Genomic DNA, 200,959 nt, shown 5'->3' with positions numbered 1-200,959 from the left:
GCGACGCGCGCCACCAAATCGCGCCGTAGCTAGCGCGGCTTGGTTGGAAGGCCGAGGGGGCCCGTTACCCCATCTACGGAGGCTGTCAGAGCCCCAGATACGCCTTGCGCACGTCCGGGTTGGTCCTGATCTCCGCAGCCGGGCCCTGCATCAGCACGCGGCCGGTTTGCAGGATGTAGGCGCGGTCGGCGATTTCAAGGCATTCGGCCATGCGCTGCTCGACGATAAGCACGGTCATGCCGGCGTCGCGGATGCGCTTCACCGCCTGGAAGATCTCGTCGACCAGTTTTGGCATGATGCCCTGCGAGGGCTCATCCAGCATCAAGAGCCGAGGGCGCGTCATCAGGGCTCTGCCGATGGCGAGCATCTGCTGCTCGCCGCCGGAAAGCGTCTCGGCGCGCTGCTCCAGGCGCTCGGACAGACGCGGAAACAGCTTGAAGACCAGATCAAGCGGCCCCTCGCGGTCGGCCTCGCCGCGGTAGAGATAGCTGCCGAGCCTGAGATTGTCGCGCACCGAGAGGCGCGGAAACAGGCGGCGGTTCTCCGGCACGTACGCAATGCCGGTCGCGGTGACCAGATGCTGCGCCATGCCGACGAGCTGCTTGCCGTCGAAGGTCACGGTGCCCGAGCGCGGGCGCTCGGCGCCGGCGATGGACTTCAACAGCGTCGACTTGCCCGCGCCGTTGGCGCCGGCCACACAGACGATCTCACCCTTGGCGACGTCGATCGACACGGCGGAGATCGCGACCAGGCCCTGATAGGCGGTGGTGACTTCATGCACCCTGAGCATGACGATCTCCCAGATATGCGCTGATCACCTTGGGATCGCGGACGACGTCAGTGGGCTTGCCCTCGACCAGCACCTTGCCGAGGTCAAGCACGATGGCGCGGTCGACGAGCGGCATCACGATCTCCATGACATGCTCGACCATCAGCACGGTGACACCGGTCTCGCGCACCTTGCGCACGAGATCGACGCCGGTCTGCGCCTCCGTCGGCGTCAGGCCGGTGAGGACTTCGTCAAGCAGCAAGAGCTTCGGCTCGGTCGCAAGCGCACGGGCGACTTCAAGGCGGCGCTTTTCGGCCGGCACGAGGTCGCTTGCGAGCACGTCGGCGCGCCCGGCGAGGCCCGTGAATTCCAGCACCTCATGCGCTTTGCGGCGGGCCTCGCGCATCACGGTGGTCCGCACGAGTGCGCCGACGATGACGTTGTCGATGACCGTCATGGTCTCAAAGCTCTTCACGACCTGGAAGGTACGCCCCACCCCGCGCACGCAGCGCTCGGCGGCCGGCATGCGGGTCACGTCCACGCCGTCGAACCAGATCGTACCCTGCGTCGGCGGCAAGACGCCGGCGATGAGATTGAACAGCGTCGACTTGCCGGCGCCGTTGGGGCCGATCAGGCCGACGATCTCGCCGCGCCCGACCGAGATCGAGACGTCGCTGTTGGCGACGAGGCCGCCGAACCGTTGCCAGACGCCGCGGGTCTCCAGGAGCGCGGTCATCGGGCGGCTCCCTTGCGCGAGGGGAACAAGCTCACCAGCCCCCGCGGCAGCGCCAGCGAGATCAGAATGATCAGCGTGCCGTAGACGATGAGGTCGACACCGCGCCCCGAACCGCCGATGAAGGAGCGCGTCAGCTCGGTCAGCGGGATCAGGATCGCCGCGCCCAGCACCGGCCCCCAGAGCGTGCCAATACCGCCGAGCACAGCGGGCAGCGCCATCAGCAGCGAGAACTGGAAGCCCATGACGCTTTCAGGGTCGATGTAGGAGACGAACTGGGCATAGAAGCTTCCGCCGACGGCGACGAGGAAGGCGGAGACCGCGGCCGCGCCCATCTTGGAGTTGAACACGACGACGCCGAGGCTCTCGGCCGCTTCCGGATTGTCCTTCACCGCTCGCCACCAAAAGCCCCATTTGGAGTCTTCCAGCCACCAGGTGACGAACCAGGCGACGCAGGCGAGCACCAGCGCAAAATAGAAGTAGGGCAACTTGCTGCGCGTGAACTGGAACTTGAGCCAGCTATCGCCGCGCACCGGGATGTCGATGCCGAGCGCCGCACCCGCCCAGTCCCAGTTGTGGAACAGGAGCAGCGTGATCTCCGCAATGACGATGGTCGCGATCACGAAGTAATGGCCGCGCAGGCGGAAGCACAGATAGCCGAGCCCCATCGCGATCAGCGCCGAGAGCAGCCCGCCCGCGAGCATGCCGAACCAGGGCAGCACGCCGAACTTCATGAACAGGAGCGCCGTGGTGTAGGCGCCCAACCCGAAATAGAGCGCGTGGCCGAGCGAGATCTGCCCGCAATAGCCGGACAGGATGTTCCAGCTCTGCGACAGCGCCGCATACATCAGGGTCAGGATCAGGATGTTCTGGACGTAGACATCCTTCACGAACAGCGGCGCGAGGGCTGCGATCACCGCGAGGGCGGCGGCTACGAAGAGGTCGCGGCGGCGCCGCGTGGCAAAATTCTTGTCCATCACATCGACCCGAACAGGCCGCGCGGCCGGATGAAGACTACGAGAAGGTAAACGGCGTAGATGCCGACCGATTTCAGCGACGGCGGTAGTATCAGTGCGGTGGTCGCCTCAACGAGGCCCACGATGATGCCACCGGCAAAAGCGCCGAACACGCTGCCAAAGCCGCCGAGCGCCACGGTGACATAAGCGATCAACGCAAAGGACGCACCGACATCGGGATAGATGTAGAAGAAGATCGCCATGATGGCGCCTGACAGACCAACCAGCGCGGCGCCGAGACCCCAGCCGAGCGCGAAGACGCGATTCTTGTCGATGCCAACCAGCGCAACCGCGCCGGGGTCCTCGCGGGTCGCTTCCAGCGCGCGACCGAAATCGGTGCGGTTGATGAAGAGATAGAGTGCGCCGAAGGCGGCGATCGAGAGCAGCGCACCGACGAGTTGCGGCTCGGGGAGGAAAATGCCGGCGATCGAGACGGTTTTTCCGCCGAGCGCGGACTGCGGGATGCTGCGATAGTCCGGCGTGAAGAAGAATTGCGCCAGCCCCCGCATCACGATCGCAAGGCCGAAGGTGGAAAAAATTTGCACCATGCCCGCATTGGCCTTGGCCCGCATCGCAAAGCGCACGATCAACAGGTAGACCACGGCCCCGAACACGAACATGGCCGCGGCGACGAGCGGCGCCGACAGCAAAGGGTCGATCGCGAAGAACGCGAACAGGAAGAAAGTCGCGTACATCGAGATCATCAGGAACTCGCCATGGGCGAAGTTCACGACGTCCATCAGGCCGAAGATGAGCGCAAGCCCGACGGCGATCAATCCGTAGAGCAGCCCCATCAACAGGCCGCTCGCCAGACTCTGGATAATGGCTTCGGCTGTCAGCACCCCTGGTCCCCCGTCAAAAATTGAATTCACCGTCGTCCTGGCGAAAGCCAGGACCCATAACCACGAATGCTTCAGTCGGATGAGCAACAGCCAGTCATCGCAAAACGCCTGCCTGTGGCTATGGGTCCCGGATCTGCGCTCCGCTCTGGACAACGCTGCGCGTTGCCAAGAGCTGCGCTTGTCCGGGACGACATCGGCGCGCCTACTTCATCGGCCAGGTCGCTTCGGCAATCGCGGCCTGCGGCGGGAAGATGGTGACGAACTTGCCGCCGACATATTGCAGCAGCACCGGGTCGGCGTCGTTGTTCTGGCCCATCTCGTCGAACTTGATGCGCTTCCAGGGCATGATGGTCTTGTCGCCCGGAATATCGGTCGCGGCGAGCGCGTCGCGGATTTTTTCGCCCTCGGTCGACTTGGCGCGGCTGATGGCGTCGGCGAGCACGATCAGGCCCATGAACTGGCGCGAGGTCAGGTCGTTGAGATCCTTGCCCGACCTCGCCTTGAACATCTCGTTGATCTTGCCGACCATCGGGCGCTTCTGCGCCAGGTCGAGCGAGAAGGTGCCTCGCGAGATCACACCTTCGAGCTTGTCGCCGACGGCGTCATAGAGCGCCTTCTCGGAGAAGCCGGCGTCCTGCGCCACAATCGCGTTCGGCTTGTAGCCGAGCTCAGCCATGGTCTTGACCAGCAAGATGCCGTCGGTGGTGTAGCTCGAGGGCATCAGCACGTCGGCACTCGCGCTCTTGAGCTGCTGCACCTCGGCCGAGAGCGAGGGCGAGTTGTTGCGGTACTTGATGTCGGCGAGGATCTTGTAGCCGCGCTCGGCGGCGATCTTGGCCTGGGCATTGCCGGAGTCGGTGCCGAAGATGGTGTCCTCGTGGAACAGCGCCAGCGTGTTGATCTTGGTGCCCTTCTTCTTCAGCGCGTCGAAGAAGTCGAACATCGCGGCCGAGTACATCTCGTCATGCGGCGAGGCGCGGAAATAATACTTGAGGCCGCGGCGATGCAAGCTCGGCGAGGAGTTGTCGGCCGAGACGAACGGGATCTGGTAGCGTTCGCAGATCTGGCTGACAGTGACGGCGACCGAACTCTGGTAGGTGCCGATGACGGCGCAAACCTTCTCCTGCGTGATCAGGCGCTCGGCTTCGGCGCGGCCCTTCTGCGGATCGGCCTGGTGGTCGGCGAACACCAACCTGACCTTGGCGCCGCCGAGGCCCGGCAGGCCCTCGCCCTTGGCGAGCGGCAGATCGAAATCGGTGTCCTTGTTGATGACCTCGAGCGCGGTCTCGTAAGCCTTCTGCGCATCGACGCCCTGCTGGGCGCTGGCGCCGGAGAACGGATAGATGACGCCGATCACGACTTCCGACGTCTGTGCGCGTGCGGCGAGTGGCATGAGGGCGGCGGTGGCGGTAGCTCCGAGCAAGACATCGCGGCGAGTGATCGTCATGACAATTCCCCTGTTACTTAATTCTTCAACCCATCGAATGGAGCGATTGACCGAAGGCGTAAAGCCCGAAGAAGCAGCACGCGCTGCCCACTAGATCACGGCCATGTTCCGGTTCTTCAGATCCGTCACCAGCATCAGGCCCGGCGAATGCGTGATCGCGAACGGGAGCTTTGCGGCGTTGATCACCGATTGCGGCGTGACACCGCAGGCCCAGAACACCGGGATCTCGTCGTCGGCAACCGGCACGGGATCGCCATAGTCGGGCTTTGCGATGTCCTTGATGCCGATCAGATGGGGATGGCCGAGATGCACGGGCGCGCCGTGCACGGCGGGATAGCGCGAGGTGATCTGCACCGCGCGGATCGCATCCGCCGGCTTGAACGGACGCATCGACACCACCATGGGACCGGCGAACGGACCGGACGCGGAACATGCGATGCTGGTGCGATACATCGGCACGCGCACATTGTGCTCGATGTGGCGGATCGGCATGCCCTCGTCGAGCAGCGCCTCTTCGAACGAGAACGAGCAACCGAGCACGAAGGTCACGAGATCGTCGCGCCAGTGTTTGGTCACGTCGGTCGGCTCGTCCACGACTTCACCGTCGCGCCAGACGCGGTAGCGCGGCACGTCGGTGCGGATATCGAGGTCGGCGCCGAGTGCCGGAATGTGCGGGCTGCCGACGTCGGACATGCCGATGATCGGGCACGGTTTTGGATTGAGCTGGCAGAAGCGGTGAAAGGCGCTGGCGTATTTTTCGGGGAGGATCGCCAGGTTGCCCTGCACGAAGCCGGGGGCGATGCCGGCGGTGGAGGCGACCAGTCCGCCGCGGTAGGCGAGGCGCGCCTCACGACTCGGAAGGGTGTCGCTTGTTTCAGTTTGCTGCGCTGCCACCAAAACAGTCATTTGATCGACCTGCCTACAATCTCGACAAGGACAGCCAACACCAGGCGTGCTATAAAGTCTAATCTTCCTTTCTAATCGTATTCGATAAATCTGATTTATCGATCGGGAAAATCCTTCCAATGCTGGACTTTAGGTCGATCGAGACATTCCTCTGGGTTGTGAAGCTCGGCAGCTTCCGCGGCGCCGCCCAACGGCTCAATACCACCCAGCCGGCGATCTCCCAGCGCATCGCCCAGCTCGAACGCGAGATGGGCGTCAAGCTTCTCAATCGCGATCATCGCGTGGCGTCGCCGACGCCGAGCGGACGGCAGATGATGGTCTATGCAGAGAAGCTGATCGGCCTGCGCGCGGAGATGCTGGCGGAGATCGGCGATGCCTCCGCGATGCGCGGAGTGATGCGTCTCGGCGTCGCCGAAACCATCGTGCACACTTGGCTCCCGCGACTCGTGAAGAGCGTGAACCAGATCTATCCGAACCTGTCGCTCGAGATCGAGGTCGACATCACGCCGAACCTGACGCAGCACCTGCTCGCCCAGGAGATCGAGCTTGCCTTCGTGGTCGGGCCGTTGTCGGCATCCGGCGTGCACAATCGTGTGCTGGCGGATTATCCGATCGGCTTTCTCGCAAGCCCCTCGCTCGGGCTCGGCAAGGGCCCGGTGACCACGCACGATCTCGCGCGGTTTCCGATCATCACCTTTCCGCGCAAGACGCGGCCCTACGAAGTGGTGCGCGAGGTGTTCGACCGGCCCGATCTGCCGCCGATCCGCCTGCATGCGAGTGCATCGCTTGCGACCGTCATCCATATGGCGGTCGAAGGGCTCGGCATCGCCGTCATCCCGGCGGCGATCGTCGAGAGGGAGCTTGCCGACGGACGGTTGCAGCTTCTCAACACGGATTTGAAGATCGCGCCCCTCACCTTCACTGCGAGTTGGCTCGCCTCCCCCGACGTCGTCGCGATCGAACGCGTCGCTAACCTGGCACGGCAAATTGCACAAGGCGGCGTTGCGGTTGACGCGGCGGCGGCGGCGCGTCATTGAACGAGTGCCGGACTTTCTTCGTCATTCCGGGGCTCGCGAAGCGAGAACCCGGAATCTCGAGATTCCGGGTTCGCCCTTCGGGCGCCCCGGAATGACAGCTGAAATGGACTGACGCATGAGCCGAGCCGCCACCAACCTGCAAATCGATTCCGCGCGTCTCTGGGGCTCCATCCACGAGACCGCGCAATTCGGCGCGACACAAAAGGGCGGCGTGCGGCGGCTGACGCTGAGCGCCGAAGACAAGCAGGTCCGTGACTGGTTCCGCAAGGCCTGCCTGGATGCAGGGCTCGAGGTGCACGTCGATGCGCTCGGCTCGATGTTCGGGCTGCGGCGGGGTCGAGATATGTCGAAGCCGCCGGTGGGCGTTGGCTCGCATCTCGATACGCAGCCGACCGGCGGCAAGTATGACGGCATCTTGGGAACGCTCGGCGCGCTCGAAGTCATCCGCACGCTGAACGACGCGGGCATCGAGACCGAGGCGCCGATCTGCGTGGTCAACTGGACCAACGAGGAAGGCTCGCGCTTTGCGCCCGCGATGATGGCCTCGGCCGCCTATGTCGGCGATTTCACCACCGACGACATTTTGTCGCGCAAGGATGCCGAGGGCGTCACCGTCGGCCAGGCGCTCGACGGCATCGGCTATCGCGGTGACAAGCCGGTCGGCTTCCAGAAACTCGGCTGCTTCGTCGAGCTGCATATCGAGCAGGGACCTATTCTGGAGGCGGAGGAAAAGACCATCGGCGTCGTCGATTCCGGCCAGGGCGTGCTCTGGTATGACGGCCACATCACCGGCTTCGAAAGCCATGCCGGCTCGACCCCGATGCCGCTGCGCCGCGATGCGCTGGCGACGTTGTCGGAAATCGTGCTGGCGATGGAGTCGATCGCGAAAAAGCATGGGCCGAAGGCGGTCGGCACCATCGGCGAAGCCGTAATCGCAAGCCCCTCGCGCAATGTCATTCCCGGCGAAATTGCCTTCACCGTCGATACCCGCAGCGCCGACGACACCATTTTGGATGCGCTCGATCGCGACCTGCGCGCGGCCGTCGCCGAGATCGCCGCGCGCCGCAAGGTTGAGGTAAAGCTCGACCTCGTCTGGCGCAAGCCGCCGACGCATTTCGACCCCAAACTGGTCGCGGCCGTCGAGAGCGCGGCGACCACGCTCGGCTATTCCAGCCGCCGCATCACCTCCGGCGCCGGCCACGACGCCTGCAACCTCAACACAGTCATGCCGGCCGCGATGGTGTTCGTGCCCTGCAAGGACGGCATCAGCCACAACGAGCTGGAGGATGCCACGCAGGCCGACTGCACCGCCGGGACCAATGTGCTGATGCATACCGTGCTGGCGCTCGCCGGCGTCGCATCCTGATCGGAGTAACCTGCAATGCGCGCAGTTTTCGTCGACGCCAATGAATCGCTTGCCGTCATCATGGAGCGGCTGGAAAAGCCCGGCGAACCCAAGGTGCGCATCCACCGGGATCCCGATATCAGGCCGGAGCAGTACCCCGAAATCCTCGACGGCGCCGAGATCGCCATCGTCGACCACACGGCGCTGCCGACCGAGGTCGTGAAAAAGTGCGCCGGGTTGAAGCACGTCGTCTTCCTCGGCACCGGCGCGCGCAGCTACATGAATCCGGAGGAGCTCGCCGAGCTCGGCATCTCCGTACATCTGATCAAGGGTTATGGCGACACGGCCGTGGCGGAATCCGCAATCGCGCTGATGTGGGCCTCGGCGCGGGTGATCGCGATGATGGATCGCGAGATGCGGGTCGGCAACTGGCTGCGCGAGGACGGCATGCAGCTCACCGGCAAGACCCTGGGCCTCGTGGGCTTCGGCGGAATTGCCGCGGAGGTCGCGCGCATCGCGTCCGGCAGCGGCATGAAGGTGATCGCCTGGAACCGCTCGCCGAAGAGCTACCCGGGGGTCGAGTTCACCGATCTCGACACGGTGCTGGCCAGGAGCGACGTTGTGTCGCTCCACCTCCTGCTCAACGACGACACGCGCGGCATGATTACGCGCGAGAAAATCGCCCGCATGAAGCCCGGCGTCATCCTCGTCAACACCGCGCGCGCCGCGATTGTCGACGAGACGGCTATGATCGACGCGCTGAAGTCGGGCCACATCCGCCATGCCGGCCTCGACGTCTTCAACACCGAGCCGCTGCCGGCCGACCACGAGCTGACAAAAATCCCGAACGTCACGCTGTCCGCGCATTCGGCCTTCCGCACGCCGGAAGCGAGCGAAAATCTGATCGAGGCAGCGCTGGTGCATTGCCGGCGGATCGTGAAGGGGTAGAGCGGGGTTTGAACCGGACGGCGTGACCTCGCGACTATCGGGAGCGCGCCCGTCCCCGAGGTTCACATGCTCTCCCGTCTCACCCGATTCCTGTCCGGCTCGAGCGAGCCCGCCCAAGCGGCCGATTTCTATCAGCAGCGGCTCGCCATCTATGAGCAGGAGCTCGACCAGCCCGAGCACAGTTTTGCGGACGCCGGGGAGATCCGCATCGACATCCACGCCTTCGGCCGCGATTTCGTGCCGGACTGCGAAGAGGGCTCGGATAAGGGCTACGTCCTGCTGACCAACGGCATGAGCGAGCGGCGCTTGCCGCAGACGGACCGAGGCGGCGGGGACGCGATCAAGCCTCGCGCCGAACTGATGTGATATGCCCGAGAGCCGACGCAGGAGATTTGCACCAATTTGCGCTGGCTCGCACGCCTTCCCTTCATCGATAGCACGAGCTTCGCTTTCGGCGACCGGGTGCCGATGCCAACGCCACCTCTCGTTGGCTCGGATTTCAGGACGTTCCTGTTTTTCACGCCGGTCATCGGCCCGGATCAGCGCACCGCGGAAGCGCTCACGATCGGCGGCGACGAGGTCGAGATCCTCACTGTCAATTTGATCTCCGACCGGGAGCTCAATTTGATCAGGACCGACGGCCTCGACGCGTTTCTCGACCTGCTCGATGAGAATGACTACCCGCCGATCTTCGATCCGCAGCGGCGGTCGTACGTGTAGGTCTCTCGATGTCGTCCCGGACAAGCGCGCCCAAAGCGCGCGCAGATCCGGGATCCATAACCACAGGACGTGGTTATGCGAAGACTCGCAATTGCCAGCTAAGCGCCACAACTTCTCCCTGGGGTTATGGGTCCCGGTTTTCGCCGGGACGACATTGGAGAATGTTGCGGCAGTTCGGCCTAATCCACCATCTCCGCCACTGCCTTGCCGCACGCCGTCGTGTCGGCGTTGCCGCCGAGATCCTTGGTGCGCAGCGTGCGTTCGGCGAGCGTGCGCTCGATGGCGTCGACGATCGATTTGCCGGCTTCCTTCTCGCCGAGATGCTCGAACATCATGGCGCCCGACCAGATCATGCCGATCGGGTTGGCGATGCCGTGCCCCGCGATATCCGGCGCCGAGCCGTGCACCGGCTCGAACACCGACGGGAAATTCCCTTCGGGATTGATGTTGCCCGACGGCGCGATGCCGATGGTCCCGGTGCAGGCGGGGCCGAGATCGGAGAGGATGTCGCCGAACAGGTTCGAGCCGACCACGACGTCGAACCAGTCAGGATGCAGCACGAAGTTCGCCGTGAGAATGTCGATGTGGTACTTGTCCCACTTCACGCCCGGGAACTTCTTGGCCATCGCCTCCACTCGCTCGTCCCAATAGGGCATGGTGATGGAGATGCCGTTCGACTTGGTCGCCGAGGTCAAATGCTTCTTCGGCCGCGACTGCGCGAGCTCAAAGGCGAACTTGAGAATACGGTCGACGCCGACGCGGGTCATCACGGTCTGCTGTGTCACGAACTCGCGGTCGGTGTCCGGGAACATGCGCCCGCCGACGGATGAATACTCGCCCTCGGTATTCTCGCGCACCACCCAGAAATCGATATCGCCGGGCTTGCGGTTCGCCAGCGGCGACGGTACGCCGGGCATCAGCCGCACCGGACGCAAATTGACGTATTGGTCGAACTCGCGGCGGAATTTGATGAGCGAGCCCCACAGTGAGACGTGATCGGGGATCTTGGCCGGCCAGCCGACCGCGCCAAAGTAGATCGCGTCGTGCTTGCCGATCTTGTCCTTCCAGTCGTCAGGCATCATCTGCCCGTGCTTCTCGTAATAGTCCCAGGACGAGAAGTCGAAATGGTCGAAATGCACGGATACGCCGTGTTTCTTGGCCGCCGCCTCCAGCACGCGCAGGCCCTCCGGCATCACTTCCTTGCCGATGCCGTCGCCGGGAATGACTGCAATCCGGTATTGCTTTTTGCTCATTGCGAAAATCCTGGTTGTGGGCGGGGCGGACCATGCGGCTTGCGCGATTGTCCTGCAATGGACCAAACGCGCCGGCAGCGCAACGCTGCACTGCAATGTTGACCGTGGCGTGATCAGCCGCCTACTGGTTTGATCCTGCCTCCCGTTCCCGCGAGATATCCCATGGATCTGCATCTGCGTGGCAAGCGCGTCCTGATCACGGGCGCCTCAAAGGGCATCGGCGCCGCCGCGGCCGAGGCGTTTGCCGAGGAAGGTTGCCATCTCCTGCTCGCCGCCCGCAGTGGCGACCAGTTGAACGCGGTTTGCGAGCGCTTGCGATCCGCCCACCAGATCGATGCCGCCGCAAGTGTGGTAGACCTGCGCAAGAGCGAGGATATCGCGCGGCTCGCCAGGGACGCAGCCGACATCGACATCCTCGTCAACAATGCCGGCGACATTCCCGGCGGCTCCATCGACAAGATCGACGAGGCGACCTGGCGGCACGCCTGGGACCTGAAAGTGTTCGGCTACATCAACCTCACCCGCATGATCTACGCGCAGATGAAGGCGCGCGGCGGCGGCGTGATCGTCAACGACATCGGCGCGGCCGGCGAAAAGTTCGACGCCAACTATGTCTGCGGCAGCGCCGGCAATGCCGCGCTGATGGCCTTCACCCGTGCGCTCGGAGGCAAGAGCCTCGCCGACAACATCCGCGTGGTCGGCATCAATCCCGGCCCAGTCGGCACCGACCGTCACGTGACGCTACTCAAGACGCGCGCAAAGCATCAGTTCGGCGATGAGAACCGCTACCAGGAATTCCAGAAAGGCCTGCCGCTCGGCCGTCCCGCGCATGCGCGCGAGATCGGCGACCTCATGGCGTTTCTGGCCTCGGATCGTTCCGGCTATACGTCTGGCGTGATCTACACGGTGGACGGCGGCATCAGCGCGGGATGGGGTTGAGTCCGGCGCCGATCATGCACGCCCACTCACCGTCATTGCGAGCGCAGCGAAGCATTCCAGAATCTTTCCGCGGAGGGACTCTGGATTGCTTCGCTGCGCTCGCAATGACGGAACACAGAACAATCACGGGAGTACTTCATTGTCAGCTCAAGACCTGATCCGCGAAACCGCCTGCACCGTCGTCGAGAAACTTCGCTCCGGCGACGTCACGCCGCTCGAGCTGCTCGATGTGCTGGAGAAACGCATCGGAGAGGTCGATGGCCAGGTGAATGCGCTGCCGACACTCTGCTTCGACCGCGCGCGGACCAACGCCAAGGCGCTGATGCAGAAGCCGGCCGGTGCACGCGGGTTGCTCGCAGGGCTCCCAGTGCCGATCAAGGACCTGACTGACGTTGCCGGCGTGCTCAACACCCAGGGCTCGCCGATCTTCAAGGATAATATTCCGGTGCGCTCCGACATTCTGGTCGAGAATCTCGAAGGCAATGGCGCGGTGGTCTACGCCAAGTCGAACACGCCGGAATTCGGCGCCGGTGCCAACACGTTCAACGAGGTCTTTGGCGCAACCCTCAATCCCTGGGATACGACGAAATCGGCCGCGGGCTCCTCGGGCGGTGCAGCTGTAGCACTCGCAACCGGAATGGCCTGGCTCGCGCACGGCTCCGACATGGGCGGCAGCCTGCGCAGCCCGGCGAGTTTTTGCGGCATCGTCGGTATGCGGCCGAGCATCGGCCGCGTCGCACATACTCCCGCCGCCGGAATCGACCGCAATCTCGGTCAGCAAGGGCCAATGGCGCGTAACGTCGAGGACGTCGCACTGCTGCTCGACGCCATGAGCGGCGAGTACGCGGCCAATCCGCTGTCACTGCCCTCGCCGGTAACCTCGTTCCTGTCGGCGGCGCGCTCCGGCCATAAGCCGAAGCGCATCGCCTATTCGCCCAATCTCGGCATCACACCCGTGGGTCCCGAGGTCGTCGCCATCACCCGCAAGGCCGCGGAACGATTTGCGGAAGCGGGCGTGATCGTCGAGGAAGCGCACCCGGATCTGCGCGAGGCGCACGAGTGCTTCCACGTGTTGCGCGCGCTCGACTTTGCGATGAGCAAGGCGAAACTGCTACGCGAGAAGCGCGACCTGCTGAAGCCCGAGGTGATCTGGAACATCGAGGAAGGGTTGAAACTCACCGTCGACCAGATCACGCGCGCCGAGGCGCAGCGCGTCGCGATGACTGCACGAACCGTCGAGTTCTTCAAGACCTACGATCTTCTCCTGACGCCCACGACCATTGTGCCGCCCTTCCCGATCGAGAACCGCTACGTTGCGGAATGCGCAGGCAAGCAGTTCGAGAACTACATCGAGTGGCTGGGCATCGTCTACGCGCTCACCCTGGTCTGCTGCCCCGTGCTGTCGCTGCCCTGCGGCTTCACCGCATCCGGCCTGCCGGTCGGCGTGCAGATCGTGGCGGCGCCGCGCGGCGATGCCAAGGTGCTCGCCGGCGCGAAGGTGCTGGAAGACATTTTGGGCGTGCGCGGCACAACGCCGATCGATCCGCGGGTTAAGGCGTAGAGACCCGCACACCCCGCACTCGGTGTGCCCCCTCGCCTCGCAAGCGGGGCGAGGTGAGAAGGGAGTTCCTCCGCGCGCTACGTATCCCCGAACTTCATTTTCGACAACGGCAGGCTGCGAACACGTTGCCCCGTCAGCGCGGCAACGGCGTTGACGACGGCCGGCGGCACGCCGGGCAGGCCGGGCTCGCCGATGCCGCCCATCGGCGCGCCGCTTTCGACGATGCGGACGTGGACGCGCGGCATGCGGTCCGGCGGCAGGATCGGGTAGCCGTCGAAATTGCGCGCCTGCGGCACGCCCTTCGCGTAGACCACCTCCTCCAGCAGGGCCGACGACAGGCCGAGTGCGACGGCCGAATTGACCTGCGCCTCGATGATGCCGGGATTGACGATGCGGCCCGGATCGATCGCAACCCAGACGTCGTGCACCGCGACCGCACCGCTCTTCAGCGACACTTCGGCGATGGTAGCGACCTCGCTGCCGAAGGGCGAGGCCATTGCGACGCCCCGCGCGCGCTTGCTGCCGTCGGGCGCGGTGAACGGGCCGCGCTTCCAGCCGCCGGAGAGCTCGCCCACCGCCTCGAGCAGCGTCTTGTGACGTGGCTTGTCCGCCAACAGGCGCAGCCGCAATTCGAAGGGATCCTGCTTGCCGGCGTCGGCGACCTCGTCGAAGAAGGTCTCGTAGAAGAAGTCGTTCATGGAATGACCGACCGAGCGCCAGAAGCCGATGATGGCGGGATCGTCGACGACGACATGGGCGACGCGGCGGTTTGGAATAGCGTATGGCTTTCCGGAGATGCCTTCGACCGACGATGAATCGGCGGCGTCAGGCTTGCGGCCGAACCAGCGGCCGACCGGCCCTTCACCAACGGCTTCGGCATCGAAGGCCACCGGCATTCCATTGGCATCGAGACCGGCACGGAAGCGCACGAGGCCCATCGGCCGCAGCGCGTCGCGCAAGAACTCTTCCTCACGGCTCCAGATCAGCTTGACCGGACGGCCGACGGCCTTCGACAGCAGGATCGCCTGCGGGAACGGATTGGCCGTCTCGTAGATGAAATGCCGGCCGAAGAACCCGCCGAGGACGGGCGAATGAATCTTCACCTTCTCGGGCGGAATCCCGGCGGCCTTGGCTGCCAATCCCTGGAACATCTCGGGTGCCTGGTTGGGCAGCCACAGATCGAGCGTACCGTCGTCGTTCCAGCGCGCGAGCGCCGAGGGCGGCTCCAACTGGCCATGCGCGAGATACGGCGCGTCATAGGTTGCGGTAACCGTCTTTGCCGCGCCCTTCAGCGCCGCTGCGGCGTCACCGACCGTCTCCGCGGTCACGCCGGGTCCCGGCGCGGCGGCGAGCTGGGCTTTGCGTCCCTCTGACGAATAGTCGGCCGGCATCTTGCGGCTCGCGCTCGACACCGGCTCGTCCCAGGTGACCTTGAGCGTCTCGACCGCGCGGCGCGCACGCCACCAGCGATCCGCAACAACGGCCACCGCACCCGGCAGGCGGTGAATCGAATGCACGCCGGGCATCGCCTTCACCTCTGCTTCGTTGGCGAAGGCGCCGGGCTCGAGGCTCAGGCGCGGCGCGTGCTGAACCGCGGCGCGGAGCATGCCGTCGACCTGCATATCGATCGAATAGACCGCCTTGCCGGTCGACTTGTCGCGCGCGTCAAGCCGCGCGACCGGCTTGCCGATCCAGCGAAAATCCTTCTCGTCGCGCAAGGTCACGCTCTCGGGCACGGGCAGCGCGGCGGCATCCGTGGCGAGCGTGCCGTAATCGAGCGTGCGGTTCGACGCGGCGTGCCGAACGCGGCCCGGCTCCGTCGTGAGGCTCGCCACCGGCACCTGAAGGCGGTTGGCGGCCGCCTGCAACAGCATCTGCCGGGCGGAAGCGCCGATGCGCCGCATGGTCTCATAGCTCGACCGCACCGAACGGCTGCCGCCGGTGAAGCGTTGGCCATTCATGATGCGATAGTCGGATCCGGCCGGCGCACATTCCACGGTGAAGCTCGCAGGGTCCGCATCGAGCTCTTCGCCGACGATCTGCGCCATCGCGGTCGCGATGCCCTGGCCGCCTTCGATGAAGGGGCTGCGCAAGAGCACGCTCGAATCGGCGCGGATCTCCAGGAAGGCGGACACGCGCGGCGCCGCTTTGGCGGCCGCGGCGGCCGTCTGCGCAAGCGCGCGAGAGCCGGGCAGCGCCACACCGAGCACCAGCGCGCCGAGCGATGCACCGACGAAGCTGCGACGGGACAGGTTGACGGGCCGCCCCTCGAGCGAATCGGCGGCGAGGAAATCGTGATTCATGCTGTTCATGACCGCGCTCCCCTTCAACCCTGCGCGACCTGGCGGACCGCGGCCGCGATCGCGTTGTAGGTGCCGCAGCGGCAGAGATTGATCATGGCTGACGCGATGTCCTGCTCGCTCGGCTTTGGATTCTGCTTCAAGAGCGCAGTTGCGGCCATCACCTGACCGGACTGGCAATAGCCGCATTGCGGCACCTGGTTCGCCACCCAGGCTTCAACGACATGGCGGCCAACGGCATCCTCCGTGATGGCCTCGATGGTGGTGATGGATTGGCCCGCGACACTGCTGACGGGGGTGACACAGGAACGGGTGGGCTGACCGTCGACCAGCACAGTGCAGGCGCCGCACTGGGCAATGCCGCAGCCATATTTCGTGCCGGTCATGCCGAGCTCGTCGCGGATCACCCACAACAGAGGCGTGTCGTCCTCCGTGTCCACCTGATGAGTTTTGCCGTTGATGATCACTTGCATGGGGAGAGCTCCTCGAATTGCTCGGCAACGCGACGTGGGCCGTCGGGCATCGACGCGCCAGATAAGGCGCGCCATTGACGACAATTCAAATATGAAGCACCACCCGCGATTAGCAGGTCAGGTTTGCATGAAGTTATAAGCCCGGCTCATCAATCCTGTGTGAGCCCGAGACGAGGCCTGTCGTGGCACGGCCCGCTATTTGGCAATCGGGCACGAGCCTGGATTATCGCAGCGGGGCCGCAGCGACTGCGTGGTGCCGATCGCGTCCTCCGAGGCGGATCCTTCCGCGCCGTTCAGAATCGCCGAAACGCGCCAGCGATAGGTCGTTTGCGGCGCCAGGCCGGAATCGGCAAAACTCGCTCCCGTGACATCCCCGATCGCCTGGAACACGCCGTCCGCCCCTGCGCGCGACACACGATAGGTCGTGACTCCGACGACCGGAGACCAGACGAGATCAATGCCGGTCTCCGACGCATCGATCGCCGTGAGCCATTGCGGGGCCGACAGGGATGCAGCGGTCGCCCCGGCCGGCGCCACCGCACCGGCCGTGAGCGCATCCAACATGGCCTTGATCGTCTTGATCTGCGCCCCTGACTTCGTCACATAGCTGTCTTCATGGTCAACATAGCTCCACCAATCCCAGCAGGCCTGCGGATTGCCCGGCGCGAATGGACTGGTCTTGGTCTGCGGATACAGAATGATCAGCTGGTTGGTATCCGCCCAGGCGTTGTAGCCGGCCTCGTCGACGAACTTGCGTCCGATGTCGCCGACATCCTGCTTGCATCCGTGGAGCGCGATGTGGACACGGCAGGCAGCGCCCTGCTCGCAGTCCTGAGGTACGAACAAATAGCCTGCGTCGCCCATACTCAGCGCGTCTGGCAGATGCGGCTTGGTGTAAAGCGACTGATCGAAGCTCTTCACCGAGCCCGTAAGCTGCGCCGGATTTGGCTGGTTCAGGCGCCCGTAAACGTGCTGCAGGATGATGCCGGCCTGGTCGTACCCGCACTGGTCGATATAGGGCTCCGCATTGCCCTTGCAGTCGTTGAGCCCGGGCACGCCCTCCTTCGTCACGACGAAGGAATGACCCGCGCCAAGCGTGGTTTGATAGAAGAGGTTGCCGCGATTGGCGGGACCGAGATAGTGCCGATAGAAATCAGCGGCCGCATCGGTCGCGGTCTTGTCCACGATCGCATCGTTATAGCCGTGGAAGAGATAGATCTTCTGCCTGCTGACATGGCTGAGCGGATCGATCTCGCCTGCCGCGGCCTTCGCATCGGCCATGGCCGTGAAATCCTTGACATCGAGATCCGCCGCCGGCCCTTTCATGCAGGCACCCGTGGCGCGCCAGATCGGCCCCCAGTATCCGGTGACGACGTCGAGCGCATCCGCCTTCGCACACCAATAAGGTCCGCCCGCGACCACGCCGACGCCCTTGATGACCGACGACCAGGCCGTGCCGAATTGCACCGCCATGAACGCGCCGGACGAAATTCCTGAAATCGAGCTTTCGCCGATCGGCGCATTGTAGCCGCGCAAGCCCACGGGCTCGGCGGACGCGCCGGTCGCCGCCACGACGATCAGCACGGCAATGCAGTGCCGCCCCACGGCTATGCGCATGACTGCCTCGCTAAACCGAGCAGGATCAACCTGCGGTATTACAGCTTAGGATCAGCAATTCGGGCAAGCACAAACAAGCGGCACGACGTGACGATATGTCATCGTCCCGTCGTCTGCGCTTCAAGGCTGCGGCTGTAGCGCGACATGGCGAAGCAGAAGGCGAAGTAGATCATCGCCACGAAGATATAGACCTCGACCGAAAATTGCTGCCAGGCCGGATCGATGATCGCGGTCTTGGCCGTGGTGAGCAAATCGAAGATGCCGATGATCAGGACAAGGCTGGTGTCCTTGAAGAAGGCGATGAAGGTGTTGACCAACGGCGGGATGACGTGACGGATCGCCTGCGGCAGGATGATGAGGCGGTGCTTGCGCCAGTAGGACAGTCCGAGCGCATCGCCGGCCTCATACTGTCCGCGCGGCACGGCCTGGAGACCGCCGCGGATCACCTCCGCAAGATAGGCGCCGGCGAACAGGATGATCGCAATCTGTGCGCGCAAGAGCTTGTCGATGTTGAATCCACCCGGCATGAATAGCGGGAACATCACGCTCGCCATGAACAGGAGGCTGACCAGCGGCACGCCGCGGATCAACTCGACATAGAGCACGCTGAGCGAGCGGATCGCCGGCAGCTTTGAGCGCCGGCCGAGCGCCACGAGGATTCCGAGCGGGAAGCCGAAGGCAAGTCCGAAGGTCGCCAGGATCAGCGTCACCGGCAAGCCGCCCCAACGGTCCTGCGAAACGAAGGACAGACCGAGGACGCCCCCCCACATCAGGATGCTGATCAAGGCTAGCGCGGCGATCCAGAGATAGATCAGCTCGCGCCGCCACCAGAAGCGGCGGGTCGAGACGTAATACAGCGCGATGAACAGCAGCACCGCGAGCGCCGGCCGCCACTGCTCGTCGAACGGATAGGTGCCGAACAGGATGAAGCGGTACTTTTCGGGGATCACGGCCCAGCAGGCGCCGAGCCCACGCACGGCGCGGCAGGCGCTGGAGTCGTTGCCCGGCACGAGCCACACCGCATTCGCGATGCCCCATTGCACAAAACTCACCAGCGCCTTCACCAGCACTGCGCCCAGCACCAGCGTGATGATGCCATTCGGTATCGACGAGAACAGATTGGCGCGCAGCCAGCGCAGCGCGGGGTTGCCGGCTTGCGGGCGGCGTGCAGCGCGCGGGACGTCGGTCATCGCGGTCATCTCAGCGCTCCACCAGCGCGATGCGCGCATTGTACCAGTTCATGAAGAAACTGATGCCGAGGCTGATGGTGAGGAACACCGCCATGATCAGCGCGATCGCCTCGATTGCCTGCCCGGTCTGGTTCAGCGTGGTGTTGGCGATCGACACCACATCTTGGTAGCCGATCGCCACCGCGAGCGAGGAATTCTTGGTGAGGTTGAGATACTGGCTCGTCATCGGCGGCACGATGACGCGCAGCGCCTGTGGCAGGATGATCTGCCGGAGCATGAAGCTGCGGCGCAGGCCGAGCGCATTGGCGGCGTCCCACTGCCCGCGCGGCACCGCCTGGATGCCGCTGCGCACGATCTCGGCGATGAAGGCCGAGGTGTACGTCACGAGCGCGATCAGCAGCGCAAAATATTCCGGGGCGAGTGTCATGCCGCCGACGAAGTTGAAGCCGCGAAGCTCCGGCCAGGCGATGGACCAGGATACGCCAAGCGCCCATGACACCAGCGCCGGCAGCAGCACAATGAAGCCGAACCCATACGGCCATGCCGGTCGTGGCCGGCCGTCACGCATCTGCTGCCTGATCAGGTAGCGGCGCACGGCGTAGAACGCGACGCAGCCAAACACGGCGGTGGCGAGCACCCAAAACTGCCCAACGCCAATCGGGATTGCCGGCAGGATCAAGCCGCGGTTGGAGAGGAAGACGCCCTCGATCGGCTTCCAGGCCAAACGTGCGGCCGGCAGCGCCTGCATCAGCACGTACCAGAACAGCAATTGCAGCAGCAGCGGGATATCGCGCAGCACTTCGACATAGATGGCGGCGATGCGCGACAGGAGCCAGTTGGCCGACAGCCGCGAGATGCCGACGACTGTTCCCAAAATCGTCGCCAGCACGATGCCGATGACGGCGACACGCAAGGTGTTGGCGACGCCGACCACGAAGGCCCAGAGATACGTGTTCTGCGGGCTGTAGGAGAGCAGGCTGTCGGCGATCGGCATGCCGGCCTCACGGCCGAGGAAGGCGAAGCCGGTGGTGATACGGCGGGCCGAGAGATTGGTGACCGTATTGGACCAGAGGAAGGCGATGACCGCGACCGCAATGCCGACGACCAGGACCTGCCAGAACAGGCCTTTCAGTTCGCGACTTCCGAGCGCGAAAGAGAAGCGCTGGCGCGGCGGCAGTCTTGGGGCGTCGGTTCCGGGACCGTCGGAGCCTGGATTATCGGTCGTCACGGCACAAAAATCCTCTTGAAAAGTGGGCGATTTCCGGCGGTGCGCTTCATATGTTGCATCAAACCTAGAGGTATGCAACAAATGTTTCATGGTCGAGCCCGCGAAATCCTCGCCTTTGAGCGAACTCTGCAGCGCATTGCCATCGCTCCCGATGCGGCTGCAGGAGGTCGGGCGCTTCGTCGCCGCCAATGATTACGACGCCACCACCCGCTCGATGCGCGATCTTGCCGCGGAAGCCGGCGCCGATCCCGCGGCGTTCACGCGGCTTGCCAAGGCACTGGGCTATTCCGGCTGGGAGGAGTTGCGCGCGGCACTGACGGAAGCGCGGCGCCCGTCGCAATCCTCGCCCTTCTCCGGCCGCGCCAAGGTCCGGCGCCACGGTCCGCATGCCGACATTGCGCTCGTCACCGACAAGCTCGACGCCGAAGCGGCCGGCCTACCGCGCATCTCCGCGCAGTCGATCGCAAGCGCCGCCAGGGCGCTGCACGGCGCAAAACGCATCTGGATCGCCGGCTTCCGGAGCTGCCGCAGCGTTGCGGAACTGCTCAATTACGAACTGCGGCTGTTTCGTCCCGACGAGGTGCAGCTCGTCGGCGGCTCCGGCCCCGACGATCTCGACATCGGTGCCTTCCGCACTGGTGAAGCCGTCGTGGTGATCGGCTTCGCGCCCTATACGCGTGTGAGCGTTCAGATCGCGCGTGCTGCGCACCGCTCCGGCGCCACATTGATCTCGATTGCCGATACGCCCGCTGCGCCCATGGCCGAAGGCGCCGATCATGTGCTGCTGTTCGAAGCGGCGGCCTCACCCGGCTTCTTCCCAAGCCTGACGGGCGCGATCGCGATCGCGCAATCGCTCGCCGCCGTGACGTTCTCCCTCGGCGGCGCGGCTTCGAAAAAACGCCTCCAGGAAACCGAGGCGCGGCTCGCCGTCACCTCGACCTACGTTTCAGAGAAAGGTTGAACCATGGGCACTCGCAACAGCCGCGTGCTGCATCGCTCCCTGCGTGACACACCGCCCAAGGCGATTGGCGGCGAAGGCGTCTATCTCATTGCAGAGGACGGGCGACGCGTCATCGACGCATCCGGCGGCGCGGCCGTCTCCTGCCTCGGCCATCAGCATCCGCGGGTCATCGAGGCGATGGCGAAACAGGCCTCGACATTGGCCTACGCGCACACTGCGTTCTTCTCGTCCGAGCCGGCCGAAGCGCTCGCCGAGACGCTGGTCGGCCACGAGCCCGGCGGGCTCGCCTATGCTTATTTCGTGAGCGGCGGCTCCGAGGCGATCGAGGCCAGCATCAAGCTCGCGCGGCAATATTTCATCGAGCGCGGCGAGCCGCAGCGGCAGCACTTCATCGCGCGCCGGCAGAGCTATCACGGCAACACGCTCGGTGCGCTGGCCGCTGGCGGCAACGCCTGGCGCCGCGAGCCCTACGCGCCGCTGCTCTCTGCCGCCTTCAGCCACGTGACGCCGGCCTTCGCCTATCACGAGAAGCGCGACACCGAATCGGATGCGCAGTTCGTAGCGCGGCTCGCTGCTGAACTAGAGGCCGAATTCCAGCGCCTTGGCCCAAACACCGTCGCGGCATTCCTGGCCGAGCCGGTGGTCGGCGCCACCGCCGGCTGCGTGCCGGGGCCGGACGGCTATTTCAAGGCGGTGCGCGAGATCTGCGACCGGCATGGCGCGCTCCTCATCCTCGACGAGGTCATGTGCGGCATGGGCCGCACCGGCACGACGCACGCCTGGGAGCAGGAAGGCGTCGCGCCCGACATTCAGGCGATCGCCAAGGGGCTCGGCGGCGGCTACCAGCCGATCGGTGCGATGCTCGCGAGCGGCCGGATCATCGACACGATCCGCAGCGGGTCGGGCGCGTTCCAGCACGGCCACACTTATCTGGCCCATCCGCTGGCCTGCGCCGCCGCGCTCGCGGTGCAGAACGTGATCCGCGAAGACAATCTGCTCGACCAGATCAAGGCGCGCGGCAAGCAGCTCGAGCAGCGGCTGACCGAACGCTTCGGCAATCACCGCCATGTCGGCGATATCAGGGGCCGCGGGCTGTTCTGGGCGATCGAGCTCGTCGCCGACCGCGCGACGAAGGCGCCGTTCGATCCCGCGTTCAAGCTCCATCAGAAGATCAAGGCATCAGCGTTTGCCGATGGCCTCGGCTGCTATCCCGGCGGCGGCACCGTCGACGGACGCCGTGGCGACCACGTGCTGCTGGCGCCGCCCTATATCGCCTCGGCCGCCGAGATCGACCTGATCGTCGAAAAACTCGGCTCGGCCGTCGACAACGTTCTGCGAAGCGTCAATCAGTGAGGGGAGAGTAAGATGAATAAAGTGGTTATCGCCGCAGGCCTGCTTGCGGCATCGACGAGCCTGGCATCAGCCGCAACGCTCGACACCGTGAAGAGCCGCGGCACGCTGGTGTGCGGCGTCAGCGCCGGCTTTGCCGGCTTCTCCGCGCCGGACTCGCAAGGCAATTACAAGGGTCTCGACGTCGACTATTGCCGCGCGCTTGCCGCCGGCGTGCTCGGCGACCCCAGCAAGGTGCGTTACGTCTCGCTGACCGCGCAGAACCGTTTTACGGCGCTGCAATCGGGCGAGATCGACGTGCTCTACCGCAACTCGACGCAGACCTATTTGCGCGGCGTGACGCTGGGCTTGCGGCAGGGACCGGTCAATTTCTACGACGGCCAGGGTTTTGTCGTGAAGAAGGACCTCGGCGTGAAGGAGCTGAAGGACCTCAAGGGCGCCACCGTCTGCGTCGCGCAGGGCACCACCCATGAGGTGACGCTCGGCGATTACGGCCGCGCCAACGGTATCGACTGGAAGCCGCTGGTGTTCGACCGCGTCGACACCATGTACCAGACCTTCTTCGGCGGCCGCTGCGATGCCATGACCCAGGACGCCTCCGCGCTCGCGGGCGCGGTCACCACCGCCGCGCCGAACCCGGCTGACTACGTCGTGCTGCCGCAGACCATCAGCAAGGAGCCGCTCGGCCCCTTCACCCGCAACGGCGACGAAGTCTGGAGCGACATCATCACCTGGCTGCACTACGGCCTGATCGAGGCCGAGGAGCTCGGCGTCACGCAGGCCAACGTCGATGAAATGGCGAAGTCGCAGACACCCGCGATCCAGCGGCTGCTCGGCGCCTCCGGCGATCTCGGCTCACGGCTCGGGCTCGACAACAAATGGCTGGTCACCGCCATCAAGGCCACCGGTAATTACGGCGAGATCTACGAACGCAATGTCGGCAAGGCCAGCCCGCTCAAGCTCGATCGCGGTCTCAACGGCCTCTGGAGCAAGGGCGGGCTGATGTACGCGATCCCGTTCAAGTAAACGGTGACGTCGCCTCTCCCCGCTTGCGGGGAGAGGCCGGATTGCGCAGCAATCCGGGTGAGGGGGAGCTTCCGCGAATCCCGCTCTCACCGTCCTCGCGGAGACTCCCCCTCACCCCAACCCTCTCCTCGCAAGCGGGGCGAGGGGGAAGAGGCACCATGCGCATCACTCTCATCCACGCCCTGAAACACTCCATCGCCCCGATCGAGGCGGCGTTCGCGCAAGGCTGGCCGCAGGCGCGGCTGATGAACCTGCTCGACGACAGCCTGTCGGCGGATCTCGCGCGGGACGGCAAGCTCAATGACACCATGACCGAACGCTTCCTCGCGCTCGGCGACTATGCTGCCGCTACCGGCGCCGACGCGATCCTGTTCACCTGCTCGGCCTTCGGCCCCTGCATCGAAGCGGTGGCGCGTGCGCATGCACCGATGCCGGTGCTGAAGCCCAATGAGGCCATGATCGAGCAGGCGGTGACGATGGGCAGGCGGATCGGTCTGCTCTCGACCTTCCCGCCGACGCTCGCCTCGATGCCGCCGGAGTTTCCGGCCTCGGTCGAGATCGTGCCGAAGCTCGCCGAAGGCGCGCTTGCCGCACTCGATCGCGGCGACGGCGCCACGCATGACCGGCTGATCGTTGAGGCGTCGCGCGACCTGCGCGACTGCGACGTCATCGCGCTCGCACAGTTCAGCATCGCATCAACCGCGCCGCTGGTGGCCGAAGCCACCGGCAAGCCTGTTGTCACGACGCCGTACAGCGCCGTCGTGAAATTGAAGAGGCTACTGAAGGCCTAAGCGCCTGCCTTGTCGCGCCAGCGCGCATCCTTGATGGCGGCATCGAGCGCGACCTTGGTCTCGGTCACGAAGTCCTCGACCAGCTCCTCGCGCGTGGTGTGCGCGGCCTCGCCGGTCAGCATCCCCTGCTCGGCCAACATCACCACGCCATGGAGCGCAGCCCAGATCTTGTACGCGTGCCGCTCGCGCAGATAGCCGACAGCCGGCGCCTCCAGCGCTTCGACGACCAGCGCAAAGGTTTCGCTCGCCGCCTTATGCAGCTCGCTGCCCTTGGCGGCGCAGGACACCGTGCGCGAGGCGAACATCAATCGATAGATGCCGTTGCGGCGCAGGCCGAAATCAAGCGTCGCCTGCGCGAGCAGCGACAGTTTTGATTGCTTCGACGGCTTCGCCATTGCCTCGCGCATCACGAATGTGAACTGCCGGAAGGCCTCCGCCGTCACCGCAGCCAGCAGCGCCTCGCGATCAGCAAAGTGCCGGTACGGCGCGGGTTGCGACACGCCGAGTTCCTTGGCGAGCGCCTTGATGCTGATGGCTTCCGCCCCGCCCTGCTCGGCCTCGCGTAACGCGGCCTTGATCAGAGCGTCGCGGAGATCGCCATGGTGGTAGGTGTTTTGCGGCTTGCGGGCGAGTTGGGACGGCATGTTGCACGGCAATCTATAAGTTTGCCCTTGACAGGGAAAGCCCGGCAATAATGTAATATACTATAACTTAGAGCCTGCAGCCCGGGCTGCAGACATAAATTCAAATGAGGAAGCATAGCGGCCCCTGCGGCTCGCGTGCGCACGGCCAAGGAAAGCTGCAATGGCAGAACGACTGAGGGTTCACGTCGATCCCGACAAGTGTCAGGGCCACGCCCGCTGCAAGGCGCTGGCGCCGGAGCTGTTCGAGCTCGACGAATATGGCAACGCCCATGAGGTCGGCGACGGCACTGTGCCCGCGGGCCTCGAGGACAAGGCCTGGCTTGCCAAATCCAATTGCCCGGAAATCGCGATTGAAGTGACCGAGGAATAGGCGCCTCGCGCTTGTCCGCTTGCATGCTTTGGCCTGAACTCACCCTTCAGAGGATTTTGCAGAGATGTCCGACGTCAGCACTCCAACCGCCCATCCGCCGGTGACCGATTGGGTCAACGATTTCGACCACACCGATCCGAAGTGGACCGAAAATCCCTTCCCGATCTGGGATGAGTTGCGCGCCGCAAGCCCGGTCGTGCGCACCGAGCGCTTTCTCGGCTGCTACCTGCCGACGACCTATGAGGCGGTGCGCGAGATCGCCAACGACACCGAGCATTTCTCCTCCCGCCGCGTCATCGTGCGCGACGTCCGTCCGGAAGTGGCACGAAACGCCGCACCACCGATCACCTCGGATCCGCCCGAGCACAAGCCTGCCAAGCAATTGCTGCTGCCGCCCTTCACGCCGGATGCGATGAAGAAGCTGGAGCCGCGGATCCGGGCCATCTGCAACGAGCTGATCGACGGCTTCATCGCCGACGGCAAGGTCGATGCGGCGGCGCACTACACCAAACACATCCCGGCGCGGGCCATTGCATACATGCTCGGTATTCCCGAGAGTGACAGCGATCTCTGCATCAACTGGATCCACATGATCCTGGAGCTCGGCATCAAGGACGAGAGCAAGCTGGTGCAGGCCATTCAGGAGATGAGCGGCTATTTCGCGGACCATATCGAGCAGCGAAAGCAGAAGCCGGCCGACGACCTGATCTCCTATCTCATCAACGCCAGGGACAAGAACGGCCAGCCGCTGGAAGATTCCCACGTGCATGGCTCGTTGCGGCTACTGCTGATTGCCGGTATCGACACCACCTGGAGCGCGATCGGCTCTTCGCTCTGGCACCTCGCCAAAACGCCGGCGGATCGCGAGCGCTTGCTGGCCGAACCGGCGTTGATTCCGACCGCAGTCGAGGAGTTGCTGCGCGCCTATGCGCCGGTGACGATGGCACGCGAGGTAATGAAGGAGACGACCATCTCCGGCTGTCCGGTCAAGCCTGGCAACATGGTGCTGCTGTCCTTCCCGGCCGCCAACCGCGACCCAAAAATGTTTCCCGATGCCGACAAGGTCGTGATCGACCGGCGGGAGAACCGCCACGCCGCCTTCGGTCTCGGCATCCACCGCTGCGTCGGTTCCAACCTGGCGCGGATGGAGATGCAAGTCGCAATCGAGGAATGGCTGAAGCGGATTCCCGACTTCAGGCTCGACCCGGCCGGCACCGTCACGTGGTCGCAGGGAACCGTCCGCGGCCCCCGCCAGCTGCCGGTGCTATTCGGGAAGGCCTGAGCGGTCGCCTGCCCTCATCGCTTCATGCTAGCATGTTAGCGGCGCTGATCGTGGCGCCAACATGATGCATGAACGATGACCGACGACGAGCTCCCGCCCGAAAGCAAGCTGACGCGCACCAAAGAGAAGTGGGCGCGCGAGGGTCGCTTCCTCACGGGCAAGATCAGCCGCCCGGAAGATCAACGCCTGCCGCCCGGCCAGCATTTGACCAAGGACTGGCCGGTGCTCGATCTCGGGGTCGTGCCACCGGTGTCGCGCGAACGCTGGCGGCTCGACGTCTATGGCGCGGTCGAGAACCCCGTGTTCTGGACCTTTGCCGAATTCACTGCGCAGCCGCAGGCGCATGTCACCTCGGACATCCATTGCGTGACGACCTGGTCGCGCTACGACAATCAATGGAAAGGCTTGGCGACCCGTGAGCTGCTCACGGCCTGCCAGCCGCGCGACGATGCCCGCTTCGTCGTGCTGCATTCCTATGACGGCTACACGACCAATCTCGCGCTGGAGGACTTTGCGGCCGAGGACGCCCTGCTCGCGCATAGCTGGTCGGGCCAGCCGCTTTCGGAAGAACATGGCGGTCCGGTGCGGCTCGTGGTTCCGCATCTGTATTTCTGGAAGAGCGCCAAGTGGCTCCAGGCGATCGAATTTTTGACCGAGGACGCGCCAGGCTATTGGGAAGTCCGCGGCTATCATAACCGCGGCGATCCCTGGGCCGAGCAGCGCTATTCCGGGGACTGAAGGAGCCACCTCTAAGGAGACACGCCCATGCCGACGGAGCGCTTTCAATTCGCGGGCGAAGGCGGCTACCAGCTCGCCGCCGCACTGGAATTGCCGCAGGGCGAGCCTGCGGCCTACGCCCTGTTCGCACACTGCTTCACCTGCGGTAAGGACACGCTCGCGGCGAAGCGCATCGCGGTTGCGCTGGCGGCCAGGGGCATTGCGGTACTGCGCTTAGATTTCACGGGGCTCGGCTCCAGCGAGGGCGATTTCGCCAACTCGACGTTCTCCTCGAACGTCGCCGATCTCGTCCGCGCCGCCGATCATCTGCGCGCGACGCGCAAGGCACCGGCGATCCTGATCGGGCACAGCCTCGGCGGCGCGGCGATCCTGGCAGCGGCGAGTAAGATTCCGGAGGCCAAGGCGGTTGCCACTATTGCAGCGCCCTCCGATCCCGCACACGTCACCGGGCTGTTCAAGGAGCACATCGATAGCATCCGCAAGCAGGGTGAGGTCGAAGTCTCGCTTGCGGGGCGGCCGTTCCGGATCAAACGCGAATTCCTCGATGACATCGTCGAGCATGAGCTGATGAAGGACGTCACCGGATTGCACAAGGCGCTGCTGGTGATGCATTCCCCGGTCGACGACACCGTCGGCATCGACAATGCGACAAAAATCTTCGTGTCGGCAAAGCATCCGAAGAGTTTTGTGTCGCTCGACCATGCCGATCATCTCCTGAGCAAGCCCCGCGACGCCGCCTATGCCGCCGATGTCATCGCGGCCTGGGCCAGCCGCTACATCGAACCTGCCGCGCTGCCCAAGGTGATGGATCTCGGCGAGGCGCCGCGCCAGGTTGTCGTGCAGGAGACGCGCAAGAGCAAGTTCAACCAGACGATTGCGGTGGGACCGCATCGACTGGTCGCGGACGAGCCGGTCTCGGCCGGTGGCGAGGATGCCGGCCCGGGCCCCTATGATTTCCTGCTCGCCGGGCTCGGCGCCTGCACCTCCATGACCATGCGGCTTTATGCCGACCGCAAATCGCTTCCGCTCGACCGCGTCACGGTCACGCTCAAGCACAGCAAGATCTACGCAAGGGATTGCGAGGAGTGCGAGACGCGCGAGGGCATGCTCGATCAGATCGACCGGGTGATCGCCATGGACGGCAGCCTCGACGCCGAGCAGCGCAAGAAGCTGATGGAGATCGCCGACAAGTGTCCGGTGCACCGAACGCTGACATCGGAGATCCGGATCGTGACAAAGGCGACCGGTTAATTGGCTGGCGCCACCTTGAGCGGCTGAACGCGCAACGCCCCGCGCAGGCCTGCGGTGGTGCCGAGCAGAATGCCGGCAACCGCGACAAAAGAAGCCAGCGACAGGGTGGAGAGGCCGGTAAGCCCCTGCCCGATCGAGCAGCCAAAAGCCATCACGCCGCCGATGCCCATCAGCGCAGCGCCGCCGGCCGAGCGCAGCATGTGCCGCGGCGAGGAATAGCCTTCGAGATGGAAGCGGCCCGTTGCGAGCGCCGTCACCAGGCTGCCCGCGAATACGCCCGCGACCGTCGCAATGCCGAAATTGAGCGTGAGTCCCGTCGACAGCATGGCGTACTGCAGCGCGTCGGCAATCGGTGCGATGAAGGTGAGCGAGGTGACCGGCACCGGATTGAAGTCGTCGGCGCCGAGATAGCCGGTGACGTACCAGCCGCCGGCGACCAGAAGACCCAGGATAGCGCCGGCCGCGATCTGACCCGGCGACCGGCGGAAGCCGCCATGGGCGAACGCGAAGACGGCCAAGACGCCTGCGACCACCAGCGAGGCCAGCATCCGCGCGACCGCCTCGCCCAGACCGAGCGCCGATGCGAGAAGCGGCAGCGAATTCGCTGATATCGTGGTCTGCGAGGCCTGAACGATCGCGATCCGCGCCGGCGCAACCAGGCCCTTCAGCGTCATCTGCGCGGCGATGGCGAGCACGATCACGACGACGAAGGAGCGCAGATTACCGCGACCGAGCAGCACCAGTGCACGGGAGCCGCAGCCGTTCGACAACACCATGCCGTAGCCGAACAGGAGTCCGCCGAGAAACAGGACTGGTACCGAGAAGGTGGGCTGGAGGTAGATCGACTTGCCGAGATCGACAGTACCGCGGCCGGCAAGAAGCTGGCTGGCAACGATCGCAACCGCAATCGCCAGCACATAGGTGCGCATGAGACGGCCGTCGCCTTCGGCGAGGACGCCACGCATGCTGCTCATCAGGCAAAAGCCGCTCAACAGCCCCACGGCCCCGTAAACAAGGCCGATGGCAAGACCTGCAAGCGTGACGAGGTGAGCGGTTTCCATCATGACAATGTGTTACGGCCGCAGGATCACGCGGTCCCGCGACGAACCGGCGACGGCGACATAGGCCTCCTTGGCACGATCCAGCGGATAGATCGCGCTCGCCTTGATCGGGAATGGTTTCAGATGCCCGCTCGCAAAGCCCGGTCCGAGATCGCGCAACACGGTGCCTGTCGCAACCGACGACAGTCCGAGCGTGTCGATGCCGACATAGGTGTGCTGCCCCCGATAGAATTCGAGAATGTTGAATTGCACGATGCGGTCGATCGCTGCGATCAAGATCTGCCGGCCGCGCAAGGCAAGCGACTTGTGCGCGGCCTGGAAATAGGGATCGCCGACGGTGTTGAACACGATGTCCGCGCCCTTGCCGGACGTCAGCTCGCGCACGCGTATGGCAATGTCGGTCGCGGAAGCATCGATCACTTCGATCGGCGCATTGCTGTGACCTTCGTAGGCCTCGGCCTTGCGTACCACGCCGATGACACGCGCGCCCTGCCAGGTCGCGATCTGCACGGCGGCTTGTCCAACCTTGCCATTTACGCCCATGACAAGCACGGTCTCGCCGGCCTCCGGCACGCCGGCGCGACGAAAACCTTCCATGGCGGTCACGAAGGGCACACCGATGCCGGCGGCTTCCTCCCAGGAGATGGCTGCCGGTTTATCGACCACCGCGTCAGCCTCGACGACGAGATGCGTCGCATGGGTGCCGTCACGGCGGATGCCGAGATCGCCGGACGAGCCGAACACCTCGCGCCCGGTGGCGCCGGCCGGACCGTCGATGACCACACCCGCATAGTCACGGCCGGGCGTGCGTGGAAATACGGCATAGGGCATCAGCCCGGTTGCGGCCTTGACGTCGGACGGATTGACGGCGGCGGCCTTCACCTCGATCAGGAGGTCGTTGGACCCGCGCACAAGCCTGTGCTGCTCGACGCCAGGTGCCAGCGCCGCGGCATTTTCGGCCTTGGCGTTGAGGCGCACGCAGCGCGCTGCAATGGATTTCGTTTCGGTTCCTGACATCGGAAGGCCCGCTCTTTCCCGCGGGCCTTGTCGCCTCTGGTCCCGGCCAAGTCAACCAGCCAAGTCAATCCTTCGGCCGCTTGTCGAAGAGCCGCTTGGCCTTGCCGAGCGACCGCTCGAGCGTGGCGGGCGCCACCGCCTTCACCTTGGCTGTGATGCCGATCGTGTTCTTGATATGGGTCGCAATCCGGTCGGCATGGTCGACGAGCCCGCGGCCATCCCAACTTTCCGGCCGCGCCTCGGCGATGATGGTCAGCTCGTCCATGCGGCCCTCGCGGGTGAGCTCGAGGATGAAGTGACCGCCGCACCAGTCGGTCGCGAGCAGCACCTCCTCGATCTGGGTCGGGAACAGGTTGACGCCGCGCAGGATGATCATGTCGTCGGAGCGGCCCGTCACCTTCTCCATGCGCCGCATGCCCGGCCGCGCCGTGCCCGGCAACAGCCGTGTCAGGTCGCGGGTGCGATAGCGGATGACCGGAAACGCCTCTTTCGTGAGTGAGGTGAAAACCAGCTCGCCCTTCTCGCCGTCGGGCAGCACTGCGCCGGTCTCGGGGTCGATCACCTCGGGGTAGAAATGATCCTCCCAGATGTGCAGGCCGTCCTTGGTCTCGATGCACTCCTGCGCGACGCCGGGGCCGATCACCTCGGAGAGACCGTAGATGTCGGTCGCATCCATGTCGAAGGCATCCTCGATCTCGCCGCGCATGGCGTTGGTCCAGGGCTCGGCGCCGAAGATGCCCACTTTAAGCGAGCACTGGCGCGGGTCGAGCTTCTGCCGCTTGAACTCGTCGAGGATCGCGAGCATGTAGCTCGGCGTCACCGTGATGATATCAGGGCGGAAGTCGTTGATGAGCTGCACCTGCCGCTCGGTCATGCCGCCGGAGATCGGCACCACCGTGCAGCCGAGCTTTTCGGCGCCGTAGTGCACTCCCAAGCCGCCGGTGAACAGGCCATAGCCATAGGCATTGTGGATGATCATGCCGGTGCGGCCGCCGGCGGCGCGGATCGAGCGCGCCATCACCTCCGACCAGGTGTCGATGTCGCGTTGGGTATAGCCGACGACGATCGGCTTGCCCGTCGTGCCTGACGATGCATGCACGCGCACCAGCTTCTCGCGCGGCACGGCGAACATGTTGAAGGGATAGTTGTCGCGCAAATCCGTCTTCACCGTGAACGGAAACTTTGCGAGGTCGGACAGCTCCTTGAAGTCGGACGGATGCACGCCCGCCTTGTCAAAAGATTTGCGATAATGCGTGACGTTGTCATAGGCGTGCTTCAGCGACCAGGCGAGACGCTGCGTCTGGAGCGCCTTCATCTCGTCGCGGGATGCGCGCTCATGCGCGTCCATCTCGGCGCTATAGGTGCTGCCGCCTGCCTTGAGCTTGGTCAGAGCCATCTGCGTTTCCCCACATCGTCTGTTCTTTTTGACTTATTGCTTGTGATCTTGTGCCGGTGGCAGCCACGTGCCTGGTGTGACACGCGAATGCCCGCGGAATTCGGCTATGACGGTGTCACCGACCGTGACGCGCACGTCATAGATGCCGGAGCGGCCGCCGCGGGTGATCTCCCGCGCGGTGGCGACGAGACGATCGCCGAGCTTTCCCGGCCTGATGAAGGTGATCTGCCCTTGCGCCGCAACCACGCGCTCATTGTGCGAGTTGCAGGCGAACGCGAAGGCGGAATCGGCGAGCGTGAAGATGAAGCCGCCATGGGCGATGCGCTGGCCATTGACCATGTCCGGCCGCACATTCATCGCCAGTGTCGCATAGCCCGGACCGATCTCGACGATCTCCATGCCGAGGCCTTTTGAGGCATCGTCCTCGACCCACATCGCGTCGGCACAGGCGCGGGCGACATCTTGGGGCGACAGGGCTGCTTTCACGTTCACGCGCATCTCCCGGCTGGACTTTTTCGCATGATGTTCTGCCGCTCGATCGATTGAGTCAAATAATGCGACGCATTTGCATCGTAAGGGCCTGATCCGCCCTCTCAGACATGATCATAATCGACCACGACCCGCTCGGATGACGGCTTGGCCTGGCATGTAAGGACGAAGCCGGCCTCCAGTTCCCAAGGCTCCAGCGAATAGTTGATGTCCATGGGCGCCGTGCCTTCGACGAGTTTTGCACGGCAAGTCGAGCACATCCCGCCCTTGCAGGCGAAGGGCAGATCCACGCCGGCGCGCAGAGCGGCATCGAGGATCGCCTCACCTTCCGCGACAGGAACCTCGCGGCGCTTGCCGTCGATGATCAGCGACGCGATCGCCTTCGGCGGCGCGTCGGCGGCAACGACCTTCTTCGGCCGAGGCTTGCCGCCGAACTCGGAGACGAAACGTTCGACATGAATGCGATCCTCAGCAATGCCGAGATCGCGGCAGGTCGTCTCGATGTCTTCGCTCATGCCGAGCGGACCGCAGACGAAGACGTGGTCCACGCTCTGGGCCGGCACCAGCGAGCGCAGCAGCACCCGCACCTTCTCGCCGTCCAGCCGCCCGTGCAGGATCGGGATGTCCTGATCCTCGCCGGAGATGACGTGGAAGATCGAAAGGCGATCGATAAAGCGGTCCTTCAGTTCCTCCAACGCTTCGAGGAACATGATGTTGGCGCTGGCGCGATTGCCATAAAACAGGAAGAAGCGGCTCTTCGGCTCGCGCGCCAGCACGCCCTTGACGATCGACAGGATCGGCGTGATGCCGGAGCCGGCGGCAAAGCCGACATGGGTGCGCGGGGCCTCCGGCGCAGCGATCTGGCCGAAGCGGCCGGTTGGCGTCATCACGTCGAGCTCGTCGCCGCATTTCAGCTCGTCCGCGGCCCAGCTCGAAAACGCGCCGCCGTCGACCTTCTTCACGGCGATCCGCATTTCGCCGTCATCTGGGCCGGAGCAGATCGAATAGGAGCGCCGCACCTCTTCGCCATCGAGCATCGTGCGCAGCGTGAGATACTGGCCTGGCGCAAAGCCGTAATCGTTCGCAAGCTCAGCAGGGATCGCAAAGGTCATCGACACGGCGTCAGACGCCTCGCGGCGGAGGTCGCTGACGGCCAGGCGATGGAAACGGGGGGCGGCTGCTGACATGATCAATGACACTTGAAGTAATCAAAGGGTTCGCGGCAGGACTTGCAGCGCCACAGCGCCTTGCAGGAGGTCGAGCCGAATTCGGACAGCAGCTCGGTATCCTCGGAACGACACTGGGGACAGGCCACGCTCTGCTCCCCGAACAGCGCGCGGCGCGAGTTCGAGGGCTGCGGCGGCGCGATGCCGTAGTCGCGCAGCTTGCGCCGCCCCTCCTCGGTCATCCAGCCGGTGGTCCAGGCCGGTGACAGTACGGTGCGGACTTTGGGTTGACGGAAGCCGGCGCGCTCCAGCGCGATCTCGATCTCGAGCGCGATCATGTTCATGGCAGGACAGCCCGAATAGGTCGGCGTGATTGCAACTTCGACCCGGTCACCGGTGAGCGCGACGTCACGGAGCACACCGAGATCGGCGATCGTCAGCACCGGGATTTCCGGATCGACCACGCTCGCCGCGGCGTCCCAGGCGCGCTGACGCAGGTCGCTGTCTGTTACGGTCACCATGTCAGACCCGGGAAGGTGCGCTGCATCGACTGCAACTCGCTAAGGAGATGGCCGAGATGCTCGCTGTGCCGGCCGAAGCGGCCGCCCTGCTGCATCCAGTCGTTCTGCGGCAGTACGAGTGTGGCTTCGCCGGCGACGTTCGTCACCGTCTTCAGCCAGCGCTCGCGCAATGCGATGGGATCGATTGCGATCCCGGCGTCGATCAGGCCACGCTCGCTGTCGTCGACGGCGAACATCTCGCCGGTGAAAGCCCAGAGACGATCGATCGCGGCCTGGGCGCGGGCGTGGCTCTCCTCGGTCCCGTCGCCGAGCCGGATGATCCATTCCGAGGAATGGCGGAGATGATAGGCGCTCTCCTTCTCCGACTTGGCAGCGACAGCGGCGAGCGTCGCATCGCGCGAATTCATCATCGCGCGCCAATAGAGGTCGGCGAAGGCCGAGTAGAAGAATTGCCGAACCAGGGTCTGCGCAAAGTCGCCGTTCGGCTGCTCGACCAGAAGCAGATTGCGGTACTGCCGCACGTCGCGCAAATAGGCGAGCTTGTCCTCGTCGTTATCCTTACCCTCGGCCTTCGCCGCATAGCCATAGAGCTCGCGCGCCTGACCGATCAGGTCGAGCGCGATGTTGGAGAGCGCCATGTCTTCTTCCAGCATGGGTGCGTGTCCGCACCATTCCGACAGACGATGACCGAGGATCAGCGCATCGTCGGCGCGGCGCAGCGTGTAGAGCACCAGCGGCGTCTCGGAGACCTCGATGTTGGCGACGACCATCACATGTGCCCCACTTCTTCCGGCACGTCGTAGAACGTCGGATGCCGATAGATCTTGGATTCCGCCGGCTCGAACATCATGCCCTTCTCGGCGGGATCGGAAGCGGTGATCGCGGTCGACGGCACGACCCAGATCGAGAGCCCTTCGCCACGGCGGGTGTAGATGTCGCGCGCGGCCTGCAGCGCCATCGTCGCATCGCTCGCATGCAGCGAGCCGACATGCTTGTGCGCGAGCCCGTTGCGGCTGCGAATGAAGACTTCCCACAAGGGCGTGTTCGGCGTGGCCATCGTGACCTCCTCTATTCGGCGGCTTGCGCGGACTGGCGATATTGCCGCTTCTTGGCATAAGCGGCGGCGGCCTCGCGCACCCATGCTCCTTCGTCATGCGCCTTGCGGCGCGCGGCCATGCGATCGCGGTTACAGGGGCCGTTGCCGGCGAGCACCTGCTTGAACTCGGTCCAGTCGATCTCGCTGTAGCGCCAGTGCCCTTCCGCATCCTGCGTCATGCCGGGATCGGGAATGGTGAGACCCAGATATTGCGCCTGCGGCACAGTGGCATCGACGAACTTTTGGCGCAGCTCGTCATTGGAGAAGCGCTTGATCTTCCACTTCGTCGAGGCGTCGCTGTGCTGGCTCACCTTGTCGGGCGGACCGAACATCATCAGCACCGGCCACCACCAGCGGTTCAGCGCATCCTGCGCCATCGCCTTCTGCTCGTCCGAGCCGCGGCACAGCGTGAGCATGATCTCGTAGCCCTGGCGCTGGTGGAACGACTCCTCCTTGCAGACGCGGATCATCGCGCGCGCATAGGGGCCATAGGAGCAACGGCATAGCGGGATCTGGTTCATGATCGCCGCGCCATCGACCAGCCAGCCGATCACGCCGATGTCGGCCCAGGTCAGGGTCGGGTAGTTGAAGATCGAGGAATATTTTGCCTTGCCCGCGAGCATGGCGTCGACCAACTCCTCGCGCGAGGTGCCGAGCGTCTCGGCGGCGGCATAGAGATAAAGCCCGTGGCCGCATTCGTCCTGCACCTTGGCGAGCAACGCGGCCTTGCGGCGCAGCGACGGCGCGCGGGTGATCCAGTTGCCTTCCGGCAGCATGCCGACGATTTCGGAATGAGCGTGCTGGGAGATCTGCCGCGTCAGCGTCTTGCGATAGGCCGCCGGCATCCAGTCGTTCGGCTCGATGCGCTCCTCGGCATCGATGCGCGCCTGGAATTGCGCGGCATGCGCCACATCCTCGAGGCTGCGGTCATCCGCCTCAGCCGTATTGAGCGCCTGGGTGTACATGCGCGTCCTCCCGATTTGTTGGGAGCCAATATATAACAGAAATCTATCTATGCAATATATTTCTGTAACATAAAAGGCGAGAGCGTTTTCGAGCGAAGTGGACGCCGGTTCGCGTAAAGAAAACGCGTCAGAACAAGGCTCTAGGTATCGAAGCGGCGCTCCAGCACTTTGCGGGCCGGCGGCAGCGGGCCCTTCTCGTTGGTTCCGTGGCCATCAAGCCATTGTTCCGACGGCACAAGCAGCGCGCGATAGATTTCGCCGCAGAGCGCGCGGGCCGCCCTGCCCGGCCAATCAGCCGGCAGCAGGCTCTCCGGCAACAAGGGATCGCGCAGCACGACACGGCGGTAGTAGTGGATCAGCAAGACGCGTGCGGTGAAGGCATCGGCGTCCGAAAGATTCGTGCCGCGGCCGAGCGCGGCGCGCAGCGGCTCGAACATCTTCATGAATTTTTGATAGGCGTCGGCCGTGCGGTCGAGCGGCCAGCTTGCGCTGAGCAGGCGCCGGCCGCTGTCGTCCTCGGCGGAGACTTCGAGCCGGATCGCGCCCGCGGCTTCCTCCGGCACAGGCACGCCCGATGGCGCGACCCACACGCCCGGCAGCGGGCTGCCGAAGCCGGCGTTGCGCAACGCCTCGCGCGAGGCGTCGCGGTCCTCGCCATTGCCGATGAGAAGCAGCTCGAAGCGTCCGGTCCAGTCGGACGGCGGCGGATCGTAGATGTGGCGCGTGGCGGCCTCAAAAGTCTGACGCCCCTTCTCGGCGAGGCGGTAGAAAGAGTTGCGGCCGACCTTTTCGCGCGTCAGCCAGCCGTCGGCCGCGAGCCGCGACATCGCCGTGCGCACGACACCGCTGTCAATGTCGAGGCCGGCGAAGAATTCGAGCAGCGTGCCCAGCCACACCGAGCCGCCGCGCGGCACGATGGCATCGCCAAAGACGGTGATGACGATGGAGCCGGTGCGCGACGGCTCGCGCTTGAGCTGATCGATGATGCGGGACAGCGGATGCGCCATGCGTCAGGCATAGCGCGATTTGCGCGGGTGCGACAATGCGCACTGTAACTCCCTCTCCCCGTTCTGACGGGGAGAGGCGAAGTATCAGCGATGCGGGTTCGGGTAGACCATACTGCGCCAGCCGCTGCGATCGAAGGGCTGCCACTCGCCCTCCTCCTGCGCGAGGCGGTCGGCGACGGCGTAGACCGCGGCCGGATGATGCCCCATGCCGCAATGGCTGCTTTCGACCTCGATGCTTTCGGTCTGCGCGGAGGTCCTTTCCATGCAGCCCTGCCAGGCGCAGACGCCGTCGGTGCGGCTGAAGATGGCGGTGGTCGGCACCGGCGGCGGCTCCGCGAGCGCGCCGCCGAAGCGCGGATCCTCTTCGTCGGCCTTGCGACCGCTGGCCCATTCGTAGACGCGCCAGGCATTGGTCGAACGCGGATCGCCGGCAAACGGGCTCCCGAGCGTGATCACCTGGCGAACCCGCTCCGGCATCATCTTGGCGAGTTGGCGCGCATAGAGACCGCCGAGACTCCAGCCGACCAGGCTGACCTTGCGGCCGTGGGTGTCGTTCAGTTCGTGGACGAGATCGACCATCGCGTGCTGCACGCCCGGACGAAGACCGTAGTTGCGGCCCTGACGCCAGCCGCTGACGGCGTAGCCCTTGCCCCGCAGGAAGCTCCGCAGCGGCCGCGTCGACATGTCTGACGCAACGAGGCCCGGCAGCACCAGCACGGGATGGCCGTCACCGCGCGGCGCCAGCGAGAGCAGCGGCAGCGCGCCGAGGAATGCGCCCAGCTCGTGGATCGCGCGCCCCTCGAGAAACATCAGGGTACGAGACGGCGGAGACAGGGTCTGGGCAGTGGCGGTCATCAAGGTTTCCTCTGGAAGAGCACCGGCCGCGAATCGCGACGGCGTGTGGGTGAGAATTCCAATACGCCGGCTTCTTGATCGTTCCGCAGCGCAACATGAATCAGCTAGGCGGCCGGTTCCCGACATTCAAGCGGGTGAGGCGCAAGGCCACAATAGGCCCACGCGTTAATGCTAACGTCCGTGACGCAAAAGTCACAGCATTCGAAGCAGGAATTCTACGGAGTAAAGCGCCAGGCCCGCGAGGCCACCGATCAGCGAACCGTTGAAACGGATGTATTGCAGGTCGCGGCCGATGTTGATTTCGATTAGCGAAATCAGCTGCGCCATATTCCAGGACTTGACCTGGTCGGAGATGAAGGTCGAGACGCCGCTCTTCTGATCGGCGATGAAGCTGCGCAGCACCGCGACCAGCCCCTTGTTGATCTCGCCGCGCAACTCGGCGTCACCCGCGAGTGCCTCGCCGGCCGCGACGAACATGCCCGCGAGATGATGCTGCAGCACCTGCGTCTCGCCGGATGCGCTACGCTCGATGAAGGCGCGCGTGTTGGCCCACACCGTGCGCGCGAGATCGGCAAGCTCGGGACGCGCGAGCAGATCGCGCTTCAATCCGTCGATGCGGTCGATATAGGTCTGGTCGGTGCCGAGCCGATCGACGAAGGTCAGCACCATGCGGTCGAACTCGCTGCGGAACGGATGTTTGGGATCGCTGCGCACCTCGTCGAAAAACGCGGTCGCCGACGCCACGATCTTGTTCACCAGAAATTTGTCGGCGCGGTAGAACCGCAGCAGGGTCGGCAGCTCCGCGCGGATCTTTTCGCGGATCATCGCCATGGTCTCCGTACCCGTCAGCGTGTCGTGCATCACGCGCAGGAGATCGTCGAACAGGACCTGGTGCCGCCCCTCCTCGACGAAGCCGCGCAGCGTGCCGGCGGCAAGCGGCGCGAGATCGATCGACTGGAGCTGCGACGACATGCGGCGGATGATGAAGGTCATCAGGCCGGAGGTCTCGGTGGCGGACACCGCCTCCGGCAGCAGGCGCAGCGCGAAGCGCGCAAGGTCGTCGCTACGCTTGCGGTCGCGCAGCCAGTCGGCGACGAAGGAGCCGAAATCGATCTGCTTCAGCTTGGCTTCGACCGGCGCCGCTTCCAGGAAATGCACCTCGATGAACTCGCCAAGTTTTTCGGCAATGCGCTGCTGATTGCTCTGAATAATCGCTGTGTGCGGGATCGGCAGGCCGAGCGGGCGCTTGAACAGCGCGACCACGGCGTACCAGTCGGCGAGGCCACCGATGGTGGCGGCTTCCGCGAACGCCGCGATGAAGCCGAACACCGGATGCACGTTGAGGAGCCACTTCGCGATCACGAACAGCGCCAGCGTCGAGGCCAGCACCAGTGTCGCCAACGCCTTCACGCGTCGCAGCTCCGCCGCGCGCTGCGCGTCGCCGGGGGTATCGAAGGAGAAGGTGGCGGGCGGGGTCATGACCATTTCAGAGTACGTCATTCCGGGGCGGTCCGCAGGACCGAACCCGGAATCTCGAGATTCCACAATGCGCAATTGCGCATTGGGGTTCGATGGTTCGCATCGCCCCGGAATGACGAGTTGTGACTGCACAAAAAACAAGGCCCGCCGAAGCGGGCCTTAAAATTACGGTTTCAACGCGACGCGCAATCAGGCGGTCTTGTTGTAGACCTTCGCGAAGTTGTCCTGAGCGGACTTCGCGCTGTTGGCGGCGAGCTTGCCGAGATAGTCGGTCGTCGCCTTGGCGCGCGAGACGAACACTTCGCCACGGGCACGGAGCAGGTCCGACTGGATCTGGACGGCTTCGTTGAGCGACTTCGCGGAAGCGAGCTTCTCGATGCCGGCGAAGAACGCCTCGGCGTCCTGGAAGATCGCCTGCTGGATGTTGCGGCTGATCTTGCCGGCTTCGGTGACGGACTCCGTCGCCGCGTTCTCGATGGCGGCGGTCACCCGCTCGGAGCCAGCGAACACTTCGGCAGCGCGATCCTTCGCGGTGTTGGCGGTCTTCTTGACGAACTCACGGGCTGCCTCGGGAACTTCCAGGTTCTGGATGTTCTTCAGGGCGTCCTTGATGCCGTCGAAAGCAGAATTGGTCTCGGTGGTCATGGGGTTCTCTCCATCCTCAATGGGCTGAGCTATGGGCTCACCCCGTCCGGATTGGCCCGGGGCATCCCCTATATCGCATAGTTAATGTTGCGACGCAACAATCGTGTTGCGATGCGACATCACGAAATCGTGAACAGCCTTAACGAGTGGCAACCTGCCGCCTCCGTGGCCAGTTGGGGGAACCCGGGGATGCTCAACCCGCGAGCCGGGGACTTTCAGCGCTGGACGGCGCCTGATTTAGTGCTGGACGGCGCCTGGCAGCCCATAGGCCTCCATCTGGGCCTGGACCTGCGCAATGTTGTGCCCGAGCACGACGATGTCGTGGGTTTTGCCGTCGACGTCCCGGACATGGTCCCTGAGCAGCGCCTCGGCCTTGAAGCCGAGGCTCTCGAACAGCGCGATCGCCGCCTGCTGATCGACCGTCATCTGCACCGAGAGCTTTTCGAGACCGGCGCCCAGGGCCAGGGCAAACGTCTCCTGCGACAGCGCCCGCCCGACCCCCTTCCCGCGCACGTCCACGGAAACCACCATCCGGATCTCGCCAACATGCGGCGACCAGGAATGCGGATCGCGCACCAACGTGCCGCAGCCCACGACCTTGCCGTCTTTCACCGCGAGCAGGCTCGTGATCGCCCCGCGCTCGATCTCCTTGACCCAGGCCGACAGCACCTTTGGCTGGCTGATGTTGCGCGGCAGGAACAGGAGATCATGGGTCGGCAGCGCCTGGCCGAAGGCCAGCACCGCAGGCTCGTCCGCGGGCGACATCACGCGGATCTCGATATCACCGGCGTCGGTCTTGACGTGACGCGGGTAGGAACGCACTTCGCTCATATCGATCTCTTTCCCAACCAGGAGTCCAGTTTCGGCCATAGCCGCTTGATTGCATTGGCGCCGGCGACGAGGGAGACGTGACCGCCCTTCAGCATCACCTCCTCCTTGTCCGTCGAGCCGATCTTGGTGATCAGATGCTTTGCGGCATCATAGGGCACGATGTGATCGTGCTCGGCGACCGCGTGCAGGATCGGCACCTTGATGTTCGCGAGCTTTGCCGCGCGCCCGCCCACCGACATGTTGTCGTTGAACAGCTTGTTGTCCCACATCAGGTCCTTGGTGATGGCGCGGAAATATTCACCCGCGAGCGGCAGCGTGTCGGTCGCCCAGCGGTCGAACATCCGGTATGACTTTACGAACTCGTCGTTCCAAATGTTCTCCCAGAGCTGGATCTGGCTGACGGTGCGCGAGGCCGGGCGCAGCATCTCGAAGGACGACAGGATCATCTCCGGCGGCACGTTGCCGACACTGTCGACGAGGCGGTCGACGTCGAAATAACGACGGTCGGAAAAATTCGAGAACAGCTTCATCTCGCGAAAATCGATCGGCGTGGTGAAGCAGATCAGATTCTTCATCGGCCCGTCGTTGAAGATCGAGCCATAGAGCAGCGAGAGCACGCCGCCGAAGCAATAGCCGATGACCGAGACGTCCTTTTCGCCGGAATCCTGCTGCACGCGGCGGACGCAGTCCGGGATGAAGTCGAGAACATAGTCCTCCATGCGCAGGCTCTTCTCTTCCGGGCGCGGCGCGGTCCAGTCCAGCATGTAGACGTCGTAGCCGCGCTTGAGCAGGAACTCGATGAAGCTCTGGCCCGGCACGAGATCGAGGATGTAGCCGCGGTTTGTGGTCGCCATCACGATCAGCACCGGAATGCGGTAGATTTCGTCTGACTGCGGCCGGTAGTGATAGAGGTTCATGGTGCCGCGCGAATGCAGCACGTCCTTCGGCGTCGATCCGAGCGTCGGGCCGGAGGTCGAGAAATATTCGACGCCCTTGATGCTGCGCTGGATCGCGCGCTGCACCTCGGACTGGATGCGTTCCGGGATCGATGCGAAATCAAGTCCCGTCGGCGCGTTCATCTTTGCTCTCCACTGTCCGACGGCGGGCGTTTGGTGCGCGGCGGCCGCGGTATGGTGCCGCTTTGCGGCGCGCCGGAACCAGCCGACATCTGGCTCAGCATCGATTTGATCTCGCCCAGTTGTCCTTCAATGGACTGAAGCCGCTCGGCAATACCGGTCATCTGCTCCCGGCTCGGCAGATTCATCGAGAGAAGATATTTCTCCATGAGATCGCCGAACTGCTTCTGAGCACCTGCAGCAACGCCGCCAGCCCGGTTCATGGCCTGCGAGAATTCCGGCGACGACATGGCCTGATTGGCAAAGGAGTTGAACCCCTTCTCCATCTCGCCAACCATCTTCTGCCACATGGCAACGGGGTCGTTGATCTTGTCGGTCATCGGCGTCCTCCACTCACGAGGGCATTTGGCTGCCCTTCTTTTTCGCCATACCACACCGTTGTGACGAGCCGGTCAACCGGGGAGAAGCGGCACGGCGTCGCGCGCAAGGCTTCTTTGCGACGGCAAACCATGCGATAGAACTGACGTCGTCCAACCGGTTTCAAGGAGCGGTCCGTGAACGCCTCTGCCCATCAACCGCCGCAGATCGCGCGCGCCAACGGCATCGACATCTGCTACGAGATTTTTGGCGATGCGAATGCCGAGCCGCTGCTGCTGATCATGGGCTTAGGGGCCCAGATGATCCACTGGGACGACGCGTTCTGCGAAAAGCTTGCCGCACGCGGCTTTCGCGTGATCCGGTTCGACAATCGCGACATCGGCAAGTCGAGCCACATGACGGGTGGCAAGCGGCTGACGCCGTTCGAGCTGCTAAAACTCCGGTTCCTGAGGATTCCGGTGGCCGCGACCTACAAGCTCCTCGACATGGCGAAGGATACCGTCGGGCTGTTGGACGTGCTCGGCATCAAGTCCGCGCATCTGGTCGGCGCCTCCATGGGCGGCATGATCGCGCAGGAGGTCACGCTGTCGTTTCCGCTGCGCGTCCGCTCGCTCACCTCGATCATGTCGACCACCGGCAACCCGCGGGTGCCGCCGCCGACCAGGGAAGCCGCGGCGATGCTGATGGCACCGCCGCCGCGCAGCAAGGAGGAATACATCGCGCGCTTCGGCCAGACGTGGAAAGTGTTGCGCGCCGGAAGCTTTCCCGAGGAGGAAGCCCTCGATCCCGGCCGCGCCGAGCGCACCTTTGCCCGCGGCCTCAACCCGGCCGGCGTCGGCCGCCAGTTGCGCGCGGTGCTCGCCTCCGGCAGCCGCAAGGAGCGGCTGCACAAGGTAACTGCGCCGACGCTGGTGATTCACGGCACCGTCGATCCGCTGGTGCGCCCCGAGGGCGGCAAGGACACGGCGGCCTCGATCCCGAACGCAAAGCTCCTGATGATCGACGGCATGGGCCACGCGCTGCCGGCGCGGTTCTGGCCCGAGATTATCGGCGCGATCGACGAGCACGCCCATCGAGCGGCGGCGAAGGCGGCGTAGAGCGACGCACACGGTCTCCTCCCAGTGACCATGTGAGCTGCCGGTTACTCCCTTAACGTAAGCCGGCACGAAAGCTATACAGGCCTCCCTCAATCGCAAGAAAGAGGCTGCGGCCTCTCGGAGCTCACATGCATCTCATCGTCCGGTCCGCTGCAATGGTCGCCGCTTCAATGCTCATGCTGTCCGTCGCCAACGGCGCCGCGATTGCCGCCAGCGCGCAAGAAGAAGCCAATCGCAAGACCGTGCTTGCCTTCTACGAGAAGGGCCTCAATCAGAAGGACGCGGATGCAGCCCTCGCCCATGTCGGCGACCGTTACGTCCAGCACAATCCAAACGCCGCCGATGGTCCGGACGGCTTCCGCAAATTCATCGGCTTCCTGCGCGAGAAGTTTCCGAACTCGCACAGCGAGATCAAGCGCTCATTCGTGGACGGCGATTACGTCATTCTTCACGTTCACGCCGTTCGCGAGCCCGGCACCAGGGGCAACGCGATCGTCGACATCTTCAAGCTCGAAAACGGCAAGATCGTCGAGCACTGGGACGTCGTTCAACCGATCCCCGAAAATCCCGCGAACAACAACACGATGTTCTGACGGCAGGGTGGGCAACCACCCTAGTTCTTCCTCGCGATCCAGATCACGTGCCGCGCGCCGCCGCCTCTGCCGGTGGCGCGGACGGCAACTTCGTTCACGACAAATCCGGCCTGTTGAAGCCGGTTCGTGAATTTCGGATGCGGTCCGGACGACCAGACGGCAAGCACCCCGTCGCGCCGCAATGCGGCGTGCGCAATCTTCAACCCGGCGGCATCATACAGCGCGTCATTTGCCTTGCGGGTCAGACCTTCGGGGCCGTTGTCGACGTCGAGCAGGATGGCATCGAAGGTCAGCGGATGCTTTTGGATGACTCCTGCCACATCCGCCTCGCGAATATCCACACGGGGGTCGTCCAGGCTGTCGCCAAAAATCTCCGCCATCGGCCCGCGCGCCCAGGCGACAACCTCCGGAACCAGCTCGGCCACCACGATTTGCGCTTTGCTTCCCAGCGCGCCAAGCGCGGCGCGCAGCGTGAACCCCATGCCCAACCCGCCGATCAGCACGCGCGGCTTTGTGACCTTCTCGATCTTCTTGGCCGCCAGCGTGGCGAGCGCCACCTCCGAGCCCGACAGCCGGCTGTTCATCAGCTCGTTGGTCCCGAGCTTGATCGAGAACTCCTTGCCGCGACGCATCAGACGGAGCTCGTCCTTGGTGCCGGGAATGCGCGCGGTATCGAGTTTGACCCAGGGAATCATGGGAGACGTTTAGCACGATCGAAATGCGTAGGGTGGGTTAGCGTAGCGGTTGCGCAAGGCGCAATCCGCCAAGCGTGACCCACCACTTCTGTCACCGCGGAGACCAAAGAGGTGGGTTACGCCGCGCGGCCCGCGCTTCGCGCAGCCGCACAGCTAACCCACCCTACGATCCCGCAATCCGCGGCTAGCCGCCCGCCCAGACGTCGAGCACGTAGCGGTTCTTGGTACCGAGATCCTCGATCCAGCGTGCGCCGGCGGCGGCATCGCTACCGGTCTTCTCGCGATAGATCGCAACGAGCGCGGCCTTCACGTCCGGCTCCATCTTGCCGCCGTCGCCGCAGACGTAGACGATCGCGCCCTGTTCGATCAGGGGCCAGACCTTGTCCTTCTGCGCGGCAAGCACGTGCTGCACATAGGTCTTCGGTCCGTCGGCGCGAGAGAAGGCCGTGAAGAGTTCGGTGATGCCGCCGGCAGCCAGCGACTTCAGCTCATCGGCGTAGAGAAAGTCCTGGTCCGGATGGCGGCAGCCGAAGAACAGCATCGCGGGCCCCAGCGTCGCCCCCTTCGCCTTCCGCGCAGCGCGCTCCTGCAGGAAGCCGCGGAACGGCGCGAGCCCGGTGCCCGGGCCGACCATGATGATCGGCACGGCTGAATCGTCAGGCAGGCGGAAGCCGGCCTTGGTCTCGCGCACCGTGGCATAGATGGTGTCGCCGACGCGGCGATCGCTGAGATAGTTCGAGCAGATGCCCTTGTAGGTGCCACGACCGGAGGCGGCCGGTCCCTCGACAACGCCGACGGTGACGCTGCAACTCGCAGGGTCCACCGAGGGCGAGGACGAAATCGAATAATAGCGCGGCGCGAGCAGCGACAGCATTTCCAGATAGGCGTGGAACGGCAATTCGCAGGCAGGATGTTCCAGGAGCAGGTCGAGCACCGATTTGCGCTTTGAAAGGATCTCGCTGCGATAGCGTTCGCCGGCCTCCGCCTCGTCGCCGACGAACGCCAGCAGTTTTGGCTTGGTCACCGGGCAGCGCGTGTGCTCCGACATGATCTGGATCTGCTTACGCGTCGCGACCTGCTGGAGCTCGACAAAATCAGTGAGGAGCTGGCCAACCGAGACGGTCTCGCCGACCGGCAGTTGCGCGCGGCGGCCTTCGGCGACGCCGAGCCTGATCTGGTCGGCGGGCAGGAAACCGAAGCGGCGCGCGACCGCATCGACCAGCGCGGGATCGTTGCGCGGCACGACGCTGAGATGGTCGCCGACGCGATAGATCACGCCGGGCGGCAACTGCACCTCGATGTGACGGGTGGAGCGCTCCGACGGATTGGGGCCTTCCTTGTTCTGCAGCTCGTTGTTGGCGACGAGCTTCATCGCCGCGGTGCCGCCGAGTGCCGCGATCGCATTGACCGCACCCGGCGCCACCGGCTCGACCCTGTAGAGCGGCTCGTCGTCGGCGCTGCGGCTGAAATTCGCGGCCAGCCCGAACTCCTTCATCGCCGCCGGCGCGACCGAGGCAAACCACTTCTCGAACTGGCCGTCGAGATCGCTGCGCGCGTCGCCCTCGCCACGCGCGTAGACGCTGCGCGCGCCGTGGGCGGCGAGCTGCTCGTCGATAAAGCGCGGCACGGACTGATAGGTCGCCGCCCAGTCGCTGTTGCCGCAGCCGAACACGGCATAACGCACGTTGGCAAAGGCATCCTTCGGCAGGTCGCCATGCAGCGACTTCACGAACTGCGTGGCGTTGTCCGGCGGAGCGCCATTATAGGAGGCACAGAAGATCAGCACGCCGCCTTCCGTCGGCAGCCTGCCGACATGATTATCGAGCGGCGCGAGCTTGCTGGCAAAGCCGTTGACCTGTGCGAGGTCGGCGACCCGCGCCGCCATTTCCTCGGCGGTGCCGAGATTGGAGCCGTAGAGCACGAGCAGCGGCGTGTTGTGGCCCGGCCGCGTCGTCGCGCGCGGCGCGGATCCGCCCGTGCTCACTGTGGCCGCCGCCGGTCCCGCATAGGCGCCGCGCTCGCGATTAGCCCGCGGGCGAACCTTGATCTTGAAGCCTTCCGGCTTCATCGTCAGCGTTTCCTTCAGGTGCATCTGGTAGCGCTGATGGTCGACCAGCTTGAAGCGCTGGAGGATCATGCCGAGCGCGAGCGCGGCCTCGTGCATGGCAAACCCGCGGCCGATGCAGGCGCGCTGGCCGTTGCCAAACGGCTTCCAGGCATTGACCGGACGTTTTGCTTCCGCCTCGCGGCTAAAATTCTCGGGATCGAAATTGTCGGGGTTGGGACCCCAGACGCTGGGGTCGCGATGCAGCGCGGTCACCAGGATCGTGGTGAAGGTGCCCTTCCTGAGCTTGTACTTGCCGGCGCCGATCGTCTCGTCCTTCAATGGCGAGATGCCATAGGCGGGCGCCGGCGGCCACAGCCGCAGGGCTTCCTTCAGGATCTGCGTGATGTAGGTGAGCTGCGTCACCTGCTGATAGGTCGGCCTGGCGTCGATATTGGGGCCGAAGACGCGATCGACCTCGTCATAGGCCTTCTTCAGGATGTCGGGGTGCTTGAGCAGCGCATAAAGCGTATAGGACAAGAGGCCGCTGGTGGTCTCGTGGCCCGCGATCAGGAACGTGTTGATCTGGTAGCGGATGTTGATGTCGTCGAGCTGCTCGCCGGTGGAGCGGTCGACGCCGGTCATCATCGCGGCCAGCATGTCCTTTTTGTCGTCGATCGCCTCCGCGTTCTTGCGCCGCTCCGCGATGATCTCGTCGACCATCTTGTTCATGAAGGCGACGTCTTCGGCCAGGGTCTTGCGCCGCTTCTGCATCCAAAGCTGCTCGAACGGCAGGCCGCGGGTCATCATGATGGTTTCGAGCGAGCGCACCAGCGACTCGACGAAGGGATGGTAGTCACGCCGGTAGAACGAGTTGAATCGGTAGTCGAAGCCGCACAAGCCGATGGTGTCGAGCGTGAGCGCGGTCATGTCGTGGACGACGTCGATCTCGTCGTCGGCATTGAGCCGCTCCCATTTCTTGACGAGCTGCTCGGCGATGTCGACCATGCTCGGGTGATACGACTGCATCGCGCGGTTGCCAAACGGCTGCAGCAGGATGTTGTGCGCCTTGCTCCAGTTCGGCTCGTTGGTGTCAGCGGTGAACAGGCCGTCGCCGCCGACCGCACGCACGCGCCGCAGCGCGCCGCGCACCGCCTTGTCGAACCGCTTCTCGTCGGAGAGCTCGTCGACGAGATCGTGGCCGGAGACGATGACGAGTGGCGCGCCCATCATGTCGAGCCAGAAGATCGGCCCCAGCTCCTTGGCGAGCCGTGTCAGGTGCTGCACGGGCGCCGCCGAGTCCAGCGACAGCATGTTGCCGACCACCGGCTTGGTGGGCGGATGCGGAATCGGGTTCAAACGATTCTTGGATGACATTGACCTGTAGTCCCCCTGCTCGGCGTTAGCCGAACCGCCTTCTACGCCATTCGATCAGCTTGGCGCTGACCTCCTCCGGCTTTTCCTGCTGCGTCCAATGGCCGCTGTCCTTGACCAGATACTTCTCCAGGTCCGGCACGAGCTTCTCCATGCCGTCGGCTGCTGACGGCGGCAGCACGGCGTCGTTCTCGGCCATGATCATCAGCGAAGGCACGTGGACGTGATGGTCCAATCCCGCCGAGCGCATCCAGTTGCGGGTGAAGTTGCGGTACCAGTTGATGCCGCCGGTGAAGCCGGTCTTCGTGAAGGTATCGACGAACACCTTCTTCTCGTCCTCCGACAGGATCGGCGTGCGCGGATCATGCTTCGCGTCGTAGTTCGCAATCATCTGCGGAAACGCCAGGTTGATCCGGGCCGAGGCGCCAATGCCGGCAATCGGCTCTTCCTCCGGCGTACCCGCGGGGCGCGCGACCGGTTTGCGCATGAACGCGTCGAATGTCTGCTCGACGCGGCTGCCGAAAATCCGGTCGGGCTCACGCCCCGGATCCTGGAACTGGACAATGTACATGTGATCGCCGAAGCGCTGGCGGAACAGCGCGATCGGATCGGCCGGCGCGCGGTCCCAATGCGGGGTGTTGACACCGACGACGCCGGCGACGCGTGCGGGATGCCGCAGCGGCATCTGCCAGACGACGAAGCCACCCCAGTCGTGGCCGACGAAGATCGCCTTTTCGATGTTCAGATGATCAAGGAGTCCGACGAGATCGCCGGTGAGATGTTCGAGGTCATAGTCCTCAACCGCCTCGGGCCGATCGGTCGCGCCATAGCCGCGCTGGTCGGGCGCGATCACGCGGATTCCGGTCTCGCTCAGCGCCTTGATCTGGTGACGCCATGAGAAGGCAAGCTCGGGCCAGCCATGGCAGAGCACCATCGGCGGCCTGTCGGTTGTCGGGCCAGCCTCGTAATAGCCCATGCGGATTCCGTTCGTCTGCACGAACTTGAGCGGCGGCATTTCAATCATTGCAAACGTCCTATTCGGCGGCGCCCTTGATGTCGGCTGCCGGCGGGTCGTAGGCCGCCTCCAGCGCGGCGAACTCCTCCGGCAGCATGTCGCACATCACCTGCACATGCGGGATGATGTTGGCGCCAACGATGAAGCCGAAGTCAAGCTGATCGCGATAGCTCTGCACGGTGATGTTGAGGGCCTGACCGTGGGTCGAGATCGACACCGGGAAGATGTGCAACAGCTCTGCACCCGCGGCATACAGCGTCTGCCGCGGTCCCGGCACGTTGGAGACCGTGATGTTCGCGGCCGGCGGCAGCACGTCCGACAAATTGGAGCGGCTGTAGAGCAGCGCCAGGATCTGCACCATGATCGGCGCGCCCAGCATCGAGATGTTGGAAACCTGCGGCATCAGCGCGCGAAGCGGGTGCGACATCTCCTTGGACTTGGTCGACTGCGCGATGATTGCTTCCAGCCGTTCCTTGGGATCCTCGATATTGGTGGCGATCGAGCAGATCATGCCGAACACCTGGTTGTTGGCCTCGGTGTTGCCCTCCTCGCGCAGCGAGATCGGCACCGCCGCGGTCAGCGATTTCGGCGGCAGCGTGCCGTACTGCTTGAGGTAGCGCCGGACCACGCCGGAGGCGAGCGCCAGCACCACGTCGTTGAGCTTGCCGCCGGCCTGCTTGGCGAGCGCCTTCGATCGCGACAGCGAAATCGAAACACCGGCAAAGCTCCGCTCGGACGAGATCGTCTTGTTGAGAATGGTCGGCGGTGACACCATGCTCGCGAGGCTCTCGCGCGACTTGGGATCAGTGACCTTGCCGAGCACGTCCGAGACGCTCTTGAGCACCGTCGGGATGTTGCCGGCGAAGCGCACCGCGCTCTCGATCTGGTACATCGCATTGTCGAACAGGATCGAGCCGATGTCGCTCTTTCCGGTCCGCGGCAGTTGCAGGTTTTTGGCGGCCTGCGACGCATCGAGTGGCTGGCTGAAAAGCTGCTGATAGGAATCGAGCAGATTTGCCGCGATGTCGCGCGGCTCCTGTCCGGCCTTGGCGCCTGCCGTCGGCGGATCGACCGTCCGCGGAATCGGCGAGATGTCGTAGATCATGCTGGTCAGCGCCGCACCGGCACCGCCGTCGATGGCGGCATGGTGCATCTTGGAATAGAGGCCGACCTCGTTGTTCTTCATGCCCTCGAACACGTAGAACTCCCAGAGCGGGCGCGCGCGGTTCAGGAGCTTGGCATGCATCCAGCCGACGATGCGCTCGAGCGTGGCGCGGTCGCGCGGCGCCGGCAGGCTGGCGCGGAAGATGTGGCGATCGATGTCGAACTGATCGTCCTCGACCCAGGAGGGATGGTCGATGTCGAGCGGCGCCTTCTCCAGCCGCGCCTTCAGGATCGGCGCGATGTGCAGGCGCGAGACGATCATCGCCTTGAAGTCTTCGAAGAAGTCGCCCTTGTAGTCGTCGGGGAGACGAAAGATGGCCATGCTGCCGACATGCATCGGCATTTCCGGCGTTTCCAGATACAGAAATGACGCGTCCAGTGACGACAGCTTCTTACCGTCAGCCATAGTTCCCTCCCGAAAATTCTTAACGGGCGCCTTTCCGGCGCTTCTTCTCAAGTCGGTACTTTAGGGTCCGGCGGAGCATATGCAATGGCAAACGGGCCCGCCCGGTCAAACGGCCAGAACTCCCCCTCGGGCTGGGCCAGGCGATCGGCCACCGCCCAGAGCGCCGCCGGGTTGACGCCGAGGCCGATATGGCTGGCGAACAGCACTTCGATGTTCTCGGCCTGCTCGGAGGGATGCAACAGGCAGGTCCGCCAGTTCACGATGCCGTCGGCGCGGGAATAGATCGAGCTGGACGGTACCGGCAGCTCACCCCCGATCGCCTCTCGCAGTTCGGCATAATCCTCGACCCGCTCGCCCGACAGCATTTCGTAGAGCCGCGTCGCATTGGTCGCCCGCACGTCGTTGGCAAAAGGGCTGCCGAGGGTGACGACGTAGCGGACAATGTCGGGCGCCTGGAGCGCGAGGTCGCGGGCATAGACGCCGCCGAGGCTCCATCCGACGAGGCTGACCTTGCGTCCGGTCTCCCGGTGGATCTCGGCAAGACGGGCCCGCAGCGCGTCCCGCATCCGTGCAAACCCGCCGAGATTACGGCCCATCCGCCAGGCCTGGGCGTCATAGCCGAGTTCGCGGAGATAGCGGCGCATCGGCACCATCGAAAGATCGCTTGCGAGGAAGCCGGGCAGCGCGAGTACCGGATGGCCGTCGCCCCGCGGCGCGCGCATCAACAATGGCGACAGAACCAGGCTGGCATTGAGCTCGAACAGCCCCCGCGCCTCCGCAAGCATGAGGCCGAGGCTCGGCGGACGAAGCCGGCTCGAGGCCCGCGCTTCGTGTGAGTCCGACGGCATTATTTCTTCTTGTCGCTGCTGCGCGTCCCGCCCAGGCCCGCCATGGTGATGAACATATCCTGGAACCGTTCGGCGAGTTTTGGATCGAACGTGAACCAGCTCTGCAGCAGTGATTCAGGCGAGACCTTATCGATGTTGGACATCATCTGCTGCTGCAGCTTGTCCATCACGGCGGTCTGCATCGGCATCACATCGGGCAGGCCGAAGAACTGACGCGCCTCGAGGGGGGTGCAGTCGATTTCGATGTTAACCTTCATGTCCCCTCCAAAAGCGGATTCGAGCGGCGTGACACAGTATCACCGCGAGTTGTGGTGCGACGCAAGCGACCTGATGCCGGCCGCAGGCGACCCTCCCCCCAATTGCCGGATATGGTCAATCAAATCGTGCCCTCCGGCATGTGCCACCCAACCGGGGATCGATGGCCGCCAGCGTCGCTCCCGCCCCTTCATTCCGCACGGCGAAAGTCGAATGTCGCGCGCTCGGCCCTGCCTCTAAACCTTACAGGTCAGCATTGCTGCACAGCGGCGCAAGTTGGCGCGTTCCTTGCTGGAATCGCGCTTGCACGGGTCGAGAACTCTGGGCAACATGGATTAATCAGCTCCGCCGACAACCAAAAATCACCGGCGCAGCAGAGCGGAGAAGGTCAAGAATGTCAGTCGGTCGAAGTGTGTTTGCGGCGACGCTCGCCGGTGTGCTTGCGTTGACGGTGTCGCCGGCGTCCAGCCAGACGCTGCGCTATGCCAACCAGGGTGACCTGAAGTCGCTCGATCCCTATACCCTCAACGAGAGCACCACCCACGCCCATCTCGGCCACGTCTATCAAGGCCTCACCGCGCGCGACAAGGACCTCAAGATCATTCCGGCGCTGGCAGAGAGCTGGGAAACTCCAGAGCCGACCCGCTGGCGCTTCCATTTGCGCAAGGGTGTGAAATTCCACAACGGCGACCCCTTCACCGCCGACGACGTGCTGTTCTCGGCCGACCGCGTCCGCAAGAAGGGCTCAAATATGCAGACCCGGCTTGCGCCCGACGTCAAGGTCGTCAAGGTCGACGACTACACCGTCGATTTCATCCTGCCCTCGCCCAATCCCATCCTGCATAATTCGTGGGACGTCTGGTACATCATGGACAAGAAATGGGCCGAGGCGAACAACGTCGTCGATCCGACGCCGGTGGCGGCGACCACGCCGAGCTACGCCTCGCTGAACGAGAACGGCACCGGGCCCTTCATCATCGAAAGCCATCAGCCCGGCGTGAAGACGGTGTTCAAGGCCAATCCCAACTACTGGGGCAAGGTCGAGGGTAACCTGAAGGAGATCATCTTCACCCCGATCGCCTCCGATGCCACCCGCGTCGCCGCCCTGCTCTCGGGCGAAGTCGACGTCATCGAGCCGGTGCCGATCCAGGACATCTCCCGCGTCGATTCGAGCCCGAATGCCCAGGTGCTGAAGGGGCCGGAGCTGCGCACCATCTTCATCGGCTTCGATCAGATCCGCGACGAGTTGCTCTACTCCAGCGTCAAGGGCAAGAACCCATTCAAGGACGTCCGCGTCCGCGAAGCCTTCTACAAGGCGATCGATATCGAGCTGATCAAGACGCGCGTGATGCGCGGTCTGTCGACGCCGTCGGCGCTGATGATCGCGCCCGAACTGTTCGCACTGTCCAAGAGCTTCACGCGCCCGAAATTCGATCCTGATGGAGCCAAGAAGCTGCTGACCGAAGCCGGCTATCCCGACGGCTTCGAGGTCACCCTGGATTGCCCGAACGATCGTTACGTCAACGACGCCGCGATCTGCCAGGCGGTCGTCGGCATGCTCGCCCGCATCGGCGTCAAGATCAATCTGCTGGCGCAGCCGAAGGCGCAATACTTCGCCAAGGTGCTGAAGCAAGGCGGCTACCAGACCTCGCTCTATCTGCTGGGCTGGACGCCGAGCACGATGGACTCCCACAACGTGCTCTATGACATCATGGGCTGTCGCGACGATGCGAAATCCTCGCGGGGCGAGGCTAATCTCGGCGGCTACTGCAACAAGGAATTCGACGCCATCACCGACAAGGTGCTGGTCGAAACCGACACCGAGAAGCGCAACCAGCTGATCAAGGAGGCCTACGCGATCGGCATCAAGGACTGGTCCTACATCCCGCTGCACCAGCAGGCGCTCGCCTGGGGCGTATCAAAAAAGGTCAAGCTGCCGCAGCGCGCCGACAATTTGGTCATGTTCCATTGGGCGACCAAGCAGGAATAGCGTCAGTTGAACACAAGGTCCCGGCAGCGTCAGGCTTCCGGGACCTTTCCTTTTCCGGCTGACAAAGTCGTCGACCAGAAGCTCACTCAAGGAAAGTGGAAGGAATGCTCGCTTTCACTCTTCGCCGCGCCGTTCAGGCCATCGGCGTTATGTTCGCAGTCGGCATCATCGCGTTCTCGATGTTCCGCTTCGCCGGTGACCCCGTCAACCAGATCGTCTCGATCGACACGTCGGCGGCCGAACGCGAAGTCGTGCGCAAATCGCTCGGCCTCGATGATCCCGTGCCGGTGCAGTTCGTGCGCTATTTCGCCGATGCCGCGCAGTTCAAATTCGGCGTCTCGTATCAGTTCCGCCAGCCGGTCTCGACGCTGTTGATGGAGCGTATGCCCGCTACGCTGGAACTTGCAATCTGCGCCACCATATTCGCAATGGTGCTCGGCATCCTGATGGGCGTCTATTCGGCCCTCAAGCGCGACACCATGCTCGCTAAGTTGTTCCAGGCCGTTTCGCTGATCGGCATCTCGCTGCCGACCTTCCTGATCGGCATCCTCCTGATCTATCTGTTCGCCGTGACATTGGGCTGGTTGCCCTCGTTCGGCCGCGGCGAGGTGGTCAAGCTCGGCTGGTGGACCACGGGCCTGCTCACGCTGTCGGGCCTGAAAGCGCTGATCATGCCCTCGATCACGCTCGGTCTGTTCCAGATGACCCTGATCATGCGGCTGGTGCGCGCGGAGATGCTGGAAGTGTTGCGAACCGACTATATTCGTTTCGCCCGCGCCCGCGGGCTGACCACCCGCGCCGTCCATTTCGGCCACGCGCTGAAGAACACGCTCATTCCCGTGATCACGGTGGCCGGACTGCAGTTTGGCTCGGTTATTGCATTCTCGATCATCACTGAAACCGTGTTCCAATGGCCGGGCATGGGACTTCTGTTCGTGCAGGCCGTGCAAAACGTCGATATCCCGATCATGGCCGCCTACCTGCTGATGGTTTCGCTGATCTTCGTCACCATCAATCTGGCGGTCGACATCCTCTACACCGTGGTCGATCCGCGCCTGCGCTCGACCGTGGGCCGCGCGGCATAAGGCAGCCTTGCATGTCCGACGCAGTCGCCTCCAATTCCGACAAGCCGAATGCGCTGCCGACGCATGCCGCCCGCGGCTGGCTCAGCCGCGCGCTCGACAGCGACATCTTCTATTCGTTTCGCCGCTCCAAGCTGACCATGGTGGCGGCGGCCATTACCGTGCTGTTCTTCCTGCTCGCGATCTTTGCATCCGCGCTCGCGGTACAGAACCCGTTCGATCCGGCGCAGCTTCAACTGCTGAACTCGCGCATCTCACCGCTCTGGACCGCCGACGGCCAGAGTCCGTTCCTGCTCGGCACCGATGAGCAGGGCCGCGATGTGTTCTCCGCGATCCTCTACGGGTTACGCATCTCGCTCGCCGTCGGCGTGGCCGGCGTGGTCTTCGCCGGCGCCCTCGGCATCGCGCTCGGCCTGATCGCCGGCTATTTCGGGGGCGCGGTCGACGGCGTGATCATGCGGATCGCCGACGTGCAACTCACCTTCCCCGCCATCCTGATCGCGCTGCTGGTCAATGGCATCGCAAAATCGATCCTCGGCAACAGGCTGGATGCCAACAGCATGCTGGTGGTGCTGGTGATCTCGATCGGGCTGAGCTTCTGGGTGGGATATGCCCGGACGGTGCGCGGTTCCGTGATGGTCGAGAAGAACAAGGACTATGTGGCTGCCGCACAGCTGATCGGCCTGCCCGCACCAAAGATCATGCTGCGCCACGTGCTGCCGAACACGATGGGCCCGATCCTGGTGATCGCCACGATCAACCTCGCGCTGGCCATCATTACCGAGGCGACGTTGTCCTTCCTCGGCGTCGGCCTGCCCGACACCATGCCCTCGCTCGGCACCCTCATCCGGATCGGCAACAATTATCTGTTCGCCGGCGAATGGTGGATCGTCGCCTTCCCCGGCCTGGCGCTTGCCGCGCTGATCCTCTCCATCAACCTGCTCGGCGACTGGCTGCGCGACGCGCTCAACCCGAAGCTTCGATGAGTACGCCTCGCCCATGACCGACACCGTTCTCTCCGTCCGTAATCTTCAGGTCGAGTTCGCCTCCCGCCGCGGCACGCTGCGTGCCATCGACGGCGTTTCCCTGGACATCGCCAAGGGCGAGGTGCTGGGCGTGGTCGGCGAATCCGGCGCCGGCAAATCCGTGACCGGGCTCGCGGTCATTGGCCTGATCGATCCCCCCGGCCGCATCGCCGGCGGCGAGATCCACCTGTCGGGCATGCGCATCGACAATCTGCCGCCGGAAGAGATGCGCCGCGTGCGCGGCAAACGCATCGGCATGATCTTTCAGGATCCGCTGACCTCGCTCAACCCGCTCTACCGGGTCGGCGATCAGATCGTGGAGACGATCCGCACGCATCTGAATCTCTCGGAGCAGGCCGCGCGGCGCCGCGCCATTGACCTGCTCGCCGAGGTCGGTATTCCCGCGCCGGAGAAGCGCATCGACGGCTACCCGCACGAATTCTCCGGCGGCATGCGCCAGCGCGTGGTGATCGCACTCGCGATCTGCGCCGAGCCGGAGCTGATCATCGCGGACGAGCCGACCACCGCGCTCGACGTCTCGGTGCAAGCGCAGATCATCTCGCTGATCAAGCGTCTCGGGCGCGACCACGGCACGGCCGTGATGCTGGTGACGCACGACATGGGCGTGATCGCGGAAACCTCCGATCGCGTCGCGGTGATGTATGCCGGGCGCGTCGCCGAGATCGGCCCCGTGCAGGACGTCGTGAAGAACCCGCTGCATCCCTATGCCAAGGGGTTGATGGGCGCGATCCCGACGCTCGCGGGCGACGACAAGCGCCTGGTGCAGATTCCGGGCTCCATGCCGCGGCTGTCGGCGATCCCGCGCGGCTGCTCGTTCAATCCACGCTGCGCCTTCGCCTTCGACCGATGCCGCGTCGAGCGGCCCGAGCCGCTGCGCCAGGGTGCGCAATCAGTCGCCTGCCATCTCTATGACAAGGCGCCCGCGGAGAACGCGGCATGAGCGCGCCCTTCGTCCAGGCCAAGGACCTTCGCCGCGTCTTCGATGTCTCAAAGCCGTGGCTCAACCGGGTGCTCGAAGGCGGGCATCTCGAATATCTCAAGGCCGTCGACGGCGTCACCTTCGAGATCAGGAAGGGCGAGACTTTTGCGCTTGTCGGCGAGTCCGGCTCCGGCAAGACCACGGTGGCGCGGATGGTGGTCGGGCTGTTGCCGCCAAGCTCCGGCGAGGTGCTGATCGACGGCGTCTCGATGACCGATCCGAAACAGGCCCCGGCGCGTCGGCGCCTGCGCCGGCGCATCCAGATGATTTTTCAGGACCCCTATGCCAGTCTCAATCCGCGCTTCCGGGTCGATGCCATCATCGCCGAGCCGATCCGCGCCTTTGACCTGATCCAGGGCGAGCGCGACATCCAGGCCCGTGTGGGCGAACTGCTGAGCCTTGTCGGGCTCCATCCCGACGACCGGCTCAAGTATCCGCATGAATTCTCCGGCGGTCAGCGCCAGCGCATCGCGATCGCGCGCGCGCTGGCGTCCGATGCCGAGTTCATCGTCTGCGACGAGCCGACCTCGGCGCTCGACGTCTCGGTGCAGGCCCAGATCCTGAACCTGATGCGCGATCTCCAGGACAAGTTCGGCCTCACCTACATGTTCATCAGCCACAACCTCGCCGTGGTCCGCCACATGGCGAGCCGCGTCGGCGTGATGTATCTCGGCCGCATCGTCGAGATCGCGGAGGGGCGCGAGCTGTTCGCCCGTCCCCGCATGCCCTACACCAAGATGCTGCTGGGCGCGGTGCCTGATCTCGCCATGTCCGGCCGGCAGCGCATCCCCGTGAAGGGTGAGATCCCGAACCCGATCGATCCGCCGCCCGGCTGCGCCTTCAATCCGCGCTGCCCGCTGGCCTTCGACCTCTGTCGCAAGGAGGCGCCAAAACTGATCGAAGGCGTCGCCTGCCATGCCGTCAACACCGCGCCGGTCCCGGCGTGACGCGCCTGAGCCATGCTTTGGGAACAATTGGCAGCAGGCCCCGCCTGTGATCAATTGCGCCCGCCCGACATAAGAAAAGCAAACGCACATGGCCAACATCAATCCAGATCCTTTTACGACCCGGCCCGAGATCGACGGCACGTTCGGGGTCGTCGCCTCCACGCACTGGATCGCCACCGCTGTTGGCATGGGCATTCTGGAAAAAGGCGGCAACGCCTTCGATGCCGGCGTCGCGACCGCCTTCACGTTGCAGGTGGTCGAGCCGCATCTGAACGGTCCCGGCGGCGACGTGCCCATCATCGTGCATGACGTCAAGCGCGGCCGCACCGAGGTGATCTGCGGCCAGGGCCCGGCACCGGCGCGCGCCACGATCGCGCACTACAGGAGCGAAGGGCTCGACATGGTGCCCGGCACCGGGCTGCTCGCAGCCTGCGTTCCCGGCACCTTCGAATCCTGGATGATGCTGCTCCGCGACTACGGCACGCTGCGCCTGCGCGACGTACTGGAGCCGGCGATATCATATGCGCGCGACGGCTACCCGCTGGTCGAACGCGCCAGTGCCACCATCCAGACCGTCGAGCAATTGTTCCGGAAATACTGGCCGACCTCGGCAGCGGTCTATCTGCCTAACGACAAGGTGCCGACACCCGGCACGCTTTTCACCAACAAGACGCTCGCCGACACGTATGCCCGCATCCTCAAGGAAGCCGAAAGCAGCGGCGACAGCCGTGACGCCGAGATCGAGCGCGCGCGAAAAGCCTGGTCGCAGGGCTTTGTGGCTGAAGCCATCGACAAGTTCTGCCGTACCCAGGAGGTGATGGACGTCACCGGCTCGCCGCACCGCGGCGTGCTCTCCGCCGACGACATGGCCCGCTGGCAGCCGACCGTCGAGGTCCCCCTCACCTACGACTATGGCCGCTACACCGTGTGCAAGGCCGGCGTCTGGAGCCAGGGCCCGGTGACGCTGCAACAGCTTGCTCTCCTGAAGGGCTTTGCGCTCGACGGGCTCGACCCGACGGGGCCCGAGTTCATCCATCTCCAGATCGAATGCGCAAAACTCGCCTTTGCCGATCGCGAGAAGTTTTACGGTGATCCAAAGTTCAACGAGATCCCGATCACAACGTTACTGTCCGATGCCTACAACGACGAACGCCGCAAGCTCGTCACCGACAAGGCGTCGCTCGATTTTCGTCCCGGCTCCGTCGAGGGTTTTGGCGGCGTCGTCAAGCTACGGCGCGCCGAGGGGCAGCGCGAGGCGGTCGGCGCGCTCGGCGCCGGCGAGCCGACGGTCGGCCGTTTCGGCGAGGTGCGCGGCGATACCGTGCATTTCGACATCATCGACAAGGCCGGCAACATGGTCTCGTCGACGCCGTCGGGCGGCTGGCTGCAATCCTCGCCCGTGATCCCGGAACTCGGCTTCTGTCTCGGCAGCCGGGCGCAGATGTTCTGGCTCGATGAAGGTCATCCGGGGGCGCTCGCACCGGGCAAGCGGCCGCGCACCACGCTCTCGCCGACCATGGCATTGCGCGACGGCGAGCCGTATCTGGCCTGGGGTTCGCCGGGCGGCGATCAGCAGGACCAATGGATCACGCAGTTCTTCCTGCGCCACGTCCACTGCAATCTCAATCTCCAGGAATCGATCGACGCGCCGGCCTGGCACTCCGAGCATTTCCCGATCTCGTTCTGGCCGCGCACCGCGCGCCCCGGCGTGCTCGTGGTCGAGAACCGCGTGCCCAAGACGACGATCGAAAACCTGCGCGAACGCGGCCACATCGTCGAAATCGGCCCCGACTGGTCGGAGGGCCGCCTCACCGCGGCCTCGCGTGTCGGCCTGCGCCGACGCGCCGCCGCCAATCCGCGCGGCATGCAGGGCTACGCGGCGGGACGCTGATCACGGACAACGCCCATGACCTGGTCGATCATCGCCAAGGACAATGTGACGGGCCAATTCGGCATCGCGGTTGCGACCAAATTCTTCGCCGTCGGCGCGCGCGTGCCCTTCATCGCCGCAGGCGTCGGCGCCATCGCGACGCAGGCTTTCGTCAATCCCTATTACGGCATCGATGGCGTCAAGCTGTTGCGCGAGGGCCTGAACGCGCACGACGTTCTTGCCGCGTTGCTCGCAACCGATGACGGCCGCGATAGCCGGCAGGTCCACATCATGGACGCCAGCGGTGCAATCGCCGCCCACACCGGCCGCGACTGCATCGATTGGTGCGGCCATATTGCCGGCAGCGGCTTCTCCATCGCCGGCAACATGCTGGCGGGTCCCGATGTGCTCGACGAGACCGCGAAGACCTATATCGCCAATGACAGCCTGCCCTTCCCGCGCCGCCTGCTCACGGCGATGCGCGCGGGTGAAGCGGCTGGCGGCGACAAGCGCGGCAAGCAATCGGCGGCACTCCTGATCCACGGCGATGAGGAGTGGTCGGCGCTCGACCTGCGCGCCGACGACCATCCCGATCCGCTCGCCGAGCTCGAGCGGCTCGAGAAGGTCAGCCAGGAGCTCTGGGTCCACTTCCAAAAATCCATGCCGACGCGGCAGAATCCGGCTGGCATCACCGACCGGAGCGTCATCGACGCCCGCATCGCCGCAGCACGCGCGAACCAGCAATGAGCGCCGCGCCCCTGATCGAGATCGAGGGCTTGCGTGTCCGCTTCCACGGCGACGATGGCCGCGTCACCCATGCGGTCGACACCATCGACCTCAGCGTCGCCAATGGCGCGACGCTCGGCATCGTCGGCGAATCCGGCTGCGGCAAAAGCGTGACGTCGCTCGCGATCATGGGGCTGTTGCCGAAGCAAAGCGCGGAGGTCACCGGTGCGATCCGCTTCGACGGTTTTGACCTGCTGCAGGCGCCCGACCAGACCCTGCGCGACCTGCGCGGCAATCGGCTGGCGATGATCTTCCAGGAGCCGATGACCTCGCTCAACCCGAGCTTTACCATCGGCGACCAGATCATCGAGAGCATTTTGCGCCACCGTGGCGGCTCGCGGAAGAGCGCGCGGGAGCGGGCGATCGAGCTGTTGCGCCGGGTCCACATCCCCTCGCCCGAGCGGCGCATCGACGAATATCCGCACAAGCTCTCCGGCGGCATGCGCCAGCGCGTGATGATCGCGATGGCGCTGGCCTGCGATCCGCGTCTTCTCATCGCGGACGAACCGACGACGGCGCTTGACGTCACGCTCCAGGCACAGATCCTGGAGCTGATGCGCGAGTTGAAGGCGGCGAGCGGCGCCGCCATCATTCTCATCACCCACGATCTCGGCGTCGTCGCCGAAGTCTGCGACGAGGTCGCGGTCATGTACGCCGGCGAGATCGTCGAGCGCGCGCCGGTGGATGAGCTGTTTGCAGCGCCGCAGCATCCCTACACCGTCGGCCTGCTCGGCTCGATCCCCCGGCTCGATCATCGCGCGGAGCAGCTTGCCACCATCGAAGGCATGGTGCCGAACATGGCGCAGCCGCCATCGGGCTGCCGTTTTGCCGCGCGCTGTCCGTTCGTGCTGGAGGCCTGCACGAAGGCGCCACCACCGCTCGCCGAGGTCGGCCACGGCCATCTGTCGCGCTGCATCCGCGCACCGCTCGAACGCCTGGTGTCCTGATGGCGCTGCTCGAGGTCGACGGCCTGGTCAAACACTTCGTCGCCGAACGCTCCCTGCTTGGCCGTCCGCGCGCGCATATCAAAGCGGTCGATGGCGTGAGCTTTTCGCTCGAAGCCGGCAAGACGCTGGCGCTGGTCGGCGAGTCCGGCTGCGGCAAGTCGACCGTCAGCCGCCTCGTGCTGCGCCTGATCGAGCCGGACGCCGGAAGAATCCGCTTCGAGGGCCGCGACCTGCTTGCGCTCGATGCCAGCGCGCTACGTGCGTTCCGCCGTCAGGCGCAAATCATATTCCAGGATCCCTACGCCTCACTCAACCCGCGCATGACGGTCGGCCAGATCCTGACCGAACCGCTGGCACTGCACGATCTGCTGCCGGCCACCCAGCGACGCCAGCGTGTCGAGGAGCTGTTGCGGCTGGTGGGGCTCGAACCGCGGCTGGCACTGCGTTACCCGCACGAATTCTCCGGCGGCCAGCGCCAGCGCATCGCGATTGCCCGCGCGCTCGCGGTCGAACCGAAACTGATCATCTGCGACGAGCCGGTCTCGGCGCTCGATGTCTCGATACGCTCGCAGATCCTCAACCTGCTGCGCGAGCTCCAGGACCGGCTCGGGCTTGCCTATATTTTCGTCTCGCACGACCTCGCGGTGGTCAAGCACATTGCCGACCGCGTCGCCGTGATGAATCTCGGCCGCATCGTCGAGACTGCGGAGGCGGATGCGCTGTTCGCTGCGCCGCGCCATCCCTACAGCCGCGCGCTGCTGTCGGCGATCCCCGTGCCCCAGCCGCAAGCCAAGCGCAGCACGATCCTGCTCCAGGGCGAGATGCCGAGCGCGCTTAATCCGCCCTCGGGATGCCGCTTCCACACCCGCTGTCCCTTTGTAATCGACCGCTGCCGCCGCGAGGAGCCGCAGCTCGTCGCCGACGGCACCGGTCACGCGACCGCCTGCCATCGCGTGGCGGAACTCCCGCCGCCCGGCGCGATCCTGCCCAAAGGCGGCGGGTTTTCGCCCGCGCTTGCAAAATTGGTCGCGGCTTTCAGCCGAAAGACGGAAGGCGCTGATGCCTCCGGGGTTGGTATACAAGATGCATCGCCACCGACGATGTAGCCGAAGCTAAGGGGATTGTCCGATGAAACCATTTCGCCTGGCCGCCACGGCCGCCGCATTGTTGCTCTCACTCGGCGCAGCCAGCCAAGCCCAGACCACGCTCCGCATCGGGCTGGCGGAAGACCCCGACATCCTCGATCCGACCATGGCGCGCACCTATGTCGGCCGCATCGTGTTCTCGGCGTTCTGCGACAAGCTGTTCGACATCGATGAGAAGCTCAACATCGTGCCGCAGCTCGCGCTGTCGAGCGAGACCGACGACGACGGCAAGGCCCTCGTCATCAAGCTCCGGCCTGGCGTGAAATTCCACGACGGCGAGCCGTTCGACGCGGAAGCCGCAAAGTTCTCGATCGAGCGACACCTCACCTTGTCGGGTTCGTTCCGCAAGCCCGAGCTCGCCTCCGTCGAACGTGTCGAGGTGGTCGATCCCCTCACCATCAGGCTGGTGCTGAAGTCGCCGTTCTCACCGCTGCTCGCACAGCTTACCGACCGCGCCGGCATGATGGTGTCGCCGAAGGCGGCGAAGGAAGCCGGCGACAAGTTCGGCCTGCGTCCGGTCTGCGCCGGTCCCTACAAATTCGTCGAGCGGGTGCAGCAGGACCGCATCGTGTTCGAAAAGTTCGCCGACTACTGGAACAAGGACAATGTCTTCATCGACCGCATCGTGTTTCAGCCGATCGTCGATGCCACCGTGCGGCTCGCCAACCTGAAATCCGGCGGGCTTGACCTGATCGAGCGCGTGCTGGCGACCGACCTCAAGGATGTGCGCGCGGATTCGCGGCTCAAGGTCGCGACCGCCATCGAGCTCGGCTATCAGGGCGTCACGCTCAACATCGGCAAGGACAAGGCCAAGGGTCCGCTGAGCCAGTCTGCCAAAGTCCGCCAGGCGCTCGATCTCGCAATCGACCGGGAAGCGATAAACCAGGTCGTGTTCAACGGCGAATTCCAGACCGGCAATCAGTGGATCAATCCTGATCATCCCTACTATCAAAAAGCCTTCCCGGTTCGCGCCCGCAACGTGGAGAAGGCCAAGGCGCTGTTGAAGGAGGCCGGCGTCACGCCGCCGGTCAGCGTCGACTTCCTGGTGTCGAAGGGTGCCGAGACTGAAACGCCGGCGCAGGTGATCCAGTCGATGGCATCAGAGGCCGGATTCGACATGAAGATCCGCGTCACCGAATTCGCGACCGGATTGAAGCAGGCCGAGGCCGGCGACTTTCAGGCCTATATGCTGGCCTGGAGCGGCCGCGTCGATCCGGACGGCAATTCGTTTATCTTCCTGCACAGCAATGCTCCGCAAAACTATAGCGCGTGGAACAATGCGGAGGCCGACAAGGCGCTCCAGGAGGCCCGGCTCGTCACCGACCCCACCAAGCGCAAGGCGATCTACGAAACGCTGACGAAGCTGGTCCAGGAAGAGGAACCGATCCTCTATCTCTACCACCGCCGCATCATCATCGCGCATACGACGAAGCTCGAAGGCTACAGGCAGATGCCGGACGGGCTGGTGCGCGTCATCGGGCTGAAGCTGAAGTGACGTCGCGCGGATGCTGAACTTCCTCGCCCGCCGCCTTGCGCAGATCGTGCCGACGCTGTTCTTCGTGTCGGTGCTGATCTTTTCGCTCCAGCAATTGCTGCCGGGCGATCCGGCGCTGGTGATGGCGGGCGAAGAACGCGACCCGGCGGTGATCGAGCAGATCCGCCGTCAATACCGGCTCGATCAGCCGGTCCCCGTGCAGTACGTCTACTGGGTCAAGGGTGTTCTGACCGGCGATTTCGGGGAGTCGCTGCGCAACAAGATGGCGGTGCGCGACCTGATCGCACAAAAACTGCCGGTGACGCTGCAGCTTGCCTCCATGGCGATCCTGATCGCCTTCCTGATCGGCATTCCCGCCGGAATCGTCTCCGCCGTGAAGAAGGGCTCGGCCTGGGACTGGGGCGCGAACCTCTTTGCGCTATGGGGCATCTCGACGCCGAACTTCTGGCTCGGCATCATGCTGATCTTCCTGTTCTCGATCGAGCTCGGCTGGCTGCCGGCGTCCGGCTATGTGCCGCCCACCGAGAACTGGCGCGCGAGCATCGCTGCCACCATCATGCCCGCCTTCGTGCTCGGCAATGCGATTGCCGCGATCCTGATGCGGCATACCCGCAGCGCGATGCTGCAGGTGCTCGAGAGCGATTACGTCCGCACCGCCCGCGCAAAAGGCCTTTTGGAACGCACGGTCATCCTCAAGCACGCCATGCGCAACGCGCTGACGCCCGTCATCACGCTGGGCGCGCTGGAATTGGGAACGCTGCTGTCCGGCGCCGTCCTGACCGAGCAAATCTTTTCCATTCCCGGTTTTGGCAAGCTGATCGTGGACGCCGTCTTCAACCGCGACTATGCCGTGGTGCAGGGCGTGGTGCTGGTCACGGCCACCATCTACATCACGCTCAACCTGGTCGCCGACATCGCCTATATCCTCGTCAATCCACGGCTGCGGGGGTAGGTCATGACCGATACCGCGCTGTCAGCCACATCAGCCATCGACAACCAAGAGCTGGAGAGCCCGGCGCGCCGCGCGCGGCGCCGCCTGTTCAAGCGCAAGGCCGCGGTGCTGGGGCTCGTGGTGCTCACGGCCTTCATCCTGCTTGCGCTGCTGGCGCCGTTGATCGTGCCTTACGAGCCGATCGCGACGAGCTGGAGCCTGGTACGAAAAGCCCCGACGGCGGCGCACTGGTTCGGCACCGACGAACTCGGCCGCGACATTTTGAGCCGCGTCATCTATGGTGCGCGCGCCTCGCTGCTCGCCGGCGCCATTTCGGTCGCGATCGCGCTCGGCATCGGCGTGCCGCTCGGCCTGCTTGCCGGCTATCGCGGTGGTTTTATCGACGCGCTGATCAGCCGGATCACCGATGCGATGCTAGCCTGCCCGTTCCTGATCCTGGCGATTGCGCTGGCGGCATTCCTGGGGCCCAGCCTCGGCAACGCCATGATCGCGATCGGCATCTCGGCGACGCCGATCTTCATCCGCCTCACCCGCGGTCAGGTCTTGAGCGTCAAGGCCGAGGACTATGTCGAGGCGGCGCGCGCGCTCGGAAACCCGCCCTGGCGAATCGCGTTCTCCCACATCCTGCCGAACATTTTGCCGGCGCTGCTGGTTCAGGCAACGCTGTCGATCGCGGCCGCGATCATCGCCGAAGCCGCGCTGTCGTTCCTCGGCCTCGGCCAGCAACCGCCGGCGCCGTCTTGGGGCAGCATGCTCAACGCCGCACAGCGCTTCCTCACCCAGGCACCATGGATGGCGATCTGGCCGGGCCTTGCGATCTTCCTGGTGGTGTTGTCGCTCAACCTGCTCGGCGACGGCCTGCGCGACGCGCTCGACCCGCGCGAGCGCTAAGATGCGGTCGGGTTGGGTCCGGCCAGGGGCTTCCGGGCCGGACAACAAAAATGTCGAAAACAACCCCATGCAAAGTAGCCGGTCCTCCCGACGCGATCGATTGCTGATTTTACGAAATCCGCTTGACACGTCGGGCAAATCGGGGGCATAATGCCATCATTGCAGCGTGTGTGAGCCCCTTTCGATCACCTCGTCGGCACAGGCGATAGCGGCTACTCAGGCAACCCCGCTTTCCGAAGCCCCTCGATCAACAGCCTCGCGTTTGAGTACCCGCCCCGGGCGAGCAACGTAGATATTGTAAAGGCGGGATCGAGCTGAAGCAGGAGCGCCGCCGCCTCGCGCGCCTCGGCGTCGCGTCCGAGATGAGCGAAAGCGGACGCGAGACAACGGTAAGCTGTCGAATAGGAGGCGTTCTGACGTCGGCATCTATTCCCTGCGACGATGGCCTCGTCAAAGCGGCGAAGCTCAACAAGGGCCATCCCCATCGCGACAAACGTTACGGGTAGCCGCGGGTCTACCGGGCTCAGGCGGATGGCGCGTTCAAAGCTCCGGATCGCCTCCTCCGGAAGCCCCGCAATTCTACAGACCTGGCCCCTGCAGTGCCATGCGCGATATGAATTTGGGTTGAGCGCGACCGCCTGGTCAGCCATTTCGATCTCGCTTTCACAATCGCCGACCATGTACGCCGAGATCAGGGAAACCCATGCCAACGTTTCCGAATCGCCATCGTCGCTACTCAATGCCAAGCGAAGAAACCGAACCGCTTCCTTGCGGTCGAATTGAGGATCGATCGTATGACCCCAAATGACGTTCCGCATGTGACAATGACCTGCCAGAGCAGCGACAAGCCCGAACCGAGGGTCAAGCTCCAAAGCGCGATGCGCCAGCCTGATCGCCTCGGCCAACCCTTCGCGGGTCATCAGGTAATACTGCTGCATGGCGCGCAGATAGAAATCATAGGCTGTGAGGTTCTCAGGTCGCCGCCGCGCCGACAGGCCAATTTCTGCTTGAAGCAATTTTGGTTGAATGGCCGAGACAACGGCGACTGTCACCTCGTCCTGGAGAGCAAATACGTCCGTCAGGTCACGCTCGAACCTTTCTGCCCAAATGTGCGCCCCAGTAACCGCATCGATCAACTGCCCGGTGATGCGAACTTTCCCCGCCGCCTTGCGCACAGACCCCTCAAGGACATAGCGCACGCCGAGCCTGCGTCCGACTTCCTTTACATCGACGGCATGACCTTTGAACGTAAAGCTCGAATTGCGAGCAATCACGAACAACCACTTGAAACGCGAGAGCGCGGTGGTGATCTCTTCAACCATCCCGTCGGCAAAATACTCCTGCTCGGGATCACCGGACATGTTCTGAAACGGCAGGACCGCGATGGAGGGCTTGTCCGGGAGCGGCGGGGCCGCACTTAGCCTATCGATCAGCGCGCCATGCGCTCCCGCGCGTACAGCAAAGGCGCGGACCGGCTTGGAGATGTTCTTGAGCTGCTGTTCACCCCGGTCCTCGAAAGCAACATCCAGCTTACCCTCGACCTCGCTGTACACCTTCTCGGAAATCAGGATGCCGCCCGGATCGGCGGTCCCCTCCAACCGGACAGCAATGTTGATCCCGTCGCCATAGAGGTCTCCGTCCTGGCCAACGATAATGTCACCAAGGTTGAGCCCGACGCGCAGCCTCAATGGGCTGTCGCCAGAGGCGAGATAGTCCTGGATTTCGACCGCACATCTCATGGCGGCTAAGGGACTCGCGAACTCGGCGAGCGCGCCATCACCCGTTGTCTTGATAAGCCGGCCTTCGTAGCGGGACAGACTAGGTCCGATCAATTCTCGCTTGAGCCGCTCGAACTCGGCATAGGTAGCTTCCTCAGCGCGTTGCATCAACGCGGAGTAGCCGACCACGTCAGCGGCCAAGATCGCCGCAAGTCGCCTTTGAACCCGCTGCTCGGTCACAGCGCCCTCCGCACGGCAGACTAAACACGCCGCTGGGACAAGGGGGAGCCTAGCACTTTGTTGCGCAGTTGGGAGCGGCAATCGCAGGAGCCCGATTGCCGCAAGTGGCGTTTTCCCGAGCCCGTGGCGCTCTAGATCACCACTTCCCGCACCACGCGCCGGCAATCCATTTCATATTCGAGATCGACGACCGGCGGCCGCGCAAAGTGCCAGGTCAGGCCGGAGCGCAGCGCGCCGCGGCGGACCAGTTCGTCGGCGAGCGCATGATGGAAATCGCGGATCGAATAGGCCTGCACGCCGGTGGCGTCCTTCCAGCCGTAGCCGAACGCCGCCATGCGGTTTTCCATCTGCGACGTCGTGAAGCGTACCTTTTCCTTGATCGCGTCAGGGCTCAGGTCGCGGTAGCGCACGGTGCGCTCGACATAGCTGCCGGCGCCCTCGCGCGCCTCGGCGCCGCCTGCGATCACGAAGGTCGGGGTGGTCGATCGCGACGGCCGCGTGAAGGAGAATGCGTAGAACGACGGCTCGCTCGGCGGATCGATCTCGGGACAAACATTGCTGCGCGCCACTGAATTGGTGGTGCCGTCAAAGATGCCCCATTCCGACAGCGTCTTGACGTAGTGCAGGTTGAAATTGCGGAAACCTTCTTCGGTGAAGGCGGCAGGGGAGCGCAGCTCGCAGGCGCAAAACGCCGTCAGCGGCCGCCCTGCATCCCGGATGAACCTTGCGGCCTGCACAAAGCCCTCCGCGAGCGGCAGCCAGCGATCGAAGCGCACGCGCTCGATCTCGTAGCCGGGATCGGCGCAAGCGCCAGCCGAGTACTGGAACACCGAGGGGATGAAGCGATAGTTACCGGCCGAAAACTCGCGCGTCATCTCCAGTTCCCTATTCCAGTTGCATGCGGACGCCCTTGGCGCCGTTGAGCAAACGTTTCAGATGGAAGCCGGCCAGCGCGTCGTCGGCATGCATGCCGACCAGCGCGGCAAAGGCCGGCATCGCCGACACGTCACCGGATTCCAGCTTGGCAAAGGCCTCTGAATATTGCGCCATCGCCAGCGCGTCGAATTTTCCGACCTTGAGCGGTTCGAAGGCCCGCAAGGGCTCGCTGCGGCCGCGCAGGACCAGATCGCCGACGGGACGGCCCTGAAAATTCTCCGCCCCCTTGGCGACGCTGGCGCTAACGCAGATGCGCGTACCTAGGTGCTTGTTGGCAGCCTCCAGCCGTGCGGCCGTATTCACCGTGTCGCCATAGGCGGTGTAGTCGAAGAAACGGTTACCGCCGAAATTGCCGACCAGCGCGGGGCCGGCATGCGCCCCGATCCGGGTCGCGCCAAAGTTCACGCCCTTGGCCTTCCAGCGCTCGCGAAAGCCTTCGGCCCAGGCGTCGAGATCGTGAACGCAGGCAACCGCCCGCGTCGCAAAGTCCGGCTGATCGCCGGGCGCGTTGAACAGCACCTGGATCGCATCGCCGATGATCTTGGCGACGGTGCCCTCGTGCTCGAACACAATCTCGGTCATGCCGCCGACATATTCGTTGAGCAACTCACCCAGCGTTTCGGGCGCCACGCTTTCCACCAGCGTCGTGAAGCCGGTGATGTCGGTGAAGATGGTGGCCACGTCGCGCCACTGCACCTCCATGCCGTCGCCCTCGCCGTTCGAGGCGAGGCGCTTGGCGATCTCCGGCGAGAAGTAGCGCGACAGCGAGGCGTGGGCGCGCTCCGCCTCGGCCTGGCGCCGCCGCGCCTCGCGCAGCATCTCGACATGGCGGATGGTCTTCTGGATCGTGGTCTCAAGGTCGGCAAAGTCGATCGGCTTGGTGAGGAAATCGAACGCGCCGCGGTTCATGGCGGTGCGGATGTTGCTCATGTCGCCATAGGCGGAAACGATGATGGTCGATTTCTTGTCCTCGCCCTCCTGCAGCTTCGCGAGCAGGGACAGCCCGTCCATCCGAGGCATGTTGATGTCGGAGACCACCATGTCGACATCCGGATTCTGCGCGATCGATTCCAGCGCCTCGACGCCGTCATGTGCGAACATGAAGCTGACGGCGCCGTCGCGAATCTGCCTGCGGAATTTCTGGAGGACCAGCGTCTCCAGATCCGGCTCGTCATCGACGACAAGGATGGTCGCGGTCATGCGGCTTGCCCGAGCCTCGAGTCGATCTCCTGCCGCAGCAACGCAAAGTCGATCGGCTTGGTGAGGAGCCCGTCGGCGCCGCGCTCGATCGCCTTCTTGCGCGTCTCGGCGTCGCCATAGGCGGTGATCATGATGACGGGAACGTCCGGCCGCTCGGCGCGCACCTTTGGCAGCATCTCGAGCCCGCTCATGCCGGGCATGTTGATATCGGAGAGAATCAGGACCAGCGCCGGGTCGCGGACATCAGTCGCGCGCTCGATCGCCACTGGGGCGGAGGGCGCGAACTCCATCTGGAATCGACCCGAACGCAGGTCCCGCCGAAACTGCTGACGGAACAGCGCTTCAACGTCCGGCTCGTCGTCGACGACAAGGATGTAGACGTTCAATTCCTGCCTCCGGTATCAGCTTGTGCCGCCAGCGTGCGCGGCAGCGTAATGATGAATTCGGTGAACGCACCCGGCTCGGTCGTCACGTCGATCGTACCGCCGTGCTGTTTCACCACGATGTCGTGGCTCATGGAGAGGCCGAGGCCGGTCCCCTCGCCTGCCGGCTTGGTGGTGAAGAACGGATTGAACATCTTCTCCTTCACCTCGGGCGGGATGCCCGTGCCGTTATCGCGAATCCTGATCTCGACCTTGTCACCGAGGTTCTTCGTCGTCGCGCTCAGGGTCGGCTCAAAGCCGTCAGCCTCGCTCCCCTTGCGCTTGGTCGCGGCATAGAAACCGTTCGAGATCAGATTGAGGAAGACGCGGGTGATCTCCTGCGGATAGATGTCGAGCATGCCCGCCGCCGGGTCGAGATCGCGCTTGAGCGTGATGTTGAAGCCGGATTTTTCGGCGCGGGCGCCGTGATAGGCGAGATTGAGGCTTTCCTCGACGATCGCGTTGATATCAGCTTCGCGGTGTTCGCCCGAGCCTTCGCGCGAATGCAGCAGCATGTTCTTGACGATGGAGTCGGCGCGCTTGCCGTGCTGCACGACCTTCTCGAGGTTGCCCTTGAGCATGTGGGTTAGCTCGTCGATCTCTTCCTTGGTCTTGTCGTCGAGCTTTGCCGCTTCCAGCACCTCGTGGAGTTCGTCGATCAGCTCGGTCGAAACCGAGGAGAAATTGTTAACGAAGTTGAGCGGGTTCTTGATCTCGTGGGCGATGCCGGCGGTGAGCTGGCCGAGCGAGGCCAGCTTCTCGGTCTGGATCAGGCGGTCCTGCGCGGTGCGCAGATCGTCGATGGACTGCGAGAGTTCAGTCGTACGTTTGCGCAATTCGTTCAACAAGCGAGCGTTCTCAATGGCGATCACAGCCTGGCTGGCAAAGTTGGTAACCAGTTCCGTCTGCTTGTCTGTGAAAGGCTTCACCTCTTGCCGGAAAATTGTGATCACGCCGACCAAGTCGCCTTCTCGCAGCAGAGGTACGATAAGCACGGTGCGCGCACCACCGATCTCGGCGAGCTGAACGGCCGCCTGCTCTCCGGCGAGATAAGCGACGCCCTCACGCACGTCGAGTATCTGGACAACCTGGTGCGTCCTTGCGACCGCGGCAAGCCCGCTCTGCGGATGAGGAAGAATGCCCTGACCCTGTCTTGCGTCCTTGAATGCCGTCGGCAAGTTGTAGTCGGCAACGGTATTGTATCGCTCTCCATCCCACAAATTCATCACGCCGAAGCTCGCGCCGCAGACGCGGATCGCGTTCTCCAGTATTTTCTGAAAAACGGGTTCCAGCTCGCCTGGGGAAGAGCTGATGACCTGCAGCACCTCCGATGTCGCCGTCTGCTGTTGCAGCGACTCGCGCAATTCCCCCGTGCGCCGCTCGACCTTGTTCTCAAGGTCGGCATAGGATTCCTGCAGTCGCGCACCCATGTCGTTGAACTGGTTGGCGAGCCCTTCCAGCTCGTCGCCCGTCTTGATCGAGATGCGCTGGGAGAAGTCGCCGCCGCCGATGCGCTCGGCCCCGGTGCGCAGCGCCTGGATCGGGCCGACCATGCGCCGCGCCAGCAAAATTCCCGCCAACACTGCAAACAGCGACGCCGCAAGCAGCACAATGGCGAGGCGCTGGAGCGCCGCATAGAGCGGCTCAAAGGCTTCCTTTGCCGGCAATTCGACAAACATGATCCAGCCCAGTGGCATGATCGGCGCCGATGCGGTCAGCACCTCATGCCCCATGATATTCAGCGTACCTTGCAGGGCATCGGGACCGGAATTCGCCGTCCAGGCCGGCACCGGTGGAAGCACCCGGGGGGGAGGCGGTGCTGACCGACCGGCCTGCGCTTCGGCGACCCGAGCCGCCTCCTCGACTTGGGCGGCCTGCGCAGCCTGAATCTGGGCCATCACACCCAGCGCCGCCTGCACCTGCGGAAGCCTGGACATGTCGGTGTTACGCAGCACCAGGCTGATGTCGGGATGCGCGATCAGGCGCCCCTCCGGCCCCACCACATAGGCATGGCCGTGCTCGCCGACCTTGATCTGGGAGACGACGTCCCAGATCAGCTTGAGGTTCACTTCCGCAATGCTGACGCCGGCGTCCTTGCGCGTGCCGGCCAGCGACAGCGTCATGTAGGGCTCGGACTCCCGCCGGAAATAGACCGGGCCGTAATAGACCTTGTGGGCGACAGCCTCGGTGAATTTCGGATCCTTCGAGAAGTCCACGCCGCTGTCGATGGCGTCCATGGCGAGCCGCGAGACACGCAGCCGCTCCTTCCCGGTCGAATCGACCTGGGCGAGCTCCGTGACCGCCGGCACCTGGCGCAACAGCCTCAGCGCGTCGAAACGGCGTTGCTCGATCGAGCCTGGCGACCAGGGGAGCTGCGTGGTCCAGCCGAGCTGACTCTCGATCTCCTTGACGAACTGGCCGATCTTGGCGGCGGCGGCCTCGGCCTGCTCGTGCTGGATCCGGATCAGCGAGGCCTTGTGCTCGCGGTAGTAAAAGAAGACCTCGAAGATGCCGTTGGCGAGCAGCGCCACCGCCACCACGGCCACGAACAGGGCGACATATTTGGTGAACAGGCGGGTGCGGATCCGCGGCCCGGCCCCAACCCCGGGTGCAGCGCCGCCCGGCGCTGCCTCGGGCAGCGCCCCGGCCTGGGGCGTGTCGGGGTGAAGGGACATGCTCATCCCCCCGAATCTAGCAAGAAGGCCGGAGCTTGTCTCTTGCAGGGGGACGAAAAGAACGACTTGAAGGCTGTCGCAGCGCGGAATCGCGGTCTCGATGACCCCAACATGAAGAAGGGCGGCAACGGGAATTAACCGTTGCCGCCCCACATATTCGGCTGGCTGTCGCCGTCAGGTCGGCCGCAGCGCCTTGGCTCCGATGTCCACGGCGTCGATCTGCTTGTTTCGCTCGGAGTCCAGCTTGGCCCGGTGATCGGTCGCGAGCACGACGTAGACCGCCGGAAGCACGAACAGCGTGAACAGCGTGCCGATCGACATGCCGGCCACGACCACGAGCCCGATCGAGAAGCGGCTGGCCGCACCGGCGCCGGTCGCGGTCAACAGCGGGATCAGGCCAGTGACCATCGCGGCCGTCGTCATCAGGATCGGCCGGAGGCGAATGCGCGCCGACATTTCGATCGCCGAACGGCGATCCAGCCGCTCGTTGACCTGGAGCTCGTTGGCGAACTCCACCATCAGGATGCCGTGCTTGGTGATCAGGCCGACCAGGGTCAGGAGGCCGACCTGGGTGTAGATGTTCATGGTGGCAACACCGAAGAACAGCGGGATCAGCGCACCGACGATCGCCATCGGCACCGAGATCATGATCACCAGCGGGTCGCGCAGGCTCTCGAACTGCGCCGCCAGCACGAGGAAGATGATGATCAGCGCGAAACCGAAGGTGATCGCGAGCTGGTTGCCTTCCTGCACGTACTGCCGGGAGTCAGCGAGATAGTCGTGGCTGAAGCCCTGCGGCAGCTTCTTGGCCTCGCTTTCGAGGAAGTCGACCGCCGCACCGACGGTGACGCCGGGCATCGGCACCGCCGAGAAGGTTGCGGAGTTGAGCTGGTTGTAATGCGTCAGCGAATTCGGAGCGGTCGAAGTCGTAATCGACACCACCGTCGACAGCGGCAGTTGCTGGCCGGTGTTGGTCGCCACATAGTAGCTACCAAGCGCCTCCGGCGACAGCCGCTTAGCGCGCGGCACCTGAGGGATGACTTGATACGAACGTCCCTCCAGGTTGAAGCGGTTGATGTAATTGCCGCCGCCCAGGACCGCGAGCGCGGCACCGATGTTCTGCATGTTGATACCGAGATCCTGCGCCTTGGCGCGGTCGACGTTCACGGTCACCATCGGCTGGTTGAAGGCAAGATCGCTGTCGGAGACGATGAAGAGGCCGCTCTTGCGCGCGGCAGCCTTGATCTTCTCCATCTGCTCATAGACGGCCTGGAAGCCGGCGGTCGAGTTGATCACCATCTGCACCGGCAGGCCGCCGGGACCGCCGGGAAGCGGCGGCAAGTTGAAGGCAAACGCCTGCACGCCCTCGATCTTGCTGAGCTCGGCCTGCACAAGCGGCTTCAACTGGATCGAGGAGCGCTTGCGCTCCTCCCACGGCTTGAGCAGCATGCCGGCGATGCCGCCCTGCGGTCCGTTGATGCCGTTGAGGACGAAGCGAAGATCGGTCTCCGGGAAACTCGCGAACTTCTGGTCGAGCTTCTCGCCGTAGAAGTCGAGATAGTCGATGTTGGCGTATTTCGGCGCCTTGGTCACCGAGAACACGATGCCCTGGTCTTCTTCCGGCGCGAGCTCCTTCGACGTATTCATGTAGAGGAAGGCGACGAGCCCGAGGATCGTCACCGCGAACAGTCCGGTGATGGCCTTGTAGTCGAGCGAGCGGTCGAGCCTGCGGCCGTACCAGCGCGTCATCGCGCCGAACACCCGGTTCACGAGTTTTGCGAAGCGCCCCTCTTCCGTGTTCTTCAAGAGCACCGAGCACATCATCGGCGACAGCGTCAGCGCGATCACGCCCGACACGATCACGGAGCCCGCGAGCGTGAAGGCGAATTCGCGGAACAGCGAGCCGGTCAGGCCGCCGAGGAAGCCGATCGGCGCATACACGGCGGCGAGCGTGATGGTCATCGAGACGACGGGGCCGACGATTTCGCGCGCGCCTTCCAGCGCCGATTGGACCGGTGTCTTGCCCTCCTCGAGATGGCGGTGGATGTTCTCCACCACCACGATGGCGTCGTCGACGACCAGTCCGATCGCGAGCACCATCGCGAGCAGCGTCAACAGGTTGAAGCTGAAGCCGAGGGCCAGCATCAGCGTGCAAACGCCGATCATCGACAGCGGAATGGTGACGACCGGGATGATGACCGAGCGGAACGAGGCCAGGAACAGGAAGATCACCACGATGACGATGATCACGGCTTCGCCGAGCGTCTTCTCCACCTCGTCGATCGAGGACTGGATGAACTTGGTCGAATCGTAGGCGACCTTCATCTTCATCGACGGCGGCAGATTTCGTTCGAGCTCGGGGAACAGCGCGCGCACGCCCTTGACCAGCGTCAGCGGGTTGCCCTGCGGGGTCGCCTGCACGCCGATGAAGATCGCATGCTCGCCGTTGAAGGCGACGCTGGCGTCGGTGCTTTGCGCGGCCAGCTCGACGGTTGCGATGTCTTCCATCCGCACGAAGCCGCCATCCTTGGCCTTGACGATCATCTTCTTGAACTGATTGACGTCGGTCAGACCCGTGTTGGTCGAGATGTTGGAGACGATCAGGTAGCCCTTGGTCTGGCCCGCCGCCGACTGGAAGTTGTTGGCGGTGATGGCGGCCGCGACGTCGCCCGGCGACACGTTGCGGCCCGCCATCTTCACGGGATCGAGCCACAGCCGCATCGCAAAGGTCTGGCCGCCCAGAATGTCGGCCGAGGCGACGCCGTCGACGGTCGACAGCACAGGCTGCACCACACGCGTCAGATAGTCCGAGATCGCCGAGCCCGACAATTCCTCCGAGGAGAAGCCGAGATACATCACGGCCGTGGTCTGGCCCGTCGTCTTGGTGACGATCGGATCGTTCGATTCCTTCGGGATCAGATATTTGACTGAGTTGGTCTTGGCGAGCACCTCGGTGAGCGCCTGGTTCGGATCGAAGTTCAGCTTGATGTAGACCTGGATCGTCGACGTGCCCTGCACCGACGACGAGGTGATGTAGTCGACGCCTTCGGCAGAGGCGACCGCCTGCTCGATCGGCGTGGTGATGAAGCCCTGGATCAGGTCCGCGGACGCGCCGGGATAGACGGTCGTGATGTTGATGACCGTGTTCGACAGCTTTGGATATTGCCGGATCGGCAGCACCATCGCGGCGCGCAGGCCGATCAGCAGGATCAGCAGGCTGACGACGACCGAAAGGACCGGGCGTTTGATGAAGATATCGGTAAAGGCCATCGCGGCGATCTCGAATCCGTTGACTTGCACGGCATGACCCGGCCGTGCCGGATCATGCGCGCGAGAGATGTTGTCAGTAGCGCGGCGGCTGCGCCGGGATGGGCGGAGCCGGATCGGTCGAAATCGACACGGCCGAGCCCGATTGCAGCTTGAGCTGGCCGACGGCGACGACCTTGTCGCCCGGCTTCAGACCCTTAAGAATTTCGGCGCGTCCATCGACCCGGTTGCCGGTCTGCACGAAGGTGCGCACGGCACTCAAGGTGGTCTTGCCGTCCTCTTCCTTCTTCTCGGTGATCAGGAACACCGAGTCGCCGTACAGCGTGTAGTCGACGGACGTCTCCGGAACGGTGATGACCGGCGGCTTCTCCGGCAGCACGACCGTGGTGGTCACGAACATGCCGGGCTTCAGGATCTTCTCCGGATTGGCGATCGTGGCCTGGACACGGATGTTACGCGTGTCGCTCGCGATCTGCGGCTCGATCGTGGTGATCTTGCCCTCGAAGACGCGGCCCGGATAGGCGTCGACCTTCAGACGGACGGTCTGTCCGACCTTGAGATTGCCAGAGTCCTTTTCCGTCACGGTGAAGTTGGCCCACAGCTCCGAGAGATCGGTGAGAGACACGATCGCCGTGCCCGCGGTGAGATACTGGCCGACCTCGACCTTGCGGACGCCGAGATCACCCTCGAACGGAGCGCGCACCAGCTTCTGCGAGATCAGGGCCTCGGTCTTGGCGATGCCGGCCTGCGCCTGGTCATAAGCCGCCTGGGCCTGGTCGACGGTCGCCTGCGGGCCGAACTGGCGCGAGGCGAGTTGCTTGGCGCGCTCGAGCGAGAGCGCGGCGACGGTCGACTGCGCCTTGAAGTTGGCAAGGTCGCCCTGCTCCGGCGCATCGAACAACTGCACCAGCGGCATGCCCGCGCTGACATGCGCGCCCGGCTCGAACTTGATCTCGGTGACGCGGCCGTTGACGTCGGCGGTGACGTTGACCTGGTGGACGGCGGCGAGTTCGCCGACCGCGGTCAACAGGTTCGGCACAACCTCGGACTTCGCCTCGGCAGCGCTGACCGCCACCGGCGGCGGCTTGTTGTTGGCGAAGAACTGCTTGATCATCTGGCCGCGGAAGGAATTGAACCAGACCAGCCCTCCGACCAGCGCGGCAAGCAGCGCGCCGATGATGATGAACCAGCGCACCGGCTTGACCGGGCGCGGCGGCGCCTTGTCGATCGGTTCGCCCGATATTTTGTGTTCTGCCACGATGTTCATGTCATGCACTTTCTGCAATCGCCGTGTTGCCGGCACCTGGCGCCAATGCGCGGTCCAGATGCGAAGCAATTGCGGCGTCGTTAAGTCCGATACCTCTCAGGAGAAACTCACAGAGCTGACGTTCGAGATCGTTCGTCGTGCCGTAGGAGAGACACGGCGTGGCCGGCAATCTGGTCAGCGCGGCCGTCATCACGGCGTGATGCGCGAACCAGAACAGATTGAGCGGATCGCTTGCGTGAGGCGCCGCGTCACCGGCTGCGACCGCGCGCTCCAGCGAGGCGACGAAGACCGCCCCGATCAACTTCTCGATCTTGGCGTACAGCAGCCGCGCGAATTCGCCATCGTCCAGATGGCTGGTGACCATCAGACGCAGGCGCTGCGCCTCCTCCTGGTCCGGCCCGTCGGCGATCTGCACGAAGTGCTCGACCATGCCGCGGATCAGTTCGACCAGCGTGGCCGTCGAGGGCTCGCGCTCGAGCAGGTCGGTGAGCGCCGGATCGGCCTCGCACTCCTCGGAGAGGATATCGGCATAGAGCGCGGCCTTGGAGGGGAAATGCTTGAACAGCAGCGCCTCGGAAATGGCAGCCGCGGCCGCCACGCTCTTGGTCGTGGTGCCGGTATAACCATGCCGTGCAAAGCAACGTTTCGCGGCACCGAGGATGAGTTGCCTCCTCAGGTCGCTCGTCATACGCAATGAGCTCATGTTAGTGAGTAAGCACTCACCCACGCCAAAGTCAAGCATTATGTTGCAATGCAACCTAAATGCGCTGCAGATTCAATGAGGTATCAATGCACCAGAACCAGCCTCACGGGCGGTATCTGGAGCCGGCCGGGACCCAAAACTAGATCGGCTGGAAACCGAGATCCCCGCGAATGCGGTTGACGATGTAGGTGCCGTCCCGCGTGGGCAGGATGCGCTCCACCTCGGCGCTGTCGACCTTCACATTGGCAAAGCGCGGCCCGGCCGTGACGTCGTGGACGGATTTTGCAAACGCCTCGACCTCGGCCATGGTCGAAATGCTGCGGCTGTCCGCGATGCCGCAGGATTTTGCCACGCCGACGAGGTCGGCAGCCGCGGAGGTGTGGCTGGTCTGGCCGCCGGTCTCGCCATAGCGCTCATTGTCGAGCACGAGGATGGAGAGGTTGGCCGGCTTTTGCAGGCCGATGGTGGCAAAGCTTCCAAGGCCCATCAGCATCTCGCCGTCGCCGGTGATCACCAGCACCGGCAGTTTCGGTTGCGCCAATGCCAGGCCCAGGCCGATCATGGCAGCGCCACCCATGCCGCCCCAGAGATAGAAATTGCGGGCGTGGTCGCCGGCGGCGCAGATATCGTTGGTCGATGCACCGAGGCCGCCGATGGCAACCACGTCCTTGCGGTTCGCAAGCAGCGCAGAGACGACGTCGCGGCGGTTTAGGAGATTGGCCTTGCTCATTTGGTGAAAACCTTGGCGCCGATCAGGCGCTGGGACAACAGGACGGCGGTCGGGGTCAGCGCATTGTAGGCCTGCGCGGCGGCGGCCTGCAGCACGTCGGGCACCTCCTGCGCGTTCGATGCGCGCAGCACCTGCACGCCGGACAGTTCGAAGACGCCCTGCGTGGTCGATCCCATCGGCACCTGCCAGGGATTGAACTCACCCCACTCGCCGCGCATGGTGACGAGCGTCAGGAAGGGAAAGCGCAGGATCGGGATCAGCGACAGCATGTTGATGCAATTGCCGACGCCGCTCGACTGCATCAGCAGCACGCCGCGCTGTCCGCCTGCCCAGGCGCCGGCCATGAGCGCGACGCCCTCCTCCTCCGTCGTCAGCGGAATGCCGCGCATGGTGGACGAACCCAGCACACGCTGGATCAGCCTGGAGTGCCCGGCGTCGGGCACGTAAGGCACCTGACGGACGTCGAAGCGCTCGAGCGTGGCGTAGATCGCCTCCGGCCAGTCGGAAGAAGATGTTTTGTTGTCAGCGAGCATGGGCTTTCCGGGGAGGATCGCGAAGGGCAGCGGACTGTAACGCGCAACGCACTTTCCGGAAGACGAAAAACGGCATATCAGTTTTCGAAAAGAGAATGGCAGCATGACAGGAAACGCACGCGACCTCGCCGCCCGCTTCGATCTCGAGAAGCTGACGCCGGAATTCTACGACGATCCCTATCCGACTTATCGTGCACTGCGGGAGAACGAGCCGGTCAAGCGCCTGCCGAACGGCACGGTGTTCCTTACCCGTTACGACGATCTCGTCACGACCTACAAGAACACGAAGTCGTTCAGCTCCGACAAGAAGAAGGAGTTTGCGCCGAAATACGGCGACACCCTGCTCTACGAGCACCACACCACGAGTCTGGTCTTCAACGATCCGCCGGCGCACACCCGCGTGCGACGCCTGATCATGGGCGCATTGTCGCCGCGCGCCATCGCAGGGATGGAGCCCGACCTCATCAAGCTGATCGACAGCCTGCTCGACGGGATCGCCGCAAAGGGCGCTTGCGAGCTCATCGACGATTTTGCCGCCTCGATTCCCATCGAGGTGATCGGCAATCTGCTCGACGTCCCCCATGACGAGCGCACGCCGCTGCGTGAATGGTCGCTGGCGATTCTTGGTGCGCTCGAGCCGGTCGTGTCGACGGAGGCCGCCACGCGCGGCAACAAGGCTGTGAAAGACTTTCTCGCCTATCTCCAGACGCTGGTCGAACGCCGGCGCGAGAGGCCCGGCAATCCGGAACGTGACGTGCTCACGCGCCTGATCCAGGGCGAGGAGAATGGCGAGCGGCTGACCGAGAAGGAGCTGCTGCACAATTGCATCTTCCTGCTCAACGCCGGCCACGAGACCACCACCAATCTGATCGGCAATGGCCTCGTCGCGCTCCAGAAGAATCCCGAGCAGAAGCAGCGGCTGATCGATAATCCCGATCTGATCAAGACGGCGGTCGAGGAGATGCTGCGATACGAGAGCTCGAACCAGCTCGGCAACCGCATGACCACCGAACCGGTCGAGCTCGGCGGCGTGAAGCTCGACGCCGGCACCTCGATCACGCTCTGCATTGGAGCTGCCAACCGCGATCCGGCGCAATTTCCGGATCCCGAAGCCTTCGATATCGCACGCACGCCGAACCGGCATCTGGCCTTTGCCACCGGCGCGCACCAATGCGCCGGCATGGCGCTGGCGCGTCTTGAAGGCGCCATCGCGATCTCCCGCTTCCTGGCGCGGTTCCCGAACTATGCGCTGAGCGGTCAGCCCGTGCGCGGCGGCCGCGTCCGCTTCCGCGGATTTTTGAGCGTGCCGTGCATTATCGGCTAATATGCCGGAGGCAGATTAGCTGGAGTGACGAAAGATGAGTAGTCCGCCAGTCGCTGATTTCATCGCGAGGGAAGCGCGCTTCGGCGCCCGCAATTACGAACCGCTCGGCGTTGTCCTGTCGCGCGGCGAAGGCGTCTTCGTGTGGGATACCCAGGGCAATCGCTATCTGGATTGCCTCTCCGCTTATTCGGCCATCAACCAGGGCCACTGCCACCCCAAGATTCTGGCCGCGATGGTCGAACAGGCGGGCCGACTGACGTTGACTTCGCGCGCGTTCCATAACGACCAGCTCGCCCCATTTTACGAAGAGATCGCGGAACTGACCGGCTCCCACAAGGTGCTGCCGATGAACAGCGGAGCCGAGGCGGTGGAGAGTGCGATCAAGTCCGTGCGCAAATGGGGTTATGAGGTGAAGGGCGTGCCCGACGGGCAAGCCGAGATCATCGTCTGCGCCAACAATTTCCATGGACGCACCCTTGGTGTCGTCGGCTTCTCGACCGATCCGGAGACGCGCGGACATTTCGGACCCTTCGCGCCGGGCTTCAGGATCATTCCGTTCGGTGATGCCGTAGCGCTCGAGGAGGCGATCACGCCGAACACCGTCGCCTTCCTGGTCGAGCCGATCCAGGGCGAAGCCGGCGTCATCATTCCACCAGCGGGCTATTTCATTGGGGTACGCGAGCTCTGCACCGCGCACGACGTGATGCTGATCCTCGACGAGATCCAGACCGGGCTCGGCCGCACCGGCAAGCTGCTTGCGGAACAGCACGAAGGCATCGAGGCGGATGTGACGCTGCTCGGCAAAGCCTTGTCCGGCGGCTTCTATCCGGTCTCGGCCGTGCTCTCCAACAACGAAGTTCTCGGCACACTGAAGCCCGGCCAGCACGGCTCGACATTTGGCGGCAACCCGCTCGCCTGTGCGGTGGCGCGGGCGGCGCTCCGCGTGCTCGTCGAAGAAGGGATGATCGAGAACGCTGCGGTGCAGGGTGAGCGTTTTCTGGAAGGCTTGAGGAGCATCCGTGCCAACACGGTCCGCGAGGTGCGCGGACGCGGGCTGATGCTGGCGGTCGAGCTTCATCCCGAGGCCGGCCGCGCACGCCGCTACTGCGAGGCGCTGCAAGCCAAGGGCATCCTCGCCAAGGATACCCATGAGCACACGATCCGCATCGCCCCACCGCTGGTTATCACGAGCGACCAGGTCGACTGGGCGCTGGAACGGCTCGCCAACACGCTGACGCAGGACCTCTCCTGAGGCTACCTGCGTCGGAAGATCGCAATTGCGGCTGCGGTCAACAACGAACGATTCCGGTACTCGCGCGTTGACAATTGCGGGCGACTGGGACGAGCGGAGCCGCAATCATGCTTCCGCGTGACGTTTGCCTTTCGGCCTTTTTGGTCGGTGTTGCGCTGGCAGTGAGCGCTGGCGCGTCCGCCCAAGGACCTGGAAGAGGTGGACCGCCGGGGCCGGCCGCGCCCGCGGCTCGGCCGGCAGCACCACCTGCAATGGCCCGTCCGGCGGCACCGCCAGCGATGGCGCGCCCCGCCGCACCGCCAGCGATGGCCCCGCGCCCAATGCCGCACGCCGCCGCACCGCCGCCACGTCCTGCTCCACACATCGCCGCACCGCCGCCACGCGCGGCTCCGCACATTGCTGCACCGCCACCGCGAGCAGCCCCTCACATCGCTGCACCTCCGCCGCGAGCAGCCCCGCACGTGGCGGCGCCACGGCCTGAAATCCATCGGGCGCCGGCAGCACCGGAACGTCCAGCCATGGCGCCACGGCCGACGCCGCAGATCGCGGCGCCCTCGCGGCCAAGCGCGCCGCCAGCCGTAGGCGAGCGAGCGGGGCCGCGCGAAATGCTTTCGCGCCAATCGGCGGAACGCCAGGGCCGCATCGATCGCTTGCAGCAGCGCGTGCAGCAACTGCAGTCGCAAAAGCCGGAAGGCCCACGTGCGCAACGCGAGCAACAACGGTTGCTGCAGTCGCAGAGTCGTCTGCTTGAGCGTGAGCAGCATGTGCAACAGCGCCAGCAGCAGGTCGAGCAGCGCCAGCGCGAGACGCTGTCGCGCCAGACCGCGGAACGCCAGACCCGCATCGACCGCTTGCAGCAGCGCGTGCAGCAACTTCAGTCGCAGAAGCCGGAAGGCGCGCGGGCGCAACACGAACAGCAACGGATGCTCCAGACGCAGAACCGCTTGCTCGCGCGTGAGCAGCGCGCGCAGCAAGGCGACCTGGCGCGCCAGCAGCGGTTGGGCGTGCAGGGTCCGGCTGCGCGAGCCACCGCCGCGGCCGCCGCCATGCAGGCCGCCGAGCGCGGGCGATTTGCGGCGCGCTTCCGCGAGCAGGCTGCGGTGCAAAGCCAGGCGGCGCTCGTCACCCGCCAGAGCGGCTGGGCTCCGCGGCAGGCCTGGCGGCACCGCCATCCCGCGGTCTTCGTGGCCTGGCTTGGGCCCGTGTTCTGGCCCTATGCCTATTCCGACATCTTTGACTACACGTTCTGGTCCTATGCCTACGAGCCCGGCTATTGGGCGTATGCGTACGACGACTTCGTCGACACCGTGTTCTGGGGTTATGACAGCCCCTACTCCGCCTATGCCAGCATCAACCCGTACGACTATCCGCAAGCCGGCGGCGGCTATCGGGCCCGCCAACGCGCCGGCGTGAGCTCGCAGATGCCGGGGCAATTGTGCGGCGATCCGGACAAGGGCGTCACCGCGTGGCCGCTTGCCGATATTGAACGGGCGGTGCGGCCGACGCCGGAGCAGCGCGCGTTGCTCGACGAGTTGAAGGCCGCCGCGGCAAGGGCTGCCGATGTGTTCAAGGACTCCTGCCCGGAGACTTATGCGCTGACACCACCTGGCCGCTTGCGGGCGATGATGAACCGCGTCAACGCGACGCTGGAAGCGGTCAGGATCGTGCGGCCGGCCTTGGAGAATTTTTACAACTCGCTCAGTGACGAGCAGCAGGCCCGCTTCAACGCACTCGGCCCAAATGTCGGCGAGCGCTCGCCGCAGCAGCAGGAGGCCAGCGCCGAGGGCTGCGGCGATCCGAAATCCAGCCTGACCCAGCTCCCGATCGAGAGGATCGACACCGTGCTCCATCCCGCGGGCAAGCAGAAGGAAGCGCTCGACCGCCTGGGCGAGGCGACGGCGAAGGGCGTTGAGGGGCTGCAGGCGGCCTGTCCGAACGACCTCCCACTGACGCCGGTCGGCCGGCTGGAGGCGATGCAGCGCCGGCTCGAGGCCATGCTGAGCGCCGCCAAACTGGTCGAGCCCGCCCTGGACGAGTTCTATGCAACGCTGAGCAGCGAGCAGAAGGCGCGCTTCAACACGCTGCAACGGGTCGCGAGCCCGCAATAATCTCGACCTCCGAATAGCCGGAATAGCCCTCGACTACGCACGCACCGATTTGATGTCGATGATGCCGTCGCCCGTCTTGCCTCGATCGGCGGCGCTCGCGCAAAAGTTGTAAAACTGCAACAAAGTTGACGATCATATACAACACAACCTGTTGTTGACGGACGTCGGCTGCAGGCCTATAAATGCCGCTCGCGATATTTGCGACACTGCGACTTCGATAGGTCATTGCGCTTTCGCTCATTCCGGCACCCTGAGATTGCGATCCCGCCGGACAACTGACGAAAGATTTCTCCCAACCGGCGAGGAGGCATCCTATGGCAGCAGCCAAGAATACCCAGCACAAGGTCGTTTTGACGATTCCCGATATCGGGCTGAGCAAGACTCAGATCAATTCGCTCAAAAGGAATTTCAAGAACGAGGTCGTCACTCACCTCGGTGGCCCCGAGGTCCTGGCGCGACGTCGCATCGTCGTGGTCGTCGTCGTCGTGATCGTCTTCGCGCAGCAGAAAGTCTGACGGATTGCGATCGGCCGGCGCGCTGGCGTCCAGCACCGCCCGCAAATTCGAAGGCGGCGAGCCATGATGCATGATCGATCGGTGACGCCTGGTCAGGCGGAGCATCCGGCGCCGTGCGCCCATCACGGCGGCGCGCTCAGGATGTGCCTGGTCGGCCCACCGACCGTGACCGATTTCGAGGATCCCGAGGTCGCGGAAAGCGAGGCCATCCGCCTCATCGCCGAGCACGCCCCGATCGGCGTGCTCAGCCTCGCCGCCGTTCTCGAACAGCACGGCGTGGCGCCGCAGATCGTCGATCTCAACCGGCTCTACTACGCCTATTTGCGCGCCCCCGGCGAGGCGGAAGCAAAGCAGGACTTCTGCTCCTACGTTGCCGAGGAGCTGGACAAGCTCACCTTCGACGTCCTCGGGTTCAGCTCGATCTGCAGCAGCTATCCGCTGACGATCCGCATCGCGCGGGACATGAAGCAGCGGCGCCCGGACGTTCCCATCATCTTCGGCGGCCCGCAGGCGTCCGTGGTCGACGTGCCGACCATGGAAGCCTATCCATTCGTCGATTTCGTGGTCCGCGGCGAAGCGGAAGAGACGCTGCCGGCCTTGATCAAGGCCATCGCGGCGGGTGCGTCGCCGGCCGGCATCCAAGGCGTCACCTATCGCGAGGGCGACAGGCTGGTACGGGCCCCCAATGCGCAGATCATCGCCGACCTCGACGCGATCCCGCTTCCCGCCTTCCACCTCTATCCCGAGCTGAAGGACTGCCACTACGTCCCCCTCGAGCTCGGGCGCGGCTGTCCCTTCGCCTGCACCTTCTGTTCGACCAATGACTTCTTCCGGCGCAAGTTCCGGCTCAAGTCGCCGGAGAAAGTCATCGAGCAGATGCGGCAGGTCCGCGACGTCTACGGCATCACCACCTTCGACCTGATCCACGACATGTTCACCGTCGACCGCAAGCGCGTCATCGCGTTCTGCGAGGCCGTGATCGCGACCGGCGAGACATTCTACTGGAACTGCAGCGCCCGCACCGACTGCATCGACGACGACATGATCGCGACCATGGCGCGCGCGGGCTGCAAGGCGATCTTCTTCGGGATCGAAACCGGGTCGGCGCGCCTGCAAAAGATCGTCAAGAAGAACATCGACCTCAATGAAGCCACGGCGCGTATCGTGGCCACGGATCGCAACCAGATCACCACGGCCGTCTCGCTGATCACCGGTTTCCCCGACGAGACCATGGAGGACTTACGCGACACCGTGCACTTCTTCGCGGACTCGCTGCGGTTCGATTTCGCCGAGCCCCAGCTTCACATCCTTGCGCCGCTGGCCGAGACGCCGCTGGAATCCCATTTCCGCAGCCAGCTGGTGTTCGACGATATCCTGTCCGACATGTCGCACCAGGGCTGGCGCCAGGATCCGGTCGACCGCGAGATGATCCAGCAGCATCTCGACATCTTCCCCAACTTCTACTCGATCCCGACGCCAGCGCTCGATCGCGCCTATCTTCGCGAGTTGCGCGACTTCCTGCTGAATGGCTCGGCGCGTTTCCGCTGGCTACTGGTCGCCCTGCACCAGGACTCACGCGACGTGACGAAATCGTTCGAGGCGTTTCGCGACTGGTACGCGACCCACCCCGACAAGGGGCCGCGGCCCGGCCTGCAGGAGAGCCGCTACTACGCCTCGATCACGTTCCGGGACGACTTCTTCGAATTCGTGCGCGATGTCTACGCGCCGCGCTTCGCCCGCACGCCGCGGGTGCTGCATTCGATCATGGACTATGAGCGCGCGCTGATTGCCGAGACGCCGCTGCCCGCGGACACGGCCATCGACGGCCATGACGTATCCGACATCACACTGGTGCCGAAACTCGTCGACGGCGTGGTGCTGACCGAATGCGCCGCCGACTATCAGCGCATCATCCGCTGCCTGCGGCGCAAGGGCGATTTGCGCCGCATTCCCAGGAAGCCCGCGACCATCGCCACGCGCCAGCACGCCGACAAGCGGCTCGACGTGGTGCTGCTCAGCCCGCTATCGGCGCAATTGCTCAAGCTGTGCGACGGCGAGCGCGACATTTCCGAGATTGCGACCCGGCTTGTCCCGGCGCGCCGGTCGATGGCAGATATCCCGACAGACAAGGTCTGCATGTTCGGGCTCGAGGTGTTGCGGCAGCAAGGGCTGATCGCCCTGCACCGCGAGTCCGCGATCAGCGCTTCACAGGCTTGCGCATCCTGACCGCACGGCGCTTGAGCCGCAGCAGCCCGTTTGGATAATCCAGCGTCACGACGAAGGCTTTCAGGAAATTATAACCGACGAGGCCGGCGACCTCGACGCCGAGCCGCTGCTCGATATGGTCGAGCGCCATGATCGCGACGCCGAGATTCCGAACGGCATGGGAACCGAGCCGGAAGTTCTTGAGCTTGGCGAGGCTCGCTTGAATGCGGCCGCCGGCGCCGATCGCCGTCGGCTTCTTGCCGGCTGGCTTGAGGCCGATGGCGGCAGCGGTTTTGGGCGTGATCACGCAGAACGATGCGCCGGTATCCAGCACGAAATTGAACGGCCCCTGCCCGTTCACCTCGGCTTCGACCATCAGGAGCGGCCGGGTCGGACTGATGCGGAAGCGGATTGCCCCGCGCGGCGCGGATGTCCTGGGCATCTGACGTCCTCAAGATCGCATTCAGACCACGGTACGATGCCTGGCGATGCAGGTTTGCAGCACCTCATCCATCGGCCGGCCCCACCAGTCGTTGGAGAATATCTCGATCTCCGAATAGCCGGAATAGCCTTGCGCCTCGACCGCGGATCGCACCGACTTGATGTCGATGACGCCGTCGCCCATCATGCCGCGGTCGTTGAGGATGTCCTGGGTCGGCACCAGCCAGTCGCAGACGTGGAACGCCAGGAGACGATCTTTGCCGGCGCGCGCGATCTGGGCCGTCAACTCCGGGTCCCACCAGATGTGATAGACGTCGAGCGCGACTCCGAGCGCGCCGGTGCTATCAGGATCGAGCCGATCGCAGATATCGAGCGCCTGTTTGGTCGTGTTCACGCAGGCGCGGTCGGCGGCGTAGGCCGGATGCAGGGGCTCGATCGCAAGCGGCATCTTGGCCTGCCTGGCATAGTCGAGCATCTCGGCGAGGGCATCCTCGACCTGCCCGCGCGCCGCGACGATGTCCTTCGACGCCGCACTTCCCGGCCGCGAATATTGCGGCAGGCCGCCGACAACCAGCACGATGCAGGATGCGCCCAGTGCCTTGGCTTCGTCCACGCAGCGGCGATTGTCGTCGCGCACCTCGGTGCGGCGCGCCGCATCCGATGTGAACATGCCGCCGCGGCAATAGCCGGAGAGATCGAGCCCCGCATCGCGCACCGCACGCGCGGCGCGATCGAGCCCGACCGCGGCGACCTGATCGCGCCAGGGATCGATGGCGCGGATCCCGTGACGCGCGCAGGCGTCGATGATCTCGGTCAGACTGCCCTGCTTGCGGACCGTCGCCGTGTTGAGCGACAGCCAGCGGTGGTCGGACGAAAAATCACGCATCAGGATTCGATTCCGCGCGCCGCCAGCACGGTCTTCATCCGCCGCGTCGCAAGCTCCGGATTGGCCAGCAGCCCGGCCTGATCGGCGAGGCGAAACAGCTCGGCAAGATGCAGCGTCGAGCGCGTGCTCTCCTGTCCGCCGACCATGGTGAAATGATCCTGATGGCCGTTGAGATAGGCCATGAACACGACGCCGGTCTTGTAGAACCGCGTCGGCGCCTTGAAGATGTGGCGCGACAGCGGCACCGTCGGCCCCAGCACGTCGTGGAAGCCGGCCTGATCACCCGCAGCGAGGCGCGTCAACGCGTAGGACGCCGCCGGCGCGATGGCGTCAAAGATGCCGAGCAGCGCGTGCGAAAAGCCCTGCTCGTCGCCGGCGATCAGCTCCGCATAGTTGAAATCGTCGCCGGTATACATCTTGATGCGCTTGTCCAGCCGACGACGCATGTCGATCTCGCGCTGCTTGTCGAGCAGCGAGACTTTTACGCCATCGACCTTGGCGGCGTTGCCATTGATGATGGCCACGGCCGTGTCCATCGCCGCGTCGAGATCTTTGGTGCCCCAATAGCCCGCTAGCGCCGGATCGAACATGTCGCCGAGCCAGTGGATGATGACGGGTTGAGCGACCTGCGACAGCACGCGATCATAGACTTTTGCGTAGTCCTCGGCATTGCGCCCCAGTTTTGCCAGCGCGCGCGAGGCCATCAGGATGATGCGGCCGCCGACCTTCTCGACCGCCGAGACCTGCTCCTCATAGGCGCGGATCACGTCGTCGAGGCTTTTGGCGTCCTCGACCGCGAGATGATCGGTGCCCGCCCCCGAAAACACCAGCGCATTGCGGCGCCTGGCGGCGGCGACCGAGCGGGTGATCAGCTCCAGCGAGGTCGGCCAGTCCAGTCCCATGCCGCGCTGCGCCGTATCCATGGCTTCGGCAACGCCGAGGCCGAGATCCCAGACGTGTTCGCGGAACGCGATCGTCTTGTCCCAATCCACCGCGGCCGAGAGCCAGGGATCGTTGTCGGCGAGCGGATCGATCACGGTGTGCGCGGCCGAGAACGCGACGCGGTTGAGCGTGCCTTCCAGCCTGGCCGGAAAGCTCCGCGAGGCCGCGAGGCGATAGGTCTCGATGGAGCGGTCCGCCTTCGGCAGCTTCAGCGAGAGTGACGACATCGGCAGGACGGGCTTGTTCATGACTCCCTCCTTCAGACGCTGATCGGGGCGACGTCGATCCAGCGCCGCTCCTTCCAGCTCTTCAGCGCGCATTCGGCGAGCTGCACGCCCTTGGCGCCCTCGAGCAGCGTGAACTTGTAGGGCGCGTCCTCGCAGACGTGGCGGATATACATCTCCCACTGCTCCTTGAAGCCGTTGTCATAGGCGACGTTGTCGGGGACCTTCTGCCAGTCGCCGTAGAAATCGTGCGTGCGCTTCTCGTCGGGATTCCACACCGGCCGCGGCGTCGCCTGGCGCGCCTGGATCATGCAGTCGGAAAGACCGGCGACCGCCGAGCCCAGCGTGCCGTCGACCTGGAAGGTGACGAGATCGTCGCGATAGACGCGCGTCACCCAGGACATGTTGATGTGGGCGATGATGCCGCCCTTGAGCTGGAAGGTCGCGTAAGCGGAGTCGTCGGCGGTCGCCTTGTACTTCTTGCCCTCTTCATCATAGCGCTCGGGAATGTCGGTGTTGCCGATGCAAACCACGCTCTCGACGTCACCGAAGAGATTGTCGAGCACGTAGCGCCAGTGGCAGACCATGTCCAGGATGATGCCGCCGCCGTCCTCGCCGCGATAGTTCCACGACGGCCGCTGCGCCTCCTGCCAGCCGCCCTCGAACACCCAATAGCCGAACTCGCCGCGCACCGAGATGATGCGGCCGAAGAAGCCGGAATCGCGCAGGAAGGCGAGCTTCTTCAGGCCGGGCAGGAACAGCTTGTCCTGCACCGTGCCGTGCTTGACGCCCTTGGCGTTGGCGAGCTTGACGACCTCGAGCGCCTCCTCGAACGTCGTGGCAATCGGCTTCTCACAATAGACGTGCTTGCCCGCGTTGATGGCACGGGTCAGCAGGCCCGGCCGCGCCTGGGTCGTCGCGGCGTCGAAGAACACATGATCGTTCTTGTCCGCGAGCGCCGCGTCGAGATCGGTGGTCCAGCGCTGAACGTTGTATTGCTTCGCCAGACGCTCGACCTTGTCGGCGTTGCGGCCGACCAAAATCGGATCCGGCATCACGCAATCGCCGTTCTTCAACTTGACGCCGCCCTGGTCGCGGATTGCGACGATGGAGCGGATCAGATGCTGATTGAGCCCCATCCGGCCGGTGACGCCGTTCATGATGAGGCCGAGGCGCTGGGTGGTCATGCCAATTGCTCCCTGGGTGATTTTGGCTGTGCAAGCGGGGCGAGCGCCGACCAGTCCGGATGGACCGACGTCGCAAAGCCCGTCGTGGCGAGCGATCCCGTCAGGAGATCGCCGTCGTGAATGGAAAGCCGCATGCCGTGGCCGGCGTCGGCATAGAGATCGGGATGCGCGGCGGCGAACGCGCGTGCCTCTGCGGCCGGCGCCTCGCCAAAACCATCGACATAGTGATGGCCGTTGCGTTCGGCGTGCGTGATGCCGAGGAAGGCACCGAGCGCGAGGTCCTGCTGCACGGCGAGGCCGGCCTGGCAGGTGAGGTCCTCACCGGTCACGAAGAATTTCTGGCTGCCTGCGCTCCATTTGGCGGCGCGCGTGGCATTCACGATCGACTTGTAGAGGCCCTTGCAGGATTTCGAGGAAATGCCGCGATAGCCGAGCGCCCGCGCCGCGGGAAACGCGTCGTAGGAATCGTCCGCCTCGTCGACGATGAAGCTGCGCGCCGCCAGCGAGCCGAGCGGAGCCTGCCTTGTGATGTCGCGCGGCATCGGCTGCTCGATGTAGAGCAGTTTAGCCGCGATCGACCGCAGCGCTGCATCCCTGTCGAGATGATCGACCAGTGCGCGCAGCGCCGAAAGATCGGCATACTGCTCGTTAGCATCGAGCGTGACCTTGAAGTCATAGGGAAGCTTTCCGAGCTCGGCACCGATGCGCGCGAGCCGCGCGGCATCGGCTTGCGGATCGCCCGAGAGCTTTAGCTTGAAATAGCGCGCCCCGGCATTCTCATGTGCATCGGCAACGCCGCCCTCGCCTTCGACCTTGTCGTCCAGACCGACTGTGTGCCGTACCGCTACTCGCGGCAGTCGCTTGCGCCCCGCCAGGAACTGTGTGACGTTGGCGTTCGCCAGGTCGGGCGACAGCCGCGAATCGATGCCGACGATGTTGTCCGCCATCCCGGCGAAGAAGTTCGCCTCGGCAGCGCGCAGCAGCGCATCAAGGATCGCCTTGTCGATCTCGGCAGGACCATAGGCCGCCGCGAGCGGCGGAATGCCTTCCTTTGCGCAGGCCGCGACCTGCGCGCCGATGCAGGCGGCATGCAGCCCAAACGCCGTGTCAAAGCCGGTCTGCGCCAGATAGAGCCCGCGCGCGATCTCGAGCGCGCGGCGCAGTTCATCGACCGTCTGCTCCGGCGTCAGTTCGGGCCGCTTGTCGAACCACTTTGGCACCAGAAGTTCGGCGCTGGCGCCAACGGCGGTGCCCCTGCCCTCGACCTCGATCTCGGCGCGGACATAAAGCTGCGGCGTCGCGCTGATCGTGACCGCGCCGAAGCGGAACGGCCGCGCGAAATGCACGGGACGTTCGAAGAATGCGATGTCTCGCAGCTTCAGGCGCGGCGACATGGGTCTCTAGTCCAGTGAGCCCTGAGAGAAGAAGTGCTTGCGGATGCGCTGCACGAGCTCGGTGAAGACGGGATCGGCCATCACGTCGAGCGAGCGCGGGCGCGGCAGCGGCACGTCGTAGATCGCTGCGATCGCGCCGGGACGCTCGGTCATGACCAGCACACGGTCGGCGAGGAACACGGCTTCAGGGATCGAGTGCGTGATCAGCAGCACCGTCTTGCCGGTTTCGCGCTGGATCCGCATCAACTCGACATTCATGCGCTCGCGCGTCAGCGCATCGAGTGCGCCGAACGGCTCGTCCATCAGCATGATTTTTGGATCATGCACCAGCGCGCGGCAGATCGAGGCACGCTGCTGCATGCCGCCAGAAAGCTGCCAGGGCAGCTTCTTCTCAAAGCCCGAGAGCCCGACCAGCTTCAGTAATTGCTTCGCGCGCTCCAGATATTTCGCACGCGGCAGCCGCTTCATGTCGATCGGCAGCATCACGTTGGAGAGGATGTTGCGCCAGGGCAGCAAGAGCGCGTTCTGGAAGACGATGCCGACATTGCCATGCGGCTTCGTCACCTTCTCGCCCTCGACCAGGACCTCGCCTGTTGTCGGCGGCAACAGCCCCGAAATCAGCTTGAGCAAGGTGGACTTGCCGCAGCCGGACGGGCCAACCACGACGAAGAACTCGCCTTCGTTGATGTGAAAGTCGAGCGGCCGCAGCGACGGCACATCGCCGTCGCGCGTCCGGTAGGTTTTTGACACGCCGGACAGTTTGATGCCCGACGTATCGCTCCCCGCGCCGTCGCTCACCACACGCAAATGCGCACTCGGCTGCACGGGGTCATTGGGTCGCGTCGCTGATTTCACGAGTCGCCCTTCGGCAGGTAGTCGTTGGTGTAGAAGGCCTTCAGGTTCTCCTTGGCCTTGGCATCTAACCCGCCATATTCGACGAGCAGATTGACCGTGTCGGCCATGTTCTGGTCGGTGACCTGGAATGGCCGCTTGGTCTTGGTCTCCGCGGTCCGGTACAGCGGGATGGTCAGCTCAAAGCCCTGCGTCAGCGTGTCGATCTTGCCGCCCTTCGGATTGGCATCGAGGATCGCCTGCGCCGCCGCCCTGGCATCCTTCTCGGCGGCCTCGACCGCCTTCGTCGTTGCCGACATGAAGCGGCGAACGAGATCGGCATTGCCCTTCACATAGTCGGTGTTGGCGATGATGCCCGAGGAGACCATGTTGATGCCGTAGTCGGCGAACTTGATCGGATAGACGTCCTTGCCGGTGGCGTCCTTGATCTTCATCGACTGGTCCATGACATAGCCGAGCAGGAGATCGGCCTGGCCGTTGATGACGGCATTGAGCTTGGTCTGGCCGTCACCGGCAACCGTCTGGAAGTCGCTCTCCTTCAGGCCGGTCTTCTTCAAAAACAGCGGCCAGATCTGGGTCATGGAGTCGGCAGGCGTGATCGCGACCGTCTTGCCCTTGATGTCCTCGGGCTTCCTGATGTTCTTCTCGACGAAACCCATGGCCGACATCGGGCTGGTCTGGAGCAGCACGCCGGTCGCAACGACGGGCGCACCCTTGATCGCGGCACGCATCATGGTGGGGACGTCGACATAGCCGAAGTTGGCGGTCTTGGCCGCGACGGCCTGCGTGGTCGCCGCCGAGCCGCGGCCTTCCTGGATCTCGAGGTCGATGCCTTCCGCGGCATAGATGCCCTTGGCCTTGCCGTAATAGAACGGCGCGTGCTCGCCATAGACGTACCAGTTCAGCATCAGCACGACCTTGTCGGCGGCCTGCGCCGGCACCGCCATCAGCGTCGCCAGCATCACCGAGACAACTGCCATCAAACGCATCATCGCTCTTCCTCCCATTTGCTCGTTGCTTGTGTTTGTTGCTTGCTATGAGGCGAAAATAATGTCCTCGCGCTGGCTGACGTGCCAGGGAATGACCAGGCGCTCGATCCGGTCGACGATCCAGAACAGCACCACGCCGAGCAGCGCCAGGATCACCAGCGCGGCGAACATGGTCGGCAGGTCAAAGGTTCCAATCGAACGCTGCATCACGTAGCCGATGCCGGAATTGGAACCGACGAATTCGCCGACCACAGCGCCGACCACAGCGAGCGTCACCGACACTTTGAGGCCGGAGAAGATTGCCGGCAGCGCATGCGGCAGGTTCACCGCACGAAACACCTGCAACCGGCTGCCCTGCATCGCGCGGGCGAGATCGACCATGTCGGGGTCGACCGACTTGAAGCCTTGCACGGCCGAGACCACGACAGGGAAGAAGCCGAGCAGAAAAGCCGAAATCACTTTGGGGATGATGCCAAAACCGAACCAGACCACGAACAGCGGCGCGATCGCGATCTTCGGCACCGACTGCGAGAACACCAACAACGGATAGACGTAGCTCTCGACCGTCTTCGAGCCTGCGATCAGCATCGCCACGGGAATGCCGAAGAGCGCCGACAGCAGGAAGCCACACACGGTCGCATAGGTCGTCGGCCAGGACTGTCGCAGCAGTTCCGGCCATTCCGTCCGGAGCACGGCGACGACGTCCATGGGTGCCGGGATCTGGTAGGCGGGGATGCTGAACACACGGATGGTCACGTCCCAGGCGATCACGATGAACACCAGGAACAGGAACGGCCGCACCCACGCTGCGTTCAGCGTTTTGGATATCAGGCCCTGCGCCTTGGCCTCAGCCACACGTCTCTCCCGGTTGTTCTTGTTGGTTCGGGGAGAAATTAACTCGTTGGATAAATACTGTCCAGCGCTTTCCCCTGTGACGTTTTGCGGCTGGTTCCTCCCGTCATGCCCGGGCTTGTCCCGGGCATCCACGCCTAGCCTCCCCACACGCGGACGCACGTGGATGGCCGGGACAAGCCCGGCCATGACGAATGCGGCATAAGCGAGAATCTAGACCGTCTGCGCCACCACGGTACGCGACTTCGGCGGCTTCGCGATCTCGAACAGTGCGGCCGATCGCCCTGTCAGCGCGGCCAGCACCAGGCCGGTCATGTGGGCAAGGCGCTCGTCCTTGGCGTCCTTGGCGAGCAGGTCACGGCCAAAAATCACGCTCAGCGTGGCGCAGTTGGAGAGATAGAAGAAGCTGAGCGCTGCGACCGAGATGTAGAGCTGCACCGGATCGATCGCGACCTGGAAGTCGCCACTCTCGACGCCACGCCGAACCACCGTGCGGATCATTTCAACGAACGGCGAATGCATCGACTTCACCTTGGTCGAGCGCTTCAGATGCTTTGCCCGCACCAGGTTTTCGGTCTGCAGCAGCGACAGGAATTCGGGATTGCGAAGGAAATAATTCCAGGTGAATTCGATCAGCCGCTTGATCGCCTCGGGTGGGTCGAGATGCTCGAGATCGAGCCCCCGCTCCTCGCTGCGGATCTTCTCATAGGCGCCTTCGAGCACCGCGAGGTAGAGGTCGTCCTTCTTGCCGACGTGATAATAGAGCATGCGCTTGTTGGCGCCGGCGTTGGCCGCGATGCGGTCGACCCGCGCGCCGGCGAGACCGTGAGCGGAAAACTCCTGCTTGGCAGCCTCGAGGATGCGAAGCCGCATGCCCTCGGGGTCGCGCTGCCATTTGAGATTTCGCTTTGCCTTCGCCAAACCGGGTGCCCGCTGCTTGCTCTGCCCGACAGCACTATCATGCGCGCGGCGCGCCGCATAGTTTCGTCATTCCGGGCTCGCTTCGCGACGGGAATGACGACATCACGCCACCGGCTTCGGCGACTGCTCCAGCAGGATCGTCTGGATGCCGCAGGTGCCGTTCCGCACCGTCATCACCCGCGTGCCGGGCTTGCGGCCGTTTCTGATATCGCTGACGTCGACGCCGGATGCGATCAGCCGGGCGCGCGTGGCATCGATGTCGCCGACGCGCCAGCTCAGTCCCCAGAGACGGTCATGGCTGGGATCGCCGCCGGCGACCGGCCGGCGCACCACCTCGACCACGAGGTCGCCGCAGCGGAAGAACATGAGCTGCCCCCAGTCATGGTGCGAACGGTCGAGCGCCATGTCGAGCCCGAGCCGCGCGCCATACAACGCGGCGGCGCGCTCGGAATCCTCCGTCGCGACCACGACGTGGTCGAGCGAGAGAATCGGGCCGGTCTCGGTCTCGGCGGAGCGCGGACGCTCCGCGCCAAGCTCCAGGAAGAACATGCGCACGCCGCGCGTCAGCTCGGTCGCAGCGCGGGTGCGCGTCCAGTGCAACACCGCGCCCGTCTTGTCGTCGCGGCTCCCGACCTCGGCGATGGCATCCGGCTTCAGCGCCACCCGGTCGAGCCGACGATGCATCTTGTTGATATCTGCAACACGAAAGCAGAGGCTGGCGAGCATGCCTTCGCGGTCGTCGAGCAGCTCCCGCATCCGGTCCGCCGTCGCGCTTGCGCCGCTCGGCGCCATCAGCTCGATCGACATATTCGCCAGCGTGAACAGCACGCGGTCGGCACCGTCGCCGGAATTCTGCCAGGACGGCGCGCGGCCGAGCAGCGTCTGATAGGCCGCCTTGGCGGCACCGATATCCCTGACGAGGGCGACGACGTGGTCGAGACCGGTGATCATTATCCTCCCTTTCGGTTGAGCCGGAACTGAAAACCGAAACGCTGCGTTAGCTCCGACTGGGCTCTGTTCGCGGCCCGACCTTGGTCGTATTCCGGCCCCATGCCGACCTCAAGCGTTGACCGGGGCGGCGTTGCGAATAATTTCGGCGTCCCTTCCGGGGAACCGGTGCTAAAGTAAGGCCGCCGGCCGGGACCACCCAGCGCATCACGGGAAGACTATGCAGGCTCTCTTTATCGGACAGACCTATATCGACGTCACCTTCATCACCGACCACATGCCGACCGGCGATGAGAAGCACGTGGCCACCGCCTATGCGGTCTCCTTCGGCGGCAATGCGGTCACCGCGGCGTTCTGCTGTGCCAAGCTGGGAATCGTGCCGGACCTCATCGCGACCGTCGCCAATGACTGGCTGGGACGGATGTTCCAGGACATGTGCGCAAAATACGCGATCTCGCTGCATAACCGGAAGGTGGCGACCTCCTCGCTGTCCTTCATCATGCCCAAGGACGGCAAGCGCGCCATCGTCCGCTGCCGCGACGACGAGCACATCCATCCCTTCCCGATCCTCAATCTCGGCAAATGCCGCGCGCTCCATGTCGACGGCCACCAGCCGGACGCTGCGATCCACTACGCAAAAGTGTGCCGCGAGGCCGGTGTGCTGACCTCGCTCGACGGCGGCGGGTTGCGCTCGAACACCCATGAGCTGCTCGAGTTCATCGACGTCGCGATCGTCGCCGAGCGCCTGTGCGAGCAGATGAACCTGACGCCGCCGCAGATGCTGGAATATCTGAAGAGCCGCGGCTGTCGCATCGGCGGCATCACCATGGGCGAAAAGGGCCTGCTCTGGTACGGCGAGACCGGTGCGGTCGAGACGCTGCCAGCGATGCCGATCCCGCGCGAGCTCGTCATCGACACCAACGGCGCCGGCGACGTCTTCCACGGCGCCTACATCTATTCCTACCTCGCCCATCCCGGCAAAAGCTGGCGCGAGCATTTTGACTTCGCCCGCGCCGCCTCGACCCACAAGATCCAGCGCCTCGGCAACGAAGCGGGCTTGCCGACCCTTGTCGACATCGCCAAAGTCAGGCAGGAGTTCGAAGTCAGGGTCTAGCTTTCGCAAGGGCATCGCATGGGACGCGTCTTCGTCGCCGGCAGCATCAACATGGATGTGGTGGCGACAGCCGACCGGCATCCCAAAGTCGGCGAGACCATCGCCGGCAAGGAGGTGCTGTATTTCCCCGGCGGCAAGGGCGCCAACCAGGCCGTCTCGGCGGCGCGGCTCGGCGCGCGAACCACGCTGATAGGCCGGCTCGGCAAGGATGCGTTCGGGGCGGAGCTGAAAGCCTTCCTGTCCGACCAGGGCATCGATCTCGGCTATGTCCAGGAGACGGCAGCGGCGCACAGCGGCACGGCCATCATCACGGTGGCTGAAGCCGACAACACCATCGTCGTCATTCCCGGCAGCAACGCGCTGGTCGGCGAGGACGATGTCAGTGTCGTGCCGATGCTGAAGGGCGACGTCGCTGTCAGCCAGTTCGAGATACCACTTTCGGCGATTGCCGCGTTCTTTCGCCGGGCGCGAGCGGCGAGTGCGGTGACGCTGCTCAACCCGGCGCCGGCGCAGAAGTTTGGTCGCGAGCTTCTGGAGCTCGTCGACATCCTCGTGCTGAACGAAACCGAGCTCGGCCTCTTGTCGGGCGTCGCGCTCTCCGAGAGCACGGATCACGCCGGCATCATCGCAGCGGCGCGGCGCCTTCAGGCGAACAAGGACCAGATCATCTGCGTGACGCTCGGCAAGCGCGGCGTGCTCGCGCTCGCCGGCAGCGAAGAGCTGGTCGTGCCGGGCCGCGTGGTGGAGGCAATCGACACCACCGGCGCCGGCGATTGCTTCGTCGGTGCGCTCGCCGCGCAACTTGCCGATGGCGTCGCGTTGCGCGAGGCGCTCGGCTTCGCCAACATCGCCGCCTCGATCTGTGTGCAGCGGATGGGCGCGGGGCCGTCGATGCCGACGGCGGATGAAGTTGCCGCTATTTTGTAGCAAAGCACGCCGCAGCCCTCTTCGCCTCTCCCCGCCTGCGGGGAGAGGCCGGATTGCATCGAAGATGCAATCCGGGTGAGGGGGAGTCTCCGCGAGCCCAACTCTCACCGCCCCCGCGGAGACTCCCCCTCACCCAACCCTCTCCCCGCGAGCGGGTCGAGGGAGTAGATCACGCCAGCGCGCTCTTCAGGTCGAAGTTTTCATCGGCTGCATGCTCCGGCGCGAGCGACCGGTGCATGCCGAGCAGGCGTCGGCCGAACATGTGATCGCCGGCGCGGTTGATGGACTCGATGCCGAGAAGCTCTTCACCCTTGTAGCAGAAGGCAGAAAACGCCTTCTTGGCGGGATCGCCGCGCAGCACGACCTTGTCGTAGCCCGTGGTGAGCCCCGCGATCTGGAGCTTGTCGTCGCCCTGATCGCTCCAGAACCAGGGCTGGCCATCATAGACCTTCTTGTCGCCGGTGAGCCGCGCGGCGAGGCAGCGGGCGTGATCGGTCGCATTCTGCACCGACTCCAGCCGCAGCGATCCGCCGAAGCGCGGGCTGTTGAACAGCGCGCAGTCGCCGATCGCCGAAATGTTCGGATCGGCGGTCGCAAGATATTCGTCGACGATGATGCCGGAGGCGACGGGGAGCCCCGCCTCCGCCGCGAGCTCGATGTTCGGCAGCACTCCGACGCCGACCACGACCAGATCCGCCGGCAAATGCCGGCCGTCGCTCAAGGAGACGCCGGTGACCTTGCCACCCTCGGCCTCGATGCTGGTCGCCTGCACGCCCAGGTGAATGCGAATGCCCGCTTCGCGATGGCGGGCTTGAAAATACTCGGACACCTCGGCCGTCACCGCTCGCGCCATCACACGCGGGGCGAGCTCGAGCACGTCGACCTCGAGCCCCTTGATCCGGGCGGTGGACGCGAATTCGAGGCCGATGAAGCCCGCGCCGATGATCACGGCGCGCTTCTTCGACGGCATGATCGCGCGCAGCGCCTCGCTGTCGTCGAGGATGCGCAGATATTTCACGTCGGGCAGGTTGGCGTTGGGCAAATCGAGCAGGCGATTGCGCGCACCGGTCGCGAGCACCAGATGCCCGTAGTCCAGCGCCTCACCGGAAGCGAGTTTGACCTTGCGCGCCGCGCGATCGATCGCGGCAACGCGGCCTGCGATCAGCTCGATCTTCTGGTCCTGATAGAATTTTTCCGGCCGGAACATCAGGCTGTCCGGCCCGCTCGAACCCTTGATATAGGCCTTCGACAGCGGCGGCCGCTGGTATGGCAGATGCGCCTCGTCGTTGATCAGGCAAACGCGATCGGAAAAGCCCGCCTGACGCAGCGACGCGGCGAGCTGGTAGCCGGCATGACCCGCACCGACAATAATCACCGGACCATCAGTCATCGGAACAGCCCATCTTTCTGGACACAGGCACTACCCATGTCGTCTCCTCTCTCAGATTTTGGCTTGCTGGCCTGGTCGGTTGAGGAGTCGGCGCTCGTGTCCGTCCCTAAACGATGGCTGTGCGCATTTGAGCCTATCGCCCGGCGTTAGGCAAGAGCCTGGGACTGGGGATTGTCACCCCTTCCCTTCTGCGATTTAGTTGCAGCAAATGACCTCCTGCCGGGGATTTTTCCATGTCCACTGCCAGCACCCATCCCGACGATCCCGCCTTGCTCAGAGTTGAGGGCCCGATCGCAACCATCACGCTCAACCGTCCCACCGCCTACAACTCGGTCAACCTCGCGATTGCGCAGAAGCTCGAGCAACTCGCGGCACAGATCGAAGCTGACAGCGCTATCAGGGTGATCGTCATCGAGGGCGAAGGTCGGGCCTTTTCGGCCGGCGGCGATTTGCAGACCATTGGTGCGGCGGCCGAGGCCAACACGGTGACGCCGGTCGTAGGCCAACTGTTGAAGCACTATCATGCCTTCATCGAGACGCTGCGGCGGATGCCGAAGCTTTCGCTGTCGAGCGTGCACGGCTCGGCTGCCGGCGCCGGCATGGGGCTCGCCTTCGTCACCGACCTCTGCATCGCGGCCGAGGACGCAAAATTCACGCCGGCCTATGCCAAGATCGGCGTGTCGCCGGACGGTGGCAGCACGGTCGGCATCGTCGGCACGGTCGGAACCCGCCGCGCGCTGCAGATCTTTCTTGCCGAGGACACGTTTACGGCGCAGCAGGCCTATGAATGGGGGTTGGTCGCAAAAGTCGTCCCCGCAGCCGAGCTGAAGGCTGCGACGCGGCAGCTCGCCGCCCGGCTGGCGCAAAACCCGGACGCCGCGATATCAGGCACCAAGTCGCTGGTCTACCAGGCTGCGACCACGCCGGTGAAGCAACAGCTCGATGCCGAAGAGCACAGGATCATCATGGCCATGAACACGGAGGAGTTTCGTGTTGCCGTGAAGAAGTTCACGAGCAAGTCGAAATGAACGCGTTGACGCCCGCCCGCTCGTTCTACAGCCTCCGTCATGGCGCGACCGACTGGAATCGCGCTGGGCGCTTCCAGGGCCGGACGGACAACCCGCTGAATGAAGACGGTCTCCGGCAAGCGCACGAAGCCGCGGACATGTTGCGTGGTATTGGCATCAGCCGCATTGTCGCGAGCCCGCTGGTGCGCGCGGCGAAAACGGCCGAGATCATCGCGGACGCGATCTCGGTGCCGCTCACGATCGATGACGGCATCATCGAGTTCGATTTCGGAAGTTTTGAGGGTCTCCCGGTCCGCGACCTCATGATCAAGCACGGCGTCAAATCGGCCACGGGCCTCGTCTCGATCCTGCCCGCCGACGGCGAGAACTGGGACGCCATGACCGAACGGTCGCTGCGCTGCGTCTCCGCGTGGCTCGACTGTTATCCTGACGACGACCTTCTGTTCGTCTGCCATGACGCGGTGATGCAGGGCATGGCAAAAACGCTGTCTGGCAGCTACTTCAAGAACAGCCACGGCACGCCGTTTCGCTACGTACGCGACGCAGCCGACTGGCGCATCGAGCAAGTCGCTATTTAGGGCAGATGTAGCCTGTGCCTGCCGGCGACTTGAAGCAGCCGACCGATTCCGGCAGCACGTGCCGCGGCAGCCACAGCACCACGGCCGGGAAGTATATCGCGAACGCGATCGTCGCAAGGAACACCACATAGATCGGCAAAGCCGCGCGCAGCGCCTTGGCAAAACTGATGCCGACGAACTTTGACGCCATCAGCAAAACCAGGCCATAGGGCGGCGTGATCAGGCCGAAGGCCAGCGTCGCGATCAGTACCACGCCCATATGCACGGCGTTGATATCGCCGGCTTCCGTCAGCGCGTTCACGAGCGGCATGAAGATGATGATGGTCGGCACCGGCTCGATGAAGTCGCCGACCATGGTGAAGAGCAGCACCATCAGCAGCATGATCAGATGCGGATCGTTGCCGGCAATCGACGTGATCCATTCGGCGATGTAGGTGGCGCCACGCAGATACGCGAGCATCCAGCCGAAGGCATTGGCGGCACCGATGGTGATCAGTGGCAGCGAGAAGATCAGGCCCGCAAGGCAGAAATCGTAGGGGATCTTCATGAAGTGGCCGCGATTGAGCGCGGGGATCACCACCAGGATGATCCAGACCACGGCAACGACGCCGGCCTCCGTCGGCGTGAACCAGCCGGTCAAGATGCCGCCGAGCAGGATCACCGGGATCATCAGCGGCAAGGCCGCGTCGCCCGCGGCAAACGCGATCTGGCGCAACGGAGCGCGCGGCTTGCGCAGGCCGGACGGACCGAAGAAGTAGCAATAGATCATCAGACCGAAGCCGATCATCAGGCCCGGCACGACGCCCGCCATGAACAGGCCGGCGATCGAGACGTTGCCGACCGCACCATAGACCACCGCCGTGATGCTCGGCGGCACCAGGGCCGCGATGGTTGAGGCTGACGCGATGATCGCTGCGATGAAAGCGGGCTCGTAGCCCTCGCGCTTCATCGGACCGCCGAGCGCGCGGCTCATGACTGCGACGTCGGCCGTGGTCGAACCCGACATCTCCGAGAAGAACATGCTGAAGACGACGACGACCTGCGACAGTCCGCCCCTGATATGCCCGACCAGGGACACCGACAGATTGGCTATTCGGACCACCACATTGGCCGAGCTCATGAGCTCGCCGACCAGCAGGAAGAACGGGATCGCCAGCAGCGCCTCGGAATCCACCCCGTCAAAGATCTTCTGGATGATCGCGGCGAGCGAGACGTCGGACAGGATCGCACCGATGAAGACGCCCGCCATCAGCGAGAACGGCACGGGCACGCCGAGATAGCCGAAGAACAGGAAGCAGACCGACATCAGGGTCAGGACGACGGGCGCGCTCACGGATGCGCCCTCATCTGGGCTTCGCTGACGGGGACGACAGGCGCAGCGCCCTCGTCGGGCGGCTCGGGATAGTCAAAGCCGTTGCGCAGGCCGTTGACGAGTTGCTCGATGGTGAACAGGCCGATCAGAATCCCCGAGAGGGGAATGATGGCGTAGAGCGAGGCGATCGGCGTGCCCGACGGCAGGCGAAAACTGCCGAAGCCGCGGAGATAGTTTTGATAGCCGTACCAGATCAGGCAAGCGGCGACGCCGAGCACGACGAGGCGGATCACGATTTCGACGATCAGGCGCGAGGTGCCGTGCATCGCCTCGGAAATGGCGGTGAGATAAAGGTGGTCGTTGCGCCGGGTCGCGGCCGCCGTGCCGATGAAGATCGCATAGATGAACAAAGTGGACGTCACCTCCTGGAGCCAGAGCCAGGGATGGCCGATGGTGCGGGTGACGATGTCGGCCGTCACCGACAGCGAAAAGCCGAAGCACAAGACGCCGCAGAGGATCATCAGGGCGAGCTCGAGCCAGTCGAGCCAGCGCCATTTGAGGTGACGCTGCCGTTGCACCAGCAATTTGTCGGCGATGGACATTTGCGCGCGCTCCGCGATCCCCCGGTCTCCGTCATGGCCGGGCTTGTCCCGGCCATCCACGTCTCTGGCGCGGCCGGAAAGGAAGAACGTGGATGCCCGGGTCAAGCCCGGGCATGACGACTGAGATGGGGTCTAGTTGACCGACCGGATCAGATCCTTGATCTTCACCGCGTGCGGGCCGAGGTCCTTGGCGAGCTTGTCGAGATAGGGATCGGCGATCGTCGTAAAACTCTTCTTGTCGACGTTATCAACGATCTTGACGCCCATCTTCTTCAGCTTGTCGGCCGCCGTCCGTTCGAGATCGAACGCCTTCTGCGGCTCCTTGGAGCTGATCTCGGCGCCCGCAGCCTGCACCCAGCCCTTTTGCTCCGGCGTCAGGCTTTGCCAGAGCTTGTCGGAGATGAAGACCAGCGCGTTGTTGGCCTCGTGCTCGGTGATGTTCAGAACCGGCGCCACCTCGTAGTGCTTGTTGACGAGATAGACGTTGATGCTGTTCTCGGCGACATCGACGACGCCGGTTTGCAGAGACGTGTAGACGCTGCCGAAAGGCATGTGCACGGTCTGGGCGCCGTAGGCCGGGAACATGGTGTCCTCGGTCGCGGTCGCCTGCACGCGCACCTTCAATCCCTTGATGTCGCCGACGTTGTGAACCTCCCGCTTAGAGTACATGTGCCGCACGCCCTGCGAGCCCGTCGCGATCACGTGCAGGCCCTGCGTGGTCTCGTCGATCATGGTCTTGAGCGCCTCGAACACGCGGGGATCGGCCAGCCCCTTGACGACGTGGTTTTCGTCGCGGAACAGGAAGTGCAGCGACATCACGCCGGCCTGCGGCGAGATCGTCGCGGTGTTGGCCGAGGAGATGATGGCGAATTCGACATCGCCCGCCTTCACGAGCTGAAGCACCTGCGGCTCCTGGCCGAGCTGGGCGCCGGGGTACTGGTCGATGATCATCGTGCCCTTGCTCAATTCCTTGAGCTTTTCAGCAAAGAGGTCGCCGGCGATGGAATATCCGGTGTTGCGCGGCTGGTCGTAGGCGAAGCGATAATGCTTCACCTCTTGCGCCGATGCGCCCGTGACGAAGAGAACGGCCGCCGTTGCCGCCAGCCCCTGTAAGAATCTCGGCTTGGATCGTGCAATCATCGTTTCCCCCTGTTTTTATGTTCGCCGCTTTATCGGTCTGAACGTCGTCGCGGGTGGTTGGTCACCCCTTCTCAGTGCTCTTGCCAGTCCTCTGCATGAAATCGAAATCGCAGCCTTCGTCGGCCTGCAGGATGGTCTCGTTGAACAGCCAGGCATAGCCGCGCCTGGCCTCCTCGGGCGTTGCAACGGGCTTCAGCGCGGCCCGCCGCCGCTCCAGTTCAGCCACATCGACCAGAAGCTCGATGCTGCGCTTTGCGACATCGAGCCGGATCATGTCGCCGTTCTTCACCAGCGCCAGTGGTCCACCGACGGCGGACTCCGGCGTGATGTGAAGCACGATGGTGCCGAAGGCGGTGCCGCTCATGCGCGCATCGGAAATGCGCACCATGTCCTTGGTGCCGCCGCGCGCGAGCTTTTTCGGGATCGGCAGGTAGCCGGCCTCGGGCATGCCCGGCGCGCCCTTCGGTCCCGCATTGCGCAGCACCAGTACATCGTCGGCGGTGACGTCGAGATCGGGATCGTCGACCCGTAGCGTCATGTCCTCGACGGATTCGAACACCACCGCGCGCCCCGTGTGCTGCAACAGTTTCGGGCTCGCAGCAGACTGCTTGATGACGGCGCCGCGCGGCGCGAGATTGCCGTGCAGAATGGCGAGACCGCCTTCGGCGTTGATCGGATTGTCGCGCGGGCGGATCGCGTCCTGGCCCGGCACCTCCTCGGCGCCAGCAACGACGTCACGCAGCGTCTGCCCGGTGATGGTCTTCGCATCGAGATCGACGAGGTCGCCGAGCTGCGCCAGCAGCTTCGGCACGCCGCCGGCGTGATGGAAATGCTCCATGTAGTGCTCGCCGGACGGCTTGAGATCGACCAGCACGGGCACCTCACGACCGAGTTGGTCAAAGGCTTCGAGATCGAGCCGGTGCGGCGAGCGATGCGCCATCGCCGTCAGATGGATCAGACCATTGGTCGAGCCGCCGATCGCCTGCAGCACGACCTGCGCATTCCTGAACGACGCCGGCGTCAGCAATTCGCTCGGCTTCGGCCCCTTCGCCTTGGCCATCTCGGCCGCGACCTTGCCGCTGGCCTCCGCCAGGCGGAAACGCTCGGCATGCGGCGCGGGAATCGTCGCGCTCATCGGCAGCGACAGGCCCATCGCCTCGATCATGCAGGCCATGGTGGATGCCGTGCCCATCACCATGCAGGTGCCGACCGATGGCGCGAGGCGGCCGTTGACGGCCTCGATCTCGGCGTCGTCGATGTCGCCAGCGCGATATTTTGCCCAGAGTCTGCGGCAATCGGTGCAGGCCCCCAGCACCTCGCCCTTGTGATGGCCGACCACCATCGGTCCCACCGGGATGACAACCGTCGGAAGGTCGGCGCTGATGGCCGCCATGACCTGCGCGGGCAGCGTCTTGTCGCAGCCGCCGATCACGATCACCGAATCCATCGGCTGGGCCCGGATCATCTCCTCGGTGTCCATCGCCATAAGATTGCGCAGATACATCGAGGTCGGATGCGCAAAGCTCTCGGCGATCGAGATGGTCGGAAACACGAACGGCATCGCACCCGACAGCATCACGCCGCGCTTGGCGGCCTCGATGATCTGGGGGACGTTGCCGTGGCAGGGATTGTAATCGCTATAGGTGTTGGTGATGCCGACGATCGGACGCTCCAGCGCATCGTCGGAATAGCCCATGGCCTTGATGAAGGCTTTTCGCAGGAACAGCGAGAATCCGGCGTCGCCGTAGCTGGTCAGCCCTTTGCGCAAGCCGCTCGACATCGTGCCACTCCATTCCCGGTTACCATTGTCGTACAGACTGCCCCCAGATTGTCAATAACACTCTAGGCCACTGCGCAAATCCGGCCCGAACACGCATCCATTCCGCCCAGATTATTGACAATCTCTCCCTTCCCTGCTCCACAGAAGCGACGGGACCCTGGGACCCTTACGGGCCGGGAGGCGAAGGGATGGCCGATACTTCAGGCGCCGAAATGCCGCCCCTCCGGCGGGACGACCCGGATGACGTGGTCGGCCGGCTGGAGGAAGACATCATCTTCGGCCGCTTCGCGCCGGCGGCACGGCTGACCGAGGACGCGCTGATGTCGCGCTACGGCACCTCGCGCCATTTCGTGCGCCAGGCGCTGGTGGAGGCGGAACGGCGCGGCATCGTCCGTCGCGAGAAGAACGTCGGCGCCACCGTACGGTTCTATTCAGCCGAGGAGGTGCGGCAGATCTACGAGGTCCGCGAGATGCTGACGCGGCAGGCCGCGCTGATGATTCCGCTGCCCGCGCCGCAGAGCCTGATCGACGAGCTCAGCGAGTTGCAGCGGCAATATTGCGCCAGGGCCGACGCGCACGATTTGCGCGGCATCCACGAAACCAACGACGCCTTCCACGTCGCGCTGTTTGCAGCCTGCGGCAATCCCTATCTGGTGCGCTCGCTGCAGGACTACATGAACCTGACGCTGCCGATGCGCGCAAAAAACCTCGCCGACCGCGAGGGCCTCGCGCAGTCGCGCCGTCAGCACGAATTGATGATCGAGCTGTTGAAGGGCCGCGATAGCTGGGCGCTGGCGCAGCTCTGCGTCGACCACATGCAGTTCAGCAAGTCGGACTATCTGGCGCGGATCGCGGGCGATGAGGCCGGGCGTTAGCCCTTGCGCGCCTTGCTGAGCAGATAATTGTCGTAATAGTTCTCCGCGATCTGCGTATAGAAGAGCACTTCCTTCATGTAGGCGTCGTGGCTCTCCTTGGTCTTCTTGAACAGCGGGCTCTTCTCGGCGATCTCGTTCAAATAGTCCTGCGTCGCCTTGTAGCTGGCTTCCATGACCGGTTGCGGGAATGCGCGCAGCTCCGCGCCGCCGGCGATGAGCCGCTTGAGCGCCGCGGGATTCACGCTGTCGTATTTTTCGATCATCCAGGCGCCTGCTGCGGCACCGGCCTGGTTGAGGATCGCCTGGTACTGCTTGGGAAGCGCGTTCCACTTCTCGTCGTTGACGACCATGTGCAGCATGGCGCCGCCTTCCCACCAGCCAGGGAAGTAGTAGTACTTCGCAACCTTGTAGAAGCCGAGTTTCTCGTCGTCATAGGGACCGACGAATTCCGCGGCGTCGATCGAGCCCTTGTCGAGCGCCGCATAGACGTCGCCGCCGGCGATCTGCTGCGGCACGATGCCCAGCTTTGCGAGCACATGGCCGCCCATGCCGGCGATGCGGAATTTGAGCCCGTTGAGATCCTCGACGGTCTTGATCTCCTTGCGGAACCAGCCGCCCATCTGCGTGCCGGAGTTGCCGCACAGGATGGCGTGCGCCTTGAAGGGTTTTAGCGCCTCGTTGCAGAGATCGGCTCCGCCGCCGAACGACCACCAGGAGTGCTGGTGCCGGTGGTTCATGCCGAACGGCGCGCCGGTCGCGTAGGCCAGCGCCGGCTCCTTGCCAATGTAGAAATACAGCGGCGTCTGCGCGATCTCGACGGTCGCGGAGCTCACTGCATCGAGCGCCTGCAGGCCCGGCACGATCTCGCCGGCCGCAAAGGTCTGAATCTGGAATTTGTTGTCGGTGGCCTCGGCAACATACTTCGCAAAGGTCTGCGCCGTGCCAAAGATGGTGTCGAGCGATTTCGGGAAGCTCGAGGTCAGGCGCCATTTGATCTCAGGCGCGCCTTGCGCGATTGCGGGGGCCGCGATCAGCGTCGTCGCGCCGGCGAAGGCGCTGCCCTTGAGGAATGTGCGGCGTTTCATGAGCGTGCTCCCTGGATTGCAATTGCAGCAGCGCGGGTACGATGAATCGTCCCCCGCCGCATTGACCTTCATCATTGCAGACGTGACGGCCCACCGGAAGGGCGCAGCCGTCGCAGTGCGGCTAGCGCTTGGTCCAGTCGATGATGCGGCTGTTGCCGGCATCGAACTCGATGCTGCAGAATGTGCCGCCCTGGTAGTGGTCGCCGACCGGGTCGGGCTTGAGCTTGGCCTGCTCGTCCATCGCATGCTGCCAAAAGTCCTCGGCGCGGCCTGTGGGGCGATAGCCGAATTCGTAGGCGCGGTGATTGTCCCACCAGGCGCGCTCGTTGAAGGAGGCGCCGTAGAAGATCTCGAAATGGACGTCGGGATGCTCGAGCCCGATGCGGCAGAGCTGCACGAGGTCCTCCGGCTTGAGCCAGATCGCGAGCCGGCGCTGGTCGAGCGGTTTTTCGCCGAAATTGCCGATGCGCAGGCACGTGACCTTCAGCCCGTGCTTGTCGGCATAGAGCGCGCCGACCGCCTCGCCGAACACCTTGCTGACGCCGTAGCGGCTGTCGGGGCGCGCGGTGACGTCGGTGCCGATCTTGTGGTGGCGCGGATAGAAGCCGACAGCATGATTGGACGAGGCGAAGACGACGCGCTTGACGCCCTTCTTGCGCGCCGCCTCGAACAGATTGTAGCCGCCGATGATATTGGCTTGCAAAATGTCGTCCCAGGGGCCTTCGACCGAATAGCCGCCGAAATGCAAAATACCGTCGACGCCCTCGCAGATCGCCTCGCACTGCGCGAGGTCGGACAGGTCGGCCGCCTTGAACGTCTCGCCCTTGCCGAGATCGGCCGGCGGCTTGATGTCCGACAATACGAGGTCCGGATAAATCGGCGGCAGCAGTTTTCGCAGGCTCGTGCCGATTCCGCCCGAAGCTCCCGTCATCAGAATACGCGGCATGTCTTCCCTCATGAGTAGCGAACGATTTGCGGTCACATGTCTCTAATGATAGCAGATTTGTCCAGAGGGAACGCAACAACGAGAACCGCGCATGAACGATGCATCGTCCCACACTCAAGGCTGGCGGCCGGCGGCCTATTACCCCGATCCGGCAATTCATGCACTCGATCCGCGCTTCGAAAAATACTGGCTGAAACTCTCGGCCGTGGAGCGGCTCGCCACCGGCCTGCGCTGGGCCGAGGGGCCAGTGTGGTTCGGCGACGGGCGCTATCTCTTGTGCAGCGACATCCCGAACCAGCGCATCATCAAATGGGAGGAGGAGACCGGCGCGGTCAGCGTGTTCCGAAAGCCTTCCAATTTCGCCAACGGCAATACGCGTGATCGCCAGGGCCGGCTGATCACCTGCGAGCATGGCGGCCGCCGCGTGGTGCGCACCGAATATGACGGCTCGATCACGGTGCTGATGGAGTCCTTCGGCGGCAAGCGGCTGAACTCGCCGAATGACGTGGTGGTGAAATCCGACGGCGCGATCTGGTTCACCGATCCGACCTTCGGCCTACTCGGCAATTACGAGGGCTACAAGGCGGAGCCCGAGATCGAACCGAATGTCTACCGGCTCGATCCCGCGAGCGGCAAGGCGAGCATCGTCGCCGAAGGCGTGCTGGGGCCGAACGGGCTGTGCTTCTCGCCCGACGAGAAGATCCTCTATGTCGTCGAATCCCGCGGCGTGCCGAACCGAAAAATCCTCGCCTATGACGTCTCGGCCGACGGCACCACGATTTCAAACAAGCGCGTCTTCATCGACGCGGGTCCCGGCACGCCCGACGGCATGCGCTGCGACATCGACGGCAATCTCTGGTGCGGCTGGGGCATGGGCGATCCCGAGCTCGATGGCGTCGTGGTGTTCGCGCCCGACGGCGTCATGATCGGCCGCATCGCGCTGCCCGAGCGCTGCGCCAATCTCTGCTTCGGCGGGGTCAAGCGCAACCGCCTGTTCATGGCGGCGAGCCAGTCGATCTACGCGCTATATGTGAACACGCAGGGCGCGCTGGGGGGATAGTCTCTCCTCTCCTCTCCTCTCCTCTCCTCTCCTCGCCGTCATTCCGGGGCGCGCCGTCTTCGGCGCGAGCCCGGAATCCATCAAGCGGCAGACTCAGCGGCCAAATGGATTCCGGGCTCGTCGCTTTCGCGACGCCCCGGAATGACGAGAGAGAGGCGAAACAAAAACGCCGGAGCGATCTTCCGCTCCGGCGTGATGTTTGTTCCGGCGATGAAAACTTACGCCGCGTTGTAGCCGGCGACCGCCTTCACTTCGAGATACTCCTCCATGCCGTACTTGCCCCATTCGCGGCCGTTGCCGGACTGCTTGTAGCCGCCGAACGGCGCGGAGCGGTCGTTCGGCACGCCCTGCAGGTTGACGTTGCCGGCGCGGATCTGGCGCGCGACCTTCTTGGCGTTCTCGACGGTATCGGCGGTGACGTAGCCCGCCAGGCCGTAGGGCGTATCGTTGGCGATGCGCACGGCGTCGGCTTCGTCCTTGGCACCGATGATGGTCAGCACCGGTCCAAAGATCTCCTCGCGCGCGATCGTCATCTCGTTGGTGACGTCGGCGAAGATGGTCGGACGGACATAGAAGCCCTTGTTGACGCCCTCGGGCAGGCCCGGGCCGCCGGCAACGAGTGTCGCGCCTTCGTCGATGCCCTTCTTGATCAGCGCCTGGATCTTGTCCCACTGGACGCGGTTGACCACGGGACCGATGGTGGTGCCTTCGCCGCGGGGATCGCCGGCCTTGGTCTTGTCGGCCACCGCCTTCGCGATCGCCGCCACTTCCTTCATCTTGGAGAGCGGCACGATCATGCGCGACGGCGCGTTGCAGGACTGGCCCGAGTTGTTGAACATGTGCATCACGCCGCCGGTCACCGCCTTCTGCAGGTCGGCACCTTCGAGGATGACGTTCGGCGACTTGCCGCCGAGCTCCTGGCTGACGCGCTTCACGGTCGGCGCGGCGCGCTTCGCCACGTCGACGCCGGCCCGGGTCGAGCCGGTGAACGAGATCATGTCGATGTCGGGGTGCTCGCTCATGGCGGCGCCGACCTCGGGGCCAAGGCCGTTGATGAGGTTGAACACGCCCTTCGGCACGCCGGCTTCATGGAGGATCTCTGCGAAGATCAGCGCGGACGTCGGGGTAAACTCCGACGGCTTCAAAATCATGGTGCAGCCGGCGGCGAGCGCGGGCGCGACCTTGCAGGCGATCTGGTTCAGCGGCCAGTTCCAGGGCGTGATCATGCCGACGACGCCGACCGGCTCGCGCAGCACGGTCGCGGTGCCGATCTGCTCCTCGAAGTGATAGTTCTTGAGCACGTCGAGCGTCGACATGATGTGGCCGAGGCCGGCGCCGGCCTGCAGCTTCTCTGCCATCGGCAGCGGCGCGCCCATCTCGTCGGAGACGGCGGCGCCGATCTCCTTCATGCGGCCCTTGTAGATCTCGATGACCTTGGTGAGCAGCGCGATGCGCTCCTCGCGGCTGGTCTGGGAGTAGGTTGCGAACGCGCGCTTGGCGGCGGCAACGGCCTTGTCAACGTCGGCCTTGGAGCCGACCGCAATCTCGTACATCGGCTCTTCCGTCGCCGGATTGACGACCGGAATGGACTTCTTGACGGCGGGATCGACCCAGGCGCCGTCGATGTAGAATTGCATGCGATTGACCATCGTGAACCTCTTGTTTTGAAGCATTGGAGGGGCGTTTCGGCAGTTATCCTGACACGAAACCCCGGGCTGTAGAACCCGCCCCGATGCTTGACCTGCGTTGCGGCGGACGCGGCGGAATATGATCGCGCGATGGGGCCGTGGCAAGGTCTCTCCCCCGTCATTCCGGGGCGCGACAAAGTCGCGAGCCCGGAATCCATAACCACGATCGGGAGTATGGATTCCGGGCTCGACGCTTCGCGTCGCCCCGGAATGACGAATTAAACCGCCATCTTGCGATGGAGCACCGGGGCGCCGGTGGTGAGGCTTTCGGCCGCATCGATGATGGCGTTGGCATCGAGGCCATGGTGGCGGTAGAGGTCGCCAATCGTCCCGGTCTGGCCGAACTGCTCGACGCCGAGCGCCTCGACGCGATGACCGCGGACACTGCCGAGCCAGCCGAGGGCGGCCGGATGCCCGTCGATCACCGTCACGATGCCGCAGTCGCGCGTGAGCGGCGCCAGCAGCTTCTCGATATGGCTGAGATGCTGCACGCCGCGCCGGTCGCGACGCAATTTCCGTGCGGCGGTCCATCCCGCATGCAGGCGGTCCGCCGAGGTGATCGCGAGCAGGCCGACGTCGCGCCGGCTCTCGCCGATGAAGCCGGTCGCCTCGATCGCCTCAGGCGCCACTGCGCCGGTATAGGCGATCACGACTTCGGCATTGGGCCCCGGCTCACGCAGCCAATAGGCGCCGTCGGTGATGCCCTTGGCCAGCTCCGGCGTCATGATCCGCTGCACCTGGTCGATCGTGCGCGTCGACAGCCGCAAATAGACCGAACCGCCCTCACCGGCTTCACGCTGCATGTGGTCAAACCCCCACCCCATGATCGCGGCGAGCTCGTCGACGAAGGCCGGCTCGAACGAGACGAGCCCATCCTGTGCCATTCCGATCAGGGGCGTTGCGATCGACTGATGGGCGCCGCCCTCGGGCGCGAGCGTGATCCCCGAGGGGGTCGCCGCCACCATGAAACGGGCGTCCTGGTAGCAGGCATAGTTGAGCGCATCGAGGCCGCGCTCGATGAAGGGATCATAGAGCGTGCCGACCGGCAGCAGTCGCTCGCCATTGATCTGGTGCGACAGGCCGAGCGCCGACAGCATGATGAACAGGTTCATCTCGGCGATGCCGAGCTCGAGATGCTGGCCTTTTGGCGAGGCGTCCCAGTTGAAGGTGGATGGAATTTTCTCGCTGCGGAATAAGTCCGCCTTCTCGGCACGCGCGAACAGCCCGCGACGGTTCACCCAGGGGCCGAGATTGGTCGAGACGGTGACGTCGGGCGACGTGGTGACGATGCGCTTGGCGAGCTCGCTGTCGCTGCGCGCGATCTCGTTGAGCACGAGGCCAAAGCCCTGCTGGGTCGACATCTGCGGCGACGGCTTGAAGGTGAGCTGCGCCGGCAGGTCGACGGCGGGCGCCGTCAGGCGACGGCTGTCCTGGTTAAAGGGAACGCGGGCGAGGAAGGCTTCGAGCTCCGCCGCATCCTGGTCGAGCCCTTCGAACTTGTCCCACTCATGGCCGGGACGGATATTCTGGCTCTCGCGATATTTTTCCATCTGCGCGACCGTCATCAGGCCGGCATGATTGTCTTTGTGGCCCTGGAACGGCAGGCCGACGCCCTTGATGGTGTAGGCGATGAAGCAGACCGGACGATCGTGATCGATCGACCCGAACGCCTCCAGCATGCTCGCCATGTCGTGGCCGCCGAGGTTGGACATCAGGGCCAAAAGCTCGTCATCGCTGCGGCGGTCGATCAGCTTTGTGATGGGTCCCTGATCGCCGATCTCGTCATGCAGATGTTTTCGGAACGCCGCACCGCCCTGAAAACACAGCGCGGCGTAAAGCGCGTTCGGGCAGTTGTCGATCCAGCGCTTCAGTGCCTCCCCGCCCGGCTCGGCAAAAGCCTCGCGCATCAGGCAGCCGTATTTCACGATGACGACGTCCCAGCCGAAATTGCGGAACATGGTCTCGAATTTTTCCCAGAGCCCTTCGCGCACGACGGCATCGAGCGACTGCCGGTTGTAGTCGACCACCCACCAGGTGTTGCGCAGGCCGTGCTTCCAGCCCTCGGCGAGCGCCTCAAAAATGTTGCCCTCGTCCATCTCGGCATCGCCGACCAGCGCGATCATCCGCCCCTCGCGGCGATCCTTCATCCAGCCATGCGATTTGACGTAGTCCTGCACCAGCGAGGAGAACAGCGTTTGCGCAACGCCGAGGCCGACCGAGCCGGTCGAGAAGTCGACGTCGTCGACATCCTTGGTGCGCGAGGGATAGGACTGCGCGCCCTTGAAGCCGCGAAAATTCTCGAGCTTCTCGCGGGTCTGCCGGCCGAACAGATACTGGATGGCGTGGAACACCGGGCTCGCGTGCGGCTTCACCGCGACGCGGTCCTCGGGCCGCAGCACGTGGAAATACAGCGCCGACATGATGGTCGCGAGCGAAGCGGACGAGGCCTGGTGGCCGCCGACCTTCAGGCCGTCCGCATTGGGGCGGATGTGGTTGGCGTGGTGAATGGTCCAGGACGACAGCCACAGCGCCTTGCGGCTGAGCGCGGACAATGTGTCGAGGCGAACGGGATCGACGGGCATGGCAATGCTCCGGAGAAATATGGCCCGATCATACCCCCGCACCGTCCGTCAGAATTCTCAAATTTTCGCGCCGTACCCGCCATAGTTGGGATATTTTACCAATGAATTGGCCCCAGATGCAGGTTTCATCCCAATGCCCGAACTCGACGCCATCGACCGAAAAATCCTCGCGCTGCTCCAGACCGACAGCCGGATGACCATGCAGGAACTCGCCGACAAGGTCGGCCTGTCGGTCTCGCCCTGCCATCGGCGCGTGAAGCTCCTGGAGGAGCGCGGCGTCATCACGCGCTACATCGCGACCGTCGATCAGAAGGCGCTGGGGCTGCATGTCAGCGTCTTCATCTCGATCAAGCTGGCGCGGCAGAAGGAGGAGGACCTCAATCGCTTTGCGAAGGCGATCTCGAAATGGGACGAGGTGCTGGAATGCTATCTGATGACCGGCAACCGCGACTATCTGCTGCGCGTCGTCGCGGCCGATCTGTCGTCGTATGAGGCGTTCCTGAAGAACAAGCTGACGCGGCTCGACGGCATCGCCTCGATCGAGTCGAGCTTCGCGCTGAGCCAAGTGAAGTATTCGATCGCGTTGCCGGTGTGAGGCGTCACTTCCACGGCTGCACGATGATCTTGGTGTGCGCCTCGGGGTTGGCCAGATCGGCGAACGCCTTCGCAACACCGTCGATGCCGACGGTGGCCGTGACCATCGCCGCGGCGTCGACCTCGCCTTCCGCGATCAGGCGCAGCGAGTAGGCGAACTCCTCCGGAGTGTAGCCGAGCACGTACTGGACGTTGAGCTCCTTCATGATGCCGAGCATGGGTTCGCATCTGTCGCTCTCCATGCAGACGCCGACCACGACGATCTTCGCATCGCGCGGGGCACCCTCGAACACCTGCTGCAGCAGGCCCGGCACGCCGACGCATTCGAAGATCAGCGCCGGTTTCAGCGCCGGCAGCATCGCCTGGAACGGCGGCCGTGCCGCCTTCTCCGCGTCCGACATTTGGGCGTGCTCGGCCCAGGTCGCATAAGGTTGCGACACCTTGGGATCGACGACGATGTCGGCGCCGAGCTTTGCGGCAAGCGCGCGCCGCGTCGGGGAATAGTCGGCGGCAACGATCGGGTGAAGGCCCTTGATCCTGAGCGCGGCGATCACAGCAAGGCCTACAGGACCGCAGCCGATGACGAGCGGAACCTCCTTGCCCGTGATGTTGGCCTTGGCGACCGCATGAACGCCGACCGCGAGCGGCTCGGTGAGTGCAGCGTGCTCGGCGGCAAGGCCGTTCGGCACTTCCAGCAGCAGCGGCTCGCTCAGCAGCATCTGTTCGGCATAGCCGCCGACGTGATCGTTGGAATAGCCGATGCCCTTGATTTCCTCCGGCGTCAGCAGCGCCGGCAGCGAGCAGACGCGCGTGCCCGGCCTCAACTTGCGCGTCGTGCCGGGACCGTAGTCGACGATCTCGCAGCAGAACTCATGACCGAACACGACGTCGCGCGACAGGTCCATCGGCGTGCGCCCCATCTTCCTCGCCATCTCGACCATGCTAGGGGCGTGCTGGCGGGCATGGAGGTCCGAGCCGCAGATGCCGCAGGCGAGCGTCCTGACCAACACCTCGCCGGCACCCGGCTTCGGCGCCGCCATGCGGTCGACGACAATCTCACCGTTCCTGAAAATCGCAGCGCGCATTCGGCTCCTCCCCACTTCGCTGGAGCCGTTGATAGCACAAGGAGCGCTGCGGATATTGCGTCAGGCGTTCGGCGAACGCTCTTCGAGCACCAGAAGCTGCGAGCGGCGAACGCGCTCGCGATGGGCGATATAGAGGCCGCTCGCGACGATGAAGGCTGCGCCGATCACGGTCCAGAGGTCGGGCACCTCGCCGAACAGGAAGAAGCCCAAAATGCTGACCCAGAGCAGCTGCGTGTAGGAGAACGGCGCCAGCACCGAGGCATCGCCGTAGCGATAGGCCAGCACGATGATCCATTGTCCGACGGTGGATGCGACGCCAATGAAGATGCCGAGCCCGATGGCGCTCCACGACGGCGTGACCCAGACGAACGGCACCATGGCAGTCAGCAGCGTCAGGCCCGTCAAGGCGGAATAGGTCATTGTGGTGAGAACGGCTTCGCGTCCGCTCATCATGCGGGTCAGGATCAGCGCGGCAGCCCAACAAAAGGCCGAGATGATCGGGAAGAACGCCGCGAGGTGAAACGCACTCGTGCCCGGCCGCAGGATGATCACCACCCCCATCAACCCGATTGCAGTCGCGATCCAGCGGCGCACGCCGACCTTCTCGCTCAGGAACACGATCGACAGCGCGGTGACGAACAGCGGCGAGACGAAGCCGGTGGCGGAGGCTTCCGCAATTGGGAGGTAGCGCAGACCCGTGATGAAGAACAGCGAGGAGCCGAGCAGCACGGCGCCGCGCATCAGCTGAAGGCCGAGCCGCTCGGTGCGCATCGCGTAGAGCGGCGAGACCGGCAACATCACGGGCGTGAACATCAGCGCAAACGTCAGGAAGCGAATCCAGGTGATCTCGATCGACGGCAGCTCAGTCGAGAGGTACTTCGCCGTGACGTCCGAGCAGCCGAGGAAGATCGTCGACAGCAGCACCAGTGCAATGCCTTTGAAGGGATGATCGACGCGCGCAGGTGCGCGGCGAGCGGCCTGCTTCTTCTCGGGCATAGGCACGGAAACGCTGTCGAGCCTTAGGGCTGCGGCGGGGGGCGGGGTCACGGCTGGAACTCAGGCAAAAAGTCGAATCGGGGTGAGCCCCTAAAAAACGACAAATGGGCGCCATTCACAACGCCCGAAAACAGGATGCCGATATGCGCTGAGGTCCGCGCGCGTCAACCCTCCATTAATAAAGGGCGTTTTGCACTACAGCATCGGCAGGCCGCGCGGCTTCGGACCGCGCGGAAACGCCGCATCCAGCGCCGCAATCTCGTCTCTGGTGAGTGTGATGTCGCCAGCGGCCGCATTCTCGCCGGCATGCACCGCACTGGACGCCTTCGGGATCGCGAACACCGTAGTGGCACGGGTGAGGAAGCTCAGCGCGACCTGACGCGGTGTCGCACGCCGTGCCTCCGCGATCCGCGCGAGCACCGCGCCGCCCTTGCTGCTGCCGGCGGGAAAATCATCGTGACCGAACGGCGAATAGGCGACGACCGCGACGCCGTGCCGTTCGCACCACGGGATGACAGCGTGCTCGATCGCGCGTTCCTTGAGGTGATAAAGCACCTGATTGCAGGCGATCTTGCCTTCGCCGGCGACGTCGCGCATCTCGTCGAGATCGTCGGCATCGAAATTGGAGACGCCCCAGGATTTGATCTTGCCGGCCTTCACCAGTTCCTCGAAGGCCGCAACGGTGTCCTCGAGCGGATAAGACCCGCGCCAGTGCAGCAGGTAGCAATCGAGGCGATCGGTCTTCAGCCGCTTGAGCGAGCGCTCGCAAGCCGTGATGGTGCCGCGGCGCGAGGCGTTGCTCGGCAGCACTTTTGAGACGAGGAATACTTCGTCGCGACGGCCTGCGATCGCGTCGGCGATGACGAGCTCGGCGTCGCCATACATCTCCGCGGTATCGATGTGCCTCATGCCGAGATCGAGCCCGCGCTGAAGCGCAGCGATGGCGCGCTTGCGGTCGCCATGGTCGAGATACCAGGTGCCCTGCCCGATGACGGAAACATTTGCGCCGGTGCGGCCGAAGGGATTTTCTTTCATGGTTGGTCCAATGCGTGACGGCTAATTCAGTTCACTGATATCGGCAACCAGCACACTGCCCGTCGCCGATTCCGTGATGTAGAGACGATCCTTGCTTGCGCCGCCGATCGCGACATTTGTGCACGCGCCGCCCGCGCAGGATTTGATGCGCGCGATCAGTTCCCCATTCGGCGCGAATACGAAGACGTGGCCCAGCGAAGCATGGCCGACGAACAGGCGGCCGGCAACGTCCATGGTCATGCCATCAGGGCCGCTGGTGCCGAACAGCGAGCAGAAGCGGCCGACCTTGGAGACGCTGCCGTCCTTCATCAACGGCAACCGCCACACCGAATTGTCGCGTGTCATCGCGACGAACAGGACGCTCTCACTTGGGTCGAGCACGAGGCCGTTCGGGCTGATGCCGGTGTGGATCAGGCAATCAACCCGGCCGGTCGGCGCGAGACGATAGACACGGCCGCTCGGATCATGCAGGCCGGTCTGGCCCTGGTCCGTGAAATAGATGTCGCCGTTCGACGCCGGATGCAGGTCGTTGCAGCCGCGGAACGACTCAGAATTGCGCGCGGTGAGCACGGGCGCGATGCAGCCCTCCTCGGCGTCGAGCTCCATGATGCCGTGCATGTAGTCGGCAACCAGGATACGGCCGTCCTTCGCGATCTTCAGTCCGTTCGGCCAGCCCTCATATTCGATCACCAGCGACCACGCGCCGTCAGGCGCGATCCGGAAGATGCGGCCGAAAGGGATGTCAACAATGTAGAGATTGCCCTCTGCATCGAAGGACGGACCTTCGATGAAACTGTCGGTCGGCATTCCCGGCCGGTTGGCGTCCGCCCAATCGGAGCGCACGCCCTTGCGGCGGAATCTTTCGGGCATGGCGGAGAAGATCGTCGTCGGAATCAGACGCGGCGGCGTTTCCAGGTACATCATGGTTGTTATGCTTGTTGGCGACCGACGGCAGCATAGGGGACAATGCCCGGGCCGTCGATTGGGGCGCGCCAAATCGGATATGCCGTTGCCGCATCCACGGAGTCGTCCTGGCGTTTGCCAGGACGACATTGGGGAGGGCTTGATGCCCTAGCTCGCGGCGCCCGCGAAATTGGCTTCCTTCGCCGCCGCGACTTCCGTCTGCGCAATCAGGCGCTTGAGCTCGGGGATGCAGGAGCCGCAATTGGTGCCGGCCTTGAGTTTCGCACCGATATCGGCAGCAGTCTTCGCACCCCCTGCGATGGTATCGCAGATCGTGGCGCGGCCGACGCCGAAGCAGGCGCAGACCACAGGGCCGGTCGAGGCGATACCTTCGGTGGATTTGCCCGACAGCAGCAGGCGGCGCTGCTCGTCGCTGACGACATCGGCCGCGAACATGGACTTGACCACTTCCCAGTCCCCGGCGTCATGCGCGGGCCCGACGAACAGGCAGGTCTCGATGCGGTCGCCGACGAAGGACGCCGCGCGATAGACACCGCCGCCGAAATCACGGTACTCCGCAAAGTCCTCGCCGGCGATCGGGTCGAGCCAGGCCGGCCAGCGCGAGAGATCCGCGTTGTCGGCGAACAAATAGCCGAAGCCGCCGGAGACCGTGACACGGCTCCACCAGAGATGCGCGGGCAATGCGAGTTGCTTGCGCGAGAGCACAAAGCCGCGGAACACGTATTCGTATGGCACGATCGACGCCGGCGTCGCCTTGGATTCCGGCTGGCCGGAGAACGGGTCGTTGAACGGCTGCACCAACGCACCGACGCGGCCGTGCGAGGTGTTCATCTCGCTCCAGTGGATCGGCGCAAACAGCGTGCCGCTCTGCGCCCGGTCGCTGACGACGACCTTGAGGATGCACTGGCCGTAATCAGTGGTAACGCGGGCAAAGCTGTCGTCGGTGACGCCATATTTGCTGGCGTCATCGGGATGGATCTCGACGAAAGGTTCTGGCAGGTGCGCGCCAAGCCGCTGGCTGAGGCCGGTGCGTGTCATCGTGTGCCACTGGTCGCGGATGCGGCCGGTGTTCAGCCGCAGCGGCCGCGACGCCGTGGTCTCGCTCTTCAGCGCCGGCACCTCCGGCGCAATGAAGCGCGCCTTGCCGTCGGGCGTGAAGAAGCCGCCCTTTGCAAAGAAGCGGTCGCAGGGGGCCTGCCCTTCGCGCGCCGGCCATTGCAGCGGAACCAGCGCATCATAGGCGTCATCGGAGACGTCCTGCAGCGCGCCGATGTCGAAGTCGCGGTTACCCTCGTTCTCGAAGGCCGAGAGCGCGGCATGCTCGCGAAAGATCTCGGCTGCCGATTTGTAGTTGAAACCTTCGCCGAAGCCGAGTCGCTTGGCGACTTCGCCCATGATCCACCAGTCCGGCCGCGCCTCGCCCGGCGCCGGCAGGAACGAGCGCTGGCGCGAGATGCGGCGCTCGGAATTGGTCACCGTGCCCGACTTCTCGCCCCAGGCGAGCGCGGGCAGCAGCACGTGCACGCCGGCGTCGACGGTGTCGTTGGAGAGCACGTTCTCGGACACCACGAACAGCTCGAGCTTCTTCATCGCGGCACGGACGACGTCGGCGTCGGGCAGCGACACCGCCGGGTTGGTGCCCATCACCCACAGCGCCTTGATCTCGCCGCGGTTGATCGCCTCGAACATCTGCACCGCCTTCAACCCCTCATGGGTGGCGATGCGCGGCGCCTTCCAGAACCGCCTGACACGGTCGATCTCCGATGGCGTGAACATCATGTGCGCGGCGAGCTGGTTGGCGAGCCCGCCGACCTCGCGCCCACCCATGGCGTTGGGCTGGCCGGTGAGCGAGAACGGCGAAGCGCCGAGCTTGCCCATCCGTCCCGTCGCAAGATGACAGTTGAGGATGGCGTTGACCTTGTCGGTGCCCTGCGCGGACTGGTTGACGCCCTGCGAGTAAAGGGTGACCGTCCGCTCGGTGTCGCGGAACATCTGGAAGAAGGTCGCGACGTCCTGCTCGGAGAGGCCGGTGGCGAGCGCGGTCGCGGTGACGCTGCCGGCGATGCTGCGCGCACGCGCAAGCGCCGCGTCGAAGCCGGAGGTGTTCTTTTCGATGTAGTCCTTGTCGAGCGCACCGCTGTCTGCGAGATGGACAAGCAGGCCGGAGAACAGCGCCGTGTCGGTGCCGGGTTTCACGCCCAGGAACAGGTCGATATCGCTTGCGGTGTCTGTGCGGCGCGGGTCGATGACGATGATGCGCGCGCCACGCTCCTCCTTGTTCCTGCGCATGCGCTGGAACAGGATCGGGTGGCACCAGGCGGCATTCGAGCCGACCAGCACCAGGAGATCGGCCTGGTCGAGATCTTCGTAGCAGCCCGGCACGGTGTCGGCGCCGAAGGCGCGGCGGTGGCCGGCAACAGAGGACGCCATGCAGAGTCGCGAATTGGTGTCGACATTCGCCGTGCCGATAAAGCCCTTCATCAGCTTGTTGGCGACGTAGTAATCCTCGGTCAGGAGCTGGCCGGAGAGATAGAACGCGACCGCATCGGCACCGTCGCGCGCGACGATGTGCTGAAGACGATGGGCGACGTGGTCGAGCGCGTCGCTCCAGGCAACCCGTTCCAGCGTGCCCTTGCAGCGAATCATCGGATGCAGCAACCGACCCTCGAGCCCGACGGTCTCGCCGAGCGCCGAACCCTTGGAGCAGAGCCGGCCGAAATTCGCGGGATGCTCGGGATCGCCCGCGATCGCCGCGCCGCCGCTGCCGTCGGGTGTTGCCAGCACGCCGCAGCCGACGCCGCAATAGGGACACGTCGTCTTGGTGGTGCGGAGCATCGGGTCGATAGCAGTCATTCAGGCAATTCCCGTCAGGCGGCTTTCGGGGGAAGCGCGAGCGAGCGGCCGAACATCATGTCGGTACGGATCGCCGCGATCTTTTCGCGGGCACGGATCAGCTCGAGATACCAGAGCGCATCGACGGTATCGCCGATCAGCACGGCGCCGGTGAGGCGGCCGTCGGCGATCACGAGCTTCTTGTAGGTGCCGCGCCTGATATCCGACAGCACGAGGCTCTCGCTGCCCTCGCCGCCGATGAAATCGCCGGCGGAGAACACGCTGACGCCGGAGACTTTGAGGTTGGTCGCGACCACGCTGCCCTGGTAGGCAGCGGGACGGCCGGCCAGGTGCCGTGCCAGCACCCGCCCCTGCTCATAGGCCGGTTCGACCAGGCCGTAGCAGATGCCGCGATGCTCGGCACATTCGCCGATCGCAAAGATATCCGGCGAACTCGTCTGCATCACATCGTTGACGACGATGCCGCGATTGACCGCAAGGCCCGCCTCCTGCGCCAGCGTCACGTTCGGCCGGATGCCGGCAGCGAAGATCACCGCGTCGGCGTCCAGCCGGCTGCCGTCTGCGAGCTCGACGGCCTCGACGTGACCATCGCCGTGGATGCGCGCGGTCGAAGCGTTGAGGAGAATGCGGATGCCCTTGCGCTCGACCAGCGTCTTGAGCAGCTCGGCCGCGGGACCGTCGAGCTGACGCTCCATCAGGCGATCCATCAGATGTACCAGCGTCACTGGCGCGCCGGCCTTGGCGAGGCCATAAGCGGCCTCGAGGCCCAGCAGTCCGCCGCCGACCACAACCACGCGCTTCTTGGCCGCGGCCAGCGTCAGCAGCAGATCGACGTCGCGGGTGTCACGAAACGTGTGCACGCCGGGAAGATCGTTGCCCGGCACGTTCAGCCGCAGCGCCGTCGAGCCGGTGGCCAGCACGAGCTTGGAATATTCCATGCTCTCCTCGCCGGCGATCTTCAGCTCGCGGCGACCGACATCGATCTCGGTCGCCCGGTAGCCGTAGCGCACGGTGACACCGCGATCGCGCCACCAGCTCTGCGGCCTGAGCTCGATCTCGTGCGAACCAGTCTCGCCGGCCAGCACCGAGGAGAGCAGCACACGGTTGTAGGCGAGCCGCGGCTCCTCGCCGATCACGGCGACGGCGTAACGGCCGAGTGCCGTCTTCGCGAGCTCATCGACCAGGCGTGCGGCCGCCATACCGTTACCGACGATGACGAGCGGTTCGCTCATGGTAGTCCCCTGTTCTGCAATTCAAGTCCGGTTTGGTGCTTCTCCCCGCGTACGGGGAGAAGCGAGATTCGTACCAATATTCAGACTCTTGCCTCGGCGAGGCTGCCCGCGGCTTCGCCCTGCGGGCTGCGACGCAGATAGAACCACCAGGTGATGCCGAGGCAGGAGGCGTAGAAGATGAGGTAGATCGCGAGCGCGAGCTGCGGGCCACCGGTCAGCGCGATCGACTTGCCGAAGCCGGTCGGGATCAGATAGCCGCCGACTGCGCCGATCGCGCCGATGAAGCCGACCGCCGCACCGCTTTCGATGCTCGCCGTCTTCAGCGCGACGGCGCGCGCCGCATCGCCCTTGCCGCGCACCTTGAACAGGTTCTCCTCTCGGAAGATCGAGGGGATCATCCGGTAGGTCGAGCCGTTGCCGATGCCCGTCGTGACGAACAGGATCAGGAACATCGCCAAGAAGCCGATGAAATCCTTCTGGCCGACGAAATAGAGGACGCCGATCGTGGCGGCCGCCATTGCGATGAAGTTCCAGAAGGTGATGATGGAGCCGCCGAGCTTGTCGGCCAGCCAGCCGCCCAGCGGACGCGACAACGAGCCGACCAGGGGACCCAGGAACGCGATCGCTATCGTGATCTGCGGGAACTGGGTCTTGATCAGCAGCGGAAATGCCGCCGAGTAGCCGATGAAGGATCCGAACGTCCCGATATAGAGGTAGGCCATGATCCAGGTGTGCTTGCGCTTGACGATCGCAAGCTGGTTCTCCACCGACGATTTTGCCGAGGTCAGGTTGTTCATGAAGAACACGGCGCCGAACACCGCGAGTGCAATCGGCAGCACCCACATCAGGCCGGCGTTCTGGAGATAGACGCCATCGACCGGAGTCGCCTGGAACAGGTTGATGACCGCGAGCGTCATCAGGATCGGCGTCAGCAACTGCACGCTCGACACGCCGATGTTGCCGCCGGCAGCGTTGAGCCCAAGCGCCCATCCCTTCATCCGGTCAGGGAAGAAGAAGGAGATGTTGGTCATGCTGGAGGCGAAATTGCCGCCGCCGAGGCCGGCGGTGGAAGCGACGAGCAGCATCAGCCAGAACGGCGTGTCGGGCTGGCTCACGAAATAGGCAAGCGACAGCGTCGGGATGAACAGAATGGCGGCGCTGAAGATGGTCCAGTTGCGGCCGCCGAAGGTCGTAACCGCGAACGTATACGGAAAGCGTATGAACGCGCCGATCAGACCGGGCACGGCGACGAGCTGAAAGAGCTGGTCGGTGGTGTAGTGAAAGCCCGCCTGCGGCAGCTTGGTAGAGACGATGCTCCAGATCAGCCACACCGAAAAGCCGATATGCTCGGCCACGATCGACCAGATCAGGTTACGTCGCGCGACCGTCTTGCCAGTTGCATTCCAGAACGCCTCGTCTTCGGGGCGCCAGTCGGAAATCCACGTCGGATTCTTCGTCATTGATAATCCCTTTTAGGCTCACCGCTGCGTCGTTGCAGGCTTGGCCTCCAGGCATGGAGGCGCGCTCCGAGGCTCGATCCCCGGTGGCGAGTTCACGATGCTGATTGATGATGTTGAGGGACGTCGTCGTTGGCGTCGCACAAAGACACTTCAAGTTCTGTGCCAAGTGCCAACGTTCGAAAAATGACGATATTTCAGCTTGTTAGTCGCTTCGCCTAATTTTTTAGCAGGCCTAATTCGCATGCAAAATTTGCGATTCGCTCAATCCTTGTGCGGCGCACAAGATTTGAGCGGAGTGTCGATTATTTGGGCGCGACGACGAGGGTTAACGATGCGTTGACGTCACGCAACGCGGCTGACGACGCGCGCGAGACTCGCGCGTCGTCACCCAGTCTTTCCATGTCGCGCGCAAGCACACGCGTTGATGCGATCGCGTTTACTCGGCGGCCTGCGGCCGGCCGTAGGCCTCGGTGATCATGAAGTTGGACAGCACGCCATAGGCTGCGGTCCATGCGGCGGCGACATCAGGCGTCCAGTTTGAGCCGAGACCTTTTTCGAGCGTCCACAGCAATGCCGAGCCGACGACCGGATAATGCTCAGGCTTCGCCCCATAGGCGACGTGGCGCTTTGCCAGCGCGCTTGCCGCCGGCAGGATCGTTTCGAGATTGGAGAGACCGCCGACCACCACGGCGAGCGTCGCCATCAGCTTCTTGCGCTGCTCGGTGAGGTCGTTTGGAAACATCGCTTTCACGGATGGCGCAACCTCGAACAGGCGGTCGTAGAATATGACCGCGGCCTGATCGGCGATCGGCGCCACCTTTGCAAAACTGTCCTGGACCAATTTGATTTCTGCTGGATTCATCGTGACTTCCCTGTCGTTGAAACGGCAAAAAGACGAAACCATTTGGTCGCGACGCCGGCGCTGCGGTTCACAGCGCCGGACGACGATCGTTTGGACTAAAGCGCGATCCCGTAGGCTTGAACCGCCATCGCGCTTTCGCTTGTTGTTTGCGCATGATCTCTTCGGAAAACCGCTGCGCACTTTTCCGGATCATGCGCTATGCCGCCTCCACGAAGCGATGACGCTCGTAGAGGAATTCGAGCACGCGCTGCCGGCACTTGAGGTAGGTGGCGTTGGAAGCGAGCTCGAGCCGCTTGCGCGGACGCGCCAGCGGCACGTCCAGCACCTCGCCGATGCGCGCCGAGGGGCCGTTGGTCATCATCACGATGCGGTCCGACAGCAGCACGGCCTCGTCGACGTCGTGGGTGATCATCAGAATCGTGTTGCCGAGCTTTTGATGCAGCGCCATCACCGAATCCTGGAGATGCGCGCGCGTCAGCGCGTCGAGCGCACCAAAGGGCTCGTCGAGCAGCAGCACCTTCGGTTCCATGGCGAGCGCACGCGCGATGCCAACGCGCTGCTTCATGCCGCCGGAGATTTCCGACGGACGCTTGTCCTTGGCATGGGCCATCTGCACGAGGTTGAGATTATGCATGACCCAGGCGTCGCGCTCTGCGCGAGTCTTGGTCTTCGAGAACACCTTGTCGACGCCGAGCTTGACGTTCTCGTAGACCGTGAGCCAGGGCAAGAGGCTGTGGTTCTGGAACACCACCGCGCGATCCGGCCCCGGCGAGTTGACCTCGCGATTCTCCAGGAGAACGCCGCCGGTCGATGCACCGGTCAGCCCTGCGATGATGTTGAGCAGGGTCGACTTGCCGCAGCCGGAATGGCCGATGATCGAGACGTATTCGCCCTTCTCGATGGTGAGGTTGATGTCCTTCAGCACCTCGGTCGTGGCGTTGCCGCGGGTGAAGACCTTGTCGATGTGGTCGAGCTTCAGATAGGCGGTCATGTGCTGCGCTCCCTTAGCTCTGCGCGGTGCCGTGAGTGACGAACTTGCCGAGCGCCGCGATCAGGCGGTCGAGCACGAAGCCGATGATGCCGACGTAGAACAACGCCAGGATGATCTCGCTGATATGCGAGGAGTTCCAGGCGTCCCAGATGAAGAAGCCGATGCCGACGCCGCCGATCAGCATTTCAGCCGCGACGATCGCGAGCCACGACAGGCCGATGCCGATGCGCAGACCCGTGAAGATGTAGGGCGCCGCCGCCGGGATCATGATCTTGGAGAAGAACTCCAGCGGATTGAGCTGCACGACGGCCGCGACGTTGCGGTAGTCCTGCGGGATGTTGCGGATGCCGACCGCGGTGTTGATGATGATCGGCCACACCGAGGTGATGAAGATGACGAAGATCGCCGAGGGTTGGCCGTCGCGGAAGGCCGCGAGCGACAGCGGCAGCCAGGCGAGCGGCGGAATCGTGCGCAGCACCTGGAACAGCGGGTCGAGCCCGCGCATCGCCCAGACCGACTGGCCGACCAGCGTGCCGAGCGCGATGCCGACGATGGCGGCGATCGAATAGCCGTAGGCGACGCGCTGGAGACTTGCGGAGAGATGCCAGAACAGGCCCTTGTCGATGCCGCCATGGTCGAAGAACGGATCGAAGATCAGCTCCTTGGTGTCCTTGAACACCCTTGACGGCGGCGGCAGCGTCGAGCCGGCGCGCCGGCACACCAGTTCCCAGATCAGCGTCAGCAGCGCGATCACGACGAGCGGCGGGATGACCCGCACCGCGGTCTCCTTCGCCATCCTGGCGTAGGCCTCGCTGCGCGGCGGGCGCTTCGGCGTCATCGCAACGACCGGCGCCGCAACGCTGCTCGAAGGCGCAATGCCTTCCATTTCCATCTTCTTCACAGGCATGTTCATGAAATTGTCTCCGGCTTCAAAGGTGGATGCGGCCGCCCTTGGGCGGCCGCGAGGCCCATCAGACTTCGACGCGCTTGATCGCGAGCGACTTCAGATAGGCGGCCGGATTTTCGGGATCGAACACCTTGCCGTCGAAGAAAGTCTCCTTGCCGCGCGAGGTGGAGGTCGGGATCTCGGCAGCCGCGACGCCCATGGTCTTGGCCGCGTCCTTCCAGAGGTCCTCGCGGTTCACCTTGGCAATGAGCGCCTTCGCGTCGAAGGTCGGCTCGTACTTGCCCCAGCGGATGTCCTCGGTGAGGAACCAGAGGTCGTGGCTCCTAAACGGATAGGAGGCGAAGTCGCGCCAGTACTTCATGATGTGCGGCGAGTTCTCGACCACTTTGCCGGGAATGCCGTAGTCGAACTTGCCGGCGGTGCGGTCGAGCACGTCCTCGACAGGGCAGTTCATCCACTGCCGCTTGCCCATGATGGCGGCAAGCTCGGCCTTGTTCTCGGCCTTGTCCGCCCATTGCTGCGCTTCCATCACCGCCATCAACAGCGCCTTTGCGGCCTTCGGATATTTGTCGACGAAGGCGGCGCGCATGCCGAAGGATTTTTCCGGATGCTTATTCCAGAGCTCGCCGGTGTTGACCGCGGTGTAGCCGATGTTCTGGTGGATCAGTTGCAGATTCCAGGGCTCGCCGACGCAGAAGCAGTCCATGGTGCCGACCTTCATGTTGGCCACCATCTGCGGCGGCGGCACAACGATGGTCTCGATGTCTTTGTCGGGATCGATGCCGCCGGCGGCGAGCCAGTAGCGGATCCAGAGATCATGCGTGCCGCCGGGGAAGGTCATGGCAGCCTTCACAGCCTTGCCGGACGCCTTCTTCTTCTCCAGAGCCGCCTTGAACGGCGAAGCGTCAACGCCGAGCTTCAGGTCGGCATATTCGTTGGCGACCGAGATGCACTGGCTGTCGAGGTTGAGCCGCGCCAGGATGTACATCGGCGTCGGCTGGTTGTTCTGCGTCACCTTGCCGGCGGAGATCAGATACGGCATCGGGGTGAGGATATGAGCGCCGTCGATGCCGTTGCCTTCGGAGCCGAGCACCAGGTTGTCGCGCGTGGTGCCCCAGGAGGCCTGCTTCTGCACGTCGGTATCGGGCATGCCGTATTTGGCGAACAGGCCCTTGTCCTTGGCGACGAAGAGCGGGCCGGCATCGCTGAGCGCGATGAAGCCGAGCTTGGCACCCTTGACCTCGGGACCTGCGTCCTGGGCGAATGCACCGGCGGGGAAATTGAGCTTGGCGGCGGCGAGAAGGGCGGCAGTGCTGCCGGTAGCCTTCAACAATTGACGGCGGGTCAGGCCGGAATCCGAGGGCCGGCGAATGCGCTTGGTCATAGGTCGTGTCGTCCTTTGCGTCGTTGCAGAAATGATGCGTCAGTGCACACGAGCTACCGTCCGTCCTGTGACGCCGCCGTTGGCGCATGCAGACGCGCGACGGGGGGAACCCCCGTCTGGTGGCGTCAGCAAGTCGGATGAGAAGTCTCGCGGGACGGCTTCAATGGCGTCGACTTGGAACTATTCAAGCTTCGTGCCAAGCCCCGCACCGCGAAAACAGTCAACGGATTAATGACTTAGGAAGACTGCGCCAGCCTGTCGCAGGCGTCATCCGCACGCGAAATTTGCGGCCTGCTCAATTCTTGTGCGGCGCACAAAGCTTGTGCAGGCGATCAAGCAAGAGGCCGCGCGGTACACCAGCGTGCGGTACGGTCGAACCTCACGCTATTGAAACTACAACGTTTTTATTCCGACCCTTTGCGGCACGCCGTTTGCATCTCGTCTGGCGTCAACGAAGACTGCGGCCTTGCCGCATTGTTGCAGCCGCTGGCGGCCGCAACCCGGAAGCTCACCTGCTTCGCGGCCCTCCTCGGCTCAGTCGTCGTGACGCGATTCCCAAGGCTTCCAAACCTCCCACAGGCCCTCGTGCGCGGCAGGCCCGTCCGCACGGCCAACGACGTTCAGCCGCGCGCTCTCGGAAGGGGCGTGTCGATCTCTCTTACGAAGCAAAAGGAACCATTGATGTCGTATCTCGCGCCTTCGGAATTCGTCACCAAGATGGTGGATGCGGGCGAATCCAAGATCTTCATGTCCACCCGGGATACGATCATCCGCGCTTACATGGCCGGCGCCATCCTCACGCTCGCCGCATGGTTCGCTGTCACCATCAACGTGAACACCGGCCAGCCGCTGGTCGGCGCGCTTTTGTTTCCGGTCGGCTTCGTCATGCTGTACCTCCTGGGCTTCGACCTCCTGACCGGCGTGTTCGTGCTCTCGCCGCTCGCTTTGATCGACAAGCGCCCCGGCGTCACCCTCGGCGGCGTGCTGCGCAACTGGGGCCTGGTCTTCGTCGGCAACTTCGCCGGCGCATTCACCGTCGCCTTCATGATGGCCTTCGTCACGACCTTCGGCTTCACGCAGGCGCCCGACAAGGTCGGCACCGCCATCGGAATCATCGGCGAGAGCCGGACGCTTGGCTACGCCGCGCATGGTGCGGCCGGCATGGCGACATTGTTCCTGCGCGGCATGCTCTGCAACTGGATGGTCTCGACCGGTGTCGTCGGCGCCATGATCTCGACCTCGGTCTCCGGCAAGGTCATCGCGATGTGGATGCCCATCATGGTGTTCTTCTACATGGTGTTCGAGCATTCCGTGGTGAACATGTTCCTGTTCCCGTCAGGGCTGTTGCTCGGCGCAAAGTTCTCGATCATCGATTACCTGATCTGGAATGAGATCCCGACCGTGCTCGGCAACCTCGTCGGCGGCCTCGCCTTCACCGGCATGACCCTTTACGCCACGCACGTCCTTACGCTGCCCAAGCGCCAGGCCGGCAAGCCTGCGCCGACCCGCGTCGCGGCCTGATCGAAAACGCCCCAACAGGGGAGCCTCGCACCGCCAGAGCATGATCCGTAAAAGTGTGAAGCGGTTTTCCGAAGAGACCATGCTCAAACAAAGAGCTAAAGCGCGACGATGATCTCGTCGCGCTTTAGGGTGAGGCTCCCCTTCGCTTGGTGACGACGATGACGCACGGACTTGAGATTTCGGTCGGCCAGTATTCCGACAAGGGTCGCAAGCCCATCAACCAGGATTTTCACGGCGTCCTGATTCCGGACGAGCCGCAGCTCAGCCTGAAGGGGATCGCGGCCGTTCTGGCCGACGGCATCTCCAGCAGCACGGTGAGCCAGATCGCCAGCGAGTCCGCGGTCAAAAGCTTTCTGATGGACTATTACTGCACGTCAGAAGCCTGGACGGTGAAGACCTCCGCCCGGCGCGTGCTGGACGCGACCAACTCCTGGCTCCACGCGCAGACGCGGAAGAGCCAGTATGCCTATGACCGCGACAAGGGCTATGTCTGCACGCTGAGCGCCATGGTCATCAAAGGGACCACTGCGCACATCTTCCATGTCGGCGACTGCCGCATCTACCGCGTCGCCGGCAAGGCGCTGGAGCAATTGACCGACGATCACCGGATCATCGTATCCTCGGAGCAGACCTATCTCGGCCGCGCGCTCGGCATCAATCCGCAGCTCGAGATCGACTACCAGACCCTCGAGATCGAGCGCGGCGACACCTTCTTCCTGGCAACCGACGGCGCCTATGAATTCGTCGATGCGCGCTTCGTCACCGGCGCGCTGAACGAGCATGCCGGCGAGCTCGACGGCGCGGCAAAGGCCATCGTCGAGGAGGCATACCGGCGCGGTAGCGACGACAATATTACCGTCCAGATCCTGCGCGTCGATGCGGTACCGCAGCGCGAGCCGATCAGCATCTTCAATCAGACCTCCGAACTCCCGCTTCCTCCCCTGCCCGAGCCGCGGGCGATCTTCGACGGCTACCGGATCGTCCGCGAAGTCCACGCCAGCAGCCGCAGCCACATCTACCTTGCCGTCGATGCCGAGACCGAGGAGCCGGTCGCACTCAAGCTGCCGTCGATCGATCTGCGCGACAATCGCGCCTATCTCAAGCGCTTCCTGATGGAGGAGTGGATCGCGCGCCGCATCGACAGCCCACATGTGCTGAAGCCGCTGTCACAGTCGCGGCGGCGCGGCTACCTCTACGTCGCGACCGAATTCGTCGAAGGGCAGACCTTGCGGCAATGGATGGTCGACAACCCGCGGCCCGATCTCGAAACGGTGCGCGGCCTGATCGAGCAGATCGCCGCGGGCTTGCGCGCCTTCCACCGCATGGAGATGCTGCATCAGGATCTCAGGCCCGACAACATTCTGATCGACAAGACCGGTACCGCGAAGATCATCGACTTCGGATCGGTCCGAGTCGCTGGCGTGGCCGAGGCCGCACCGCAAGGCGATGGCGAAATCCTCGGCACGGTCCAGTACACGGCGCCGGAATATTTCCTCGGTGAAGGCGGCTCGCCGCGTTCCGACATGTTTTCGCTCGCCGTCATCTGCTACCAGATGCTCTCGGGAAAGCTTCCCTATGGCGCCCAGGTCGCAAAAATCCGGCGCAGGTCGGACCTGCGGAAACTGCAATATCGCCCGGTCGACGACGATCGCAACGTTCCCGCGTGGGTCGATGGTGCGCTGAGGCGCGCGCTGCATCCGGATCCCTACAAGCGGCATGAGGACCTGTCCGAACTCGTCTTTGAGCTGCGAACTCCCAATCCGGCCTATCTCAACACGCGGATCACGCCCCTTCTGGAACGCAGTCCGCTGTTGTTCTGGAAGCTGACCTCGGCGTTCCTCGCCTGCGCGGTGATCGCCCTGCTCGCGCTGCTGCACGCGCGCTAGGGCGCTACGCATAAAGGCGCGGACGTCAGCTTCTGGCGGCCAAGCGGACATGTGTGGTCGGTCAGAACATTGCCGCTGGTGACATTGGTGACTGTGCGAATTCGACTTGCCGGTCACGCCGACTGCTCACCTTTTTGAGTTGCAAGCGCGAGGCACGCAAGGCTCTAAGGGTTATGAAAGCTGGACGATGTAGTTCATGCGATCAAAGATCGACAACAGGTCAGATTGCGCAGGGGTAGCCGGTCAGCACAGCTGACGATATTTGCTGCGCTTTGCGGACCCGACGGCTGACGACCGCCACGCTTCATGTTACGGTGCGGATCGCTTTGGATCGTGCGATCATGCCTTCAGTGTTGACCGTTTGTCAGTTCTGGCTGAGCCGGTTCTACCAAGAAGCTCATGAACCAACGATCCAAGCTACAATCTCTGCATACTTCGTCGGTTTGAGACGAAGCGTCGTTCGGGTGTGTCGCGTTGGCGTTCAGCGCCGACGCACAACTCGACTCTAGCAAGGAAAAGCATACGCAGGTTCAAAGCAGGTCATTTCCAACTTGACGGCGGCTCACGGCAGAGCCTTGAAGCCGCCCTTCGATTCCAAGGAGGGCCCCATGAAGTCTATTTACCTGAGCATAAGCGATACCCCCTCTGCAGCCTGGAGGCTTGCCAAGACAACGGCATTCGTAGCAGTGCTCGTGGCCATGGCCCCCGCGGCTGCTCAGAGCGAGCCGATTGAGAAGAAGGGTACGACCCCCTATGTGACGCACTTCATTTTCAGGCCGTTGATGGCGATTGATACCGCCGAACTTGGCAAAGCCACCATGCTGGAGGCGGTCGGAACAACCCAAAACATGAAGGGAGAGAAGATGCTGGACAAGATGTCCGCGCGTTGCGTAGCGCTGAACGTCTCATCCGGTGAGAAGAAATACATTGACGGAGCCTGCGTGCTGGCCGACAGCGACGGCGACAAGATTTTCTCGACCTTCGATACTCGGGACCTCGACAAGTCCCAGCCGAAGATGGACTGTGGAACCCATATCATCACCGGAGGTACCGGCAAGTATAAGGGGATCACCGGGAGCGAGCCATTTGCGTGCATCACTATGCCTGCGCTGGCTGGCTCCGGCGATTATTTTGCGATGGACATCCCGCACAACACGTCGTGGGAGATCAAATGATCCTAACCTCGAGGTCGCCCTAAACGCTGGTTATCGATAGCGGGTGTCAATCACTGAACGAGAGCCCGGCCAACAGCCGGGCTCTTTTTTCTGCAGATACTCATCAGCAGAGAGCAACGGTTGTGAATGCAATAGGCCCACGACACGCTTGAGTGACATCTTTCTCGTTGTCGACATCGATTTCCCTGGGGCGTCGCGCTAGCTATTGGTCGGATTGTTTCCCTTAGCTCGATACTCGCGGCGATGGCCGCAATCGTTCTTATCTGCGCTTTGGAGCAACCGTTGCCCTATCAGTTGCTGGTGATCGCGGGCGGCATTTGCGTGATTGTTCGCCACGTGCCAACATTCAACGGCTACTCGTGGGCACCGAGCCAAGCCTAGGCCGAAGTGCCGCAGACACGAAAGCACAAGCGTAACTCCAGCGCCCCGCCTTCGGAAGCACAGCGGACGTCGTACGCGCCCTGAGTGCAGCGCGGCCTAGCATGTATGTACGCCCCAGCGGGGAGCCGTCAGGCCGGCTCCTCCGCCTGCGTCCCCAGCGGTTTTGGCGCCAACCCGCCGCCGGGCTTGAGGTGGAATTCATACGTCATCAGGTGCCAGGGCGCGGCGACCGGTTTGCCGTCGGGCGTCGCTGCATCGCTGCGCTTTTCCACCCTGGCCACGAGCTCGTCCTTGACGCCGAACACCACGTCGGAATCGAGATATTTGTCGCCGCCGATGAAGACGTGGGTGATCAGCGGCTCGTAGCCCTTGGCGTTGACGAGGAAATGCACATGGGCGGGGCGCATCGGGTGGCGGTTGGTTTTCACGATCATCTCGCCGACCGGACCGTCGGTCGGGATCGGATAGCTGCACGGCAAGATCGTGCGGAAGGTGAAGCGCCCGTCGGAATCGGTGATGAAGCGCGCACGTCCGGAGGCACCGATACTATCGTAGTTCGGCTTCTGTGAATCGTAGAGGCCGTCGTCGTCGGCATGCCAGACGTCGACGGGCACGCCCGCAAGCGGCTTGCCGTTGTTGTCCGTGACGCGGCTCTCGACGAACATTTTTTCGCCGGTCAGGTTGTGCGGTGAGATGTCGGTGCCGTGGGGCGTCACCTTGTGCTCGCCGACATAGAAGGGGCCGAGCACCGTGGTCTCGGTGGCACCGCCGCGATCGCGGTGGTTCACCGCGTCCACCAGCATGGAGACGCCGAGCACGTCGGACAGCAGGATGAACTCCTGGCGGATGTCGGTGCATTTGTGCCCGGTACGGGTCAGGAAATCGATCGCATAGTCCCATTCTTCGAAGGTGAGGTTGGTCTTGCTGACATAGTCGTGAAGCGACTTGACCAATTCCTGGAGCAGGAACTTTGCGCGCGGGTTCGGCGTGTCGTCAAAACTCCTGATGACGGCGTTAGTGAGCTCGGATTCGTTGAACTGGGTCATGGTGCCCTGGCTTCCCGTTCTTGCGGTTTTCTCGTTGGTCCCCGGAGGAGCGTTCCGACGGCTAGCCTACACCACTGCGGGCGGCAGAGTTAAGCGCGACCGGGTTGGAATGGCCCGGCAATTTCGGCTATCACCATGGCCGACAACACCGCCCGGAGGAACATTCCCTGATGCTCGCCCCCACCCCCGCCTCGCCCGAATCCGTCGGCATGTCCAAGGCCGCGCTCGACCGCATCGATGCGCATCTGAAGAACCGGTATATCGATGCCGGCCGCTTCCCCGGAACGTCACTTCTGGTCTATCGCCGCGGCAAGGTCGCCCACAGCTCGGTGCAGGGTCTTGCCGATCTCGAGCGCAAGGCCCCGCTCAAGGATGACACCATCTTCCGCATCTATTCGATGACCAAGCCGCTCACCAGCGTCGCCTTCATGATGCTGGTCGAGGAAGGCCTGGTCGCGATCGACGAGCCCGTTCACAAATACATTCCGGAGTGGAAGAACCTCGGCGTCTTCGTCGCCGGCACCGCCCCCAATTTCCTGACGCGGCCGCCGACCCGGCCGATGCTGATCGTCGATCTTCTGCGCCACACCTCGGGGCTCACCTACGGCTTCCAGCAGCGCTCCAACGTCGATGCCGCCTATCGCGAGAAGAAGCTCGGCGACGTCATCAAGGCAGGCACGCTGGATTCGCTGATCGCGGACCTTGCGACCATCCCGCTGGAATTCTCGCCCGGCGAGTCCTGGAACTACTCGGTGTCCACCGACGTGATCGGCTATCTCATCGGCAAGATCTCCGGGATGCCGTTCGAGCAGTTCCTGAAGACGCGCATTCTCGATCCGCTCGGCATGACGGATACGGATTTCCACGTGCCGGCCTCCAAGGCGCATCGTTTGGCGGCTTGCTATTCCGCTGACCCGGGTGGCGGCATGACATTCCATGCCGGCCAGCGCAAGGAAGGCCTGACTCTGCAGGACGATCCGGCGACGAGTTCGTTCCTTGCGCCGCCCGAGTTGGTCTCCGGCGGCGGCGGGTTGTGCTCGACGGTCGCCGACTATCTGACCTTCTGCCGTGCGCTGCTCAACGGCGGCGAGCTCGGCGGCGTCAGGCTGATCGGTCCGAAGACGCTGGCGCTGATGACGACCAACCACATTCCGGGCGGACAAGCGCTGCCGGAAGTGTCGCGCTCGCTGTTTTCCGAGGCGACCTATAACGGCATCGGCTTCGGTCTCGGTTTTGCGGTGACCATGCGTCCGGCAGAGACGCTGATCGCTGGCAGTCCCGGCGAATACAATTGGGGTGGCGCCGCGACGACCTCGTTCTGGATCGACCCGGCCGAAGAGCTGATCGCGATCTTCATGACCCAGGTGCTGCCGTCGAGCGCCTACCCGATCCGCCGCGAGCTGCGCAGCATGGTCTATGCCGCGATCAGCGAGAGCAATCTGTAAGGCAAATGAGAAGATCCCGCGGCCTCAGGGCCGCGGGATCGCTCACTTCAGCATCTCCGGCACGATCAGGCGCGGCAGGAACAGCGACACGCTCGGCCAGACGATGAGGGCCGCCAGCACGACCAACATCGGCACCAGCATGATCGCCGTATCCTTCAAGGCATAGCGCAGCCGTACACCGGCGACCGCGCAGGCGATCATCAGGCACAAGCCGTACGGCGGCGTCACCAGCCCGAACGCCAGCGACACGATCGAGATGATCGCGAACTGCACCGGATGCAGATCGACGGATTTTGCCAGCGGCTCCAGCACGGTGCCGACGATGACGATCGCCGGAATGGCGTCGAGAAAGCAGCCGACGACCAGGAAGCAGAACGCAATGAAGAAGCCGGCGGCAATCGGTCCCATGCCCCAGGTCGAGACGTTGGCCAAGAGCTCCTGCGGAATCTTGTAGTAGGCCAACAGCCAGCCGAACGCGCTCGCGGTACCGACGCAGAACAAGGCAACGCCGGCGAGGCGTCCGGTGTCGAGCAAGGCCTTGTACAGTTCGCGCGCACCGGTCTCGCGGTAGAAAAACGCCGACAGCGCCACGGAATAGAGAACCGCGACGCAGGCGGATTCGGTTGCGGTGAACCATCCAAGCAGGATGCCGCCGACGATGATGAACGGCGTCATCAGCGCCGGCAGCGACCGCCAGATCGCGCAGCGAAAATCCCGCCAGCTATCCTTCGGATAGGTCGGATAGCCGCGGCGCACCGCGTAGACATGGACAGTTGCCATCTGGGCACCGGCGATCAGAAGGCCCGGTATGATGCCGGCCAGGTACATTGCGGCAATCGAGGTCGAGATCAGCCCACCCCACACGATCATCAGGATCGAGGGCGGGATGATGACGGCCAGGACGGCCGATACCGCCGTGATGGCGATGGAGAACGAGAGATCGTAACCTTCCTTGGTCTGGGCATCGATGAAGATTTTTGACTGGCTCGCCGCATCCGCCGTCGAGGAGCCGGAGATGCCCGCAAAGAAAACCGAGAGCACGACGTTGATCTGCGCCAGCGATCCCGGCCAGTGTCCGACCATCGAACGCGACAGTGCGACCAGGCGGTCGGTGATGCCGCCGATGCTCATCAGATTGGCGGTCAGCAGGAAGAACGGCACCGCCAGCAGGATGAATGAATTGTAGGCGTTGAAGGTTTCCTGCGCGAGCGTCATCAGCGACAGATGAGGTTCGATCAACAGGATCGGCACGCAGGCAAGGCCGAGCGCGAAAGCGACCGGCACGCGGATAATGAGCAGGCCTACGAAGACTCCGAACAGAACCGCCGCGGCCTGTCCGGCGGAAAGAACATTCCCTGTCATTGCTTCGCCCCAACCAGAATCCGCATTTCGTCGAGTATCTGTTCGCCCGCAAACACGATCCACGTCACGCCGGCGACCGGCCAGGCGACGTGGATCAGCCAGAGCGGCAGGTCGGCCAGCTCCGACGTCCTGTTCCACGCGAACCTGGTGAATTCGATGCCGGCCCACACGAACACCAGCGCCATCGCCAGCACGCTGAGCCGGGCGAGGATTCGCACCAAAGCCTCCGACCGCCGCGACAGATCCGGCCAGACGTCGACTTCGAAATGCTGCGACTCGCGGATGCCGACCATCGCGCCGATCATGATGGTCCAGACGAACAGGAACCGCGCCATCTCCTCGGTCCAGATGTAGGAGGGAATGAACGGGGTGTAGCGCGATATGATCTGCAGCGTCACCGGAACGACCAGGATGCCGACGCAGGCGGCAAGCAGGATTTCCAGCAGCCTTGCATAGGCCGCCGTTGCTCGTCGCCACAGCGACGGGTTCGGCGCAACAGGTATTTCGGTCATTGGAGCTCCGCGGGCGGCAACCGTCACCAGGGGGCAAGCCGTCGGGCTTGCCCCGATATTCTGTCGGCAAACAGGGAGTGGTCAGGCTACGTTGATCTTCTCGAAGATGCCCTCGGCGCCGATTTCCTTGGCGTAGGTGGCCATCACGGGATCGGCGAGCTTCTTCATGGCGTCGCGCTCCTCGAACGGGACACGCTTGAGCTTGCCGGCCTTCTCCAGCGTGTCGAGCTTGACGACCTCCTCGCTCGATTCCAGTTGACGGCCGTAGTCGCCGGCTTCCTTGCCGGCCTTCATGATCGCGGCCTGCAACTCCTTCGGCAAGGTCTTCAGCGTCTTCACCGAGAAGCATATCGGCCGGATCGACACGGCGTGCTGCGTCAGGTTGAGATGCGGGGCCACTTCATAGAACTTCATCGCCTCGACGCCGGCCGCCTCGTTTTCGCCGGCCGATATCACGCCGTTCTGGATCGCGTTGTAGATTTCGTTGTAGGCGATGACGGTCGGGCTCATGCCGACCGCCGCGAAGGTCTTCGACCAGATCGGCGCGCCCTGCACGCGCACCTTGAGGCCCTTGAGATCGGCGAGATTCCTGAGCGGCTTGTTGGCGAAGATGTTGCGGATGCCGCCGCCGGCATAGCCGATCAGGACGACCTCGGCCTTCGCCGCGACCTCATCGGCGATCGGCGCCAGGATATTGGCTTCGACCACCTTGTTCATGTGCTCGATGCCCTTGAACACGAAGGGCGCGTCGATGAACGGGGCGGCCTTGGCGAAGGTCGACATGTGAGCCGGCGAGACGATGCCGTAATCGACGGCCTTGCCCTGCGACATGTACTCGAAATACTGCTTCTCGAGGCCGAGCGACGAGTTCCTGTGCAGCGTGAAGTTGACAGGCTTGTCGTAGTACTTCTTCACCAGCTCTTCGAACCGGAGCAGTGCCCGGTTGAAGGCGTGATCGTCGTTGAACTGCACGGCGCCGTTCAGCGAGATCGGGGCCTGCGCCCTGAGGATCGACGGCATGCCAACCACCGCAGTGGTCGCACCTAGCCCAGCGAGAAATGACCTCCGCTTCATTGTCTCCCTCCCTTTGATGCTCCGCCCCTGTAACCGGGCCATAAGCGCAGCCGGTATGCGGCTTGCGTGAAGGGAAGCGTATGAAAAACGTCGGCGGGACGGAAGCTATTTCGCGTGCGTATGGCACCGGTACCCTTCGTCGCAGGGCCATGGAGACGCGATCTGCTGCACTGCAACTCGCGCTGCTCGGCCGACCGGCGTGCCCGACGGAACCGCCTGGCAACATGACGAAATGTGCAGTGGCGCAATTCCGGTGCTGTTCTATGCTCGACGCGGTCCGGCGCCGTCGCGCCACAGTAGGCTATCCGCGTTTTGCCAAAGCTCACCCTGCCCGTACGACTAGCCCTTCTGATCGCGGGAACGATGCTGCCGCTGATCGCGTTCGCCGTCGGCATCGCCTTCTACAACTACCAGCAGGACCGCAACGACGCGACGCGGCGCGTGCTCGAGACGGTGCGCAGCATGCGCCTCGTGCTCGATGCCGAGGTGCTACGCATGACCGGCGGCCTGCAGGTGCTGGCGCTGACCGACGCGCTGTCGACCGGCGACTTCCAGGGTTTCCGGCGCATCACCGCCGGCTTTCTCGAACAGTATGGCAAGGACGGTGTGGTGCTGGTCTCGGACCGCAAGGGGCATCTGGTGTTCTCGTCCATGACGGAGGACACGGCGAGCCTGCCGACGCGCAACAATGTCGAGATGGCCGAAAAGGTCTTTGCGACCAGGACGCCGCAATATTCAGACCTCTTCCTCGGCGCGTTCAAGCAGCGCCAGGTGGTCACGGTCGAGGTTCCGGTGCTGCGCGACGGCGAGGTGATCTACGACCTCTGCTTCAGCCCGCCGGTCGACATGTTCCAGAACCTGATGGAGAAGCAACGGCCCGACGAGCAATGGACGGTGGCGCTGCTCGACGCCCAAGGCATCGTGATCGCGCGCGCCCCCAACCCGGCCGAGAATGTCGGCAAGCGCGCCACGCCCTCCCTCTATGACGAGATGTTCCGCAGAGGCGAAGCCTCGCTGTCGGCGGTGTCGCTCGACGGCATCCAGCTGAGCGCCGCCTATACCCGCTCCAAGCTGACCGGCTGGACGGTCGCGGCGGGCGTCCCCGAGAGCTCGCTGGTCGCACCGCTCTGGCGCAACATCGCGATCACCAGCCTGATCGGCGGCGTGCTGCTCTTGACCGGACTTGCCTTCGCGGTGCGCATGGCCGCCACGATTCACCGCGGCGAGATGCTGCACGACCTCCTGATCGAGGAGCTCAACCATCGCGTCAAGAACACGCTGGCCTTGATGCAGGCGATCGCGGTGCAGACCTTCCGCAGTGCCAGCAAGACCGAGCGGGCGAAATTCGAGGGACGGCTCGGCGCGCTCGCCGAGGCGCACAATCTGCTGAGCCAGGAGAAGTGGCAGGGCTCGGAGCTGAAGGACGTCATCGAGCGCGCGACGCAGCCGTTCCTCCTGAGCAGCCCCGGCCGCATCCGGATGGCCGGACCGTCTGTGCCGCTGTCGCCCCGGCTTGCGGTCGTGCTGTCGATGATCGTGCACGAGATCGCGACCAACGCGGCGAAATACGGTGCGCTGTCCAACGAGACCGGCACGGTGACGCTCGATTGGGAGGTCACCGCCGACACGCCAAAACCGCGACTGCGCCTGATCTGGGCCGAAAACGGCGGCCCGCCGGTGACGGCGCCGGTGCAGCGCGGCTTCGGCTCACGCCTGATCGAGCGCAGCGCCCGCGATCAGCTCGGCGGCGAGGCGACCGTGGATTTTCTGCCGCGCGGCGTCGTCTACACGATCAGTTGCACGCTGGACGAGGCGCGCTGACCAAAACATCGAAAACAACCCCATGCAAAGTAGCCGGTGACGGCCGGCGCACTACTTCGACTTTTACGAAATTCGCTTGACGCGTCGGGCAAATCGGGTGTATGTTGCCATCATCGCGACGCTTGGGACCTCTCCACCGAGCCAGCGCCGACCTGTCGCCTTTCACGCAAACCACTCACGCAGTCATGCGCCTGCCGATGGCCTGGGCAGCTTCGTTCAACTGCGGGAGAAAGCGTTCGATGATGACTGACACGGTGGCGACCCTGGCGATCCAGGTGAGGTTGACACATCCAAGGACCTCATCGCCGACATGGACGGGAACGGCGATGGAATTCCGGCCGTCGTTGACCTTGCTTCTCGGAAGGTCGTAGTGACCGCCAAAATCCCGATCGCGCGTGCCGAATCCACGCGCGCGAACGTCGGCGAGTATCCGATCAAGCTTGGCTGCATTATGCGCCAGCGCATCACCCGGACGGCCGCTTTTCCGTAACCGCGCAATGATCGCAGCGCGTTCCTCCGGCGAACAAAACGCGAGGTAGCAACGCCCCGAGGCCGAGCGCAACATGTTCACGTTGAACGAGCCAACCGGGTTCGGCGAAATGATGTAGTCGAAATCTGACATGGGACGATTGGACTCAATGGTCACCATGTGATCGAGCCGCGGGCTCAGCAAAGCCGAAGGCCAGCGCACGCGCGTGCAGAGGTCCGCCAAGATCGGCGCCGCGACCTCTGCGAGATGGGTCTCTTCGTCGAAGACTTTTGCGCGCTTTGAAAACGTATAGCTCGGCACATAGGCGCCGTCGGCGATCCGCTGCCAGATCAGGTCGCGGCCAATCAGTGTCTTGAGAATTCGCAGCAAGGTCGCTTTCGGCAGCCTCGTCGCCAGATGCAGATCGTTCAGGCTTGCGGCTTTGGACTCCTGAATGATCCGCAGCACGTCCAACCCCCGGTCCAGGGCGCGAATGGCTTTTACACTCATGCGGTGACGCCGGGATGATCCATCTGCCGTTCCGCTCAAATCCGCCCGACCAATAGCACAGTTTCACCTGGTGAAACAGGAGAGCATCGGCAAAATATCTCCGCTGAAACGTGTAAGCTTTGCCCCAACGACAAAGACAGAAACCAGGCCGGAAACGCGTCAATGGGTGCCCAAAACGGCGACCAATACGTGCTCACGTTCGAGCAGGCGTCAAACCACGATGTTGCGCTGATCGGCGGAAAGTGTGCCGGCCTCGCCTCGCTGATAGCTGCCGGCGCAACGGTCCCGCCGGGTTTTGCAGTGACGACCCGGGCCTACCTCGAAACGCTCGCCGCCCGCAATCTGGAGTGCGAGATCCGGACGCGCATCGAAGCGATCCCGGAGAATGACGTCGGAGCGCAAGCCAGGATTGCGGGCGAAATCCAGGACCTGATCAAGTCGGAAGCCATGCCTGATCGGGTCACCGATGCGATCCGGTTCGGCTACGACCAGCTTTGCACACGCGTCGGCCGCGATCTGCCGGTGGCCGTGCGCTCGTCCGGCACCTCCGAAGACATGCCCGAGGCCAGTTTCGCGGGCCAGGGCGACACATTTCTATGGACGGTCGGCGCAACTGCCGTCGTCGACCGGGTCCGCGACTGCTGGGCGAGCCTGTTCACCGCGCGCGCGATCGCGTATCGCGGAAAACACAAGCTCGCCCATCTCGAACAAGCCATGGCCGTCGGTGTCCAGCAAATGGCCGATGCGCGCGCGGCGGGCGTCGCCATGAGCCTCGATCCCTCGAATGGCGACCGTTCCAAAATCGTCATCGAGTCCGTGTGGGGACTGGGCGAGCCGCTGGTGTCCGGCCAGGCGACGCCGGATTATTTCGTCGTGGACAAGGTCCTGCTCGAGCCTATCAAGCGGGTGATTGCCAGCAAGCCCACCGAACTCGTCGCCGATATCGCCAATCAAACGACTGTCTCGCGTGAAGTAGAGGACGTCAGGCGGAACGTGGCGAGCCTCACCGACGCGCAAATTCGTGCGGTTGCCCGGGTCGTCAAAGCCGTCGAGCGGGCCTTCGGTGGACCTCAAGACGTCGAATGGGCGATCGATGCGCGAAGGACCGAAGACGAAGGCGTCGTCCTGCTGCAATGCCGACCGGAAACCGTGTGGAGCCGAAAAGCGAGCGCTCCAGCCGTGTCCAAAAGCTACGCACCGGGCATCGAGGGTGTGCTCAGCACATTGATGGCGCCTTTGGCATCGCGGAAGCATTGACCACAAAAAACACGGGGAGAGAGCATGAACGCGCAGGCAAAATTCCCGAGTCCCTACGAACTCAAGGCGCCAGCGGGCGCAGAGGGATGGCGTGATCTCTACCCGTACTACGCCCTGTTCCAGCAGGAGCGGAAGGCAGGGGATGAAGGGCAATTCTGGTTCTGCGACGCTCAGCATTGGCCGACGCCATTCCGCCCCTTCGACACCATCATGGCGGATTATGCGGTCAAGTGCCTCGGTCAATACAACACGCGTCACCTCATGGTGCCGCCGGCCAACGGCGTCGATTACCGCATCCACAACGGCTATCTCTATCTGAGCCCGATCGCGGTCGAGCCCGAGAAGATTCCCGCACGCGTCCCGCATTTCCTTGAACGCGCGGGCTTCTATTTCCAGAACTGGAACAAGCTCCTCGATAACTGGCACGTCAAAGTGCGCCGTACCATCGACGAGATGGAGGCGCTCCGGTTCGAGCCGTTGCCGGAGATGGTCGCGAAAGAATGGGTGTTCGAGGGGCGCGGCCTCGACGACACCTACGATCTGCTCGAGCGCTACGACACCGCGTTGCAGCTTTGCTACAAGACCTGGCAGTATCATTTCGAGTTTCTCAATCTCGGCTACGCCGCCTATCTCGACTTCTTTGGTTTCTGCAAGGAGCAGTTCCCCAACATTCCGGACCAGGCGATCGCCCGCATGGTCCAGGGCATCGACGTCGACCTGTTCCGGCCCGACGACGAATTGAAGAAGCTCGCGCACCTCGCCATCGAAACCGGCGTCGATGCCGCACTGATGACCGGCTCGGTCGAGCAGGCCCTTGCTGCCGTGGCCGCCCTCCCCAAGGGCAAGCAGTGGCTCGACGCATGGACCGCCGCGCAAAATCCGTGGTTCAACTTCACCTCGGGGAACGGCTTCTACTCGTCCGACAAATACTGGATCGAGCACCTCGATATCCGCTCGGGTATTTGCGGAACTACATCACGCAGCTCAGGAAGGGCGTCACAATCGAACGGCCGACCGCACAAGTGGCCGCCGAGCGTGAGCGTATCACCAGGGAATATGCAGAGCTTCTGAACAGCGATATGCGGCCGGTTTTCGAACAGAAGCTCGGCCTTGCACGCACCGTCTTCCCTTACGTCGAGAATCACAACTTCTACATCGAGCATTGGTCGCTCGGCGTGTTCTGGCGGAAGATGCGTGAGCTCAACCAGCTTTTCGTCAAGGCCGGCTTCTGGTCGGACCCGGAAGGGCTGTTCTTCCTGAGCCGGAACGAGGTCCGGGACGCGCTGTGGGACTATTGCAGCGCCTGGGCCGTGGGCAGCACACCGACCGGGCCCAATTTCTGGCCGCAGCGGGTCGCGGAGCGCAGAAAGATCATGGACGCCCTGGCGCAACACCGGCCAGAGCCGGCGCTCAATGAACCGCCGGAGATCGTGACCGAGCCGTTCACGATCATGCTGTGGGGCATTACCAGCGACCGCATTTCCGCATGGTTGAAGGGCCCGACCAGCAGTTCGCGGCTGGAGGGGATGGCGGCTTCGCCAGGGGTTGTCGAAGGCCGGGCGCGCGTCATCCGCTCGCCCGACGAGCTCGATCAGATCCTGGACGGCGAGATTCTCGTCGCACCGGTCACGGCGCCGAGCTGGGCTCCGGTCTTCAGCAAGATCAGCGCTACCGTCACCGACATCGGCGGGATGATGTCGCACGCGGCCATTGTGTGCCGTGAATATGGACTGCCAGCCGTCACGGCGACGGGGTCGGCAAGTTCGGTGATCAAGACCGGCCAAAAACTGCGGGTCGACGGCTCCGCAGGCACCGTCGAACTGCTCGCGAACTGACATCGGGAATCGCAATGAACGCCGCCGCGCCAGCGCTCGATTTTCACGGCCGCACGGTCGTGATATCAGGCGCGGCCGGCGGGCTTGGGCTGGCGTTCGCGGAGGCCTTTGCCGCTGCAGGCGCGGACCTCGTGCTCGGGGATATCTCCACCGATACGGTGAAGGACGTCGCCGGTGACCTTGCGAAACGTCACCCCGAGCGGCGCATCCTCGGCCTGCCGCTCGATGTGACGCAGGAGGACAGCACGAAGCGATTTGCTGATGCGGCCGCGCATGCCGTGTCCGGCCGCAAGCGCATCGACGTGCTCGTCAACAACGCCGCGATCTATGGCGGGCTCACCCGCGCCGGATTCCACGAACTCGACCCCGCGGAATGGGACCGGGTCATGCTGGTCAACCTGAAGGGCCCGTTCCTGATGGCGCGCGCGGTGCGGCCATGGATGCTCGAGGCGGGCGGCAGTATCGTCAACCTCGCCTCCGCCACGGTCTTCAGCGGCTCGCAGCTCTGGGCGCACTACGTCGCCGGCAAGGGCGGCGTCATCGCCCTGACGCGTGTGCTCGCCAACGAACTCGGCACTTATGGCATCACCGTCAACGCGATCGCGCCCGGCTTCACGCTCACCGACGCCAGCATGGGCCTGATCCCGGATGCGGCGAACTACGGCACGCAGCGCGGCGCGATCAAGCGCGCGCGGCCGTGCCGGACGATGTGGTTGGCGCCGCTTTGTACCTCGCTTCACCCCTGGCCGCGTTCGTGACGGGGCAGACGCTCGTCGTCGACGGTGGCAAGCAATTCATTTGATGAGGAGGATCCTTCGATGATGGAGATCGAAACCCGTGTCGACCGCTTCGTGCGGAATTGTTGGTACGTCGCCGGCTGGGAGGACGAAATTTCGGCCGAGAGCGTCCTCGAGCGCACGCTGCTCGGCGAGTCGATCGTGTTCTATCGCGCAGCCGATGGACGCCTGGTTGCGCTCGAGAACCGCTGCTGCCATCGCGGCGCGCCGTTGCATACGGGTCGCCGCGAGGGGGACAGCCTGCGGTGCCCTTATCACGGCATGCTCTTCAACGCCGAGGGCCAATGCACCGAAATCCCCGGACAAGACATCATTCCGCAACGCGCCCGGGTGCGGAGCTATCCGGTGGTGACGCAGGACGAAATGATATGGATCTGGATGGGCGAGCCGGCGAAGGCCGATCCCAATAAAATCATTCGCTTCGCGTGGCACACCGACAAGGCGTGGCGCAAGAAGCGCTCCTATCTGCACTACCAGGCGCCCTACACGCTCATCGTCGACAATCTGCTCGACTTCTCGCACCTGACCTATGTTCACTCGACGACGATCGGGACACCGAGCACGGCGACGACCCGCGCGCAGGTCGAACAGATCGAAGGCGGCCTGAAGATCACGCGGCGCTATTACAACGATCAGATTCAGGCCAACCGCGCCAGCATCGCCACCTTCCACGGCCCGGCCGACCGCTGGCAGATCTACGAATGGTTCGCGCCATCGTTCGTGCGCCTGTACACCGGCTCGGCACCGGCCGGCACCGGCGCGCATGAGGGGCGGCTCGTACCAGAGGCGATGCAATACCGGCACTGCTCGGTGCAGACGCCGGAGACGGCGACCAGCACCCATTACTGGTTCACCCATGCCGCGAACTTCAAGACCGAGACCTCTGAGGTGATCGACGTCGTGTTCGACGGCGTCGCCCGCGCGTTCAAGGAGGACAAGGACATCATCGAGGTGCAGCAGAAGGCGCTGCAGAGCGGCCAGCCATTCCAGCCGCTGGTCATCGCGCACGACCAGGCGCTGGTGCTGGCGCGGCGGCTGATCCAGCGGCAGCTCGACGAGGAGGCGCTCACGGCAGGACAGCAGCCCGCCACGCTGCAGGTTGCCGAGTGAGCTGAGGCCGAGGGATCCCCGTAATGACTTCTCCTGAAGTGCCTGTCGCGCTTGTGCTGGATTATGGTGGCGTGATCTGCCGAACCACGTTTGAACGTCAGCCGTCGATCGAGCGAAGGCTCGGTCTCGCGCCCGGCACGCTGCGCTGGCGCGGTCCGTTCGACCCTGAGAACGACGAACTGTGGCGCGACATGCTCGCCGACCGCATCACCGAGCGGGAATACTGGGGCCTGCGCGCCGCCGAAGTCGGCCGCCTGATCGGCGAGGAGTGGACCAGTCCGCGCATGATGATGGCGCCCGCGCCGAACGATTCCGTCGACTCCACCACACGCCCCGAAGCGCTCGCCACCGTACGCGCGGTCCGTCAGGCCGGACGGAAGGTCGGTGTGCTCTCAAACGAGCTCGACCTGTTCAACGGTCCCGGCTTCGGTGCCAAACTGTCCGTGCTCAAGCTGATGCACGCGATCGTGGATGCCACCTATACCGGCATCATGAAGCCCGACCCGCGCGCCTATCAGGCGGCGGCGGACTCTCTGGGTACGCCGATCGAACGCTGCCTGATGGTCGACGACCAGCCACGAAATATCAATGGCGCGCTGGCCGCTGGCATGCAGGCCGAATGGTTCGACGTCACGCGGCCGGCGGAAACCTATGCCCGTGTGCTCGCGCGGCTGGGCATCGATGCTGCGGAGAGCGTGAGCTGAGCCTTAGCCGTAGCGGCAGGATCAGCCGATGCTCTGGAGCGCCGGAAACGTCTCGAGCAGCCAGATGCTGACATTGGAGACCGCGCCGGTCAGAAAGCCGATGCCGGTGACCACCATCAGCACGCCCATAGCGCGCTCGACATTGACGAGATGGCCCTTCATGCGCGCGAACAGGGCCGAGAACTGTTCCACCATGAAGGCTGCGATCAGGAAGGGGATGCCGAGGCCGGCGGAATAGACCGCGAGCAGTCCCGCGCCCTTGGTCACGGTCGCCTCCGCCGCGGCGATGGAGAGGATTGCTGCCAGGATCGGCCCGATACAGGGCGTCCAGCCGAACGCGAAGGCGAGCCCCATGATGTAGGCGCCCCACAGGCCCACGGGTCTTGGGATCGGCAGCCGCCCTTCCCGCATCAACAGGCCGATGCGCGTCAGCCCGAGGAAGTGCAGGCCCATGATGATGATGACGATTCCGGCCAGGATCGACAATTCGGCCGACCAGGCACGGATCAGCCCGCCGATCAGCGAGGCGCTGGCGCCGAGCGCGATGAAGACTGTCGAGAAGCCCAGCACAAACAGCAGGGCCGACATCATGATCGCACGCCGCGACGCCTCTGCCGGCTCGTCGCTCTCGACATGCTCGATCGTGGCGCCGGTCAGGTAGACCAAATAGGGAGGGACCAGGGGCAGGACGCAGGGCGACAGGAAGCTGACGAGGCCGGCAATCAGCGCCGCCGGGATCGAAACATTTTGCATGACGCAGTCGGAGCCATCTCGAGGCCCGCGAGCCGGCACGCGACGAATGCGCGGCAGGAACGGGCCGAACCGGCTCTGGTGTACCCGATGCTGGGGAATGCGCAACCGAGGGAGGCCCATGCCAGGCCCCGCCCGATGCCGTCTGCGATCACAGATACGACATCGGGCCGCGCACAATGCTCGCGAACGCGAGATTGGGCGGCGTGGCTATTTCACCACGCGGAGCAGCGGACGCCGGGGCTGGTCCTGCGTCGGCTTGGCACGAGAAGCGGGATCAGTGGCCATGCCCCGCAACATTTCGTCGCACAATGCCCGAAGCTCGGCATTGGCAATCCCTTTGAGTTTCATTCGCAAGTCGAGGATGACGATCGACAGCAACTCTGCCGTCTCGCGGCCATTGCTTTCGTTGAGCACCTTTCGGCACTCCTCGAGCGTCTCCAGTACCGACTGCAATTGTTCGTCTGTATGCGACACCGGCGTTCTTTCCGTTAATTCAACCTGTGAGAAACATTGGCGATCATCCGCTCGGCCGAAGATCGCGGGTGAGAATAGCACGGCGAGTCAGAGCCCTCGAACTCGATTTCGGCGCGTTCTGGCCCGGAAACCGGGTTCCATTGCAAACAAAGACGTGAGGCAAAAGCGGCAAGCGCGGAGGTAGTGCTCAATAAATCTGGCCCGATCGAATGTCCCCTTCCCCGGGCATTGTTCTCCGCTCCGGGCGGACCCGATATCTCGGCAACCGTCTCAAGGCTCGCAACGGAACGCACGCGATACCCCTCATTCCAGGCAAGACCCTGCCCGATTTCCAGCTCCTGGCGCACTCCAATACCTCCAAATGCACGGTAAGGATGGCGTTCAAAACTCGCCTATCCGCAACCCGCCGTGGTTGTGGTTTGCCCAAGATTCTGCCAGTTTATCTAGCCGAAAGGACTTGTATGCACCTCATGGCGGAAAGGGGCGTTCCTCTGGAGGAACGCCAGAAAGCGATCCTCGGCGGCCTCACGGATTGGGATGCGGCCAGGATATTCCTCGAGGTCGTGCGTTGCGGCAGCTTCCGTTCGGCCGCTGAGCGCCTTTCTCTCTCCATCAACGCCGTCCGCCGACGGATCGACGATTTCGAGCGTCAGATCGGCGCCACCCTGTTCACCCGGGACGTGCACGGCACCCATCTCACCGACGAGGGCGCGCTGGTGGTGTCCGCAGTCGAACGTATGGAGGCTGCCACCTTCGACGTGATGCGCGCGAGCGATTCAGTCGCCAACGCGCTCTCCGGCGAAGTCCGCGTCGCCATCACCGAAGGGCTGGGGACGTTCTGGCTCGCGCCGCGGCTGGTCGAATTCCAGCAGGCCTATCCGCACATCTTGGTCGACCTGCATTGCGCAATGCGTTCGGCCGACGTCAGCAGGCACGAGGCCGACGTCGCGATCCATCTGTCGCGGCCGTCCGCGCTCGACATCAAGCTGGTGCGGCTCGGCCGCATGCACCTGATGTTCTGGGCCGCTGAAAAGTACATCGAGAAGTATGGCGCGCCGCACACTGCGATGGAATTGATCAAGCACCGCCTGGTGCTGCAATTCGCCGACCAGATCGCCGCCAAAGAGACCTTCGAGAGCTTCTTCCCGGGCGTTGCCGAACGTGACCTGCTGGTCATGAAAACCAACGTCTCAAGCGCAAACTACTGGGCTGTCGCGAACGGAGCCGGCATCGGCGTGTTCCCGAGCTACGCGATCGCGCTTGGCGGGAAGTTGGTGCCACTGGAAGTCGAGCTGAACAGACCGCTGGACATCTGGCTGTCCTACCATCCCGGTAGCGGCCGGATTCCGCGCGTGCGGCACATGATTGACTGGCTGATCGAAGCCTTCAATCCAGCGCGCTTCCCGTGGTTCAAGGACGAATTCGTGCATCCTCGCGAATTCAAGGAAGTGTATATGGGCGAACCCCTGACCCAGCTCTTCGGGGGATTTTCAACCGAAGATCGGTGAGAACAGTATGAAAACAGCGGCAAAGAGAATGAAGCAGCGCAGTGCCGGCAAGCCGGACATTGAGCTTGGCAAACGGATCAGGTTGCGGCGCGTCGAGATGAAGATCTCGCAGGCTGAGCTTGGCGAGAAACTCGGCGTCAGCTTCCAGCAGGTCCAGAAGTACGAAAAGGGCGTCAATCGCGTCGGCGCAGCTCGTCTGCAGCAGATCGCTTCGGCGCTCGATGTGCCCGTCACCTTCTTCTACGACGGCGACAACAAGGCGCGCGAGGTCGAGAGCCTCCTGTTCCTCGACTCGGCCTTCAGCCTGCGCCTGCTGCGCGCCTACAGCAAGATCAAGGACCAGACGGTCCAGCGTCAGCTCGTGTCGCTGATGGAGTCGATCGCGGCGAACGAGAGCTGAGCCGATTGACCGCCGGGCCGTTGACGGCCAGATGTTCAATCCGCCGCGCCGCGGGGGCGCGGCCGGATTGGACATGACCTTGCCGCCCGGCTGACGCGCGGCTTTTGCTTTTCGAGGGGGCTGCGAGCCTCCTTCCCACCCGAATTTCTTTGCTGACCGGGCGCGTTTTTCGCGAACCGTTCCAACCCCTTGCGCGACCCAATCGAGAGCGCCTTCACCGGGTCGTGCGGGTGCTCCCGTCTGTTCGGCTTAATCGGACCGCAACCCCGGTCGCCTAGCTTCGCCTCGGCTTTTGCCGAATCGTCTGCCGACGCAGTCGCGGCCACCATCCATTTCATGCGAGCGCCCGTCCGGGCCTCGTCCTCAAGGGGAAGACCAGAACCATGTTGATGCGCCACGCCGTCATCGTTGCCGTCGGCCTGTTCGCAAGCGGCCCGGCCCTTGCCGATACCGAAAGCCAGACCACGGGACAGGCCGGCACCAAGCCGGCCACGGCGGCGCAGGGCGCAACGCCGGCGCATCCGGCGCCGCCCAAAGCCGCATCCACGCCTGCATCGACCCCGGAATCCCGCTCGGCCGCCGCACTCGCGTTGTCGCACGAGCCGACCTTCGACGAAGGCTCGGCGCAGCGCATCCGGGACGCAGCGCTCAGCTATGCCGATCTCGCGGTGCGCGGCGGCTGGCCGACGATTCCGACCGATGCAAAATTCGCGCTCGGCACGCAGGGAGCCCATGACGAATTGCTGCGCCAGCGGCTGATCATGTCCGGCGACCTCACCCACGACAAGGGAAGCGGCGGCTTCAACCAGAACCTCGTCGATGCCGTGAAGCGCTTCCAGGCCCGCCACGGCCTCGCGGCAACGGGCACGATGACGCCGCGGACGATCGCGGAGATGAACGTCTCCGTGCACAAGCGCATCCGCCAGCTCGAGGCGTCGCTGGAGCGGCTCCAGCACATGAACTTCGCGTTCGGCCAGCGCTATGTCGTTGTCAACATCCCCGCGACCTTTGCCGAGGCGATCGAGAACGACGTCGTGGTGCGGCGCTATCGCGTCATCGTCGGCAAGACCGAAAAACCGTCGCCGACGCTGACCGCCGACATCACCAGTGTCGTCCTCAATCCGACCTGGACCGTGCCTGCCTCGATCGCCAAGGCCGAGATCTCCGCGCACATGCGCAAGGACCCGAGCTACCTGTCGCGGATGCACATGGAGGTTCTCGACGCCCATGACAGGCCGATCGATCCGCATTCGGTCGACTGGTCCGGCACGCATACGCCGAACTTCACGGTGCGCCAGCAGAACGGCACCTGGAACGCGCTCGGCGCGGTCAAGATCGACATGCCGAACTCCTACTCGGTCTACATGCACGACACCAACCAGCGCAACCTGTTCAGTAACGATTACCGCTTCGACTCCCACGGCTGTTCGCGCGTCGACAATGTGCGCGATCTCGCGGCCTGGCTGCTGAAGGACCAGCCGCAATGGAGCCGCGCCGCGATCGATGCCGCGATCGCCGGCGGCCAGCACCAGGAGGTCCGCGTCAGCAAGAAAGTACCGGTCGCCTGGATCTATCTCACGGCCTGGATGACCAAGGACCAGACGGTGCAGTTCCGCAACGACGCCTATAACCAGGACGAGCAGTTGCTGGAGGCGACCGCGGAAGAGGCCGCCTTCTTCAGCAACGCAGCCAACCATCCGCTGTCCGCGCACATGGTGCAATAACGCCATGCAATTGTGGCACTGAGCTCCCCGCCCCGCCGCGGTTGACCTCGGCTCCACGGCGGCCGCACAGTGCCCACGAGGTGCGCGATGTCAGATGTTGCCAATGAGATTTCATTCGCCGACGGCAAGATTCTCAAAAACATCTCCGACGGCGTCGGCGTGGTCACCTTCAACAATCCCGACAAGCGCAACGCGATGTCGCTGGAGATGTGGGAGGGGTTTGGTCAGGCGCTGACCGAGTTGCGCGACGACGATGCGGTGCGCGTGGTCGTGCTGCGCGGCGCCGGCGGCAAGGCCTTCGTCTCGGGCGCCGACATCAGCCAGTTCGAGAAGACCCGCCACAACGCAGCCGCGTCAGAAGAGTATGCGAAACGCAGCGAAGCCCAGCGCGCGCTGCTCGCCGGCTACCCGAAGCCGACGATTGCCTGCATCCAGGGTTTTTGCCTCGGCGGCGGCATGCAGGTGGCGATGCTGTCAGACATTCGCATTGCATCCGCAAGCAGCCAGTTCGGCATTCCCGCCGCAAGGCTCGGCATCGCCTATGGCTATGACGGGCCGCGCCATCTGGTCTCGCTGGTCGGGCCGTCCTGGGCGCGACTGTTGATGTACACGGGCATGCGCATCGATGCGGCGGAGGCCTTACGGATCGGGCTCGTCGAGCGCGTCATTCCGGACGACGAGCTCTGGGGCGCTGTCATGGAGATCGCGCACACGGTCTCGGAGAACGCGCCGCTGGCGATCAAGGCGGCAAAGATCACCATTGCGCAGGTGCTGAAAGACGAGAGCCAGCGCGACATGGACGCGATCAAGGCGATCGGCACGGCCTGCATGGACAGCGAAGACTTTCGCGAGGGGCGGCAGACGTTCATGGAAAAGCGCAAGCCGCAATTTTCGGGGAAGTAGCGCCTCAGGCAGCCCCGGCGGTCTGCGTTTGCTTGGGACTTGCGAACCGAGGGCTCTGCAAGATCTCCCTCAAGGCCTGGATGTTGGCGGAGCCCGCACCTTTGCGCCAGATGAGCGCAGTCCACGCCCGGTTTTCTGTTCTTCCCAGCGCGTGGACGCTCAAAAGCCTTCTGTTTGGAAAAGTGGTCAGAACGCTCTTTGGAATCAGGGCCACGCCCATGCCGGCAACGACGCAACCCAGCATGGCGTGATATGATGCGAGTTCGATCATGCGCTCCGGCATTTCGTTTCGCTTTGCGTACCAGTCTTCAAGCCGCTTGCGATGCGGGCATCCGTGTTCGAAGACGATGATGGTACGTGGCAGCTTGCTGCCATTCTTGCCGATCGGCGGATGATTGGCGGCCGCAATGATCACCAACTCTTCCTCGAAGGCTGGCGCCTTCTCGAATGGCTCGTCGACGATCGGTTCGGCAACCAGCGCCGCATCGAGATCGCCGGCGAGAATGGCGCTCGCCAGAACCTGCGGATTGCCGGTGCGAAGCTCCAGAACCACCTCTGGATGGCGCCGGTGGTATTGGCTGAGCAGTCCCGGCAGCCTGACAGCCGCCGTACTCTCCATGGCACCGAGGCGGAATGTACCGCGGGGCCTTGCATCTTGCAGGGCATCGCGTGCTTCATCCGCAAGCGCGAGCAACCGATTGGCGTAACCAAACAGCACCTGCCCCTGGGGGGTCAGATGAAGACGTTTACCCTCTCGAATGAACAGGGCTACGCCGAGATCCTCTTCCAGCTGCCGGATGCGGGTTGTGACATTGGACTGAACGCGGTGCAGCCGCTCGGCGGCCCGGGTCACGCCGCCTTCGCGCACCACAGCAACGAATATCCGCAGGCCCGACAGATCCATATATCTCTCAACGTGATCAAGTCGATCATAATTATTCATTATACATGATGATAAGCCTTCGGTAAAGATCACGGCAGTCTCACACAGGAGCGCATCCGATGATCGTCACCGTATTCCGCACGCGACTTAATCCCGGCGTGCAGGATGAATATGGGCCGATGGCCAAGTGCATGAGCGAACTGGCGCGAACAATACCCGGTTACATCTCGCACAAGGGTTTTGTCGCCGACGATGGAGAGCGCGTGACGATCGTCGAATTCGAAACCGAGGAAGCGCTCCACCAATGGCGGATCGATCCCGAGCACGGCAAGGCAAAGAGGCGTGGAATCGAGGCCTTCTTCAGCGAGTTCAAATTCCAGATTTGCAGCGTCATACGGGAGCGCATGTGGACTGCAAAGGCAATCCGCGGCGTTTGAGCCCGCGATCAACGCGCCAGATCAGAGCGCCCCGAGCACAGCTTTTGTAATGTCAGCTGTACCATTCTTGCCGCCAAATTCCATCGGCTTGAGGCCGTCGGCATAGACCTGATCGACCGCCCGCTCGATCTGTTCGCCCGCTTCCGCCGCGCTCTCGAGGCCGTGCTTGTCGGCGAGCCAGTCCAGCATCATCGCGGCCGACAAAATCATGCCGGTGGGATTGGCCTTGCCCTGCCCCATGATGTCGGGCGCAGTGCCGTGGCAGGGCTGGAACACGGCGTATTTGTCGCCGATGTCGGCCGACGGCGCCATGCCGAGGCCGCCGATCAGGCTCGCGGTAATGTCGGAGACAATGTCGCCGAACATGTTCTCCATCACCATCACGTCAAAGTCCCAGGGGCGCTTGACCAGCATCGCCGAGCAGGCATCGACATAGAGCCGATCAGTCTTCACCTCCGGATGGCGCTTGGCGATCTCGTCAAAGATGCCGCGGAAGAAAGCAAAGGCCTTGAACACATTCGCCTTGTCGACGCAGGCAAGTGCGCCGGGCTTGCCGCGCGCCTTGCGCCGCTCGGCGAGACGGAACGAGAACTCGAACAGGCGCTCGGAGGTCTTTCTCGTGATCACCATCGTCTCGCGCGCGTCCTCATGCGTGACGACGCCCTTGCCCATCGAGGCGAACAGGCCTTCGGTGGATTCCCTGATCACGACCATGTCGATGCCGCGCTGATCGGCGCCGACGATCGGGCTGGGCACGCCCGGAATCAATCGCGCGGGCCGCACGCCGGCATAGAGATCGAAGATGAAGCGCAGCTCGATCTGCGGCGCGATTTCGGTGTTGTCGGGGTAGCGCACCGACGGCAGGCCGCAGGCCCCGAGCAGGATCGCGTCCGCCTCTTCGCACAGCTTGATCGTCGAGTCCGGCATCGATTTTCCGGTCGCAAGATAATTGTTGGCGCCGGCCGGCGCCTCGGTGAAGCGGAAGCTGAGGCCCGATTTCGTTTCGATCTTGCGCAGCACCTCCAGCGCCGGCGCCATGACCTCGGGACCGATGCCGTCACCGGCGAGAACGGCAATGTGGAAGGCGTTGTTTGCGGACATGAAGTCTCCAATCAGGGATACGTCTTTCCGGGGCGGCACGAAGTGCCGAACCCGGAATCTCGAGATTCCGGGTTCGATGCGTCGCATCGCCCCGGAATGACAGAATGTACTACGGCACCAGCACCGACCGCCCAACCACCGCGCCCTTCTGCAACTCCAGCAGCGCGTCGTTGGCCTTGCTGAGCGGCAGCGGCGTGACGGGGATCGGCGGGATGTTCTTGGTGCGGACGAGATCGAGCAGCTCCTGCGTCTCGCGCAGATTGCCGACATAGCTGCCCTGAATGGTGACCGCCTTGATCGGAATCAGCGGCAGCGCCCAGGTTGCGCCGCCGCCGAACAGGCCGACGATGACGAGCTTGCCGCCCTTGGTCAGGCAGTCGAAGCCGAGCTGCGTGGTCGCGGGATTGCCGACGAGGTCGATCACGGCGCGGATCGGGCCGCCCGCCTTCTTCGCGAGCTGCTCCAGCGCATCCGGCGCCTTGCCGTCGACGGTGGCGAGCGCGCCCGCCTTCTCCGCCGCTTCGCGCTTGCGGGAATCGATGTCGACAACGATGGCGCCCTTGCCGCCCATCGCTTTCAACAGCGAGAGCGCCATCAGCCCGAGACCGCCGGCGCCAAAGATCACGATCGGCGTATTGAAGTGCTGCTCGACCTTCTTCAGTGCGCTGTAAGTCGTGACTCCCGAGCAGGCATAGGGCGCGGTGGTCGCGGGATCGAGACCCTTCAGGTTGAGCAGATAACGCGGATGCGGCACCAGCATGTGGTCGGCATAGCCGCCGTCGCAATAGACGCCGAGCGAACGCGGGGTCAGGCACATGTTCTCGTCGCCGCCGCGGCAGGTCTCGCATTTGCCGCAGCCGATCCAGGGATAGACGAGGCCGACATCGCCGAGCCTGAGGTCGCCCAGGTCGGACGGCTTGACGTCGGGTCCGAAGGCGAGGACTTCGCCGACCGTCTCGTGGCCCATGGTCAGCGGCAGGGCGATGCCGCGATCCCCGAGCGACAGCGGCTTGCGGCCGTGGCCGAGATCGTAGCCGCCTTCCCAGATGTGGAGGTCGCTATGGCAGACGCCGGCCGCCTTGACCTTGATGAGCACCTGCGTGCCCGACGGCTGCGGCGTGGCCTCATCGAACTCCTGCAGCGGCGCCTTGAAATCGGCGACCTTGAAACTCTTCATGAGCGTTCTCCCGCATGCTTCTTGTTATAATCAGCCAGCATGCCATGCCGGGCGAGGCGAGACAAATTCGGCCTTGTCATAATTTAGATCAGCGGATGATGGCAAGCGACGAGCTGGCCGGGCGCGACGCTGCGCAATTCAGGCATCTCCGCGCTGCAACGCTGGTCGGCGCGCGGGCAGCGGGTGCGGAAACGGCAGCCCGACGGCGGCGCAATCGGCGATGGCGGCTCACCGGTCGCCACACTCTCCGCGGGCCGCACGTCGGGATCGGGGACCGGGATCGCCTCGAGCAGCAGCGCGGTGTAGGGATGCGCGGGCTTTGCGAATAATTGCTCGGATGGACCGACCTCGCAGAGCCGCCCGAGATACATCACCGCGACGCGGTCGCTGACGGCTTTGACCACCGCAAGATCATGCGCGATGAACAGCAGCGTCAGGCCGAACCGCGTCTTCATCTCCTCCAGGAGGTTGAGGATCTGCGCGCGGATGGAGACGTCGAGCGCCGAGACCGGCTCGTCGCAGACGATGAATTCGGGATTGAGCACCAGCGCGCGCGCAATGCAGATGCGCTGGCACTGGCCGCCGGAGAATTCGTGCGGCAGTCGCCCGGCCACGAGATCCGGATCGAGGCCGACCGCGCTCAGCACCTCCCAGACGATCTGCTTGCGCTTTTCGGGGTCCTTGACGCCGGCGATGATCAGGGGCTCGGCAACGATGTCGCCGATGCGCCGGCGCGGATTGAGCGAGGCGATCGGATCCTGGAAGATGAGCTGCACGCGCTGCCGCATCCTGCGCAGGGTCTCGCCCTGCATCGCCGTAAGATCGTGGCCGTCGAAAAGCACGCTGCCGGATTTGGGGCGCCGCAATTGCAGCACGGCGCGGCCAAGCGTCGACTTGCCGCAGCCGGACTCGCCGACCAGGCCCAGCGTCTCGCCGCGCGCGACCTCGAGGCTGACGCCGGACACGGCGTGGACGGTCCTGTTGCCGAGGCCGTATTCGACGACGAGATCATCCACCTTCAACAGCGGCTCGTCGGAGGGGTTGCGAGCAGCGACCTGCATCATGCGCCGACGTCCTCGGCCATCTGGATCGGATGGAAGCAGGCGTAGAAATGTCCTGCGGTCTCGGCGGCGGAGAGATCAGGCTTGGCCTGGTGGCAGCGACCGGCGGCATAGCGGCAGCGCGGGGCGAACGCGCAACCCGGCAGCGGCCGCGTCGGATCCGGCGGACGGCCGGAGATCGCCGGCAGCGGTGTATGCGGCGCGGTCTCGAGTTTGGGGATCGCCGCCAGCAACGCTTCCGTGTAGGGCATGTGCATCCGCTTGAAGAGGGTCGGTGTCGGCGCGCGCTCCACCACGCGCCCCGCATACATCACCGCGACCTCGTCGGTACGCCCGGCGACCACGCCGAGATCGTGGGTGATCAAAATCATCGCCATGTGGCGGCGGCGCTGCTCGCGCGCCAGGAGATCGAGGATCTGCGCCTGGATCGTCACGTCGAGCGCCGTGGTCGGCTCGTCAGCGATCAGGAGTTTTGGCTCGCAGGACATCGCGATCGCGATCGCGATGCGCTGGCGCATGCCGCCGGAACATTGATGCGGATATTGCGCGAGCCGCTGCTCGGGCGCGGGGATGCCTACCGCGGTGAGCAGGTCGATGCTGCGCCTCTTCGCGGCCGGCGCATCGAGTTCGAGATGTTCCTGGATCGTCTCCATCAACTGCGTGCCGATCGTCAGCACGGGGTTGAGCGAGGTCATCGGGTCCTGGAACACGACCGCAAGGTCGCGCCCGCGCAGCTCGCGCAGGCTCTCGGGGTCGAGCCGCGCCAGATCCCGGCCGTCGAACATCACGCGTCCCGTGAGCTTGGCCTTCTTCGGCAGCAACTGGAGGATGGCGCGCGACAGCATGGTCTTGCCGCAACCGGACTCGCCGACGACACCGAGCGTGCGCCCAGCCTCCAGGGTGAGGTCGACATGATCGACAGCGCGAAGATTGCCGCGCGGCGTCGGCAGCTCGACCGCGACGTCCTGGATGGACAGCAGGGCCCCGTTCACAGTGCCCCCTGACGCGGGTCGGTGAGCGCCCGCAGCGTGTCGCCGACCAGGTTGAAGGCCAGCACGGTGACGAACATCGCGAAGGCCGGCAGGAAGGCGAGCCTTGGCGCCATCTCGAGGCTCTCGCGCCCCTCCCCGATCATGCTGCCCCAGCTCGCCATCGGCGGCGGCACGCCTAATCCGAGGAACGACAGCGAGCCCTCGGCCACGATGGTGACGGCGACACCGAGCAGGAAGAAGGCGAACAGCGGCAGGAACACATTCGGCAACAGCTCGCGCAGCAGGATGCGCGCATGCGTGGCGCCGAGCGCCTCGGCCGCAATGACGAATTCCCGCCGCGCCAGCGTCAGCGTCGCCGCGCGCGACACCCGCATGAAGGCGGGGATGCCGAGGAAGCCGAGAATGAACGTGAGATTCGGGATGGACTGGCCGAGATAGGCGACCACGGCGAGCGCAAAAATCAGCGGCGGAAAGGCGAGCAGCACGTCCATGCTGCCGACCACAAGCGTCTCGAAGCGGCCGCGGAAATAGCCGGCGAGCAGGCCGAGCGCGCCGCCGACGATCAGGCCGATCAACGGGGCGCACAGGCCGACGGTCAACGACACCCGCGCACCCCAGATCAGGCGCGCCAGCTCGTCGCGGCCGAGCCCGTCGGTGCCGAGCCAATGCTCGGTCGAGATCCAGGCGCGACGCTCCAGCATGTCCATGTCGACCGGGTTTTGCAGCGGCAAGACCGGCGCGAGGATCGCCACCGCGAAGATGATCACGATCCAGGAGATGGCGAACCAGAACAGAAGTCCGAGCCCGCGCTTGCGCCGCACCGGCTGTTCGACCTCTTCAGGCAGCGAGAGTTCAAGCGTGGCCATGGCGAATCCTGGGATCGAGGACCGCATAGAGCATGTCGACGATGAAGTTCATGATCACGAAGCCGGAGGCGACCAGCAGCACCACGCCCTGGAGGATGATGAGGTCACGGGTGTAGATCGCTCCGACCAGAAGCCGGCCGATGCCCGGCAGCGCGAAGATCGATTCCACGATCAGCGCGCCGCCGATCAGGCGGCCGATATTGATGCCGGTGATGGTGACCAGCGTCAGCGACGACGGTTTTAGCGCGTGCACGAACAAGATGCGCGAAGGCTTCAGCCCCTTGGCCTTCGCCAGCGAGATGTAGTCCTCCTGCAAGGTCGCGATCATGTCGGAGCGCAGCACCCGCATGATGCCCGGCCATTCCGCGAGCGCCAGCGTGAGCGCGGGCAGCACGAAGAAGCGCAGGTTTGCGATGGGGTCTTCGGTCAACGGCACGTAGCCCGTGGCCGGCAGCCAGCGCAGCTCGACCGCGAACAGATAGATCAGCAGGATCGCCGAGAGGAAGGACGGCACCGACAGCATGGCAAAGGCGCCGCCGGTCATGAAGCGGTCGAACGCGCTGCCGGCGCGGGCCGCGCAGGCGATCGCGAGCGGCACACCGATCACGAGCCCGATGATCTCGGCGAGCAGCATCAGCTCGATCGAAACCGGAATGCGTTCGGCGACCGCCTGCAGCACCGTCTGCCCGGTGCGGAAGGAGCGGCCGAGATCGCCCTGCAAGACCTGACCGACCCAGCTCAGGTAACGCCACCACATGGGTTGGTCGAGCCCCATATCGTGACGAAGCGCCGCAACCTTCTCAGGCGTCGCCTGGTCCCCCAGGATGACGTAGGCGAGATCGCCCGGCAGCAGCGAGGCGATCAGGAACGTCAGCAGCGAGACGGCGAGCAACACCGGCACGAGATAGATGAGCCGCCGAACGATGAAGTTGAGCATCGCCGCCTAGTCCAGCCAGGCGTTCGAGACATCCAGCACGCCGTTGTACATCTTCGGAACGCCCTTCACCTTGGCCGACGAGATCGAATAGTAGGTGTTCTGGAAGGTCCAGAACCAGATCGCTTCCTTGTTGATTAGGCGGCTGATCGCGCAGTAATCCTCGGTGCGCTTGTCGATATCGGCGGTCGAGCGCGAGTGTTCGAGAAGGCGATCGAGCTCGGGGTCGGAGAAGTTGGCGAGCGCGACCGGGCTGCCGGACTTGAAGTTGGCGTACATCTGCGGATCGGGATCGGCGAGATCGACGATGCGCCACGGCGTCAACTGGAACTGGCGCATGAAGGCGCGCGGCACGACGGTGGCCTGATCGATCTGCTCGATCTCCATGTTGGCGCCGACCCGCTTCCAGAACTGCTGGAGCACCTGACCGATCACGCGTCCGCGCGGCGTCGCGGTGACGATCATCTTGAACTCGACCGGCTTGCCGTAATCCTTGAGCAGCGCCTTCGCCTTCTCGGCGTCCTCCGGCAACGCACCGTCATCCTTGCACTGGACCCATGAGCCGCTGCCATAGGGGTTGCTCGCGGGCTTCGCGAGACCGTTGGTGATTGCCTGCGACATCTTCTTGCGGTCGAGCGCCATCACCAGCGCCTGGCGCACGCGCACGTCGTCGAAGGGTGCCGCCTTGGTGTTGAAGGCGTAGACCTGCGCGCCGGACCCCGTATAGGCGTTCACGAATAATTTTGAATCCTTCTGCGCCTTCTGGATATTGTCGGCGTCATATTCGTCGTCCCAGATGACGTCGGCCTCGCCCGATTGCAGGGAGGCGAAGCGCGACTGCGCATCCGGCAGCGGCTTCAGGGTGATGCGGTCGAGATAGGGTTTGCCCTTGTCCCAATAATCCGGATTCTTTTCCAGAACCATGCGGTCGCCCGCGGCCCAGGATTTCAGGATGTAGGGGCCGGTGCCGACGGGGTTGCGGTTATAGTCGTCGCCCTTGGTCTTCCACGCCGTCGGCGAGTGCATGACGTTGTTGGAGCTCTGGATGGTCGTCGTGGCCGGGTAGTTCACCGACGGCGCGCTAAAATTATAGACGACCGTGAGATCGTCGACTGCCTGCGCGCTGATCATGGTGGAGATGTAGAAGGCGCAGCGGCACTTGTTGGCGGGATCCTTCTGGCGGTCGAAATTTTCCTTCGCCGCCTGCGCATTGAACGGCGTGCCGTCGTGGAATTTGACGCCGGGCCGCAGCTTGAAGGTCCAGGTCTTGAAGTCGTCGGAATGCGTCCACGACAGCGCGAGCTTTGGTTTCAGCTCGCCCTTCTCATCGAGCGCGACGAGCGTGTCGAAGATCGCGGCGGCGGCGGTGTTGGCCGAGGTATCGTAGACGCCGACCTTGAGCGGATCGAAGCCGGGAATATCCAGTTCCTGGCCGACGGTGATGCTGCCGCCCGACTTCTGGGCTTGCGCGGGCTGGACCAGCGCCCCGAGCGCAAATGCCGTCACAAGGAAAATCGGCGCAAGCCCGCGCGCTGCGGCAGCCGCGTTCGTCATGGTGTCCTCCCAAGATTTCTCGTCCGATGTTTCGGATCGCTCGTGACGTGAGGCGAGATTGGCGAGATTCACCGGCGACGGCAAGAGGAACACGCGCGCGAGATGAATCGCGGCAAGTCTCGTCCGCCATGCGGAATAAACCTAGCTCGAGGCGACCTTGCTCGCTGTCCCCTTCGACGAGTCGTCGGCGAGGCCTGCCTCCTGCAAAAGCTCCTGCGTGTGCTCGCCGAGCCCGGACATTTGGTTGCCAGCGCTCACATCGGCGCCCGACATCCGGAACGGCAGGTTCAGCACCTGGAACGTGCCGCCGTCGTCCGTAACGTCGGTCAGCGCCTGGCGATGCGTCAATTGCGGATCGGCCAATGCTTCGGCGACGGTGCGGTAAGCCGACGCCGGCACGCCCTCGGCGTCGAGCGCGGCCAGACATGCCTTGGTCGTCAGGGGACGCGACCAGGCTTCAACCCCGTCCATCATGTCGCCCCAGTTTGCGCGCCGCACGCCATAGGTGACGAAACGCGGATCGGAGATCCATTCGGGGCGCTTGATCGCCTTCATCAGGTTCTGAAAGCTCTTCTCGCTGGAGATGGTGATCATGACGTAGCCGCCCGCCGTCTCGGTCGGACCGAACATCGGCCGCGGCGGCGGCGCCACCTCGAACTGGGCCGTCTGCAACTCGACCACCGTCAGCGTCAGCATCGACTCCAGCATGGAGACGTCGATGTGCTGGCCGAGGCCGGTGACGGAACGCTGATAGAGCGCTGATGCAATCGCGCCAAAGCCATAGGTGCCGGTGACGACGTCGGCGTGGTAGATGCCGCAAAAGTCCGGGCGGTTGCGGCCGGGCTGATGGGCGAGATGCGCCATGTCATAGCCGGAGGCCGCGTGGATCACCGGCGCGTAGGCCGGCAGTTCCGCCGACGGGCCGGTCTGGCCGTAGCCGGAGATCGAGCAATAGATCAGCCTGGGATTGAGCGGCCGCAGCGTATCGTAGTCGAGCCGCAACCGGTGCATCACACCGGGGCGGAAGTTCTCGACCAGGATATCCGAAGTCGCGACCAGCCGGCGAATGGCCTCCTTGCCGGCGTCGGATTTCAAGTCGAGCACCATGCTCTTCTTGCCGACATTGAGCTGGCCGAACACGGTGCTGCAGCCGTCGCGGAGCGGCGGCCTGGTCCGCATGGTCTCGCCGCCGTCGGTCTCGATCTTGATCACCTCCGCGCCCATGTCGGCGAGCATCCGCGAACAATGGGGGCCGGCGATGGTGGTCGAAAAATCCAGCACACGCAGGCCGGCAAAGGCCTTTGTCGTCGCGCCCTCATGCTTATCTGCTAGCTTCATCCTTGTCGTTCCCCGGACCCGCGTTACGCCTCGGTTGGTGTCCGGACCCTAGTTTGCGGAAGACCGGCAGGAAAGCCTCTACCTGTAAGGCAGCCGCCGGTCGCCCGTCTCTGAAGTCATAAGGAACTGGACCCGATCTTGCATAGCAGCAAACGGGCTCGGCAGAGGGCGGCTGTTCTTGAGGGTCTTGTTTGTCACGACGGAGTTGGACGACTTTGTCCGCGTGGGCGGACTGGGCGCCGTTTCCGCTGCGCTCCCCCGCGCGCTGCGCCCCTTCGCCGATATCCGGATCATGCTGCCCGGCTATCGCGACATCATCGAACAACTGACGCATCTTCAGATCGTTGGTCGTTGTCCGGCATTCGCGGAGATGCCGGCCTGCACGCTCGGCCGGGCCGCAACGCGTGACGGGCTGCCGGTCTATGTGCTGTTGTGCTCGCAGCTCTACGATCGCCCAGGCAACCCCTATGGCGACGAGTCCGGGCGCGACTGGCCCGACAACGACATCCGCTTCGGGCGCTTTGCCTTGGCGGCTGCTGAGCTCGCCGCGGGCAGCCTGGACAAGAATTGGGCAGCAGACCTGATCCATGCCAATGACTGGCAGGCCTCGCTCGTGCCGGCCTATCTCGCCTGGCGCGGAACAAAACTGCCGTCGATCCTGACCATCCATAATCTCGCCTATCAGGGTCTCTTCCCGAAGGAGTCGCTGCGGCGGATCGGCGCACCGGAGAGCTCGTTCCACATCGACGGCATCGAGTTCTACGACCAGCTCTCCTTCCTCAAGGCGGGGCTGGTCTATGCCTCGCACCTCACCACCGTCAGCGGCACCTATGCACGCGAGATCACCACGGCCGAATTCGGCTGCGGCCTCGAAGGCCTCTTGCGCATGCGCTCCGATGCGGCGGAGCTCACCGGGATCTTGAACGGCATCGACGAGAGCTGGGATCCGCGCTCTTGCGCGCAGCTCGCACAACAGTTTGGCGCCGGCGACTGGGCCGGCAAGCGCGCGAACGCCGATTATGTACGCAAACAATTCGGGCTCGCAGTGTCGCGCGGGCCGATGTTCGGCATCGTCGCCCGGCTCGTGCATCAAAAGGGCATCGATCTTGTCCTGTCGGCTGCCGACGAAATTCTGGACGCTGGCGGGCAGATCGTGGTCACCGGCTCCGGCGAGCCGGCACTGGAGCAGGCGCTGATCGACGCGCACCGCAGGCGCCCGGACGCCATCGGCGTTGCGATCGGCTTCAACGAAGCCCAGGCGCGGCGCATCTTCGCCGGCAGCGATTTCACGCTGATGCCGTCACGCTTCGAGCCGTGCGGTTTGAGCCAGATGTATGCGCAGCGGTTCGGCTCGCTGCCGATCGGCCATCAGACCGGCGGACTGGCCGAGACCATCACCGATGGCGAGACCGGCTTCCTGTTCACCCAGCCGTCGCGGGACTCGCTGCTCGGCGGCATCCGCCGCGCATTCTCGACCTTCATCGCGCAGGACCGGCTCGACTCCATGCGCCGCAGCGCGATGTCGCGCTCCTTCAGCTGGGAGATTTCGGCCGCCTGCTACAATGCGCTGTACCGCAAGATCGCGTCGGCCTGATGCCCTTCACGTGTTTCGGTCGTCCATGAGCGGCCGTCCGATCCAGGCCCTGTTGAGACATCGGGTCATCCAGTCGGGCTGCGACCTGCCCTCCAGTCGCGCCTGGGCTTCCTGATAGGGACCGACATAACGCAGGCGATCGGGCAGTCGGGGATACACGCGTCGTATCCACTTCAGTGCGCTATCCGCAGCCCTGTAGTCCTGCTCGTCGAAGGCGAAGCCAAAGCCCGCGCGCAGTCGTTCCGGCAACATTCGCGCCGTCTGGGCCCGATACCATCGCGGCGGCCGCAGCCACGGACGTCCACCGCTCAAGATTTGCGTGGCGACGTCGCGTGCCGCCGTGCTGACGGAGAGCGTATCCGACCGGGCCATCGCCTCGTTGTAGGCCGCAAAGGAGGCCCAGTCGGCGGGCAGATCCTCCGGCGTCAACCCGAACAAGCTGCCAAAGAGCCGGCTCTCCGCCCAATACTGCTCGCGTTCTTCGACCGAGAACGGCGGCAGGACCAGATCGTGCACGATGAGAGCAGTCTCGACGAGCGTTGCATGAACCCAGCGCAGCGCTGCGACGTCGTTGGCGCAATATCTCGAGCCCGCAGCGAAGGGACCGACGGTTTCGGGCATGCGGCCGACAATCATCGTATGACGCCGGTGAAGCTGACGAGCTGAAGCGAGCGCCTTGTCGAGCGAGCCGAACACCATGGAAAACACAATGTCGAACGTCCGATGGAAGCGGCCGATCGGATCCGCAAACGTCCGGGAGTGTTCGGCAATCGCGGCGGCGACCCAGGGGTGCGCGAGCTGGAGCAGCAAGGCGCGGCCGGCGCCCAAAAAAACGATGGCCTCCCGATCAATCCGCCAGGTCAGGGACGCCGGGCCGAAAATGCCTTCGGCGGATCCATCGGCTTCAGCCCTGACAAAATCAAGCGTCGTTTCCAAATCCTTCGCGGAGACCAATTGCAAGCCTTTCGACGCCGGAAAAGCCGCAACATAGCCCAGTCCCGCGATCCCGCGAAGTCGTCATTGCGAAGAGCGCAAGCCGCCGTGACGGGTTACTCCGCCGCCATCGGCATCTCTTCCATGTGCTCGTGCAGAACCACGCCCGAGAGCGGATCGAACTCGCCGATCCATGGTTTTCGCTCAAGGACAGATTTCGTGTGGGTATAGCCGGCGTCCCAGCGCCGCATGATGCCGGAGGGACTGAAGTCGATGTCCTTGGTGTGGGTCTCACGGTCGAGCTGTGGGGCGAGCAGCCGCACCACATGCATGCGCGTCGGGCAGCCATAGCTCATCAATTCGCGCACCGCCGGATTGCTCCGCTCGCTCTCGGGAAGCCGCGCAGCCAACTGGTTGATGACGTGGCGCAGGCGATGCGCCTGCTGCTGACGTGCGATCTGGCTCGCGATACGGCTGGAATACTGCACGTCCTTGTGGCGGTTCAGCACCTCCGCCATCGTGGTCGGTTCAGCGCCGACCGGATTCCAGAGATGCACGGCGAAGATCAGCGAGTTCTTGCGCGGATTGTCGTCGAACACGGCCTCGGTCGGCGTATTGGAGAGAATGCCGCCGTCCCAATAGAGCTCGCCGTCGATGCGCACGGCCGGAAAGGCCGGCGGCAGCGCGCCGGACGCCATGACATGCTTCACCGTCAATTCACCGTCGCGACTGTCGAAATAGCGCATCTGGCTGGTGCGCACATGCGCGGCGCCCACGGTGAGCCGCGGCATGCAGCGATTGACGAGGCTGAAATCGACGAGCTCGTTGAGCGTCTTCTCCAGCGGAGCAGTGGAGTAGAAGCCCGCGTGATCGGCGCCCAGTGGAAAGGAATCGCCGGCATGCGCCAGCGGATTGGGCCTGAAGAACCCGGGAATGCCGTTCGTAACGGTCGACCAGTAGCTGAGCTTTTCGTTGAAGCCGGGAAATGCGGTGCGCAGACTCCAGATCGGGTTCTGCTCCATCCGCTTCCAAAACTCTTTCAGGCGCGCGAGCCGGTGCTGCGGCTCGTTCCCGGCGATCAGGCTTGCATTGATGGCGCCGATCGAGGTGCCGATGATCCAGTCCGGCTCGATGCCGGCTTCGTGCAGCGCCTGGTAGACGCCCGCCTGGTAGGAGCCGAGCGCGCCGCCGCCCTGCAGCACCAGCACGACCTGGCCCGGCAGGTCTCCTGACCTGATGCTCTGCGTATTGCCCTGGATGCCGTTCATGTTTTGCTCCTGATGAGCTTCTATTCGTCGAATATTCGTCAACCGCCGTGATTTGTTACGCCGGCCCATGTCAGTGTGCGGTCCAGCCACCGTCGACGGGCAGCGCGATGCCGGTGATCGAGCCCGCCGCCTCCGTCGACAAGAACACCGTGAGCGCGCCGAGCTCGTCGACGGTGGCAAACCGCTTGTTGGGCTGCTGTGCGAGCAGCACGTCACGGATCACCTGGTCACGGGAAATGCCATGCGCCTTGGCCTGGCCGTCGATCTGCGCCTCGACCAGCGGCGTGTAGACATAGCCGGGACAGATCGCGTTGCAGGTGATGCCCTCCTCCGCCGTCTCCAGCGCCGTTACCTTGGTGAGGCCGACAATGCCGTGCTTGGCCGCCACATAGGCCGCCTTGAACGGCGATCCAACTAGACCATGGGCCGAGGCAATGTTGATAATGCGGCCGAACCCGTTCTGGCGCATCGCTGGCAGCGCGAGCCGCGTGGTGTGGAAGGCCGATGACAGGTTGATCGCGAGGATCTGGTCCCATTTCTCGACCGGAAACGCTTCGAGCGGCGCGACATGCTGGATGCCGGCATTATTGACGAGGATGTCGAGCCGGCCGGATTGCGCGACGGTCGCCGCGATCATCTCGGCGATCGAGTTCGGCCGGGTCATGTCAGCCGGTGAAAAGCTCGCCTTGACGCCGAACTCGGTTGCGATCTGCTCGCGGACCTTGCCGATCTCGGCTGCGACGCCGAGGCCGTTCAGCACCACGTCGGCACCGGCGGCCGCCAGCGCCCGTGCGATGCCGAGCCCGATACCGCTGGTCGAGCCCGTGACCAGCGCGACCTTGCCGGCGAGGGCGCGAGTGGCTTGAGACGTCTGCGGCTTGACGGGAATGTTCATGGCCTATCCTCCGATGCGACGGGCGGCCTGACGACCGGACCCCTGACTTTCGCGAACTCTGAGGGATGGCCTTCAGATACGGAAATGCCGGCTGGCTTCCGAAACGATACGCGCCCGCTATTGCGGCCGGGATGTCATTCCCTGCTCCGATCGGCTAAGTTCCGGACCGATCCTGCTGGGAGCCGATCCATGGAAATGCACCAGGTCCGCTATTTCCTCGCGGTGGCGCAACTCTTGAACTTCACCCGCGCCGCCGAGGAGTGCAACGTGACGCAGCCCTCGCTGACGCGCGCGATCAAGCAGCTCGAGGCCGAGCTCGGCGGCGATCTGTTTCGCCGCGAGCGGCCGGCCGCGCAACTGACCGAGCTCGGCCAGCGCATGCATCCGCTCTTGAAGCAGTGCTACGAGGCCGCCGCCGGTGCGCGCTCGCTGGCCTCCTCGTTCAAGAGCGGCGAGGTCGGCGCGCTGCGCATCGCGCTGACGCATGCGATCGACCTTTCGCTGCTCATTCCCCATCTCAACCAGATCCGGCGGCAGTTCAACCGGCTCGAATTCCGTTTTCTGCGCGGCACCAGCCGCGAGGTCGCCGAATATCTGAAGAAGGGCGAGGCTGAGCTCGGCATCGCTGCCGAGATCGACGAAGCCTGGGAGCGGCTCGACGTCTGGCCGCTGTTCACCGAAAATTTCGAGCTGGTGGTCGGCAAGGGCCATCGGCTCGCCGGCCACCGCAATATCGAGTTCGACGATCTGCGCTCCGAGCAATTGCTGAGCCGGACCTATTGCGAGCACGCCAAGCGTATCTCGGCAAGCCTGCGCGAACGCGGCGTCGACGTCGACCACAGCCACGAAATCTCCTCGGAGCGCGATCTGATCGAACTGGTGGAGGCGGATATCGGCGTCGCCATGATGCCGCACACCTCACCGGTGCCGGAGAGCCTCAAACGCACCGCCGTGGCCGGCTTGGATGCCCGCCGCACCGTCAACCTCTACGGCGTCGCCGGCCGCCAGCGCACGGCCGTCGCCAACGCCGTGATGCGCATGCTGCGCGCAGCCGACTGGCGGGAGATCGCGGGGTAGAGATTGGTAGGGTAGGCAAAGCTTCCACCTTCGATCGAAGAGCGAAGGCGGAAGCGTGCCCACCATTTCAGCCTTGCTCACGGTAAGAGCGGTGGTGGGCACGCTTCGCTTTGCCCACCCGACGGGTCTGCGTGCCACCTTCTCCCACAGGGAGAAGGCAACTCGCGAGGGCGCTAGCTCTTCCTGCTCGCACTCTCCAGCGCCGCGAGCAGGTCGTCGATCTCCATCCGCTTGCGGAAATCGGGATCGACGAAGCGGGCCTTGACGAGGCCGTCGCGGCCGACGACGAACACCGCCGGGATCGGCAGCAGCCAGCCGTCATTGCCGTGGAACCTTGCCATGTCATGGTAGGACAGCAGCCCCTGGATCTCGGTGCCGAGCCAGATCGCGAGATTCAGCGACAGCGCATAGCCGTTGTCGAGATCGGTCAGCACCGGAAACGGCGCGCCCGAATCGTCCCTGAACTTCTCGGTGTATTCCTGCGTCTCCGGCATGATCGCGACGATCTGCGCGCCCATCGCGCTGATCCGGTCCTGCGCCTGGATCACCGCTCGGACGTTCAACCGGCAGTAGGGACACCAGTGCCCACGAAAGAACATCACCGCGACCGGTCCGCGCTTGAGCAGCGACGGCAGCGCGACCAGGTGCCCGCGGTCGTCCGGCAGCACAAAGGGCGGCATGACCTCGCCCGGACGCGGCGCGTTCTCGCCGCCGCCGTTCTGGCCCAATCGCTCCACCAGGCGATCGACCGCATCGCCATAGGCCGGAAAGATCTCGCGGCCCGCGCTCGCATAGGCACGGAGCTGCTCATTCAGCGTGCCCTCCATGTCGCGGCAGCGCTGGAAGGCAAGCTTGAGCCGTTCGGCATCGGCTGGTGATAAGGATGTCATCTTCCGCTCCGGCATCAAGAGGTCACATTATTTTGCGTTCGGGCGGCCCCGCAAGGGGGCAGCCGTCACACGGCGGCATGTTTCGCCGAGCATCGAACGCCGGATCCGAAGCAGGCGGAAATGCCCTTCCACAATCGGTTCGATAGCTGCCGCCTATCGCTGGCCGCGATAGCGCAGGGCTATCGAATTCAGAGCCGCTTCGCATTTCTCCTCTTCGCGCGCTGCGTCCATCCTGTCGCAATCCAGACTTCCATCGACAGGAGACCATCATGACCCGCCTGATCACCCAGCGCCTTGCCAGCCTTGCCACCTCGCTCGTGCTATTGTGCCTCGTGCTGTCGGCCGCGACCTCGATCGTTCACGCCGACAGCGACGACGGCATCGTCCGCGTCAAGAGCGCGGTGCCGATGCCGGAGGCGATCAGCCGCATCAAGGCCGACATCGCCGCCAAGGGCATCAAGTTCTTCCTCGAAGTCGACCAGTCGAGGCTCGCCGCCGATGCCGGCATCAAGCTGCGGCCATCGACCCTGCTCGTGTTCGGCAATCCGCCGCTCGGCACCCAGTTCATTACCGCCAATCCCAATGCCGGGCTCGACTGGCCTGTGCGCCTGCTACTGACGCAGGACGACAATGGCGAGGTCTGGGCTGTCTGGACCGATTTCGACTGGATCGCAAAGCGCCACAATATCACGAACCGCGAGGCGCAGTTCAAGATGGCGACGACGGTCGTCAAGTCCATTACGTCAACCATCACCACCAAGTAGCGGCGGCGGCTACCATGGCGCGCGAGACATTCGACGTCGTGATCCTGGGCGGCGGCAATGCCGGCATCGGCGTGACCGGCCCGGTCCGGCGCGCCGGCCTCTCGGTCGCGATGATCGAGCCCTCCGATCTCGGCGGCACCTGCCCGAACCGCGGCTGCACGCCGAAGAAGATCCTGGTCGCCGCGGGGCAGGCGCTTCACGACATCGAGCGCGCCGCGGTCCATCACATCGCGGTCGGCAAGCCCCGGCTCGACTGGGCCGCGCTGATCGACCGCGAAAGGGACATGATCAAGGACATTCCAGCCAACCTCGCCCGCGCCATGGCGCGCCGCGAGGTCGAGGTGATCAATGGCTTTGGTGCCTTCGTCGCGCCCAACGTTCAGTGTCGGCACCCGCCTGCTGGAAGCCCGCGATATCGTGATCGCCACGGGATCGAAGCCGCGGCCGTTGCCGATCCCCGGAGCCGAGCACATGATCACGTCGGACGACATGTTGCGCGACCGCGAGCTGCCGGGCTCTGTGATCTTCGTCGGCGGCGGCGTGATCTCGCTCGAGTTCGGTCACGTCTATGCGCGGGCCGGCGCTTTCGTAACCGTGCTCGAGGTGCTCCCGCAGCTCCTGCCCGCCATGGACACCGACGCGGTTGCCCGGTTGCGGGCGGAGAGCGAACGGATCGGAATCGAGATCAACACCGGCATCAGCGTCCAGCGCATCGAGCCCGCCGGGCGCCGGTTCCGCGTGATCTTCACCCATGACGGCATCGAACGCACCGTCGAGGCTGATCGTGTCGTCAACGGTGCCGGCCGCATCGCCAATATCGACGGCCTGGATCTCGCCGCGGGCCAGGTCGAGCACGCCAATGGCCGGATCGCGGTCGATCGGAACCTGCGCTCGACATCCAACCCTCAGGTCCATGTCTGCGGCGATGCGGTTCCGTTCTCACCGCAACTGTCGCCGATCGCGACCTATGAGGGCGATATCGTCGGACGCAACATCGTCGCGGGACCGCAGCACATGCCCGACTATGCGGGCATGGCGACGTCGGTCTACACCGTGCCGGCGCTCGCCGCCGTCGGCCTCAACGAAGCCGCGGCACGGCAGAGCGGCGCCGTCATCGACGTCCATGTCAACGACATGCACGACTGGTTCTCGGCACGCTCCTATGCGGAGACCGTGGCCTGGTCGAAGGTGATCGTCGACCGCGCCACCGACCTCATCCTCGGCGCCCACTTCGTCGGTCACGCCGGGCAGGAGCTCGTCAACATCTTCGGGCTTGCGATCAAGTTCGGGATCACGGCCAGCGAAATCAGGGACAGCGTCTACGCCTATCCGACCTTCTCGGCCGACATCAAGCACATGCTCGGACGCGCATAGCGGCACGCTATCGTCTCCAGAGACAGACGGCATTTCATCCCGGGCACGGCTTCGACGATGCTGATGCCATAGCCGGCGACCAGTGAGGTTGCTGCCAACAAAGGAGACAGATCGATGCCCACGAACTCCAAACTCTCGCGCGCAATCTGGCCCAGCCTTGCTCTCGCCGGGGCCATCGCCCTCACCGCGCAGCCGGCCCTTGCCGGCGAATGCCCGGCCGACAAGATGAAGCCGAACGCGCGCCAGATGGTCGACTACAAGCCGGTCGGCGTCACCGACGTCACGCTCGGTTCCATCAACCTCGAAAAGCAGCCGGCCAACATCAGGGATCGCGAGCTGCGCTTCCGCAAGCTGACGATCGAGCCCGGCGGCATCGTGCCCTGGCACAGCCATGACGACCGGCCGGCGCTGATCTACGTGCAGCAGGGCGAGATCGTCGAATACGCCTCCAACTGCGTCGATCCGATCGTGCACAAGGCCGGCGATCTCAGGCCCGAAGTGTTCGGCACCTCGCACTGGTGGAAGAACCTCGGCAAGGAGACCGTGATCCTCTACGTCGGCGACGTCCGCAAGGATCCGCACGACCACAACATGTAACGAGTGCATCAGGCCCCCAGCCCTCGTTACCGGATGTGACGCCCGGGATCCCCCATGCTGCCCCGCATGCCGGGCGTCACATCGCTTCTCTCGCCTGGAGACGTCGTGTCATGACCGATCTGTCTGCGCGTGTGAAACCGATGACCATGGAGATGCATGAGCATTCACCGGGCGTCGCCTTTCGCTCGCTCGTCATCGGACTGACCGCATTCCTGACCGTCGTCGACCTGTTCGCGACGCAGGCAATCCTGCCGTCGCTGACGCGCCATTACGGCGTAAGCCCGGCGGCGATGGGCTTTGCGGTCAATGCCAGCACGTCTGGCATGGCGATATCAGGGCTCGTGGTCGGCTTCTTCAGCCCGCGCATTGATCGACGCCTCGGGATATTGCTCAGCCTCACGCTGCTTGCGATTCCGACGAGCCTGCTCGCGGTGGCACCTAACCTCGCCGTCTTCACAGCCTTGCGCGTCGCGCAAGGCCTGTGCATGGCGTCGGCCTTTGCGCTGACGCTCGCCCATCTCGGCGAGCAATGCAGCGCGATGGACGCCGGCGGCGCCTTTGCCGCCTACATCACCGGCAACGTCGCCAGCAATCTGATCGGACGGCTGATCTCGGCCGCCGTCGCCGACAGTCTTGGACTGTCCTGGAATTTCTATTTCTTCGCAGCGCTCAATCTCGCCGGCGCAGTGCTGGTCTATTTCACCATCCATCGTGTCCAGCCGATGCATGCCATCACGCTCACGGCGTCTCCGCTCGACGCCATGCGCGCGCATTGGCGCAATCCCCGACTGCGCGCGGCCTTCGGGATCGGCTTCTGCATCCTGTTCGCCTTCATCGGCACGTTCACCTTCGTCAATTTCGTGCTGGTGCGGCCGCCGCTGTCGCTGGGCATGATGGACCTTGGCCTCGTCTATTTCGTCTTCCTGCCTTCGGTCGTCACCACCCTCTTCGCCGGCAAGGTCGCCGCGCGCATCGGGACACGGCCGACGATCTGGGGCGCGCTCGCTGTTGCAGCCCTTGGACTGCCGCTGATGCTGAGCGCGCATCTGGCTGAGGTGCTCACCGGCATGGTTCTGGTCGGCGTCGGCACTTTCTTCGCGCAGGCCGCGGCGACCGGGTTCGTCGGACAGGCCGCAGCCGAGAACCGCGGCGTCGCCAGCGGCACCTATCTCGCCTGCTATTTCTGCGGTGGATTGGTCGGCACGGCCCTGCTCGGCCGTCTCTTCGACACCTTCGGGTGGACCGCCTGTGTCGCCGGCGTCGGCGCGGCACTCGTGGCTGCTGCCTGGCTGACGTTCAGCCTCCGGGATATGCGCTAGCGCTTGGCCTGCGCGAGGTCGGCTTTCGTCTCCGGCGGCGGCTCGTCGTCGGCAATCGCCCGCCAGGCAGCGCCATCGAGATCATCATACTGGCCGCTCCGGAGCGACCAGAGGAAGGCGGCGAGGCCGGCGAGCCCCAGCCCCAGCGCCAGCGGAACCAGGATGACCAATATCTCCATCAGACCCTCCGCGCGACATTGCGCGCCCGCAACGCGTTCAGCATGACCAGGATGGACGAACCGCTCATCGCAGCCGCCGCAATCAGGGGAGTGACGATACCACTGATCGCGATCGGCACGGCCAGGAAATTGTAGCCGATCGCCAGCCACAGATTCTGCCGCATCAGGTGCAGCGCCTTGCGCGAGAAGTCGATCGCGGCCACGACCGGGCCTAAGGGCTTGCCGAGGAAGACGAGATCGGCGGTCGCCTGGCTCAAATGCGCCGCCGAGATCGGCGACATCGAGACGTGCGCGGCGGCGAGCGAGGGCGCATCGTTCATGCCGTCGCCGACCATGAGCACCTTCATGCCGCGCGCCTTCAGCGCCTCGATCCGCGCGATCTTGTCGGCGGGCGTGACGCCGGCGCGCCATTCGACGACGCCGAGTGCACGGGCGGCCGCGGTCACCGCGGCCTCGCGATCGCCGGACAGGATCTCGACGCCGATCTTGCGCGCCTGCAAGGCCGCGATGACGGCCTTTGCGTCGGGACGCAGGCCCTGCCGCACGGAAATGATGAACCTCTCGGCTCCCTTGCTGAAGGCCACGACGGAGGCCTCGGGATCGAGATCGGCGTCCTTGACCAGCTGCTCGGCCCCGCAGAAAGACGGCCGGCCCAGGCGAATCTCGACGCCGTCGACGGTCGCCCACACGCCCTGCCCAGCCTCCTCGACCGCACTGAGGATCGGCGACCTGGCACCTGCGGCCTGTGCGACCGCCGCGGCCACCGGATGATGGCTCGACAGCGCAAGCTGTCCGGCGAGCTTGAAGACATCGGCGGGAATCCCCGATGCGTTGACCACTTCGAGATCCGGCAGCGTCAGCGTGCCCGTCTTGTCGAAGATGACGTGATCGGCCTCCGCAAGCCGCTCGATGGCGTCGCCGGAATTGAGCAGCACACCGGACTTGAACATCGCTCCCGAGGCAACCGTCTGCACCGTCGGGATCGCGAGGCCGAGCGCACAGGGACAGGTGATGATGAGAACGGCGACGCCGGTGACGATCGCATCGTGCCAGCTCGCGCCCCAGAAAACCCAGCCGAGAACGGTGAGGAGCGCTGCGGCATGCACCACCGGCGCATAAAGCCGCGATGCGCGGTCGGCGAGCCGCATGTAGCGCGACCGCGCCTGCAATGCGTTGTCGAGCAGGCGCGTGATCTCGGCAAGCAGTGTCGCCTCTGACGCTGCGGACACCCGCACACGCAAGGTGCCCGATACGTTCATCGAGCCGGCATAGACCGGCGTGCCCCGCTCGGCCGTGACGTAGAGCGTCTCGCCGGTGATCAGGCTCTGGTCGATCTCGGACCGTCCCTCGATCACCGTGCCGTCGACGGCGCAGCGCTCGCCGGGCCGCAGCAGCACGATGTCGCCGGGATGGATCGCTGCGACCGGCACCTGCGAGATCTCGCCGGGACTGACGAATTTTGCCGCCGTCTCGGCCTTCAGCGCTGCGAGATTGCCGGCGACCGCGCGGGTCCGCCGCCGCATGTTCTGGTCAAGGAAGCGGCCGACCAGGAGGAAGGTCAGCAGCATGATCGCCGCGTCGAAATAGGCGTGCTCGGCGTGGTGGATGGTCTCGACCACGGACATGCCGAGCGCAAGGCACACTCCGATCGAGATCGGCACGTCCATGTTGGTGGTCTTGTTCGACAATGCGCGCCAGGCGGAGCGGAAGAAGGGCTGGCCGGCATAGGCCGCCGCCGGCAGCGCGATCAGCGCCGACAGCCAGTGGAAGAAATCGCGCTGCTCGGGCAGCATGTCCGAGACGTTGCCCGACCACACCGGGATCGACAGCATCATCACGTTCATGGTGGCGAAGGCAGCGACCCCGAGGCAGCGCAGCAGGAAGCGCGATTCCGCAACCTCGGTCGCCTCCGCGCTCGCGGTCTCGAACGGATAAGCCTTGTAGCCGAGCTCGGCGAGGCGATCGATGAAACGCGCGGGATCAAGCGAGCCCTCTTTCCATTCCAGCGCGACACGGCGATTGGTCAAATTGACCCGCGCCAGCGTGACGTCGGGCATGGCCGACAGGCCGCGTTCGATCTTCGCCATGCAGCCGGCGCAATGAACGCCCTCGACCGCGAGATCGATGTGTTGCAGGCCCGGGCCTGCCTCCTTGACGTAATGCGAAAAATCCCGCGTGACCTGCATGACACCTGCCTCGGTACTCTTGCCTCAGTCCTCTTGCCTCAGTTCAGGATCACGCGGTTGCGCGACTGGAACATGCGCTGCCCCCTCGCATCGGCCTCGATCACCAGATCCCACTGACCGGCTGCGACCGCGCTGGCGCTGCCGCGATAGATGCCGATGCCGACCTCCGAAAGCTCCACAGGCCGATCGGCGCGCTTGTCGATCGGCCGCTCCAGCGTCCCCTTGAAGGTCAGGCCGGTCATCGGCCGGCCGCTGGCGTCGCGCGCCTCGAGCTGGACCACCGCACCGCCGTCACCCTGGCGCTGGATGCGCGCCTCGACCTGCCATTTGCGCGCCGCCTGCTCGTGCGCTGCCGTGATCTCCTTTCCGTAGGCCAGGCTCGCGCTGTAGGCGCTGTCGACCTCGGTCCCCGGAAGCGTATCGATCGCGAGCTTCATCATGGTGACGTTGACGCCGATCACGAGCCCGAAGAAGGCCACCAGCATCAAGAACACCTTGGTCCCGGTCAGCGGCTTCTGTGCAGCGGTTGCCATGGCAAACTCCTTGACGCCTCACGGCGAGACGAAATTGTCGGTGGCGGACGCGACCTCGCCGAGCCCGATGTCGGTGACGTGGAAGCGGACCGGGATCGACTTCTCGGGATTGCTCTCGGCCGGCGCGGTCACCAGCAGCCGCAATTCGCTGGTCGCATCGCGGGGGATCACGACCATCGGCCGGTCCGGCGTCACCGAATCGACGCCGACGACGTGAACGCCCGCATTCACGGGACCATCGATGTCGATCGCGACGACGCGGTCATAGCCGCTCTTGTTGAGCAGGCGCACGGTGTAGGCGTTGCGGATCGAGCCGTCGCTGAGCTTGACCGCGATCGGATTGCGGTCGTGCAGCACGTTGACGTCGAGCATGCTGCGCGTTGCCAGCGTGTACAGCATGATCCCGCCCACGACCGCGATCAGCACGCTGTAGGCGATCGTGCGGGCACGGACGATGCGGTAGATCGGCGCCTTTCCGGCCTGCCGGCGCTCGATATTGATGTCGTTGTCATAGCCGATCAGCCGGGTCGGCCGGCCGATCTTGGTCATCACGGTGTCGCAGGCGTCGATGCACAGCCCGCACTGGATGCAGCCCATCTGCGCGCCGTCGCGGATGTCGATGCCGGTCGGACAGACGGCGACGCACTGGTAGCAGTCGATGCAGTCGCCGACTGGCTGCCCGAGCGCACGCAGCTCGGCCGCCTTCTTGACCGAGGTGCGCTTCTCACCGCGATCGTAGCGATAGGTGACGTTGAGCGCCCATTCGTCGGTGAGCGCGGCCTGGATGCGCGGCCACGGGCACATATAAGTGCAGACCTGCTCGCGCATGAAGCCCGCAAGCACATAGGTCGAGGCGGTGAGAATGCAGATCCAGATATAGGCGATCATCGGCGCCTGGAACGTCACGAGCTCCTTCACCAGCGTCGGCGCATCGTTGAAGTAGAGCACCCACGCGCCGCCGGTCCACCAGGCGATCAGGAGCCAGATCGAATGCTTGAGCACGATCTCGGAGATGCGCTCGAGCTTCATCGGGTCGGACGACTTATCCTTCTTCATGCGCTCGCGCCGGTCGCCTTCGATCAGGCGCTCGACGGCGTAGAACAGGTCGGTCCAAACGGTCTGCGGACAGAGATAGCCGCACCAGATGCGGCCGCCGATGGAGTTCATCAGGAACAGCGCGATCGCGGCAACGATCAAGAGGCCCGTGAAGTAGTAGACTTCCTGCGGCCACAGCTCGATGAAGAAGAAATAGAAGCGGCTGTTGGGGAGATCGATCAGCACCGCCTGGCTTGGGGCGCCGAGGCCGCGGTTCCAGCGGACGAAGGGCAGGAAATAATAGACGCCGAGGCAGAACGCCATCAGCCCCCATTTGATGCGACGGAAGGTGCCCGAGACGCTCTGCGGATAAACCTTCTTCTGGGCCGCATAAAGCGGCCCGTAATCGTCGTCCAATTTGAGGTCGGTGGGATTCACGGTCTTGTTCATCGCTGGATCCGTTGCGCGTGACCGAACCTAGAGCCAACTCCGAACGGCCGATTGATCCAGCTCAAGCGAGGGCAGGTTCCCCTGCCCCCGTTTGTCAGTCGTTTGGCTACTTTCCGCCGCCCAGCGAGTGGACGTAGACCGCCATCGCCTTGATGGTGGCGGGGTCGAGCCGGCCCTCCCAGGCGGGCATCACGCCGGAACGCCCGTTGCTGATGGTCTCGATCAGGGCGGCTTCGTCGGAGCCGTAGAGCCAGATCTTGTCGGTCAGGTTGGGGGCGCCCATCTCCGGGTTGCCCTTGCCGTCTTCGCTGTGACAGGACACACAATTGTCGGCGAAGATCTTGGTGCCCTTGGCCGCGTCATAGCCCTGCCGCGTGGGCAGGCCCGCCAGCGACCGGACGTAATTTGCGACCGTCACGATCTCATCGGCCTTCAACACGCCGTCCTTGCCGAAGGCGAGCATCTGGCCTTCATGGGTCTTGGAGTGACCGGATCGCACGCCGTACTGGATGGTCTGCATGATCTGGTCGAGGGTTCCGCCCCACAGCCAGTCGTCGTCGTTCAGGTTGGGAAAGCCCTTCGAGCCTGACGCACCGCTGCCGTGGCACGGCGCGCAATTGTCGCCGAACACGGTCCTGCCCTTGGCACGCGCCAGCGCAAGCAGCGCCGGATCCTTCTCGATGTCGGCAAGCGGGGCCGCCGCCAGCATCGCCATCTTCTCGCCGCGGATCTTTTCGAGATTGGCGAGTTCCACGGCGAGGCTGGCGCGCGTTGAATAGCCGAGCACGCCGGACGTGTAGCCGGAGATCAGCGGCCAGGCCGGATAGACGATCCAGTAGCCGATGGACCAGAGGATGGTGAGATAGAAGGTCATCACCCACCAGCGCGGCAGCGGCGTGTTGAGCTCCTTGATGCCGTCCCATTCGTGCCCGGTCGTGGACTTGCCGGTGACGGTATCGACTTCGCTATGATCGGTCATGATCCCTTACTCCTCCCGCAGCGGCATTCGCGCCGCTTCGTCGAAAGCGGCCTTGTTGCGGGGCCATAGTGCGTAGGCGATGATCGCGAGGAAGATCGCGACGAAGGCCGGCGTCCAGACGGTCGTCACGAGGTCGGACGCGAGATTGTGGACTGTCAGAATAGCTTTCATCGGTAATGCCTTCTCAGCGAAGATTGGCTTTCTCGTTGTAGAGCTTGAAGTCGACCAGCGTGCCGAGCATCTGCAAGTACGCGATCAGCGCGTCCATCTCGGTCGGAACGCCCGTCTTGCCGTCGAAGTTGCGCACCGAGGCCTTGGCGTAGCGCTTGGTGAAGGCATCGGTTCCGGCGTTGTCCGGATCGGCCTGGGCCTTCATGTCGGCGGCTGCGTTGGCGATCTGGTCGTCGGTATAGGGCGTGCCGACGATCTTCAGTGTCCGCATGTGGTCGGCGATCGCAGCCGGATCGACTTCGGTCTGGCTGAGGAACGGATAGCCCGGCATCACCGACTGCGGAACGATAGCGCGCGGATTGGTCAGGTGGGTGACGTGCCAGTCGTCGGAATACTTTGCACCGACGCGGGCAAGGTCCGGACCGGTGCGCTTCGAGCCCCACTGGAACGGATGGTCGTACATGCTCTCGGCGGCGAGCGAGAAGTGGCCGTAACGCTCGACCTCGTCGCGCAGCGGGCGGATCATCTGCGAGTGGCAGAGATAGCAGCCCTCGCGGACGTAGATGTTGCGGCCCGCAAGCTCGAGCGGCGTGTAAGGCCTGACGCCGTCGACGACCTCGATCGTGCTCTTCAGGTAGAACAGCGGCGTGATCTCGACGAGCCCGCCGATCGCGATCACCAGCAGGATGCCGACGATCAGGACGATCGAGTTCTTCTCGAAGATTTGGTGACGTGCCCAGAACGACATTGTTGAACTCCTCATTCCGCCGGCTGAAGAGCGACGGGCGCCTGGACTTCCGCTTCGCCTGCGCGAACGGTCATCCAGAGATTGTAGGCCATGATCAGCGAGCCGATCAGGAACAGCGCGCCGCCGGCTGCACGGATGATGTAGAAGGGATGCATCGCCTCGACGGTCTCGATGAAGGAGTATTCGAGGAAGCCGAGCGAGGTGTAGGCACGCCACATCAGGCCCTGCAGGATTCCGGACACCCACATCGCGGAGATGTAGAGGACGATGCCGAGAGTGGCGATCCAGAAGTGCCAGTTGACGAGCTTGAGGCTGTAGAGGCCCTTGCGGTTCCACGCCCACGGCACGAGGCAGTACAGCGCACCGAAGGAGACGAAACCGACCCAGCCGAGCGCACCGGAGTGCACGTGGCCGATGGTCCAGTCGGTGTAGTGGCTGAGCGAGTTGACGACCTTGATCGACATCATCGGACCTTCGAAGGTCGACATGCCGTAGAAGGCGACGGAGACCACGAGCATGCGCAGCACGGGATCAGTGCGCAGCTTGTCCCAGGCGCCCGACAGCGTCATCAGGCCGTTGATCATGCCACCCCATGAGGGCATCCACAGCATGATCGAGAAGGTCATGCCCAGCGTCTGCGTCCAGTCCGGCAGCGCCGTGTAGTGCAGATGGTGCGGACCGGCCCAGATGTAGAGGAAGATCAGCGCCCAGAAGTGGATGATCGAGAGGCGATAGGAGTAGATCGGCCGCTCGGCGCGCTTGGGAATGAAGTAGTACATGATGGCAAGGAAGCCGGCGGTCAGGAAGAAGCCGACCGCGTTGTGGCCGTACCACCACTGGAACATCGCATCCTGGACGCCACCCCAGGCGACGTAGGACTTGGAGCCGAACACCGACACCGGCAGCGCGGGATTGTTACCGAGGTGCAGGACCGCGATGGTGACGATGAAAGCGAGATAGAACCAGTTCGCCACGAAGATGTGGGGTTCCTTGCGCTTGATGACCGTGACGAGGAAGACGAGCAGGTAGACCACCCAGACGATGGTCAGCCAGAGGTCCGAATACCATTCCGGCTCGGCGTATTCCTTCGACTGGGTGACACCGAGCAGATAACCGGTGCCGGCCATCAGGATGAAGTAGTTGTAGCCGACGACCACGAACCAGGGCGCGAGCTCGCCCGCGAGACGGGCGCGACACGTCTTCTGCACCACATAGAACGAGGAGGCGATCAGCACGTTGCCGCCGAAGGCGAAGATCACCGCCGACGTATGCAGCGGCCGCAGGCGGCCGAAGCTGATCCAGGGCAGATCGAAGTTCAGCGCAGGCCAGGCGAGCTGCGAGGCGATGATCAGGCCGACCAGGAAGCCGGCGATACCCCAGAACATCGCCATGAAGGCCGAGAACTTGATCGGCCCCATATTGTAGTTGGGCCGGCCGTTGATCTCCTCCGGCGGCAGTGCCGCCGGACGCTCGAAATAGCGATTGATGATGCCGAACACGACGGCAACGCTTGCCGCGGCACTCAGCGCGGCATGGAACGCGAAGGGCGCGTCGAGCGCCTTGGCTGCAGCGATCACGCACAGGAAGGCGGTAACCGCGAACAACACCGCCAGGCCACTTTCACCGACGGTCATTGACTTGGACATGGAGGGCTGGCTCATGCGGATTCTCTCTGAAAGAACACGGGGCCAGAAACCACATCCGACCTCGCATTAAATTGATCAAGATCAAGACAATCAAATTGCTCCAGCACAACGAGCGCCGGCGCAACGCGCGCGAGCGCAAATCTTCCGTGGAACCACGGACGTAGTGCCGAGTATCGACTTTGGAAGTAGAGTCAGTCGCGCGCGGTCGCCTTCAGCGCGGTGATGACGTCCTCGCGCGCGATGATTCCGACCAGGCGCTGGGCCCCGTCGAGCACGATGATGCTCCTAATGCGGTGTTCGACCATGAGCTGGAGCACGCGGGTCAATCGCGTGTCCGGGTGGACGTAGATGAATTCCGGCGTCATCACGTCGCCGACCCTGCGGTTCATCAGGTCAAGATAGCGTGGCACCATCTGGCTCGGCGTGAAGGCGAAGCACCTCAGGATGTCGAACTTGGTGACGATGCCGACGATCTGCCCGTCTTCCTCGACCGGGTAGCTGTTGAAGTCGTCGCGCTCGAACATCTCGCTGAGCTCGAGCATGTTGAGATCACGCGCCACGGTCTTGACGTTGCGCGTCATGTAGCCGTCGGTGGTCTGCTCAAGGAATCTATACACGGCGCATCCTCTTCGATTTTCTTCTGCCTGCCCGCTTTAGTGCGACAGCAGCACGCAGCGCGCGGACTGGTTGATCAGATATTGCGTGACACCGCCGAGGATCAGCTCGCGGAAACGCGAATGGCCGTAGGCACCGGCGACGATGAGGCCGGCCCCGACATCGCCGGCGACCTTTTCCAATTGTGCCGCGGCCGTCGCCCCCTGGCCGGTTTCCGACACCCGCGCGGTCGCGGTGACCCGCTGACGGGCGAGCCAGGCCACGACGTCGGTAACCCCGGCCATCACGGCCTCGCGATCGTCATCGCGCTCGACGATCTCGACGACCGTCACCTCCTTGGCCTTGCGCAGCAGCGGCAGCGCGTCAACCACCGCCCGCCTCGCCTCCGACGTATCTTTCCAGGCCACCAACGCGCTGCGTAGGTCGAGCCAGTCGACGCCGTCAGGCACGGCCAGAACCGGGCGGCCGGCCTGCATCACCAGATCCTTGGGACTTGCGAGCGAGAACGCGTCGGAGAAGGACGGGCTGCGCCCGCCACTGACGATGATGTCGGCACAGCGCGCCTGTTGAAGGATGTGGCGCGCCGGAAAATCGATCGCGCCGCGCCATTCCACGTGCCCGCCGCGATTTTTGGTGGCGTCACGGAATTGCGTCTCCAGGTCGGCAAGGCGCTTCTTGACGGACGCCTCGCCCTCGTCGATCAGGCGCTGGGCTGCCGCGCCGTCGGTGAAATACAATGGCGGGGCGAATTGGGCGGCCGCAACCCCGATGACGGCGGCCTCGAATCGCTCGGCGAGCTCGCCCGCGACCTGAAGGCGCGCCTCGTTGGGCTGGTCAACCGCCAAGCTGACCATCACGGTCGCGTATGTCATTCCGTCTCTCCGCAGCATTCAAAATTGTCGTGGAATTGTAGGCAGCTCACCGCGGGGCGGGATGAGATAGATCAAAGCCATGCATGGCGGCGATTGCCGGTTGCGTCTCGCGGAATTCGCCAATGGAATCAGATATCGGAACTTGCCTCCAACCTCCCCATGAGCGAAAATCGCAGCGACCGAATTGACCCCAGCCCGCCGGGGAAGGATGGAGCATCGACTTGAGCCCGACGCGCGTGACCCATCCGGCTGACGATGGCCGCGGCGAGCATTTTCGGGTCCGAATCGAGGGATTTGGCGTCGGCACCTGGGACCTCGATCTCAGGACCCGCGAGCTGGAGTGGTCGGACACGGCCAAGGCCCTGTTCGGCGTGGCCCGCGACCAGCCGATCAGCTACGAGCTCTTCCTCGACCGGCTCGAGCCGGCTGATCGCAAGCGCGTCGAGCAGGCAATCGCGCGTGCCGCCGAGCACGGCGGCGGATTCGATATCTCCTTTCGCGTGGCCGGCGCGGGGCAATGGATCCGGGCCCGCGCGGGCCTGATTCGCGACGACGCCGGCGCCGCGCGCCATCTCAGCGGGATATTCCTCGATGTCGGCGAGGAGAAGCAGGTCGAGCAAGCCCTGCGCACGCGCGAAAACCATTTGCGCTCGATCCTGCAAACCATTCCGGACGCCATGATCGTCATCGACGGCCACGGCATCATCCAGCTCTTCAGCACGGCCGCAGAGCGGCTGTTCGGCTATCCCGAGCGCGAGGCGATCGGCCAGAACGTCAGCATCCTGATGCCGGAGCCCGACAAGTCGCGTCACGACGGCTACATCGCCCGCTACCGGACGACGCGCGACCCGCACATCATCGGCATCGGCCGCATCGTCACCGGCAAACGCCGCGACGGCACGACCTTTCCGATGCATCTGTCGATCGGCGAGATGCAGTCCGGGGGCGAGCCCTATTTCACCGGATTCGTGCGCGATCTCACCGAGCACCAGCAGACCCAGGCGCGTCTCCAGGAATTGCAGTCCGAGCTCGTGCACGTCTCGCGGCTGAGCGCCATGGGCGAGATGGCGTCCGCGCTGGCGCATGAGCTGAACCAGCCGCTGGCAGCGATCAGCAACTACATGAAGGGCTCGCGGCGACTGCTCGCCGGCAGCGCGGATCCGAATATCGGCAAGATCGAGAGCGCGATGGACCGCGCCGCCGAGCAGGCGGTGCGCGCCGGCCAGATCATCCGGCGGCTGCGCGACTTCGTGGCGCGCGGCGAGTCCGAGAAGCGGGTCGAGAGCCTGTCCAAGATGATCGAGGAGGCCGGCGCCCTCGGTCTCGCCGGCGCGCGCGAGCAGAATGTCCAGCTCCGTTTCAATCTCAACCCGGACGCCGACCTTGTGCTGGCCGACCGCGTGCAGATCCAGCAGGTCCTGGTCAATCTGTTCCGCAACGCGCTCGAGGCGATGGCGCAGTCGACACATCGCGAGCTCGTCGTCATCAATAGCCGGATTCCGGACGACATGATCGAAGTGGTGGTCTCCGACAGCGGGGCGGGCTTCCAGGACGACGTGATCCCCAATCTGTTTCAGACTTTTTTCACAACCAAGGAGACCGGCATGGGCGTGGGATTGTCGATCAGCCGCTCGATCATCGAGGCTCACGGCGGCCGCATGTGGGCCGAGAGCAACGCATCGGGCGGCGCGACATTCCGCTTCACCCTGCCGGCAGCCGACGAGACCTGAGCGATGACGACCAAAGGGAATGTCTACGTTATCGATGACGACGAGGCCATGCGGGATTCCTTGCACTTCCTGCTCGACTCGTCCGGCTACGACGCGCGGCTGTTCGACTCGGCGCAGAGCTTTCTCGATGCGCTACCCGGCCTCGTCTTCGGCTGTGTCGTGTCCGACGTGCGCATGCCCGGCATCGACGGCATCGAGCTCCTGAAGCGCATCAAGGCGCAAGGCAGCCCGTTTCCGATCCTGATCATGACCGGTCACGGCGACGTGCCGCTCGCGGTCGAGGCGATGAAGCTCGGCGCGGTCGACTTCCTCGAAAAGCCGTTCGAGGACGATCGCCTGATCGCGATGATCGATGTGGCGATCCGCCAGGCCGAGCCGGCCGCCAAGAACGAGGCGATCGCTCAGGACATCGCCGGCCGTGTCGCCTCCTTGAGCCCCCGGGAGCGCCAGGTGATGGAGGGGCTGATCGCCGGCCTGTCCAACAAGCTGATCGCCCGCGAATACGACATCAGCCCGCGCACCATCGAGGTTTACCGGGCCAATGTCATGACCAAGATGCAGGCCAACAGCCTGTCGGAGCTGGTCCGGCTGGCGATGCGGGCCGGCATGCTCGGCGATTGAGGCAGGTCAAGAGGCTTCCCCTCGTCATGTGCTAACAAATCTGGATGACTGCGATTTGCGTGCAACATGAGCGGCTGCCGATGGCGTCCTCTGCAAAGCCCATCGTCTATGTGGTCGACGACGATGCGGCAGTGCTGGGATCGCTGCGATTTCTGCTGGAAACCGACGGCTTTGTCGTGCGGACGTTCAAGAACGGGACGGCGCTGCTCAACGCCGCCGGCGTCCGCGACGCGGACTGCTATGTGATCGACTACAAGATGCCCGACATCAACGGCATCGACCTGGTCGCGCGCCTGCGTCAATCTGACATCCGCGCGCCCGTGATCCTGATCACAGGCTATCCCGACGAGAACATCTCGACCCGGGCCGCGGCGGCCGGGGTGAAAGGCGTCATTTTGAAGCCGCTTCTGGACGAAAACCTGATCAGGCAGATCCGCGACGCCATCCAGGACAGGCCGTCCTGACCTACGGGATTCTACGTAGGTACACCTCCTTAAGATATCGCTCGAAATTTTCAGCCCGCACAATCCCCGATACGCATGTGCCATCACAAACGGAGATGGCACACATGCTCACCCAGACGCTCAACACCAAGATCACCGGCAGCAAGGTTGCTCCCGCCGCCATCTTCCCGGTCTCCGACCAGTTTGGCGCGATCACTGGCCATGTCGGTCTGGTTGCCACCGAGTTCTCCTTCGGCAAGGACGAGGAGATCTACGGCGAGGACGAGCCGGCCGAGTACGTCTACCAGGTCGTCTCCGGCGCAGTGCGCAGCTACAAGCTCCTCTCCGACGGCCGCCGCCAGATCGGCGCCTTCCACCTTCCCGGCGACGTGTTCGGCCTCGAATCGGGCCCCGCGCATCGCCTCGCCGCCGAAGCCATCATCGACACCACCGTGCGCCTCGTGAAGCGTTCGAGCCTCGAGAAGGCCGCCGGCACCGACGTTGTGGTCGCCCGCAAGCTGTGGGCCATGACCGCGAGCGAGCTGCGTCATGCCGAGGACCACATGCTTCTGCTCGGCCGCAAGACCGCCATGGAGCGCGTCGCCACTTTCCTGCTCGAGATGGACCGCCGCCTGGCCGTTGCCGGCATGATGGCGCTGCCGATGTGCCGCCGCGACATCGGCGACTATCTCGGCCTGACGCTCGAAACCGTGTCGCGGGCGCTGTCGCAACTCCACACCCAGGGCATCCTCGGCTTCTCCGGTGCCCGCCAGATCGTGCTCCGCAACCGCCAGCGCCTGCACAATCTCGACGCCTGATTTCTTCCTCCCTGCCATCTTCCTCGCCTGGCCGGCCGAACCCGTTTCGGCCGGCCTTTTTTCTTGATCACTACTCTATTTTTTGACGCGTTTTCTTGACGCGAACCGGCATCCACTTCGCTTGAAAACGCTATGTCTTGCGCCGCGTCTCCGGCATCACCAGCAGGACAAGCAACAGACCGGTCGCGGCGACACCGGCGAGCCCGATGAACGCGGTGCTGCTGCCGAACTTGTCGCTGATATAGCCGCCGAGCACGGTCGAAAGTGACGCGCCGATGCCGGTCGCGGTGCCGACGATGCCCTGCGCCAGGTTGAAATGGCCGCTGCCGAAGGCCACGTCGGCCACGATCAACGGAATCATCACCGCGAACACGGCAGCCGTGATGCCGTCGAACACCTGCACCAGCACCAGCAGATAGGGGTCGCGGACCGTCGCGAACAGCAGGCCGCGGATCGCGAGCGCGCCGAATCCGATCAGCAGCAGCGGCCGGCGGCCCCATTCCTGCGCCTTGCGTCCGACCGTCGGCGACATCAGCGCGACGATGGCCTGCGGCACGATGATGCAGCCGGCGATCAGCACCGTGGCCCATTGGCTCGACCGCGTCGTCACCACGCTCGCCATCAGCGGCAGCATGGCCGCATTGGCGAGCTGCAGCAGCATCACGCTGGCTGCGAAGATCAACAGCGGCCGCTGCCGTATGAGATGCCAGATATTGGTATCCGCCTTGTCGGACATGTCGCGCGGCATCGCGCCGTGGCTGCGCGCGACGTCGACCTCCTCTTCGCGGATCCGCGACAGCGCGATCAGTGTCGGAATGGCGAGCAGGAAGGTGACCAGGAACACCGAGCGACTCGACAGGAGATAGCCGGCCGTTCCCATCACGGCCGCCGCGACGCCGTTGCCGAGTGAGGCGAATCGGGCATTGCGGCCGAGCCGCTCGCCGATCGCGAACGGCCCGACCAGACCGAGGCTGATCGCGGCGATCGCCGGTCCCAGCACGCAGCTTGCCGCCGCGTGCAAGGTCGCAGCCGCGACGACCACCGGAAAAATCGGCATGGCCGCGTAGGCGAGCGCCACGCAGCCGATGGTCGCGACCGCAAGGCCTGCGACCAGCCGCTCTGATTTCGCGGCGTCGATGATGGCTCCGCCCGGCATCTGGCCGATCAGCCCGACGATGCCGCCGATCGACAGCACGAGGCCGATCTCGACCTGCGTCCATTTCTGTGTCGTCAGGTAAACCGCAATGAAGGGGCCGAAACCGGTCTGCACGTCGGCCAGGAAAAAAATGAACCAATCGAGCCCGCGCAGGCTCTGGCGCGACGGAGTAGGCGGTTCCCGCGGCTTCGAAGACAAAGGCTCGGTGCTGCGGCTTTCGCCGTGATCGTGAACCGGAGGAATCGGTTTCATGGACAAGCGCACCGGCGGTCTGCCTCCCCTCTTCTCACGGCATGATCTGAAGGGGTTGCAGGGTGCCGGACGCACCGAGCACGACGAGCGGGGTGTCCTCCTTGTATTCGGGCGCGGCCGCGACCTGCGCTTTGGTCAATTCGAGCGAGATGCTGTCCTTCTTGTTGGCGACCTTGCCGAAGCGCAGCGCGCCCCAGTCGACCACGATCTTGCGGCTGCCGACGCCGAGGAAGCCGCCGAAGTCGATCACCGCCGCCCGCACCTTGCCGTCGCGGTCAACGATGACGTCGACGATACGCCCCATGTTCTCGTCAGCCGTGCTGCGCACGTCACGGCCGAGCACGCCATGGGCGTCGCTGGCGCCGATGATGGTGACCGAAGGCGGCGGCGCCGCCTCCTTCGGCACCGCCGGCACCTGGGGTGGCGGCGGTGGCGCATTCGGCTCGGTCTGCGCTGTCGGCGGATCGTCGGTGGCACGCAAGGCAACCGTCGTGAAGCCCACGACCATCATCGCACTCAGCAGCAACCGCCCGATGGTACGCATACGGCTTTCCTCCCGCTGTGGCTCCTTGTTTGAGCATGATCTTTCCGGAAAACCGCTACACACTTTTCCGGATCATGCTCTAGCGCGCCAGCACGATCGACACCTGGATCTGACCGCGCGTGCGCAGCACTTCCAGCGCCACGTCATCGCCATGGCGACGGACCCTGAGATCGACGCTGGACTCTCCGAGCCCTAGATCGTGCAACACCACCTCGTTCAGGAACGCCGGCAGATGCGGGTTGCGCAGACGAATCTCGTTGCGGGCGACGTCGAACTCGATGCCGAGAGCCGCCTCCAGCAAGGTGAACGGCGTCGCGCTCGCCCAGGCCTGCGGCGCGCAGGCCACCGGATAGAGCGTCGGGCCGCGCCGCTTCTCGCGCCGGAAGCCGCAGAACAATTCCGGCAAGCGCCGCAGGTCCATATAGGTCGCCGCATCGAACAGGCCCTTGAAGACATGGGCCACGGAATGCTTCAGCCCGTAGCGGGCGAGCCCCAGCGCGATCAGTGCGTTGTCGTGCGGCCAGATCGAGCCGTCATGATAGGACATCGGGTTGTAGCGGACCTCGCCGAGCGCCACGGTGCGGATACCCCAGCCGGAGAAGAAATGCGGCCGCATCAGGTCGGCCGCGACATTCCGCGCCCGGTCCTCGCGGATCATGCCGGAGAACAGCAATTGTCCCGCATTCGACGTCCGCACCTTGCAGGGCCGCTTGGCGCCGTCGAGCGCGAGGGCATAGAAGCCGAGATCGTCGCACCAGAACGCCTGCTCGAAACGTTCGGCAAGAGTAGTGGCTTCTGCCATAAGCTGCGCCGCCTGGTCGGGCTTCCGCAGCCGGAACGCGCAGCGGGCGGCCAATTGCTTGGCCGCGAAGACATAGCCCTGCACTTCCGCAAGCGCGATGTAACCCTCGGCCAGCGTGCCATCGGCATGGAAGATCGCATCGTAAGAGTCCTTCCAGCCCTGGTTGGCGAGTCCCTGCTCCGAGGCGCGCTGATATTCGACAAAACCGTCGCCATCGGGATCGCCGGGACCGTCGATCCAGGCCAGCGCCATTTCGATCGCCGGCCACAGCTCGGTCAGCGTCGCCTCGTCGCCGGTACGCTCGAAATAGCGGCCGGCCAGCAGCACGAACAGCGCGGTCGAATCCACGCTGCCGTAATACTGGGCGAACGGCACCTCGCGCAGCGCCGCCATCTCGCCGCCGCGCATCTCGTGCAGGATCTTTCCAGGGTTGGCGTCGGCGAGCGCATCATCGCGCTTGGCCTGGAAATGCGCGAGCCGCCGCAGCACGCCTCTTGCGACCCGGGGGTCGATCCACAGCATCTGAAGCGCGGTGATCAGCCCGTCGCGGCCGAACGTGGTCGAATACCAGGGGATGCCGGCATAGGGGTAACGCCCCTGCGGCGTATCCGTCATCAACATGTTGAGGTCGGCCATCGCCTGGCACAGCACCTCGTTGAAGATGTTGTTGGAGGTCTCGATGCTGGCGGCGCCCTTGGTCGACTGCCGCATCTCGCGGCGATGCGCCAATAGCCCTGCGAAGAACCGCGCGGGTTTCAGCGTCGGCCGGTTGCAGGAGACCGCAACGAACAGCGATTTCGCCTGATGGGGCTCGAGCTCCAACTGCCAGGTCGCGGCGTTGACCGACAGGCGGCTCGGACGCGGATCGAAATGCAGCGCCGCCGCACGCTCGGCCTCGTCGAGGCCGCGATACTCGAACACGACGTCCGTCGGTCCGTTCAGCCGGCTCGAACCGGTGCCGCGACGCTTGCGTTTTTCGCCGCGGACCTCGAACAGATCGGCAAAATCGCTGTCGAACAGCACCGTCATCTCGAAGCTCGCGAGACGATCGCCGTGGTTCTGCACGCCGATACGCTGATAGGCCGTGCCGCGCCACAGGAAGATCGTGCGCACGATGTGCAGCATGTCCTTCTGGAGGACGATGCGGCCCTGGCGGTAGATGTCGGGATTGGTCAGATCGACCGTCAGCGCCGAATTGTCGTCGCGCAAATTGGAGCCGAGCAGCAGCGGCTGGAGATCGTCGAGCACGAGCTCGAGCCGCGCCAGATAGCGGGTGTCGCAATGGAACAGGCCATCAGGACCGCCGGCGGACGCACCGATGTCGCCGTGGCTGTCGAGCACGATGAAGGTGTCGTCGTGCTTGAGCGAGCGCCGCGGTCGCGCCGCGGGACCCGTCATGGGAATATAGAACGGCTGTTCCTCGATCATCTCCACCGCTCGGGCCGCGGCGATCTGGGTTACGACTTCGGCTGACATGCGCTCATCCCCTGCGCTCATTGCGCACGACCTTTCGGACCACGCGCCGTTGTCCAAACGCAATCGACTTGAACGCCACTCACTGAATTACGCGGCGAACTTGGCGAGCCGGTTCATCTCCTGGGTCACCAGCTCGCGATAAGGACCATGGCCCTGCATCAGGCGGTCGGGCGATCCGTCCTCGATGATCTTGCCGGCCTTCAACACCAGCACGCGATCGAAGTTGCGGAGCGTTGCCAGCCGGTGCGCGATCGCAATCACGGTGCGACCGCGCATCAGGCGTGACAGCGACTCGCGGATCGCCTCCTCCGACTCGCTGTCCAGCGCGGCGGTCGCCTCGTCGAGCAGCAGGATTGGCGCGTCCTTCAGGAAGGCGCGTGCAATCGCGATACGCTGGCGCTGGCCGCCGGACAGCTTGACCCCGCGATCGCCTACCATGGTGTCGAACCCTTCAGGCAGTGTCTCGATGAAGTCGCAGCGCGCCGCTATCGCAGCCCGCAACACCTCGTCGTCGGTCGCATTGGGCCGACCGTAGCGGATGTTTTCGCGGATCGAGCGATGGAACAGCGAAATGTCCTGCGGCACGACCGAGATCGCCTCTCGTAGGCTGAGCTGCGTGACCTTGGCAATGTCCTGGCCGTCGATGGTGATCGTGCCGTCGTCGACGTCGTAGAACCGTTGCAGCAGCGTGAACAGCGTGGACTTGCCGCCGCCGGACTGCCCGACCAGGCCGACGCGCTGGCCCGGCTGAAGCCGCAGGCTGAACCGCTCAAAGATCGTCTCGCCGCCCGGATAGCCGAAGTTGACATTATTGAAGGCAATCGCGGCACCGCTCTTGACCAGCGGCTCGGCCTCGGGATGATCGCGCAGTTCGTGCGGCACGAGCAGCGTTGCCACCGCCTCCGTCAGCCTTGCGACGTGCTGGGTGACGTCGACCAGAGCGACGGCCAGATCGCGCGTGGCGTTGAGGATGGAAAGCCCGAGCGTGCAGACCAGCACGACGTCGCCGGTCGTGGCTTGTCCGCGCTGCCATAGCGTGATCGCCCAGGCGAGCAGCGCAATGGTCAGCAGGACGGTGACGCCGGCATGGGTCAGCCGCAGCTTCTCCAGATAGCGCAGGCTACGCCCGCGCGCGGTGAGTTCCCGGTTCACGGTCGCATCGAACCGCTCATGCTCATGGCTGATGCCGCAGAAGGCCCGCACCAGCGGCATGTTGCTGATGACGTCGATCATTTCGCCGTCGACGACGGCGGCCTTGTCGGCGAAATCGTCGTGCAGCGGCTTTCCAGCGGCCGCGAGACGGAACATCGCTATCACCATCCCGCCGGCGATCACGATCAGGCCTGCCGACATCTGGGGACTCACGGTTCCAATCAACAGGATTGCCGCAATTGTGGCAATGCACGGCGGCAACACATTCCAGACGAACATGTTCTCGACCGTGAACACGGCATTGGATGTTGCGGTGATGCGACTCGTCAGCATGCCCGGCATGCGATCAGAGAAATAGCTCGGCGCATGTCCCGTGAGATGGCGGAAGATGTCGCGGCGGAGATCACCGGTCACGCCGACAAAGGTGAAACTCGCTGTCCAACTCGCGATCCGCCATAGGAAGTTGTCGGCGGCGATGAGCGACATGAGGAAAATGAATGCCAGCCATACACCGCCGCCATACGCAGGACCGCCCGACAAATTATCGACGAGATGTTTGACGCCATATTGCGTGCCCACTGAACAGGCAACCGCGGCGACTACGGCGGTGAGGATCACCAGATGTGACGCGAGTCGCCGGCGGAGATAGCGCAAAACAAAGGCAAACGGCCGCCTCGCGTATCCTGAGAGTTGATCCATGTGGCTGCCACCCCGTCGTGAGAATTGTCAGTGTTGCTGTTGGCCGATTGAACATCGGCCGCTTCGCCTCGGTTCCATCGCGGGCACATCACGACATGAGGATGCGGACGATCTGAGAAGAGGTGATGGCATGATCAAGACGCGTAGCCCGATGTGTCGAATAAGTAACGTTTGTTGAGAGGAACTTCGCAGGTGCGGGAACGTTCCCTCACCTGGCATGCCGGTGCCGATATGCGCTGGGGGTATTCAGACGCTCAAGCACACTAAGGAGATCGTGAGATGCGCATCGCGCAGGTAGCTCCGTTGACGGAGGCTGTTCCACCCAAGCTTTATGGCGGCACCGAGCGGGTGGTGCATTGGTTGACGGAGGAACTGGTGGCGCTCGGCCACGACGTCACGCTGTTCGCGAGCGGGGACTCGCAGACGTCGGGAAAGCTGGACGCGTTGTGGCCCAAGGCCTTGCGCCTCGACGGCGCGGTGCGCGATCCGAACGCGCTGCACATGGTGATGCTCGAGCGCGTGCGGCAAAAATGTGACGACGAGGAGTTCGACTTCCTCCACTTCCATCTCGACTATTATCCATGGTCGCTGTTCTACCGGCAGCCGACGCCGTTCCTCACCACGCTGCACGGCCGGCTCGACCTCCCCGAACACCAGCCCGTGTTCAACACTTTTTCTAGAATCCCTGTCATCTCGATCTCGACCGCCCAGCGGCGGCCGGTGCCGCAGGCCAACTGGCTGCGCACCATCCACCACGGCTTGCCGGAGAATCTGCTGATGCCGCAGCCGGGGAAGCAGGACTATCTCGCCGTGCTCGGCCGGATCGCCCCGGAGAAAGGCGTCGACCGCGCCATCGAGATCGCGACCCATTGCGGGATTCCGCTGAAGATCGCGGCCAAGGTCGATCGCGCCGACCAGGACTACTATGACGAACTGATCAAGCCGCTGATCGAGAACAATCCGCTGGTCGAATATATCGGCGAGATCAGCGACCGGGAGAAGCCGGAGTTCTTGAGCGGCGCGCTCGGGTTGCTGTTGCCGATCGACTGGCCGGAGCCGTTCGGCCTCGTCATGATCGAGTCCATGGCCTGCGGCACGCCGGTCGTCGCATTCAACCGCGGTTCGGTGCCGGAGATCATCGACGAGGGCCTGACCGGCTTCGTCGTCGAGGACGTGCTCAGCGCAGCCGCGGCGGTCGGGCGCCTGCCGCAACTCAGCCGCACCGCAATCCGCAAGCAATTCGAGACGCGTTTCACGGCGCGGCGGATGGCGCTCGACTATCTCGCCGCCTATCGCAGCCTGATGGAAGCAACAGCGCCGCGGATCAAGCTGGTGAGCAGCGCGGAGTAGGAAGGCACGCCGCTTCCACGCTCTCCACTGTCATGCCCCGGCGCGACCGGGGCATCCAGTACGCCGCGGCTCCTCCGTATTCGATTGACGTCTCTGGGATACTGGATCGCCCGTCGGGCAATGACAGTGAGAGTGTGGATAAGGACTACGTCACCACCGTCCGCTTCGGCCCGACGATCTCGAACATCCGCGGGAATTCGTCCATCAGGCCCATCAGCTCGGCGAGCCGCATCGGGTTGCCTGACAGCTTGACTTTGCCCGCCGCGACGGCCTCCGGAAAGCTCGTCTGCTTGGCGATGACCTCGTCGAGCGTTGAGCGCGCGAGCGTGAAGCTGGCATCGGCGTTCTCGGCCTGCATGCCCTCGGTATAGGTGAGCGCGGAATTCTCAAGATTGAGGACAAAGGTCTCGCCGGTATCCAAAAAACTCCAGTTCAGCACGATGCGCTTGCCTTCGGCCTTGGGGCCGTTGAGGCGGACGCCGAACACGTCCCAGAGCTGCTCGGTGCGCAGCGCTGCGAGCGTCTCACGCGGCATCGGCGGGCGTGGCGGCGTCTTCGGCATGCCCTGGCGCAGCTCCTGTGCGCCGAACAGATAGGCGTTGCGCCAGGTCGAGCTTTCGGCGGCATAGCCGAGCTGCTCAAATGTGTCGGCGAGTAGCGCGCGCGCGGCCTTATTTTCGGGCTCGGCGAAGACGAGGTGGCTCAACGCCTGCGCGACAAAGCGGAATTCGCCGCCCGCAAAATCCGCCGCCGCGCGCGTCAGGATCGCTTCGGCGCCGCCCATATACTCGACATACTTCTTTCCGGACTCGACCGGCGGCAGCGGATCGAGATTGACGGGGTTGGCGTCATACCAGCCGAGATATTTTTGGTAGATGGCCTTCACATTGTGCCTGATGTGGCCGTAATAGCCGCGGCCGTGCCAGGCACCCTCCAGGCTGTTCGGAAGCCGGATCGTCTCCGCGATCTCGCTCGCGGTCAGGCCATGATTCATCAGGCGGATGGTCTGGTCGTGCGCGAACTTGTAGAGATCGCGCTGCTCGCGGATCATGCTGTCGATGCGCTCGCGGCCCCATACCGGCCAGTGATGCTGGCCGCACATCGCCTCCGCCTTGCCGCCCCAGAGCCGCAGCGCCTCGTTGAGATACTTTGACCAGGCCAGTGCGTCGCGTACGTCGGCGCCGCGGAACGGCAGCAGATTGTGAAAATTGTGGGTGCAGTTCTCGGCGAGGTTCAACAGCTTGTAGCGCGGGATGAAGAAATGCATCTCCGCCGGCGCTTCCGAGTTCGGCGCCATCTGGAATTCGAATTCGACGCCGTCGATCACGCGCCTGTCGCCGGTGGCCATGATCAGGTCTGTCGGCCGCAGCAGCGCCACCGAGCCCGCTGCCATTGACTTGCCTAGCCCGCAATCGACCTGCCCGCGCACGCCCTTGGCGAGGAACGGGCCGAACTGATATTGCGCGCGGCGCAGCATCGCCGGCCCCGCGATGATGTTCTCGGAGACCGCATGCTCCATGAACAGGTTTGGCGCGATGATCGGCACGCGACCGGTGGCGAGCACGTCTTCCTCCAGCACGCCGCGCGCGCCGCCCCAGTGGTCCGTATGGGTATGCGTGAATATGACGGCGGCGACCGGGCGCAGGCCCCGATGCTTGAAGTAAAGCTCCATCGCCGCACGCGCGCCCTCGATCGAGGTCAGCGTGTCCACGACGATGACACTGCTGTCGCCTTCGATCAGCGTCATGTTTGCGATGTCGAGCCCGCGCACCTGGTAGACGCCCGGAACGACCTCGAACAGGCCGTGATTCATGTTGAGGCGCGACTGACGCCACAGGCTCGGATTGACGGTCGGCGGTGCCTCAGAGGCATCGAGGAATCCGTATGGCTCGAGGCTCCAGACCATGCGCCCGCCTGGATTGACGATCTTCGCGTTGTCGATGGTACCGAGGAAGCCCCGCGCGGCATCCTCGAAATCGCGCGTGTCGGAGAACGGCAGCGCATCCAGGACCGCCTTGTTTTGAGCGATGACGGAGGGGGATGCGTCCTTTGGCGTTTCGGCGGTCTCGGTCATGTTCTTCACTCCCTCACGTCAAACGATGCTCTTGCTTTTGGGGCCTTCAGCGAAACGCCAGCCCCTCGAACCGGCCGCTCTCGCGCCATTCATCGATATATTTGAAGTAGGCGTTGGGGCCGGCGGGATAGCCGACATTGAGCCGGGCCTGCGGACCGGGCTCGCGTCCCTCGTTGTTGTAATAGCCTGGCGTGCAGTCGGGCGAGCCGATCATGCGACCGACACCGGTGAGCAGCAGGTCGATCCAGCGATCCTCGGCCTCCTTGGTCACCTCGACTTCCCCAAAGCCATTCTTGCGCGCGTAGCTGACCGTCAACGCGATGGTGCGGGCGGCATCGGTCAGATTATGCGGCACGTTGGAGATGAGGTTTGCGCCCTGCGCTGGCTGCACGAAGAATGCGTTCGGGAAGCCGTGGACGTGGATACCGTGCTTAGAGCGCATGCCTTCGGCCCAATAGTCCGACAATTTCAGGCCGCCCCGTCCCGTCAGGTCGAATCCGGCGCGACGCTCATAGGCAGTGCCGACCTCGAAGCCGGACGCATAGATGATGCAGTCGAGCGGATACTCCCGACCCGCGACGACGACGCCGTTCGCCGTGATCTGCTCGACGCCCTTGCCGTCGGTGTCGACGAGATGCGCGCCAGGCCTGTTGAACGCCTGAAGGTAGCTGTCGTGGAAGCACGGCCGCTTGCAGAGCTGGCGATACCAGGCCTTCAGCTTTGCCGCGGTGTCGCGATCGCTCACGATGGTGTCGACCCGGGCGCGGATCTCCTCCATCTTCTCGAAGTCGGAATCCTCGAAGGCCGTGAGCATGTTTTGCGGCGTCCTCTGCTCGCGAGGGAGCTCGATGATCTTGGCGCGAATACGCCGGCCCAGATCGGTCCAGCCGTCCTGGACGAGATCGATCTCGGCGGTGCCGCCGGCCTGGTTGGCCGTAAAATTCTCCAGCCAGCGCTGCTGCCAGCCTGGCGTCGCGATCCCGGAGAACCAGTCTGGATCGATCGGCGCGTTGCCGCGAACGTCGACCGATGACGGCGTGCGCTGAAAGACGAAGAGCTCCTTGCAGGCCCGCGCGAGATGCGGCACGCACTGCACTGACGTCGCCCCCGTGCCGATGATGCCGACGCGCTTGTCCGCGAGCTTGTGCATCGGGCCGCCTGTGGGATCGCCGCCCGTGTAGTCGTAGTCCCAGCGGCTGGTGTGGAACGAGTGCCCCTTGAAGGTTTCGAGGCCGGGGATGCCCGGCAGTTTGGGCACATGCAGCGGCCCTGTCCCCATGCCTACGAACTGTGCGGTGAAATCATCGCCGCGATTGGTCTTGATGCGCCAACGGGAGCCGGCCTCGTCCCAATCGATGCTCGCGACCTCGGTGTGGAGCAGCGCATTGTCGTAAAGGCCGAACTGCCGGCCGATGCGCAGGCAGTGGGCGAGGATTTCCGGCGCATGCGCATATTTCTCCGACGGCATGTGGCCGGTCTCTTCGAGCAGCGGCATGTACACCATGGACGCCGTGTCGCATTGCGCGCCCGGATAGCGATTCCAGTACCAGGTGCCGCCAAAATCGCCGCCCTTCTCGATAACGCGGACGTCGTCAATGCCCGCCTCCTTGAGCCTCGCCGCGGTCGCAAGCCCCGCAAAGCCTCCGCCGACGAAGGCGAAGGTGACGTGATCGGTCTTCGGTGCGCGCGGCGCGACGGGCGTATAGGGGTCGTCCAGATAATGGGCGAGCTGCCCCTTGATCTCGATATACTGGTCGTTGCCGTCGGGCCGCAGGCGCTTGTCGCGCTCCTCCCGGTACTTGTTGCGCAGCCACTCCTTGTCGATCGAAGCAGCCTGCCGGTCCCGGGATTGATCCGCCATCGTCATCGGGCAGCCTTTCTACGGCGTCTGTCGCGCCTTCGTTGTCGTTGTGGGCCGCATCTAACCGCATCTTAACCCCGGTTCCAACCGATCCCTTGTGTCCTGCGCAGCGCGCGGTACCATCGGGCCATAAAAATACGCCGACCCCGGAGGAGGGCATGGGCTGGACAAGAGGCGCGCTCGGCATCGTCGCATGCCTTGTCGCGGAATTCGTCGTCGCACCCGCTGCACGCGCGCAGAGCGACTATCCCAGCCGTCCCATTCATATCGTGGTGCCCTACCCGGCCGGCGGCATCGTCGACATCGTCGCCCGCACCGTCACCGAACAGATCGGCCGCGATCTCAAGCAGTCGATCGTGGTGGAGGCTCGCCCCGGCGCCAACGGCAACATCGCAATGGCGGCCGCCGCCCGCAGCACGCCCGACGGCTACACCTGGCTCGTCACCGGACCTGCCGTGCTGGTCAATCCCACTCTCTATAAGGATGCCGGGTGGGAGCCGATGCGCGACTTCACCTGCGTCGGGCTCGCGGTCTGGAACGAAAGCGTGGCTGTGGTGCCGCCCTCGCTGAAGGTGAAGTCGATCGCCGAGCTCGTGGCGCTGGCAAGGGCAAAACCCGGCGAGCTCAACTTTGGCAATCCCGGCGTCGGAACCTCGATTGATCTCACGGCACAGAAATTCTTCCAGGCGGCAAATATCAAGCTCGCCAATGTCAGCTACAAGGGCCAGCCGCCGGCGCTGATCGACCTCATTACCAGCCAGATGCATTTTGAAATCGTCTCGCTGGCACTGGCGCTCCCGCACATCAAGAACGGCACGGTGACACCGCTCGCCGTCTTCACCGACAAGCGCGTGCAGCAGCTTCCGGACGTTCCGACGATTGCGGAAGCCGGCTTTGCCGCGGCGGCCTATGTGCCCTGGTACGGCATCTACGTGCCGTCAGCGACGCCGCAGCCCGTCGTCGACAGGATCCACCAGGCCATCAACACGGCGCTGGACAATCCGGCCGTGCGGAAGAAGCTCGCGGTCGCCGACATTCCGGGCAAGCCGACGGCGCTCGCCGAACTCGCCACGCTGATGAAGAGCGACTACGACAAGCTTGCCGAGATCGTGAAGGCGAGTGGCATGATCGGCCAGTAAGGCCGTTCCCTTCTCCCTTTGTGGGAGAAGGTGGCGCGCAGCGCCGGATGAGGGGTTCTCTCCGCGAATTCATCGCGAGAGAATCATTCGTGGAGACAGACCCCTCACCCGGCTTCGCGTCCCGCGAAGTGAGCAACCGGCGAGATGGGTAACAGTTCAAACCGACGACATGGGTAACACAATTCTTGTTTCGTTCAGGTCTGTTG

The 200,959-nt window shown here is 64.2% G+C and carries 182 protein-coding genes and 2 pseudogenes; 72 read left to right on the top strand and 112 right to left on the bottom strand.

Annotation, left to right across the window (positions count from 1 at the left end):
* Window positions 1-85 precede the first annotated feature (85 nt).
* The 6 genes from JQ632_RS10670 to JQ632_RS10645 all read right to left on the bottom strand — a co-directional run bounded on the left by JQ632_RS10670 (window position 86) and on the right by JQ632_RS10645 (window position 5,713).
* Window positions 86-790 (bottom strand): ABC transporter ATP-binding protein, encoded by a 705-nt coding sequence (locus tag JQ632_RS10670; RefSeq protein WP_212402262.1) that lies wholly within the window; start codon window positions 788-790, stop codon window positions 86-88.
* Window positions 774-1,505, bottom strand: a complete 732-nt coding sequence (locus tag JQ632_RS10665; RefSeq protein WP_212402261.1) for an ABC transporter ATP-binding protein — start codon at window positions 1,503-1,505, stop codon at window positions 774-776. The genes JQ632_RS10670 and JQ632_RS10665 overlap by 17 nt, the downstream gene beginning before the upstream one ends.
* Complete coding sequence (locus JQ632_RS10660; RefSeq protein WP_212402260.1) at window positions 1,502-2,479, bottom strand: branched-chain amino acid ABC transporter permease; 978 nt, start codon at window positions 2,477-2,479, stop codon at window positions 1,502-1,504. Before JQ632_RS10660 ends, JQ632_RS10665 begins: the two co-directional genes overlap by 4 nt.
* Entirely contained in the window at window positions 2,479-3,357 is an 879-nt protein-coding gene (locus JQ632_RS10655; protein WP_212402270.1) for a branched-chain amino acid ABC transporter permease, read from the bottom strand. Before JQ632_RS10655 ends, JQ632_RS10660 begins: the two co-directional genes overlap by 1 nt.
* A gap of 205 nt (window positions 3,358-3,562) precedes the next feature.
* Window positions 3,563-4,807 carry an ABC transporter substrate-binding protein gene (locus tag JQ632_RS10650; protein WP_212402259.1) on the bottom strand — a complete coding sequence of 415 codons (1,245 nt, stop codon included), beginning with the start codon at window positions 4,805-4,807 and terminating at the stop codon, window positions 3,563-3,565.
* Between the two features lie 90 nt (window positions 4,808-4,897).
* Window positions 4,898-5,713 carry a putative hydro-lyase gene (locus tag JQ632_RS10645; RefSeq protein ID WP_212402258.1) on the bottom strand — a complete coding sequence of 272 codons (816 nt, stop codon included), beginning with the start codon at window positions 5,711-5,713 and terminating at the stop codon, window positions 4,898-4,900.
* Window positions 5,714-5,832: 119 nt separating this feature from the next.
* On the opposite strand from JQ632_RS10645, the gene JQ632_RS10640 reads away from it, so the two are divergent.
* From JQ632_RS10640 to JQ632_RS39415, 5 genes are all read left to right on the top strand, one after another.
* On the top strand, window positions 5,833-6,750 hold the full coding sequence (locus tag JQ632_RS10640) for a LysR family transcriptional regulator (protein ID WP_212402257.1): 918 nt from the start codon (window positions 5,833-5,835) through the stop codon (window positions 6,748-6,750).
* A gap of 115 nt (window positions 6,751-6,865) precedes the next feature.
* Window positions 6,866-8,116, top strand: a complete 1,251-nt coding sequence (locus tag JQ632_RS10635; protein ID WP_212402256.1) for a Zn-dependent hydrolase — start codon at window positions 6,866-6,868, stop codon at window positions 8,114-8,116.
* 15 nt (window positions 8,117-8,131) lie between these two features.
* Entirely contained in the window at window positions 8,132-9,043 is a 912-nt protein-coding gene (locus JQ632_RS10630) for an NAD(P)-dependent oxidoreductase (protein WP_212402255.1), read from the top strand.
* A 66-nt stretch (window positions 9,044-9,109) separates the two neighbouring features.
* The gene (locus JQ632_RS39420; RefSeq protein ID WP_249151691.1) at window positions 9,110-9,409 is read left to right on the top strand and encodes a hypothetical protein; all 300 of its coding nucleotides are present in this window, start codon (window positions 9,110-9,112) and stop codon (window positions 9,407-9,409) included.
* A 36-nt stretch (window positions 9,410-9,445) separates the two neighbouring features.
* Window positions 9,446-9,763 carry a suppressor of fused domain protein gene (locus JQ632_RS39415; protein WP_249151690.1) on the top strand — a complete coding sequence of 106 codons (318 nt, stop codon included), beginning with the start codon at window positions 9,446-9,448 and terminating at the stop codon, window positions 9,761-9,763.
* 179 nt (window positions 9,764-9,942) lie between these two features.
* On the opposite strand, the gene JQ632_RS10620 is transcribed toward JQ632_RS39415, so the two are convergent.
* Window positions 9,943-11,016, bottom strand: coding sequence for a tartrate dehydrogenase (locus JQ632_RS10620; RefSeq protein WP_212402254.1), 1,074 nt, complete (start codon window positions 11,014-11,016; stop codon window positions 9,943-9,945).
* Window positions 11,017-11,178: 162 nt separating this feature from the next.
* Between JQ632_RS10620 and JQ632_RS10615 the strand changes: the two genes are divergently transcribed.
* Together JQ632_RS10615 and JQ632_RS10610 are read left to right on the top strand one after the other, a co-directional pair.
* Complete coding sequence (locus JQ632_RS10615) at window positions 11,179-11,955, top strand: SDR family oxidoreductase (RefSeq protein ID WP_212402253.1); 777 nt, start codon at window positions 11,179-11,181, stop codon at window positions 11,953-11,955.
* A 139-nt stretch (window positions 11,956-12,094) separates the two neighbouring features.
* The gene (locus JQ632_RS10610; protein WP_212402252.1) at window positions 12,095-13,516 is read left to right on the top strand and encodes an amidase; all 1,422 of its coding nucleotides are present in this window, start codon (window positions 12,095-12,097) and stop codon (window positions 13,514-13,516) included.
* A gap of 77 nt (window positions 13,517-13,593) precedes the next feature.
* On the opposite strand, the gene JQ632_RS10605 is transcribed toward JQ632_RS10610, so the two are convergent.
* The 5 genes from JQ632_RS10605 to JQ632_RS10585 all read right to left on the bottom strand — a co-directional run bounded on the left by JQ632_RS10605 (window position 13,594) and on the right by JQ632_RS10585 (window position 20,324).
* Window positions 13,594-15,828, bottom strand: coding sequence for a xanthine dehydrogenase family protein molybdopterin-binding subunit (locus tag JQ632_RS10605; protein WP_212402251.1), 2,235 nt, complete (start codon window positions 15,826-15,828; stop codon window positions 13,594-13,596).
* Window positions 15,829-15,842: 14 nt separating this feature from the next.
* Entirely contained in the window at window positions 15,843-16,289 is a 447-nt protein-coding gene (locus tag JQ632_RS10600) for a (2Fe-2S)-binding protein (protein WP_212402250.1), read from the bottom strand.
* Between the two features lie 195 nt (window positions 16,290-16,484).
* Window positions 16,485-17,906 (bottom strand): fibronectin type III domain-containing protein, encoded by a 1,422-nt coding sequence (locus tag JQ632_RS10595; protein WP_212402249.1) that lies wholly within the window; start codon window positions 17,904-17,906, stop codon window positions 16,485-16,487.
* Between the two features lie 98 nt (window positions 17,907-18,004).
* The gene (locus JQ632_RS10590; RefSeq protein WP_212402248.1) at window positions 18,005-19,105 is read right to left on the bottom strand and encodes an amino acid ABC transporter permease; all 1,101 of its coding nucleotides are present in this window, start codon (window positions 19,103-19,105) and stop codon (window positions 18,005-18,007) included.
* A gap of 1 nt (window position 19,106) precedes the next feature.
* On the bottom strand, window positions 19,107-20,324 hold the full coding sequence (locus JQ632_RS10585) for an ABC transporter permease subunit (RefSeq protein ID WP_312015592.1): 1,218 nt from the start codon (window positions 20,322-20,324) through the stop codon (window positions 19,107-19,109).
* 88 nt (window positions 20,325-20,412) lie between these two features.
* On the opposite strand from JQ632_RS10585, the gene JQ632_RS10580 reads away from it, so the two are divergent.
* The 4 genes from JQ632_RS10580 (at window position 20,413) to JQ632_RS10565 (ending at window position 24,452) form a co-directional block, all read left to right on the top strand.
* A complete protein-coding gene (locus tag JQ632_RS10580) occupies window positions 20,413-21,285 on the top strand; it encodes a MurR/RpiR family transcriptional regulator (RefSeq protein WP_212402246.1) in 873 nt (290 codons plus the stop codon).
* A 3-nt stretch (window positions 21,286-21,288) separates the two neighbouring features.
* Window positions 21,289-22,638, top strand: coding sequence for an aspartate aminotransferase family protein (locus JQ632_RS10575; RefSeq protein WP_212402245.1), 1,350 nt, complete (start codon window positions 21,289-21,291; stop codon window positions 22,636-22,638).
* A gap of 12 nt (window positions 22,639-22,650) precedes the next feature.
* On the top strand, window positions 22,651-23,661 hold the full coding sequence (locus tag JQ632_RS10570; protein WP_212402244.1) for an amino acid ABC transporter substrate-binding protein: 1,011 nt from the start codon (window positions 22,651-22,653) through the stop codon (window positions 23,659-23,661).
* Between the two features lie 158 nt (window positions 23,662-23,819).
* On the top strand, window positions 23,820-24,452 hold the full coding sequence (locus tag JQ632_RS10565; protein WP_212402243.1) for an aspartate/glutamate racemase family protein: 633 nt from the start codon (window positions 23,820-23,822) through the stop codon (window positions 24,450-24,452).
* Here the strand turns inward: JQ632_RS10565 and JQ632_RS10560 are convergent.
* Window positions 24,449-25,096: a TetR/AcrR family transcriptional regulator gene (locus JQ632_RS10560; RefSeq protein ID WP_212402242.1), complete on the bottom strand. Its 648-nt coding sequence runs from the start codon at window positions 25,094-25,096 to the stop codon at window positions 24,449-24,451. The two genes, JQ632_RS10565 and JQ632_RS10560, sit on opposite strands and share 4 nt — an antisense overlap.
* Window positions 25,097-25,256: 160 nt before the next feature.
* On the opposite strand from JQ632_RS10560, the gene JQ632_RS10555 reads away from it, so the two are divergent.
* The 4 genes from JQ632_RS10555 (at window position 25,257) to JQ632_RS10540 (ending at window position 28,737) form a co-directional block, all read left to right on the top strand.
* Window positions 25,257-25,466: a ferredoxin gene (locus JQ632_RS10555; RefSeq protein WP_212402241.1), complete on the top strand. Its 210-nt coding sequence runs from the start codon at window positions 25,257-25,259 to the stop codon at window positions 25,464-25,466.
* A 64-nt stretch (window positions 25,467-25,530) separates the two neighbouring features.
* A complete protein-coding gene (locus tag JQ632_RS10550; protein WP_212402240.1) occupies window positions 25,531-26,748 on the top strand; it encodes a cytochrome P450 in 1,218 nt (405 codons plus the stop codon).
* A gap of 75 nt (window positions 26,749-26,823) precedes the next feature.
* Complete coding sequence (locus JQ632_RS10545; RefSeq protein ID WP_212402239.1) at window positions 26,824-27,486, top strand: sulfite oxidase-like oxidoreductase; 663 nt, start codon at window positions 26,824-26,826, stop codon at window positions 27,484-27,486.
* A gap of 27 nt (window positions 27,487-27,513) precedes the next feature.
* Window positions 27,514-28,737 (top strand): bifunctional alpha/beta hydrolase/OsmC family protein, encoded by a 1,224-nt coding sequence (locus JQ632_RS10540; RefSeq protein ID WP_212402238.1) that lies wholly within the window; start codon window positions 27,514-27,516, stop codon window positions 28,735-28,737.
* On the opposite strand, the gene JQ632_RS10535 is transcribed toward JQ632_RS10540, so the two are convergent.
* From JQ632_RS10535 to JQ632_RS10460, 16 genes are all read right to left on the bottom strand, one after another.
* Window positions 28,734-29,798 (bottom strand): YeeE/YedE family protein, encoded by a 1,065-nt coding sequence (locus tag JQ632_RS10535; protein ID WP_409363477.1) that lies wholly within the window; start codon window positions 29,796-29,798, stop codon window positions 28,734-28,736. The genes JQ632_RS10540 and JQ632_RS10535 overlap by 4 nt on opposite strands.
* A 12-nt stretch (window positions 29,799-29,810) precedes the next feature.
* Window positions 29,811-30,815 carry a zinc-binding alcohol dehydrogenase family protein gene (locus JQ632_RS10530; RefSeq protein ID WP_212402236.1) on the bottom strand — a complete coding sequence of 335 codons (1,005 nt, stop codon included), beginning with the start codon at window positions 30,813-30,815 and terminating at the stop codon, window positions 29,811-29,813.
* Window positions 30,816-30,879: 64 nt separating this feature from the next.
* Complete coding sequence (gene paaK, locus JQ632_RS10525; protein ID WP_212402235.1) at window positions 30,880-32,211, bottom strand: phenylacetate--CoA ligase PaaK; 1,332 nt, start codon at window positions 32,209-32,211, stop codon at window positions 30,880-30,882.
* 33 nt (window positions 32,212-32,244) lie between these two features.
* The gene (gene paaI / locus JQ632_RS10520; RefSeq protein ID WP_212402234.1) at window positions 32,245-32,703 is read right to left on the bottom strand and encodes a hydroxyphenylacetyl-CoA thioesterase PaaI; all 459 of its coding nucleotides are present in this window, start codon (window positions 32,701-32,703) and stop codon (window positions 32,245-32,247) included.
* 101 nt (window positions 32,704-32,804) lie between these two features.
* Window positions 32,805-33,887 carry a 1,2-phenylacetyl-CoA epoxidase subunit PaaE gene (gene paaE, locus JQ632_RS10515; RefSeq protein WP_212402233.1) on the bottom strand — a complete coding sequence of 361 codons (1,083 nt, stop codon included), beginning with the start codon at window positions 33,885-33,887 and terminating at the stop codon, window positions 32,805-32,807.
* 2 nt (window positions 33,888-33,889) lie between these two features.
* A complete protein-coding gene (gene paaD / locus JQ632_RS10510; protein WP_212402232.1) occupies window positions 33,890-34,387 on the bottom strand; it encodes a 1,2-phenylacetyl-CoA epoxidase subunit PaaD in 498 nt (165 codons plus the stop codon).
* Window positions 34,381-35,157, bottom strand: coding sequence for a 1,2-phenylacetyl-CoA epoxidase subunit PaaC (paaC, locus tag JQ632_RS10505; protein ID WP_212402231.1), 777 nt, complete (start codon window positions 35,155-35,157; stop codon window positions 34,381-34,383). The genes paaD and paaC overlap by 7 nt, the downstream gene beginning before the upstream one ends.
* The gene (gene paaB / locus JQ632_RS10500) at window positions 35,157-35,444 is read right to left on the bottom strand and encodes a 1,2-phenylacetyl-CoA epoxidase subunit PaaB (protein ID WP_140980859.1); all 288 of its coding nucleotides are present in this window, start codon (window positions 35,442-35,444) and stop codon (window positions 35,157-35,159) included. The genes paaC and paaB overlap by 1 nt, the downstream gene beginning before the upstream one ends.
* 11 nt (window positions 35,445-35,455) lie before the next feature.
* Window positions 35,456-36,448, bottom strand: coding sequence for a 1,2-phenylacetyl-CoA epoxidase subunit PaaA (gene paaA / locus JQ632_RS10495; RefSeq protein ID WP_212402230.1), 993 nt, complete (start codon window positions 36,446-36,448; stop codon window positions 35,456-35,458).
* A gap of 140 nt (window positions 36,449-36,588) precedes the next feature.
* A complete protein-coding gene (paaX, locus tag JQ632_RS10490; protein WP_212402229.1) occupies window positions 36,589-37,455 on the bottom strand; it encodes a phenylacetic acid degradation operon negative regulatory protein PaaX in 867 nt (288 codons plus the stop codon).
* An 84-nt stretch (window positions 37,456-37,539) separates the two neighbouring features.
* Window positions 37,540-38,310, bottom strand: a complete 771-nt coding sequence (locus JQ632_RS10485; RefSeq protein WP_212402228.1) for a triacylglycerol lipase — start codon at window positions 38,308-38,310, stop codon at window positions 37,540-37,542.
* 192 nt (window positions 38,311-38,502) lie between these two features.
* On the bottom strand, window positions 38,503-39,789 hold the full coding sequence (locus tag JQ632_RS10480; RefSeq protein WP_212402227.1) for a DUF445 domain-containing protein: 1,287 nt from the start codon (window positions 39,787-39,789) through the stop codon (window positions 38,503-38,505).
* 189 nt (window positions 39,790-39,978) lie between these two features.
* Window positions 39,979-40,434 carry a phasin gene (locus JQ632_RS10475; protein WP_212402226.1) on the bottom strand — a complete coding sequence of 152 codons (456 nt, stop codon included), beginning with the start codon at window positions 40,432-40,434 and terminating at the stop codon, window positions 39,979-39,981.
* Between the two features lie 237 nt (window positions 40,435-40,671).
* On the bottom strand, window positions 40,672-41,265 hold the full coding sequence (locus JQ632_RS10470) for a GNAT family N-acetyltransferase (protein ID WP_212402225.1): 594 nt from the start codon (window positions 41,263-41,265) through the stop codon (window positions 40,672-40,674).
* Entirely contained in the window at window positions 41,262-42,344 is a 1,083-nt protein-coding gene (locus JQ632_RS10465) for an alpha/beta hydrolase (RefSeq protein ID WP_212402224.1), read from the bottom strand. The genes JQ632_RS10470 and JQ632_RS10465 overlap by 4 nt, the downstream gene beginning before the upstream one ends.
* Window positions 42,341-42,721 carry a hypothetical protein gene (locus tag JQ632_RS10460; RefSeq protein ID WP_212402223.1) on the bottom strand — a complete coding sequence of 127 codons (381 nt, stop codon included), beginning with the start codon at window positions 42,719-42,721 and terminating at the stop codon, window positions 42,341-42,343. The genes JQ632_RS10465 and JQ632_RS10460 overlap by 4 nt, the downstream gene beginning before the upstream one ends.
* Window positions 42,722-42,895: 174 nt before the next feature.
* Between JQ632_RS10460 and JQ632_RS10455 the strand changes: the two genes are divergently transcribed.
* Window positions 42,896-43,816, top strand: a complete 921-nt coding sequence (locus tag JQ632_RS10455; RefSeq protein WP_212402222.1) for an alpha/beta fold hydrolase — start codon at window positions 42,896-42,898, stop codon at window positions 43,814-43,816.
* Window positions 43,817-43,944: 128 nt separating this feature from the next.
* On the top strand, window positions 43,945-44,409 hold the full coding sequence (locus JQ632_RS10450; RefSeq protein WP_212402221.1) for a nuclear transport factor 2 family protein: 465 nt from the start codon (window positions 43,945-43,947) through the stop codon (window positions 44,407-44,409).
* Between the two features lie 20 nt (window positions 44,410-44,429).
* On the opposite strand, the gene JQ632_RS10445 is transcribed toward JQ632_RS10450, so the two are convergent.
* From JQ632_RS10445 to JQ632_RS10420, 6 genes are all read right to left on the bottom strand, one after another.
* Complete coding sequence (locus tag JQ632_RS10445; RefSeq protein WP_212402220.1) at window positions 44,430-45,104, bottom strand: spermidine synthase; 675 nt, start codon at window positions 45,102-45,104, stop codon at window positions 44,430-44,432.
* 184 nt (window positions 45,105-45,288) lie between these two features.
* Window positions 45,289-48,525, bottom strand: a complete 3,237-nt coding sequence (locus JQ632_RS10440; protein WP_212402219.1) for a bifunctional cytochrome P450/NADPH--P450 reductase — start codon at window positions 48,523-48,525, stop codon at window positions 45,289-45,291.
* A gap of 25 nt (window positions 48,526-48,550) precedes the next feature.
* On the bottom strand, window positions 48,551-49,546 hold the full coding sequence (locus tag JQ632_RS10435; protein WP_212402218.1) for an alpha/beta fold hydrolase: 996 nt from the start codon (window positions 49,544-49,546) through the stop codon (window positions 48,551-48,553).
* A 10-nt stretch (window positions 49,547-49,556) separates the two neighbouring features.
* Window positions 49,557-51,107, bottom strand: a complete 1,551-nt coding sequence (locus tag JQ632_RS10430) for a wax ester/triacylglycerol synthase family O-acyltransferase (RefSeq protein WP_212402217.1) — start codon at window positions 51,105-51,107, stop codon at window positions 49,557-49,559.
* 47 nt (window positions 51,108-51,154) lie between these two features.
* Window positions 51,155-51,955 (bottom strand): triacylglycerol lipase, encoded by an 801-nt coding sequence (locus JQ632_RS10425; protein WP_212402216.1) that lies wholly within the window; start codon window positions 51,953-51,955, stop codon window positions 51,155-51,157.
* Window positions 51,955-52,212, bottom strand: a complete 258-nt coding sequence (locus JQ632_RS10420) for a DUF6489 family protein (protein ID WP_140981208.1) — start codon at window positions 52,210-52,212, stop codon at window positions 51,955-51,957. Before JQ632_RS10420 ends, JQ632_RS10425 begins: the two co-directional genes overlap by 1 nt.
* A gap of 392 nt (window positions 52,213-52,604) precedes the next feature.
* Here JQ632_RS10420 and JQ632_RS10415 point away from each other — a divergent pair, with 392 nt between their 5' ends.
* The 12 genes from JQ632_RS10415 (at window position 52,605) to JQ632_RS10360 (ending at window position 66,340) form a co-directional block, all read left to right on the top strand.
* Entirely contained in the window at window positions 52,605-54,200 is a 1,596-nt protein-coding gene (locus JQ632_RS10415) for an ABC transporter substrate-binding protein (protein ID WP_212402215.1), read from the top strand.
* Window positions 54,201-54,304: 104 nt separating this feature from the next.
* Window positions 54,305-55,285 carry an ABC transporter permease gene (locus JQ632_RS10410; protein ID WP_212402214.1) on the top strand — a complete coding sequence of 327 codons (981 nt, stop codon included), beginning with the start codon at window positions 54,305-54,307 and terminating at the stop codon, window positions 55,283-55,285.
* 11 nt (window positions 55,286-55,296) lie between these two features.
* Window positions 55,297-56,268: an ABC transporter permease gene (locus JQ632_RS10405; RefSeq protein WP_212402213.1), complete on the top strand. Its 972-nt coding sequence runs from the start codon at window positions 55,297-55,299 to the stop codon at window positions 56,266-56,268.
* Between the two features lie 13 nt (window positions 56,269-56,281).
* Window positions 56,282-57,268: an ABC transporter ATP-binding protein gene (locus JQ632_RS10400; protein ID WP_212402212.1), complete on the top strand. Its 987-nt coding sequence runs from the start codon at window positions 56,282-56,284 to the stop codon at window positions 57,266-57,268.
* On the top strand, window positions 57,265-58,254 hold the full coding sequence (locus JQ632_RS10395; RefSeq protein WP_212402211.1) for an ABC transporter ATP-binding protein: 990 nt from the start codon (window positions 57,265-57,267) through the stop codon (window positions 58,252-58,254). The genes JQ632_RS10400 and JQ632_RS10395 overlap by 4 nt, the downstream gene beginning before the upstream one ends.
* A gap of 88 nt (window positions 58,255-58,342) precedes the next feature.
* Window positions 58,343-60,145 carry a gamma-glutamyltransferase family protein gene (locus tag JQ632_RS10390; protein WP_212402210.1) on the top strand — a complete coding sequence of 601 codons (1,803 nt, stop codon included), beginning with the start codon at window positions 58,343-58,345 and terminating at the stop codon, window positions 60,143-60,145.
* Window positions 60,146-60,160: 15 nt separating this feature from the next.
* Window positions 60,161-60,871, top strand: a complete 711-nt coding sequence (locus JQ632_RS10385; RefSeq protein WP_212402209.1) for a DUF1028 domain-containing protein — start codon at window positions 60,161-60,163, stop codon at window positions 60,869-60,871.
* A complete protein-coding gene (locus tag JQ632_RS10380; RefSeq protein ID WP_212402208.1) occupies window positions 60,868-61,857 on the top strand; it encodes an ABC transporter ATP-binding protein in 990 nt (329 codons plus the stop codon). Before JQ632_RS10385 ends, JQ632_RS10380 begins: the two co-directional genes overlap by 4 nt.
* Complete coding sequence (locus JQ632_RS10375) at window positions 61,857-62,963, top strand: ABC transporter ATP-binding protein (RefSeq protein WP_212402207.1); 1,107 nt, start codon at window positions 61,857-61,859, stop codon at window positions 62,961-62,963. The genes JQ632_RS10380 and JQ632_RS10375 overlap by 1 nt, the downstream gene beginning before the upstream one ends.
* Window positions 62,964-62,985: 22 nt before the next feature.
* Window positions 62,986-64,497, top strand: a complete 1,512-nt coding sequence (locus tag JQ632_RS10370; RefSeq protein ID WP_212402206.1) for an ABC transporter substrate-binding protein — start codon at window positions 62,986-62,988, stop codon at window positions 64,495-64,497.
* 10 nt (window positions 64,498-64,507) lie between these two features.
* Window positions 64,508-65,449, top strand: a complete 942-nt coding sequence (locus tag JQ632_RS10365) for an ABC transporter permease (protein ID WP_212402205.1) — start codon at window positions 64,508-64,510, stop codon at window positions 65,447-65,449.
* A 3-nt stretch (window positions 65,450-65,452) separates the two neighbouring features.
* Window positions 65,453-66,340, top strand: a complete 888-nt coding sequence (locus JQ632_RS10360) for an ABC transporter permease (RefSeq protein WP_212402204.1) — start codon at window positions 65,453-65,455, stop codon at window positions 66,338-66,340.
* Between the two features lie 212 nt (window positions 66,341-66,552).
* On the opposite strand, the gene JQ632_RS10355 is transcribed toward JQ632_RS10360, so the two are convergent.
* From JQ632_RS10355 to JQ632_RS10310, 10 genes are all read right to left on the bottom strand, one after another.
* Window positions 66,553-68,298: an adenylate/guanylate cyclase domain-containing protein gene (locus JQ632_RS10355; RefSeq protein ID WP_312015591.1), complete on the bottom strand. Its 1,746-nt coding sequence runs from the start codon at window positions 68,296-68,298 to the stop codon at window positions 66,553-66,555.
* A gap of 131 nt (window positions 68,299-68,429) precedes the next feature.
* Entirely contained in the window at window positions 68,430-69,173 is a 744-nt protein-coding gene (locus tag JQ632_RS10350) for a hypothetical protein (protein WP_212402203.1), read from the bottom strand.
* A gap of 10 nt (window positions 69,174-69,183) precedes the next feature.
* A complete protein-coding gene (locus JQ632_RS10345) occupies window positions 69,184-70,434 on the bottom strand; it encodes an adenylate/guanylate cyclase domain-containing protein (protein WP_212402202.1) in 1,251 nt (416 codons plus the stop codon).
* Window positions 70,431-70,820: a response regulator gene (locus JQ632_RS10340; protein WP_212402201.1), complete on the bottom strand. Its 390-nt coding sequence runs from the start codon at window positions 70,818-70,820 to the stop codon at window positions 70,431-70,433. The genes JQ632_RS10345 and JQ632_RS10340 overlap by 4 nt, the downstream gene beginning before the upstream one ends.
* Window positions 70,817-73,537, bottom strand: coding sequence for an ATP-binding protein (locus JQ632_RS10335; protein ID WP_212402200.1), 2,721 nt, complete (start codon window positions 73,535-73,537; stop codon window positions 70,817-70,819). Before JQ632_RS10335 ends, JQ632_RS10340 begins: the two co-directional genes overlap by 4 nt.
* Before the next feature lie 168 nt (window positions 73,538-73,705).
* Window positions 73,706-76,801 (bottom strand): MexW/MexI family multidrug efflux RND transporter permease subunit, encoded by a 3,096-nt coding sequence (locus JQ632_RS10330; RefSeq protein ID WP_212402268.1) that lies wholly within the window; start codon window positions 76,799-76,801, stop codon window positions 73,706-73,708.
* A gap of 73 nt (window positions 76,802-76,874) precedes the next feature.
* Window positions 76,875-78,065, bottom strand: a complete 1,191-nt coding sequence (locus tag JQ632_RS10325; RefSeq protein WP_212402199.1) for an efflux RND transporter periplasmic adaptor subunit — start codon at window positions 78,063-78,065, stop codon at window positions 76,875-76,877.
* Window position 78,066: 1 nt separating this feature from the next.
* The gene (locus JQ632_RS10320) at window positions 78,067-78,768 is read right to left on the bottom strand and encodes a TetR/AcrR family transcriptional regulator (protein ID WP_212402198.1); all 702 of its coding nucleotides are present in this window, start codon (window positions 78,766-78,768) and stop codon (window positions 78,067-78,069) included.
* Between the two features lie 139 nt (window positions 78,769-78,907).
* Window positions 78,908-79,498, bottom strand: coding sequence for a thiamine pyrophosphate-dependent enzyme (locus tag JQ632_RS10315; protein WP_212402197.1), 591 nt, complete (start codon window positions 79,496-79,498; stop codon window positions 78,908-78,910).
* Window positions 79,495-80,031 carry a thiamine pyrophosphate-binding protein gene (locus JQ632_RS10310; protein ID WP_212402196.1) on the bottom strand — a complete coding sequence of 179 codons (537 nt, stop codon included), beginning with the start codon at window positions 80,029-80,031 and terminating at the stop codon, window positions 79,495-79,497. The genes JQ632_RS10315 and JQ632_RS10310 overlap by 4 nt, the downstream gene beginning before the upstream one ends.
* A 103-nt stretch (window positions 80,032-80,134) precedes the next feature.
* Between JQ632_RS10310 and JQ632_RS10305 the strand changes: the two genes are divergently transcribed.
* Entirely contained in the window at window positions 80,135-81,355 is a 1,221-nt protein-coding gene (locus JQ632_RS10305; protein ID WP_212402195.1) for a cytochrome P450, read from the top strand.
* 34 nt (window positions 81,356-81,389) lie between these two features.
* Window positions 81,390-82,607 carry an ornithine--oxo-acid transaminase gene (rocD, locus tag JQ632_RS10300; protein ID WP_212402194.1) on the top strand — a complete coding sequence of 406 codons (1,218 nt, stop codon included), beginning with the start codon at window positions 81,390-81,392 and terminating at the stop codon, window positions 82,605-82,607.
* Between the two features lie 105 nt (window positions 82,608-82,712).
* Here rocD and JQ632_RS10295 read toward each other — a convergent pair whose 3' ends face one another.
* Window positions 82,713-83,135 carry a hypothetical protein gene (locus JQ632_RS10295; RefSeq protein WP_212402193.1) on the bottom strand — a complete coding sequence of 141 codons (423 nt, stop codon included), beginning with the start codon at window positions 83,133-83,135 and terminating at the stop codon, window positions 82,713-82,715.
* A 77-nt stretch (window positions 83,136-83,212) separates the two neighbouring features.
* Between JQ632_RS10295 and JQ632_RS10290 the strand changes: the two genes are divergently transcribed.
* The 3 genes from JQ632_RS10290 (at window position 83,213) to JQ632_RS10280 (ending at window position 87,456) form a co-directional block, all read left to right on the top strand.
* Window positions 83,213-84,715 (top strand): Spy/CpxP family protein refolding chaperone, encoded by a 1,503-nt coding sequence (locus JQ632_RS10290; protein WP_249151687.1) that lies wholly within the window; start codon window positions 83,213-83,215, stop codon window positions 84,713-84,715.
* Between the two features lie 314 nt (window positions 84,716-85,029).
* Window positions 85,030-85,230: a hypothetical protein gene (locus tag JQ632_RS10285; protein WP_212402191.1), complete on the top strand. Its 201-nt coding sequence runs from the start codon at window positions 85,030-85,032 to the stop codon at window positions 85,228-85,230.
* A gap of 63 nt (window positions 85,231-85,293) precedes the next feature.
* Window positions 85,294-87,456: a B12-binding domain-containing radical SAM protein gene (locus JQ632_RS10280; RefSeq protein WP_212402190.1), complete on the top strand. Its 2,163-nt coding sequence runs from the start codon at window positions 85,294-85,296 to the stop codon at window positions 87,454-87,456.
* Here the strand turns inward: JQ632_RS10280 and JQ632_RS10275 are convergent.
* The 10 genes from JQ632_RS10275 to JQ632_RS10230 form a co-directional block, all read right to left on the bottom strand.
* Complete coding sequence (locus tag JQ632_RS10275) at window positions 87,428-87,877, bottom strand: TIGR02281 family clan AA aspartic protease (RefSeq protein WP_212402189.1); 450 nt, start codon at window positions 87,875-87,877, stop codon at window positions 87,428-87,430. The two genes, JQ632_RS10280 and JQ632_RS10275, sit on opposite strands and share 29 nt — an antisense overlap.
* Before the next feature lie 21 nt (window positions 87,878-87,898).
* A complete protein-coding gene (locus tag JQ632_RS10270; protein WP_212402188.1) occupies window positions 87,899-88,762 on the bottom strand; it encodes a sugar phosphate isomerase/epimerase in 864 nt (287 codons plus the stop codon).
* A complete protein-coding gene (locus JQ632_RS10265) occupies window positions 88,762-89,952 on the bottom strand; it encodes a dihydrodipicolinate synthase family protein (protein WP_212402187.1) in 1,191 nt (396 codons plus the stop codon). Before JQ632_RS10265 ends, JQ632_RS10270 begins: the two co-directional genes overlap by 1 nt.
* A gap of 11 nt (window positions 89,953-89,963) precedes the next feature.
* Entirely contained in the window at window positions 89,964-91,115 is a 1,152-nt protein-coding gene (locus tag JQ632_RS10260) for a Gfo/Idh/MocA family protein (RefSeq protein ID WP_212402186.1), read from the bottom strand.
* Window positions 91,112-92,509 (bottom strand): hypothetical protein, encoded by a 1,398-nt coding sequence (locus JQ632_RS10255; protein ID WP_212402185.1) that lies wholly within the window; start codon window positions 92,507-92,509, stop codon window positions 91,112-91,114. The genes JQ632_RS10260 and JQ632_RS10255 overlap by 4 nt, the downstream gene beginning before the upstream one ends.
* A gap of 6 nt (window positions 92,510-92,515) precedes the next feature.
* The gene (locus JQ632_RS10250) at window positions 92,516-93,364 is read right to left on the bottom strand and encodes an ABC transporter ATP-binding protein (RefSeq protein ID WP_212402184.1); all 849 of its coding nucleotides are present in this window, start codon (window positions 93,362-93,364) and stop codon (window positions 92,516-92,518) included.
* The gene (locus JQ632_RS10245; protein WP_212402183.1) at window positions 93,361-94,353 is read right to left on the bottom strand and encodes an ABC transporter substrate-binding protein; all 993 of its coding nucleotides are present in this window, start codon (window positions 94,351-94,353) and stop codon (window positions 93,361-93,363) included. Before JQ632_RS10245 ends, JQ632_RS10250 begins: the two co-directional genes overlap by 4 nt.
* A 42-nt stretch (window positions 94,354-94,395) precedes the next feature.
* The gene (locus tag JQ632_RS10240; RefSeq protein ID WP_212402182.1) at window positions 94,396-95,205 is read right to left on the bottom strand and encodes an ABC transporter permease; all 810 of its coding nucleotides are present in this window, start codon (window positions 95,203-95,205) and stop codon (window positions 94,396-94,398) included.
* 210 nt (window positions 95,206-95,415) lie between these two features.
* The gene (locus tag JQ632_RS10235; RefSeq protein WP_212402181.1) at window positions 95,416-96,123 is read right to left on the bottom strand and encodes a TetR/AcrR family transcriptional regulator; all 708 of its coding nucleotides are present in this window, start codon (window positions 96,121-96,123) and stop codon (window positions 95,416-95,418) included.
* Between the two features lie 102 nt (window positions 96,124-96,225).
* On the bottom strand, window positions 96,226-97,074 hold the full coding sequence (locus JQ632_RS10230; protein WP_212402180.1) for a VOC family protein: 849 nt from the start codon (window positions 97,072-97,074) through the stop codon (window positions 96,226-96,228).
* Window positions 97,075-97,291: 217 nt separating this feature from the next.
* On the opposite strand from JQ632_RS10230, the gene JQ632_RS10225 reads away from it, so the two are divergent.
* Window positions 97,292-98,185, top strand: coding sequence for a sugar kinase (locus JQ632_RS10225; protein ID WP_212402179.1), 894 nt, complete (start codon window positions 97,292-97,294; stop codon window positions 98,183-98,185).
* 18 nt (window positions 98,186-98,203) lie between these two features.
* Complete coding sequence (locus tag JQ632_RS10220; RefSeq protein WP_212402178.1) at window positions 98,204-99,112, top strand: ribokinase; 909 nt, start codon at window positions 98,204-98,206, stop codon at window positions 99,110-99,112.
* 169 nt (window positions 99,113-99,281) lie between these two features.
* Here JQ632_RS10220 and JQ632_RS10215 read toward each other — a convergent pair whose 3' ends face one another.
* A complete protein-coding gene (locus tag JQ632_RS10215; protein WP_212402177.1) occupies window positions 99,282-100,502 on the bottom strand; it encodes an NAD(P)/FAD-dependent oxidoreductase in 1,221 nt (406 codons plus the stop codon).
* 233 nt (window positions 100,503-100,735) lie between these two features.
* Between JQ632_RS10215 and JQ632_RS10210 the strand changes: the two genes are divergently transcribed.
* A complete protein-coding gene (locus tag JQ632_RS10210; RefSeq protein ID WP_212402176.1) occupies window positions 100,736-101,530 on the top strand; it encodes an enoyl-CoA hydratase/isomerase family protein in 795 nt (264 codons plus the stop codon).
* Entirely contained in the window at window positions 101,527-102,108 is a 582-nt protein-coding gene (locus JQ632_RS10205) for a histidine phosphatase family protein (RefSeq protein WP_212402175.1), read from the top strand. The genes JQ632_RS10210 and JQ632_RS10205 overlap by 4 nt, the downstream gene beginning before the upstream one ends.
* Here the strand turns inward: JQ632_RS10205 and JQ632_RS10200 are convergent.
* The 4 genes from JQ632_RS10200 to JQ632_RS10185 all read right to left on the bottom strand — a co-directional run bounded on the left by JQ632_RS10200 (window position 102,101) and on the right by JQ632_RS10185 (window position 106,942).
* Window positions 102,101-103,441, bottom strand: a complete 1,341-nt coding sequence (locus JQ632_RS10200) for a TRAP transporter large permease (RefSeq protein ID WP_212402174.1) — start codon at window positions 103,439-103,441, stop codon at window positions 102,101-102,103. The two genes, JQ632_RS10205 and JQ632_RS10200, sit on opposite strands and share 8 nt — an antisense overlap.
* The gene (locus JQ632_RS10195; protein ID WP_212402173.1) at window positions 103,438-104,022 is read right to left on the bottom strand and encodes a TRAP transporter small permease; all 585 of its coding nucleotides are present in this window, start codon (window positions 104,020-104,022) and stop codon (window positions 103,438-103,440) included. Before JQ632_RS10195 ends, JQ632_RS10200 begins: the two co-directional genes overlap by 4 nt.
* Window positions 104,023-104,154: 132 nt before the next feature.
* On the bottom strand, window positions 104,155-105,162 hold the full coding sequence (locus JQ632_RS10190) for a TRAP transporter substrate-binding protein (RefSeq protein ID WP_212402172.1): 1,008 nt from the start codon (window positions 105,160-105,162) through the stop codon (window positions 104,155-104,157).
* Window positions 105,163-105,223: 61 nt separating this feature from the next.
* Entirely contained in the window at window positions 105,224-106,942 is a 1,719-nt protein-coding gene (locus JQ632_RS10185) for an IlvD/Edd family dehydratase (RefSeq protein WP_212402171.1), read from the bottom strand.
* A gap of 188 nt (window positions 106,943-107,130) precedes the next feature.
* Between JQ632_RS10185 and JQ632_RS10180 the strand changes: the two genes are divergently transcribed.
* Window positions 107,131-107,817 carry a GntR family transcriptional regulator gene (locus tag JQ632_RS10180; RefSeq protein ID WP_212402170.1) on the top strand — a complete coding sequence of 229 codons (687 nt, stop codon included), beginning with the start codon at window positions 107,131-107,133 and terminating at the stop codon, window positions 107,815-107,817.
* Here the strand turns inward: JQ632_RS10180 and JQ632_RS10175 are convergent.
* Together JQ632_RS10175 and JQ632_RS10170 are read right to left on the bottom strand one after the other, a co-directional pair.
* Complete coding sequence (locus JQ632_RS10175) at window positions 107,814-108,902, bottom strand: TRAP transporter substrate-binding protein (protein ID WP_212402169.1); 1,089 nt, start codon at window positions 108,900-108,902, stop codon at window positions 107,814-107,816. The two genes, JQ632_RS10180 and JQ632_RS10175, sit on opposite strands and share 4 nt — an antisense overlap.
* Before the next feature lie 121 nt (window positions 108,903-109,023).
* Window positions 109,024-109,848, bottom strand: coding sequence for an NAD(P)-dependent oxidoreductase (locus tag JQ632_RS10170; protein ID WP_212402168.1), 825 nt, complete (start codon window positions 109,846-109,848; stop codon window positions 109,024-109,026).
* Between the two features lie 91 nt (window positions 109,849-109,939).
* On the opposite strand from JQ632_RS10170, the gene JQ632_RS10165 reads away from it, so the two are divergent.
* Window positions 109,940-110,908, top strand: coding sequence for an SMP-30/gluconolactonase/LRE family protein (locus JQ632_RS10165; RefSeq protein WP_212402167.1), 969 nt, complete (start codon window positions 109,940-109,942; stop codon window positions 110,906-110,908).
* Window positions 110,909-111,126: 218 nt separating this feature from the next.
* Here JQ632_RS10165 and JQ632_RS10160 read toward each other — a convergent pair whose 3' ends face one another.
* The gene (locus tag JQ632_RS10160) at window positions 111,127-112,557 is read right to left on the bottom strand and encodes an aldehyde dehydrogenase family protein (protein ID WP_212402166.1); all 1,431 of its coding nucleotides are present in this window, start codon (window positions 112,555-112,557) and stop codon (window positions 111,127-111,129) included.
* A 257-nt stretch (window positions 112,558-112,814) separates the two neighbouring features.
* Window positions 112,815-115,178, bottom strand: coding sequence for a transketolase (locus JQ632_RS10155; protein ID WP_212402165.1), 2,364 nt, complete (start codon window positions 115,176-115,178; stop codon window positions 112,815-112,817).
* Between the two features lie 133 nt (window positions 115,179-115,311).
* On the opposite strand from JQ632_RS10155, the gene JQ632_RS10150 reads away from it, so the two are divergent.
* Window positions 115,312-115,773, top strand: a complete 462-nt coding sequence (locus JQ632_RS10150; protein WP_212402164.1) for an Lrp/AsnC family transcriptional regulator — start codon at window positions 115,312-115,314, stop codon at window positions 115,771-115,773.
* A gap of 4 nt (window positions 115,774-115,777) precedes the next feature.
* On the opposite strand, the gene JQ632_RS10145 is transcribed toward JQ632_RS10150, so the two are convergent.
* The 11 genes from JQ632_RS10145 to JQ632_RS10095 all read right to left on the bottom strand — a co-directional run bounded on the left by JQ632_RS10145 (window position 115,778) and on the right by JQ632_RS10095 (window position 129,501).
* Complete coding sequence (locus JQ632_RS10145; RefSeq protein WP_212402163.1) at window positions 115,778-116,857, bottom strand: zinc-binding dehydrogenase; 1,080 nt, start codon at window positions 116,855-116,857, stop codon at window positions 115,778-115,780.
* 60 nt (window positions 116,858-116,917) lie between these two features.
* Entirely contained in the window at window positions 116,918-117,853 is a 936-nt protein-coding gene (locus JQ632_RS10140) for a DMT family transporter (protein WP_212402267.1), read from the bottom strand.
* A 195-nt stretch (window positions 117,854-118,048) separates the two neighbouring features.
* Window positions 118,049-118,888, bottom strand: coding sequence for an aldo/keto reductase (locus JQ632_RS10135; RefSeq protein ID WP_212402162.1), 840 nt, complete (start codon window positions 118,886-118,888; stop codon window positions 118,049-118,051).
* Window positions 118,889-118,909: 21 nt separating this feature from the next.
* On the bottom strand, window positions 118,910-119,809 hold the full coding sequence (locus JQ632_RS10130; RefSeq protein ID WP_212402266.1) for an SMP-30/gluconolactonase/LRE family protein: 900 nt from the start codon (window positions 119,807-119,809) through the stop codon (window positions 118,910-118,912).
* A 150-nt stretch (window positions 119,810-119,959) separates the two neighbouring features.
* The gene (locus JQ632_RS10125) at window positions 119,960-122,665 is read right to left on the bottom strand and encodes a nitrate reductase (protein WP_212402161.1); all 2,706 of its coding nucleotides are present in this window, start codon (window positions 122,663-122,665) and stop codon (window positions 119,960-119,962) included.
* A 14-nt stretch (window positions 122,666-122,679) separates the two neighbouring features.
* The gene (locus tag JQ632_RS10120) at window positions 122,680-123,897 is read right to left on the bottom strand and encodes an NAD(P)/FAD-dependent oxidoreductase (RefSeq protein WP_212402160.1); all 1,218 of its coding nucleotides are present in this window, start codon (window positions 123,895-123,897) and stop codon (window positions 122,680-122,682) included.
* Between the two features lie 80 nt (window positions 123,898-123,977).
* Window positions 123,978-125,357, bottom strand: a complete 1,380-nt coding sequence (locus JQ632_RS10115; protein ID WP_212402159.1) for an MFS transporter — start codon at window positions 125,355-125,357, stop codon at window positions 123,978-123,980.
* A gap of 436 nt (window positions 125,358-125,793) precedes the next feature.
* On the bottom strand, window positions 125,794-126,219 hold the full coding sequence (locus JQ632_RS10110) for a globin family protein (protein WP_212402158.1): 426 nt from the start codon (window positions 126,217-126,219) through the stop codon (window positions 125,794-125,796).
* A gap of 196 nt (window positions 126,220-126,415) precedes the next feature.
* Window positions 126,416-127,210, bottom strand: coding sequence for an ABC transporter ATP-binding protein (locus JQ632_RS10105; RefSeq protein WP_212402157.1), 795 nt, complete (start codon window positions 127,208-127,210; stop codon window positions 126,416-126,418).
* A 13-nt stretch (window positions 127,211-127,223) separates the two neighbouring features.
* The gene (ntrB, locus tag JQ632_RS10100) at window positions 127,224-128,123 is read right to left on the bottom strand and encodes a nitrate ABC transporter permease (protein WP_212402156.1); all 900 of its coding nucleotides are present in this window, start codon (window positions 128,121-128,123) and stop codon (window positions 127,224-127,226) included.
* A 58-nt stretch (window positions 128,124-128,181) separates the two neighbouring features.
* The gene (locus tag JQ632_RS10095; RefSeq protein WP_212402155.1) at window positions 128,182-129,501 is read right to left on the bottom strand and encodes a CmpA/NrtA family ABC transporter substrate-binding protein; all 1,320 of its coding nucleotides are present in this window, start codon (window positions 129,499-129,501) and stop codon (window positions 128,182-128,184) included.
* A 681-nt stretch (window positions 129,502-130,182) separates the two neighbouring features.
* On the opposite strand from JQ632_RS10095, the gene JQ632_RS10090 reads away from it, so the two are divergent.
* From JQ632_RS10090 to JQ632_RS39410, 4 genes and pseudogenes are all read left to right on the top strand, one after another.
* The gene (locus JQ632_RS10090; RefSeq protein ID WP_212402154.1) at window positions 130,183-131,022 is read left to right on the top strand and encodes a formate/nitrite transporter family protein; all 840 of its coding nucleotides are present in this window, start codon (window positions 130,183-130,185) and stop codon (window positions 131,020-131,022) included.
* A 158-nt stretch (window positions 131,023-131,180) separates the two neighbouring features.
* A complete protein-coding gene (locus JQ632_RS10085; protein WP_212402153.1) occupies window positions 131,181-132,908 on the top strand; it encodes a bifunctional protein-serine/threonine kinase/phosphatase in 1,728 nt (575 codons plus the stop codon).
* Window positions 132,909-133,516: 608 nt separating this feature from the next.
* Entirely contained in the window at window positions 133,517-134,083 is a 567-nt protein-coding gene (locus JQ632_RS10080; protein WP_212402152.1) for a hypothetical protein, read from the top strand.
* 186 nt (window positions 134,084-134,269) lie between these two features.
* Window positions 134,270-134,499, top strand: a pseudogene (locus JQ632_RS39410) (glycerol-3-phosphate acyltransferase); the annotation flags it as partial.
* Between the two features lie 93 nt (window positions 134,500-134,592).
* On the opposite strand, the gene JQ632_RS10075 reads toward JQ632_RS39410, so the two are convergent.
* Window positions 134,593-135,510, bottom strand: a complete 918-nt coding sequence (locus JQ632_RS10075; RefSeq protein ID WP_212402151.1) for an intradiol ring-cleavage dioxygenase — start codon at window positions 135,508-135,510, stop codon at window positions 134,593-134,595.
* A 170-nt stretch (window positions 135,511-135,680) separates the two neighbouring features.
* Between JQ632_RS10075 and JQ632_RS10070 the strand changes: the two genes are divergently transcribed.
* Window positions 135,681-136,955: a serine hydrolase gene (locus JQ632_RS10070; RefSeq protein WP_212402150.1), complete on the top strand. Its 1,275-nt coding sequence runs from the start codon at window positions 135,681-135,683 to the stop codon at window positions 136,953-136,955.
* Window positions 136,956-136,997: 42 nt separating this feature from the next.
* Here the strand turns inward: JQ632_RS10070 and JQ632_RS10065 are convergent, their stop codons facing one another.
* The 3 genes from JQ632_RS10065 to JQ632_RS10055 form a co-directional block, all read right to left on the bottom strand.
* Window positions 136,998-138,317 (bottom strand): TRAP transporter large permease, encoded by a 1,320-nt coding sequence (locus JQ632_RS10065; protein ID WP_212402149.1) that lies wholly within the window; start codon window positions 138,315-138,317, stop codon window positions 136,998-137,000.
* A complete protein-coding gene (locus tag JQ632_RS10060) occupies window positions 138,314-138,829 on the bottom strand; it encodes a TRAP transporter small permease (protein WP_212402148.1) in 516 nt (171 codons plus the stop codon). The genes JQ632_RS10065 and JQ632_RS10060 overlap by 4 nt, the downstream gene beginning before the upstream one ends.
* Window positions 138,830-138,910: 81 nt before the next feature.
* A complete protein-coding gene (locus tag JQ632_RS10055) occupies window positions 138,911-139,903 on the bottom strand; it encodes a TRAP transporter substrate-binding protein (protein WP_212402147.1) in 993 nt (330 codons plus the stop codon).
* 363 nt (window positions 139,904-140,266) lie between these two features.
* Between JQ632_RS10055 and JQ632_RS10050 the strand changes: the two genes are divergently transcribed.
* Window positions 140,267-141,724 (top strand): sensor histidine kinase, encoded by a 1,458-nt coding sequence (locus tag JQ632_RS10050; RefSeq protein WP_212402265.1) that lies wholly within the window; start codon window positions 140,267-140,269, stop codon window positions 141,722-141,724.
* A 175-nt stretch (window positions 141,725-141,899) separates the two neighbouring features.
* Here JQ632_RS10050 and JQ632_RS10045 read toward each other — a convergent pair whose 3' ends face one another.
* Complete coding sequence (locus JQ632_RS10045; protein ID WP_212402146.1) at window positions 141,900-142,742, bottom strand: helix-turn-helix domain-containing protein; 843 nt, start codon at window positions 142,740-142,742, stop codon at window positions 141,900-141,902.
* A 123-nt stretch (window positions 142,743-142,865) separates the two neighbouring features.
* On the opposite strand from JQ632_RS10045, the gene JQ632_RS10040 reads away from it, so the two are divergent.
* From JQ632_RS10040 to JQ632_RS10020, 7 genes are read left to right on the top strand one after another with little or no spacing between them, the layout of a single operon-like run.
* Window positions 142,866-143,960 (top strand): PEP/pyruvate-binding domain-containing protein, encoded by a 1,095-nt coding sequence (locus JQ632_RS10040; RefSeq protein WP_212402145.1) that lies wholly within the window; start codon window positions 142,866-142,868, stop codon window positions 143,958-143,960.
* 24 nt (window positions 143,961-143,984) lie between these two features.
* Entirely contained in the window at window positions 143,985-145,031 is a 1,047-nt protein-coding gene (locus tag JQ632_RS39405; protein ID WP_249151684.1) for a hypothetical protein, read from the top strand.
* The gene (locus JQ632_RS40250; RefSeq protein WP_312015590.1) at window positions 144,983-145,795 is read left to right on the top strand and encodes a PEP-utilizing enzyme; all 813 of its coding nucleotides are present in this window, start codon (window positions 144,983-144,985) and stop codon (window positions 145,793-145,795) included. Before JQ632_RS39405 ends, JQ632_RS40250 begins: the two co-directional genes overlap by 49 nt.
* A gap of 14 nt (window positions 145,796-145,809) precedes the next feature.
* Window positions 145,810-146,553, top strand: coding sequence for an SDR family NAD(P)-dependent oxidoreductase (locus JQ632_RS10030; protein WP_249151682.1), 744 nt, complete (start codon window positions 145,810-145,812; stop codon window positions 146,551-146,553).
* Entirely contained in the window at window positions 146,520-146,597 is a 78-nt protein-coding gene (locus tag JQ632_RS40430; RefSeq protein ID WP_409363476.1) for a hypothetical protein, read from the top strand. The genes JQ632_RS10030 and JQ632_RS40430 overlap by 34 nt, the downstream gene beginning before the upstream one ends.
* Before the next feature lie 16 nt (window positions 146,598-146,613).
* Window positions 146,614-147,702 carry an aromatic ring-hydroxylating dioxygenase subunit alpha gene (locus JQ632_RS10025; protein WP_212402144.1) on the top strand — a complete coding sequence of 363 codons (1,089 nt, stop codon included), beginning with the start codon at window positions 146,614-146,616 and terminating at the stop codon, window positions 147,700-147,702.
* A 23-nt stretch (window positions 147,703-147,725) separates the two neighbouring features.
* On the top strand, window positions 147,726-148,406 hold the full coding sequence (locus JQ632_RS10020) for an HAD family hydrolase (protein WP_212402143.1): 681 nt from the start codon (window positions 147,726-147,728) through the stop codon (window positions 148,404-148,406).
* A 21-nt stretch (window positions 148,407-148,427) separates the two neighbouring features.
* Here the strand turns inward: JQ632_RS10020 and JQ632_RS10015 are convergent, their stop codons facing one another.
* Both JQ632_RS10015 and JQ632_RS10010 read right to left on the bottom strand, forming a co-directional pair.
* A complete protein-coding gene (locus JQ632_RS10015) occupies window positions 148,428-149,159 on the bottom strand; it encodes a cytochrome c biogenesis CcdA family protein (protein WP_212402142.1) in 732 nt (243 codons plus the stop codon).
* A gap of 207 nt (window positions 149,160-149,366) precedes the next feature.
* A complete protein-coding gene (locus JQ632_RS10010; RefSeq protein WP_212402141.1) occupies window positions 149,367-149,633 on the bottom strand; it encodes a hypothetical protein in 267 nt (88 codons plus the stop codon).
* Window positions 149,634-150,094: 461 nt separating this feature from the next.
* On the opposite strand from JQ632_RS10010, the gene JQ632_RS10005 reads away from it, so the two are divergent.
* The 4 genes from JQ632_RS10005 to JQ632_RS09990 all read left to right on the top strand — a co-directional run bounded on the left by JQ632_RS10005 (window position 150,095) and on the right by JQ632_RS09990 (window position 154,168).
* The gene (locus JQ632_RS10005) at window positions 150,095-151,141 is read left to right on the top strand and encodes a LysR family transcriptional regulator (protein ID WP_212402264.1); all 1,047 of its coding nucleotides are present in this window, start codon (window positions 150,095-150,097) and stop codon (window positions 151,139-151,141) included.
* Between the two features lie 28 nt (window positions 151,142-151,169).
* Window positions 151,170-151,541, top strand: a complete 372-nt coding sequence (locus JQ632_RS10000; RefSeq protein WP_020608151.1) for a helix-turn-helix domain-containing protein — start codon at window positions 151,170-151,172, stop codon at window positions 151,539-151,541.
* 383 nt (window positions 151,542-151,924) lie between these two features.
* Complete coding sequence (locus JQ632_RS09995; protein WP_212402140.1) at window positions 151,925-153,265, top strand: murein L,D-transpeptidase; 1,341 nt, start codon at window positions 151,925-151,927, stop codon at window positions 153,263-153,265.
* A gap of 87 nt (window positions 153,266-153,352) precedes the next feature.
* Entirely contained in the window at window positions 153,353-154,168 is an 816-nt protein-coding gene (locus JQ632_RS09990) for an enoyl-CoA hydratase (RefSeq protein WP_212402139.1), read from the top strand.
* A 4-nt stretch (window positions 154,169-154,172) separates the two neighbouring features.
* Here JQ632_RS09990 and JQ632_RS09985 read toward each other — a convergent pair whose 3' ends face one another.
* Complete coding sequence (locus JQ632_RS09985) at window positions 154,173-155,072, bottom strand: LysR family transcriptional regulator (RefSeq protein WP_212402138.1); 900 nt, start codon at window positions 155,070-155,072, stop codon at window positions 154,173-154,175.
* 98 nt (window positions 155,073-155,170) lie between these two features.
* Between JQ632_RS09985 and JQ632_RS09980 the strand changes: the two genes are divergently transcribed.
* Window positions 155,171-155,488, top strand: a complete 318-nt coding sequence (locus JQ632_RS09980) for an antibiotic biosynthesis monooxygenase (protein ID WP_212402137.1) — start codon at window positions 155,171-155,173, stop codon at window positions 155,486-155,488.
* Between the two features lie 21 nt (window positions 155,489-155,509).
* Here the strand turns inward: JQ632_RS09980 and JQ632_RS09975 are convergent, their stop codons facing one another.
* From JQ632_RS09975 to JQ632_RS09940, 8 genes are all read right to left on the bottom strand, one after another.
* Window positions 155,510-156,589, bottom strand: coding sequence for an isocitrate/isopropylmalate dehydrogenase family protein (locus JQ632_RS09975; RefSeq protein WP_212402136.1), 1,080 nt, complete (start codon window positions 156,587-156,589; stop codon window positions 155,510-155,512).
* A gap of 109 nt (window positions 156,590-156,698) precedes the next feature.
* Window positions 156,699-157,766, bottom strand: coding sequence for an alcohol dehydrogenase (locus JQ632_RS09970; RefSeq protein WP_212402135.1), 1,068 nt, complete (start codon window positions 157,764-157,766; stop codon window positions 156,699-156,701).
* A gap of 83 nt (window positions 157,767-157,849) precedes the next feature.
* On the bottom strand, window positions 157,850-158,830 hold the full coding sequence (locus JQ632_RS09965) for an ABC transporter ATP-binding protein (protein WP_212402134.1): 981 nt from the start codon (window positions 158,828-158,830) through the stop codon (window positions 157,850-157,852).
* Window positions 158,827-159,819 carry an ABC transporter ATP-binding protein gene (locus tag JQ632_RS09960; RefSeq protein WP_212402133.1) on the bottom strand — a complete coding sequence of 331 codons (993 nt, stop codon included), beginning with the start codon at window positions 159,817-159,819 and terminating at the stop codon, window positions 158,827-158,829. Before JQ632_RS09960 ends, JQ632_RS09965 begins: the two co-directional genes overlap by 4 nt.
* Window positions 159,816-160,685, bottom strand: a complete 870-nt coding sequence (locus tag JQ632_RS09955) for an ABC transporter permease (RefSeq protein WP_212402132.1) — start codon at window positions 160,683-160,685, stop codon at window positions 159,816-159,818. Before JQ632_RS09955 ends, JQ632_RS09960 begins: the two co-directional genes overlap by 4 nt.
* Window positions 160,672-161,622 carry an ABC transporter permease gene (locus tag JQ632_RS09950; RefSeq protein WP_212402131.1) on the bottom strand — a complete coding sequence of 317 codons (951 nt, stop codon included), beginning with the start codon at window positions 161,620-161,622 and terminating at the stop codon, window positions 160,672-160,674. The genes JQ632_RS09955 and JQ632_RS09950 overlap by 14 nt, the downstream gene beginning before the upstream one ends.
* Window positions 161,623-161,628: 6 nt before the next feature.
* The gene (locus JQ632_RS09945) at window positions 161,629-163,173 is read right to left on the bottom strand and encodes an ABC transporter substrate-binding protein (RefSeq protein ID WP_212402130.1); all 1,545 of its coding nucleotides are present in this window, start codon (window positions 163,171-163,173) and stop codon (window positions 161,629-161,631) included.
* A gap of 141 nt (window positions 163,174-163,314) precedes the next feature.
* Window positions 163,315-164,511 carry a CaiB/BaiF CoA-transferase family protein gene (locus JQ632_RS09940; protein ID WP_212402129.1) on the bottom strand — a complete coding sequence of 399 codons (1,197 nt, stop codon included), beginning with the start codon at window positions 164,509-164,511 and terminating at the stop codon, window positions 163,315-163,317.
* Window positions 164,512-164,689: 178 nt separating this feature from the next.
* On the opposite strand from JQ632_RS09940, the gene glgA reads away from it, so the two are divergent.
* A complete protein-coding gene (glgA, locus tag JQ632_RS09935) occupies window positions 164,690-166,105 on the top strand; it encodes a glycogen synthase GlgA (protein WP_212402128.1) in 1,416 nt (471 codons plus the stop codon).
* Window positions 166,106-166,111: 6 nt separating this feature from the next.
* On the opposite strand, the gene JQ632_RS09930 is transcribed toward glgA, so the two are convergent.
* The 3 genes from JQ632_RS09930 to JQ632_RS09920 all read right to left on the bottom strand — a co-directional run bounded on the left by JQ632_RS09930 (window position 166,112) and on the right by JQ632_RS09920 (window position 169,201).
* Window positions 166,112-167,059 (bottom strand): oxygenase MpaB family protein, encoded by a 948-nt coding sequence (locus JQ632_RS09930; protein WP_212402263.1) that lies wholly within the window; start codon window positions 167,057-167,059, stop codon window positions 166,112-166,114.
* 95 nt (window positions 167,060-167,154) lie between these two features.
* Window positions 167,155-168,306 carry a patatin-like phospholipase family protein gene (locus JQ632_RS09925; protein ID WP_212402127.1) on the bottom strand — a complete coding sequence of 384 codons (1,152 nt, stop codon included), beginning with the start codon at window positions 168,304-168,306 and terminating at the stop codon, window positions 167,155-167,157.
* Window positions 168,307-168,376: 70 nt separating this feature from the next.
* A complete protein-coding gene (locus JQ632_RS09920) occupies window positions 168,377-169,201 on the bottom strand; it encodes a 3-hydroxybutyrate dehydrogenase (protein WP_212402126.1) in 825 nt (274 codons plus the stop codon).
* Window positions 169,202-169,390: 189 nt separating this feature from the next.
* On the opposite strand from JQ632_RS09920, the gene JQ632_RS09915 reads away from it, so the two are divergent.
* Window positions 169,391-170,278, top strand: a complete 888-nt coding sequence (locus tag JQ632_RS09915) for a LysR family transcriptional regulator (protein ID WP_212402125.1) — start codon at window positions 169,391-169,393, stop codon at window positions 170,276-170,278.
* Between the two features lie 173 nt (window positions 170,279-170,451).
* Here the strand turns inward: JQ632_RS09915 and JQ632_RS09910 are convergent, their stop codons facing one another.
* The gene (locus JQ632_RS09910; RefSeq protein WP_212402124.1) at window positions 170,452-171,168 is read right to left on the bottom strand and encodes a peroxiredoxin-like family protein; all 717 of its coding nucleotides are present in this window, start codon (window positions 171,166-171,168) and stop codon (window positions 170,452-170,454) included.
* A 269-nt stretch (window positions 171,169-171,437) separates the two neighbouring features.
* Between JQ632_RS09910 and JQ632_RS09905 the strand changes: the two genes are divergently transcribed.
* The 5 genes and pseudogenes from JQ632_RS09905 to JQ632_RS09890 all read left to right on the top strand — a co-directional run bounded on the left by JQ632_RS09905 (window position 171,438) and on the right by JQ632_RS09890 (window position 175,222).
* Window positions 171,438-171,932 (top strand): DUF302 domain-containing protein, encoded by a 495-nt coding sequence (locus tag JQ632_RS09905; protein WP_212402123.1) that lies wholly within the window; start codon window positions 171,438-171,440, stop codon window positions 171,930-171,932.
* 14 nt (window positions 171,933-171,946) lie between these two features.
* Window positions 171,947-172,249, top strand: a pseudogene (locus JQ632_RS40425) (FAD-dependent oxidoreductase); the annotation flags it as partial.
* 31 nt (window positions 172,250-172,280) lie between these two features.
* Entirely contained in the window at window positions 172,281-173,306 is a 1,026-nt protein-coding gene (locus tag JQ632_RS09900; RefSeq protein WP_249151680.1) for an NAD(P)/FAD-dependent oxidoreductase, read from the top strand.
* Window positions 173,307-173,420: 114 nt separating this feature from the next.
* The gene (locus JQ632_RS09895) at window positions 173,421-173,903 is read left to right on the top strand and encodes a cupin domain-containing protein (RefSeq protein ID WP_212402121.1); all 483 of its coding nucleotides are present in this window, start codon (window positions 173,421-173,423) and stop codon (window positions 173,901-173,903) included.
* 110 nt (window positions 173,904-174,013) lie between these two features.
* Window positions 174,014-175,222 (top strand): MFS transporter, encoded by a 1,209-nt coding sequence (locus tag JQ632_RS09890; protein ID WP_212402120.1) that lies wholly within the window; start codon window positions 174,014-174,016, stop codon window positions 175,220-175,222.
* On the opposite strand, the gene ccoS is transcribed toward JQ632_RS09890, so the two are convergent.
* From ccoS to JQ632_RS09840, 10 genes are all read right to left on the bottom strand, one after another.
* Window positions 175,219-175,401, bottom strand: coding sequence for a cbb3-type cytochrome oxidase assembly protein CcoS (gene ccoS, locus JQ632_RS09885; RefSeq protein WP_212402119.1), 183 nt, complete (start codon window positions 175,399-175,401; stop codon window positions 175,219-175,221). The genes JQ632_RS09890 and ccoS overlap by 4 nt on opposite strands.
* Entirely contained in the window at window positions 175,401-177,587 is a 2,187-nt protein-coding gene (locus tag JQ632_RS09880; protein ID WP_212402118.1) for a cation-translocating P-type ATPase, read from the bottom strand. Before JQ632_RS09880 ends, ccoS begins: the two co-directional genes overlap by 1 nt.
* Window positions 177,588-177,625: 38 nt before the next feature.
* On the bottom strand, window positions 177,626-178,120 hold the full coding sequence (locus JQ632_RS09875; protein WP_212402117.1) for a FixH family protein: 495 nt from the start codon (window positions 178,118-178,120) through the stop codon (window positions 177,626-177,628).
* A gap of 18 nt (window positions 178,121-178,138) precedes the next feature.
* Window positions 178,139-179,605 carry a cytochrome c oxidase accessory protein CcoG gene (gene ccoG, locus JQ632_RS09870; protein ID WP_212402116.1) on the bottom strand — a complete coding sequence of 489 codons (1,467 nt, stop codon included), beginning with the start codon at window positions 179,603-179,605 and terminating at the stop codon, window positions 178,139-178,141.
* A gap of 106 nt (window positions 179,606-179,711) precedes the next feature.
* Window positions 179,712-180,584, bottom strand: coding sequence for a cytochrome-c oxidase, cbb3-type subunit III (ccoP, locus tag JQ632_RS09865; protein ID WP_212402115.1), 873 nt, complete (start codon window positions 180,582-180,584; stop codon window positions 179,712-179,714).
* Between the two features lie 6 nt (window positions 180,585-180,590).
* Window positions 180,591-180,755: a cbb3-type cytochrome c oxidase subunit 3 gene (locus JQ632_RS09860; RefSeq protein ID WP_212402114.1), complete on the bottom strand. Its 165-nt coding sequence runs from the start codon at window positions 180,753-180,755 to the stop codon at window positions 180,591-180,593.
* A gap of 13 nt (window positions 180,756-180,768) precedes the next feature.
* Window positions 180,769-181,503: a cytochrome-c oxidase, cbb3-type subunit II gene (gene ccoO, locus JQ632_RS09855; RefSeq protein WP_212402113.1), complete on the bottom strand. Its 735-nt coding sequence runs from the start codon at window positions 181,501-181,503 to the stop codon at window positions 180,769-180,771.
* Between the two features lie 11 nt (window positions 181,504-181,514).
* Window positions 181,515-183,164: a cytochrome-c oxidase, cbb3-type subunit I gene (gene ccoN / locus JQ632_RS09850; RefSeq protein WP_212402112.1), complete on the bottom strand. Its 1,650-nt coding sequence runs from the start codon at window positions 183,162-183,164 to the stop codon at window positions 181,515-181,517.
* Window positions 183,165-183,340: 176 nt separating this feature from the next.
* The gene (locus tag JQ632_RS09845; RefSeq protein ID WP_212402111.1) at window positions 183,341-183,766 is read right to left on the bottom strand and encodes an HPP family protein; all 426 of its coding nucleotides are present in this window, start codon (window positions 183,764-183,766) and stop codon (window positions 183,341-183,343) included.
* Between the two features lie 36 nt (window positions 183,767-183,802).
* Window positions 183,803-184,636, bottom strand: a complete 834-nt coding sequence (locus JQ632_RS09840; protein ID WP_212402110.1) for a universal stress protein — start codon at window positions 184,634-184,636, stop codon at window positions 183,803-183,805.
* A gap of 221 nt (window positions 184,637-184,857) precedes the next feature.
* Between JQ632_RS09840 and fixL the strand changes: the two genes are divergently transcribed.
* The 4 genes from fixL (at window position 184,858) to JQ632_RS09820 (ending at window position 188,248) form a co-directional block, all read left to right on the top strand.
* Complete coding sequence (gene fixL / locus JQ632_RS09835; RefSeq protein WP_212402109.1) at window positions 184,858-186,366, top strand: sensor protein FixL; 1,509 nt, start codon at window positions 184,858-184,860, stop codon at window positions 186,364-186,366.
* Window positions 186,367-186,369: 3 nt separating this feature from the next.
* A complete protein-coding gene (fixJ, locus tag JQ632_RS09830; protein ID WP_212402108.1) occupies window positions 186,370-186,987 on the top strand; it encodes a response regulator FixJ in 618 nt (205 codons plus the stop codon).
* An 80-nt stretch (window positions 186,988-187,067) separates the two neighbouring features.
* Complete coding sequence (locus JQ632_RS09825; protein WP_212402107.1) at window positions 187,068-187,451, top strand: response regulator; 384 nt, start codon at window positions 187,068-187,070, stop codon at window positions 187,449-187,451.
* A 104-nt stretch (window positions 187,452-187,555) separates the two neighbouring features.
* Window positions 187,556-188,248: a helix-turn-helix domain-containing protein gene (locus JQ632_RS09820; protein ID WP_212402106.1), complete on the top strand. Its 693-nt coding sequence runs from the start codon at window positions 187,556-187,558 to the stop codon at window positions 188,246-188,248.
* Window positions 188,249-188,378: 130 nt separating this feature from the next.
* Here the strand turns inward: JQ632_RS09820 and JQ632_RS09815 are convergent, their stop codons facing one another.
* The 4 genes from JQ632_RS09815 to JQ632_RS09800 form a co-directional block, all read right to left on the bottom strand.
* Entirely contained in the window at window positions 188,379-189,656 is a 1,278-nt protein-coding gene (locus JQ632_RS09815) for an MFS transporter (RefSeq protein WP_212402105.1), read from the bottom strand.
* Window positions 189,657-189,690: 34 nt separating this feature from the next.
* Window positions 189,691-190,200 carry a PRC-barrel domain-containing protein gene (locus JQ632_RS09810; RefSeq protein WP_212402104.1) on the bottom strand — a complete coding sequence of 170 codons (510 nt, stop codon included), beginning with the start codon at window positions 190,198-190,200 and terminating at the stop codon, window positions 189,691-189,693.
* A gap of 79 nt (window positions 190,201-190,279) precedes the next feature.
* Complete coding sequence (locus JQ632_RS09805; RefSeq protein ID WP_212402103.1) at window positions 190,280-192,478, bottom strand: amylo-alpha-1,6-glucosidase; 2,199 nt, start codon at window positions 192,476-192,478, stop codon at window positions 190,280-190,282.
* An 87-nt stretch (window positions 192,479-192,565) separates the two neighbouring features.
* Window positions 192,566-194,329, bottom strand: a complete 1,764-nt coding sequence (locus tag JQ632_RS09800; protein WP_212402102.1) for an ABC transporter ATP-binding protein — start codon at window positions 194,327-194,329, stop codon at window positions 192,566-192,568.
* A gap of 279 nt (window positions 194,330-194,608) precedes the next feature.
* Between JQ632_RS09800 and JQ632_RS09795 the strand changes: the two genes are divergently transcribed.
* Entirely contained in the window at window positions 194,609-195,679 is a 1,071-nt protein-coding gene (locus JQ632_RS09795; protein WP_212402101.1) for a glycosyltransferase family 4 protein, read from the top strand.
* 145 nt (window positions 195,680-195,824) lie between these two features.
* Here the strand turns inward: JQ632_RS09795 and JQ632_RS09790 are convergent, their stop codons facing one another.
* The gene (locus JQ632_RS09790; RefSeq protein ID WP_212402100.1) at window positions 195,825-197,753 is read right to left on the bottom strand and encodes an alkyl/aryl-sulfatase; all 1,929 of its coding nucleotides are present in this window, start codon (window positions 197,751-197,753) and stop codon (window positions 195,825-195,827) included.
* 46 nt (window positions 197,754-197,799) lie between these two features.
* Window positions 197,800-199,620 carry an NAD(P)/FAD-dependent oxidoreductase gene (locus JQ632_RS09785; RefSeq protein WP_212402099.1) on the bottom strand — a complete coding sequence of 607 codons (1,821 nt, stop codon included), beginning with the start codon at window positions 199,618-199,620 and terminating at the stop codon, window positions 197,800-197,802.
* Between the two features lie 152 nt (window positions 199,621-199,772).
* On the opposite strand from JQ632_RS09785, the gene JQ632_RS09780 reads away from it, so the two are divergent.
* Window positions 199,773-200,753 (top strand): tripartite tricarboxylate transporter substrate binding protein, encoded by a 981-nt coding sequence (locus JQ632_RS09780; RefSeq protein WP_212402098.1) that lies wholly within the window; start codon window positions 199,773-199,775, stop codon window positions 200,751-200,753.
* Window positions 200,754-200,959: the final 206 nt, after the last annotated feature.

Origin of the sequence: Bradyrhizobium liaoningense (assembly GCF_018130955.1) — a bacterium.
In the GTDB taxonomy this organism is placed as follows: Bacteria; Pseudomonadota; Alphaproteobacteria; order Rhizobiales; family Xanthobacteraceae; genus Bradyrhizobium; species Bradyrhizobium liaoningense_C.
This window is presented reverse-complemented; position numbering and strand designations above follow the sequence as displayed.

Coding starts and splice junctions, on each gene's coding strand:
- JQ632_RS10670 (WP_212402262.1), bottom strand. CDS start 790: ATGCTCAGGGTGCATGAAGTCACCACCGCCTATCAGGGCCTGGTCGCG.
- JQ632_RS10665 (WP_212402261.1), bottom strand. CDS start 1,505: ATGACCGCGCTCCTGGAGACCCGCGGCGTCTGGCAACGGTTCGGCGGC.
- JQ632_RS10660 (WP_212402260.1), bottom strand. CDS start 2,479: ATGGACAAGAATTTTGCCACGCGGCGCCGCCGCGACCTCTTCGTAGCC.
- JQ632_RS10650 (WP_212402259.1), bottom strand. CDS start 4,807: ATGACGATCACTCGCCGCGATGTCTTGCTCGGAGCTACCGCCACCGCC.
- JQ632_RS10645 (WP_212402258.1), bottom strand. CDS start 5,713: ATGACTGTTTTGGTGGCAGCGCAGCAAACTGAAACAAGCGACACCCTT.
- JQ632_RS10640 (WP_212402257.1), top strand. CDS start 5,833: ATGCTGGACTTTAGGTCGATCGAGACATTCCTCTGGGTTGTGAAGCTC.
- JQ632_RS10635 (WP_212402256.1), top strand. CDS start 6,866: ATGAGCCGAGCCGCCACCAACCTGCAAATCGATTCCGCGCGTCTCTGG.
- JQ632_RS10630 (WP_212402255.1), top strand. CDS start 8,132: ATGCGCGCAGTTTTCGTCGACGCCAATGAATCGCTTGCCGTCATCATG.
- JQ632_RS39420 (WP_249151691.1), top strand. CDS start 9,110: ATGCTCTCCCGTCTCACCCGATTCCTGTCCGGCTCGAGCGAGCCCGCC.
- JQ632_RS10620 (WP_212402254.1), bottom strand. CDS start 11,016: ATGAGCAAAAAGCAATACCGGATTGCAGTCATTCCCGGCGACGGCATC.
- JQ632_RS10615 (WP_212402253.1), top strand. CDS start 11,179: ATGGATCTGCATCTGCGTGGCAAGCGCGTCCTGATCACGGGCGCCTCA.
- JQ632_RS10605 (WP_212402251.1), bottom strand. CDS start 15,828: ATGAACAGCATGAATCACGATTTCCTCGCCGCCGATTCGCTCGAGGGG.
- JQ632_RS10600 (WP_212402250.1), bottom strand. CDS start 16,289: ATGCAAGTGATCATCAACGGCAAAACTCATCAGGTGGACACGGAGGAC.
- JQ632_RS10595 (WP_212402249.1), bottom strand. CDS start 17,906: ATGCGCATAGCCGTGGGGCGGCACTGCATTGCCGTGCTGATCGTCGTG.
- JQ632_RS10590 (WP_212402248.1), bottom strand. CDS start 19,105: ATGACCGCGATGACCGACGTCCCGCGCGCTGCACGCCGCCCGCAAGCC.
- JQ632_RS10580 (WP_212402246.1), top strand. CDS start 20,413: ATGGTCGAGCCCGCGAAATCCTCGCCTTTGAGCGAACTCTGCAGCGCA.
- JQ632_RS10575 (WP_212402245.1), top strand. CDS start 21,289: ATGGGCACTCGCAACAGCCGCGTGCTGCATCGCTCCCTGCGTGACACA.
- JQ632_RS10570 (WP_212402244.1), top strand. CDS start 22,651: ATGAATAAAGTGGTTATCGCCGCAGGCCTGCTTGCGGCATCGACGAGC.
- JQ632_RS10565 (WP_212402243.1), top strand. CDS start 23,820: ATGCGCATCACTCTCATCCACGCCCTGAAACACTCCATCGCCCCGATC.
- JQ632_RS10560 (WP_212402242.1), bottom strand. CDS start 25,096: ATGCCGTCCCAACTCGCCCGCAAGCCGCAAAACACCTACCACCATGGC.
- JQ632_RS10555 (WP_212402241.1), top strand. CDS start 25,257: ATGGCAGAACGACTGAGGGTTCACGTCGATCCCGACAAGTGTCAGGGC.
- JQ632_RS10550 (WP_212402240.1), top strand. CDS start 25,531: ATGTCCGACGTCAGCACTCCAACCGCCCATCCGCCGGTGACCGATTGG.
- JQ632_RS10545 (WP_212402239.1), top strand. CDS start 26,824: ATGACCGACGACGAGCTCCCGCCCGAAAGCAAGCTGACGCGCACCAAA.
- JQ632_RS10540 (WP_212402238.1), top strand. CDS start 27,514: ATGCCGACGGAGCGCTTTCAATTCGCGGGCGAAGGCGGCTACCAGCTC.
- JQ632_RS10535 (WP_409363477.1), bottom strand. CDS start 29,798: ATGGAAACCGCTCACCTCGTCACGCTTGCAGGTCTTGCCATCGGCCTT.
- JQ632_RS10530 (WP_212402236.1), bottom strand. CDS start 30,815: ATGTCAGGAACCGAAACGAAATCCATTGCAGCGCGCTGCGTGCGCCTC.
- paaK (WP_212402235.1), bottom strand. CDS start 32,211: ATGGCTCTGACCAAGCTCAAGGCAGGCGGCAGCACCTATAGCGCCGAG.
- paaE (WP_212402233.1), bottom strand. CDS start 33,887: ATGTCAGCAGCCGCCCCCCGTTTCCATCGCCTGGCCGTCAGCGACCTC.
- paaD (WP_212402232.1), bottom strand. CDS start 34,387: ATGGTGACCGTAACAGACAGCGACCTGCGTCAGCGCGCCTGGGACGCC.
- paaC (WP_212402231.1), bottom strand. CDS start 35,157: ATGGTCGTCGCCAACATCGAGGTCTCCGAGACGCCGCTGGTGCTCTAC.
- paaB (WP_140980859.1), bottom strand. CDS start 35,444: ATGGCCACGCCGAACACGCCCTTGTGGGAAGTCTTCATTCGCAGCCGC.
- paaA (WP_212402230.1), bottom strand. CDS start 36,448: ATGTACACCCAGGCGCTCAATACGGCTGAGGCGGATGACCGCAGCCTC.
- paaX (WP_212402229.1), bottom strand. CDS start 37,455: ATGGCGCATCCGCTGTCCCGCATCATCGATCAGCTCAAGCGCGAGCCG.
- JQ632_RS10485 (WP_212402228.1), bottom strand. CDS start 38,310: ATGACCGCCACTGCCCAGACCCTGTCTCCGCCGTCTCGTACCCTGATG.
- JQ632_RS10480 (WP_212402227.1), bottom strand. CDS start 39,789: ATGACCCCGCCCGCCACCTTCTCCTTCGATACCCCCGGCGACGCGCAG.
- JQ632_RS10475 (WP_212402226.1), bottom strand. CDS start 40,434: ATGACCACCGAGACCAATTCTGCTTTCGACGGCATCAAGGACGCCCTG.
- JQ632_RS10470 (WP_212402225.1), bottom strand. CDS start 41,265: ATGAGCGAAGTGCGTTCCTACCCGCGTCACGTCAAGACCGACGCCGGT.
- JQ632_RS10465 (WP_212402224.1), bottom strand. CDS start 42,344: ATGAACGCGCCGACGGGACTTGATTTCGCATCGATCCCGGAACGCATC.
- JQ632_RS10460 (WP_212402223.1), bottom strand. CDS start 42,721: ATGACCGACAAGATCAACGACCCCGTTGCCATGTGGCAGAAGATGGTT.
- JQ632_RS10450 (WP_212402221.1), top strand. CDS start 43,945: ATGCATCTCATCGTCCGGTCCGCTGCAATGGTCGCCGCTTCAATGCTC.
- JQ632_RS10445 (WP_212402220.1), bottom strand. CDS start 45,104: ATGATTCCCTGGGTCAAACTCGATACCGCGCGCATTCCCGGCACCAAG.
- JQ632_RS10440 (WP_212402219.1), bottom strand. CDS start 48,525: ATGTCATCCAAGAATCGTTTGAACCCGATTCCGCATCCGCCCACCAAG.
- JQ632_RS10435 (WP_212402218.1), bottom strand. CDS start 49,546: ATGATTGAAATGCCGCCGCTCAAGTTCGTGCAGACGAACGGAATCCGC.
- JQ632_RS10430 (WP_212402217.1), bottom strand. CDS start 51,107: ATGGCTGACGGTAAGAAGCTGTCGTCACTGGACGCGTCATTTCTGTAT.
- JQ632_RS10425 (WP_212402216.1), bottom strand. CDS start 51,955: ATGCCGTCGGACTCACACGAAGCGCGGGCCTCGAGCCGGCTTCGTCCG.
- JQ632_RS10420 (WP_140981208.1), bottom strand. CDS start 52,212: ATGAAGGTTAACATCGAAATCGACTGCACCCCCCTCGAGGCGCGTCAG.
- JQ632_RS10415 (WP_212402215.1), top strand. CDS start 52,605: ATGTCAGTCGGTCGAAGTGTGTTTGCGGCGACGCTCGCCGGTGTGCTT.
- JQ632_RS10410 (WP_212402214.1), top strand. CDS start 54,305: ATGCTCGCTTTCACTCTTCGCCGCGCCGTTCAGGCCATCGGCGTTATG.
- JQ632_RS10405 (WP_212402213.1), top strand. CDS start 55,297: ATGTCCGACGCAGTCGCCTCCAATTCCGACAAGCCGAATGCGCTGCCG.
- JQ632_RS10400 (WP_212402212.1), top strand. CDS start 56,282: ATGACCGACACCGTTCTCTCCGTCCGTAATCTTCAGGTCGAGTTCGCC.
- JQ632_RS10395 (WP_212402211.1), top strand. CDS start 57,265: ATGAGCGCGCCCTTCGTCCAGGCCAAGGACCTTCGCCGCGTCTTCGAT.
- JQ632_RS10390 (WP_212402210.1), top strand. CDS start 58,343: ATGGCCAACATCAATCCAGATCCTTTTACGACCCGGCCCGAGATCGAC.
- JQ632_RS10385 (WP_212402209.1), top strand. CDS start 60,161: ATGACCTGGTCGATCATCGCCAAGGACAATGTGACGGGCCAATTCGGC.
- JQ632_RS10380 (WP_212402208.1), top strand. CDS start 60,868: ATGAGCGCCGCGCCCCTGATCGAGATCGAGGGCTTGCGTGTCCGCTTC.
- JQ632_RS10375 (WP_212402207.1), top strand. CDS start 61,857: ATGGCGCTGCTCGAGGTCGACGGCCTGGTCAAACACTTCGTCGCCGAA.
- JQ632_RS10370 (WP_212402206.1), top strand. CDS start 62,986: ATGAAACCATTTCGCCTGGCCGCCACGGCCGCCGCATTGTTGCTCTCA.
- JQ632_RS10365 (WP_212402205.1), top strand. CDS start 64,508: ATGCTGAACTTCCTCGCCCGCCGCCTTGCGCAGATCGTGCCGACGCTG.
- JQ632_RS10360 (WP_212402204.1), top strand. CDS start 65,453: ATGACCGATACCGCGCTGTCAGCCACATCAGCCATCGACAACCAAGAG.
- JQ632_RS10350 (WP_212402203.1), bottom strand. CDS start 69,173: ATGACGCGCGAGTTTTCGGCCGGTAACTATCGCTTCATCCCCTCGGTG.
- JQ632_RS10345 (WP_212402202.1), bottom strand. CDS start 70,434: ATGACCGCGACCATCCTTGTCGTCGATGACGAGCCGGATCTGGAGACG.
- JQ632_RS10335 (WP_212402200.1), bottom strand. CDS start 73,537: ATGAGCATGTCCCTTCACCCCGACACGCCCCAGGCCGGGGCGCTGCCC.
- JQ632_RS10330 (WP_212402268.1), bottom strand. CDS start 76,801: ATGGCCTTTACCGATATCTTCATCAAACGCCCGGTCCTTTCGGTCGTC.
- JQ632_RS10325 (WP_212402199.1), bottom strand. CDS start 78,065: ATGAACATCGTGGCAGAACACAAAATATCGGGCGAACCGATCGACAAG.
- JQ632_RS10320 (WP_212402198.1), bottom strand. CDS start 78,768: ATGAGCTCATTGCGTATGACGAGCGACCTGAGGAGGCAACTCATCCTC.
- JQ632_RS10315 (WP_212402197.1), bottom strand. CDS start 79,498: ATGAGCAAGGCCAATCTCCTAAACCGCCGCGACGTCGTCTCTGCGCTG.
- JQ632_RS10310 (WP_212402196.1), bottom strand. CDS start 80,031: ATGCTCGCTGACAACAAAACATCTTCTTCCGACTGGCCGGAGGCGATC.
- JQ632_RS10305 (WP_212402195.1), top strand. CDS start 80,135: ATGACAGGAAACGCACGCGACCTCGCCGCCCGCTTCGATCTCGAGAAG.
- rocD (WP_212402194.1), top strand. CDS start 81,390: ATGAGTAGTCCGCCAGTCGCTGATTTCATCGCGAGGGAAGCGCGCTTC.
- JQ632_RS10290 (WP_249151687.1), top strand. CDS start 83,213: ATGCTTTCGCGCCAATCGGCGGAACGCCAGGGCCGCATCGATCGCTTG.
- JQ632_RS10285 (WP_212402191.1), top strand. CDS start 85,030: ATGGCAGCAGCCAAGAATACCCAGCACAAGGTCGTTTTGACGATTCCC.
- JQ632_RS10280 (WP_212402190.1), top strand. CDS start 85,294: ATGATGCATGATCGATCGGTGACGCCTGGTCAGGCGGAGCATCCGGCG.
- JQ632_RS10275 (WP_212402189.1), bottom strand. CDS start 87,877: ATGCCCAGGACATCCGCGCCGCGCGGGGCAATCCGCTTCCGCATCAGT.
- JQ632_RS10270 (WP_212402188.1), bottom strand. CDS start 88,762: ATGCGTGATTTTTCGTCCGACCACCGCTGGCTGTCGCTCAACACGGCG.
- JQ632_RS10265 (WP_212402187.1), bottom strand. CDS start 89,952: ATGAACAAGCCCGTCCTGCCGATGTCGTCACTCTCGCTGAAGCTGCCG.
- JQ632_RS10260 (WP_212402186.1), bottom strand. CDS start 91,115: ATGACCACCCAGCGCCTCGGCCTCATCATGAACGGCGTCACCGGCCGG.
- JQ632_RS10255 (WP_212402185.1), bottom strand. CDS start 92,509: ATGTCGCCGCGCCTGAAGCTGCGAGACATCGCATTCTTCGAACGTCCC.
- JQ632_RS10245 (WP_212402183.1), bottom strand. CDS start 94,353: ATGATGCGTTTGATGGCAGTTGTCTCGGTGATGCTGGCGACGCTGATG.
- JQ632_RS10230 (WP_212402180.1), bottom strand. CDS start 97,074: ATGATCACCGGTCTCGACCACGTCGTCGCCCTCGTCAGGGATATCGGT.
- JQ632_RS10225 (WP_212402179.1), top strand. CDS start 97,292: ATGCAGGCTCTCTTTATCGGACAGACCTATATCGACGTCACCTTCATC.
- JQ632_RS10220 (WP_212402178.1), top strand. CDS start 98,204: ATGGGACGCGTCTTCGTCGCCGGCAGCATCAACATGGATGTGGTGGCG.
- JQ632_RS10215 (WP_212402177.1), bottom strand. CDS start 100,502: ATGACTGATGGTCCGGTGATTATTGTCGGTGCGGGTCATGCCGGCTAC.
- JQ632_RS10210 (WP_212402176.1), top strand. CDS start 100,736: ATGTCCACTGCCAGCACCCATCCCGACGATCCCGCCTTGCTCAGAGTT.
- JQ632_RS10205 (WP_212402175.1), top strand. CDS start 101,527: ATGAACGCGTTGACGCCCGCCCGCTCGTTCTACAGCCTCCGTCATGGC.
- JQ632_RS10195 (WP_212402173.1), bottom strand. CDS start 104,022: ATGTCCATCGCCGACAAATTGCTGGTGCAACGGCAGCGTCACCTCAAA.
- JQ632_RS10190 (WP_212402172.1), bottom strand. CDS start 105,162: ATGATTGCACGATCCAAGCCGAGATTCTTACAGGGGCTGGCGGCAACG.
- JQ632_RS10185 (WP_212402171.1), bottom strand. CDS start 106,942: ATGTCGAGCGGCTTGCGCAAAGGGCTGACCAGCTACGGCGACGCCGGA.
- JQ632_RS10180 (WP_212402170.1), top strand. CDS start 107,131: ATGGCCGATACTTCAGGCGCCGAAATGCCGCCCCTCCGGCGGGACGAC.
- JQ632_RS10175 (WP_212402169.1), bottom strand. CDS start 108,902: ATGAAACGCCGCACATTCCTCAAGGGCAGCGCCTTCGCCGGCGCGACG.
- JQ632_RS10170 (WP_212402168.1), bottom strand. CDS start 109,848: ATGCCGCGTATTCTGATGACGGGAGCTTCGGGCGGAATCGGCACGAGC.
- JQ632_RS10165 (WP_212402167.1), top strand. CDS start 109,940: ATGAACGATGCATCGTCCCACACTCAAGGCTGGCGGCCGGCGGCCTAT.
- JQ632_RS10160 (WP_212402166.1), bottom strand. CDS start 112,557: ATGGTCAATCGCATGCAATTCTACATCGACGGCGCCTGGGTCGATCCC.
- JQ632_RS10155 (WP_212402165.1), bottom strand. CDS start 115,178: ATGCCCGTCGATCCCGTTCGCCTCGACACATTGTCCGCGCTCAGCCGC.
- JQ632_RS10150 (WP_212402164.1), top strand. CDS start 115,312: ATGCCCGAACTCGACGCCATCGACCGAAAAATCCTCGCGCTGCTCCAG.
- JQ632_RS10145 (WP_212402163.1), bottom strand. CDS start 116,857: ATGCGCGCTGCGATTTTCAGGAACGGTGAGATTGTCGTCGACCGCATG.
- JQ632_RS10140 (WP_212402267.1), bottom strand. CDS start 117,853: ATGCCCGAGAAGAAGCAGGCCGCTCGCCGCGCACCTGCGCGCGTCGAT.
- JQ632_RS10135 (WP_212402162.1), bottom strand. CDS start 118,888: ATGAAAGAAAATCCCTTCGGCCGCACCGGCGCAAATGTTTCCGTCATC.
- JQ632_RS10130 (WP_212402266.1), bottom strand. CDS start 119,809: ATGTACCTGGAAACGCCGCCGCGTCTGATTCCGACGACGATCTTCTCC.
- JQ632_RS10125 (WP_212402161.1), bottom strand. CDS start 122,665: ATGACTGCTATCGACCCGATGCTCCGCACCACCAAGACGACGTGTCCC.
- JQ632_RS10120 (WP_212402160.1), bottom strand. CDS start 123,897: ATGAGCGAACCGCTCGTCATCGTCGGTAACGGTATGGCGGCCGCACGC.
- JQ632_RS10115 (WP_212402159.1), bottom strand. CDS start 125,357: ATGACGAAGAATCCGACGTGGATTTCCGACTGGCGCCCCGAAGACGAG.
- JQ632_RS10110 (WP_212402158.1), bottom strand. CDS start 126,219: ATGAATCCAGCAGAAATCAAATTGGTCCAGGACAGTTTTGCAAAGGTG.
- JQ632_RS10105 (WP_212402157.1), bottom strand. CDS start 127,210: ATGACCGCCTATCTGAAGCTCGACCACATCGACAAGGTCTTCACCCGC.
- ntrB (WP_212402156.1), bottom strand. CDS start 128,123: ATGAACATGCCTGTGAAGAAGATGGAAATGGAAGGCATTGCGCCTTCG.
- JQ632_RS10095 (WP_212402155.1), bottom strand. CDS start 129,501: ATGACCAAGCGCATTCGCCGGCCCTCGGATTCCGGCCTGACCCGCCGT.
- JQ632_RS10090 (WP_212402154.1), top strand. CDS start 130,183: ATGTCGTATCTCGCGCCTTCGGAATTCGTCACCAAGATGGTGGATGCG.
- JQ632_RS10085 (WP_212402153.1), top strand. CDS start 131,181: ATGACGCACGGACTTGAGATTTCGGTCGGCCAGTATTCCGACAAGGGT.
- JQ632_RS10080 (WP_212402152.1), top strand. CDS start 133,517: ATGAAGTCTATTTACCTGAGCATAAGCGATACCCCCTCTGCAGCCTGG.
- JQ632_RS10075 (WP_212402151.1), bottom strand. CDS start 135,510: ATGACCCAGTTCAACGAATCCGAGCTCACTAACGCCGTCATCAGGAGT.
- JQ632_RS10070 (WP_212402150.1), top strand. CDS start 135,681: ATGCTCGCCCCCACCCCCGCCTCGCCCGAATCCGTCGGCATGTCCAAG.
- JQ632_RS10065 (WP_212402149.1), bottom strand. CDS start 138,317: ATGACAGGGAATGTTCTTTCCGCCGGACAGGCCGCGGCGGTTCTGTTC.
- JQ632_RS10060 (WP_212402148.1), bottom strand. CDS start 138,829: ATGACCGAAATACCTGTTGCGCCGAACCCGTCGCTGTGGCGACGAGCA.
- JQ632_RS10055 (WP_212402147.1), bottom strand. CDS start 139,903: ATGAAGCGGAGGTCATTTCTCGCTGGGCTAGGTGCGACCACTGCGGTG.
- JQ632_RS10050 (WP_212402265.1), top strand. CDS start 140,267: ATGCTGCCGCTGATCGCGTTCGCCGTCGGCATCGCCTTCTACAACTAC.
- JQ632_RS10040 (WP_212402145.1), top strand. CDS start 142,866: ATGGGTGCCCAAAACGGCGACCAATACGTGCTCACGTTCGAGCAGGCG.
- JQ632_RS39405 (WP_249151684.1), top strand. CDS start 143,985: ATGAACGCGCAGGCAAAATTCCCGAGTCCCTACGAACTCAAGGCGCCA.
- JQ632_RS10030 (WP_249151682.1), top strand. CDS start 145,810: ATGAACGCCGCCGCGCCAGCGCTCGATTTTCACGGCCGCACGGTCGTG.
- JQ632_RS10025 (WP_212402144.1), top strand. CDS start 146,614: ATGATGGAGATCGAAACCCGTGTCGACCGCTTCGTGCGGAATTGTTGG.
- JQ632_RS10020 (WP_212402143.1), top strand. CDS start 147,726: ATGACTTCTCCTGAAGTGCCTGTCGCGCTTGTGCTGGATTATGGTGGC.
- JQ632_RS10015 (WP_212402142.1), bottom strand. CDS start 149,159: ATGCAAAATGTTTCGATCCCGGCGGCGCTGATTGCCGGCCTCGTCAGC.
- JQ632_RS10005 (WP_212402264.1), top strand. CDS start 150,095: ATGCACCTCATGGCGGAAAGGGGCGTTCCTCTGGAGGAACGCCAGAAA.
- JQ632_RS10000 (WP_020608151.1), top strand. CDS start 151,170: ATGAAGCAGCGCAGTGCCGGCAAGCCGGACATTGAGCTTGGCAAACGG.
- JQ632_RS09995 (WP_212402140.1), top strand. CDS start 151,925: ATGTTGATGCGCCACGCCGTCATCGTTGCCGTCGGCCTGTTCGCAAGC.
- JQ632_RS09990 (WP_212402139.1), top strand. CDS start 153,353: ATGTCAGATGTTGCCAATGAGATTTCATTCGCCGACGGCAAGATTCTC.
- JQ632_RS09985 (WP_212402138.1), bottom strand. CDS start 155,072: ATGGATCTGTCGGGCCTGCGGATATTCGTTGCTGTGGTGCGCGAAGGC.
- JQ632_RS09980 (WP_212402137.1), top strand. CDS start 155,171: ATGATCGTCACCGTATTCCGCACGCGACTTAATCCCGGCGTGCAGGAT.
- JQ632_RS09975 (WP_212402136.1), bottom strand. CDS start 156,589: ATGTCCGCAAACAACGCCTTCCACATTGCCGTTCTCGCCGGTGACGGC.
- JQ632_RS09970 (WP_212402135.1), bottom strand. CDS start 157,766: ATGAAGAGTTTCAAGGTCGCCGATTTCAAGGCGCCGCTGCAGGAGTTC.
- JQ632_RS09965 (WP_212402134.1), bottom strand. CDS start 158,830: ATGATGCAGGTCGCTGCTCGCAACCCCTCCGACGAGCCGCTGTTGAAG.
- JQ632_RS09955 (WP_212402132.1), bottom strand. CDS start 160,685: ATGGCCACGCTTGAACTCTCGCTGCCTGAAGAGGTCGAACAGCCGGTG.
- JQ632_RS09950 (WP_212402131.1), bottom strand. CDS start 161,622: ATGCTCAACTTCATCGTTCGGCGGCTCATCTATCTCGTGCCGGTGTTG.
- JQ632_RS09945 (WP_212402130.1), bottom strand. CDS start 163,173: ATGACGAACGCGGCTGCCGCAGCGCGCGGGCTTGCGCCGATTTTCCTT.
- JQ632_RS09940 (WP_212402129.1), bottom strand. CDS start 164,511: ATGAAGCTAGCAGATAAGCATGAGGGCGCGACGACAAAGGCCTTTGCC.
- JQ632_RS09925 (WP_212402127.1), bottom strand. CDS start 168,306: ATGAACGGCATCCAGGGCAATACGCAGAGCATCAGGTCAGGAGACCTG.
- JQ632_RS09920 (WP_212402126.1), bottom strand. CDS start 169,201: ATGAACATTCCCGTCAAGCCGCAGACGTCTCAAGCCACTCGCGCCCTC.
- JQ632_RS09915 (WP_212402125.1), top strand. CDS start 169,391: ATGGAAATGCACCAGGTCCGCTATTTCCTCGCGGTGGCGCAACTCTTG.
- JQ632_RS09910 (WP_212402124.1), bottom strand. CDS start 171,168: ATGACATCCTTATCACCAGCCGATGCCGAACGGCTCAAGCTTGCCTTC.
- JQ632_RS09905 (WP_212402123.1), top strand. CDS start 171,438: ATGACCCGCCTGATCACCCAGCGCCTTGCCAGCCTTGCCACCTCGCTC.
- JQ632_RS09900 (WP_249151680.1), top strand. CDS start 172,281: ATGGCTTTGGTGCCTTCGTCGCGCCCAACGTTCAGTGTCGGCACCCGC.
- JQ632_RS09895 (WP_212402121.1), top strand. CDS start 173,421: ATGCCCACGAACTCCAAACTCTCGCGCGCAATCTGGCCCAGCCTTGCT.
- JQ632_RS09890 (WP_212402120.1), top strand. CDS start 174,014: ATGACCGATCTGTCTGCGCGTGTGAAACCGATGACCATGGAGATGCAT.
- ccoS (WP_212402119.1), bottom strand. CDS start 175,401: ATGGAGATATTGGTCATCCTGGTTCCGCTGGCGCTGGGGCTGGGGCTC.
- JQ632_RS09880 (WP_212402118.1), bottom strand. CDS start 177,587: ATGCAGGTCACGCGGGATTTTTCGCATTACGTCAAGGAGGCAGGCCCG.
- JQ632_RS09875 (WP_212402117.1), bottom strand. CDS start 178,120: ATGGCAACCGCTGCACAGAAGCCGCTGACCGGGACCAAGGTGTTCTTG.
- ccoG (WP_212402116.1), bottom strand. CDS start 179,605: ATGAACAAGACCGTGAATCCCACCGACCTCAAATTGGACGACGATTAC.
- ccoP (WP_212402115.1), bottom strand. CDS start 180,584: ATGACCGATCATAGCGAAGTCGATACCGTCACCGGCAAGTCCACGACC.
- JQ632_RS09860 (WP_212402114.1), bottom strand. CDS start 180,755: ATGAAAGCTATTCTGACAGTCCACAATCTCGCGTCCGACCTCGTGACG.
- ccoO (WP_212402113.1), bottom strand. CDS start 181,503: ATGTCGTTCTGGGCACGTCACCAAATCTTCGAGAAGAACTCGATCGTC.
- ccoN (WP_212402112.1), bottom strand. CDS start 183,164: ATGAGCCAGCCCTCCATGTCCAAGTCAATGACCGTCGGTGAAAGTGGC.
- JQ632_RS09840 (WP_212402110.1), bottom strand. CDS start 184,636: ATGACATACGCGACCGTGATGGTCAGCTTGGCGGTTGACCAGCCCAAC.
- fixJ (WP_212402108.1), top strand. CDS start 186,370: ATGACGACCAAAGGGAATGTCTACGTTATCGATGACGACGAGGCCATG.
- JQ632_RS09825 (WP_212402107.1), top strand. CDS start 187,068: ATGGCGTCCTCTGCAAAGCCCATCGTCTATGTGGTCGACGACGATGCG.
- JQ632_RS09820 (WP_212402106.1), top strand. CDS start 187,556: ATGCTCACCCAGACGCTCAACACCAAGATCACCGGCAGCAAGGTTGCT.
- JQ632_RS09815 (WP_212402105.1), bottom strand. CDS start 189,656: ATGAAACCGATTCCTCCGGTTCACGATCACGGCGAAAGCCGCAGCACC.
- JQ632_RS09810 (WP_212402104.1), bottom strand. CDS start 190,200: ATGCGTACCATCGGGCGGTTGCTGCTGAGTGCGATGATGGTCGTGGGC.
- JQ632_RS09805 (WP_212402103.1), bottom strand. CDS start 192,478: ATGTCAGCCGAAGTCGTAACCCAGATCGCCGCGGCCCGAGCGGTGGAG.
- JQ632_RS09800 (WP_212402102.1), bottom strand. CDS start 194,329: ATGGATCAACTCTCAGGATACGCGAGGCGGCCGTTTGCCTTTGTTTTG.
- JQ632_RS09795 (WP_212402101.1), top strand. CDS start 194,609: ATGCGCATCGCGCAGGTAGCTCCGTTGACGGAGGCTGTTCCACCCAAG.
- JQ632_RS09790 (WP_212402100.1), bottom strand. CDS start 197,753: ATGACCGAGACCGCCGAAACGCCAAAGGACGCATCCCCCTCCGTCATC.
- JQ632_RS09785 (WP_212402099.1), bottom strand. CDS start 199,620: ATGACGATGGCGGATCAATCCCGGGACCGGCAGGCTGCTTCGATCGAC.
- JQ632_RS09780 (WP_212402098.1), top strand. CDS start 199,773: ATGGGCTGGACAAGAGGCGCGCTCGGCATCGTCGCATGCCTTGTCGCG.